This is a genomic window from Anaerosacchariphilus hominis (assembly GCF_014290175.1).
Taxonomy (GTDB): domain Bacteria; phylum Bacillota; class Clostridia; order Lachnospirales; family Lachnospiraceae; genus Laedolimicola; species Laedolimicola hominis.
Genome location: NZ_JACOOR010000004.1, coordinates 56,954 through 287,639, shown reverse-complemented (window position 1 = coordinate 287,639; position 230,686 = coordinate 56,954). Strand labels below are relative to the sequence as shown.

At 51.8% G+C, this 230,686-nt stretch carries 209 protein-coding genes, 1 tRNA gene, 1 other RNA gene, 5 pseudogenes and 2 other annotated features (1 of these 218 only partly in view); of the genes and pseudogenes, 13 read left to right on the top strand and 203 right to left on the bottom strand.

Annotated elements, in window-relative coordinates; translation table 11 throughout:
• Positions 1 to 98, bottom strand: partial view of a cysteine synthase A gene (gene cysK / locus H8S44_RS08470; RefSeq protein ID WP_158365124.1) — the 5' end (the start) only. 835 nt of this gene lie to the left of the window's left edge; the window shows 98 of its 933 coding nt (coding positions 1-98); the start codon lies at positions 96 to 98; its stop codon lies off the left edge, out of view.
• Between the two features lie 175 nt (positions 99 to 273).
• On the opposite strand from cysK, the gene H8S44_RS08465 reads away from it, so the two are divergent.
• Complete coding sequence (locus tag H8S44_RS08465; protein ID WP_186872103.1) at positions 274 to 1,020, top strand: tRNA lysidine(34) synthetase; 747 nt, start codon at positions 274 to 276, stop codon at positions 1,018 to 1,020.
• Positions 1,021 to 1,082: 62 nt separating this feature from the next.
• On the opposite strand, the gene carB (H8S44_RS08460) is transcribed toward H8S44_RS08465, so the two are convergent.
• From carB (H8S44_RS08460) to H8S44_RS08430, 7 genes are all read right to left on the bottom strand, one after another.
• The gene (carB, locus tag H8S44_RS08460) at positions 1,083 to 4,304 is read right to left on the bottom strand and encodes a carbamoyl-phosphate synthase large subunit (RefSeq protein WP_186872102.1); all 3,222 of its coding nucleotides are present in this window, start codon (positions 4,302 to 4,304) and stop codon (positions 1,083 to 1,085) included.
• A 38-nt stretch (positions 4,305 to 4,342) separates the two neighbouring features.
• On the bottom strand, positions 4,343 to 4,780 hold the full coding sequence (dtd, locus tag H8S44_RS08455; RefSeq protein WP_186872101.1) for a D-aminoacyl-tRNA deacylase: 438 nt from the start codon (positions 4,778 to 4,780) through the stop codon (positions 4,343 to 4,345).
• A gap of 17 nt (positions 4,781 to 4,797) precedes the next feature.
• Positions 4,798 to 5,436, bottom strand: coding sequence for a cytidylate kinase-like family protein (locus tag H8S44_RS08450; RefSeq protein ID WP_186872100.1), 639 nt, complete (start codon positions 5,434 to 5,436; stop codon positions 4,798 to 4,800).
• Between the two features lie 72 nt (positions 5,437 to 5,508).
• Complete coding sequence (locus tag H8S44_RS08445) at positions 5,509 to 6,030, bottom strand: nitroreductase (protein ID WP_186872099.1); 522 nt, start codon at positions 6,028 to 6,030, stop codon at positions 5,509 to 5,511.
• A gap of 144 nt (positions 6,031 to 6,174) precedes the next feature.
• Positions 6,175 to 6,636, bottom strand: coding sequence for an Hsp20/alpha crystallin family protein (locus tag H8S44_RS08440; protein ID WP_158365130.1), 462 nt, complete (start codon positions 6,634 to 6,636; stop codon positions 6,175 to 6,177).
• 434 nt (positions 6,637 to 7,070) lie between these two features.
• The gene (locus tag H8S44_RS08435) at positions 7,071 to 7,565 is read right to left on the bottom strand and encodes a hypothetical protein (RefSeq protein WP_243167525.1); all 495 of its coding nucleotides are present in this window, start codon (positions 7,563 to 7,565) and stop codon (positions 7,071 to 7,073) included.
• 529 nt (positions 7,566 to 8,094) lie between these two features.
• The gene (locus tag H8S44_RS08430) at positions 8,095 to 8,721 is read right to left on the bottom strand and encodes a DUF3786 domain-containing protein (protein ID WP_186872098.1); all 627 of its coding nucleotides are present in this window, start codon (positions 8,719 to 8,721) and stop codon (positions 8,095 to 8,097) included.
• Positions 8,722 to 9,170: 449 nt separating this feature from the next.
• Between H8S44_RS08430 and H8S44_RS08425 the strand changes: the two genes are divergently transcribed.
• Entirely contained in the window at positions 9,171 to 9,620 is a 450-nt protein-coding gene (locus tag H8S44_RS08425) for an Rrf2 family transcriptional regulator (RefSeq protein ID WP_186872097.1), read from the top strand.
• A 205-nt stretch (positions 9,621 to 9,825) separates the two neighbouring features.
• On the opposite strand, the pseudogene H8S44_RS08420 reads toward H8S44_RS08425, so the two are convergent.
• The 3 genes and pseudogenes from H8S44_RS08420 to H8S44_RS08410 all read right to left on the bottom strand — a co-directional run.
• Positions 9,826 to 10,107: pseudogene (locus H8S44_RS08420) on the bottom strand (IS66 family transposase); the annotation flags it as partial.
• Positions 10,108 to 10,192: 85 nt separating this feature from the next.
• Positions 10,193 to 10,678, bottom strand: a complete 486-nt coding sequence (locus H8S44_RS08415; RefSeq protein WP_186872096.1) for an HD domain-containing protein — start codon at positions 10,676 to 10,678, stop codon at positions 10,193 to 10,195.
• Between the two features lie 270 nt (positions 10,679 to 10,948).
• The gene (locus H8S44_RS08410) at positions 10,949 to 11,641 is read right to left on the bottom strand and encodes a Crp/Fnr family transcriptional regulator (RefSeq protein ID WP_186872095.1); all 693 of its coding nucleotides are present in this window, start codon (positions 11,639 to 11,641) and stop codon (positions 10,949 to 10,951) included.
• Between the two features lie 98 nt (positions 11,642 to 11,739).
• Here H8S44_RS08410 and H8S44_RS08405 point away from each other — a divergent pair, with 98 nt between their 5' ends.
• Positions 11,740 to 12,378 carry an ATP-binding protein gene (locus H8S44_RS08405; RefSeq protein ID WP_186872094.1) on the top strand — a complete coding sequence of 213 codons (639 nt, stop codon included), beginning with the start codon at positions 11,740 to 11,742 and terminating at the stop codon, positions 12,376 to 12,378.
• A gap of 15 nt (positions 12,379 to 12,393) precedes the next feature.
• The gene (gene hcp / locus H8S44_RS08400; protein WP_186872093.1) at positions 12,394 to 13,998 is read left to right on the top strand and encodes a hydroxylamine reductase; all 1,605 of its coding nucleotides are present in this window, start codon (positions 12,394 to 12,396) and stop codon (positions 13,996 to 13,998) included.
• 314 nt (positions 13,999 to 14,312) lie between these two features.
• Here hcp and H8S44_RS08395 read toward each other — a convergent pair whose 3' ends face one another.
• The 32 genes from H8S44_RS08395 to H8S44_RS08240 form a co-directional block, all read right to left on the bottom strand.
• The gene (locus H8S44_RS08395) at positions 14,313 to 15,701 is read right to left on the bottom strand and encodes an MATE family efflux transporter (protein WP_186872092.1); all 1,389 of its coding nucleotides are present in this window, start codon (positions 15,699 to 15,701) and stop codon (positions 14,313 to 14,315) included.
• Between the two features lie 92 nt (positions 15,702 to 15,793).
• Complete coding sequence (locus H8S44_RS08390; RefSeq protein WP_186872091.1) at positions 15,794 to 17,980, bottom strand: ATP-binding protein; 2,187 nt, start codon at positions 17,978 to 17,980, stop codon at positions 15,794 to 15,796.
• Complete coding sequence (locus H8S44_RS08385) at positions 17,970 to 18,800, bottom strand: substrate-binding periplasmic protein (RefSeq protein WP_186872090.1); 831 nt, start codon at positions 18,798 to 18,800, stop codon at positions 17,970 to 17,972. Before H8S44_RS08385 ends, H8S44_RS08390 begins: the two co-directional genes overlap by 11 nt.
• A gap of 181 nt (positions 18,801 to 18,981) precedes the next feature.
• Positions 18,982 to 19,569 (bottom strand): nitroreductase family protein, encoded by a 588-nt coding sequence (locus tag H8S44_RS08380; protein WP_186872089.1) that lies wholly within the window; start codon positions 19,567 to 19,569, stop codon positions 18,982 to 18,984.
• Positions 19,563 to 20,084, bottom strand: coding sequence for a shikimate kinase (locus H8S44_RS08375; protein WP_186872088.1), 522 nt, complete (start codon positions 20,082 to 20,084; stop codon positions 19,563 to 19,565). Before H8S44_RS08375 ends, H8S44_RS08380 begins: the two co-directional genes overlap by 7 nt.
• Positions 20,085 to 20,252: 168 nt before the next feature.
• Complete coding sequence (locus tag H8S44_RS08370) at positions 20,253 to 21,008, bottom strand: N-acetylmuramoyl-L-alanine amidase (protein WP_186872087.1); 756 nt, start codon at positions 21,006 to 21,008, stop codon at positions 20,253 to 20,255.
• A 14-nt stretch (positions 21,009 to 21,022) separates the two neighbouring features.
• Positions 21,023 to 22,627 (bottom strand): MBL fold metallo-hydrolase RNA specificity domain-containing protein, encoded by a 1,605-nt coding sequence (locus H8S44_RS08365; protein ID WP_186872086.1) that lies wholly within the window; start codon positions 22,625 to 22,627, stop codon positions 21,023 to 21,025.
• Between the two features lie 121 nt (positions 22,628 to 22,748).
• A complete protein-coding gene (locus tag H8S44_RS08360) occupies positions 22,749 to 23,600 on the bottom strand; it encodes a deoxyribonuclease IV (RefSeq protein ID WP_186872085.1) in 852 nt (283 codons plus the stop codon).
• 10 nt (positions 23,601 to 23,610) lie between these two features.
• Positions 23,611 to 24,573 carry a hypothetical protein gene (locus tag H8S44_RS08355; protein ID WP_186872084.1) on the bottom strand — a complete coding sequence of 321 codons (963 nt, stop codon included), beginning with the start codon at positions 24,571 to 24,573 and terminating at the stop codon, positions 23,611 to 23,613.
• A complete protein-coding gene (gene yfbR / locus H8S44_RS08350) occupies positions 24,570 to 25,160 on the bottom strand; it encodes a 5'-deoxynucleotidase (protein WP_186872083.1) in 591 nt (196 codons plus the stop codon). The genes H8S44_RS08355 and yfbR overlap by 4 nt, the downstream gene beginning before the upstream one ends.
• The gene (locus H8S44_RS08345; protein WP_186872082.1) at positions 25,153 to 25,857 is read right to left on the bottom strand and encodes a hypothetical protein; all 705 of its coding nucleotides are present in this window, start codon (positions 25,855 to 25,857) and stop codon (positions 25,153 to 25,155) included. Before H8S44_RS08345 ends, yfbR begins: the two co-directional genes overlap by 8 nt.
• A 25-nt stretch (positions 25,858 to 25,882) precedes the next feature.
• Complete coding sequence (gene miaB / locus H8S44_RS08340; RefSeq protein WP_186872081.1) at positions 25,883 to 27,313, bottom strand: tRNA (N6-isopentenyl adenosine(37)-C2)-methylthiotransferase MiaB; 1,431 nt, start codon at positions 27,311 to 27,313, stop codon at positions 25,883 to 25,885.
• A gap of 92 nt (positions 27,314 to 27,405) precedes the next feature.
• Complete coding sequence (locus H8S44_RS08335; protein ID WP_186872080.1) at positions 27,406 to 28,188, bottom strand: ZIP family metal transporter; 783 nt, start codon at positions 28,186 to 28,188, stop codon at positions 27,406 to 27,408.
• A gap of 164 nt (positions 28,189 to 28,352) precedes the next feature.
• A complete protein-coding gene (locus tag H8S44_RS08330; RefSeq protein WP_186872079.1) occupies positions 28,353 to 28,994 on the bottom strand; it encodes a histidine phosphatase family protein in 642 nt (213 codons plus the stop codon).
• Positions 28,991 to 29,491, bottom strand: a complete 501-nt coding sequence (locus tag H8S44_RS08325) for a restriction endonuclease (RefSeq protein ID WP_186872078.1) — start codon at positions 29,489 to 29,491, stop codon at positions 28,991 to 28,993. The genes H8S44_RS08330 and H8S44_RS08325 overlap by 4 nt, the downstream gene beginning before the upstream one ends.
• Before the next feature lies 1 nt (position 29,492).
• The gene (locus H8S44_RS08320) at positions 29,493 to 30,401 is read right to left on the bottom strand and encodes a bifunctional riboflavin kinase/FAD synthetase (protein ID WP_186872077.1); all 909 of its coding nucleotides are present in this window, start codon (positions 30,399 to 30,401) and stop codon (positions 29,493 to 29,495) included.
• Between the two features lie 13 nt (positions 30,402 to 30,414).
• Positions 30,415 to 31,329, bottom strand: coding sequence for a tRNA pseudouridine(55) synthase TruB (truB, locus tag H8S44_RS08315; RefSeq protein ID WP_186872076.1), 915 nt, complete (start codon positions 31,327 to 31,329; stop codon positions 30,415 to 30,417).
• A gap of 17 nt (positions 31,330 to 31,346) precedes the next feature.
• Positions 31,347 to 32,309, bottom strand: coding sequence for a DHH family phosphoesterase (locus tag H8S44_RS08310; protein WP_186872248.1), 963 nt, complete (start codon positions 32,307 to 32,309; stop codon positions 31,347 to 31,349).
• Positions 32,290 to 32,685 carry a 30S ribosome-binding factor RbfA gene (rbfA, locus tag H8S44_RS08305; protein ID WP_186872075.1) on the bottom strand — a complete coding sequence of 132 codons (396 nt, stop codon included), beginning with the start codon at positions 32,683 to 32,685 and terminating at the stop codon, positions 32,290 to 32,292. Before rbfA ends, H8S44_RS08310 begins: the two co-directional genes overlap by 20 nt.
• A gap of 101 nt (positions 32,686 to 32,786) precedes the next feature.
• Positions 32,787 to 35,540, bottom strand: coding sequence for a translation initiation factor IF-2 (gene infB / locus H8S44_RS08300; RefSeq protein WP_186872074.1), 2,754 nt, complete (start codon positions 35,538 to 35,540; stop codon positions 32,787 to 32,789).
• A 32-nt stretch (positions 35,541 to 35,572) separates the two neighbouring features.
• Positions 35,573 to 35,887, bottom strand: a complete 315-nt coding sequence (locus H8S44_RS08295; protein WP_408609379.1) for a L7Ae/L30e/S12e/Gadd45 family ribosomal protein — start codon at positions 35,885 to 35,887, stop codon at positions 35,573 to 35,575.
• Positions 35,868 to 36,140, bottom strand: a complete 273-nt coding sequence (gene rnpM, locus H8S44_RS08290; protein WP_186872072.1) for an RNase P modulator RnpM — start codon at positions 36,138 to 36,140, stop codon at positions 35,868 to 35,870. The genes H8S44_RS08295 and rnpM overlap by 20 nt, the downstream gene beginning before the upstream one ends.
• Positions 36,133 to 37,305 (bottom strand): transcription termination factor NusA, encoded by a 1,173-nt coding sequence (gene nusA / locus H8S44_RS08285; RefSeq protein ID WP_186872071.1) that lies wholly within the window; start codon positions 37,303 to 37,305, stop codon positions 36,133 to 36,135. The genes rnpM and nusA overlap by 8 nt, the downstream gene beginning before the upstream one ends.
• Before the next feature lie 36 nt (positions 37,306 to 37,341).
• Positions 37,342 to 37,809 carry a ribosome maturation factor RimP gene (gene rimP / locus H8S44_RS08280; RefSeq protein WP_186872070.1) on the bottom strand — a complete coding sequence of 156 codons (468 nt, stop codon included), beginning with the start codon at positions 37,807 to 37,809 and terminating at the stop codon, positions 37,342 to 37,344.
• 143 nt (positions 37,810 to 37,952) lie between these two features.
• A complete protein-coding gene (gene purB / locus H8S44_RS08275) occupies positions 37,953 to 39,386 on the bottom strand; it encodes an adenylosuccinate lyase (protein ID WP_186872069.1) in 1,434 nt (477 codons plus the stop codon).
• Positions 39,387 to 39,518: 132 nt separating this feature from the next.
• A complete protein-coding gene (purF, locus tag H8S44_RS08270; protein WP_186872068.1) occupies positions 39,519 to 40,970 on the bottom strand; it encodes an amidophosphoribosyltransferase in 1,452 nt (483 codons plus the stop codon).
• A 308-nt stretch (positions 40,971 to 41,278) separates the two neighbouring features.
• Positions 41,279 to 42,064 carry an amino acid ABC transporter ATP-binding protein gene (locus H8S44_RS08265; RefSeq protein ID WP_186872067.1) on the bottom strand — a complete coding sequence of 262 codons (786 nt, stop codon included), beginning with the start codon at positions 42,062 to 42,064 and terminating at the stop codon, positions 41,279 to 41,281.
• Positions 42,065 to 42,079: 15 nt separating this feature from the next.
• On the bottom strand, positions 42,080 to 42,766 hold the full coding sequence (locus H8S44_RS08260; protein ID WP_186872066.1) for an amino acid ABC transporter permease: 687 nt from the start codon (positions 42,764 to 42,766) through the stop codon (positions 42,080 to 42,082).
• A 29-nt stretch (positions 42,767 to 42,795) separates the two neighbouring features.
• Entirely contained in the window at positions 42,796 to 43,671 is an 876-nt protein-coding gene (locus H8S44_RS08255; RefSeq protein WP_186872065.1) for a transporter substrate-binding domain-containing protein, read from the bottom strand.
• Positions 43,672 to 43,854: 183 nt separating this feature from the next.
• Positions 43,855 to 44,643 (bottom strand): hypothetical protein, encoded by a 789-nt coding sequence (locus H8S44_RS08250; protein ID WP_186872064.1) that lies wholly within the window; start codon positions 44,641 to 44,643, stop codon positions 43,855 to 43,857.
• 58 nt (positions 44,644 to 44,701) lie between these two features.
• Positions 44,702 to 45,796, bottom strand: a complete 1,095-nt coding sequence (locus H8S44_RS08245; RefSeq protein WP_186872063.1) for a DUF5716 family protein — start codon at positions 45,794 to 45,796, stop codon at positions 44,702 to 44,704.
• A gap of 48 nt (positions 45,797 to 45,844) precedes the next feature.
• Positions 45,845 to 48,409 (bottom strand): DUF5717 family protein, encoded by a 2,565-nt coding sequence (locus tag H8S44_RS08240; RefSeq protein WP_186872062.1) that lies wholly within the window; start codon positions 48,407 to 48,409, stop codon positions 45,845 to 45,847.
• Between the two features lie 107 nt (positions 48,410 to 48,516).
• Here H8S44_RS08240 and H8S44_RS08235 point away from each other — a divergent pair, with 107 nt between their 5' ends.
• Positions 48,517 to 49,611, top strand: a complete 1,095-nt coding sequence (locus H8S44_RS08235) for a pyridoxal phosphate-dependent aminotransferase (RefSeq protein ID WP_186872061.1) — start codon at positions 48,517 to 48,519, stop codon at positions 49,609 to 49,611.
• A 26-nt stretch (positions 49,612 to 49,637) separates the two neighbouring features.
• Here H8S44_RS08235 and H8S44_RS08230 read toward each other — a convergent pair whose 3' ends face one another.
• From H8S44_RS08230 to H8S44_RS16850, 5 genes and pseudogenes are all read right to left on the bottom strand, one after another.
• Positions 49,638 to 50,636, bottom strand: a complete 999-nt coding sequence (locus tag H8S44_RS08230; protein WP_186872060.1) for a peptidylprolyl isomerase — start codon at positions 50,634 to 50,636, stop codon at positions 49,638 to 49,640.
• 30 nt (positions 50,637 to 50,666) lie between these two features.
• Positions 50,667 to 50,930: a glyoxalase gene (locus H8S44_RS08225; RefSeq protein WP_186872059.1), complete on the bottom strand. Its 264-nt coding sequence runs from the start codon at positions 50,928 to 50,930 to the stop codon at positions 50,667 to 50,669.
• Between the two features lie 47 nt (positions 50,931 to 50,977).
• On the bottom strand, positions 50,978 to 51,763 hold the full coding sequence (locus tag H8S44_RS08220; RefSeq protein ID WP_186872058.1) for an HAD family hydrolase: 786 nt from the start codon (positions 51,761 to 51,763) through the stop codon (positions 50,978 to 50,980).
• Positions 51,760 to 52,467 (bottom strand): HAD family hydrolase, encoded by a 708-nt coding sequence (locus H8S44_RS16855; protein ID WP_243167538.1) that lies wholly within the window; start codon positions 52,465 to 52,467, stop codon positions 51,760 to 51,762. Before H8S44_RS16855 ends, H8S44_RS08220 begins: the two co-directional genes overlap by 4 nt.
• Before the next feature lie 9 nt (positions 52,468 to 52,476).
• Positions 52,477 to 53,064: pseudogene (locus H8S44_RS16850) on the bottom strand (Maf family protein); the annotation flags it as partial.
• A gap of 330 nt (positions 53,065 to 53,394) precedes the next feature.
• On the opposite strand from H8S44_RS16850, the gene H8S44_RS08210 reads away from it, so the two are divergent.
• Positions 53,395 to 53,760, top strand: coding sequence for a hypothetical protein (locus tag H8S44_RS08210; RefSeq protein WP_186872057.1), 366 nt, complete (start codon positions 53,395 to 53,397; stop codon positions 53,758 to 53,760).
• Between the two features lie 71 nt (positions 53,761 to 53,831).
• Here the strand turns inward: H8S44_RS08210 and pdxR are convergent, their stop codons facing one another.
• The 53 genes and pseudogenes from pdxR to H8S44_RS07940 form a co-directional block, all read right to left on the bottom strand.
• A complete protein-coding gene (gene pdxR / locus H8S44_RS08205; RefSeq protein WP_186872056.1) occupies positions 53,832 to 55,262 on the bottom strand; it encodes a MocR-like pyridoxine biosynthesis transcription factor PdxR in 1,431 nt (476 codons plus the stop codon).
• Between the two features lie 2 nt (positions 55,263 to 55,264).
• Positions 55,265 to 56,932 carry a glutamine--tRNA ligase/YqeY domain fusion protein gene (locus H8S44_RS08200; RefSeq protein WP_186872055.1) on the bottom strand — a complete coding sequence of 556 codons (1,668 nt, stop codon included), beginning with the start codon at positions 56,930 to 56,932 and terminating at the stop codon, positions 55,265 to 55,267.
• 75 nt (positions 56,933 to 57,007) lie between these two features.
• A complete protein-coding gene (locus tag H8S44_RS08195) occupies positions 57,008 to 57,958 on the bottom strand; it encodes a D-2-hydroxyacid dehydrogenase (RefSeq protein ID WP_186872054.1) in 951 nt (316 codons plus the stop codon).
• A 27-nt stretch (positions 57,959 to 57,985) separates the two neighbouring features.
• Positions 57,986 to 60,223 carry a DNA gyrase/topoisomerase IV subunit A gene (locus H8S44_RS08190; protein ID WP_186872053.1) on the bottom strand — a complete coding sequence of 746 codons (2,238 nt, stop codon included), beginning with the start codon at positions 60,221 to 60,223 and terminating at the stop codon, positions 57,986 to 57,988.
• 44 nt (positions 60,224 to 60,267) lie between these two features.
• The gene (locus H8S44_RS08185; protein ID WP_186872052.1) at positions 60,268 to 62,190 is read right to left on the bottom strand and encodes a DNA gyrase/topoisomerase IV subunit B; all 1,923 of its coding nucleotides are present in this window, start codon (positions 62,188 to 62,190) and stop codon (positions 60,268 to 60,270) included.
• Positions 62,191 to 62,231: 41 nt separating this feature from the next.
• On the bottom strand, positions 62,232 to 62,822 hold the full coding sequence (locus H8S44_RS08180; protein ID WP_186872051.1) for a hypothetical protein: 591 nt from the start codon (positions 62,820 to 62,822) through the stop codon (positions 62,232 to 62,234).
• 134 nt (positions 62,823 to 62,956) lie between these two features.
• Positions 62,957 to 63,028, bottom strand: a tRNA-Glu gene (locus tag H8S44_RS08175).
• 105 nt (positions 63,029 to 63,133) lie between these two features.
• On the bottom strand, positions 63,134 to 63,625 hold the full coding sequence (ybaK, locus tag H8S44_RS08170; protein ID WP_186872050.1) for a Cys-tRNA(Pro) deacylase: 492 nt from the start codon (positions 63,623 to 63,625) through the stop codon (positions 63,134 to 63,136).
• Between the two features lie 53 nt (positions 63,626 to 63,678).
• The gene (locus tag H8S44_RS08165; protein ID WP_243167524.1) at positions 63,679 to 64,371 is read right to left on the bottom strand and encodes a YoaK family protein; all 693 of its coding nucleotides are present in this window, start codon (positions 64,369 to 64,371) and stop codon (positions 63,679 to 63,681) included.
• Positions 64,372 to 64,394: 23 nt separating this feature from the next.
• The gene (locus tag H8S44_RS08160) at positions 64,395 to 64,955 is read right to left on the bottom strand and encodes a Fe-S-containing hydro-lyase (protein ID WP_186872049.1); all 561 of its coding nucleotides are present in this window, start codon (positions 64,953 to 64,955) and stop codon (positions 64,395 to 64,397) included.
• 1 nt (position 64,956) lies between these two features.
• Positions 64,957 to 65,799: a fumarate hydratase gene (locus H8S44_RS08155; protein ID WP_186872048.1), complete on the bottom strand. Its 843-nt coding sequence runs from the start codon at positions 65,797 to 65,799 to the stop codon at positions 64,957 to 64,959.
• Between the two features lie 76 nt (positions 65,800 to 65,875).
• Positions 65,876 to 67,039 carry an aspartate-alanine antiporter-like transporter gene (locus H8S44_RS08150; protein WP_186872047.1) on the bottom strand — a complete coding sequence of 388 codons (1,164 nt, stop codon included), beginning with the start codon at positions 67,037 to 67,039 and terminating at the stop codon, positions 65,876 to 65,878.
• Positions 67,040 to 67,080: 41 nt separating this feature from the next.
• Positions 67,081 to 68,685 (bottom strand): FAD-dependent oxidoreductase, encoded by a 1,605-nt coding sequence (locus H8S44_RS08145; RefSeq protein ID WP_186872046.1) that lies wholly within the window; start codon positions 68,683 to 68,685, stop codon positions 67,081 to 67,083.
• A 14-nt stretch (positions 68,686 to 68,699) separates the two neighbouring features.
• A complete protein-coding gene (locus H8S44_RS08140) occupies positions 68,700 to 69,374 on the bottom strand; it encodes a 4Fe-4S dicluster domain-containing protein (RefSeq protein ID WP_186872045.1) in 675 nt (224 codons plus the stop codon).
• A gap of 237 nt (positions 69,375 to 69,611) precedes the next feature.
• Positions 69,612 to 70,475: an FAD/NAD(P)-binding protein gene (locus H8S44_RS08135; RefSeq protein ID WP_186872044.1), complete on the bottom strand. Its 864-nt coding sequence runs from the start codon at positions 70,473 to 70,475 to the stop codon at positions 69,612 to 69,614.
• Positions 70,468 to 71,520, bottom strand: a complete 1,053-nt coding sequence (locus H8S44_RS08130; RefSeq protein WP_186872043.1) for a 4Fe-4S dicluster domain-containing protein — start codon at positions 71,518 to 71,520, stop codon at positions 70,468 to 70,470. Before H8S44_RS08130 ends, H8S44_RS08135 begins: the two co-directional genes overlap by 8 nt.
• A gap of 2 nt (positions 71,521 to 71,522) precedes the next feature.
• Entirely contained in the window at positions 71,523 to 72,500 is a 978-nt protein-coding gene (locus H8S44_RS08125) for a 4Fe-4S dicluster domain-containing protein (RefSeq protein ID WP_186872042.1), read from the bottom strand.
• Positions 72,488 to 72,928, bottom strand: a complete 441-nt coding sequence (locus H8S44_RS08120) for a hydrogenase iron-sulfur subunit (protein ID WP_186872041.1) — start codon at positions 72,926 to 72,928, stop codon at positions 72,488 to 72,490. Before H8S44_RS08120 ends, H8S44_RS08125 begins: the two co-directional genes overlap by 13 nt.
• Entirely contained in the window at positions 72,919 to 74,904 is a 1,986-nt protein-coding gene (locus tag H8S44_RS08115; protein ID WP_186872040.1) for a 4Fe-4S binding protein, read from the bottom strand. The genes H8S44_RS08120 and H8S44_RS08115 overlap by 10 nt, the downstream gene beginning before the upstream one ends.
• Positions 74,905 to 74,921: 17 nt before the next feature.
• Complete coding sequence (locus H8S44_RS08110) at positions 74,922 to 75,314, bottom strand: 4Fe-4S dicluster domain-containing protein (protein ID WP_186872039.1); 393 nt, start codon at positions 75,312 to 75,314, stop codon at positions 74,922 to 74,924.
• Complete coding sequence (locus H8S44_RS08105; RefSeq protein ID WP_186872038.1) at positions 75,301 to 76,125, bottom strand: CoB--CoM heterodisulfide reductase iron-sulfur subunit B family protein; 825 nt, start codon at positions 76,123 to 76,125, stop codon at positions 75,301 to 75,303. Before H8S44_RS08105 ends, H8S44_RS08110 begins: the two co-directional genes overlap by 14 nt.
• A gap of 330 nt (positions 76,126 to 76,455) precedes the next feature.
• Positions 76,456 to 77,415 (bottom strand): L-lactate dehydrogenase, encoded by a 960-nt coding sequence (locus H8S44_RS08100; RefSeq protein WP_186872037.1) that lies wholly within the window; start codon positions 77,413 to 77,415, stop codon positions 76,456 to 76,458.
• Positions 77,416 to 77,659: 244 nt separating this feature from the next.
• On the bottom strand, positions 77,660 to 78,274 hold the full coding sequence (locus H8S44_RS08095) for a V-type ATP synthase subunit D (RefSeq protein ID WP_186872036.1): 615 nt from the start codon (positions 78,272 to 78,274) through the stop codon (positions 77,660 to 77,662).
• Positions 78,275 to 78,308: 34 nt separating this feature from the next.
• Positions 78,309 to 79,688 carry a V-type ATP synthase subunit B gene (locus H8S44_RS08090; RefSeq protein ID WP_178039856.1) on the bottom strand — a complete coding sequence of 460 codons (1,380 nt, stop codon included), beginning with the start codon at positions 79,686 to 79,688 and terminating at the stop codon, positions 78,309 to 78,311.
• Between the two features lie 15 nt (positions 79,689 to 79,703).
• Positions 79,704 to 81,473, bottom strand: a complete 1,770-nt coding sequence (locus H8S44_RS08085) for a V-type ATP synthase subunit A (RefSeq protein WP_186872035.1) — start codon at positions 81,471 to 81,473, stop codon at positions 79,704 to 79,706.
• A complete protein-coding gene (locus H8S44_RS08080) occupies positions 81,466 to 82,053 on the bottom strand; it encodes a V-type ATP synthase subunit E (RefSeq protein WP_186872034.1) in 588 nt (195 codons plus the stop codon). Before H8S44_RS08080 ends, H8S44_RS08085 begins: the two co-directional genes overlap by 8 nt.
• A 22-nt stretch (positions 82,054 to 82,075) precedes the next feature.
• Positions 82,076 to 82,384 (bottom strand): V-type ATP synthase subunit F, encoded by a 309-nt coding sequence (locus tag H8S44_RS08075; RefSeq protein WP_186872033.1) that lies wholly within the window; start codon positions 82,382 to 82,384, stop codon positions 82,076 to 82,078.
• 27 nt (positions 82,385 to 82,411) lie between these two features.
• On the bottom strand, positions 82,412 to 82,846 hold the full coding sequence (locus H8S44_RS08070; protein WP_186872032.1) for an ATP synthase subunit C: 435 nt from the start codon (positions 82,844 to 82,846) through the stop codon (positions 82,412 to 82,414).
• Positions 82,847 to 82,920: 74 nt separating this feature from the next.
• Positions 82,921 to 84,849, bottom strand: coding sequence for a V-type ATP synthase subunit I (locus H8S44_RS08065; RefSeq protein WP_186872031.1), 1,929 nt, complete (start codon positions 84,847 to 84,849; stop codon positions 82,921 to 82,923).
• 15 nt (positions 84,850 to 84,864) lie between these two features.
• Entirely contained in the window at positions 84,865 to 85,923 is a 1,059-nt protein-coding gene (locus H8S44_RS08060) for a V-type ATPase subunit (RefSeq protein ID WP_186872030.1), read from the bottom strand.
• Between the two features lie 2 nt (positions 85,924 to 85,925).
• Positions 85,926 to 86,246: an ATPase gene (locus H8S44_RS08055; protein WP_186872029.1), complete on the bottom strand. Its 321-nt coding sequence runs from the start codon at positions 86,244 to 86,246 to the stop codon at positions 85,926 to 85,928.
• 211 nt (positions 86,247 to 86,457) lie between these two features.
• Positions 86,458 to 86,634 carry a 30S ribosomal protein S21 gene (rpsU, locus tag H8S44_RS08050; protein WP_004054229.1) on the bottom strand — a complete coding sequence of 59 codons (177 nt, stop codon included), beginning with the start codon at positions 86,632 to 86,634 and terminating at the stop codon, positions 86,458 to 86,460.
• A 138-nt stretch (positions 86,635 to 86,772) separates the two neighbouring features.
• Positions 86,773 to 88,449, bottom strand: coding sequence for an ASKHA domain-containing protein (locus tag H8S44_RS08045; RefSeq protein WP_186872028.1), 1,677 nt, complete (start codon positions 88,447 to 88,449; stop codon positions 86,773 to 86,775).
• Between the two features lie 7 nt (positions 88,450 to 88,456).
• Positions 88,457 to 89,626 (bottom strand): ketol-acid reductoisomerase, encoded by a 1,170-nt coding sequence (gene ilvC, locus H8S44_RS08040; protein ID WP_279288090.1) that lies wholly within the window; start codon positions 89,624 to 89,626, stop codon positions 88,457 to 88,459.
• Positions 89,586 to 90,119 (bottom strand): acetolactate synthase small subunit, encoded by a 534-nt coding sequence (gene ilvN / locus H8S44_RS08035; protein WP_186872027.1) that lies wholly within the window; start codon positions 90,117 to 90,119, stop codon positions 89,586 to 89,588. The genes ilvC and ilvN overlap by 41 nt, the downstream gene beginning before the upstream one ends.
• Before the next feature lie 136 nt (positions 90,120 to 90,255).
• A complete protein-coding gene (locus tag H8S44_RS08030; protein ID WP_186872026.1) occupies positions 90,256 to 91,053 on the bottom strand; it encodes an ABC transporter ATP-binding protein in 798 nt (265 codons plus the stop codon).
• Positions 91,046 to 91,975: an ABC transporter permease gene (locus H8S44_RS08025; RefSeq protein ID WP_186872025.1), complete on the bottom strand. Its 930-nt coding sequence runs from the start codon at positions 91,973 to 91,975 to the stop codon at positions 91,046 to 91,048. Before H8S44_RS08025 ends, H8S44_RS08030 begins: the two co-directional genes overlap by 8 nt.
• 140 nt (positions 91,976 to 92,115) lie before the next feature.
• The gene (locus H8S44_RS08020; RefSeq protein WP_186872024.1) at positions 92,116 to 93,153 is read right to left on the bottom strand and encodes an ABC transporter substrate-binding protein; all 1,038 of its coding nucleotides are present in this window, start codon (positions 93,151 to 93,153) and stop codon (positions 92,116 to 92,118) included.
• A 211-nt stretch (positions 93,154 to 93,364) separates the two neighbouring features.
• Entirely contained in the window at positions 93,365 to 95,785 is a 2,421-nt protein-coding gene (gene pheT, locus H8S44_RS08015; protein ID WP_186872023.1) for a phenylalanine--tRNA ligase subunit beta, read from the bottom strand.
• Between the two features lie 162 nt (positions 95,786 to 95,947).
• A complete protein-coding gene (pheS, locus tag H8S44_RS08010; RefSeq protein WP_186872022.1) occupies positions 95,948 to 96,967 on the bottom strand; it encodes a phenylalanine--tRNA ligase subunit alpha in 1,020 nt (339 codons plus the stop codon).
• 115 nt (positions 96,968 to 97,082) lie between these two features.
• Positions 97,083 to 97,338, bottom strand: a binding site (T-box leader).
• 39 nt (positions 97,339 to 97,377) lie between these two features.
• Positions 97,378 to 98,280, bottom strand: a complete 903-nt coding sequence (locus H8S44_RS08005; RefSeq protein ID WP_186872021.1) for a YihY/virulence factor BrkB family protein — start codon at positions 98,278 to 98,280, stop codon at positions 97,378 to 97,380.
• Between the two features lie 87 nt (positions 98,281 to 98,367).
• A complete protein-coding gene (locus H8S44_RS08000; protein WP_186872020.1) occupies positions 98,368 to 99,876 on the bottom strand; it encodes a SpoIID/LytB domain-containing protein in 1,509 nt (502 codons plus the stop codon).
• A 265-nt stretch (positions 99,877 to 100,141) separates the two neighbouring features.
• Positions 100,142 to 100,918 (bottom strand): annotated as a pseudogene (locus H8S44_RS16385) (SDR family NAD(P)-dependent oxidoreductase).
• Between the two features lie 45 nt (positions 100,919 to 100,963).
• Entirely contained in the window at positions 100,964 to 101,560 is a 597-nt protein-coding gene (locus H8S44_RS07985; RefSeq protein WP_186872017.1) for a hypothetical protein, read from the bottom strand.
• Positions 101,561 to 101,577: 17 nt separating this feature from the next.
• A complete protein-coding gene (locus H8S44_RS07980; RefSeq protein WP_186872016.1) occupies positions 101,578 to 102,135 on the bottom strand; it encodes a phosphoheptose isomerase family protein in 558 nt (185 codons plus the stop codon).
• Complete coding sequence (locus H8S44_RS07975) at positions 102,132 to 103,196, bottom strand: galactitol-1-phosphate 5-dehydrogenase (protein ID WP_243167521.1); 1,065 nt, start codon at positions 103,194 to 103,196, stop codon at positions 102,132 to 102,134. The genes H8S44_RS07980 and H8S44_RS07975 overlap by 4 nt, the downstream gene beginning before the upstream one ends.
• 20 nt (positions 103,197 to 103,216) lie before the next feature.
• Positions 103,217 to 103,696 carry a PTS system mannose/fructose/N-acetylgalactosamine-transporter subunit IIB gene (locus H8S44_RS07970; protein WP_186872015.1) on the bottom strand — a complete coding sequence of 160 codons (480 nt, stop codon included), beginning with the start codon at positions 103,694 to 103,696 and terminating at the stop codon, positions 103,217 to 103,219.
• A 27-nt stretch (positions 103,697 to 103,723) separates the two neighbouring features.
• Entirely contained in the window at positions 103,724 to 104,116 is a 393-nt protein-coding gene (locus H8S44_RS07965) for a PTS sugar transporter subunit IIA (protein WP_186872014.1), read from the bottom strand.
• Between the two features lie 13 nt (positions 104,117 to 104,129).
• A complete protein-coding gene (locus H8S44_RS07960) occupies positions 104,130 to 104,804 on the bottom strand; it encodes a ribulose-phosphate 3-epimerase (protein WP_186872013.1) in 675 nt (224 codons plus the stop codon).
• A 92-nt stretch (positions 104,805 to 104,896) separates the two neighbouring features.
• Positions 104,897 to 105,736, bottom strand: coding sequence for a PTS system mannose/fructose/sorbose family transporter subunit IID (locus H8S44_RS07955; protein ID WP_186872012.1), 840 nt, complete (start codon positions 105,734 to 105,736; stop codon positions 104,897 to 104,899).
• A gap of 2 nt (positions 105,737 to 105,738) precedes the next feature.
• Complete coding sequence (locus H8S44_RS07950; RefSeq protein WP_186872011.1) at positions 105,739 to 106,488, bottom strand: PTS mannose/fructose/sorbose/N-acetylgalactosamine transporter subunit IIC; 750 nt, start codon at positions 106,486 to 106,488, stop codon at positions 105,739 to 105,741.
• 117 nt (positions 106,489 to 106,605) lie between these two features.
• Complete coding sequence (locus H8S44_RS07945; RefSeq protein ID WP_186872010.1) at positions 106,606 to 106,866, bottom strand: HPr family phosphocarrier protein; 261 nt, start codon at positions 106,864 to 106,866, stop codon at positions 106,606 to 106,608.
• Positions 106,867 to 106,904: 38 nt separating this feature from the next.
• Positions 106,905 to 107,381: a PTS system mannose/fructose/N-acetylgalactosamine-transporter subunit IIB gene (locus tag H8S44_RS07940; protein ID WP_186872009.1), complete on the bottom strand. Its 477-nt coding sequence runs from the start codon at positions 107,379 to 107,381 to the stop codon at positions 106,905 to 106,907.
• Positions 107,382 to 107,721: 340 nt separating this feature from the next.
• Here H8S44_RS07940 and H8S44_RS07935 point away from each other — a divergent pair, with 340 nt between their 5' ends.
• Positions 107,722 to 109,827, top strand: a complete 2,106-nt coding sequence (locus H8S44_RS07935) for a sigma 54-interacting transcriptional regulator (protein ID WP_186872008.1) — start codon at positions 107,722 to 107,724, stop codon at positions 109,825 to 109,827.
• 65 nt (positions 109,828 to 109,892) lie between these two features.
• Here the strand turns inward: H8S44_RS07935 and H8S44_RS07930 are convergent, their stop codons facing one another.
• The 4 genes from H8S44_RS07930 to pckA form a co-directional block, all read right to left on the bottom strand.
• Positions 109,893 to 110,666 carry a hypothetical protein gene (locus tag H8S44_RS07930; RefSeq protein WP_186872007.1) on the bottom strand — a complete coding sequence of 258 codons (774 nt, stop codon included), beginning with the start codon at positions 110,664 to 110,666 and terminating at the stop codon, positions 109,893 to 109,895.
• A gap of 202 nt (positions 110,667 to 110,868) precedes the next feature.
• A non-coding RNA gene (gene ssrS / locus H8S44_RS07925) (6S RNA) lies at positions 110,869 to 111,049 on the bottom strand.
• Between the two features lie 37 nt (positions 111,050 to 111,086).
• A complete protein-coding gene (locus H8S44_RS07920) occupies positions 111,087 to 112,433 on the bottom strand; it encodes an MATE family efflux transporter (protein ID WP_186872006.1) in 1,347 nt (448 codons plus the stop codon).
• Positions 112,434 to 112,562: 129 nt separating this feature from the next.
• Positions 112,563 to 114,176, bottom strand: a complete 1,614-nt coding sequence (pckA, locus tag H8S44_RS07915) for a phosphoenolpyruvate carboxykinase (ATP) (RefSeq protein WP_186872005.1) — start codon at positions 114,174 to 114,176, stop codon at positions 112,563 to 112,565.
• A 248-nt stretch (positions 114,177 to 114,424) separates the two neighbouring features.
• On the opposite strand from pckA, the gene H8S44_RS07910 reads away from it, so the two are divergent.
• Positions 114,425 to 115,789: a citrate/2-methylcitrate synthase gene (locus H8S44_RS07910; protein WP_186872004.1), complete on the top strand. Its 1,365-nt coding sequence runs from the start codon at positions 114,425 to 114,427 to the stop codon at positions 115,787 to 115,789.
• 110 nt (positions 115,790 to 115,899) lie between these two features.
• Here the strand turns inward: H8S44_RS07910 and H8S44_RS07905 are convergent, their stop codons facing one another.
• From H8S44_RS07905 to nifJ, 23 genes are all read right to left on the bottom strand, one after another.
• On the bottom strand, positions 115,900 to 116,247 hold the full coding sequence (locus tag H8S44_RS07905) for a hypothetical protein (protein WP_186872003.1): 348 nt from the start codon (positions 116,245 to 116,247) through the stop codon (positions 115,900 to 115,902).
• Between the two features lie 34 nt (positions 116,248 to 116,281).
• Positions 116,282 to 117,769 (bottom strand): threonine synthase, encoded by a 1,488-nt coding sequence (gene thrC, locus H8S44_RS07900; protein ID WP_186872002.1) that lies wholly within the window; start codon positions 117,767 to 117,769, stop codon positions 116,282 to 116,284.
• A gap of 108 nt (positions 117,770 to 117,877) precedes the next feature.
• Entirely contained in the window at positions 117,878 to 118,675 is a 798-nt protein-coding gene (locus tag H8S44_RS07895) for a carbon-nitrogen family hydrolase (protein ID WP_186872001.1), read from the bottom strand.
• A 99-nt stretch (positions 118,676 to 118,774) separates the two neighbouring features.
• Positions 118,775 to 120,433, bottom strand: coding sequence for a 2-isopropylmalate synthase (locus H8S44_RS07890; protein WP_186872000.1), 1,659 nt, complete (start codon positions 120,431 to 120,433; stop codon positions 118,775 to 118,777).
• A gap of 300 nt (positions 120,434 to 120,733) precedes the next feature.
• Positions 120,734 to 121,039, bottom strand: a binding site (T-box leader).
• Between the two features lie 127 nt (positions 121,040 to 121,166).
• Positions 121,167 to 121,457: a hypothetical protein gene (locus H8S44_RS07885; RefSeq protein WP_186871999.1), complete on the bottom strand. Its 291-nt coding sequence runs from the start codon at positions 121,455 to 121,457 to the stop codon at positions 121,167 to 121,169.
• 40 nt (positions 121,458 to 121,497) lie between these two features.
• Complete coding sequence (locus H8S44_RS07880; protein ID WP_186871998.1) at positions 121,498 to 122,085, bottom strand: sugar O-acetyltransferase; 588 nt, start codon at positions 122,083 to 122,085, stop codon at positions 121,498 to 121,500.
• 37 nt (positions 122,086 to 122,122) lie between these two features.
• The gene (gene thiI, locus H8S44_RS07875; RefSeq protein WP_186871997.1) at positions 122,123 to 123,307 is read right to left on the bottom strand and encodes a tRNA uracil 4-sulfurtransferase ThiI; all 1,185 of its coding nucleotides are present in this window, start codon (positions 123,305 to 123,307) and stop codon (positions 122,123 to 122,125) included.
• Positions 123,308 to 123,357: 50 nt separating this feature from the next.
• Complete coding sequence (locus H8S44_RS07870; protein WP_186871996.1) at positions 123,358 to 124,512, bottom strand: cysteine desulfurase family protein; 1,155 nt, start codon at positions 124,510 to 124,512, stop codon at positions 123,358 to 123,360.
• A gap of 3 nt (positions 124,513 to 124,515) precedes the next feature.
• Positions 124,516 to 125,253 (bottom strand): 16S rRNA (uracil(1498)-N(3))-methyltransferase, encoded by a 738-nt coding sequence (locus H8S44_RS07865; protein WP_186871995.1) that lies wholly within the window; start codon positions 125,251 to 125,253, stop codon positions 124,516 to 124,518.
• Between the two features lies 1 nt (position 125,254).
• The gene (prmA, locus tag H8S44_RS07860; protein WP_186871994.1) at positions 125,255 to 126,214 is read right to left on the bottom strand and encodes a 50S ribosomal protein L11 methyltransferase; all 960 of its coding nucleotides are present in this window, start codon (positions 126,212 to 126,214) and stop codon (positions 125,255 to 125,257) included.
• A gap of 165 nt (positions 126,215 to 126,379) precedes the next feature.
• Positions 126,380 to 127,219, bottom strand: a complete 840-nt coding sequence (locus H8S44_RS07855; protein ID WP_186871993.1) for a PRD domain-containing protein — start codon at positions 127,217 to 127,219, stop codon at positions 126,380 to 126,382.
• A 28-nt stretch (positions 127,220 to 127,247) separates the two neighbouring features.
• Positions 127,248 to 128,660, bottom strand: a complete 1,413-nt coding sequence (locus tag H8S44_RS07850) for a glycoside hydrolase family 1 protein (RefSeq protein WP_178038722.1) — start codon at positions 128,658 to 128,660, stop codon at positions 127,248 to 127,250.
• A gap of 15 nt (positions 128,661 to 128,675) precedes the next feature.
• Complete coding sequence (locus tag H8S44_RS07845) at positions 128,676 to 130,532, bottom strand: beta-glucoside-specific PTS transporter subunit IIABC (protein WP_186871992.1); 1,857 nt, start codon at positions 130,530 to 130,532, stop codon at positions 128,676 to 128,678.
• 242 nt (positions 130,533 to 130,774) lie between these two features.
• Positions 130,775 to 131,704 (bottom strand): AEC family transporter, encoded by a 930-nt coding sequence (locus tag H8S44_RS07840; protein WP_186871991.1) that lies wholly within the window; start codon positions 131,702 to 131,704, stop codon positions 130,775 to 130,777.
• 56 nt (positions 131,705 to 131,760) lie between these two features.
• Positions 131,761 to 132,723: an NAD(P)H-hydrate dehydratase gene (locus tag H8S44_RS07835; protein WP_186871990.1), complete on the bottom strand. Its 963-nt coding sequence runs from the start codon at positions 132,721 to 132,723 to the stop codon at positions 131,761 to 131,763.
• 171 nt (positions 132,724 to 132,894) lie between these two features.
• The gene (gene carB, locus H8S44_RS07830) at positions 132,895 to 136,092 is read right to left on the bottom strand and encodes a carbamoyl-phosphate synthase large subunit (protein ID WP_186871989.1); all 3,198 of its coding nucleotides are present in this window, start codon (positions 136,090 to 136,092) and stop codon (positions 132,895 to 132,897) included.
• Positions 136,085 to 137,164 (bottom strand): carbamoyl phosphate synthase small subunit, encoded by a 1,080-nt coding sequence (locus H8S44_RS07825; RefSeq protein WP_186871988.1) that lies wholly within the window; start codon positions 137,162 to 137,164, stop codon positions 136,085 to 136,087. Before H8S44_RS07825 ends, carB (H8S44_RS07830) begins: the two co-directional genes overlap by 8 nt.
• A 244-nt stretch (positions 137,165 to 137,408) precedes the next feature.
• Positions 137,409 to 138,830, bottom strand: coding sequence for a rhamnulokinase (locus H8S44_RS07820; protein WP_186871987.1), 1,422 nt, complete (start codon positions 138,828 to 138,830; stop codon positions 137,409 to 137,411).
• Positions 138,831 to 138,872: 42 nt separating this feature from the next.
• Positions 138,873 to 139,640, bottom strand: a complete 768-nt coding sequence (locus tag H8S44_RS07815) for a DeoR/GlpR family DNA-binding transcription regulator (protein ID WP_186997535.1) — start codon at positions 139,638 to 139,640, stop codon at positions 138,873 to 138,875.
• 188 nt (positions 139,641 to 139,828) lie between these two features.
• The gene (locus H8S44_RS07810; RefSeq protein WP_186871986.1) at positions 139,829 to 140,467 is read right to left on the bottom strand and encodes a phosphoribosyltransferase; all 639 of its coding nucleotides are present in this window, start codon (positions 140,465 to 140,467) and stop codon (positions 139,829 to 139,831) included.
• A 140-nt stretch (positions 140,468 to 140,607) separates the two neighbouring features.
• Positions 140,608 to 141,441, bottom strand: a complete 834-nt coding sequence (locus tag H8S44_RS07805; protein WP_186871985.1) for a nitrilase-related carbon-nitrogen hydrolase — start codon at positions 141,439 to 141,441, stop codon at positions 140,608 to 140,610.
• Positions 141,438 to 142,787, bottom strand: coding sequence for a purine-cytosine permease family protein (locus H8S44_RS07800; protein WP_186871984.1), 1,350 nt, complete (start codon positions 142,785 to 142,787; stop codon positions 141,438 to 141,440). The genes H8S44_RS07805 and H8S44_RS07800 overlap by 4 nt, the downstream gene beginning before the upstream one ends.
• A gap of 271 nt (positions 142,788 to 143,058) precedes the next feature.
• Positions 143,059 to 146,607, bottom strand: a complete 3,549-nt coding sequence (gene nifJ / locus H8S44_RS07795) for a pyruvate:ferredoxin (flavodoxin) oxidoreductase (protein WP_186871983.1) — start codon at positions 146,605 to 146,607, stop codon at positions 143,059 to 143,061.
• A 532-nt stretch (positions 146,608 to 147,139) separates the two neighbouring features.
• Between nifJ and H8S44_RS16595 the strand changes: the two genes are divergently transcribed.
• On the top strand, positions 147,140 to 147,274 hold the full coding sequence (locus tag H8S44_RS16595; protein ID WP_279288089.1) for a hypothetical protein: 135 nt from the start codon (positions 147,140 to 147,142) through the stop codon (positions 147,272 to 147,274).
• Positions 147,275 to 147,446: 172 nt separating this feature from the next.
• Here H8S44_RS16595 and dnaJ read toward each other — a convergent pair whose 3' ends face one another.
• The 4 genes from dnaJ to hrcA form a co-directional block, all read right to left on the bottom strand.
• The gene (dnaJ, locus tag H8S44_RS07790) at positions 147,447 to 148,610 is read right to left on the bottom strand and encodes a molecular chaperone DnaJ (RefSeq protein ID WP_186871982.1); all 1,164 of its coding nucleotides are present in this window, start codon (positions 148,608 to 148,610) and stop codon (positions 147,447 to 147,449) included.
• A gap of 199 nt (positions 148,611 to 148,809) precedes the next feature.
• Positions 148,810 to 150,684, bottom strand: coding sequence for a molecular chaperone DnaK (dnaK, locus tag H8S44_RS07785; protein ID WP_186871981.1), 1,875 nt, complete (start codon positions 150,682 to 150,684; stop codon positions 148,810 to 148,812).
• Between the two features lie 195 nt (positions 150,685 to 150,879).
• Entirely contained in the window at positions 150,880 to 151,551 is a 672-nt protein-coding gene (grpE, locus tag H8S44_RS07780; RefSeq protein WP_186871980.1) for a nucleotide exchange factor GrpE, read from the bottom strand.
• A complete protein-coding gene (gene hrcA, locus H8S44_RS07775; RefSeq protein ID WP_186871979.1) occupies positions 151,523 to 152,557 on the bottom strand; it encodes a heat-inducible transcriptional repressor HrcA in 1,035 nt (344 codons plus the stop codon). The genes grpE and hrcA overlap by 29 nt, the downstream gene beginning before the upstream one ends.
• Before the next feature lie 599 nt (positions 152,558 to 153,156).
• Here hrcA and clpB point away from each other — a divergent pair.
• Positions 153,157 to 155,739: an ATP-dependent chaperone ClpB gene (gene clpB, locus H8S44_RS07770; protein WP_186871978.1), complete on the top strand. Its 2,583-nt coding sequence runs from the start codon at positions 153,157 to 153,159 to the stop codon at positions 155,737 to 155,739.
• 80 nt (positions 155,740 to 155,819) lie between these two features.
• Here clpB and H8S44_RS07765 read toward each other — a convergent pair whose 3' ends face one another.
• From H8S44_RS07765 to gpr, 13 genes are all read right to left on the bottom strand, one after another.
• The gene (locus H8S44_RS07765) at positions 155,820 to 157,160 is read right to left on the bottom strand and encodes an MATE family efflux transporter (protein ID WP_186871977.1); all 1,341 of its coding nucleotides are present in this window, start codon (positions 157,158 to 157,160) and stop codon (positions 155,820 to 155,822) included.
• Between the two features lie 92 nt (positions 157,161 to 157,252).
• On the bottom strand, positions 157,253 to 157,786 hold the full coding sequence (locus H8S44_RS07760) for a phosphatase PAP2 family protein (protein ID WP_186871976.1): 534 nt from the start codon (positions 157,784 to 157,786) through the stop codon (positions 157,253 to 157,255).
• A 16-nt stretch (positions 157,787 to 157,802) separates the two neighbouring features.
• Positions 157,803 to 158,033, bottom strand: coding sequence for a hypothetical protein (locus tag H8S44_RS07755; protein WP_186871975.1), 231 nt, complete (start codon positions 158,031 to 158,033; stop codon positions 157,803 to 157,805).
• Positions 158,034 to 158,074: 41 nt separating this feature from the next.
• Complete coding sequence (locus H8S44_RS07750; RefSeq protein WP_186871974.1) at positions 158,075 to 159,868, bottom strand: cobaltochelatase CobT-related protein; 1,794 nt, start codon at positions 159,866 to 159,868, stop codon at positions 158,075 to 158,077.
• A 9-nt stretch (positions 159,869 to 159,877) separates the two neighbouring features.
• Positions 159,878 to 160,792: an AAA family ATPase gene (locus tag H8S44_RS07745; RefSeq protein ID WP_186871973.1), complete on the bottom strand. Its 915-nt coding sequence runs from the start codon at positions 160,790 to 160,792 to the stop codon at positions 159,878 to 159,880.
• 13 nt (positions 160,793 to 160,805) lie between these two features.
• The gene (locus H8S44_RS07740) at positions 160,806 to 161,531 is read right to left on the bottom strand and encodes an HAD family hydrolase (RefSeq protein ID WP_186871972.1); all 726 of its coding nucleotides are present in this window, start codon (positions 161,529 to 161,531) and stop codon (positions 160,806 to 160,808) included.
• Between the two features lie 51 nt (positions 161,532 to 161,582).
• On the bottom strand, positions 161,583 to 162,701 hold the full coding sequence (hemW, locus tag H8S44_RS07735; RefSeq protein WP_186871971.1) for a radical SAM family heme chaperone HemW: 1,119 nt from the start codon (positions 162,699 to 162,701) through the stop codon (positions 161,583 to 161,585).
• A gap of 16 nt (positions 162,702 to 162,717) precedes the next feature.
• Positions 162,718 to 164,532 carry a translation elongation factor 4 gene (gene lepA / locus H8S44_RS07730; RefSeq protein ID WP_186871970.1) on the bottom strand — a complete coding sequence of 605 codons (1,815 nt, stop codon included), beginning with the start codon at positions 164,530 to 164,532 and terminating at the stop codon, positions 162,718 to 162,720.
• A 103-nt stretch (positions 164,533 to 164,635) separates the two neighbouring features.
• Complete coding sequence (locus H8S44_RS07725) at positions 164,636 to 166,711, bottom strand: heavy metal translocating P-type ATPase (protein ID WP_186871969.1); 2,076 nt, start codon at positions 166,709 to 166,711, stop codon at positions 164,636 to 164,638.
• A gap of 5 nt (positions 166,712 to 166,716) precedes the next feature.
• Entirely contained in the window at positions 166,717 to 167,031 is a 315-nt protein-coding gene (locus H8S44_RS07720; RefSeq protein ID WP_186871968.1) for a DUF6110 family protein, read from the bottom strand.
• A 95-nt stretch (positions 167,032 to 167,126) separates the two neighbouring features.
• Positions 167,127 to 168,482, bottom strand: coding sequence for an MATE family efflux transporter (locus H8S44_RS07715; RefSeq protein ID WP_186871967.1), 1,356 nt, complete (start codon positions 168,480 to 168,482; stop codon positions 167,127 to 167,129).
• Positions 168,483 to 168,561: 79 nt separating this feature from the next.
• On the bottom strand, positions 168,562 to 169,854 hold the full coding sequence (gene spoIIP / locus H8S44_RS07710) for a stage II sporulation protein P (protein ID WP_243167520.1): 1,293 nt from the start codon (positions 169,852 to 169,854) through the stop codon (positions 168,562 to 168,564).
• A gap of 71 nt (positions 169,855 to 169,925) precedes the next feature.
• Positions 169,926 to 170,792: a GPR endopeptidase gene (gene gpr / locus H8S44_RS07705; RefSeq protein WP_186871966.1), complete on the bottom strand. Its 867-nt coding sequence runs from the start codon at positions 170,790 to 170,792 to the stop codon at positions 169,926 to 169,928.
• A gap of 177 nt (positions 170,793 to 170,969) precedes the next feature.
• Here gpr and rpsT point away from each other — a divergent pair, with 177 nt between their 5' ends.
• The gene (gene rpsT / locus H8S44_RS07700; protein ID WP_186871965.1) at positions 170,970 to 171,233 is read left to right on the top strand and encodes a 30S ribosomal protein S20; all 264 of its coding nucleotides are present in this window, start codon (positions 170,970 to 170,972) and stop codon (positions 171,231 to 171,233) included.
• A 226-nt stretch (positions 171,234 to 171,459) separates the two neighbouring features.
• The gene (holA, locus tag H8S44_RS07695) at positions 171,460 to 172,449 is read left to right on the top strand and encodes a DNA polymerase III subunit delta (protein ID WP_186871964.1); all 990 of its coding nucleotides are present in this window, start codon (positions 171,460 to 171,462) and stop codon (positions 172,447 to 172,449) included.
• Here the strand turns inward: holA and H8S44_RS07690 are convergent.
• The 50 genes and pseudogenes from H8S44_RS07690 to H8S44_RS07450 form a co-directional block, all read right to left on the bottom strand.
• A complete protein-coding gene (locus H8S44_RS07690; RefSeq protein ID WP_186871963.1) occupies positions 172,415 to 174,640 on the bottom strand; it encodes a DNA internalization-related competence protein ComEC/Rec2 in 2,226 nt (741 codons plus the stop codon). The two genes, holA and H8S44_RS07690, sit on opposite strands and share 35 nt — an antisense overlap.
• A gap of 8 nt (positions 174,641 to 174,648) precedes the next feature.
• Positions 174,649 to 175,596: a GerMN domain-containing protein gene (locus H8S44_RS07685; RefSeq protein WP_186871962.1), complete on the bottom strand. Its 948-nt coding sequence runs from the start codon at positions 175,594 to 175,596 to the stop codon at positions 174,649 to 174,651.
• Positions 175,597 to 175,606: 10 nt separating this feature from the next.
• Positions 175,607 to 177,004: a sensor histidine kinase gene (locus H8S44_RS07680; protein WP_243167518.1), complete on the bottom strand. Its 1,398-nt coding sequence runs from the start codon at positions 177,002 to 177,004 to the stop codon at positions 175,607 to 175,609.
• 16 nt (positions 177,005 to 177,020) lie between these two features.
• A complete protein-coding gene (locus H8S44_RS07675; RefSeq protein WP_186871960.1) occupies positions 177,021 to 177,707 on the bottom strand; it encodes a response regulator transcription factor in 687 nt (228 codons plus the stop codon).
• Positions 177,708 to 177,719: 12 nt separating this feature from the next.
• Positions 177,720 to 178,421, bottom strand: coding sequence for a helix-hairpin-helix domain-containing protein (locus tag H8S44_RS07670; RefSeq protein WP_186997534.1), 702 nt, complete (start codon positions 178,419 to 178,421; stop codon positions 177,720 to 177,722).
• Positions 178,422 to 178,534: 113 nt separating this feature from the next.
• Positions 178,535 to 180,019 carry a sensor histidine kinase gene (locus H8S44_RS07665; RefSeq protein WP_186871958.1) on the bottom strand — a complete coding sequence of 495 codons (1,485 nt, stop codon included), beginning with the start codon at positions 180,017 to 180,019 and terminating at the stop codon, positions 178,535 to 178,537.
• Between the two features lie 19 nt (positions 180,020 to 180,038).
• Positions 180,039 to 180,719, bottom strand: a complete 681-nt coding sequence (locus H8S44_RS07660; protein ID WP_186871957.1) for a response regulator transcription factor — start codon at positions 180,717 to 180,719, stop codon at positions 180,039 to 180,041.
• Between the two features lie 130 nt (positions 180,720 to 180,849).
• A complete protein-coding gene (gene rpmF, locus H8S44_RS07655) occupies positions 180,850 to 181,029 on the bottom strand; it encodes a 50S ribosomal protein L32 (protein ID WP_158364437.1) in 180 nt (59 codons plus the stop codon).
• An 18-nt stretch (positions 181,030 to 181,047) separates the two neighbouring features.
• The gene (locus H8S44_RS07650; protein ID WP_186871956.1) at positions 181,048 to 181,569 is read right to left on the bottom strand and encodes a YceD family protein; all 522 of its coding nucleotides are present in this window, start codon (positions 181,567 to 181,569) and stop codon (positions 181,048 to 181,050) included.
• A 58-nt stretch (positions 181,570 to 181,627) separates the two neighbouring features.
• Complete coding sequence (locus tag H8S44_RS07645; RefSeq protein WP_186871955.1) at positions 181,628 to 182,821, bottom strand: acetate/propionate family kinase; 1,194 nt, start codon at positions 182,819 to 182,821, stop codon at positions 181,628 to 181,630.
• Positions 182,822 to 182,860: 39 nt separating this feature from the next.
• Positions 182,861 to 183,427: a PduL/EutD family phosphate acyltransferase gene (locus H8S44_RS07640; protein ID WP_186871954.1), complete on the bottom strand. Its 567-nt coding sequence runs from the start codon at positions 183,425 to 183,427 to the stop codon at positions 182,861 to 182,863.
• A 229-nt stretch (positions 183,428 to 183,656) separates the two neighbouring features.
• Positions 183,657 to 184,712, bottom strand: a complete 1,056-nt coding sequence (locus H8S44_RS07635; RefSeq protein ID WP_186871953.1) for a lactonase family protein — start codon at positions 184,710 to 184,712, stop codon at positions 183,657 to 183,659.
• Between the two features lie 18 nt (positions 184,713 to 184,730).
• Positions 184,731 to 186,011, bottom strand: a complete 1,281-nt coding sequence (hemL, locus tag H8S44_RS07630) for a glutamate-1-semialdehyde 2,1-aminomutase (RefSeq protein ID WP_186871952.1) — start codon at positions 186,009 to 186,011, stop codon at positions 184,731 to 184,733.
• Positions 186,011 to 186,994 (bottom strand): porphobilinogen synthase, encoded by a 984-nt coding sequence (hemB, locus tag H8S44_RS07625; protein ID WP_186871951.1) that lies wholly within the window; start codon positions 186,992 to 186,994, stop codon positions 186,011 to 186,013. Before hemB ends, hemL begins: the two co-directional genes overlap by 1 nt.
• A 107-nt stretch (positions 186,995 to 187,101) precedes the next feature.
• Positions 187,102 to 187,566: a precorrin-2 dehydrogenase/sirohydrochlorin ferrochelatase family protein gene (locus tag H8S44_RS07620; RefSeq protein WP_186871950.1), complete on the bottom strand. Its 465-nt coding sequence runs from the start codon at positions 187,564 to 187,566 to the stop codon at positions 187,102 to 187,104.
• A 101-nt stretch (positions 187,567 to 187,667) separates the two neighbouring features.
• Positions 187,668 to 189,095 (bottom strand): spore germination protein, encoded by a 1,428-nt coding sequence (locus tag H8S44_RS07615; RefSeq protein ID WP_186871949.1) that lies wholly within the window; start codon positions 189,093 to 189,095, stop codon positions 187,668 to 187,670.
• Positions 189,096 to 189,414: 319 nt separating this feature from the next.
• The gene (locus H8S44_RS07610) at positions 189,415 to 190,236 is read right to left on the bottom strand and encodes a Cof-type HAD-IIB family hydrolase (RefSeq protein WP_186871948.1); all 822 of its coding nucleotides are present in this window, start codon (positions 190,234 to 190,236) and stop codon (positions 189,415 to 189,417) included.
• Positions 190,237 to 190,256: 20 nt separating this feature from the next.
• The gene (locus tag H8S44_RS07605) at positions 190,257 to 190,715 is read right to left on the bottom strand and encodes a DUF1307 domain-containing protein (protein WP_186871947.1); all 459 of its coding nucleotides are present in this window, start codon (positions 190,713 to 190,715) and stop codon (positions 190,257 to 190,259) included.
• Positions 190,716 to 190,745: 30 nt separating this feature from the next.
• A complete protein-coding gene (locus H8S44_RS07600) occupies positions 190,746 to 192,887 on the bottom strand; it encodes an RNA degradosome polyphosphate kinase (protein ID WP_186871946.1) in 2,142 nt (713 codons plus the stop codon).
• A 3-nt stretch (positions 192,888 to 192,890) separates the two neighbouring features.
• Positions 192,891 to 194,429: a Ppx/GppA phosphatase family protein gene (locus tag H8S44_RS07595; RefSeq protein ID WP_186871945.1), complete on the bottom strand. Its 1,539-nt coding sequence runs from the start codon at positions 194,427 to 194,429 to the stop codon at positions 192,891 to 192,893.
• A gap of 4 nt (positions 194,430 to 194,433) precedes the next feature.
• On the bottom strand, positions 194,434 to 194,871 hold the full coding sequence (locus H8S44_RS07590; RefSeq protein ID WP_186871944.1) for a dUTP diphosphatase: 438 nt from the start codon (positions 194,869 to 194,871) through the stop codon (positions 194,434 to 194,436).
• Positions 194,868 to 195,377: a CinA family protein gene (locus H8S44_RS07585; protein ID WP_186871943.1), complete on the bottom strand. Its 510-nt coding sequence runs from the start codon at positions 195,375 to 195,377 to the stop codon at positions 194,868 to 194,870. The genes H8S44_RS07590 and H8S44_RS07585 overlap by 4 nt, the downstream gene beginning before the upstream one ends.
• A 4-nt stretch (positions 195,378 to 195,381) precedes the next feature.
• Positions 195,382 to 195,924, bottom strand: a complete 543-nt coding sequence (pgsA, locus tag H8S44_RS07580; RefSeq protein ID WP_186871942.1) for a CDP-diacylglycerol--glycerol-3-phosphate 3-phosphatidyltransferase — start codon at positions 195,922 to 195,924, stop codon at positions 195,382 to 195,384.
• The gene (gene rimO, locus H8S44_RS07575; protein WP_186871941.1) at positions 195,921 to 197,249 is read right to left on the bottom strand and encodes a 30S ribosomal protein S12 methylthiotransferase RimO; all 1,329 of its coding nucleotides are present in this window, start codon (positions 197,247 to 197,249) and stop codon (positions 195,921 to 195,923) included. Before rimO ends, pgsA begins: the two co-directional genes overlap by 4 nt.
• A 91-nt stretch (positions 197,250 to 197,340) precedes the next feature.
• A complete protein-coding gene (locus H8S44_RS07570) occupies positions 197,341 to 198,258 on the bottom strand; it encodes a DMT family transporter (protein WP_186871940.1) in 918 nt (305 codons plus the stop codon).
• Positions 198,255 to 198,701, bottom strand: coding sequence for a GatB/YqeY domain-containing protein (locus tag H8S44_RS07565; RefSeq protein ID WP_186871939.1), 447 nt, complete (start codon positions 198,699 to 198,701; stop codon positions 198,255 to 198,257). Before H8S44_RS07565 ends, H8S44_RS07570 begins: the two co-directional genes overlap by 4 nt.
• A 13-nt stretch (positions 198,702 to 198,714) precedes the next feature.
• Positions 198,715 to 199,611, bottom strand: coding sequence for a ComEC/Rec2 family competence protein (locus tag H8S44_RS07560; RefSeq protein WP_186871938.1), 897 nt, complete (start codon positions 199,609 to 199,611; stop codon positions 198,715 to 198,717).
• Positions 199,612 to 199,647: 36 nt separating this feature from the next.
• Complete coding sequence (locus tag H8S44_RS07555) at positions 199,648 to 200,355, bottom strand: methionine ABC transporter permease (protein WP_186871937.1); 708 nt, start codon at positions 200,353 to 200,355, stop codon at positions 199,648 to 199,650.
• The gene (locus tag H8S44_RS07550; RefSeq protein ID WP_186871936.1) at positions 200,345 to 201,358 is read right to left on the bottom strand and encodes a methionine ABC transporter ATP-binding protein; all 1,014 of its coding nucleotides are present in this window, start codon (positions 201,356 to 201,358) and stop codon (positions 200,345 to 200,347) included. Before H8S44_RS07550 ends, H8S44_RS07555 begins: the two co-directional genes overlap by 11 nt.
• Positions 201,359 to 201,519: 161 nt before the next feature.
• A pseudogene (locus H8S44_RS16845) lies at positions 201,520 to 201,801 on the bottom strand (MetQ/NlpA family ABC transporter substrate-binding protein); the annotation flags it as partial.
• 78 nt (positions 201,802 to 201,879) lie between these two features.
• Positions 201,880 to 202,368: pseudogene (locus H8S44_RS16840) on the bottom strand (MetQ/NlpA family ABC transporter substrate-binding protein); the annotation flags it as partial.
• A gap of 147 nt (positions 202,369 to 202,515) precedes the next feature.
• The gene (locus H8S44_RS07540; RefSeq protein WP_186871934.1) at positions 202,516 to 203,256 is read right to left on the bottom strand and encodes a class I SAM-dependent methyltransferase; all 741 of its coding nucleotides are present in this window, start codon (positions 203,254 to 203,256) and stop codon (positions 202,516 to 202,518) included.
• Between the two features lie 20 nt (positions 203,257 to 203,276).
• Entirely contained in the window at positions 203,277 to 204,035 is a 759-nt protein-coding gene (locus H8S44_RS07535) for a class I SAM-dependent methyltransferase (RefSeq protein ID WP_186871933.1), read from the bottom strand.
• Positions 204,036 to 204,198: 163 nt separating this feature from the next.
• Positions 204,199 to 204,963, bottom strand: a complete 765-nt coding sequence (locus H8S44_RS07530) for an ABC transporter ATP-binding protein (RefSeq protein ID WP_186871932.1) — start codon at positions 204,961 to 204,963, stop codon at positions 204,199 to 204,201.
• Positions 204,960 to 205,748: an ABC transporter ATP-binding protein gene (locus H8S44_RS07525; protein ID WP_186871931.1), complete on the bottom strand. Its 789-nt coding sequence runs from the start codon at positions 205,746 to 205,748 to the stop codon at positions 204,960 to 204,962. The genes H8S44_RS07530 and H8S44_RS07525 overlap by 4 nt, the downstream gene beginning before the upstream one ends.
• Complete coding sequence (locus H8S44_RS07520) at positions 205,748 to 207,346, bottom strand: ABC transporter substrate-binding protein (RefSeq protein WP_186871930.1); 1,599 nt, start codon at positions 207,344 to 207,346, stop codon at positions 205,748 to 205,750. Before H8S44_RS07520 ends, H8S44_RS07525 begins: the two co-directional genes overlap by 1 nt.
• Before the next feature lie 41 nt (positions 207,347 to 207,387).
• Positions 207,388 to 208,218 carry an ABC transporter permease gene (locus H8S44_RS07515; RefSeq protein WP_186871929.1) on the bottom strand — a complete coding sequence of 277 codons (831 nt, stop codon included), beginning with the start codon at positions 208,216 to 208,218 and terminating at the stop codon, positions 207,388 to 207,390.
• A complete protein-coding gene (gene nikB / locus H8S44_RS07510) occupies positions 208,215 to 209,159 on the bottom strand; it encodes a nickel ABC transporter permease (protein ID WP_186871928.1) in 945 nt (314 codons plus the stop codon). The genes H8S44_RS07515 and nikB (H8S44_RS07510) overlap by 4 nt, the downstream gene beginning before the upstream one ends.
• Positions 209,160 to 209,308: 149 nt before the next feature.
• Positions 209,309 to 210,208, bottom strand: a complete 900-nt coding sequence (locus H8S44_RS07505; protein WP_186871927.1) for a LysR family transcriptional regulator — start codon at positions 210,206 to 210,208, stop codon at positions 209,309 to 209,311.
• A 356-nt stretch (positions 210,209 to 210,564) separates the two neighbouring features.
• Complete coding sequence (locus H8S44_RS07500; RefSeq protein ID WP_186871926.1) at positions 210,565 to 211,350, bottom strand: ABC transporter ATP-binding protein; 786 nt, start codon at positions 211,348 to 211,350, stop codon at positions 210,565 to 210,567.
• Positions 211,347 to 212,351 carry a FecCD family ABC transporter permease gene (locus H8S44_RS07495; RefSeq protein WP_186871925.1) on the bottom strand — a complete coding sequence of 335 codons (1,005 nt, stop codon included), beginning with the start codon at positions 212,349 to 212,351 and terminating at the stop codon, positions 211,347 to 211,349. The genes H8S44_RS07500 and H8S44_RS07495 overlap by 4 nt, the downstream gene beginning before the upstream one ends.
• The gene (locus H8S44_RS07490) at positions 212,348 to 213,115 is read right to left on the bottom strand and encodes a class I SAM-dependent methyltransferase (RefSeq protein ID WP_186871924.1); all 768 of its coding nucleotides are present in this window, start codon (positions 213,113 to 213,115) and stop codon (positions 212,348 to 212,350) included. Before H8S44_RS07490 ends, H8S44_RS07495 begins: the two co-directional genes overlap by 4 nt.
• Positions 213,116 to 213,121: 6 nt before the next feature.
• Entirely contained in the window at positions 213,122 to 214,297 is a 1,176-nt protein-coding gene (locus H8S44_RS07485; protein ID WP_186871923.1) for an ABC transporter substrate-binding protein, read from the bottom strand.
• 374 nt (positions 214,298 to 214,671) lie between these two features.
• Positions 214,672 to 214,893: a MetQ/NlpA family ABC transporter substrate-binding protein gene (locus H8S44_RS07480; RefSeq protein WP_186872243.1), complete on the bottom strand. Its 222-nt coding sequence runs from the start codon at positions 214,891 to 214,893 to the stop codon at positions 214,672 to 214,674.
• A gap of 239 nt (positions 214,894 to 215,132) precedes the next feature.
• Complete coding sequence (locus H8S44_RS07475; RefSeq protein ID WP_186871922.1) at positions 215,133 to 215,876, bottom strand: ABC transporter ATP-binding protein; 744 nt, start codon at positions 215,874 to 215,876, stop codon at positions 215,133 to 215,135.
• A 3-nt stretch (positions 215,877 to 215,879) separates the two neighbouring features.
• Positions 215,880 to 216,653, bottom strand: coding sequence for an ABC transporter ATP-binding protein (locus tag H8S44_RS07470; RefSeq protein ID WP_186871921.1), 774 nt, complete (start codon positions 216,651 to 216,653; stop codon positions 215,880 to 215,882).
• Positions 216,646 to 217,458, bottom strand: a complete 813-nt coding sequence (gene nikC, locus H8S44_RS07465; protein WP_186871920.1) for a nickel transporter permease — start codon at positions 217,456 to 217,458, stop codon at positions 216,646 to 216,648. The genes H8S44_RS07470 and nikC overlap by 8 nt, the downstream gene beginning before the upstream one ends.
• The gene (gene nikB, locus H8S44_RS07460; RefSeq protein WP_243167515.1) at positions 217,455 to 218,408 is read right to left on the bottom strand and encodes a nickel ABC transporter permease; all 954 of its coding nucleotides are present in this window, start codon (positions 218,406 to 218,408) and stop codon (positions 217,455 to 217,457) included. Before nikB (H8S44_RS07460) ends, nikC begins: the two co-directional genes overlap by 4 nt.
• 62 nt (positions 218,409 to 218,470) lie before the next feature.
• A complete protein-coding gene (locus H8S44_RS07455) occupies positions 218,471 to 220,060 on the bottom strand; it encodes an ABC transporter substrate-binding protein (protein WP_186871919.1) in 1,590 nt (529 codons plus the stop codon).
• A 40-nt stretch (positions 220,061 to 220,100) separates the two neighbouring features.
• Entirely contained in the window at positions 220,101 to 220,685 is a 585-nt protein-coding gene (locus H8S44_RS07450) for a DJ-1/PfpI family protein (protein WP_186871918.1), read from the bottom strand.
• A 293-nt stretch (positions 220,686 to 220,978) separates the two neighbouring features.
• Here H8S44_RS07450 and H8S44_RS07445 point away from each other — a divergent pair, with 293 nt between their 5' ends.
• A complete protein-coding gene (locus H8S44_RS07445) occupies positions 220,979 to 222,148 on the top strand; it encodes a threonine synthase (protein ID WP_186871917.1) in 1,170 nt (389 codons plus the stop codon).
• Here the strand turns inward: H8S44_RS07445 and H8S44_RS07440 are convergent.
• The 8 genes from H8S44_RS07440 to H8S44_RS07405 form a co-directional block, all read right to left on the bottom strand.
• Entirely contained in the window at positions 222,111 to 222,893 is a 783-nt protein-coding gene (locus H8S44_RS07440; RefSeq protein ID WP_186871916.1) for an ABC transporter ATP-binding protein, read from the bottom strand. The genes H8S44_RS07445 and H8S44_RS07440 overlap by 38 nt on opposite strands.
• A complete protein-coding gene (locus H8S44_RS07435; protein ID WP_186871915.1) occupies positions 222,886 to 223,665 on the bottom strand; it encodes an ABC transporter ATP-binding protein in 780 nt (259 codons plus the stop codon). The genes H8S44_RS07440 and H8S44_RS07435 overlap by 8 nt, the downstream gene beginning before the upstream one ends.
• Before the next feature lie 20 nt (positions 223,666 to 223,685).
• Positions 223,686 to 225,269: an ABC transporter substrate-binding protein gene (locus tag H8S44_RS07430; protein ID WP_186871914.1), complete on the bottom strand. Its 1,584-nt coding sequence runs from the start codon at positions 225,267 to 225,269 to the stop codon at positions 223,686 to 223,688.
• Positions 225,270 to 225,324: 55 nt separating this feature from the next.
• Positions 225,325 to 226,149: an ABC transporter permease gene (locus H8S44_RS07425; protein ID WP_186871913.1), complete on the bottom strand. Its 825-nt coding sequence runs from the start codon at positions 226,147 to 226,149 to the stop codon at positions 225,325 to 225,327.
• The gene (locus tag H8S44_RS07420; RefSeq protein WP_330593425.1) at positions 226,142 to 227,101 is read right to left on the bottom strand and encodes an ABC transporter permease; all 960 of its coding nucleotides are present in this window, start codon (positions 227,099 to 227,101) and stop codon (positions 226,142 to 226,144) included. The genes H8S44_RS07425 and H8S44_RS07420 overlap by 8 nt, the downstream gene beginning before the upstream one ends.
• Positions 227,098 to 227,868 carry a class I SAM-dependent methyltransferase gene (locus H8S44_RS07415; RefSeq protein ID WP_186871912.1) on the bottom strand — a complete coding sequence of 257 codons (771 nt, stop codon included), beginning with the start codon at positions 227,866 to 227,868 and terminating at the stop codon, positions 227,098 to 227,100. The genes H8S44_RS07420 and H8S44_RS07415 overlap by 4 nt, the downstream gene beginning before the upstream one ends.
• Before the next feature lie 21 nt (positions 227,869 to 227,889).
• Complete coding sequence (locus H8S44_RS07410) at positions 227,890 to 229,266, bottom strand: MATE family efflux transporter (protein ID WP_186871911.1); 1,377 nt, start codon at positions 229,264 to 229,266, stop codon at positions 227,890 to 227,892.
• 150 nt (positions 229,267 to 229,416) lie between these two features.
• Positions 229,417 to 230,628 carry a D-alanyl-D-alanine carboxypeptidase family protein gene (locus H8S44_RS07405; RefSeq protein WP_186871910.1) on the bottom strand — a complete coding sequence of 404 codons (1,212 nt, stop codon included), beginning with the start codon at positions 230,626 to 230,628 and terminating at the stop codon, positions 229,417 to 229,419.
• Positions 230,629 to 230,686: the final 58 nt, after the last annotated feature.

Genomic DNA, 230,686 nt, shown 5'->3' with positions numbered 1-230,686 from the left:
ACGGTTGCTTCCAGTCCCAGCTCTTTTTCTACATTTGTAACCTCTACCAGAGGTGTGTTGCCGATGAGTCCTAATGTTCCCTTATAAATGTTTGCCATAGTGTTGTTCTCCTTTCAATCTCCTCAAGTTCGGTTTTATTTTCTTATATTTCCTATCTGTTTAGTAGTATATACCCGGTTTTTGAAATTGTCAATAGCTTTTTTTATCTTTTTCTGATAAACTAAGTAGGGAATTATTTTAGAAAATGATTTACATAAGAAAGGACTCTTTAAAATGAAGTTACAGCAGCTTTTAAGCCATGTCCGCAAGGCCGTGGATACCTACCATATGATTGAGGACGGAGATCGCATTGCCATCGGCATCTCCGGCGGAAAGGACAGCCTGACCCTGCTCTATGCATTGCATGGACTTCAGCGCTTTTATCAAAAAAAATTTGAAATTGAGGCAATCACAGTGGATCTGGGGTTCCCGGATTTTGATCTGAGCCCGATCCAGGCGCTCTGTGATGAACTGGGCGTGCGGTATACGATTGTAAAAACCGAGATCTATGACGTGGTGTTCCATGTTCGGAAGGAAAGCAATCCCTGCGCCCTCTGTGCCAAGATGCGCAAAGGAGCCCTCAACGAGGCGGTTAAGGAGCTGGGATGTAATAAAATTGCTTATGCTCATCATAAAGATGATGTGGTGGAAACCATGATGCTCTCTCTTCTATATGAAGGGCGCTTTCATTCTTTTGATCCGGTGACCTACCTGGATCGGATGGATCTGACGGTGATTCGGCCGCTGATGCTGGTGGATGAGGCAGATGTGATTGGATTTAAGAATAAATACAATCTTCCTGTCTGTAAGAGTCCCTGTCCAGCGGATGGATATACCCGCCGAGAATATGCCAAGGAGCTGGTACGGCAAATCTGTCATGAGAATCCGGGAGCCAAGGAACGGATGTTCCGGGCGGTGCTGGATGGACTTTATAAGCCCTTTGAGGATGCAGAGTATGTGCGGAAGCTGAACCGTTCCTGACACCAAAAATCGCCCGGGCCTGTCGGCTCGGGCGATTTTTCTGTTAAAGAATTTATCCTCTTTTACTCAATCTCTGCGTGAAACTCCTGCAGGGACTTCACATCAAGCTTACCACCCTTGGCATTTACCTGACGGATTCCCTCCGCAGTAGCGATGGCTGCCGCCATTGTGGTCATATAGGGGATCTTGCCCTTAATAGCTGCCTTGCGGACATAGCTGTCATCAAAACGGCTCTCGCTTCCGGAGGGCGTATTCACAATCAAATCAATCTTCTTATTGGCAATAGCGTCCAGAATATTCGGACGACCCTCGCTCAGCTTCTTGATTTTCTCAGCCGGAATACCATCTTCTGTAATCATATCGTAGGTTTTTCCGGTTGCCATAATATGGAAACCATCCTGATGGAAGCCTTTTGCTACCTGAAGAAGCTCTTCCTTATCACGGTCACTGACACTGATCAGGACCGTTCCGGACAGGGGCAGCGGCGTCTGTGTCGCTTCCTGCGCCTTGTAGAAGGCTTCTCCGAAGTTGGATGCCAGTCCCAGTACCTCGCCGGTAGAACGCATCTCCGGTCCAAGAATCGGGTCTACCTCTTGGAACATATTGAAGGGGAATACCGCCTCCTTCACGCCATAATGATGGAATTTACTCTCCTTAAGACCGGGTACCGGGGAAGGAATACCGGTCAGCTCCTCTGTAATAACCTGGGTAGCCAGCTGTACCATCTGAATGTTGCAGACCTTGGATACCAGCGGCACCGTTCTGGACGCTCTCGGATTGGCCTCCAGTACAAATACCTTACCGTCCTCGATGGCATACTGCATATTCATCAGACCGCAGACATGCATCTCTTCCGCAATCTTCTTTGTATATTCCTTAATCGTCTTTACATTCTCCTCTGATATATTCAGAGAAGGCAGGATGCAGGCGGAATCTCCGGAATGAACGCCGGCCAGCTCAATATGCTCCATGACAGCCGGTACAAAAGCGTGGGTTCCGTCACAGATGGCATCTGCCTCGCACTCCATTGCGTGATGCAGGAAACGGTCAATCAGAATCGGACGATCCGGCGTCACACCTACTGCTGCACGCATATATTCCTTCAGGCTCTCCGGCTCATGGACAACCTCCATACCGCGGCCGCCCAGTACATAGGAAGGACGCACCATGACCGGATAACCGATGCGCTCGGCAATTTCCAGAGCTTCCTCCACATCAACAGCCATACCTGCCTCCGGCATGGGGATATTCAGCTTCTCCATGATGGAGCGGAACTGATCCCGATCCTCTGCCAGGTCGATGATCTCCGGGCTGGTTCCCAGAATCCGGACGCCATTCTTTTCCAGATCTGCTGCCAGATTCAGCGGCGTCTGTCCGCCAAACTGGGCAATAACGCCCACCGGCTTCTCCTTCTCATGGATACTTAAGACGTCCTCCAGAGTCAGCGGCTCAAAATACAGCTTATCGGAGGTATCGTAATCGGTAGATACGGTTTCCGGATTGCAGTTTACAATGATTGTCTCGAAACCAAGCTTCTTTAAGGCAATTGCCGCGTGTACACAGCAATAGTCAAATTCGATACCCTGACCGATTCGGTTGGGACCTCCGCCCAGAATCATGATTTTCTGCTTATCTGTGCTGACCGGGTTCTTATCCGGCGCATTGTAGGTGGAATAATAGTAAGCGCTGTCCTTGGTTCCGCTTACATGAACACCCTCCCAGCTTTCTGTTACGCCGATGGCTGTTCGCGCGTTGCGGATATCTGCTTCCGGAACCTCCAGAAGCTGGCTTAAATAACGATCTGCGAAGCCGTCCTTTTTAGCCTGTGTCAGGATCTCCGCGGGCGGTACCTGTCCCTTATAAGTTAAGAGCTTCTCTTCCTCCTCAACCAATTCCCGCATCTGATTCAGGAAATAATCTTTGATTTTCGTCAACTCAAAGAGCTCTGCATTGGTTGCGCCCTTCCGGATAGCCTCATACATAATGAACTGGCGTTCGCTGGTAGCAGTATGCAGCATGTGCAGCAGCTCTTCCTTGGATTTTTCATGGAAATCCTTCGCGAATCCAAGACCGTAACGGCCAATCTCCAGACTGCGGATGGCTTTCTGGAAGGCTTCCTTATAATTTTTACCGATACTCATAACCTCGCCAACGGCGCGCATCTGCGTACCCAGCTTATCCTCTACGCCCTTGAACTTTTCAAAAGCCCAGCGTGCGAACTTAATTACGATATAATCTCCGTCCGGAACATAGCGATCCAGTGTGCCGTATTTTCCACAGGGGATCTCGTCCAGTGTCAGGCCGGACGCCAGCATAGCGGAAACCAGCGCAATGGGAAAGCCGGTTGCCTTGGAAGCCAATGCGGAGGAACGGGAAGTACGGGGATTGATCTCGATGACGATATCCCGGTCTGTCTTCGGATCATGGGCCCACTGTACATTAGTGCCTCCGATAACCTGGATGGCCTCTACGATCTTATAGGACTTCTCCTGAAGGCGCTTCTGCACATTTTCGGGAATGGTCAGCATGGGCGCGGAACAGAAGGAATCACCGGTGTGTACGCCCAGCGGGTCGATATTTTCAATAAAGCATACGGTGATGATGTTATTTTTGCTGTCGCGGACTACCTCCAGCTCCAACTCCTCCCAGCCGAGAATGGACTCTTCTACCAGAACCTGTCCCACCAAGCTGGCCTGCAGACCTCTGGCCACGACGGTCTTTAATTCTTCTACATTGTATACAAGACCGCCACCTGCTCCGCCCATGGTGTAAGCCGGACGGAGAACAACCGGGTAGCCAAGCTTATCTGCGATAGCGACTGCCTCGTCTACAGTATAGGCCACTTCGCTGCGTGCCATCTCAATTCCCAGGCTGTCCATGGTGCGCTTGAACTCGATCCGGTCCTCACCACGCTCAATGGCATCCACCTGCACGCCGATAACCTTGACATCGTATTTGTCCAGAACGCCCGCCTTGGCTAATTCAGAGCAAAGATTAAGACCGGACTGTCCACCGAGATTCGGCAATAAGGCATCTGGTCTTTCTTTTTCAATGATCTGAGTCAGCCGCTCCACATTTAACGGCTCAATATACGTTACATCTGCAGTTCCCGGATCGGTCATAATCGTTGCCGGATTGGAATTGACGAGAACAATCTCGTACCCCAGTTTTTTCAGTGCCTTGCAGGCCTGTGTGCCGGAATAATCGAATTCGCAGGCCTGACCGATAATAATCGGACCGGAACCGATAATCATTACTTTGTGGATATCCTGTCTTTTACCCATGTTTTCTCTCCCTGTATTTATATTGTAAATTTTTGTTTCTACGATTCTAATAAAATGGTAAATGGTCCGTCATTCAGAAGCTCTACCTTCATATCTGCGCCGAACTCTCCCCGTTCAACCACAGCCACTTCCTTTTTGCAGCTTTCAATGATGTATTCGTAGAGCTCATTTGCCATATCCGGACCCGCCGCATCCGTAAAGCCCGGCCGGTTGCCATGTCTGCAGTCTGCGTACAGTGTAAACTGGGAAACCAGAAGAAGCTCCCCGTCCACATCCTTTAAGGACTTATTAATCTTCCCATTTTCGTCCGAAAAAATACGCAGGCCAATCATTTTTTTCACCAGACGGTCTGCATCCTCTTTTGTATCTTCTTTTCCCACACCAATCAGAACCAGATACCCCTGATTGATACGGCCAATGGTTTCCTCATGCACCGTTACCGATGCATGGGAAACCCGCTGTATTACAAATTTCATTTAAAATAATACTCCTGTCAGATTCTTTCGTGTTCCTTTTCCTTGTAAGCGACAAACTCACGAATCATATGAATCGTCCCCTCAATCCCCAGCGTCGCTGTGTTCAGAGACAAATCATAACCTGCAGCTTCGCCCCATTTCTTACTGGTGTAATAATTATAGTAGCTTGCTCGGCGCTTATCGGTCTTAATAATCAAGTCCTTAGCTTTGGCGTCCGTCAGATCGTGGCGTCTCGCAATCCGCACAATACGATCCTGGAGATCCGCATGCAGGAATACATTCACCACATTCGGGAACTCTGCCAGCGCATAATCGGCACAGCGTCCTACGATCACGCAGGGGCCTTCCTTGGCAATGTTCTTGATGGCGTCAAACTGTGCCAGAAAAATTTTATGATTCAGAGGCATCTCCGAAAAGGAGGATGTGGTATAGCCCAATGAATAAGTATCCATAACCAGGGAATAAAGAAAGCTGTTGGTCGGCTTTTCGTCATGATTTTCAAAAATCTCCTGGCAGAGGCCGCTGTCCTTGGCTGCTCTCTCCAGTAATGCTTTGTCATAAAAGGGGATATTTAACTCTTCCGCAAGCTGTTTTCCGATATCGTGACCTCCGCTGCCATACTGACGTCCGATGGTGATGATTGTATTATTTGCCATAAAACCAGTCTCCCTTCCAATTGTTCTTAGCTATATTATACAACATTTTGTTGGAAAATGGAACCTGAAAAATTATTCCGCGTAATAGATATAAGACGCTTTCCGTTCTTTTGGCTCTGCCGAAGCCGCAGCCGCATAACCCAGCACACAGTGGCCGATGCCCTCATAATCTCCTTCAATTCCGAGATTTTTCAGGATTTTTTTGCCTTCCTCGCTCTCGAATTCCTCTTTCGCCCGGTGAATCCAGCAGCTTCCAAGTCCCAGATCCGCAGCAGCCAGCATCAGATTGCCCATCACGAGACTGCCGTCGTATACATGCGTCGGCTTGTTCTTGTCCGCCAGCACCACCAGTACCACAGGAGCGCCATAGAACGGATCCGCTTTTGAACCCATAATCTCTGCATTCATCTTTGAAAGCTTATCCCGCAGCTCCTTATTGGTTACGGCTATTATAATCGGTGACTGCATTCCCATTCCGGTGGGCGCCCAGGTGCCGGCCTCCAGTACTTTATCAAGCAGTTCCTTCGGAACCATATCCGGCTTAAAATTCCGGCAGCTTCTTCTTTCTTTGATGGTTTTTAATGTCTCAGCCATGATGTATCACTCCTCTCGTTTTCCCAATTATAGCATGACGGCCTTGCTTTTGCACCCCATTTTCACATGTTTTCACACCCTTTTTAGCGACATCATTCCATAAAAAGGAGCCCCGCCGCTTCCGCGGCGAGGCTCCTCACTCCATTATCCTTCGATGGAGATGTACTTTGACGTTTCAACTTCCGGTTTTTCTTCCTTCTTCGGGATGACCAGCTTCAGGATACCATGCTTAAACTCGCCCTTGATATCCTCCTGCTTTACGCCTTCGCCTACATAGAAGCTTCTCTGGCAGGATCCTGCGTAACGCTCCTTGCGGATGTACTTTGCAGTTTCCTTCTCCTGCTCATCTACGTCCAGGCCTCTTGCTGCGCTGATGGTCAGATAACCATTTTCCAGAGACACCTTGATTTCGTCCTTCTTGAATCCCGGGAGATCCATCTCCAGCTCATATGCTTTATCGGTATCCTTGATATCTGTCTTCATCAGGTTCTTACCTCTGCGGCCATACAGCTTCTTTTCCAGCTTCTGCATGTCTCTGTCATCATAGAACGGAAACTCAAACAAATCATCAAAGAAATCTTTTCCAAATACACTCGGTGTTAACATAGTAAACGCTCCTTTTTTATGTCTCGTACAATAGGTCACTGTCTTGAGGTTCCATTTCCTTTTCCCTCTTGACAACTATGTTATAGTCCTTTTTATTAGCACTGTCAAGGTGTGAGTGCTAATTATTTTGTGAAAATTGTGTGAACGCTACAAGCCATGTAAAATGGTGAAAAAGACGCCCTGCTAGTTTACTTGCAAAGGCGTCTTTTTTTGCTATTTTATAGGGCGACAGCCCTACAGCGAGGGAACTCTTTCCCGAGCTGTGCATGGCGTATATCACAGCTTCACAGGGATTTTTCACTTGCTTTCGCACTCGATTTTCTTGATTTGACCACATTTTTACGACAAATCTTTGGAAAAATATATTCGTCTGATTTTCTTACCACTCCTCATCTCTTTTATTATTAGATTTCAGGCATACTTGCTAATTTCTTCTATTCAGCCTTCCCCTCTGGGAAAATAATTTTAAACACAAAGAAAAAAATCACCATGGAAACTCCACCTGTAATAATTGTCACAAGCATGTTATAGACTACCGGGGCCACATACGCAGATGCAACTGGCATCCACAGATTATTAAATCCATTACAAATCAGTGAAATTACCACCCATGCAACAAAATACCAGATTGCCTGATATACAGGATTTCCATGACTTTTAAAAGTAATATTTCTCTGAAGTGGGAAATTGATACACTGTGCAAGAAATGACCCCAATTCATAACTGATAAAAAAGCCAAGTCCACCACCGATCAGTATATTTCCCGTTGCATCACGCAATACATTATACCCCAGCAAACTCCATGTAAATTTTACTTCAAACAGATTTATGGAAACCTTTGGCCACATAAATTCTGTACCAGCCAGACCAATTCCAAAAATCCCTGGTAAAAATGTAAATACAAGATACTGGAATACTGTCACGCCCATACTGAATATAACAAAATATAATATCTGATAAAGCCATTTTGCAATAGCAGAATGTTTCTCTTCAAAACATTCCTCAAATCTGCAAAAATGCTGAAATCAACCATGGTACTTTTTATCTTCATTACTACGATATCCATGATGTATTATCAGATATTTTTAATGATATAACTCAGGATATGTTAACAACTGTAGATCATTTATTCTGTCTAAATCAGAAAAGCTGTTCCTATCCGTTCTGTCAGAAAATGCAGATGGAATCACAATACAGGGCACCGTTTCTGGATGATGCAATTGCCCCCATTCTTCTGGAAAAATTAGCAGAAAATACAAAAGAAGGCTATGTGACCTGGCTTATGTCACACAGCCTCCTAACCTTTGAACAGGCAGAATCGGTTTTTTATTTTCAAATGAATGGCTGCCTTTCCATCAACAGACTGATGCTCCGCAATTACTGTAATGACTGGAAACAGATTCAGACAACCATTGACAAATTTATCAAAGCCGGACTGGAAAGTTTTCTGATTCATGATCAAAGGGAAGAAAATGCTTCCGATAATTTTTGCAGCAAAATTTCTCCAACTGTTACCGCATCTTCTACACTCAGATAATGATCGGCATGATCCTGAAGAAATATTTTGCCAGATACAGGAAATTCTTCATCTGCAAACCATATCTTTAAGGTTACCGGATATCTTGGCAGAACTGGAAAAACAGCACACAGATCCGCCTTTGTCTCTGTGAATTCTGCACCCAGGTTTTTACATGCTTTCTGAATTTTCTCAGGATCTTTATCCTGCAAAAGCTTTTCCAGTTTCTGCTCTGCAGTCCGGTCAAACTTGGTTCCTCGAATCAATCCATCTTTCAGGTTACCAAAAGTAATGAGCTTCTGTGAACCTTCTGTTCCATCGGCCATATCCAGATAATGCAGCAATGTCAAATAATGCCATTCGTCCATGTTTGAGCTAATACGAAACTCAGGGAGTTGAATTTCAATCGTTTCATAAAAACTCAGTACTTCAAGCACATTTCGGCTGCTATGAAAAACAGCCCCACTTTTTGCAGCAAGATCCTCTCCGGAACGATTTTGCAGCCGTTTTACTGCTGCCTGCAACATTTCCTGAAATGCACGATTTTCCGTTTGATTTTTGTATTCCATAAGCTCTCCTTTGTGAACATTTATAATATCATGTAATAATCAATGTTTATACAAGAATTTTTGTGTTCTCATAAATCTAACTTTGTCCGGATCCTCTTTCATCCATTACCTCAGTCATAGTTTCATAATCTTTTCCCTGTTTTCACGATATTCAAGTCGAACGCAGGTGAAACCTGGTGCGTGATTCTGGTCAGCGAAAGCTGACATATTCTTCTCAGAATCACTGCACATCCTCTGTAAGTTTCATTACTGTGTTGACTTTTCCTTTAATCCCCATTATAGTTGTAATTATATTATTTACAATCATCAAATATTAAAAAATGTACAGTTTATCAACACATTAAAAAGAACTGTTGAGAACTTAAGATATTTTAAACAAACCAGAAATTTTTTCACCCCAAAAACGTGAAAACAAGATTATTATATCATACTACAAGGAGCTTCTTATCATGAAATACTCAACGAAATTAAGTGATACTGTTCATGTGATGGTTCTGATTGCTATCAACCAGGAAAAATCCCTCTCCAGTGCCTCAATTGCAGAAAGTATCCATACAAATCCCGGCTTTGTACGCCAGCTTATGTTAAAACTAAAAAAAGCGGAACTTATGACCAGTGTAGCCGGACATGCCCGTCCTTCTCTTTCAAAACCAGCAGAGCAGATTACATTACTGGATATTTATAAAGCAGTTGAAGGTGATAAACCTTTGCTTCATTTAGATACTCATACCAATCCAGAGTGTGGCGTTGGCATTAACATTCAGTTATCTTTGCAGGGATTTTACAATGAAATTCAAAAGGATGCCGAAGAAAAAATGAATACGATTACTTTACAGGATATCATAGATGCCTACTATCAGCTGACATCTATAGAAAATAACTTACAGAATAATATTTAACAGGAGAACACTTTCATGTACCTTCAGCAAATACGAAATGCCACCATTTTTTATATTATGGTGGAAAAAAATTTCTGGATTTTATCAAATAGAATTACATCCAGATTATCGTAAAGATCCGTATGAACGTAAGCGCAAAATATTGCTGCGTTACTCATGAATTACGCTTGCATCAAATTGTTAGATGCAAGCGTTTTACTCTATTTTAGTTTTGACAGTTCGTTTTCGCAGTCTCGCTCCATGGGGCAAGCTGTTCCAACTGTTCATCTGACATTTTACCGTCTGTCCGCTGTGATAAGAGATATGTCAGATATTCATAGGTATTCAGATCATTCGCTTTTTTCATTTCAACCATTGTATACACAATAGCGCTGGAGGCAGCTCCTTTCGGACTGGCGCTGAACAGTCAGTTCTTCCGGTCAACAGTAAATGACCTGATTGCATTTTTGCTAAGATTGTTGGAAAAGCTGCAATGACCGTCTTCCATCATCAAGAGGTAAGTGCTAATTATTTTGTGAAAAATTTGTGAACACTATAAGCTGTGCATGGCGTATCCTAAAACTATTGTCATGTCAAATATGAAACATCTCCCTGCAAATCATTTTTCCACATGCTGTTTTAAAAATATTATGATAGGCTTTTAAAGCTGCTTCTTTCGATAAGCCATCCTCCATGATGTTTACCAGAAAATCAGCCTCTACCAAGATCTGATAATCCATTTCATCAATATTATTATAGGTATGATGATGTGCAATCAAATACTGAACCCGACCAGATACATCCTGATCAAAGCCTAATTCTCCAAGTAGCTTTTCTGCAATTGCAGGGCCTTCTTTTTCCTGTAATTTTCCATTGCAATTTCCATATTTTTCTTCACAGAAATGAATTCCAATATCGTGTGTCAAAGCTGCCGCTTCAATGATAAACAAACATTTTTTATCCACATTTTCCGTTTCCGCTATTAATTTTGCATAACTATGCACTTTGCAAAAATGTTGAATTCTCTTTGCATCTCCTCGATATAATTCAATCATTGCCAAATGTAATTTATTTATCATTGAAAGCCTCCTCCTTTTTCACATATAACAGCCTTAAAATTAATCCTGTGTTTTCCATGATATGATGTCGGGGTCAAAAGCCCCCGACTTTGATGCCTACGGATTGCTCCGTGCTACGCACTCCCACAATCCTACCCAACATTCGCATATCGTGGGATTATCATCCCACTTTTATGCTCATATCGGGGCGGGTCCTAAGGTCTTTCACCCACCTATGAGCAAGCTCATGTGGGCTTAGACCTTTTGACCCTGGCATCATGATATAAGATATCACATTTTTATTCTTGTATCTACATCACCGGAAACATTCAATTCAAAGTGATTTCGATTTGTTTTTATAAAGCCTTCCTTTTGTAATTTTGATATTTCTGTAGACATTGCCGCCCGATCAATACAAAGATAATCCGCCAACTGCTGCCGGTCAAAAGGAATGTCAAAGGACAACGACGAATGTCTGGTGGATTCTGCTGACAGATAGGACAGTAGTTTATCCCTGGTCGTTCGCTTGCCAACATGCGTGATCTTATCGTTCAGGAGCAGTATCTTATTTGCCAGCACACTGACCAGGTTACGAATCAGCTTCTGATGATGTCCGCATGCAGCCGGGCAGGTAACCAGAAGCCTCTGGACATTTAACAGGATAATCTCACAATCCTCATCTGCTACCACACTGATATTCAGAACAGCACCCGGACTTGCTGCATAGGGCTCCCCAAAGAAATCACCGGCATGACATTTAGACAGAATATTCCGATGTCCCCAAAGGTCTTCCTGTATCACAAGGACACAGCCCGATGCCACAAGTCCCATTACCTCGGTAGAATCCCCTGCTCTGAAAATATAAGAGTCTCGTTCTTTGGAAATGATTGTTGCATTTACACATTGCAGGATAGATAATATCTCGTTATCCGTAAGGCCTTTAAAAAATGGACTGTTTCTTAGAATGGATAAATATTTTTTCAAAATCGCTCCTCCTGTTGGAAATCAAACATACAAGTTGTGTTTATTATACTATGATTCTACCAGAAACAAAAGTTAAATGCTATTGACGGAGGAGAAAAATGATAAGAAAGATTATCCGGATTGATAAAGACAAATGCAACGGCTGCGGTGTCTGTGCAGATGCCTGCCACGAAGGTGCCATTGATATCATTAACGGAAAAGCGGAATTGGTGAGAGAACATTTCTGTGACGGACTGGGTGACTGTCTTCCGGAATGTCCCACAGGTGCCATTTCATTTGAGGAAAGAGAAGCACCCGCATATGATGAAGAAGCCGTGAAAGAAGCACAGAAGAAACTATTTGTCAAAAATCAGGCAATGTCTGCACACTCGGTGCCAAAGCTTCAGAACTGGCCGGTACAGATTAAACTGGCTCCTGTTAATGCACCATATTTTAACGGTGCAAAGCTTTTAATCGCAGCTGATTGTACTGCTTACGCTTATGCCAGCTTTCATCAGGATTTTATTCGAAATAAGGTAACTTTAATTGGTTGTCCAAAATTAGATCAGGTGGATTATAGTGAGAAACTGACCGCGATTATTCAAAATAACAACATTCAAAGTGTGACAATTGTAAGAATGGAAGTTCCATGCTGTGGTGGACTGGAAATGGCAGCAAGAAAAGCCCTTCAAAGCAGTGGAAAATTTATACCATGGCAGGTTGTGACAATAAGTATTGATGGAAAAATATTAGAATAAAAGGAGAATACGAAAATGAATACAAAAATGTTTTGTTATCAGTGTGAACAGACAGTCGGATGTACCGGCTGTACAGGAAATGCCGGTGTCTGTGGGAAAAAAGCAGATACTGCCAGATTACAGGATGAACTGACCGGGGCGTTGATCGGTCTTGCAAGAGCAGTCGATGGCGCAGAAACTATTTCCAAAAGAACTTCACAAGTTATAATGGAAGGGCTGTTTACCACCGTTACGAATGTAAGCTTTGATGATGCAGCAATTGAAACTATGATACAAAAAGTCAGAGCCGAGAAAGAAAGATTGGTTCCTGATTGCAGTAAATGTCAGTCATCATGCGGCAAAACAGACGAATACGATATGCAACAGCTGTGGGATGCCAATGAAGATGTCCGCTCTTTGAAATCTCTTATTCTTTTCGGAATTCGCGGAATGGCAGCCTATGCCTATCATGCAAACGTTCTGAATTATGAAGATGCCGAAGTGAATCGGTTCTTCTGCGAGGCATTATTTAAGATTGGTTACGAAGAAAGTGTGGAGACACTGCTTCCTGTTGTGCTGAAAGTAGGAGAAATCAATCTGAAGTGCATGGCACTCCTTGACAAGGCAAATACAGAAACTTACGGAACACCAGAACCGACTGCAGTTACTCTTACCGTAGAAAAAGGACCCTTTATTGTTGTGACCGGACATGATCTGAAGGATCTGCAGCTTTTACTTGAACAGACAGAGGGAAAAGGAATCAATATCTATACCCACGGTGAAATGCTCCCTGCCCATGCTTATCCATTCTTAAAGAAATTCTCTCACTTAAAAGGGAATTTTGGAACTGCATGGCAGAATCAGCAGAAAGAGTTTGATCATCTTCCAGCTCCGATTCTTTACACCACCAACTGCCTGATGCCGCCCAAAAGCAGTTACGCTGACAGAGTATTTACAACAGAAGTAGTTGCTTTCCCAGGTGCTGTCCATATCGATGAGAAGAAAGATTTCACGCCGGTCATTGAAAAAGCATTGGAACTGGGTGGTTACAAAGAAGATCAGATACTCACAGGCATCAACGGCGGTACAAAAGTGACAACCGGTTTTGGTCATGCAGCCATCCTGTCCCATGCAGGAACTGTAGTTGAGGCAGTAAAAGCAGGTGCAATCCGCCATTTCTTCCTGGTTGCCGGCTGTGATGGAGCTAAACCAGGTCGAAACTATTACACAGAATTCGTGAAACAGACACCTTCTGACAGCATCATCCTCACTCTGGCTTGTGGCAAGTTCCGATTCAATGATCTCGATCTGGGCGAAATCGGCGGGCTGCCGCGACTGATGGATATGGGACAGTGTAATGATGCTTATGGCGCAATCCAGGTTGCCGTGGCACTTGCGGACGCCTTTGGATGTTCCGTAAATGAGCTTCCGCTTTCCTTCGTTCTCTCCTGGTACGAACAGAAGGCCGTCTGCATCCTGTTAACGCTTCTGCACCTGGGTATTAAAAACATCCGCCTTGGTCCTTCTCTTCCGGCGTTTTTGTCTCCCAATATTCTGAATTTTCTGGTGAAAAATTATGGAATTGCACCGATTACTACACCGGAGGAAGACATCAAAACACTGCTGAACCATAACAAATAAAGTTTTAACTGTTCAGTTCCTTCACGGTTACAAAGCTTTCAAATTATCTATAGAATCAATAAAGCCGATGCAGGATTCAACGTTCGCATCGACTTTATTGATTTTAATTATCTTTCACATTTGTAATTATTTCTTTCTTTTCTGCGATTCCAAGGTACGTAATTGCCAATACAAGCTGCTTTGATTCTTTTCATGATAGCTAGCTCTCTTTCATTTTACAGATACATCACACAGAAAAAGGGATCGTTTCATTCAGTAAATTTGAATGAAAGGATCCCTGATTTTCATGTAAATTGTACTTGGTTTTACATTACTTAAGCTTCCGTACCCATTTTCTTCAGCTCCCCAGCCAGGAAAATTCCGGAAATCACAGCAGCCAGGCAGTCTGCAATCGGGCCCGCGTACATGATACCGTCAATCCCCAGGAACAGGGGCAGGATAACCAATAAGGGCAGCAGGAAAATAATTTGCCGGGTCAGAGACAGGAAAGTTCCCTTCTTCGGCTTTCCGATCGAGGAAAAGAAGGTAGAGGACATGGGCTGCAGGTTATTGATAAAGGTAAAGAACAGGTAAACCCGGAAATACCGCTCCGCAAAGGAGAAGTACAGATCTGAGCCATTTCCGAACAGCGCCGTGATCTGTAATGGGAAAATCTGGAACAGGCAGAAGGCGGTAATACAGATGATCTGTCCTGCTGACAGGCTCAGGAAAATAACCTTCTTTACCCGGTCATAATTTCTCGCGCCGTAATTGAAGCTGGCAATGGGCTGCATTCCCTGAGCAATTCCGATACAGAAAGCAAAAAACATAAAGCTAACCTTATTGATAATACCGGAGCAGGCCAGCGGAATTGCCTCTCCGTATACAGACAGGGCGCCGTAATGGCGCAGGGAATTGTTCATAACAATCTGAACCATCATCATAGCCAGCTGGTTAAAGCATTGAGCCATACCCAGCGTCATGGCGTAGCCCAGATAAATCATTCTGGGCCGGAGATGCTCCCTGGTAAAGGGTCCTGCCTTATAATGTCGGAGATAACGGAACACCAGAAAGGCAGAGATTATCTGGCCGGTGATCGTAGCAAGGGCCGCTCCGGTCATTCCCATCTTGAAGCCAAAAATCAGAATCGGATCCAGAATGGTATTGATGAGAGCTCCGGTCAGGTTACAGGCCATGGAATAATTGGGGCTTCCGTCCGCCCGGACCAGGTGGGCTCCGCCGGAGGTCAGAATCAGAAATGGAAATCCAACGGCTACAATACGTACGTATTCCCGGGCCAGTCCCAGAACATTATCCGGCGAACCGAAAAAGATCAGCATGGGATCCAGGAAAAGTTCCGCAATCAGAAACAGTACAATGCCGCTTCCAAACATCATGACCGCCGCGTTTCCAATATAATAAAGGGCCTTATCCTTCTCGCCCCGTCCCATGGACAGGTTAAAAGCGGAGGCCGCTCCGATACCAAACAACAGGGCCAGGGCGGTACAGCTGGTGGTCAGGGGAAAGGCCACATTGGTCGCTGCGTTTCCCAGCTCCCCGATACTGTGGCCGATAAAAATCTGGTCAACCATGTTGTAAAGGGCATTAACCAGCATAGCTACAATGCTGGGAACCGCGAATCTTCGAAGAAGCTGTCCCACCGGTTCTGTGCCCAGAAGATTTGCCTGTATTCTGTTGGTCTGTGTTATCTGTATTTCACTCATCTTCTGTCTTTCCTCTTCTCTAAAAAATCACATACCTAACTATTATAGCGTGCTCCCCGCTTTCTGTAAAGAAAAGAAGTCCGAAAAACAGTTCACTTGCGGCAATGAGCCGCAATGACCGCCGTCACTTTCTCCATCTGCAGAGGCTTGGCCAAATGGTCGTTCATACCTGCGTCCAGACATTTGCGCACATCCTCCCCAAAGGCATTGGCCGTCATGGCGATAATGGGAATCGTACCTGCGTCGGGACGCTCCAGGGCACGAATGGTCTCCGTGGCCGTCAGGCCATCCATCACCGGCATCATTATATCCATCAGAATGCCGTCAAAAGTTCCCTGCGGCCGAGAGGAAAAGATATCCACTGCCTCCTGGCCATCCCGGGCCACGGTAATGGTGACGCCCGCGTCTCCCAGCAACACCTGGGCAATTTCAGCGTTCAGCTCGTTATCCTCCGCCAGAAGAATATGAAGTCCCCGGATATCGGCAGGTTCTTCCACCCCATCTGCGGGTATTTCCGCCTCCCCGGTCTCCGCCGTGATGGAGAAGGGCAGCGTAATGGTAAAGGTGGAGCCCCCTCCTTCCACACTGGTGACTTCTATGGTTCCGCCCATCTGATCAACCAGGCTCTTTACGATGGCCATTCCCAGTCCGGTTCCATGGTATACGCTTCTGGCGTCCGTGTGCTCCTGGGAAAAGGGATCGAAGATATGCTCCAGGAATTCCCGGGTCATACCCACGCCCGTATCGGCAATCACCCACCGGTAGGTTGCGACCTGATTCTTCTCACCCACACATTCACAGCTGGTGGTCACCGAGCCTCCCATCTTATTATATTTGATACAGTTGCCATAGATATTCAGGAAAATCTGACGCACATGCAAAGGACTTCCATATACTTTGGCATGGGCCACCCAGTCGAAGGTCCGGTCATACTCCAGGGTCACGCCCGCCTCCACGGCTCGTTGCTCCACGATGGTCAGCACATCCTGGGACAGCTCCTTCAGGTTCATGACCTCATGAGCCAGCTGTATCTCGCCGCTTTCCAGTTTACTCATCTGGAGAATGTCGTTGAGCAGGGACAGCAAGTGATGGGCCGCCACCACCATTTTCTTCTGGTTGGCGCAGATCAGCTCCCTGTCCTCCGGATGAGCCTCATTGATCTCCAGAAGACCGATGATCCCGTTCAGGGGCGTCCGGATATCATGGCTCATGCGGGCCAGGAAGTTCGTCTTCGCCGCATTGGCCCGATCGGCCTCGCCCACGGCCTCCTGCAGCTTTTCGTTTTTACTTTGTAACTGCTCTGTGTATTCCTGCTGAAGCTGCATCTGTTCCTCCCGGTAGCTCTGGGTGGTCCGCCAGTGCACCGTGTGAATGACGATGAGAATCGCCACATAGATCACCAGGGAAATGATCATGTTCTGAATCGTAGAGCCAAAAACCCGGCTTTCCGTAGTATAGGCATAGATATAGTAGTCCCGTCCGTGATCCATCAAACCGAAGTAGCGGGACAGGGAATCCTCAATCTTCGTATGTACCAGCTTGCCGCTGATTCTCTGCCCTTTGATATAGTTCAGAATCTCTACCTCGTCTGCATTCTTGTCCACAAGGAATGGATCATTGGCGGCCACGATCCGGTTACCGCTGCAGATCACGAAGGTACCGTCATAGTCCATATTGTAGCCGTTCAGGAAGGAATTCAGCGACAGATTAAAGGCTTCCACATACTCCTCCGGTGTGTGATAGTAGGCCACCACGATACCGGTTCCGTCCCGTTTTCCTGCTGCCGCCAAATCCACATAGGAATCATCCGTCTGGGGAATCCGCACTGCGTAGGACTTTTCCCGGCACAGGGCCGTACCAAGCACTGCCGGAGATTGCAGATATTCTTCCATATCAGGCTCTGTTCCCCCGGTATCGTACCGGGCTTCCACCTGTCCCTCCGGATCCAGCAGCAGGATTCCGGTCAGATATCCGTTCTGTACGCACTGCTTCAGAATTTCTTCGTCCTCCGCTCCTGTCCGGAACAAGTTCTCCTCCGTCTGCCTGGCCCCTTCCATGACCCGCATCAGGCTCTTGGTCTCTGAAGCCAGATTCATCCGGTTATAACCGTTACACTGTTCGTTAATATAGCTTACGATTCCCGAAAGCCGCGTCTCCGTGGAACGCATATCCTCATTTGTAGCAATCATGAAGACGCAACCCAGCATCAGAATGCCAAATAGAAGCTCTACGGCCAGCTTGTGGCGGCTTCTGCCCTCCGTCACTTCTTTAATCTTCATTGACATCCACCTCCAGATAGCGCTCCGGATTCTCCAGATACTCTCCCAGAATCCGGGCTGTGGTTCCATCCTTCTCCATCTCCCGGAAGGTTCTGGTCAGTTCTTTCTCAAGCCCTCTTTCGTCCTCTCTGCTGAAAGCCACACCCAGCCCCACTGTCAGAAGGGATTCCTCCAGAATTCGGTACTCCAGCCCATAATCCTTCATATACTGCAAAATAGCGGTCTCATGGGCTGCCACCGCGTCTGCGTAGCCCTTGCTCAAAAAGGCGTAAATCAGTTCCCGGTTCTGAAGGGAAAAGACCTCCCGAAGCTCCGGGATCCGGCTGTCCGTGTGGTTGGTAAAGATTTCCTCCGGCTTGGTGGTGGACTGTACGGCAACGATCTTCCCCTCCAGATCCCCCAGGGTTTCGATATCGCTGTCCCGGTTCACCGCCACCACTTGATAGCTGAGCATATAGGGACCGGCCCAGTTGTATTCCTCCTCCCGGCCGTCCATGGAAAAACTGCCCCAGATACAGTCGATATCTCCGTTTTCCACCAGGTTCTTTTTGTCCTCCCAGTTAATCTGAACAAACTCCGCCTCATAGCCCATACGGGCAAAAGCCTCTTTGGCCAGTTCCACATCGATTCCAGTGGGTTTTCCGTTGGGATCAGCGTAATTAAAGGGCGGATAATCATCGCTTCCCACCACGATTTTCGGCAATGCCTCCTGCTTTGGTACTTCCGTGCTTTCCACTTTTTCACAGCCCCCAAAAGTCAGCGTCAGGCCGCAGCAAGCTGCGAGGACAGCAGCGAATTTCTGATTCCTCTTTCGTTTCATTTTTCGTAGCATTTTTTGCATGGTCTTCACCCTGTTCTGATTTATATTACATTTCCATGTTATTTTATCATTCTACTATACTTTGTAATAAGCTGACAATTGTTTTTTCTGTCTTCTTTTTGACCGGAATCGCCGGGATCGAAAAACCGCCGCCTGTTTCCAGACGACGGTTCTCCGTCTCTTACTGCTTCGCTTCCAGTACCAGATCCTCCAGGCTCCGCTTGGGAACATAATGGGTGTCCTCCGCGTTACGATAGTACCTGGTGCTGCCGTCCTCGCCCACATCGGTCAGGACTATCTTTTCCGCCGGCTTACCCAGGGCTACGATGAGATTCGGCTCCACGCCCTCCGGCAGTTTCAGAAGATCCATAAGCTTTGGTTTATAGAAACTTCCGATCATACAGCCGCCCAGACCCTTTTCCACAGCTCCCAGAAGCATGGTCTGGGCCGCCACGCCGATATCACGCAGAAACTTGGTGCTGTTGGAATTCAGATTCATGTCCTGGCAGATAATGATGAAAGCCGCAGGCTCCTTGCCCGGATGGGGCAGCTTCATTTCCTTCAGAGCTCCGGCCCACATGGTCAGAGCCTGGATCTGCGCCACTTCCTCCTGTTTCCAGGCAATGTAATACTTCAGGGGCTGGACATTCACGCTGGATCCCGTAAACCGGGCCAGTTCCACCAGATCCACCAGATCCTCTCTTGTGAGGCGCACCGAGGGGTCGTATCCGCGATAGCTTCGATTCTTCAAAACCAGATCCTTTAACATGACTGCTTCTCCCATTCTTTTACGCTGTCCTGAATCTCCCTGCAGATCTCCCGGGTGTCCTTGCCGTCTGTGGCGATGGTCACGTCGGCCGCCGCCTCATACTTTTCCCGGCGCTTTTCCAGAAGCTCGGCGATATATTCTGCAGTTTTATTGTGCTCAATCAGAGGCCGGTTATGGCTGTAACGCACCCGCTCAAAGATAGTCTCCGGCCGGGCGGTCAGAAGTACGATGATGCCACTCTTTTTCATCTCGGCCACATTGCACTCCCGCATGGGCGTGCCGCCTCCGCAGGAAACGATGACGCCGTCCCTTTGCTGCAGTTCCACCAGAAGTCCCGTTTCCAGCTCCCGGAAGTATTCCTCGCCCCGGGTCTCAAAGATCTGAGAAATGGGCATCCCCTGGCGCTTTACGATGAGCTCGTCCATTTCTATGACTTCTGTGGAAAGCTCCTTTCCCAGTACAGTGGAAATGGTACTCTTTCCGGTTCCCATAAAGCCTATCAGAAATATATTCATACGGTTACCTCCCTGCAAATCAGTTTTATTTTAGTATATCTTCCGGTCTGCGTCAATTTGAATTTGTAGGGGAGATACGGTGAAAAAGTTAAAGGGGCGTCATCAGACGCCCCTTGTGGAACAATTCAGGCAGTTTATGGTTGAAAGAAAGACACAAACAAATGCCGCTTAACGCTTCAGGCTCAGGATTACGCCTTTGGCGATTCCTTTGGCTACGCTGTTCTGGTAAACGTCTTCGGCCAGGCTGTTGCTTTCTTCTGCGTTGCTGAGATAGCCTACTTCTACCAGGACTGCGGGCATCTCGGTGTCGTCTGTGATGGAATAGCTGCCTGCGGAAATTCCGTTGTCGGTGGCGTTTGTCTCTTTTACCAGTGCGCTGTCTATGTTCTCTGCCAGGGTGCGGCTTTCCTTGTCGCCGTCGGTGTAGTTCACAGTGACGCCGGTCTTGGCACTGTCATCCTCGGCATAGTTGCAGTGGACGCTGACCAGGAGATCCGCTCCGGATGTGTTTGCTGTGGAAACACGGTCCTCCTTGGATACCCGGGTATCGTCCTCTCGGGTCATGACGACCTGATAACCCTGGCTCTCCAGCATGATCTTCAGCTTGGCGCAGATATTCAGATCGACCTCTTTTTCCTCGATAACCTCGTTGCTCATACCAATGTCCTCGCCGCCGTGGCCCGGATCGATGGCTATCACAAAGGTATCGCCCTTGGCCGCTATCTCCGCGCTGCCGCCTGCCGTGAGCTTTCTTACCGCAAATACAATCCCTGCAATCAGGGCTGCAGCCAGAATTACCAGAAGCACAATCACCAGTGCCCGGCGGCGCTTTCTGCGCTTTAACTCCTCCTGGTGCCGTCTGCGGGCCGCCATTTTCCGCTTCCGCTCCGCCGGGCTTAATTCGTGCTTGTCATTTGTGTCCATGTCGTTTACCCCCGTTATTTTTCCCATTTATCGCAAAGAGCCTGAATCTGATCCGCCAGCTTCGCAATATCTTTATTCGTCCAGCCCTTACACTGGTCGATGAGGCGCATGAGCCGCTTTCCGGTCTCCACCAGACGATCATATACGGTCGCCACGGCCTTACCGGTCTTACGCTGCTCCTTTATAATACGCTCCCGATTGCCTTCGGCGATCCGGCTGTTGGTGGCCAAATCCCATATTTCTCCGGTATAGGGAGCAGTGGTCGTATAGCCGTACTGATCCTGCAGACAAGCTGCGAAAGTATCACAGACCTGATCCTCGCCGTGTACCACAAAAACCCTCTGTGGTTTCTTGCGGAAGCCCTCCAGCCAGCCGATCAGCCCTTCTTTATCTGCATGGCCGCTGATGCCTCCCAGCACTTCGATATGTGCCCTTACTTCCACCGGTTCTCCAAAGAGCTTCACCTCGGAAGCTCCCTCCACCAGGGTACGTCCCAGGGTACCGACGGCCTGATAGCCCACAAAGAGAATCGTACTTTCCGGCCGCCACAGGTTATGCTTCAGATGATGCCGGATCCGGCCCGCCTCACACATGCCGGAAGCTGACAGGATGACCTTGGGCTCCTCCACAAAGTTGATCAGCTTGGATTCGTCGCTGGTGATGGACAGATTCAGTCCCGGAAAGCTGATGGGATTGATGCCCTTTTGTACCAGTGCCATGGTCTCCTCGTCGAAGCAGTCATACATGTTTTTATTGAAAATGGTGGTCGCCTGAACCGCCAGAGGACTGTCCACGTAAACCTTGAAACCATCATGGCCGTGAATCAGTTTCTTCGCCTTGATCTCCCGCAGGAAATACAGCATTTCCTGGGTGCGCCCCACTGCAAAGGAAGGGATGACTACATTGCCGCCCCGGTCAAAGGTTTCCTGCAGAATCCGAGTCAGCTCCTTCACATAGTCCGGCTTCGGGCCGTGACTCCGGTCACCGTAGGTGGATTCGATGAGCACATAGTCCGCCGTGTCCACATGGGCCGGATCCTTTAGAATCGGCTGGTGCAGATTTCCGATGTCGCCGGAGAATACAAGCTTTTTCTCCGTATCCCCTTCCTTCAGCCATACCTCGATGCAGGCAGAGCCCAAGAGATGTCCCACATCCGTAAACCGAATGTCGATACCGTCCGCAAGGTGGATCCGTTCTCCGTAGGGACAGCCGCAGAACAGCTTCGACGCCCCGTCCGCGTCCGCTATGGTATACAACGGCACATACTCTGGCTTTCCGGCTCTTTTAGCCTTTCGATTCCGCCATTCCGCCTCGAACTCCTGAATATGGGCGCTGTCACGGAGCATAACCTCACAGAGATCTGCCGTGGCATAGGTGGAAAAAATAGTTCCCTTAAATCCTCTCTTATAGAGCAGGGGAAGTAGTCCCGAATGATCGATATGCGCATGGGTCAGAAGCACATAATCGATATCAGCCGGATTCACGGGAATCTCCTGATTCTCGTAAATATCCGGCCCCTGTTCCATACCACAGTCTACAAGTATCACCTTTTTGCAGGCTTCCAACATGTGACAGCTGCCTGTCACCTCATGGTCTGCGCCGAGAAACGTCAATCTCATAGTCTCATCCCCCTTGGAATCAGAATCAGATACCTTATGTCAAGTTTATTATACCGTTTGGTACATAAAATTACAATGCCATTCCCGAATTTTCAAAATTCTTAAACTTTCTTCTTAAACTTCAGGCTTCCTGTGCTTCTTTCCGGGCAGCCCGGAGCTTCCGGATCTCCTCCGTCCATCCTGCGTCATCGTTTGGAGTCTCCAGAATAAAGGGCAGTTCCCGCAAAGCCGGATGGTTGATGATCCGCACAAAGGCCTCCCATCCGATCTGTCCCTCGCCGATACGGGCATGGCGATCCTTGTGACTGCCAAGGGAATTCAGGCTGTCGTTGATATGGATGGCTTTCAGCCGCTCCAGGCCGATGACCCGGTCGAACTCCTCCAGGACCCCGTCCAGCTCCGTCGCGATATCATAACCCGCGTCCCATACATGGCAGGTATCCAGGCAGACGCCCAGCTTTTCCGGGAGGACTGTACCCTCCAGAATCTCCCGCAGCTCCTCAAAGCGGCCTCCCACCTCGCTGCCCTTTCCGGCCATGGTCTCCAGAAGCACCGTGGTGGTCATCTCCGGAAACAGGGAGTCATTCAGCATTCCTGTAATAAACCGGATGCCTTCTTCCATACCCTGGCCCACATGGCTTCCCGGATGGAAATTGTAATAATTTCCCGGGGTATATTCCATCCGCCGTAAGTCCTCCCGGAAGGTTTCTCCCGCAAAACGGCGGATATCCGCCTTGTCAGAGCAGGCATTCAACGTATAGGGCGCATGGGCCACGATCCTTCCCTTTTCATATCCAAGCTCCGTCCACGAGGCCCGGAACCGCTCCACGTCCGCCGGAACGATGGTCTTTGCATTACCACCCCGGGGATTCCGAGTAAAAAAGGCAAAAGTGCTGGCTCCAAGCTTCACCGCCTGCTTTCCCATGGCTTCATAGCCTTTGGCAGAAGAAATATGACTTCCTATCCAAAACATACGCTTCCTCCTACAGGGCCTGTTCCTTTAAAGTCACGCTGACCCAGCCGCTTCCATACTCTTCACTGGTATAGTTAAAACCCACTTCCAGGCCCACCGGGGAATAGAAGTATACGGCCTCCTCCGGATCCTGTAAGATAGTAAGAAGTTTCTCATCGGAAGCATCCTGTACAAAGTCCACGCCATCGTTCTGGGTCTTATCCTGGGCCCGGAACCGCATCACCAGCTCCTCATTGATATCCGTCATCTCCTGCGGCGCAAGCTGCTCTCCCGTTTCCAGGTTAAAGTTCAGAGCAGACAGTCTGGGAAGCGTACCGTCCTCCCCGGCCAGCCGGTGCTGGAATACCACGCTGATTTCTGTCTCATTCATGAAGGTCACATAGCCTGTGGTGGTAATACCGTCAGAATAGCCTGTGTAGGAATCCTGATACTGCTCGGATGCCCGCTTAATGGCCGCATTGATCGCGGAATAATCCTTTCCTCCCTCTTCCTTGGCCCGGAGCTCCGGATATGTCACATAGTAGCCTGTATTGTCGTCGGATGCCGACGCGAACCGGGACTCAGTCAGCCAGTCGATGGTATAGGAGGCGTCCTCATCCAGAGTATCCACAATCTCCTCATAATAGGAGTCGTCTGCAGAGGGCGTATAATCATCCGAATCCTCATCATAATAATCATAGTAATCGTCGTAGCCGTCGGAACCGGAACCTATATTGGAGGCTGTACGGAACACCAGACGGTTCACATTGATCAGGACAGCGATCAACGCGCCGACGAGCAGTACGGCTCCGGCAATACTGAGACCAATGATCCAGCCCTTTGTCTTCTTTTTATTTTGGGGCACGGTTCCCATGCCGTTCGGCTGATTGGGCGCTGCCGAAGGCCGGCTGGTATATCCGCAGCTGCGGCAGACGCCGTCCTGCATCAATGCGCCGCAGCGCGGGCAAAAGCCCAGATCTCTGTTCTCGTTCATGATTCTCCTCCTGTCAGTTCATCCAAATTTTTCCCATAGGAATCTATAAAATACTCCAGAAACAGCTCTGCTTCCCGGATCTGCAGTCCGTGGATTTGCTGCAAGGTTGTGACCTTCGCCCCCGCGAATTCCCGGTTGCCTGCCTGTTCCTCTTCGATACATTTGATGTAAGCTGAAAGCTTGTCCGCCGCCTTCACAAGTTTCCAGAGATAGGCGTCTTTCTGCCGGGGTTCAAAGATCTCCCGGTAGCTGCGCTGCATTCCTTCCGGCAGCATGGCCAGAAGACGCTGCCCGGCCCGCTCTTCGATCTCCCGGTAGCTATGTCGTATTTCTGAATTATAGTACTTGACGGGCGTAGGCATATCCCCGGTGATGATCTCCGTGGCGTCGTGGTACATGCCCAGCACCGCCGCCTTTTCCGCATCCAGCTCTTTTCCCAGATAGGTATTTCCGATGACTGCCAGGGCATGGGCTATCATGGAGACCTCCAGACTGTGCTCGCTTAAGTTTTCCTGCCTGGCGTTCCGCATCAGAGCCCAGCGGTCGATATATTTCATCCGGGACATCATGGCAAAATAGCTATTCATGTAACTTCCTCTTTTTCTCCTGAATCAGGCAGATATTGCTCACCAGGAAGCTGCTGTACTTCCTGGCATACTCCAGATACTCCTCCCAGGAAATAAAGTACTCCTTGCCCCAGGATGCGATCTGCAGATACCCGTTCTCCATACCGGTCACCGTCACATAATGGGCCTTCGTCTCCGTGGCCGGAAAATAATTGCCGTTCTCCTGTCGGTACAGGGTCAGCTTTTTTCTGCGCCAGAAGGGAATATTCTGGCCTATGGCCAGGATCACCGGATAGTCCCGGGAAAGGCTGTTCTGAATGCGCCCCAGCATTTTCCGGGAACTCAGGCACCATCTGGCCCGCAGCTCGATACGGTAATGGCGGAAATACTTATTCAGCGCCCTGCAAAGCCCGAAATTCAGCACGCCCAATCCCGGAATGATTCCCAGATACCGATGGCGGATCTTCCGAAGATACCGCTCATAGCGTGGATAGGATAAAAGCCCGTCCTCCCGCACGATTCCATATAACAGATCTGTATTACAGGAAATCTGATGGATTCCCAGATAAACCAGCACGTCTCCCATGGCCGCCACACCGCAGCCGTACTTCCGCATGAGGCGGCTTTCCGACCAGGTCTGGCTTCCCCCGTAAGATCTCCCCTCCTGGGTCTTCACAGACAGGTAAGTATGCCGCAGACAGCAGCGTCTGTTTTCCATAAGCCTTCTCCTTTAAGTCCCCTTGTTAAACTACAGTACCCATGTAGTAAAAGCCCTTGCATTCCTCCAGCCGCACGTTCCGGTACTGACCGATGAGGGAAGCGTCTCCCGGGAAATGCACCAGCAGGTTATTGCTCATGCGTCCGGTCACATAGCCCTCCTTGTGATCGTTCACTTCCTCCACCAGTACCTCCTGAACCGTTCCGGCAAAACGGGCTGTCTGCTCCTTGGCCAGGCTCTGCACCAGGGCCAGGAGCTGGTCGAAGCGGCGCTTGTTGTCCTCTGGCGCCACCTGATTCTCCATGGCCGCCGCAGGCGTGCCGGTACGTTTGGAATAAATAAAAGTGTAGGCATTATCATAGCGCACCTTTCGTACCACATCCAGGGTCTCCGCAAAATCCTCGTCTGTTTCCCCCGGAAATCCCACGATAATGTCCGTGGTCAGGGAAATATCCGGGATCTCCCGGCGGATTTTCTCCGCCAGGGCCAGATACTGCTCCTTTGTGTACTTCCGGTTCATGGCCTTCAGGATCCGGCTGCTTCCGGACTGTACCGGCAGGTGCAGATGACGGCAGATCTTTTTAGACTCCTTCATGACCTGGATGAGCTCGTCCGACAGATCCTTGGGATGGGAGGTCATAAACCGGATTCGGCGGATGCCTTCGATCTGCTCCACTCTCCGCAGAAGCTCCGCGAAGGTGATGGGATCATCCAGATTCTTTCCGTAGGAGTTCACATTCTGGCCCAGCAGCATGATCTCCGATACGCCGTCCGCCGCCAGCTTCTCGATCTCCCTGATAATATCCTCCGGCTTCCGGCTCCGCTCCCGGCCGCGCACATAAGGTACGATACAATAGCTGCAGAAGTTATTGCAGCCGAACATGATGTTCACACCGGACTTGAACGCATACTTCCGTTCAATGGGAAGCTCCTCCACGATCTCCTGGGTGTCCTTCCAGATATCCACGATCATGCCGCCGCTCTCCATGCTTTCGGCCAGAAGCTCCGCAAACTTGAAAATATTATGAGTGCCGAATACCAGATCCACGAACCGGTAGCTTTCCTTCAGCTTCTTTACCACCTCAGGCTCCTGCATCATGCAGCCGCAGAGGGCGATCTTCATATGGGGATTTTCCTTTTTCCGATGTTTTAAGAGGCCCAGATGACCGTAGACCTTCAGATTCGCGTTCTCCCGGACGGTACAGGTGTTATAGATGACGAAGTCCGCGTTTTCCTCCTCCGTGGGCTGATAGCCGATCTGCTCCAGGATACCGGTGAGCTTCTCGGAATCCCGGGCATTCATCTGACACCCGAAGGTGGTGACACAAAAAGTAAGCGGTCGTCCCAGCCGCTTACTTTCCTCTTCCACCTGTTTTTTACATACTTCTATAAAATAATACTGACGCTCCGGCTCCTCCGTGGGAGCGGGACCGTAGAGATTGAGCTCTTTCTCCATAACTTCTTTCCTTTCGCATAATATGACAAAATTACTATACCACAGGAAAGGAGAAAAAGCAATTTGCATTATCCGGCAGTCCTTATCTCAGTTTATCCCAGAGCCACGTCCAGGGCCATCATCAGGGTAAAACCCACCGCAAAAAAGACAGTTCCGATATCAGAGTGCTTTCCCACGGACATTTCGGGAATCAGCTCTTCGATGACCACATACATCATGGCCCCTGCCGCGAAGCTTAAGAGATAAGGCAGGGCCGGGAGAATCAGAGTGGCGGCCAGTATCGTCAGAAAGGCTCCGATGGGCTCCACGATACCTGACAAGACGCCGTACAGAAAAGCTTTCCCTTTGCCCGCGCCCTCGGACCGCAGGGGCAGAGAGATAATGGCCCCCTCCGGAAAGTTCTGGATAGCGATACCGATGGACAGGGCCAAAGCTCCCGTCACCGTGATATAGGTATTCCCGGAGATCCAGCCTGCATAGACCACGCCCACCGCCATACCCTCGGGAATATTATGGAGGGTCACTGCCAGAACCAGCATGGTGGTGCGCTTCAGGCGGCTTCTGGGTCCCTCCGCCTCCTCGCTGTTTCGATGCAGGTGGGGAATGATGTGATCCAAAAGCAGCAGGAACAGGATCCCCACCCAGAATCCCGCCACCGCCGGCACAAAGGCCCAGACGCCAAGCCCCGCCGACTGCTCCATGGCGGGAATCAGAAGGCTCCAGATGGAGGCAGCCACCATAACGCCCGCCGCAAAACCGGTTAATGCCCGGCTGACCTGTTCATGTAAAGATGTTTTCATAAAAAAGACCATGGCCGCTCCCAGAGAGGTGCCCACAAACGGAATGAAAATTCCACGTATTACTTCTGTTGTCATAAAAAGATCTCCTTTCCCGGATTAGCCTGCATGAACTGCTTTCTTGTTATTATATGCGGAAAACAGCGGCGTTGTCTATCCCATCCGCCTTTGTTGAGAATAAATGAAGGACAAGCCGCTCTTTTGTCGGGCAGCCTGTCCTTTTTTTCATTCCGGATATTCTCTTATTCCAGGTAATTGGTGCTTCTTGCTTTGTCGTAATAAATCACATTTTCCTGCGTGACGCGGGCTTTTCCCTTCTCCACATCAATGATGGATACCGCGCAGTTCTTGTGAACGCCTCCCCTCCAGAAATCCGCCTGGTCGGTGATTAGAAGACTGGATAACAGTCCCTTCACCAGCGCGCCGTGACCGGATACCAGTACCGTCTTATCCCGATACTCCGGATCGTCAATAAGCTCCGTCAGAAAGTCCGTGGCCCGGACGCAAAGCTCCGCGATGGTCTCGCCGCCCTCCGGGGGCATGTAATGAGCCGGATCAGTAAAAAAGTTCTGAAAAGCCGGATCCGGAATATTCCAGCCGTCCTTTCCGCAGCAAAGCCCCTCATAGACCCCAAAGCAGATCTCCTTCAGCCGCTCGTCTGGAATCAATGGAATATCCCGATCCCGCCGCATGATCTCCGCCGTCTCATAGGCCCTCTTTAAGGGGCTGGTAAAAACCACGTCAAAGGGTACATCTTTCAAGGCTTCCGCTGTAATCCTGGCCACCTCGACGCCGTTCTGATTCAGGGGAATGTCCGTGGCTCCCTGAAGGAGATGTCTGGTGTTCCACTCGGTCTCTCCGTGCCGGATCAAATAAATTCTCATGCTGTTCTGCCTCCTGCTCTTCGCACCATCTGCTGCAGCTCGTCCCGATCCCACAGCTCCACGCCGATCTCCTCGCTGAGTTCCCGGGCCGACGCGGTAAAATAGCTGTTGGTCAGCACCACCGGAACATCGCAGCCGTAAAACTCCGCTCCCGCGTAGGCCTCCTGCACAGCCTTATTGGTCACCCGGGCCTCGTAGTGCTTGCACTGGATGGCGTAGGAGACCCCGTCCCGTTCCGCCAGCACATCCACACCCTGGTCGCCGCTGCCCCGGGTCACCTCCACATGCCGGTAACCGCTGCGGCTCAAAAGCTCACCCACATACTCCTCAAACTCCCAGCCGTCCATGTGGTCATATTCCGCCCGGCGGAATCTCCGCCGTTCTTTCCGGAACCGGTGAAGCCAGAGAAAAAAGCGGCCTGTCATTTTAAAGGGCCACAGAATCACCCGCAAGGCTAACAGAACCGGAGCTGCTATCGTATAATAAAATAACCGCATACTATCCTTCCATCCCATCCCCGAAGTAGGTTCTTCCCCAGAGGACGTCCTGCTCGATCCGGGCCTTCAGCGCCTCCAGGGATGCAAACTTACTTTCCGGCCGCTCAAAACCATAGAAAGAAACTGTAACCTGTTCCCCATAGAGATTCCGATCCAGATCAAAGAGATAGGTCTCCACCCCTTTCCGGGTCTCGCCGCCCACGGTAGGCTTATAGCCGATATTGGTGATTCCCTCAAAGGTCTCTCCGGCGATCCGGGTCCGGGTGGCATAGACGCCGTTGGGCGGCAGAAGCTTTCTTGCCTCCGGCTGCAGATTGATGGTAGGAAGGCCCAGGGTCCGGCCGATCTGCCTGCCGTGCAGCACCTCTCCGCTCACCCCGTAGCTGTATCCCAGAAGCTGATTCACCAGTTCCATGTGGCCCTGTTCCAGTTCCCGGCGGATCCGGCTGCTGCTGATCTCTTCGCCCTGATAGCAGGCCTTTTCCACCACTTCCACCTGAAAACCGCACTCCCCGCTCATCTCCTCCAGAAGCCGGTAGCTGCCTTTCCGGTTATGGCCGAAATGGAAATCCGTGCCCACGGCCAGATACTTCACATGCAGTCGCTTCACCAGAATCTCCCGCACAAAATTCTCCGCCTCCATATGGGATACCGCATCCACAAAGGGACACTCCACCAGGTAGTCCACGCCCTGCCGACTAAGCAGCTCCCGCCGTTCCTCCGGCAGCAGCAACGTGGGCCGCTCTCCGAAATCAAAGGTGAAAATCAGAGACTTTAACCCTTCCTCTTTTTTTTTCAGAATCCGATCTACCAGAAGCTGATGGCCCTGGTGAATCCCGTCAAACTTTCCCAGAGAAATCGCCGTGGCTTCCTCTGTTTGAAATTCTGTCGTTCCCGTTATCAGTATCATAAGTAAATCCTTTTTATAAAAACATTTTTTCCGGCTTATAACGCCTGCCGTTCCTTTCCCGACGGTAAAGCCCCAGGAACACGCCGTCGGACCCGTAGACCCGCACGCAGCTTCGCTCCAGCTCCGTTCCCTCCATGGGGTTCTCTCCGGTAAGCTCCGCCATATCCTTTTTCTCAAAAGGATTGCCGTTTCGGATCAGACGATCGCTCTCCGGCCGGATCCGCACGGCGGGACACCGGGCAAAGACATCATCCACCGGAAGCAGAGCTTCTTCAATCCGGCCTGCCTTCATAAGCTCCTCCAACTCTGAAAGCTTATAAGCGTCCTTCAGTTCAAACCGATCCACCTTAGTCCGCAGCAGACTCTTCATACAGCCGCCGCAGCCAAGCTTTTCTCCGATATCCTGGCACAGGGTCCGGATATAGGTGCCGCTGGAGCAGGTAACGCTGAAAGTCACCTCCGGAAGCCGGATCTCATGAATCTCTATCTCCAGAATCCGCACTCTCCGGGCCTGGCGCTCGATCTCCTTTCCCTCCCGGGCCAGCTCGTAAAGCTTCTTCCCGTTCACCTTCAGGGCAGAATACATGGGAGGAATCTGAGCATAGTCTCCCAAAAAGCTCAAAACGGCCTGTCGTACCGTTTCCTCGTCCACAGTCACAGGTGCCTCCGTCAGCACCTGTCCGGTGGTGTCCTGGGTATCGGTGGTCTCTCCCAGCAGCAGCACCGCCCGGTAGGTCTTTTCCTTTTCCGTCAGCAGGCCACAGAGCTTGGTGGCATTTCCCAGACATACAGGAAGAACTCCCTCCGCTTGCGGGTCGAGAGTTCCAGTATGGCCGATCTTTTTCTGTTTTACGATTCCGCGGAGCTTCGCTACCACATCATGGGAGGTAAAGCCCGCTTCTTTATAGACATTGATTACACCATTCATTCTTTATTCCTGTCTCTTTACTGCTCCGCTTCCTTAAGCTGCTGCTCGATATGCAAAGTCAGATTGTTGATCACGTCGTAGATGGTCCCGTGCATGGTGCAGCCTGCGGCCTTCACATGGCCGCCGCCTCCGAAATAAGCGCATACGGCGCTCACATCCACCGGTCCGTTGGAACGAAGGCTGACCTTGTACTCGTGGTTGCCCGTCTCATAGAGGAAAATGGCTACCTCTACTCCTTCGGTCACCCGAAGCTGACTGACAATACCATCCAGATCTGCATAGGTGGCTCCATAGAAATCCAGATCCCGCTCCCGGATCCGGCCTACAATGACCCGGCCGTCTAAGAGAAGAATGCTCTCCACCAGCGCCCGGCCCAGAATCTGATTCTGCACATAGGTCTTTTTATAAAAAGTATCGTCCACGATCCGGCTGAAATCGATGCCCTTGGCAATCAGGCTTCCGGCGATCTGCATGGTCTTCGGAGAGGTATTGGAGTACTGGAAGACTCCGGTGTCATGGGCGATCCCCATATAGAGAGCTTCCGCCGTATACCAGGAGATCTTATTCTCCTCCATGGTCTCCCAGGCCAGCTCCGACGCGGAACTGGCTTCGGCCACGATCCAGTTTTTCTCGGCAAAACCGGGATTGGTGATATGATGATCGATGCAGACGGTATGGACTGCGCTGTCAAAGTAAACTGCCGCGCTTCCCAGACGCTCCTTGTCGCTGGCGTCCAGGGACAGGAAGAGATCGTAGGTCTTCGCCTCTCCCACTTCGGTCTTTACCCGATCCGCGCCCCGCAGGAACCGGAACTTGGGCACGATTTGTTCCAGATACACGTCCGCCTCAATATCCGGGTAATTATCCTGAATATAATTCCAGACTGCCAGACAGGAACCCACACAGTCCCCGTCAGGCCGGATATGTCCGGAAATCGCAACCGTCTTCACATTCTGCAGCTCATTCGCCAGCTTGATCATCCTTATCATCCTCTTCCCTTCTGCTGTTCCGGTTCACATCGTCGATCATTTTCGACATATTGACACCGTACTCTATCGACTGATCCATCACAAAACGAATCTCCGGAGTGTTGCGAAGGTTGATAGATTTGGCCAGGGCGCGGCGGATATAACCCTCCGCGCTCTTAAGACCCGCCAGGGTATCCTTCTGTTCCTGCTCGTCGCCCAGCACGCTGATATATGCCTTTGCGGTCTTCAGATCCGGCGCCACCTCCACCTCCACCACGGAAGTCATGGGGCAGATACGCGGGTCCTTGATCTCATTCAGAATGAGATTGCTCAGCTCCCGGCGCACCTCGCCGTTGATTCTTGTATTTTTAATACTGTTTTTTCTCATATTATTTTACCTCGGGATAGAATCCTGCTTTTCAGGATTCTCCGCCTGCGGCGAGTCGCTTTAGCGACATACTACCTCTTCGCCGCAGTGCGATACTAAGCCTATCTCGGCACCTCTACCATGGTGTAAGCCTCTACGATATCCAGCTCCTTGATGTCGTTGAACTTCTCGAAGACCAGACCGCATTCGTAGCCTGCCTTGACCTCCTTCACGTCGTCCTTGAAACGCTTCAGGGAAGCCAGCGGGCCATCGAAGATCTGCTCGCCCTCCCGGGTGATACGGCACTTGCAGCCTCTCTGGAATACACCGTCCAGCACATAGGATCCGGCAATATTGCCCACACCGGATGCCTTGAAGATCTGACGTACCTCTGCGTGGCCCAGAACCTTCTCCTCGAAGATGGGATCCAGCATACCCTTCATGGCCGCCTCCACGTCGTTGATAGCGTCGTAGATGACACGGTACAGACGCAGATCTACCTTCTCGCGCTCCGCAGTCTCCTTGGCTGTGGCGTCAGGACGCACATTGAAGCCGATGATGATAGCATTGGACGCTGCTGCCAGGCTCACGTCGGACTCGTTGATAGCTCCTACGCCGCCATGGATGATCTTGACTACTACTTCCTCGTTGGAAAGCTTCAGGAGACTCTGCTTTACGGCCTCCACAGAACCCTGTACGTCGGCCTTCACAATGATGTTCAGCTCTTTCAGGTTTCCGGACTGGATCTGGGAATACAGATCGTCCAGGGACATCTTCAGCTTGGTATCCTCAATAAGCTTCTCTCTGCTCTCTTTTACATAGGTCTCCGCAAAGGCTCTCGCCTCCTTGTCGGTCTCCGGGGATACGAAGATCTCTCCGGCGTTCGGCACGTCGTTCAGACCCAGGATCTCCACCGGCTTGGACGGACCCGCCTCTTTCACACGGCGGCCATTATCATCCATCATAGCGCGGACTTTACCGTGACAGGAGCCTACGGCAATGGGGTCGCCCACATGCAGGGTACCCTTCTGTACCAGTACGGTCGCAACCGGACCCTTGCCCTTGTCAAGCTCTGCCTCGATGACCAGACCTCTCGCACGGCGGTTCGGATTTGCCTTCAGTTCCAGAACCTCGGATGTCAGCAGAATCATTTCCAGCAGGTTATCAATACCCTCATGGGTATGCGCGGATACCGGGCAGAAGATGGTGCTACCGCCCCAGTCCTCGGGGATCAGCTCGTACTCAGTCAGCTCCTGCTTTACGCGCTCAATGTTTGCGCTGGGCTTATCAATCTTATTGATGGCCACGATGATCTCGATGCCTGCGGCCTTGGCATGGTTAATCGCCTCTACAGTCTGGGGCATCACACCGTCGTCTGCAGCTACCACCAGAATCGCGATATCGGTGGAATTCGCTCCACGCATACGCATAGCGGTAAATGCCTCATGTCCCGGTGTATCCAGGAAGGTGATTTTCTGGCCGTTGATCGTAACCACGTAAGCACCGATGTGCTGGGTGATACCGCCTGCCTCGCGATCGATCACATGGGTGTCACGGATGGCGTCCAGAAGGGAAGTCTTACCATGATCTACATGACCCATGACGCAGACTACCGGCGGACGGGGAACCAGAGTCTCCGCTCCATCCTCGCTATCCTCCAGCATTTTCGCGATCACATCTTCCTTCTCCTCGGGAACCGGATCGAAATTCATCTCCATGGCCAGCTCGCCGGCTGCCTCGAAGTCCAGCTCGGAGTTTACGGTCACCATCTTACCTGCCAGGAACAGCTTCTTAATGATTACAGAAGGCTGAATCTTCATCTTCTCTGCCAGATCATGGATGCTGATCATCTCCGGGATCTCGATCACCTTGGGTGTATTGTCTTCTTTCTTGGGTGCCGGAGCCGGCTGACGTGTCTGAACAGCGCCCTTAACTCCCTTGCCGCCCTTCTGATTCGGACGATTGCCTCCCTGGTTCGGACGACGTCCGCCCTGAGACGGCTTGCCGTTCCAGTTGTCATTGAACTTTGTGTTCTTATCCTTCTTGGTATCATCATTGCGATTCTTGTTCTCCGCTCTGCGGTTCTCGGTCTTGCGAAGCTCTACCGGTGCTGCGGGGATATCCATGGAAGAACGACGGTTGTCTCTTCCCTGGCCTCCTCTGTTCTGGCCGTCGCGGTTCTGATAGCCGCCTCCCTGGCCGTCTCTTCTCTGACCATCACGGTTCTGGTATCCGCCTCTCTGGCCGTCGCGATTCTGATAGCCGCCTCCCTGACCGTCTCTTCTCTGACCATCACGGTTCTGGTATCCGCCTCTTTGGCCGTCACGGTTCTGATAGCCGCCTCCCTGGCCGTCTCTTCTCTGACCATCGCGGTTCTGGTATCCGCTTCTCTGGCCGTCGCGGTTCTGATAGCCGCCTCCCTGGCCGTCTCTTCTCTGACCATCACGGTTCTGGTACCCGCCTCTCTGGCCGTCACGGTTCTGTGCCGGGCGTCCCTGACCGCCTCTTCCGCTTTCCGTGGAAGCCGGACGGGTCTGGGGTGCTGCCGCCGGTCTGGCTGCTGTGTTCTCTGTGGCAGGCTTTGCTGCCGGTGCCTCCGCAGGCTTCGGTGCCGGTGCCGCAGGCTTCGCGGGCGCTGCCGCGGACTTCGCTGCAGGACGTGCCGCTGTGGTTCCCGCCGGGCGGGACGGGGCGCTGCGCTTCTTCTCGGTTCTGGGATCCTTGATACCGGTCTTGCTGTTATGGGTATTATATACCGCGATAATCTTTTTCTTCTTAGGCGGAGCCGCAGGTGCTCCCTCCTGTGCTGCCGCTCCCTCTGTCTTGGGCGATTCAGCCTTCTTTACTGCTTCCTGCTCATCTGTATGTGTACTCATATGGCTTTTCCCCTCCAAACTAACTACCTCCGTTATTCTATATTCAGGTTTTTCTCAATACTCTTTGCAAGTCCGCTGTCCAGTACGGCCAGAGATGCCCGGAATTCCTTTCCCATGGCGTGCCCAAGCTCTTCCTTTCCACCGTAGAAGTACACCGGTACTTCGTAAAACTCACACATATTGCGAAACTTTTTCTTCGTGTTTTCCGACGCTGCGTCTGATACGATCACCAGCGCCGCTCTGCCGGACTTCACCGCATGCTCTGTGGCGAACTCGCCGCTGGCAAGCTTTCCGGCCTTCTGCGCGATTCCAATCATGGAATATACTCTATTCTGTGCCAAGTTCATCCAGCTCCTTTTCCAGACTGTCATATACCTCAGACGGGATGCTCATCTTCAGGGAACGCTCCAGTCCCTTGTTTTTCCGGGCCTTTGCCAGACATTCCCTGGAAAAACACAGGTACGCGCCCCGGCCGTTCTTCCGGCCTGTGGCATCCAGCACGATCTCGTCCTCCGCCGTCTTCAGAACCCGGAGCATTTCCTTTTTGCTCTTCATCTCCTGGCAGCCGACGCACTGGCGCATGGGTATCTTTTTATTCATCCTGACTCTCTTCCTCTGCCTGCTCAGCCTCTTCCGCTTCCTGGCGCTGTGCCTCCTCGTAAGCCTGGGACTCCTTATACTCCTCGAAATCCTCGTACTCATCCTCGTCTACATCCAGCCAGCCTTCGATCTCACGGGCCTGGGTCTCGCTCTTGATATCGATCTTGAAACCGGTAAGACGGGCTGCCAGTCTGGCGTTCTGTCCTTCCTTACCGATGGCCAGGGACAGCTGATAATCGGGAACTACCACCTTCGCGGTCTTCTCATCCGGATCTGCCAGTACGGCAATGACCTTGGCCGGACTTAAAGCGTTCTCGATAAGCAGGGCCGGATTCTCGTTCCAGTTGATAATATCAATCTTCTCACCGCGCAGTTCGTTTACGATGGCATTGACACGGGCGCCGTTCATACCTACGCAGGCGCCTACCGCATCCACGTCCGGATCGTTGGACCAGACTGCGATCTTGGTTCTGGAGCCTGCCTCGCGGGCGATGCTCTTAATCTCCACGGTGCCATCCCGCACCTCGGTCACCTCGGACTCAAACAGACGCTTTACCAGCTCCGGATGGGTTCTGGACACCAGGATACGCGGTCCCTTGGTGGTATCCTTTACCTCCAGGATATAGACCTTGATACGCTCGGTGGGCTTGAATACTTCGCCCTTTACCATCTCATTCTCATTCAGGATAGCGTCCACCTTACCCAGGTTCACGCTCACATTACGGCCCAGATATCTCTGTACCACTCCTGTAACCACGTCTTTCTCCATACCGTAATACTGGTTAAACAGTACTTTTCTCTCTTCCTCGCGGATCTTCTGGAGAATCACGTTCTTGGCATTCTGAGTGGCGATACGTCCGAACTCTTTGGACTTGATCTCCACATTTACGATATCGCCCAGCTCATACTTGGGGTCGATCATCTTGGCATTTGCCAGGCTGATCTCCATCACATCGTCTTCTACCTTTTCCACTACAGTCTTTTCTGCGTATACGGAAAACTGGCAGGTCACCGGATCGATATTTACCTTCACATTATCGGCCTTGCCAAAATGATTCTTGCAGGCTGTCAGCAGAGAATTCTCAATGGCTTCCAGCAGAGTCTCTTTGCTGATGTCCTTTTCTTTCTCCAGCACTTCCAGTGCATCCAGCAGTTCTGTGTTCATTCTAATTCTTCCTCCTCGTTTTTTATCCAAAATATATTAAAAATCGAATGCCAGCCGGATCAGGGCGATATTGTCTCTGTCGAATACCTGTTCCTGTCCTTCCTCTGTCTCAATAGTTACCGTTTCCTTATCCCAGGTTTTTAATACACCCCGGAACTCCTTCTGTCTCTCTACCATACGGTAGGTTCGGATCTCCACCTCTTCTCCCTGGCTCCGGACAAAATCCCGTTCCTTTTTCAGCGGCCGTCCAAGTCCCGGAGAGCTGACTTCCAGTATATAAGACTCTTCAATGAAATCATCCCGGTCCAGCAGAGCTCCCAGCGCCCGGTTCACGATCTCACAATCGTCCACAGTGATTCCGCCCGGCTTGTCAATATAAGCCCGCAGATACCAGGTCCCGGCTTCCTTCACGTACTCCACGTCCACCATCTCAAATCCGTTGGCTTCCATGATCGGCGCAAGAAGCTGTTCCGTCTTCTGTTCATACTCTTCTCTTTTTGTCATAGTCTTCCTTTCACCTCGGGGCGGCATCCCTGCTTTTCGAAACTATTTTTCAAAAACAAAGAGTGAACTTTCGTTCACTCTTTTCGGCCGCGCTATTAATCTATTACAATGTAACACACTTTTCCCCTAAATGCAAGGGTAAATTATACGTTAATTTCCGCTTTTTCACCCAGCATATCCTGATATTTGTCCAGAATCGGGTTCACCACCCGGCTCAGGAACATATCCACCTGCTCGGGCGCCCGTCCCACATAGCGGGAAGGATCCATTGTCTTCTGCAGATCTTCCAGAGAAAGCCCAAATGCCGGATCCTCCGCGATAAGCTCCAGAAGATTATTCTCCTTGCCGTTTACCTTCACGTTCCGTCCCGCTTCCATAGAAAGCTCACGGATACGTTCATGAAGCTCCTGACGGTCACCGCCTGCTTTAACTGCGTCCATCATGATATTCTCGGTGGCCATGAAAGGCAGCTCTGCCATCAGATGCTTGTGGATAACCTTCGGATATACCACCAGGCCGTCCACCACGTTCAGGCACAGATCCAGAATACCGTCGATAGCCAAAAAGCCCTCAGGAACGGACAGACGCTTATTTGCGGAATCATCCAGAGTCCGCTCAAACCACTGAGTAGCGCTGGTAATGGCCGGATTCAGGGCATCCACGATGACGTAACGGGACAGGGACGCAATCCGCTCGCTACGCATGGGGTTCCGCTTGTATGCCATGGCAGAGGAACCGATCTGTGACTTTTCAAAGGGTTCTTCTACTTCCTTCAGATGCTGCAGAAGGCGAATGTCATTGGACATTTTATGGGCGCTGGCCGCGATGCCTGCCAGCACATTCAGAACCCTGGTATCCACCTTCCGGGAATAGGTCTGTCCGGATACCGGATAGCACTCTTTAAAGCCCATCTTCTCCGCAATCATGGGATCGATCTGATTGATTTTATCCTCATCACCCTCAAAGAGCTCCTTGAAGCTGGCCTGGGTGCCGGTGGTTCCCTTAGATCCCAAAAGCTTCATGGTGGAAATCACATGCTCCAGATCCTCCAGATCCAGACAAAACTCCTGCATCCACAGGGTGGCCCGCTTTCCCACAGTGGTGGGCTGCGCCGGCTGGAAATGGGTGAAAGCCAGGGTCGGCAGATCCTTATACTTATCCGCAAAGGCTGCCAGCTCATTTAACACATTGACCAGCTTTCTTCTGACCAGTTTCAGAGCTTCGGTCATAATGATCACATCGGTATTGTCCCCCACATAGCAGGAAGTGGCACCCAGATGGATGATTCCCTTTGCCTTGGGGCACTGGCATCCGTAGGCATATACATGGGACATAACATCATGACGCACTTCCTTTTCCCGCGCTTTTGCCACGTCATAGTTGATATCGTCCTGATGAGCCTTTAACTCATCGATCTGCTCCTGGGTAATGGGCAGTCCCAGCTCCTTCTCCGTCTCCGCCAGGGCGATCCACAGTTTTCTCCAGGTACGGAACTTCTTGTCCGGAGAAAAGATATACTGCATCTCTTTGCTGGCATATCGCTCGGATAAGGGACTTACATATCTGTCTGTACTCATTGCTTTCTCTCCTCTTTATAGGCTTCATTACAGCCTTACTTCTATAATAAATGCCGCCGTAATACTTACTGCTTCTTCTATCTTACTATATTCGCCGGAATATCTCAATCCCATTTTATCCGGATCTTCCCGCTACTTTTCAAAGCTGCCGCGGATATCCTCGGTGGGCGGCGCGATGGGATAATCGCCGGTAAAACAGGCGGTGCAATGTCCCATGCCTCCGATCATCTCGCCCAGACGCTCGGTCCGAAGATAAGCCAAGGAATCGGCTCCGATAACCTGACGGATCTCCTCGATGGTACGGTTATGGGCGATAAGCTGATCCTCCGCCGGCACATCCGTTCCGAAGTAGCAGGGATGCAGGAAGGGCGGCGAGCTGACCCGCATATGTACCTCTTTGGCCCCGGCCTCCCGAAGCATCCTCACAATGCGGTCGCTGGTGGTTCCGCGTACGATGGAGTCGTCAATCATGATAACCCGCTTTCCGTTCACTGCTTCCTTTAACACGTTCAGTTTTACCCGGACGCTGGACTCCCGGTTGCTCTGCTTGGGTTTGATGAAGGTACGGCCCACATAGCCGTTCTTCACAAAGGCAGTGCCATAGGGAATTCCGGACTGCAGGGAATAGCCCAGGGCCGCCGCATTACCCGATTCCGGTACACCCACTACCAAGTCTGCCTCCACCGGACTGTCTATGGCCAGAAACTTTCCTGACAAAATCCGGGACTGGTAGACGCTGACCCCGTCGATATGGGTATCCGGGCGTGCGAAATAAATATATTCAAAGATACACCTTGCCTCCTGTCCTTTCGGCAGGCAGTGGCTCTTATCGGACTCGATACCCTTCTGGGGCGTAATGGTCACGATCTCGCCGGGCTCCACATCCCGCACGAAGCTGGCCCCGATGGTATCCAGGGCGCAGGTCTCGCTGGCCAGGATGTAGGCATTATCGCGCTTTCCAATACACAATGGGCGGAAACCGTAGGGGTCTCTGGCCCCGATAAGCTTTCTGGGAGACATGACAATCAGGGAATAGGCTCCCTTGATTTTATTCATGGCACGGGATACAGCCTCCTCTACGCTGGCGGTATGGATCCGCTCTCTGGCGATGTGGTAAGCAATGACCTCGGAATCGATGGTGGTCTGAAAGATAGCTCCTGTATACTCCAGCTCCCGACGAAGCTCCGGGGCGTTCACCAGATTGCCGTTGTGAGCCAGGCCCAGCGTACCCTTCACATAATTCAAAACCAGAGGCTGGGCATTCTCCCGGGTACTGCTTCCCGCCGTGGAATACCGGGTATGACCCACGCCGATATCACCCTTTAAGCCCTCCAGTAACTCCGGGGTAAAGACCTCATTGACCAGGCCCATTCCCTTGTGACTTTTCACACTGCCCTTGGGGCCGTTGGTGTCGCTGACCGCGATACCGCAGCTCTCCTGTCCTCTGTGCTGCAGAGCAAACAGACCGTAATAAATAGTGGAAGCCACGTCGCCGCCGTCGAAATCATAGATTCCAAAGACGCCGCATTCTTCTTTCAGCTTCTCGTCCTCTTCGTATTGTTCATGGATATATTTGTTGTTCATGGGATACCTCCGTCCTGTGCCTTATTTATAAATGTCCTTATAAAGATGCGTTTCTGTACGGATGACGGCAGATGAGCCGTCCGGAACTTTGGATCTTCGAATCTTCTTTAGTACTTAAAGAAGTATAAACCAAGGTTTTTTGAAATGCAAGAGCGGATCCGGCTCCGATTATTACTTATTCTAATTGATAATTCGACCGTTTTCTTATAAGGATAAAAGAGAAACAAAGAATAAGAGCCGACATTTTTCCTCCTTCGGAAACAGCTGTCGGCTCTTTGTATTTACCTTTTCTTTCTTTTCCGGCAATCCTATCCCTGGGTAAACCGGGACAAGAACTGCCTGGTCCGTTCCTCTTTTGTGTGCTCGAAGACTTCTGCCGGTGTTCCCTTTTCCAAGATCCGGCCGTCGTCCATGAAAATCACCTGGCTGGCCACATCACGGGCAAATGCCATCTCATGGGTCACGATAATCATGGTAGTCTTCTGATCCGCCAGCTCCTTGATAACCTTCAGCACCTCTCCGGTCAGTTCCGGATCCAGGGCCGAGGTGGGCTCGTCAAAACAGAGGATATCAGGCTTCAAAGCCAGGGCCCGGGCAATAGCCACACGCTGGCACTGTCCGCCGGATAGCTGGTGCGGATAGTTGTTCATCCGATCCGCCAACCCCATCTGGGTCAGCAGGCCTTTGGCCTCCTCCTCGATCTCTGCGTGGATCTCTTTCTTTCTCGCTTTATAATCCGGCTGTTCCTTGGCCAGCAGTTCCTTGGCCAGCATCACATTGCCCAGGGCTGTGTACTGAGGAAAAAGGTTAAAGGACTGAAAGACCAGTCCAAAGTGCAGCCGTTTTTTCCGAATCTCCGACTCCTGCCGGGTCTGGGGGTCCGCCGCGTCAAACAGAGTCTCTCCATTGACCCGGATCACACCCGTATCCGGATGCTCCAGAAAATTCAGGCACCGCAGGAAAGTGGTTTTTCCGCTTCCCGAGGAGCCGATGATGGATACCACGTCCCCCTTCTCCAGGGAGAAGCTGATATCCTTTAATACCTCCGTCTTATCGAAGGTCTTACTTACATGCTCTACTTCCAGAATCGCCATTCTATTCCGCCCTCCTTACCTGAAATAATCCAGCTTCCGCTCCAGACGCTCCAGAAGGACCGTCAGAACACCGTTGAAAATCAGATAGTAAACAGCTGTAAAGAACAGCGGCCAGATCTCTCCCGCGATTCCCTGGGAGCCCTTCATGAAGGCCTGTCCGGCCCAGATGATCTCCTGCAGGGCGATGATACGCGCCAAGGAGGTATCCTTCACCAGGGTAATGATCTCGTTGGACATGGGCGGTACGATCCGCTTAATCATCTGCATGAGCTTGACTTTAAAAAAGATCTGGGTCTTGGTCATGCCCAACACCAGACCTGCTTCCTCCTGACCCACGGGTACACTCTGAATGCCGCCCCGGTAGATCTCAGAAAAATAACAGGCGTAATTGATGATAAAGGAAATGGAAGCCGCCAGAAAACGGCCTGTCTCTCCGCCGCCCCAAATCTGCTTATGCAGAACCAGACCCGGAAAATAAAAAATAATCAAGAGCTGGATCATAAGCGGCGTACCGCGTATGATCCAGACGATAAACTTAGATAACATGCTCAAGGGGCGGAACTTGGACATGGAGCCGAAGGCTATCAGAAGTCCCAGCGGCACCGCTCCTATCAATGTGATAAAAAACAATCTCAGTGTCTGCAGAAAACCGCTGTTCAGTGCTCCGATTACAATCGGCATCTGCGCCATAATTCGTTCCATACTACTTCTCTTTTGCTTTCGCTTTTATTTTACTCCTGTACCAGAGCTGCCTGTACGCCGTACTGCTCCGCGCATGCCTGCATGCTGCCGTCAGCCATGGCGTTTACGAAGAACTCATCCAGAACTGCTGCCAGATCAGAACCCTTACGGAAGCCTACGCCGTACTTCTCGCTGTTCAGGGCTACGGTATAAGTCAGATCCGCGTAGCTGGTTCCCTCACCGATCATGGCTGCTGCCATCAGGGAGTCGATGACTGCCGCGTCGGAGGTTCCGCTTGCCACCTCAAGCAGGGCGTCGGACTGTGCCTTTACCGGTGTATAGTTCAAGCCCAGGGCGCTGACCTCTGCCTCTCCGGCACTGCCTGCCTCTACGGCGAAGCTTAAGTCTGCCAGGCTGTCTGTATCCTGATATTTATCTGCCACATTCTTCGGTACTACAACTACCTGCGCGTTGTTCAGGTAAGCGCCGGTACACTCCATGGAGCTTGTAACCTCATCGGTCAGGGTCATGCCATTCCATACACAGTCGATGCTCTTGCCGTCCAGCTCCAGGACCTTATTATCCCAGTCAATCTCCACGAACTCCACATCGACACCCAGGCTCTCAGCGAAGGCCTTTGCCATATCTGCGTCAAAGCCGACCCAGTCGCCGTTCTCATCCTTATAATCCATGGGTTCGAAGTCTGTGATACCTACCACCAGGGTTCCCTTGTCTACCACGTAAGCCATATCGCTGTCTGCGGCAGTCTCGGTATCTGTGGCAGAAGAGCCATCCTCTGCCGCGTTCTCCGCAGCGTCCTCGGTATCTGTATTAGTCACCACATCACCGGATTTGGAACCGCAGCCTGCCAGCATGGACACCGCCAGTACTCCGCAAAGTAATACGCTTAAAACTTTTCTCTTCATAATATCCTCCTGCTGCCGCACACGTCGCGACTTTTATTTACGCTTCTGATTTGTACCTCTGCGCCGCACCTTTGATTTTCTTGCCTCATTACCGCTTTTATTCTCTGCTAATTGGCCACTGTACAACAATAAAGCGTTTGCTTGTTGTATCTTACCATAGAGAGAAAAGGTCTGTCAACTGTTTTATGCGTATCTGGTATTTTTTTCATATTCCCGTTGCAGCTCATAAAGCCGCTCCTCCGGATTTCTCGGCCGTTCCAGATGGTTCCCGGCCTCTTTTTCCAGCTTCTCATACTCCTCGGTGATCTCCGCCAGCTGTTCTCCGCGGATGTTCTGGAGATCCATGGCCTCCTCAAAGTCCCGGTCGGACAGGCCCATCCGCATGGCGCAGACATACTCCTTCAGCACCCCCGGATCCCGCTCATACTGCCAGGAGGTCCGGAATGCCTGGGCGGCCCTTCCGAACTGGAAGAGACGGCAGTAGCAGACCCCCAGGTTGTTCCACACATGGGCGTAGAACTCCACGCCCAGCCGCTCGCTCTGGCGGATGTCCAGAATCTTTTCATATTCATAGATGGCCGCCTGGTAGTTACCGTTGATAAAATACTCATCCGCCCGCAGCTTCAGCCGTTCCTGCTCCTGGTAGGTATTCAGCACCTTCATTTTGGAGGACAGCTGCATCAGTTCCTCCTGGCTGTAATAGTCCACGCTCCGGAGAATCGTCAGAACCATGTTCTGGATACTGCTGCCGGCCTCCGCCCCCTTTTGCAGCCGATCCGCCAGCTCCGGATTGTGGATCTCACTGCGGATCCACTCCCAGAGACGGGGACCCAGCATCTGCCGGTCCGCCAGATAAACATTTTCATACAGGAAATACGCCAGCTCCTCCATGGAATACAGGCGGATTCCCATGCTTTCTATGTAATAGGGTGTCTTTGCCGGTTCCTGCCGGCAGATGATCACTGCTCCCATTTTTCCCGCTCCGTTTCTAACGTGATAATTTTCTCTCTTTTCCGCTTCCGGCCCGCTCTCAGGAAAGCTGCACTTCCTCTGACCAGCTCAAATCTGAAGAGGGGAACAGCTCCCCGAAGCCCAGATCCGTCACCGTCACCTGCAGCCGGTCCACGCTCTTAAACTCCGCCCGGATCCGGAGTCTGCTGGTCCGGGACGGGCGATCCGGCAGTCCCTCCAACAAAAGGCTTTCCTTCAGGATCTCCTTTCCCTGCAGGGGCTTCAGCAGGAACTCCACCACCGGCTCCGTACACAGAAGGGCCGTGCACTCGGCCTTGGCCTCATACCAGCTGGTTCCTGCGTTCAGCAGGGTAAAGACGCTGTTCTTTCCCGCTCCCGGCGTCAGCAGACCCACATTGTAGGAAATCTTATCCTTTCCCAGGAAAATATACCCCCGCTCTTCCACCGGCTTCGTCTCCTGCATGGCGCTGTAGCAGGCTCCCTTGGCAAAGAGATTATTGCCTGCAAAGACTCGTCTTCCGGCTCCGCAAAGCATCTTCAGGGATTCCTCGTACCAGTCCCCCTCGAAGCCCCCGCCCACCAGATACACAGAGGAAACCGGCCGTTCGGAAAAGAGTTCCCGGGCCAGGCGCTGCAAAAGTTCGTCCTTTTCTTCCTTTTGAAGTCCCGATACGGAAACGCACCAGCTCTCCTCCTGCTCCACCCGGGCGATGGCCGGGATGGTCCGGCTGTTCACAGTCAGTACCGACGCCTGCAGAAGCTCCCCTTCACAGTCAAAGAGTACCGCCTGGTGCCGCCAGAACTCCCTGGCCTGATTCACCACGTAGGCGCAGAAACTCTCCTGTCGGGACTGGACGAAGATCCGGCTCTCCGGAATCCCCAGAAACTGCATGGCCATCCGCCGGATCTCCCCGGTCTGCTTCTCCTCCACCTCATCCACCGAGAATACCACTGCAGAAGCCTCATGCATCTTTCCATAAGGTTTCAAAAGCCGCATGGACTTCTTCATAAACTGTTCCAGATTCTCCGTGGGAATCCGGAACTTTTCCTCTCCGGGAACGATCGAAACGGAGACCGGCTCTCTGCTCTTTTCATTCCAGCAGCTGATCTGCGACACATCCTTTCCCAGATCAAATCCGACCACAAATTCCATCCGTTTACTCCTCCTGTCTCTTCCGTCTTTTTCCATATCAGCTTCCTGTTATTTTAAGGAAAACAGGGTCTCCACCAGGAACTTTTTCTCTCCATAATCTTCCAGCTGTTTCTCCAACTTCTCTTGATCCCGCTCTGCCACAGCCCGGGACATTTCATAAATATCCGCGTACTTGGTTCCTGTGCACATAGGCTCTTCCTGTTTCTCCACGAAGCTCCGATCCGGAGTGGCCTGCTCCGTTCCGTCCTCCATCTGTTCGGTCACAAACCAGGTCAGCCTCTCCCCATAAAACAGGGTAAACTCCTTCACAAAAACTCCAGGCTCCACCGGATACATCCGTTCTGCCATATAGCTGCAGTTCTTCTCCCGGGGCGTCTCAATCACATAATGAATGAATACCCGGTGACTGGGATCTGCCCGATACTCCACAAAGGTCTTGTCCTCCAGAAGTTCCGAACGGCCAAGTCCCGCCAGCAGAGCCTTCATAAAGCCAAAGCGCAGCCGCTTCTGGATATATTCCTTCAACATCCGCTCTGCCTGCACCTTCTGGTGCTCGCTTAACTCCGGCCGCCCTGCCAGTTCTTTCAGATAAGCCAGGCCGCAGACCTCCGGCAGATTTTCTTCCCAGGCAATGGCCTGTTCCAGGTAGGTGAAAGTCTCCTCCGGCGCTGGATTGTCCCGCACAAAGTCGTCCCAGGCCAGCCAGGTTAAGTAGGCCCTTGTCACGATACCTTCTCCGCCCAGGCTCCGGTAATCCCGGAAGATCGCGGAAGCGCTTTCCCTCAGCTGTCCCGTAAAGAGCATCTGTCCCAGCATCCGTTCCTCCAGATCAAATACATTCAGTTCAAAGGCTCTAGCTTCCTTCCAGATAGCTTCCATGGTCTCCGAAGAACCATAATAATAACCCGCCAGATACTCCAGGATCCCTTCATTGTACTTATGATTCCGGAACATAAAAAGACAGAGCTTCAGCAGAAACTCATTCTCGCCATACTCAATTTCCCGGATCCGCCAGGCAGTCAGACGCACCAGCAGGGTGGTTCGCACCATGGAATATCCGTGGCGGACAATCATATCCCAGGCTTCCTCACAGAGTCCCCGGAGAATCAGGATCTCCGTATAGCGGGCCCTGTCCTTCGGTGTCATATAGTTGGTCTCCGTTACAAAAAATTCCCGATCCAGCTCGTCCAGATCGTGATTTGCATAATAAAACTGCAGAATCTCCTGCCGTACATTTTCTTTATAATGGGCCGTAAAGCCCTCGATCTTCAGAACCCGCTTATAATTCTCCACATTCTCGGCGGTCAGCACATGGCTCCGGGAAGTACCGTCGCAGAGATAGAGATACAGCCCCTGATGATACCGGAGAAGCTCCCGGCACTTTTCCACATAGCGCCTCTCATTCATGAGCCGGGTCAGAGTATAGGGCACGCTGGAGGAATAGCAGCTTCCCTGCTCGTCCACCAAAAGGATCATGGCTCCCGGTGTGTAAACAGGAATCAGCGCCTGTCCCCGAACCAGAGGAATCGTAAAACTCTTCTGGAGCTGTTCGTAGACCACCTGTACCTGACGGATCCGCCGGTCCCTGCAGGTGAGCCGCCGCAGAAACATAATATCCGCCAGAGCCTCTGCAAAGTCGATGGTCAGAAGCTGTTCCACCAGAAACCGCTCGTAAATCACAGCCATGTCTTCACTCTGGCGCCGCTCCAGAAGCTGATCCAGCATAAAGGCCTCGATCTGCTCCCGGTAAAGCTGATAGACATCGGAATGTTCATCCTGATAGCGGATAATATTGGCGTACAACATGGCCTTCTGAGCCTGATTCAGGGTATTCTCCATACGGAAATACAACAGCAGGTTCTTCGGGAAGGGTTCCTCATACTGCTCCGGAACCGACATCATGAAATACTCAAAAAGATTTGTGATCTTCAGTTCCATCCGGACGCCTCTCCGATACCAGTTGAAACTCTCCGCGTCTGTTCTCCCGTTCTTGATCAGAATCGAACAGATTCCGCTCAGCATCTCCTGACCGCCATAGGTATGATAGGCCTTTTCCAGTTTTTCAAATCCGGCCTCTGCCGGATAGCGCCCCCTTAAAATCTGTCCGATGAGCTTTTCAGCCTCCGCCGGAGTCAGATCCGCCGTTTCTTTTCCCTTTGGATCCTCAATGATCTCCAGCACCTGCGCTTCCGGCTCCTTCGCCTTTTCCTCCGGCAGGGGCGCTATGGGATCCGCAGAGATAAAATAGGCATAGCTGTCATCTTCATTCTTCGAATGCTCCTCGATCCGCACCCGGTAGGGCAGCAGATATTCCCCTGCCTCGGATACGATACAGAACTCGCCCTCGATCTCCTCGCCGCCCCAGAATCCGTCTGCGTCAAAGACATATGAGATCCGCGCGCTCCGGCTGTGAAAGCTGGGATGCTCCACTTTCATTCGGAAAGACGAGGCATAGACCACACCCTTGACCGTCTCATCCGCGGAAAGGGTAAAGCTGCCCTCCGCCTTTTCTCCCGGTCTGCAGTTCAGCACAATCAGGGATTCCGACAGAGAAAGTGACGGCCTCCTGTATTCGATTTTCCCCGCCGCAATCTGCTCCAGCTTTGCACGCATACGCTTTGTTCTCCTTCTGTTTCCACTTTTTCGTTGCTTTTTTCTGATATCCAGTTATAATTAGTATAGCATTATTTACACTAAAGTACAAGAAAAGAGGAATTTCCATGATAAAGCATAAAGACCATTTCCACGGAAGTGACCTGGAAAAAATCGAGGAGATCTACGGCATTCCCAAAGAGCAGATCACCAGCTTCAGCGCTAACGTAAATCCCCTTGGCATCTCTCCCAAGCTTCGTTCCTCCCTGATCGACCATATTGACGCCATTACCTCTTACCCGGATCGGGAGTACGCTTCCCTTCGCGCTCAGATCGGCGCTTATGTCCATGCACCGGCCCAGAGCATCCTGGTGGGAAATGGCTCCACAGAGCTTATTTCTCTGTTTATCCAGATGGAACATCCGAAAAAAGCCCTGATTCTGGGCCCCACCTACTCCGAGTATGAACGGGAGATCTCCCTGGGCGGCGGTACTTCCCTGTACTATCCTCTGCGGGAAGAGGACGGCTTTATGCTGAATGTGGAGGAGTTCAAAAAGAGCCTGAACGAGAGTATCGACCTGCTGGTCATCTGTAATCCCAACAACCCCACCTCCACTGCGATTTCCCAGGACACCATGCGGAAAATTCTGGACGAGTGCAAGCGGTATGACATTTTTGTAATGGTAGATGAAACCTATGTGGAATTTGCGCCGGATGCAGCTGAGGTAGATTCGATTCCCCTGACACGTTTTTACAATAATCTGGTGGTTCTGCGCGGTGTTTCAAAATTCTTCGCTTCACCGGGACTGCGTCTTGGCTATGCGGTAACCGGCAACGCCGATCTGCTGAAATATATTAACACCCACAAGAATCCCTGGACTATCAACAGCCTGGCCGCCATTGCGGGAGAGCTGATGTTTTCGGATACGGACTATATCAAAAAGACCCGTTCCCTCATCGACACAGAACGTACCCGGATTTATAAAGAGCTCCAGTCCTGGGACGGTGTAAAGGTCTACGAGCCTGCGGCCAATTTTATTCTGGCCCGGATCTTAAAGCCCGGTGTCACCGCGGACGATCTGTTTGAACACGCCATCAAAAAAGGACTCATGATCCGAAACTGTTCCACGTTTCCATTTCTGGATAACACGTACTTCCGTTTCTGCTTCATGAGTCCTGAGAAGAATACCGAGCTTCTGGCCTGCCTGAAAGAGCTTTTGTGAAAAAGAATGTGCCAGATCCGGCTTCGTCAGTTCCCGAAATATTCTTCGTAAATATTCATAAAATTCGCCGGCATCTCTCCTGTCCAGTCGGAAAAATGAACCTTCTTCCAGAGATGGCTGTTGAACTCCGACGGGGTATCCGCCAGAAGCTTTTCATAAGCCTGGGTGAATACCTCGTCCCGGCGCTTCTCTACCATGGTGACCTTATTGGCCTCCGTGGCATCCCGATCAAAGTTATTCGCACATTTTAAAATATAATATCCGTCTTCTGTCTCAATGATATCACTGACCTGGTCATTTTCCAGGGAAAAGGCTGCTTCCTCGTAGGCGCTGTCCTTCTCCCCTCTGCCCAGGGTAATGGTAGTCTGGCTGTCCTTACTGTAGGCTGACGCCGCCGCGCCGAAATCCCGACCCTCCTCCAGACGCTTCATCACATCCTCGGCCTCCTGCAGGGTATCCACATGAATCTGCTGCAGGGTCATAATCCGGGCCTCGTCATCGCTGACCTCTGTATTGACTCCCTTGGTAATCTCCGCATACACTTTCTTGGAAAGCAGATGATCGCTGTACAGGCTCTCCACATCGGACTGTTTCAGATTCATATAGTCGATTTGTTCCTGGGAAAGGGCATCGTAATACTTTCCGGCCGCTTCCGTCACCCGGGCCTTCTCGCTGCTGTCCAGAGATACATCATACTCCTTTGCCAGCAGGGTCACGGCTTTTACGGAAGCCAGTTGGGACACGATGGTATCCTTTACATATTCTTCCAGTGTCACGCCACCGAAATCATGCTCCCACATTTCCACGCCGTAGGCGTTCTCGTACTGCTGTTTATAATCCATCACATAAATCATGGCTTCCGGCAGGGTACAGACACTTTTTCCGATTTTAAAAAGCTGATTGCCGGACAGCCCTGTCGTCAGAACCACCCTTGTATTTCCCAGTCCACTGCAGCCGCTCAGTCCGCCTGCCAGCACTATCCCCATAAGAACCCCGGCCAATACACGTCTGATGGTTTTCTTCATTTCATTCCTCCGCTTCTTTTCCGGCCCCTCTTATTCCTCTACGATAAGATAGCTACCGTCCTCCAGCGCGAACACTTCTGCCGCGTCCTCGATCTCCTCATCCGACATGCCGCTCACATCCATGCCACTCTCCTCCAGATAGTCCTTCACTTCCTCCAGAGTATCCACGACCACCGCCATGCAGTCCTCCAGAAAGCTCTCAGCCTCCTCCAGGTTCTCTGCCACGGACTCATCAAAGAGCTGGTCCTGTTTTTTCAGAAAGGTTTTTAAGCACTCCTCAGAATATTCGTACATTCTAATATTTCCTCCTTCGTAAAAATCACCGTTTTCCGCTTTTTAACTTAAAGCAAGGTCTTCATGACCTTCAGTACTCCGTCATTCACATTGGTGTCCGCGATATGATTGGCTGCCTGCTTGACTGCATCTACCGCATTGCCCACTGCATAGCTCTCCACCGCGCTCTGAATCATCTCCAGATCATTGTGATTGTCGCCGAAGACCATGGTCTCCTCCGGGGTAATCTTCAGGGTCTCCTGGATGCTTTTGATGGCCTTTCCCTTATTCACGCCCTTATTCATAAAGTCCACCCAGATGTCGCCCGCCACCGCGCAGTGGAGCCGATCCTTCCAACGGGGAATCATCAGATCCGCCACCTCTTTGATATTTTCTTTCCGGTAAATAGCCATTTTATTCACCCGTCGCTCCACAGTCAGAGCGTCCTCCACCTGGACGATTTCGCTGCGGTAGCCCTCCCGCACCAGACGAAAGAACTCCGGATCCTGGCTCTCCGTATAGAAACACTCCTTGGTATCCAGGGTAAAGCTGGCCCCCGGAATCTTACGCACCTCTTTAACCCAGGCGCAGACGGTCTCCCAATCTATAAGCTGCTCCAGCATATCGTAGCCCCTGCAACACACATAGGCACCGTTTTCCGTGATAAAGATAATATCGTTCTTCACCGGCTCGAAGAGCTTCGACATACTGGTATAATGACGTCCACTGGCCGCCGCGAACAGAATATCTTTCTCCTTCAGCTTTCGGATTACCTCAAAAATCTCCGGATTGATCTGTGTGGTTCCCTCCGGAAGCAAAGTTCCGTCGATATCACTGGCTATCAGTTTGATCATACCTTTTTTCTCCCTTTCTCGTAAATCTCCGGAAGCTCTTCCCCACGACTGACGATGGCGTCCGCGCCGTTTGCCCGAAGCTCCTTTTCCTCCCGGAAGCCCCAGAGGACTCCCGTGGTATACATTCCCGCAGCCTTTCCCGTCTGCATATCAGTTCCCGTGTCTCCCATATACATACAATCCTCCGGCTTTACGCCCAGCTGCTCCGCGATATACAGGGCTCCCGCCGGGTCCGGCTTTCTGGGGAACCGTCCCGACTGACCCTGTACCCAGTCAAAGACACCCGGGCCAAAGACGGACTCCACCACATTTTTCGTATTTTCATGGGGCTTATTGGACAGCACCGCCAGTTTAGCGCCCTGCTCCTTCAGCCGGCTCAATGCCTTCTTAATGCCCGGATAGGCAGTCACATGATACAGGCAGCCGGTCTCAAAGTACTCCAGATATCGCTCCCGCACCTCTTCAAAATGGGTTCCCTCCGGATCGCCCGCATAGGTCAGGAGCCGTCGGATCAGCATATCCACGCCGTCTCCCACAAAGATCTTATAATCTGCCACCGAAGCCTCCCGGAGACCAAAGTCCCGCATGGCCTGATTTGCGCTGGTGGCAATGGACTCCACACTGTCGCAGAGTGTGCCATCCAGATCGAAAATGCAGGCCCGGAACGGAAGTTCTTCTGCCTGATCCGTTCCTGTCCTTTTCAACTCCAAGGGATCGATGCCCTGCTTTAAAAGTTCCTGCCAGAACCGGGCTGCCGGAAAGCCCACCACTGTGGTGTATTCTCCCTGAATCTCCCGGATATAGGGCATGCAGCCACCCTGAATCGCGTAGGCTCCCGCCTTGTCCATGGGCTCTCCTGTGGCAATATAGCCGCGAATCCATTCATCGGTCATAGGATACAGGGACACACGGGTTCCTTCGGCAAAGTTTAAAATCACTTCTCCTGTCTGCGCGTCCACCACGGCAGCTCCTGTATAGACCATATGCTCCGCGCCCTGAAGCTCTTTCAGCATCTGAAAGGCCTCTTCTTCACTATGAGGCTTTCCCAGGATCTTTCCACGGCTGGCCACCACCGTGTCCGAGCCGATCACCAGCGCCGGACGCTCTGTGCCCTCCGCCACTTCTCTGGCCTTCTGCAGGGCTAAGGCTGCCACGGTCTTTTCCGGATCCGTAGTATCGATCTTTTCTTCTCCCTGGGCCGGACACACGGTAAACTGAAGTCCCAGCTCCTCCAGAATTTCTTTTCTTCTTGGGGAAGCGGAGGCCAGGATCCATTCCTTTTCTATTTCCTTATGCTTCATCGGTTCTCACTCCGTATTTTTCTTTTTTCCGGACACAGTCCGGATTTCTTTTGTACTCTGTTTATGCATGGGCTGTTCCCCACGCACCTATAAGATTAATATATATTTTTCCGGTTGACAAGCTTGCCAACCAAATTTTTATATTTTTTTCACTTTTCTTTTTCGCCAATTCGTATTACAATAACAAAAAAGAATCCTGTGAACCAGGATTCTCCGCCTGCGACGAGTCGCCTTAGCGACATAATCACTCTGCCGCAGTGCGATAAAAATCAGCAGCCCACCGGATGCTGAGCGACATTATACAGATTCCGAAAAGGAGGACTTCATATCATGAAAAAAGCATTGAAATTTGTCGGAGCTCTGGCAACCCTCAGCGCAGCCGTGGCAGGCGGTATCGCGCTTTACAAAAAATTCTTCGCACCGGAAGATGATTTCAGTGATCTGGACGGAGATCTGGAGGACGAATTCGAAGAGGAAGACCTGGATGCCGGCGAGACTCCCGCTGAGAGAGGCTATGTATCCCTGAACCACTTAAACGATGCTCCCGAAGCAGAAGAAACTGCTGAGCCGGAAGATGAGAAAGCGGAAGCTGCTACAGAGACGCAGGCCGAGACAGCCCCGGAAGAGGATCCTGCTGAAACGGAAGCTGAATCCGAAGCAGAAAAAACAGAAGAAACAGAACAGACCGCTGAGTGAGCAGGAAAGGCCCCGGATTCCTTTGTTGGAAATCCGGGGCTTTTCCTATCTGTATCTTTTCTTGTATTTTCTTATCTTCTTCCCGGCTGCGCCCCGCTGTCCGTTTCCCAGACCCTAAGAAGCTCACCGGCCGCTTTTTCCAGTTCTTGCTCCGTCAGGGTAGCGTAGCCCAGAAGCACCGTGGGCTTCCCCGGTTTCTCCTCCGCTTCCCCGGCCCGGTATTCGGAAAGAGGATAGATCCGGATCCGCAGTTCTTCCGCCCGCCGGATGGCCTCCTCCTCCGTCATTCCATTTTCAAATTCCACCAGCAGATGGACTCCCGCATCCTCTCCCCGGACGGTGCAGATCTCCGGCCGTTTCTTCAGCTCACCCACCAGGATCTCCTGTTTGTGCCCGTAGAGGGCCCGCATCCGGTTCAAATGACGCTCATAATGCCCCTCTTTGATAAAACTGTTCAGAATCATCTGATCGATCCTGGATACCGTGGAGGAGAACCGATCCGTCACGTCCCCCAGACGCTGCAGCAGCCGTTCCGGCAGCACCAGATAGCTGATCCGGATGGCCGGGGCAATGGACTTGGAGAATGTTCCGATATAGATCACTGTGTCGTTCTGATCCGCTCCCTGAAGGGCCGGAATGGGCTTTCCACGGTAACGGAACTCGCTGTCGTAATCGTCCTCAATCAGATAGCGTTCTTCCCCTTCCGCCGCCCATTTTAAAAGCTCCAGTCTCCGTTTGATGGGCATGACGATCCCCAGAGGATACTGATGGGAGGGCATCACGTAGGCCACATCCGCCCCGGACTGTCTCAGGGACTCCACCTGCATGCCGGAGGCGTCCACCGGAACGGTACGCAGCTCCTGTCCCAGCTGTTCAAAGAGCCGGTAGGCATGACGGTAAGTGGGACTCTCCATGGCAATCCGCCTCTTTCCCAGCACTGCCGACAGCAGCATCATCAAATAGTCATTCCCGGCTCCCAAAATCACCTGTTCCGGGCTGCAGTTGACGCCCCGGGCCTGGTGAAGATAGGTACAGATGGTCTCCCGAAGTTCCCACTCGCCTTTGGGATCGCCCAGCTGGAACAATTCTTTCCTGTCGTCCAGCAGTACATTCCGGGTGACCTTTCGCCAGACGCTGTAGGGAAAACTGTCCAGATCAATGCCGTTTGGCGTAAAATCATAGCGCCAGACCCTCTCCGGCTGTTTTTCTTCCCTTCGGAGGACAGCAGGTTCCGCATGAAGCCTGTACAGACCCTCCACCTGGCAGGCAAAGTATCCTTTACAGGGAATGGCCTCGATATAGCCCTCCGACACCAGCTGCCCGTAGGCCAGATCTACTGTGCTTCTGCTTACTTCCAGATACGCAGAAAGAACCCGGCTGGAGGGAAGCTTCTCTCCTGCCAGGATCTTTCCATTCTGAATCTCCTGTTTGATATAATCATAAATCTGCTCATACAGAGGCGTCTCCGCCTCTGTATGCAGCTCCATGGTCAATTCACGCATATTTATGCCTTCGGAAGCTTAAAGGAGCTCTTCAGGGACACGATCCGGTTGAATACCAGCTTCTCCGGTGTGGAATCCTTTGCATCCACGCAGAAGAATCCGTTTCTCACAAACTGGAAACTGTCATAGGCCTTGGAGCCCTCAAAGGCCGGTTCCAGATAAGCATGGTCTACCACTGTCAGGGAGTTCGGATTCAGATTCAGACTGCCGTCCTCATTGTATACCCCCTTCTCCTCATCAATGATATTCTCATACAGGCGAACCTGGGCCTCGATGGCATAGGATGCCGGTACCCAGTGGATGGTACCCTTTACCTTACGGCCTGTAAAGCCGCTGCCTGCCTTGGTTTCCGGATCGTAGGTGCAGTGCACCTCAATGACCTTTCCGTTCTCGTCCTTCACGAAGCTCTCGCATTTTACAAAGTACGCATGCATCAGACGCACCTCGTTGCCCGGGAACAGACGGAAGTACTTCTTGGGCGGCTCCTCCATGAAGTCATCCCGCTCAATGTAAAGCTCGCGGCAGAATGGAATCTTACGGCTGCCCAGTTCCTCGTTCTCCAGGTTATTGGCTGCGTCCAGATACTCCACCTGTCCTTCCGGATAATTGTCGATGACCAGCTTAATGGGATCTAATACTGCCATGAGACGGGGCTTCTTCAGCTTCAGATCTTCACGGATACAGTATTCCAGCATAGCGTAGTCCACAGAAGACTGGCTCTTGGAGATACCGCACAGGTCTACGAACATCTTGATAGACTCCGGTGTGAAGCCACGACGGCGCAGAGCTGCGATGGATACCAGCCGGGGATCGTCCCAGCCGTCTACGATGCCTTCCTCTACCAGCTTCTTGATGTAACGCTTACCAGTGACCACATTGGTCAGATACAGCTTAGCAAACTCGATCTGCCGGGGCGGATGAGGATACTCCAGCTCTCTTACCACCCAGTCGTACAGAGGTCTGTGATCCTCAAACTCCAGGGTACAAATGGAATGAGTGATACCCTCGATGGCGTCCTCGATGGGATGGGCGAAATCGTACATGGGGTAAATGCACCACTTGTCGCCGGTATTGTGATGGGTAATATGGGCCACACGGTAGATGATCGGGTCACGCATATTGATATTCGGGGAAGCCATATCAATCTTCGCCCGCAGCACCTTCTCTCCGTCCGCGTACTTTCCGTCCCGCATCTCTTCAAAAAGCTGCAGATTCTCCTCCACGCTCCGGTTCCGATAGGGACTTTCCTTACCCGGCTCAGTCAGGGTACCGCGATACTCCCGGATCTGCTCCGCGTTCAGATCGCAGACATAGGCCTTACCCTTTTTAATCAGCTTCACAGCTGCCTCATACATCTGGTCAAAATAGTCGGATGCGAAGAACAGTCTGTCCTCCCAGTCCGCGCCCAGCCACTGGATATCCGCCTTAATAGATTCCACGAACTCGATCTTCTCCTTGGTGGGGTTCGTATCGTCAAAACGCATATTAAACTTTCCGTGGTACTTCTGGGCCAGTCCGTAGTTCAGAAGAATGGACTTGGCATGTCCGATATGAAGATATCCGTTGGGCTCCGGCGGAAACCGGGTGTGTACAGTGTCGTAGACGCCCTCTGCCAGATCCTTCTCTATGGCCTGCTCAATAAAATTTTTGCTTGTCGCTTCGTTCTCCATAAGGTTCCCTCGTTTCTATTAGTATAAGATCCATTTTGTAGAAAATGATACCATAGTTCTTCGGATAATTCAAGCCTACTCACAGTAGCCGGTCCGAAAATCAATAAGATTCCGCAGGGGCCGCTTCACCACGTAGCACTCCAGATTCTCGATGCAGATGGTGAGAATTCTCTCCAGAGTCTCCGGCAGAGAATAGCCGCCGGACACATGGGGCGTCAGAATCACATTTTCCATCTCCCACAGGGGATGTTCCGGCGGAAGGGGCTCCGGATCCGTCACATCCAGACAGGCTCCCGCAATTCGTCCCTCCTGAAGGGCTCTCGTCAAGGCTTCCGTATCCACGGTGATGCCACGGCCCACATTGATGACCACGGCGTTTTTCTTCAGAAGGGCAATCCGCTCTTCATTCAGGATATGCCGGGTATCCTCATTGCCCGGCAGGCTTAAGGCCACAATATCGGCTTTGGGAAGCTCCAGGTCCAAACGCTCCAGGGTGTAGAGATCGTCCACGCCCTCGGGCTTTCTTCCTTCCCGTCTTTTGATACCGGTGGTCCGGCAGCCCAGAGCTTTCATCTTCCGGGCAAAGGCTGTGCCGATATCACCCAGGCCGATCACCAGCACACGGCTTCCCTCAATGACCTGCACATGGCCTTCTTTTTTCCAGAGATGTTCTCTCTGGTTTTTCTCGTAGAGATTCAGCTTTTTCTGAAGTTCGAACAGGACTCCGATCATATGCTCGGAAATGGCCAGACCGTAGGCACCGGTGGCATTGGTCAGCATGACGCCCTTGGGCAGCGCTCCATCGCAGAAGCCTTCCGTACCCGCATTATTCAGCTGCAGCCACTTTAACTCCTCCGCGTACTGTAAAAACGCCGGATCGAGATTTCCAAGAATCACCTCCGCGTCCCGGATCACCTCTTTTGTCACATCCTCTGCCAGGCAGTAGACAAACTCCTGATGCTTGAAATTCATCTCCAGCCTGTTTTTCTGTCTCTCATCCAGAGACAGCGTCACCAGAATCTTCATAACCTTCTGTTCCTCCTCGTCTTCCTTTTAGCCCCGCACCCGGACGCCTCTAGTATCCCGGCTTCCGGCCTTCAGCTTATTCAAAATCAGCTGCTTTTCCTTATACTCCACAGCCGTCTCCTGTCCCGGATGATACAGGTACATGGCTTCCAGCTGATCCTTTTCTCCCAGCCGCATACCCCGGACGCCTGCCGCACCCTTTTTCTTCTCCGGTATCTCTTCCACGCCAAAGCGCAGGAAATATCCCTCTTTACTCTGCAGCACCAGCTGCTCGCTGCCGTCCACTGGCGACACAAAAATCAGCTCGTCACCCTCGTTCAGCTTCGTGGCAGCCATGGTCCGCATTTTCGTCTCGAACTCGCTGCCGTCCACAACCTTCAGCATTCCGGAACGGGTGCCGAATAACAGCTTCTGATGCCGGATTTCTTCCATGCTGCCGATACCCACCAGCTGCTCCTCGGCGCTGCTGAAGTTGCCGAAGTTGTCGATGGGAACGCCCTTGTCCCTGAATTTTCCATAGGGCAGATCCTGTACTTTCACCGTATGCTGCTTTCCGGTGTCCGTGAAGATACAGATCCTTCCTGTATTCATACAGGAGAAAATATGGCGGTTCTCACTGTCCGCCGCCTCCTTATTCCGGTCGTAGACGCTCATATCCACGGTCTTGGCGTAGCCGAACCGATCCATCAGAAACATAACCGGCATCTCTTCGATCTTCTTCTCCTCATAGACCGCTGCCTCTGCATTCTCCACGGCAGTTCTCCGAGGCCGGCTGTAGGTTTTCTTAATGGCCTCCATATCTTTCAGGATCACCCTTGTCATGCTGGCATGATTCTCCAGGATATCCTCATACTCGGCGATGTTCTTCAGAGTCTTCCGGTTCTCCTCCATCAGTGCCTCGATCTCCAGACCGATGAGACGATAGAGACGCATCTCCAGAATGGCCTGGGCCTGACGCTCCGTAAAGCGAAGCTTCGCGGCCCGCTTCTTAGAAGCCTCTGACTTAAAACGAATCCCGTCGGTGCTTCCTTCTGTCAGGCAGGCCTTGGCCTCTTTGATGCTTCGGCTGCCCCGCAGGATCTCAATAATCAAATCAATCACATCGCAGGCCTTGATGAGTCCTTCCTGGATCTCACGCTTCTCCTGTTCCTTGGAAAGAAGGGTCCGGTACTTTCGGGTGGTCAACTCATACTGGAAGTCGATATAATATTCCAGGATCTGCTTCAGGCTCAACGTCTCGGGCCGTCCGTCCGCCACCGCCAACATGTTGACACCGAAGGTATCCTCCAGACGGGTCTTCTTATAGAGCATATTCTTCAGATTCTCGGTGTCCGCGCCTTTTTTCAGCTCCAGCACGATACGGATGCCCTCCTTGGAGGACTGGTTGGAGATATCGGTAATCTCCGGCGCTTTCTTTGCCTCCACCAGAGCTGCGATATCGTTCAGGAACTTGGCGATATTGGCTCCGATCATAGGATAGGGGATCTCGGTAATTACCAGCTGCTCCTTACCGCCCTTCAGCTTCTCCACCTGCACCCGGCCCCGGATCTTGATCTTGCCCGTGCCGGTCTCATAGATGGCCGGAAGCTCATCCTTATTGACGATAATGCCGCCTGTGGGGAAGTCCGGTCCCGGCATCAGCTCCAGGAGCTTCTCCGTGGTGATATCCGGATTCTTCAGATAGGCTTTTGCCGCGTCGATGACCTCGCCCAGATTATGGGGCGGGATGCTGGTGGCCATACCCACGGCAATACCATCGGAGCCGTTCACCAGCAGATTCGGAATCCGGGCCGGAAGCACGGATGGCTCCTTTTCATTCTCATCAAAGTTCGGTACGAAGTCCACCACGTCCTTGTCCAGGTCCGCCAGGAAGGCCTCCTGGGTCACCTTCTGAAGCCGTGCCTCCGTGTATCGCATGGCTGCGGCCCCGTCTCCCTCGATGGAACCGAAGTTTCCGTGTCCGTCCACCAGAGGCATACCCTTTTTGAACTCCTGGGACATGACCACCAGCGCCTCATAGATGGAGCTGTCCCCGTGTGGATGGTACTTACCCATGGTATCTCCTACGATACGGGCACACTTCCGGTAGGGGCGATCATATCGAATCCCCAGTTCGTACATATCGTACAGTGTCCGGCGCTGTACCGGCTTCAGGCCGTCCCGTACATCCGGCAGCGCACGGGAAATGATCACACTCATGGCGTAATCGATATATGATTTCTGCATCACATCGGAATATTCCGTGCGAATAATCTGTTCTTCCATAAATCCTCCCTGACTGTCTCAGTCTCTCTTTCTGAATCTGTCCCTTATACATCCAGCTCCGCGTCCTGGGCGTGCTCATAGATAAAGGCCCGTCGGGGCGGTACTTCCGTTCCCATCAGCATTCCGGTTACACTGGAAGCCATGCGGGCGTCCTCGATCTCCACCCGCTTCAGAATCCGGGTCTCGGGATTCAGTGTGGTCTCCCACAGCTGCTCCGCGTCCATCTCGCCAAGGCCCTTATAACGCTGCAGGGTAAAGCTGCCCTTATGGGTCTTCCGGTAGCGCTCCAGCGCCTTGTCGTCATAAAGGTACTCCTCCTGTCCCCGGGCCGGCATGGCCTTGTACAGGGGCGGCATGGCAATATACACATGTCCCTCGTAGATGAGCTCCGGCATAAACCGGTAAAACAGGGTCAAAAGCAGGGTGGAAATATGGGCTCCATCCACGTCCGCATCGGCCATGATAATGATCTTGTCATAGCGGAGCTTACTGATATCAAAGTCATTGCCGTAGCCCTCGGAAAAACCACAGCCAAAGGCGTTAATCATGGTCTTGATCTCCGCATTGGCCAGGACCTTATCGATGCTGGCCTTCTCCACGTTCAGGATCTTACCCCGGATGGGCAGGATGGCCTGGAAGTTCCGGTTCCGGGCCGTCTTGGCGGAGCCGCCTGCGGAATCTCCCTCTACGATAAAAATCTCGCATTTGGAAGCGTCCCGACTCTCGCAATTGGCCAGCTTTCCGTTGGAATCAAAGGAATACTTCTGTTTGGTCAGAAGGTTCGTCTTGGCCCGCTCCTCGGTTTTCCGGATCTTCGCTGCTTTCTCCGCACAGCCGATGACGCTTTTCAGAATCTCCAGATTCCGGTCAAAATACCGGACGATCTCGTCTCCCGTCACTTTGGCCGTGGCCTTGGAGGCATCCTGGTTGTCCAGCTTGGTCTTGGTCTGGCCTTCGAAACGGGGTGCGGGGTGCTTGATGGAGATCACGGCGGTCATGCCGTTCCGCACATCCGCTCCGGTGAAGTTCGCGTCCTTTTCCTTCAGGATACCCAACTCCCGGGCATAATTATTGATGACTGTGGTAAAGACGGTCTTAAAGCCGGTCAGATGGGTGCCGCCCTCGGCGTTGTAGATATTATTGCAGAAGCCCAGCACATTCTCGTGGAACTCGTTCACATACTGGAAGGCTCCCTCCACCAGGATGCCCTCGGACTCGCCCTTGAAGTAAACGACCTCATGGACCGTTTCTTTATTCTTATTCAGATCCTCCACAAAGCCGATGATACCATTTTCCTCATGGTACTCCACACGCTCCACTTCGGCTCCTCTCCGATCCTCAAAGAGAATGGTAAGCTCCGGATTCAGATAGGCGGTCTCATGAAGACGGCTTTTGACTTCCTCCGCCTGAAACCGGGTCTTCTCAAAGATCTCCGGATCCGGCAGGAAATTAATCTTCGTACCGGTCTGGCGGGTCCTGCGAAGCTTCGGCAGCAGCCCCTCCTCCAGTTCAATGGTGGGAATACCCCGCTCATAGTGATCATGATGCACATAGCCATCCCGGCTGATCTCAATATCCAGATATGTAGACAGGGCGTTCACCACAGAGGAACCCACGCCGTGGAGACCGCCGCTGGTCTTGTAGACGGAATCGTCGAACTTACCGCCCGCATGCAGGGTGGTGAAAACCAGACGCTCCGCAGAGACGCCCTTGGCATGCATATCCACCGGGATACCCCGGCCATTGTCCGTCACGGTACAGGATCCGTCCTTCTCCAGGAACACCTCGATCCGGGAACAGAAGCCTGCCAGATGCTCGTCCACGGAATTATCCACAATCTCATAGATCAGATGATTCAGACCCTTTCTGGATACGCTTCCTATATACATACCGGGCCGCTTCCGTACTGCTTCCAATCCCTCCAGTACCGAAATACTGCCCGCGTCATACGTCGTTTTATTTGCCATACTTTCTCCTCACTCCCAAACATATCAAACAAATGTTCTCTTTATTTCAACCTGTTCAGTATAACACACTCTCCGCCCTTTGCCAAACTTATTTTTACAAGTTTTTTCTCCATTCTTTTCAGATACCACACAAACGCCAGGGTTACAAAGAGCTCCAGCAGGCCGGAAATGATGCCCACCGCCCGGTACAGTGCCGCTGAAATCAGCAGCACCGACCAGAGTAACGCCTTTTCCAAGCCAAACTGCCTTCCGAACCTCCGTTCCAGCTGATGCAGAAACCGGATGATACAGAATAAAAAAAACAAACAGCCCGTCAGGGACAGCCCCACATGCAGTCCCGCCATTCCCGGAACCAGCCTGGGCCGATAGGGCAGCCCCAGGCCCCACAGAAAGCACAGCTCTGCCAGCAGGAGAAACCCTTCCGTCCATCCGTCCCGGATCTGTCCCTGCTCCATCAGATCTTCCATGGAGATATAGCCCCAGACGGCTACCAGGGCGCCCCAGGCCAGAAACAGGAGCCGCCCCCTGCCCCGGTTCCCGATGACTGAAAAATTCGTGTCTGTCAGGCTCCCTCCCGCTGCCAGAGCCGCCGTCAGAGCCAGAATCAGAACCGCTGCCGCTTTCTTTTTCATGCAAGATACGCCCTCTTTCCCATTTCTGTTCCCAGTATCCCTGATTTTCCGTTTTTTATTCCCGGATCCTGATCCAAAAGAGCCGGAAAAGGGCGCAAAAAAACCTCTGAACGAACTATTCAGAGGTTTTCCAGCAGTCGATAGGGGAATCGAACCCCTGTTTTCGCCGTGAGAGGGCGACGTCTTAACCGCTTGACCAATCGACCATTTTGTCTGCCGCGCTTGCGACTTGATTAGTATATAATACTATCCGACAAAATGCAAGTACTTTTTTCATCATTTTTTGTACTTTTAGGCGTACAATTTTATCTTTACATGATGACATCCGCAAATGTACCGTTGGCCGCCCGCATGAGATCCTCCGGAGAAACCTCCATCTGGGATCCTCTGCGGCCGCCGCTAACCATGATCTTCGGGAACTGCTTCGCGCTCTCGTCCAGAACCGCCGGGAACTGCTTCTTCATGCCGATGCAGGTGCAGCCGCCCCGCACATAACCGGTGAGCTCAGTCAGATCCTTTAAGGGAAGCATCTCAATAGACTTCTCATGGACGGCCTTTGCTGCCTTTTTCAGATCCAGTTCCGACTCGATAGGGATCACAAAAACATAGTGCTCCTTGCTTTTCGCCACCGTCACCAGAGTCTTGTATACGATCTCATGGGGCTGTCCCAGCATATCCGCCACGCTGACGCCATCGTGGAACTCCTCTCCATCGTAGGTATGTACCGTGTAGGGAATCTTCTTCTGCTCCAGAAGACGCATGGCATTGGTTTTTATCTCTTTTTCCTTGCTGTGCTTTGCCATATTCCATCACTCCTTCTTTCGATTCTTTCTATTATAAAACTTTGAAAATAAGGTTATGAAGTCTTCGGCTTTTCGATAAACATCAGGCAGAAGCTGATGAGCAGCAGCACGCAGGACACCCAGATAGCCCGGATACTGATGCCGGAATTCATGGACATAACGCCTCCGATGCCTGCTCCCAGGGCAAACAGAAAGATGATACCGAAGTAATAAAGCATCTGTTCCGCCTGCTGGGACTTATGCTCCCGCACATAACCGGACAGGGCCGCGATACCGCTTCTTAAGTTTCCGATGCACATGGTGCTGGCATAGGAGTAGCCGTTGACCTTCCGGAAGGACTGTACCTGCATGGCGCAGGAGAAAGATACCAGCGCAGTCGCCGCCATGTCGAACCGGGTGGGAATGAAGCCCACGATAAATAAAATTACGATCTCCATCAGAAGAATACTCTGCCTCCAGTGGAGCTTCCTGGCATACCGATACCGTCCCTGGATCTGCTCGGCCACCCAGACGCCCACCGCAAAGGCCAGGATCGGGAAAAGATATCGCAGTCCCGCCATCCATTCCCCGCACATGAAATGCTGGCTCATCAGTACCACGTTACCGGTCTGGGCATTGGAAAATACCTCTTCTCTGGTAAAATAGGTATAAGCATCCTGAAAGCCTCCGGACAGCGCCAGAAAGGCGCTGTTCACGAAGGCTTCGGACATTTGTTTCTCTTGTTCTGTTTCATGAATCAAAGACATGGGAAAAAACTTCCTTTCGTAATCTAGTTCTTTTTGCTTGCCAGATAAGCAGCTTTTCCCTCATCATACAGATTATTTCCCTCGCTGTCAATAATAACTACGAGAGGCATATCCTCCACATAGAGCTTCCGAAGCGCTTCCGCGCCCAGATCCTCATATGCGATCAGCTCACATTTTTTAATACATTTCGCCAGAAGAGCCCCTGCTCCTCCGATGGCACCAAAGTAAACACCGTGATACTTCTTCATGGCTTCCACCACTTCCGGTAATCTCGCGCCTTTGCCGATCATGCCTCTGGCGCCCACGCTCATCATGGTAGGTGCGTAAGCGTCCATACGTCCGCTGGTAGTCGGTCCGGCGCTTCCGATGACCTGACCCGGCTTGGCCGGCGTGGGACCCACATAGTAAATGGTGGCGTCCGTGGGATCAAAGGGAAGCTGTTCGCCTCTCGCCAGAGCCTCACACATGCGCTTGTGTCCCGCGTCTCTGGATGTATAGATGGTTCCGGTCAGATACACGCTGTCGCCTGCGTGCAGGGTCTTGGCAAGCTCCTCGGTCAGAGGCAGCTGAATATGTCTTTCCATCCTAGATCACCTCCGTCTTATGGCGTGTCACATGACAGTTGATATTTACCGCGCAGGGCATACCTGCGATATGGGTGGGCATGGTTTCGATATTCAGAGCCAGTGCGGTGGTTTTGCCGCCGAAGCCCTGGGGTCCGATACCCAGCCCGTTGATTTTCTCCAGCATTTCTTTTTCCAGATCTGCGTAATAGGGATCCGGATTAGGCTCCTCGGTGTTCCGCATGAGGGCCTTCTTTGCCAACAGGGCACACTTGTCAAAGGTTCCTCCGATACCTACGCCTACTACCATGGGCGGACAGGGGTTCGGGCCTGCTGCCTCCACAGTTTCCAGAATAAAGCTCTTGATTCCCTCGATGCCTGCAGAAGGCTTGAACATCCGGATAGCGCTCATGTTTTCACTTCCGAAGCCCTTGGGTCCTACTGTTACCTTGATCTGCTCGCCCGGAACGATCTCTGTATAGAGCATGGCCGGTGTATTGTCCCCGGTATTGCCCCGGCGCACCGGATCCTTCACTACAGACTTCCGGAGATATCCCTTGCCGTAACCTCGGCGTACGCCTTCGTCCACAGCCTCTCTCAGATCGCCGTCCGTGATATGTACGTCCTGACCAATCTCCAGGAACACGCATGCCATACCTGTGTCCTGACAGATGGGTACATGCTCCTCCCCCGCGATCTCAAAATTCTCAATAATCTTGTCCAGAACTCCCTGGGCTGTCTCCCAGTCTTCACACGCTCTGCAGCGGCGGATGGCACCTTTGATGTCCTCCGGAAGCTGCTCATTGGCCTCGATACACAGACGTTCTACCACATCTGTGATCTCGGAAGCTTTAATTTCACGCATAGTCTGTCACCTCCAACATTGTCTTCACGTATGTACGTGACCTTATTGTATCACAAATCATAACACAAATACATTTTTATAGGAAGATACTGATAAACTGGCTGGCCAGTACGATGGCCACCAGCGCGATGGGATAGGTGGCTGCATAGGCGCTGGCCACATCGTCCGTCTCCGTCACTCGAATCAGAGTTCCCAGAGCCGGGGTACTGGTCATACCGCCGCAGATGGAACCCAGAGTGTTGAAGAGGGAAAGATGTAATACCTTCACCGCGAATATATAGCCCAGCAGCATTGGCACCAGCGTCATCAGCGCTCCATACAGGAACAGAAGCGCTCCATGCTCTTTCAGGATCTCCACAAAGCCGGCCCCCGCCTGGGAACCCGCTCCCAGAAGAAACAGTGCCAGGCCAAACTCCCTGAGGCATTCCAGTACGTGCTTCTCCACCTGCACACTGAGCTTTCCAAAATGGCCGAAATGGCCCAGAAGCAGACCTGCGATCAGCGGTCCACCGGAAGTGCCCAGCGAGAACACTGCTCCGCCCGGAAGGGGAATCTCTATCTTCGCCAGAATAATTCCGATGGCAATGGCCAGCGAAAAGGGGAAAAATCCCATACTGTCCGCATAAAATAACTCTTCTTTCTTCGTTTTGTGGAACTCTGCCACATCCACGCCTGCCGCCGCCTCAAACTGAGCCCGCTCCGCAGCCATATCTGTCTTCAGAATTTTCGGAATCAGCTGCACGAAAAGTACCACGCCCACCACACCAAAGGGATAAGCGATTCCGTAGCCCACCGAAGCCGCGTCTGAGCCGGTGGCCTCCAGGGCCGCTGCCAATCCCGGTGTACTGGTCAGGGCTCCGGTCATCATCCCCACCGAGATGTCTGTGGGGATTCCGAAGATTTTAATAATCGCCACACAGGTCAGCGCTCCCGCGCCGATCACAATTAATCCCAGCAAAATATAGGACGTGGCGTTATTTTTAAAATTCCGGAAAAACTTCGGCCCCGCAATAAATCCCACAGAAGTTACAAAGCAGATAAGTCCCAGTTCCCTGACCAGGGAGGGAATCTCTACTCCAAAATGGCCGAATACCAGGGCTACCAGCAAAATGCCGGCAGTCCCCAGTTCCAGACCACAAATCTTAATACTACCTACCAGATACCCGATGACGGCGATCAAAAATACCATCATCAGCGTATTGGATAATACCATCTCCTGAAACCATGTAATAATCCCCATAACGTATGTCCCCCGTTACTATCTGTCGCTTCCCGGTGTCTTTATTTCGGCATACCGAAGGTGTAATTCGGCAGCAGCATCGGAGAAACCTGTCCCGTATGCAAATCTGCCTTTTCAAGCTCTTTTGCATACTCCTGAAGGTGATTCAGGTTCATGGTGCCAAGCTCTACTTCCTTGCACTTTCTCGCTGCAGCCTTACCTGCGTTGCGGCCAAATACAATGATATCCAGAAGGGAATTGCCCATCAGACGGTTTCTTCCGTGGATACCGCCCACAGCCTCTCCTGCTACCAGCAGGTTCGGAATGGTCTTGGTAAAGCCTTCTCCGCCGATCTCCAGACCGCCGTTCTGGTAATGGAGAGTTGGGTAAATCAGAATCGGCTGCTTTCTCATATCGATACCATAATTCAAGAACATACGCAGCATAGCCGGAATTCTCTTTTCGATGGTTCCCTCGCCGTGAATCATCTCGATCATCGGGGTATCCAGCCAGATACCGTAGCCGGTGGGTGTGGGAACGCCCTTTCCTCTGGCGGTACATTCACGGATGATGGACGCCGCGGATACATCTCTGGTCTCCAGGGGGTGCATAAAGGCCTCACCGTCCACGTTGATCAGCATAGCTCCTACGGAACGCACCTTCTCCGTTACCAGGGCTCCGAAAATCTGCGCCGGATAAGCAGCTCCGGTGGGGTGGTACTGGATGGTATCCTGATACAGAAGCGGTGCTCCTGCGCGATAGCCCATGACCAGTCCGTCTGCGGTAGCTCCATAATGATTGGATGTGGGGAAGTGCTGGTAATGCAGTCTTCCCGCTCCGCCGGTGGCGATAATAACAGTCTTTGCTCTGGCCACCTTATACTCGCCGGTCTCCATGTTCTGAAGAACAGCGCCTGCTGCCTGTCCCTTGTCATCCTTAATCAGCTCTACCGCCGCAGTAAAATCTACCACAGGAATCTGGCGGTTCCATACCTCGTCTCGGAGAACTCTCATAATCTCCGCTCCGGAGTAGTCCTTGCAGGCATGCATTCTCTTTCTGGATGTTCCGCCGCCGTGGGTGGTAATCATCCGTCCGTCCTTGTCCTTATCGAACATAACGCCCAGGTCGTTGAGCCACTGGATGGCGTCCGGCGCCTCCATAACAAGACGGCGCAGAAGCTCCGGTCTGGCTGCAAAATGTCCGCCGCCGAAAGCGTCCAGATAATGCTGCTGGGGAGAGTCGTTCTCCTTGTCCGCTGCCTGGATTCCGCCCTCTGCCATCATGGTGTTGGCATCGCCGATACGAAGCTTGGTCACCATCATCACATTGGCGCCTGCCTCATGTGCCTCGATAGCTGCGGAAGATCCTGCTCCGCCGCCGCCGATGATCAGCACGTCCACGTCATAATCTACCTTATTTAAGTCAATGGGTACATTTAAAATCCGGCTGTTGGAATGCAGCAGGGTGCCAAGCTCGTAGGGAGCCTTCTGTCCCTTGTTGGGTCCCACCTTGATCTCCTGGAAACCGTCTTCACGGTAGTCCGGATGGAACTCCTTCAGGAGCGCGTCCTTTTCCTCTGCCGTCATTCTTCTGGGCTCTACGCCGATACGCTGTGCTCTTGTGGCCTCTACTTTTTTAATAGATTCCAGCATTTCCGCTGTATACATAGTCCGCTCCCCTCCTATTTCTCAATCTCTCGGTTATTGTACAGTTCCTTCATTTCCTCGATGGGCTTTTCCATGATCTGCTCGATCAGATCATCGAAAGCTCCGTGGTGAATGTCTTCTACTCTCTTCTCCAGATGCTCTGCCTTGGGAGCGATGTACTTTCCGGTCAGTCTTCTGGCCAGCACGCCTACCATGGGATGGGAGATACCTGCCGGGCAGCGTGAGGTACAGATACCGCAACCGATGCAGTCGAAGGACTCCTCTGCGCACTTTTCAAAGTCGCCTCTCTGTGCGTATGCAATGTACTGCATCACGTTCAGGGACTGGGGACAGCCCTTGGTACAGGCATTACAGCCGATGCAGCTGTAGATCTCCGGATAGAGATCCATCATCACACGCTGCTTTACGCTGATTTTGTCCATATCGTAGTTCCGCTTATCTGCCGGGAAGAAGGGCAGGGTCGCGATGTACATGCCATCCTGTACCTGTGTCTGACAGGCCAGGCAGGTCTTCAGCTCGTTATTGCCTTTGATTCTGTAAATGGTTGCGCAGGCACCACAGAAGCCGTGGCGGCAGCCGCAGCCGCGCACCAGCTTATAGCCTGCGTATTCCATAGCCGTCATGATGGTAAGCTCAGCGGGTACGGAATACTTTTTTCCATAGAAATATACGTTTACCATTTCCTGCATGTTCTTTATCCTTTCTCTATTCAGTCTTCGCCTTTTCCCCGCAGTGCCAAGTTCGATTCCGCTTCGCTTCATCTACGCGCACTGCATGAGTGTTGCTCCGCAGTGCTCAGGCTCGAAAAAGCTTCGCTTTTCCTCGCTTGAGGGCTTCGCCCTATGCAGACAGGAACCCTCCGTCTGTCTTACGTGCAAGCACGACGCCAGCCGGATGCTTCCTGTCTGCGCACTGCTCATTGTCTATCAATATTCCGGGGGTAACTCATCGATCTCGTCGCAGCGGAATACCGGTCCGTCCTTGCATACATACTTAGATCCGATGTTGCAGCGGCCGCATTTGCCGATACCGCATTTCATACGAAGCTCCAGGGTCGTGTACACCTGTGTCTTATTGAAGCCCAGCTCCATCAGGCCCGCCAGTACGAACTTGATCATGATGGGCGGTCCGCAGACCAGTACTGTCTTGTTGGTGTCAAAGCCGATCTCTTTCAGATAGGAAGGAACGAAGCCCACATGGCCGTCCCAGCCCTCCTGCTCCCGGTCGATGGTCAGATATACATTGACGCCCGGAGTCTTCATCCAGACCTCCTGAATCTCTTTCAGCTGCACCAGATCGTCCGCGGAACGGGAACCATAGAGGATGTCTACCGTACCGTAATTGTCCCGGTTATCCAGTACATAATTGATGACGGAACGAAGGGGCGCAAGGCCGATTCCTCCGGCGATAAACAGAAGGTTCTGTTTCTTGAGCGCTGTCTCCACCGGAAAGGCGTTTCCGTAGGGTCCGCGCACGGTGATTTCATCTCCCACATTCATGCCATGCAGATAATCAGTCAGGGTTCCGCAGCGCTTGATGCTGAACTCCTGATATTCTTTATTGGTGGGGGAAGATGTAATAGAGAACATAGCCTCGCCCACACCGAGAACGGATACCATGGCGCACTGGCCCGGCATATGCTCAAAGAGCTTCTTGCCGTCTCTTCCCACTACCCGGAAGGTTTTAACGTCCGGAGTTTCCGTGCGGATATCCGTTACCACGCCAATCATAGGAATCAGCGCGTCTACTCTGATATCATTTGCATGTCCGCCGCAGGTACATTCACTCATTTCCCTCACCTCCCAGTTTCTTGATAACTTTTACAATATTTAAGGATGACGGGCACTTGCTGACGCAGCGGCCACAGCCTACGCAGGAATACATGCCGTCATTGTTGGCCGGATAGTATACCAGCTTATGCATGAATCTCTGGCGGAACCGCTGCAGCTGGCTGGTACGCATGTTGCCGTGGGCCATCATGGTGAAATCAGAATACATGCAGGAGTCCCAGCAGCGGTAGTGCCGGATTCCGGCTTTGCCTCCGTCAAAATCACGGATGTCGTAACACTGGCAGGTGGGACACACAAAGGTGCAGGTTCCGCAGGCCAGACAGGGCTTATACATATCCTCCCAGGCAGGAGAATCAAAAAGCTCCATGGTGTTCTCCGGCTTAAAACGGGAAAGATCAAGATGAGAAAGGGGAAGCTTCTCGATGATACCGCGCACTGCAGCCTGCTCCTTTTCTACCTTTTTCTCGCCCTCTGCTCCCGCTTCTGCAAAGGAGTCTGCCAGGGCTTCTTTCACAAGGGCTGTGAGGCTCTCTCCCTTTTCTGTGAGAGCCTTCCAGTAAAGGCTTTCTCCCACCATCCAGGTCTCCACGTCTGCTCCCGGCTCCGCTGCGTCCACGTCGAAGTTCTTACAGAAGCAGGTCTCCTCCGGCTCGTGACAGGCCAGGGATACGATGGTTCCATGCTCTCTTCTTGCCGCGTAATAGCTGTCCACCGGATCTGTTAAAAACACATTGTCCAGGACCTTTACCGCCCGCACGTCGCAGGCGCGCATGCCGAATACTACGAAGGGCTTGTTCTGAAGCTCTGTGGGGTCGATGCTGATTTTTCCGTTCTCGTGTCTGCTTTTGTACAGCACCTCGCTCTGAGGAAAGAAGCAGTCCTTACCGGATTTTACAGTCTTCAGTGTATCGATGTCTGCCACCGCCTCATTGGTCCACAGACCGTAATTGGTCTGGCCGCCCTTGCTTACCGGGAGAAATAAGTCTTCTTTTTCACTGATGGCCTGATACAGGTCGTTCAGCTTATTCTTAGCGATCTGATACATACTTAATGTCCCCCTCCTCTCGTCTGTACAATGCTGGGCTCCACATCCTCGAAGGTGAAGTTGGTCAGCGGGCCTCGGGAATCCGTATCGGCTCCCGCCTGATATTCTCCGTAGAAGCTATCAATGTCCTTGATGAACTTCCGGTTCAGCAGGTGAAGCGGAATGCCCTGGGGACAGACTCTGCTGCACTCACCGCAGTCAGTACAGCGTCCTGCCACATGGAAAGCACGGATGATGTGGAACATCTGCTCCTCAAAGGTGGCCGCGTTGGCCTTCTGGCTGGTATCGTACTGATTACTGTCGAATACACATTTGCGGCAGCTGCAGGCCGGACATACGTTACGGCAGGCGTTGCAGCGGATACACTTGGAAAGCTGCTCCTGCCAGAAGGCGAAACGCTCCTCGGGGCTCATGGCCTCCAGCTTCTCGACCTCCTCAAAACGGTTACCCACCGGGCCTGCTTCCTCGTCCTCGGCTGCGCCGATGAGCTCGTCGTATACCATGTGCTTCTTTCCCTTACAGACCTTACACCGCTCCAGCAGCGCGTCCGCGAAGGGCATCTCTTTTGCTCCGTAAATGGTGTCGAACTTCAGGGTATCGCCATCGATGGTGACGGTCTCAATTCCCTTGATGCCTGCTTCCCGGATCTTCTCCGGCTTCAGCGTGCCCTGACAGCCCACGCCGATGATATAGGTCTTGTCCCGATCCACTCTGTGCTCCTTGATCAGCTGGTTAAAGCTGTAGGTATCACAGGGCTTTAAAAATACGAGGGTCTTTCCCTCCAGCTTTGCGGCCTCAATCATGTATTTACTCAGGTTCGCGCCGCAGAAAGCGTCATATACAAAATCTTTTAATTCTTCTTCTGATTTGAAATAAGCCGGCTCCGGGTCATAGCCCATATCGCCTTTTCTCCAGCCGAGAACCTGCGCTACGGTTCCGTCTGCCAGAAGCTCTTTTGCTCTCTCGATTAACCCTTGCATCGCAGATCCTCCAGTCTCACATTTTCGCCCAGCTCGTGAATCTTCGCTACGAACTCATTCATGGTGGTTGAGAACTTTACGCCCTCAGCCGCGGATACCCATTCCACTCTGGTACGTCCGTTTTCCACGCCCAGATAATCCAGCATGGAGAAGAGCAGGGTCATACGTCTTCTTGCGTAATAGTTACCGGTTGTATAATGGCAGTCTCCCGGGTGGCAGCCGCAGAGGATAACTCCGTCCGCGCCTCTCTGGAAAGCTCTTAAAATAAACATCGGATTCACACGGCAGGAACAGGGTACGCGGATAATCTTTACATCCGCCGGGTAAGCAAGTCGGCTGCTTCCCGCCAGGTCTGCGCCTGCATAGGAACACCAGTTGCAGCAGAACGCTACGATTTTGGGCCTGAATTCTGTATTTTCTACCTGCATATTGCATCCACCTCCGCAAGAATTTGTCTGTTTGAGAAGCCCTGCAGGTCCATAGCGCCTGACGGGCAGGCCACTGTGCAGGCTCCGCAGCCCTGACAAAGGGCGCTGTTGACTACTGCAACACGTCTTGTCTCACGGATACCGTGATCATTCACCAGCTGGTCCTCATAGGAAATCGCTCCGTAGGGGCAGACCTTCTCACAGGTAGAGCAGCCGTTACAGAAGATGGGGTCAGCCTTTGCCGTACAGGGGTTCGTTACCAGATGATCCTTGGCCAGGAGTCCAACGACCTTCACAGCGGCAGCTCCCGCCTGTGCTACGGTCTCCGGAATATCCTTCGGTCCCTGGCAGACACCGGATAAGAAGATTCCCGCTGTGGGAGACTCTACCGGACGCAGCTTCGCGTGGGACTCGGTCAGGAAGTTGTTGGTATCGATGCTGGCTGTCAGCATGGTGGCAATCTTTCTTACGTCGGGGTTCGGCTCAATGGCGGTCGCCAGGACTACCATGTCGGTTTCCATCCGGATCTGCTTATTATCCAGAAGATCCGCAGCCTGTACCAGAAGCTTATCGCCCTGGGGCGCTACCTTGCCCACCTGGCCTTTGATGTAATGCACGCCGTACTCCTCTACCGCGCGGCGGTAGAACTCGTCGAAGTTCTTGCCCGGGGTACGCACATCGATGTAGAAAACGGTCACGTCCACATCGGGATATTTATCGCGAATCAGCATGGCGTGTTTTGCGGTGTACATACAGCAGATCTTGGAGCAGTAGCTCTTGCCGCGCTTGTCCGCGCATCTGGAGCCCACGCACTGGATGAATACCATGGACTTGGGAGGCTTGTGATCGGACATACGCTCCAGATGACCTTTGGTGGGTCCTGCCGCGTTCATGATACGCTCAAGCTCCAGGGATGTGATGACATCCGGGCTCTGGTTGTACGCGTACTCATCATATTTATCCAGCTTGATGGTGTCAAAACCGGTAGCTACGACGATAGCGCCGTAATCTACGGTAATGATTTCATCCTGCTGATCGTAATCAATGGCGCCTGCCTGGCAGACCTTGGCGCAGACACCGCACTTGCCGGTCTTGAACTTGGTGCAGTGCTCCCGGTCGATGACAGGAACGTTGGGAATCGCCTGTGCAAAGGGTGTGTAGATGGCACTCCGGGTATTCAGTCCGCGGTTGAACTCGTTGGGTGTCTTTCTGGACGGACATTTCTCCTGGCAGACGCCGCAGCCGGTACACTTGCTCATATCTACGCTTCTTGCCTTTTTGCGGATATCTACATGGAAATCTCCCACAAAGCCGCTTACCTTCTCTACCTCGCTGTAGGTATAGATGGTGATTTTTTCATGGGCCGCAGCCTCCACCATCTTCGGGGTCAGGATGCAGGCGGAGCAGTCCAGGGTCGGGAAGGTCTTGTCAAGCTGTGACATACGTCCTCCGATACTGGGGGTCTTCTCCACGATGTCTACCTCGTAGCCTGCGTCCGCGATATCCAGAGCAGTCTGGATACCTGCAATACCGCCGCCAATGACCAGGGCGCGCTTTACCACCTGGCTGGTACCCGGGGTAAGGGGCGCATTCAGCATCACCTTCGCGATGGCTGCTCTTGCCAGAATTACGGCCTTTTCGGTAGCTTCTTCTATATCCTTATGAATCCAGGAGCAATGCTCGCGGATGTTGGCAATCTCCACCATATAGGGGTTGATGCCGGCCCGCTTTGCCGCCTGGCGAAATGTATTCTCGTGCATTCTGGGGGAACAGGAACAGACAACAATACCAGTCAGATGCTTCTGCTCAATGGCCTCCCGGATTTTCAGCTGTCCTGCCTCGGAACACATATACTGGTAGTCTTCCGCATGAACAACGCCCGGCTCCTTCGCCGCCGCTTCCACCACGCGCTTGACATCTACCGTCGCTGCAATGTTCGTACCGCAATGACAGACAAATACTCCTATTCTCTGCACTTTTCTTCACCTCCTGATTATTTGCTGTATTTGCGGAACGCACTGGCTAAAAGCTGCTGGGGCAGTTCCTCGTTCAGTAACTCCGGCACTTCGTTGGGACTTAAGTAATTGCCTCCCCGCTGACGTACTACCATCTGCCGTACCGCCTCGATGAGCTTCGCAGGCTTTACGTCTCTCGGGCAGCGCTCCACACAGGCGAAGCAGGAAAGACATTTCCAGATACTCTTGGACTCCAGAAGAGGCTCAATATCGCCGCTTTCCACATAAGAAACGAACTGATGGGGACGGATATCCATCTCCTCATAGGCGGGACAGGAGGCGGAACATTTTCCGCATTTCATACATTTCCGGGTATTGACGCCGCTCATCTCACGAAGTCTGTCGGCCTTTGCCATATCAACCTTCTGCATGCTCTGCTCCTCCTTCCGCTTCTTTTTCTGGAAGTAATCCCAGTGCCTCCGCCAGAATCTCTGTCAGATAAGTGACCGGAACCTTCTTTGCGCTTCCGCTGTTTCTCAGGTTATAGAGACACAGAGGACAGGCAGTAATCAACTCTTCCGCGCCATGACAGACAGCAGATTCCATGACACGGTCTACCATGGTGCCGGCCAGGGGCTTGTCCTTTAAGGATACATAGCCGCCGCAGCACTCGTTCCGGTAAGGATATACCACCGGCTCCGCGCCCAGGGCACGGATAAAATCCTCCATAATAGTAGGATTCTCCGGCTCGTCAAAGGCCATGATGGAGCTGGGCCGAAGGAGCATACAGCCATAGTACGCGCCGATCTTCCGTCCGGTCAGGGGATGGGTTACTTTTTCTTTGATGGTGTCAAATCCTACGCGATCGCGAAGAACTTCCAGATAATGAAGAACCTTAGTCTCTCCCTCGTAGGGTTCCTCAAGCTTCAGATAATTGTTGGCTCTGGTGCGGATATCCTCCACATTCTGCATGTCGTCGTTTACACGCTTGATGACGTGATGACAGGCGGAGCAGAGGGTCACCAGATCCTGTCCCTTTTCTTTCGCGTCGTTCAGGGCGCGGACTGCGGACAGCTTTGTGGCGATCTCATCGGATGCCAGCGGATAGACGGCTCCGCAGCACTGCCACTCTTCGATTTCCTGAAGGGTGAAGCCGAGAGCTTCCGCGGACATTCTGGCGTATCGATCCAGGTCCTGGGCTTTGTTCTTTAACGTGCAGCCCGGATAATAGCTGTACACCATTTGACTACCTCCTTTTGTTCTTTTTTGTGGTTGCAGGTTTTGTTGTCTTTTTTTGACATTTTTCTATCAATCTTTAACATTGTACCATATCGTTAAAGCATTAACAACCCCTAAATGATAATATTTTGTTACTATTTGCGATTTTTTCAGGGATTATATTTTCCTTTTTATTGATCGTTTTTTTGTTAATTCCGACTGTTTTAATGGGATTTTTTTATTTCCAGATGTTAGGTGTTAAGAATTTAACATTTAGAGTGAAATGGGGATAAAACAAACGCCGGGGAGCGCCTTCCTTTCCGCGCTCCCCGGCTGGTTATTGCTGCAATTTTCTTAGTCTTCCTTCATAACATCGCCGATGAAAGCTTTCAGGACTTCCGCAGAATGCTCTACCTGCTGTCTCTCTTCGTCGGTCATGGTGATCTTGATGGTCTTCGCGATACCCTCTTCGTTGACTACGCAGGGGATACTGATGCAGGAGCCTTCCAGGCTCTCGCCATATTCCTGACCCAGAACGTGCGCCACCGGAAGTACAGTATTCTGGTTCTTCAGAATAGACTCTACGATGCGGAAGGTGGACATGGCGATACCGTCGAAGGTAGCTCCCTTCAGGGAGATAACGTCTGCGCCGCCGGTCTTTGCCTTCATGGCGATCTGCTCCTTCACTTGCTCTTTTTCCTTCTCATCAGCGGGCAGGAAGTGGTCGATGGTCTCACCTGCCACATTGACGCTGCTCCAGATGGGTACCTGGGTGTCCCCGTGCTCGCCCAGGATGTAACCCTGGATGTCGCGGATATCTACCTTTACGCGCTCGCCCAGCAGATAACGGAAACGGGCGGTATCAAGGGATGTACCGGTTCCGATGACTCTTTCCTTGGGAAGACCTGTCTCTTTCTGGATCAGATAGGTATTCACATCTACCGGATTGGATACTACGATAATCAGCGGATTCTTTGCGTATTTCATGATATTTTTCGCAATGCTTCTCGCCACACCGGTATTTACCTTTGCAAGCTCCAGACGGGTCTGGCCGGGCTTTCTCGGAACGCCTGCGGTCACGATAATGATTTTTGCGTCCGCACACTCTTCATAACCACCCTGGCGCACACGCACCTGGCTGTAATATGCGGTTCCGTGTGAGATATCCAGAGCGGCTCCCTTCGCACGATCCTCGTTTAAGTCTACCAGAACAATCTCTCCTACCTGTGCCCGCAGCATCAGGGTATAGCAGATTGTCTCTCCTACATTTCCAGCTCCAATTACTACGATCTTGTTTGATGTTTCGTTCGCCATACTGCTACCTCACTCTTTCTCGTCTCATCCCAACGTGATATTTTTCACAATATTGATATTTTTTTATCAACTTATTGCATTATAACACGTACAATCGGTGCTGGCAATAGGAAAATGTAATTTTTGTACCCCTTTTTATACAATTTTTATCGAGGTTAAACAAATTCTTAACAACTAATGGGATAAAAAGACCGGCACAGCCGCATGTTCTGCGGCCTGCCGGTCTTTTCTTATCCATAATATCTTATGAATGCATCCTCTTAATAACCTTCAGTCTCGTGAACTCCTCACGTTCCTTCTCCTCCAGGGCGTTGGAAATGTCCTTGGTCAGCGCCTCGTAGCGGGGGATCGTGATGTTCTTCAGTGCATTGGCGCGTTTCTGGGCCTTTTTGATATTGGCCGCCAGCTGGTAAGCGGAGTTCTCCACTGCGGACAGCTTGATGGTCAGATCCTTTACCCTCTCGAAGGAAACCCGGGCGATATCCAGAGACTCCTTGGTACTGTAAAAGGCGTAGGCCGGAGCGCGGGTGGCCGCGTCATAGCGGACCAGAGGAATCTCCGTGCCCATGATGCTTCGGGTCTTCACTTCCACACTGTCCTCGATGGGCACATTCCGGGCCACGTCGGCCACGGCATTGATGCCCAGCTCCATGTTGGCCTTCTGAAGGGCCGCATAGGCGGTGGTGAAAGTGGTGCGGATCTCGGCCTGGATATCCTTGGCCTGATCCACCAGACCCATCAGTTCCCGGATCAGAATATTCCGCTTCTTGTCCATCAGCTCATAGCCCTGCTTTGCCAGCTTCAGGGAGTTCTTCGCGCGTATGAGGTTGCCTTTTGTAGGAACTGCATTGTTATCCATACAGCTTCCTCCTTCTTAAAAAACTCGGTTTACATTATTCTGCCGGCTTATAATATTTATCAAGAATCTTGGTATCCACACGGTCCAGTTCCTCTCTCGGCAGCATGCCGAGAAGCTCCCAGCCGATATTCAGGGTCTCCTCGATGGTACGGTTCTCCTCCGGACCCTGGCCTACAAAACGGGCCTCGAAAGCCTTACCAAACTGCAGATACTTCTTATCGATGGGTGACAGCTCATCCTCACCGATAACGGATGCCAGGGCTCTCGCGTCTCCCACCTTCGCATAGGAGGAGAACAGCTGGTTCGCCAGATCCTGATGATCCTCACGGGTATAACCGGCACCGATACCATCCTTCATCAGTCGGGACAGGGACGGCAGCACGCTGATGGGCGGATAAACCGCCTGACCGTGAAGCTCACGATCCAGTACGATCTGACCCTCGGTGATGTAACCGGTCAAATCCGGAATCGGATGGGTAATATCATCGTTGGGCATGGTCAGAATCGGAATCTGTGTCACAGAACCATTGACGCCTTCTACGATGCCGGCCCGTTCATAGATGGTAGCCAGCTCACTGTATAAGTAGCCCGGGTAACCCTTTCTGGAAGGAATCTCTCCCTTGGAGGAAGATACCTCACGCATGGCCTCCGCAAAGGAAGTCATATCCGTCAGGATGACCAGGATATGCATGTTGCACTCAAAGGCCAGGTACTCAGCAGCGGTCAGAGCCACACGGGGTGTGATCAGACGCTCTACCACCGGGTCATTTGCCAGGTTCATAAACATAGTAACGTGTTCGGAAGCTCCGCTTTCATCGAAGGCCCGTCGGAAGAAATCCGCCACATCATGCTTCACGCCCATGGCTGCGAATACGATACCGAACTGTTCATCGGAATCATCGCCCAGGGAAGCCTGCTTTACCAGCTGTGCTGCCAGCTGATCATGGGGCAGACCGTTTCCGGAGAAAATCGGCAGCTTCTGTCCACGAATCAGAGTGGTCAGGCCATCAATGGCGGAGAATCCGGTACGGATGTAGTTACGCGGATACTCACGGGTTACCGGATTCAGCGGCTGTCCGTTGACGTTCCGGTGAATATCGGAGACAATCTCTCCCAGACCATCAATGGGCTGTCCGATACCGTTAAAGGTACGGCCCAGAATCTCCGGGGAAAGGGCAATCTCCATGGGATGGCCTGTCAGCTTGGTGTGAGTATTGCGAAGGGACATATTGTCGGTTCCGCCGAATACCTGGATAACCGCCTTATCCTTATAGCACTCGATGATACGGCCCAGCTCTTTTTTATTGCCGTCCACCGTAATCTCTACGATCTCCTCGTAGGACGCGTTCTGTACGCCTTCCAGGGCAATCAGAGGGCCGTTGATTTCACTTAAGCCTAAATATTCAATTGACATTTTCTCTTCCTCCCCTTACGCGTTCTTTTCCAGTACACGATCGTAGAACTCATCGATCGCTTTCTTATAATCATCAAACATCTCCAGGTGGTCGTTGGGCACATCATACTTGATAGCGATAACCTTCTCGAAGATATTCTCACGCTTCAACACGGACATGGGCATGCCCTGTGTGATCAGCGCCTTGGATTTGTCATACAGATAGAGAATCGTCTCCATCATCTTCATCTGCTTTTCCATGGGTACGCAAGTGTCGTCCGGATGGAAGGCGTTCTGCTGCAGGAAGCCCAGACGAACCACTCGGGAAATCTCCAGAACCAGCTTCTGGTCGTCCGGAAGCACGTCGCTACCGATCAGCTTTACGATCTCCATCAGGCTGCTCTCCTGGTTCAGGATGACCATCAGACGGTTTCTGCAGTCCATGAAGTCCTTTGCCACATGATCCTTGTACCAGGGTGCCAGATCGGACACATACTCACTGTAGCTGCTAAGCCAGTGAATAGCCGGGAAATGGCGGGCGTAAGCCAGGGACTTATCCAGTCCCCAGAAGCAGCGGACGAAACGCTTGGTATTCTGGGTAACCGGCTCGGAGAAGTCGCCTCCCTGGGGAGATACGGCTCCGATGATGGATACGCTTCCTTCTGTTCCGTTTAAGTTCTGCATCATGCCGGCACGCTCATAGAACGCGGACAGACGGGACGCCAGATATGCCGGGAATCCTTCCTCGGCGGGCATCTCCTCCAGACGTCCGGACAGCTCACGGAGCGCCTCGGCCCAACGGGAGGTGGAGTCTGCCATGATGGCTACGTCATAGCCCATATCTCTATAGTACTCTGCCAGAGTAACACCTGTGTAAATACTTGCCTCACGGGCTGCCACAGGCATGTTTGAGGTATTTGCAATCAGGGTGGTACGCTCCATCAGGGGATTGCCTGTCTTCGGGTCAACCAGCTTACTGAAATCCTCCAGTACCTGAGTCATCTCATTTCCGCGCTCGCCGCAGCCGATGTAAATGATGATATCCGCGTCGGACCATTTCGCGATCTGATGCTGGGTCATAGTCTTACCGGTTCCGAATCCGCCCGGGATAGCTGCGGTACCGCCCTTAGCGATGGGGAACAATGTATCCAGAATACGCTGTCCGGTAATCAGCGGCTTGGATGCCGGATAACGCTTGGTGGTCGGTCTCGGCACACGGATGGGCCATTTCTGCATCATAGTCAGTTCTTTTTCGGTACCGTCATCCAGTTGCAGGACCGCAATGGTATCGCAGATGGTGTACTGGCCGTCCGGCATAACCTTGGTCAGTACGCCGGACAGATTCGGCGGAACCATAACCTTATGGGTGATAGCCTTTGTCTCCGGTACTTCACAGATGATGGAGCCTCCGCTGACACGGTCGCCCTCCTTTACAATCATATGTGCGTCCCAGAGCTTCTCTTTGTTCAGGGAATCTACAACAGTACCACGGCTGATATATGCGCCGCCGATCTTCGCAATCTCGCTTAAGGGACGCTCGATACCGTCGAAAATATTGTGCAGGATTCCGGGAGCCAGATATACGGAAATCGCGTCGCCGGTAGCTTCTACGATCTCGCCCGGCTTGATTCCGGTGGTCTCCTCGAATACCTGAATGGTAGTTCTGTCTTTATCCAGACCGATGACCTCTCCTACCAGCTTTTCCTTGCCCACATAGACCATCTCGGCCATCTTAAAGCCTGTGTTACCTTTGATGTATACGACAGGTCCGTTGATTCCATAAATCACACCTGTTCTATTACTCATGGTTTGCTCCTCCTTTTAACTGGAAGCTCTCCTTTGCCTCTGCCAGCTTACTCTCAAAGGAATTGTCGATGAGAATATTTCTGCCCGGCAATACGGCGCGTGTTCCGCCCAGGAAGGAGTATTCGCTGACCGTCACCGGTGCTCCTACTTCTGTCTCAATGCTGAACTTCTTCTGGGCGTCAGATGGGTCAATGTACAGGATGACCTCATCTCCACCCGCAAATTCTCTGGCCTCACGGAGCTGGTTCACCAGCATCTGATGATACTCCCTGGTCTCCGCAAAACGGGCCAGCAGATCCTTTACTTCCACAAAAAGCTTTTCTTTCAGTTCATCCTGCTTTTTGCTTAAGGTTCTCTTAATCTCTATCTGTTCTTCGGAGAACTGCTTGTTATTCTCGCGGATCAGACGATCCGTTTCTGTCTTGATCTCAAGCTCCTCCTGACGACGCTTTTTCTCCTGATGCTCCTCAAAAATCTTCTGCATCGCATCGGTATATTCGCGGATCATGACGTCGCTTTTATGTCTCGCCTCTTCCATGGCGTAAGTCGTAAAATGCTGCAGTTTTTCTTCTGTCGTCATTGCGCTCACCTTCCTTTTCACTCTAAAGCTTGACTCCGATGGCTTCGTTCACATAGGAGGTAATGAAGTTCTCTCCTCTTGTAGTGCCATGGCGGTCCGGAATTTCAATGAGAAGCGGCAGACTGCGGCCCAGGCGCACCTCGTTAATGACATCCGGGAATTCGCGGCCAAACTTCTCTGTGAGAATGATGACAGCGACTTCCTTGTCTGCCAGTACGCGATTCAGTTCCGCCTTCAGCTCCTCTTTTTCATGAACGACGGCGCCTTCGATACCCGCCAGGCGCATGCCTGTACAGGTATCGATATTGTCGCTTATCAAATACATCTTCATATCGATTCCGCCTTTCGGGTCAGAGATTTACAGCTTACCAAGAATCATGAAGGAGATGATCAGACCGTACAGAGCGATACCTTCGGCCATAGCTACGAAAATCATGGACTTACCAAAGATACTCTGATCCTCGCTGATAGCGCCCAGTGCCGCGCTTGCGGAAGATGCTACTGCAATACCGGAACCGATACCGGAAAGGCTGGTAGCCAGTGCTGCTGCGATATATCCGAGACCTGTGGACATGCCTGCTGCAGTCTCTGCCGTGGTCTCTGCCGCCTGTACGTCTCCGCTGTAAGCCAGAACAGCTGCCAGAGCCAGTGTACCAAAGAAGAAGAAGCAGTTGCATCCAAGGCTTCTCTTATAACGACTGCGGGAAGGCTGTCCCAGGAAATATGCTCCGAACGGAACCATAATGCTTAATACAAGAGCTGCAACCAGTAATACTTTCACTAACATAGACATTTGAATTTCCTCCTTTAAATACCTTTTGTAATAATTATATAAATAAATTAAATTATTGCTTTTGTATCTTTATTTTATTTTTCCTTCATCTTATAAGGTTTGAACGCATGTCCCGTTCCTTTGTAGAAACGGCTGAACAGCTCGTAGTACTCCAGACGAAGTACCTGAATACCTACAATCAGACCCTCCATCGCACAGACGAAAGCATTGCCCAGTACGATGACCAGCCAGTTTCCGGTGGCGCCGTTCTCAAAGCCTGCCAGCATCAGCACGACCTCCATCATGGCCGCATGGCTGACTGCGAAAGCTCCGATACGGACAAAGGACAGTGTGTTTGAGAAGAAGCTTAAGAGCACCTCAAACATCTCGAAGAAGGTCTGCACCAGGTACATCCCCACGCCGCCGTCCAGGTCGGCTTTTTTCTTCTCCATCCAGGCACTTAAGGGCTCCTTGAAGGCCATAGCCAGTAAAGGCAGTCCAAGCACCAGCACCATAATAATCGTAGCCGGAAGAGCATGTCCGCTCATGAAGAGAATCAGGCTCGCTACAATGAAGCCGTAGAAAATGAAGCCTGCCACACCGTTGGTATCAAACCAGGCCCCCTCGACATCGTGGTTCCGGACTGCCACGATAATATGAAGAATCATCGCGGTCAGAATCAGGAACATACCGAATACGATGGCTACCACGAATACGGTGTTCATCTGTCCTACCACCGGAAGGGTCATCATGGCCTCCTTGGGCTTCAGCCATCTGGCCTTCAGCACATCCTCGAAACCGAAGAAGCTGCCGTACATGAAGCCGAAGAACGTGGAGAAGATACCGGCGCTGCCTATGATGGCCGCCAGATCCATGCCCTTCTTCTTATACAGGAAGAGGCCGCCCAGCAACAGTACCAGGCCCTGTCCCACATCACCGAACATGGCGCCGAAGATAAAGGCGTAGGTGATGGCCACGAACATGGTGGGATCCATTTCATTATAGGCCGGAAGTCCGTACATCTTTACATACATCTCAAAGGGACGGAACAGCTTGAAGTTATGCAGCTTTGTAGGCGGCGTACTGAAGATATTGTCATGGTCATCTTCCACCACCACGAAGGTCTGCTCGTCATTCTCGATCTCTTTCTGAAAGGCATTCGCCTGGTCTTCCGGCATCCAGCCACAGAGAATGTAGAATACGTTGTCCTTTTCCCGGGTCAGCGCCGCGTACTTCCGGATATCGAAGCTGGCAGAACGCTTTTTCAGATAAGCGGCTGCCGCAGCCAGCTCGTCCAGGCGATCTGCTACCACAGCGGAAATCTTCTTATCCAGCTCTACCATCGCCTCATCCAGGGCTGCCAGCTGCTTTTTCAGTTCTCCGTAGGCCTGGGTGGCGGTTCCTTCATACTCATCGGGAATGAAGATATGTTCAAAGTGCATGGAGGCGTATACCGCATCCACCTTGTCAGCCAGGGAAGCCGGAACAAAATAAACTCCGTATACATACTCCTCGTCGCTGCGGCACTTATAGAAAATCGTGTCCAGCGTATCGTACACATAACGGTCGAACTTGTCAAAGTATTCTTTGGAAACCCGTCCGAAACGGTACTTCTCATAATGAAAATTCAGCAGGCTGTGGACATCAAACTCCAGACCCTGGAAGGGCTCGATGCTGTCCATGGAAGCCTTACATTTTTCGCGTTTTGCGGCAAGCTCCGCCTTCTGATCCTTCAGATCTGTCAGGTTCTTTTCCGCCTCCCTTAAAATCTGCTCCGCTTTTTCTACTGTCATGTCGGGAAATTCTCGATCTGTATGCAGATCAGCGGGGAGATACTCTGATGCCTGACGGAGAATCTCTTCATAAGGATTCTTATCCGTGTAGGCCCTCAGATTCTGTACGGTCTTAAGCTCTGTCAGGGCGTGTTCCAACTGAATCTCATACTTGGAAAGATACTGACCGGCCATGCGCTCAATATCGTTCTTCGGCCCAGTGATGCTTAAGAACTTCATCTTTACAATCACTTGCTACTACCTCCTCTACTGGTTGCTTCCGTCTTTCGACCGCTCCACATATTTCAGCGTCTCACTGGCCGGCAGTCCATAACGGACGCCCTCCAGAACCGTGGTCAATTTATCCAGCTCCTGTTCCTTTTCATACAGGTAACCGGTAATCACCGCCAGAGAATACGGGTTCTGCCGTTTCTCCTCGGTGTAAATCTTACGCAGAAATCTGTCGTACACCGTCTCCAGCTCCTGGCTGTCCAGCTTTAGAAACCTTCTGCCGTAATACGTCTTCTGGATGGCTTCCTCCAGAGCTCTCTCGTCTGCCGCTGCTACCATGGCACGGATATCGTCGTCATGAAGCTTATATGTCACCGGAATCAGCAGGGCGTAAGTAGATGCCTCCGGCATCTCATAGTACTTCTTCGCCCGGTAGATCCACATCATGTTCAGCAGATCAATCTGGCTTCCCAGGCTTCTGGTCAGAAGATTTCTGGCCGTGCCCTTGGTCAGCTTGCTGTTCTGCTTCCATATCATGGAGAAATAAAACAGATCCAGTGTCATTTCATAATCAAAGAGACTTGCGCTCTCCGCATGATCCAGCTTCTGCAGCACCTTATAATACTGGGTATCCTTCAGCGCCTCCAGGATCTCCGCCACAGTTCCGGCCTCGGCCAGCCGCTCCAGGGGCACATCCGTATAACGCTGTACCATGCTCCGCAGTTCCTTCTCTTCCGCGGTACGGTCACCGTGGTTAAAAACTCTTCGGAAGGCACGCTTGATAATCGCGATATCAAACTTGCTGAAGTACAACTTCAGGACCTTCTTCTGGTCCTTGTCACAGAAGCGGTAGATCTTGGAGAAATCATAATACAGCGTACCCACCAGCAGCTTTTCAATCTGCCCCCGGTGAAGCTCCATCTCATCGTATCCCCGAAACAGGGCTCCATAGGCCGGAATCTTTTTCAAATAGGCCACCGCCTGCGGAATATTCTCCATGGCAGCCAGCTTCGCGAAATCTTCATCGTCCAGAAGCCGACTCTCCATGGCCCGTATCTTTGTGGCAACGGCACTGTATTTCATCAGTTCGCCCATGCCTATTCTCCTATCATCTTATTAAAAATCGCAGCTGCCAGCTTCTCATGGTTCTGGCTGTACTCCGCATCCATAGCTGCCAGCTCCCGCTCTGTGTCCTGCTTCATTTTCAAAAGCTCGTTTTCCGCGGAAAGTCTGAGCTTCTCGTTCAGAGCTTTCAGCTTCTCTGCTGTCTGCGCGTCAATCTCCTTATCAAAGGCCTGTGTCTTTGCCTCGTATTCAGCCGCGATCTGCTTCTTCTGCTCCGCCGCCTTCTCTTCCAGGGCCACTGCCGCGCCCTCGATCTCAGAAAGCCTGCTTAGCACAGTTTCCATCTGCTCCATGCAAATCCCTCCTGTCTGGTCATAGTCTTTGAATCGAAACTATACTATACTCTTTTTCGCAAAAAATCCATAGTAATTTTGACCAAAATGTATATTTTCCTGTGATTTTTTTCTACAAATGTGTAGTAATTTTACAATTCCTGCACTTTTGTGTAATTTCCCTCATTAGAGAAAAAATTCCCCGACAAACGTCGAGGAATTTTATGCACAATTAATTGTATTTACGCTTTCTAGCTGCTTCAGATTTCTTCTTGCGTCTTACGCTGGGCTTCTCGTAATGCTCTCTCTTACGAATCTCCTGCTGAATGCCTGCCTTAGCACAGTTTCTCTTAAAACGACGCAGAGCGCTATCTAAAGTCTCGTTCTCTTTTACGATTACATTCGACATAGTATCACACCTAACCTCCCTCCAGTTGCGTATTGTGCATTAGACAACTGTCTGGGTATTTTACCTTTCCTTACAGCAAAGGTATCCTTGCACACATAAGATTATAGTGGTTTGAACCATTCCTGTCAACACTTTTTTTCATGTTTTCGGATCTGTTTTCGGATCTGTTTTCGGATCGCTTTTTCGTCTCTGCTCCAGACGGGCCGAAACGGATGGGAACCGTTGCAGATCCGTGTGGGGAATGGCCTGGGCCGCCCGCATGAGCTCAATAAATTCCTCCACTGCGCCGAACTGGACATACTGCATACGCTCGATGATCGTCTCTGCTTTCTCCTTCAGGCTTCGATCCAGCAGCAGCTTTTTTGCTCCCTTAAGGGATGTATTTCCCGGGGAAATGATTTTGTCCCGGTCCATATCCGGGTACATGCCGATGGTAACCGCAGACTCCTTGTCGATGTGGGTGCCGAAAGCCCCGGCCACGTAGAAGCAGCCCACATCCTCCATAGTGAGACCGATGAGATTCATCATATATTCCACCATAGTCATGGCAGCGGCCTTGGTACGGATAAATTCGTCGATATCGCTCTGATAAAAATAAAGCCCCGGCGCGTATTCGATGGCGTACTCGGTGTCTTTCTCAGAAGCCGCGTCCCGTAGAAGCTGCTTTGTCAGCCCCGGAATCCGGGACTGTCCTTTTTCCCCGCCGCCTGCGCTCTCTTCTATCTCTGTTTCCGTCACCTGAAATCTGCCCCGCAGGTCGATCCAGCCGTTCAGATAAAGCTCCGCCAGCAGATCCACGATACCGGATCCACAGATACCCTTCGCCTCCGTCCCGCCAATCACATGTGCCTTCAGCTGTCCATGTTCTGTGGTTACGCGGTCCACCGCACCGTTCTCTGCCCGCATGCCGGTGCGGACTGAGCCGCCCTCCAGGGCCGGGCCTGCCGCCCCTGCGCCTGCCAGTAGGAATTCCCGGTTGCCCACCACCAGCTCGCCGTTGGTTCCCACGTCCAGAAAGACGCTGATCTCCTCCCGGTCGGGAAGCCCGGTGGCCAGCATGCCACTGATGATATCGCCTCCCAGATAATTTTCCATGGCCGGGCAGATATATACAAAGCCCTGTATCGGGATTCCAAGCTCCGCGCCCCGGCACACCTCCGGCTCCAGGGTCTGCACTGCGTAGGGCGACTGAAAGACTCCAAAGGCGTCCAGACCCAGCAGGAAATGTATCATAGTCGTATTGCCCGCCACGGTCAGGATATTGCACTTCCCGGTATCCACGCCCGTTTTCTCCGAAAGCCGCTCCATAAGCTTTCGGAAGCCCTTCGCCGTGGCCTCCTGAAGCTCCCGCCGCCGCTCCGGGTGATCCTTGGTATAAAAGATCCGGGTCAGGATATCGTCCCCGTAGGCGATCTGCGGATTGAATACGCTCTCCGATGCCAGCGTCTCTCCCGTGTTCAGGTTAATTAACTCCATTACAATCGTTGTGCTGCCCAGATCCGCGCAGAGGCCATAATGCTGTGCTGTGGTGTCGCCCGGCTCCAAATCCAGCATTTCCCAGATGCGTCCGTCGAAGCCAAGAGAAGCCGTTACCTGCCAATCTGCCTGCTCGCAGACCTCCAGACAGCTATTCAATACCTCCGGGCGAATCCGGATATCTGTCTCATCCCGAACAAGTTCGGACTTTGGCTCATTGCCCGCGCAAAAAGAACCACAGTCCCGCAGAGCAGCCAAAAGCCTCTTCTGCATGGATCTGTGGTCCTCCTCACAGGGACGGGGCAACTCTAAATATACTTTTCTGCTCCATTCCTTCATATTCTAATTAGTTATCCAGCAGCTTGTCCTGGCCATTCCAGCTGTACAGCTTACGGATTTCCTTTCCAATCTTCTCTGACGGATGCTCAGCAGCCAGCTTTCTCATAGCCTTGAAGTGAGCCTGTCCGCCTGCCGGAGACATGTCAAGCAGGAAGTCCTTTGCGAAGGTACCGTCCTGGATATCCTTCAGGATCTTCTTCATGGTCTTCTTAGTCTCCTCTGTGATAAGCTTCGGTCCGGTAATGTAATCACCATACTCTGCAGTATTGGAGATGGAATAACGCATTCCCTCGAAGCCGGACTGGTAGATCAGGTCTACAATCAGCTTCATCTCATGGATACACTCGAAATAAGCGTTTCTCGGGTCGTAACCAGCCTCTACCAGAGTTTCGAAACCAGCCTGCATCAGGGCGCAAACGCCGCCGCACAGAACTGCCTGCTCACCAAACAGGTCTGTCTCTGTCTCGGTTCTGAATGTGGTCTCCAGGATACCGGCTCTTGCTCCGCCGATAGCCAGGCCGTATGCCAGTGCATACTCCAGAGCCTTGCCTGTGGCATCCTGCTCTACCGCTACCAGGCAGGGAGTTCCCTTGCCGGCCTGATACTCACTTCTTACGGTGTGGCCCGGCGCCTTCGGAGCGATCATGGTAACGTCTACGTTCTTCGGCGGTACGATCTGATTAAAGTGGATGTTAAAGCCGTGGGAGAACATCAGCATGTTGCCCTCTTCCAGGTTCGGCTCGATATCCTTCTTATACATAGCTGCCTGCAGCTCATCGTTGATCAGGATCATGATAATGTCTGCGCGCTTTGCAGCCTCTGCTGCTGTATAAACCTCAAATCCCTGCTCCTCAGCTCGCTTCCAGGATTTGCTTCCCTCATAAAGGCCGATAATGACATGGCATCCGGACTCCTTTGCGTTCAGTGCCTGTGCATGTCCCTGGCTGCCGTATCCGATTACTGCGATGGTCTTTCCATCCAGCAGAGACAGATTGCAGTCTTCCTGATAATAGATCTTTGCCATTTTTTCATTCCTCCATTTTACTTTATGTAAATAATTTATGCTTGAGGCGGCAGCATCCGGCCCGCAGCCGGTAATGTAGTCACCTGAAGTATCGTAAATAAGTCCTTTCGGATTAGCTGAAATCGTAATCCATAAGCTGACCGTCCTCGTCATACATCTTCACATCGAAGGTACCTCTGGACAGACCGGTAATGCCGGTTCTCGCCAGCTCCAGAATCTCATATCCGCTTAACAGGTCGATAAAGGCGTCCACCTTGGACTGGTTGCCGGTCAGCTCGATGACCAGGGATTCCTTGGCCACGTCCACGATCTTCGCACGGAAAATATTGGCTACTGCGATGAGGGACTGGCGGTTCTCCTCACTGACCTTCAGCTTAATCATAATCAGCTCGCGGCAGATAGAAGTTTCGGGCTCCAGGCGCTTGATATCAATCACGTCTACCAGCTTATTCAACTGGTTCTCAATCTGCTGCATAATAATCTCGTCGCCCTTGGCTACTACGGTAGCACGGGAATAACGGGGATCGGCGGTTACGCCAACCGTCAGGCTGTCGATATTGTAACCACGGCGGCTGAACAGGCCTGCGATACGGCTTAACACACCTGAGGTATTATCGACCAGAATAGAAAATACAACTCGTTTCATAGCTTTCCCTTCCCTTTTAAGTGTTCGCTGCGCGGACAGTTGTGCTGTCCGCGCAGTCAAATCTTTCTCTTGATTCTACCAAGTTCGACACCCGTTGTCAACCACTTCAACAGGGAATCTTCGTTTTCTGCTTTGCCTAGTTGGTCAGCATCATCCGGTCGTTGGCGAACTCGCCGCCGCTGACCTCCTCGAATTTGGCCAGCAGGTCGGATACCTTCAGGTTTTTCTTCTCCTCGCCCGCCACATCGTAGATCACATGGCCTTCATACATCATAATCAGACGGTTGCCATGGGCGATAGCGTCCTTCATATTGTGAGTGATCATCAAAGTGGTCAGGTTATCCTCTCCGACAATGCGGTCTGTGGCGTCCAGAACCTTGGCTGCAGTCTTCGGATCCAGGGCTGCTGTATGCTCATCCAGAAGCAGCAGACGCGGTTTTTTTAACGTAGCCATCAAAAGGGTTAAAGCCTGTCTCTGTCCACCGGACAGAAGGCCAACCTTGCTGGTCAGACGATCTTCGAGACCCAGGCCCAGACTTGCCAGGCGCTCTTTATAATACTCCCGCTCCTTCTGGGTGATACCGGGCTTTAAGAAACGCTTGGCCCCTCTTCTGGCTGCCAGGGCCAGATTTTCCTCGATCTGCATGCCTGCCGCGGTACCGGTCATGGGATCCTGGAATACACGTCCCAGATAAGCAGCGCGTTTGTGCTCCGGCAGCTTTGTCACATCTACACTGTCAATGGAGATTTTTCCCTTGTCCACGGGCCATACGCCTGCCACTGCGTTCAGCATGGTGGACTTTCCTGCTCCGTTGCCGCCGATGACGGTGACGAAGTCGCCCTCGTTCAGATGCAGGTTCAGGCCTGCCAGAGCGGTCTTCTCATTGACGGTGCCTGCGTTAAAGGTCTTCCATACATTTTCTACTCTAAGCATTTGCCGCACCTCCCTTTTTTACCGGTTTTGCAAAATATTTGCCCTTCAGGTACGGGATAGCCAGGAATACGGCCACTACCAGAGCGGAGATCAGCTTCATGTCGTTGGCGTTCAGACCTGCCATGATAACCAGCTGATATACAATCCAGTAAATGATAGCGCCAAGCACTACTGTAAAGAGTTTAAAGCCGAAGTTCCGGCTGATTTTTCCAAAGATAACGTTTCCGATGATAACGGCTGCCAGTCCGATAACGATGGCGCCGCGGCCTGCGTTGACATCCGCAAACCCATTATACTGGGCATACAGTCCACTGGACAGTGCCACAATACCATTGGAAATCATCAGGCCGATGATTTTGCTGGTGTTGGTATTGATGCCCTGGGCTCTGGACATGTTCTCGTTGTTACCGGTGGCACGAATGGAACAGCCAAGCTCGGTGCCGAAGAACCAGTACAGAACGGCGATGATCACCAATACAAACAAACCTGCCACGAAGTTCGTATTCTGATAGAAGGGAACCCCCTTTACCCAGCGAAGGGATACGATCTGGTCGTATTTACCGAAGGCCAGTGCCTGGTTCGCTTTCTCACCCATGATACGAAGGTTCACGGAGTAGAGGCCAAGCTGGGTCAGGATACCTGCCAGAATCGCCGGGATCCCCATGGCTGTATGAAACAGTCCGGTTACCAGTCCAGCTGCCATACCTGCCAGGAATGCTACAAACAGAGAAACCCATACCGAATGGCCGCTCTGCATCATCATAATGCAGACCGCGCCGCCGGTGGCCATGGTTCCGTCCACGGTCAGGTCTGCCAGATCCAGTACCTTATAGGTGATGTACACACCGATTGCCATAATGCCCCAGATCAGTCCCTGGGCACAGGGGCCCGGCAGGGCATTGAAAAACTTTAAAACATCCACTTTTACTTCCTCCTGCTTTGTACTTGCACAAAATTACGCAAAATTGCGTAAAGCTTTCAATATTATAGCAAAAAGCGGATAAAAAGGGAAGTCCTTTTTATCCGCTTTCTTAAATTCGTTGGTTTATTTATCAGAAGCGCTTACTCTGCTGCTTCGATTGCCACATAATCATCCGGAATGGTTACGCCCATGGCCTCTGCCAGCTCAGGATTGTATTTCTTTGTGAACTCCGGTGCGTACTCGATGGGCATCTCGGATACGTTTGCTTCGCCGGTCAGAATCTTCACTGCCATCTTACCGGTAGCTACACCCAGGTCATAGTAGCTGATAGAAAGAGTCGCTACGCCGCAGCCTGCGCAGATGCCTTCCTCGCCTGCGATTACCGGAACCTTCTCCGGCTCACAGATGTTGCGGACGATCTCGGTATTGGATGCCACTGCGTTGTCAGTGGGTACATAGATGACATCGCTCTCGCTTGCCGCTGTGGTTGCCACAGAAGAAAGGTCGTTGGAATCAGAGAAAGAGTACTGCTTGCAGGTGTAGCCCAGCTCCTCCAGAGCTGCCTGTACAGTGTCTACCTGATACTGAGAGTTCGCCTCAGCGGAGCAGTACAGAAGTCCCACGTTCTTTGCCTCCGGGAACAGCTCATTCAGCATGGCTGCCTGCTGGTCAAGCGGAGCCAGGTCGGAGGTACCGGATACGTTGGTTCCTACCAGACCGTCAAAGTTATCAATGTCAAGGGCTACGCCGTACTCAGTTACCGCAGTTCCCAGTACCGGAATAGTATCGGTTCCCTGTGCTGCTGCCTGCAGAGCCGGTGTGGCATTTGCAAGAATCAGGTCTACATTGTCAGATACAAGCTGGTTGATGATGGTAGCGCAGGTAGCGGAATCTCCAGAAGCGTTCTGCTCCTCGAAGGTGACGTTCTCTTCACCAAGCGCTTCTACGATGGCGTCCTTGAAGCCCTGTGTGGCTGCGTCCAGCGCGTCGTGCTGTACCAGCTGGCAGATACCTACGGTGTAGGTCTCTCCGTCTGCGGAAGCCGCGTCTGCTGTATCGGTGGTTTCTGTGGTCTCAGCCGCGGTATCTGCTGCTGTTGTAGTATCAGCTTTTCCTCCGCATGCTGCCAGGGACAGGGTCATAGCTCCTGTCAGTGCTAATGCAAGTAACTTTTTCATAGTAAATCCTCCTGTATATCCTCCATTTTGCAACACTGACGCTTCGACGCCACAGCGCTTTGGCGTATTAAAGTGCCGCATCACTTGTTTTATTGTATACCCGAGGATACAATTTGTCAATCGCTTTTTTATTTTTCCTTGATGTCAAAACAGACCGCCTTCTGCCCGAAAGCATGGCGGTCTGTCTGTCCGTTAGGGAACGTGATTTCATTTACTGGCGAAGCTCCGCCTTCAGGCCCTCCAGCCCCTTCAGAATCCGCTTCATAGCCGCGGAAATGTCGCCTTCCTCAAGGGTCTTGTCCTTGCCGCGGAATACGATAGAGTAAGCCACAGACTTGTAGCCTTCCTTAATCTGGCTTCCCTCGTAGATATCGAACAGCTTGAAGCTCTCCAGATGACTTCCGCCCTTCTGCTCGATGACTTCCTCGATCTGGCCTGCCAGCACATCCTTCGGGATCACCATGGAAATATCACGTGTGACAGCCGGGAATTTGGCTATACCTTCGTACTTGCGATCGAAAGTCGCCACCTCGGTCACTGCCGGCATATCCAGGACAGCCACATAAGCGCGCTCGCCGATGCCGTAATTGTCGGCAACCACCGGATGAACCTCACCCAGATATCCCATCAGCCTGCCATCGTAATAGATATTTGCCTGACGGCCCGGATGCAGATAGTTTTTACCGGCCTTCGGATCATAGTGTACGCGGTCGCGCATGCCCAGTTTTTCAAAGAACTCCTCGACCACGCCCTTCATGTTATAGAAATCGCCGTCGCCATACATACCCAATGTAAACTGCATGCGCTCATCCGGAAGTTCGTTAAGCGGCAGTTCTTTTGCGATATAAATATTGCCCAGCTCATAGAGACGTACATTTTTATTTCTGCGGTTGTAGTTGGTAGCCAGTGAGGTCAGCATGCCGTTCATGGATGTGGTACGCATGATGCTGAAGTCCTCGCCCAGCGGGTTGGAGATCTTAATGGCCTGGCGCATGGGATCATCGACACTCAGAAGCAGCTTGTCAAATACCTTCGGGCTCTCGAAGGAATAGGTCATGCCCTGAGAGAATCCGCAGAACTCCGCGATATCTCTTGCCACAGCCTCCACACGAAGCTTGAACGGAAGCTTGCCGGTGGTCGCCTCTCCTCTCGGAAGAGTGGTCGGAATATTATCATATCCAAAGAAACGCGCTACCTCTTCAGCCACATCTGCCAGGCGGTGAATATCCTGACGGAAGGTGGGCGCTACGATCTCGTTTGTCTTCTCATCGTAATCCAGTTCTACCAGCTTCAGGTAATCCAGCATCTGTTTCCTGGTCAGATCTGTTCCCAGCAGGGCGTTGATCCTGTCTGCGTCAAACGTCACTCTGGAGGGCTCACTCTTGCCGTTGTATACATCTACCATGCCGTCTACTACTTCACCAGCGCCCAGCTCCTCGATGAGCTGGCAGGCACGATCGATAGCCGCCTGCGCGTTATTCGGATCCAGACCCTTCTCGAACTTACCGGAAGCGTCCGTACGAAGGCCGATACGCTTTGCGGAAAGACGGATGTTCACGCCATCGAAGCAGGCAGCCTCAAAGAGCATAGTCTTTACATTATCGGTGATCATGGAGTTCTCTCCGCCCATGATACCCGCGATGCCCACAGCCTTCTCGCCGTCGCAGATCATCAGCACATTTTCATCCATGGTCCGCTCCTGACCGTCCAGGGTAACGAACTTCTCGTCTTCCTCGGCCCGGCGCACCAGAATCTGATGACCGGCGATAGTATCCAGGTCGTAAGCGTGCATGGGCTGGCCATACTCTTCCATGACATAGTTGGTGATATCAACAATATTATTAATGGGACGGATACCGTTGACAGCCAGTCTGCGCTGCATCCACTTGGGTGATGGAGCCAGCTTGATGTTCTTTACGACTCTTGCGCAATAACGGGGGCAGAGATCTGCATCCTTTACATCTACTTTAATATAATCATTCACGTCTCCGCCGGATCCCTTTACGGTCACAACAGGAGGTACGAACTTCTTACGGAAGGTAGCTGCCGCCTCGCGGGCGATACCGATGACGCTGTAGCAGTCCACACGGTTGGAGGTAATCTCGTACTCAAATACCACATCGTCCAGTCCCAGTGCATGGATGGCGCTCTCGCCTACCACTGCGTCGTCCGGGAAGATGTAGATGCCGTACTCCGGAGCCTCCGGGTACATTTCACGGGTCTGACCCAGCTCCTCGATGGAGCACATCATGCCGTTGGACTCTACGCCGCGAAGCTTACCTTTCTTAATCTTAATTCCGCCCGGGGTCATCTTACCGTCGTGTCCGCCAGCCACACGGCCGCCGTCCAGGACCACCGGAACCTTCTGTCCTTCCTTTACATTGGGTGCACCGGTCACGATCTGAATCGGCTCCGCCTCTCCGATATTGACCTGGCAAATCACCAGCTTGTCCGCATCCGGGTGCTGCTCAATCTTCACAATCTGTCCGATGATGATATTCTCCAGATCTGCATCCAGCCTGGTAAAACCCTCTACCTTCGTTCCGGAAAGCGTCATCGCATCGGTATATTCCTGGGCCGTCACATCCAGATCGGGCACATAAGCTTTAATCCATGATAAAGATGTATCCATTTTTATTCTCCTCTCTATTCCAAACGTTCCCCGTGCTACGCTCGAGAAAACTTCGTTTTCCCTCGCTTGGGGCTATCGCCCCATACAGCAAGTCCCATGCATCCGCAGTCAGATACATCTGTCTGCAAATGCCTGTGCCTTCCTGTGCACGGCTCACTGCTATCAAAACTGTTTCAGGAACCGAATATCGTTCTCATACAACAGACGCATATCATCAATCTCGTATTTCAAGAGCGCAATTCTCTCCAGACCTACACCAAAGGCAAAGCCGGTGTACTCGTTGGGATCGATGCCGCACATCTCCAGTACGTGGGGATGTACCATACCGCAGCCCAGGATCTCGATCCAGCCGCTGCCCTTGCAGAAACGGCAGCCCTTTCCGCCGCACTTGAAGCAGCTCACGTCCACCTCGGCACTGGGCTCTGTAAACGGAAAATGATGAGGACGGAACTTTGTCTTTGTCTCTGCTCCGAACAGTTCCTTCGCGAACTCTTCCAGAGTACCCTTCAGATCCGCAAAGGTAATATTCTTATCTACAACCAGACCCTCGATCTGATGGAAGGACGGAGAATGGGTCGCATCCACCTCATCGGAACGGAATACACGTCCCGGCGCAATCATACGGATGGGCAGCTTGCCCTGTTCCATGACACGGGCCTGACACGGAGAAGTCTGGGTACGCAGTACGATGTTCTTATTAATATAGAAGGTATCCTGCTCATCCTTGGCCGGATGTCCCTCGGGGATGTTCAGCTTTTCAAAATTATAAAGATCATACTCGATCTCCGGGCCTTCTACTACCTCATAGCCCATACCGATGAAGATACGCTCCACCTCTTCCAGAGCGATGGTGTTCGGATGACGATGGCCTACGTTGTTCTTCTTGGCCGGAAGGGTTACATCGATAACCTCCGCTTTCAGCTTCTCCTCACGAACCATAGCCTCCATCTTTGCCTTGGCCTCTTCCAGGACCTTTTCAATCTCCTCTCGGGTCTCATTCACCAGCTGGCCCACCTTCGGTCTGTCCTCGGGAGCCACATCCTTCATGCTCTTCAGTACGCTGGTCAGTTCACCTTTTTTACCGAGAATCGCCACGCGGGCGTCATTCAGTGTGTTCAGATTCTTTGCTTCCCGAATCTGGGCAATGGCATTTTCCCGGATTTTCTGCAGTTTTTCCTTCATTCTTCTCACCTTTCCTGAATTATTGGTTTTTTAGGGACGTGTACTCCAGGGCAGTCTCGGAAAGCCGCCTGCCCTTCTCAATGCAAACGCGCAAAAAAATCCGTCCCTACTAAAATGTAGGGACGGACAATATATTCCGCGGTACCACCCTGATTCCTGTCACTCTGTTTTCTATATTTATCAGAATTTATCAGACAGGCTCTCATCTTCTGCGTAACGTGCAGGCTACGTCACTGCCTACCAAAGCTCTTCAGCAATGCTGCTCCGGTGTGAATTTCAGGCGCTTTTCTGAACTTAAAACCGCTTACAGCCGCTGACGGTCTCTCTCTGAAAGAAGAAAAGGCTTTACTGTGCACCTTCATCGCATTTGTTATATCGAGATTTATTCTATACCTGCCCAGCGGCGGTTGTCAAGTATTTTCTGTTTTATTCTGCTGTTCCCGCTGCTGTTCCCGCTTCTGTTCCTTCAACATCCGTCTGTAATAAGACACCCGGCGGAACTGATCCTCGAAGTAGGAATTGATCTCGGCGCCAATGAGAATAATGTACATACAGAAGTACAGCCACAGCATCACCAGCACAATCGTGGTCAGACTGCCGTACATATTGATCAGGCCCGGTGAATACTCCACATACAGGGAGAACACGATGGAAAATACATACCAGCACACAGCGGAAAACAGGGCTCCCGGCGCCTGCCGGAACAGACGTACCTTCCGGTTCGGCACAAACCGGTACAGAACCATAAAAAGCACCGCCAGAATTCCGATGGCCACTATGCCTTTGAGACGCAGGATGATCTCCGTCACATAGGTGAGAATGGGCGCGTATTCCACCGCCACCTTGTGCAGGGAATTACCGAAGACCAGCACCACCAGGGACAGGATAATGGCCACCACAAACACCACCGTATAAAGAGCGGACTGGAGACGCAGGATGATGTAGTTTCTGCGCTCCTCCACATTGTAGATCATATTCATGCCCTGAATCAGCCCCATGAAGCCCTTGCCTGCGGACCAGGCGGTCATGATCGCGGACAGGGAAATGGTCACCGCCGTCCGGCTGTAGACTTCATCAATGAGCCCCTGAATAAAGGTATCCATGCTGGGCGGAAAAAGCACCTGGGCCACCCGGTAGATATTCTCGGGAGTCAGGGAGGTATACTGGATCAGGGTCACCAGCAAAATGATAAAAGGGAAAAAGGACAGCATAATAAAGTACGCGGTCTGTGCCGCATACGCCGCCACGCAGTCCTCCTGCATGGCGTTCAGAAAGCCCATGATTAATTTCACGCATTTTTTCAGAAGCTTCATCGTACCCCCGTCATCCTTTATCCTTTATCCTTTATCCCGCGCAGTCTCTGTCTCAGACGTTCCCCGTCTTATCTCATACAGATTATCTTACCATATTCCACCGATTCCCGTCAATTCTGCACCCGCATAAAAGAACTCCAGAATTTCTTCAAAGGATTTTCCCTGCTTTCCCATGGCGTTGGCCGCGTTCTGGCTCATACCCACGCCGTGGCCATAGCCGCCGCCCTGCAGCTTCCAGCCGGACAGCTCTCCTTTTTTATCAAACAGCGGCGTGATCTGAAAGCAGGCGCTGGGAAGAAGACTCCCGCAGCGGGATACCGTTCCGTCCTGCTTCCGGATCTCTGCACCCGGCAGGCCAAGGAGCTCCCGGATCTCATACTCTCCTGCAATCTCCAGGTTTTGTTTTTTTCCACGAATCCGAAGCCGTACTGCCGCGCCGCCCGGATTTCGCTCCAGCACGTCGATACCCTGTATCGTTCCGATGGCTTCCGCCTGATTCACATGAACGGACAGATTTTCATTATCCTCCTCCAGTTCCCAGCGATACCACCCCAGTTCTGCTTCCCAGGTATCCTCCCGGTTTTTCAGAAACTTCCGAAAGGCCTTTTCCGTGCTCAAATCCACGGTCTCCCCGCCCTCCTTTACCTGATGAACTGTCAGATAGGGCGTCATCTCCCTGTCTCCATCCTTCCAGACCTCCTGGTTTCCCACAGCTCCCCAGGAGGTGGAAAAGTAATAAGCCGTAATCAGCTCTCCCTGCCAGACCAGTACCTGTCCCTCTGTCTCCTCCACGGCCCGGTCTGTGGCCTCTGTCCGTTCCACATTTCCATAGACCTGATAATGGACGCTGTCGTCCACATGAGCCTCGCAGAAAGGATAGCCGTATGCGCTCTGCTCCTTATAAGCATAGGTACGGGCGCAGACTGCCTGGGCCTTCAGAGCTTCGCTGTGATAGCCCGAGGGCATTTCGCTGGGGACCACCCCCTTCAGATAGGTCTCCACCGGCAGCTCGTTGATCAGATAAAATCCCTTCTCCGAAGGCCGGATTTCCAGAAGCCCCGGATACACCGGATGGCCGCAGTTCCGGTTCAGGGAAACTGCCTGGATTCCCTGTTCTCCGGCCTGCACCGTCATCACCTCCGGCCAGTCTGCCAGGGGTTCCCCGTTCAAGTATAACACACCGTCCTCCCAGCTGAACAAAAAGATGGTTCCTGTCTCCAGAACCTTTCCTTCTTCGCCGCCCAGAAGTGACAGTTCTTCTCCGTCTGCCGCTTCCAACTCCACATTCTCATGCAGGATATCCCGGAATTCATCCGTTTTCAAAAGAACCCGGATCGGTTCTTCTTTCAAAACTGCATTTTCTGCCTCCATATCTTCCTCCTCCAAGGAATCTTCTCTCTTGTTTATCTTCTCTGTCTCATCTGTCTCTTTCGTTATTTCCTCTTGATATACCGGAAGTTCCTCTTCTTTTCCTCTCCCTCTTCCATGTACCTGTATACAGAGAATTACGCAGCCCAGAAGCAGAAGCGCTGTCTTCTCCAGAACCTGACTCCGTTTTTCTCTCCGGACCCTGTCCCATTTCAAGTCCCATCTCAATCCTGTCCCTCCCCGGCCTTTTCTATCAGTTTATTCCAACGGAGGATATTCTATGCCCTTCCGGTTCCGTCGCGCCGAGGCGCGGTTGCCTTGGCAACTATCTACCACTGCGCCGAGTGCGCATCTTTGCAAGCTCTGCTTGCTTTTATGGAATAGGGAATTCTATCGGAATTTCCTATTCCATAAAGAAGACGGGAGATACTTTCCTGCTTCCCTGGAAAGTATCTCCCGTCTTTTTGGAGAGTCAGATTATATAGTACAGGTTTCAATGCATCTCCCGGCCACCGCTCACATTAAACGCCTGGCCGGTACAATAGTCACCGGAAACCGTCAAAAACTCAACAAAGTCTACCACATCTTCGATGGAGGTCAGCCGGCCCAGCGGCACCTTGGCGGTGAACTTGTCTACGACTTTATCCCGCTCCATATGAAGATTCTTGATATAGCCTGCGCTTACCGCGCTCCATACGCCCGTGTGATCGGTGATACCCGGGCAGATACAGTTTACATTGATATTGAAAGGAGCCACCTCATAGGCGATGGCCTGGGTCATGGCAATGATCGCGCCCTTGGCTGAAGAGTAAGGAACCATCAGCGCCGAACCGGTCTTTCCGCTCTTGGATGAGAAGTTAATGATCTTACCCTCTTTAGCTTCTTTCATGTCCCCGATGACTTCCTGAATACAGTAGAAAGCACCGTAAACATTGACCTTCATGATCTTATCCCACTCTTCCGGAGTCACATCCTCGATGGGATTCTAGCTGGACAGACCGGCCACATTCACCAGACTGTAGACCGTGGGGTGTTCTGCGTGAATCTTTCGGAAAGTCTCCTTCACCGCATTTCGGTCTGTAATGTCCACCACGTATCCCTTGGCGTCATAGCCCTGCTCCCAGAGCGTGGCCGCGCTCTTCTCCACTTCCGGATTCACATCCAGAAGAATGACTGTGGCTCCATCCTTACAGTACCGCTCCGCCACTGCGAAGCCGATACTCTTGGCCGCTCCCGTTACCACACATACTCTCTCTTTTATTGTATGCATTCTCGTCCGCTCCTATTCCTGTGGAATCGCTTTCGCGATTTGATTCTATTTCTGTACGATATAGCTTGGTTTCCGGTTAAAAAGATAGCTGTCCTGCACCGTATTGGTGATCAGGGCGTAGAAGCTGTCCGTAGCGGAGCTAAGCTGGATCCCCAGATACTTCAGGGCCTGGATGCCTTCCTTTTCACTGCGTTCCGACACCTGGGACAGCAGATACCGGGCAAAGCCCACGATATCCTTCTGCCGCACCTCCGGATCGGACTGCCAGATCTGCTTACAGATCTGACCAAACATACCCAGACGGGCCTGATAGAACTTCATGCACTCCTCCACGGAGGTGCCGTCTGCCGTTCCCACCAGCTTTCCGTACACATCCCGGGCTACCGCCTCCTGAATCTGGGTCCGGTATTTCTCCGAGGTCAGCTTCGGCTTTGCATTCCAGGACAGCGCCTCGATGACCAGCAATACAGTCAGGTACTCTACGGTAAACCGGCTCTGCTCCTCCTGGGACATGTGCAGCTCCTGCATCAGCTTTTTATCCTCTGCTGCTCTCCCGTAATATTCTACTACCAGTCCGCTGATCGTATCGATATATTCCTCCATCGACAGCTGAAGCGTCGTATGCAATGCCATCTTTTTCATAGGATCCCGTTCCTTTGCTATTCCAGATTTGCGTGATGATTTTTTACTGTTTCCTCGGTCCAACCGTTGCGTTTCATAATCTCCAGGGCGATCACATCGCACAGCAGATACAGCTGCTGTTCCACCAGAGTGGACATGGGCTGAATGGAAATCACTTCATCGTCTCCCGAGAACTTGGTGCGGCCCTTCAGATACAATCTCTGATCCGCGATCTGATCCACGGAGCTGTCCGGCGTACATCCGATATAGAATACGCTGGCTCCCACGCTGTCGGCCTTCTTCGCGATCTGCACCGGTACAATGCTCTCTCCTGAGGAAGAAGCTACCAGCACCAGATCGCCCGGCCCCACCGGGCCTTCCGTCTCAGCGCCCACATAATTGATGTCCACACCCAGGTGAAGCAGACGCTTCACCCAGGCCTTCATGGAAATCAGAACACGTCCCACGCCTACGCAGAGCACTCTCCGGTTCGGGGTCATCAGTGCGTCCACCAGCGCATCCAGCTGTTCCTCATCAATGGCGCTCATGGCTGTTTCCAGCTCTTTTACGATAATGCTCTGCCATTTTTCCGTCATTTCGCATTCCTCGAATACATGGCCTTACAGATGGATACCTTTCTGGTAAAGATATCAGAGCAAAGCTGCGGCAGATCGTCCAGATTGCTGCGGTGGGTAATCAGATCCTCCACCGGCATCCGGCCCTCGTCCATCATCTTTACGGTGTAATGCCACTCGTTGATGGGGCTCTGCGCGTAATGGGAATTCCAGATACCCTGAATCTTCAGCTCTTTGCGGAGAATCAGGCTGTGCTGATGCAGCTTGATGGTGGTATCTCTGTGGGGATTACCCATCATTACGATGGTTCCGAAGGTCTTTACGCACTCAATGGCGTTACCCAGAGCCGCGCCGGTTCCGGTTCCCTCGATGACCACATCCGCCGGTCTGCCGTTGTTGAGCTTGCGAAACTCCTCGTCCACATTGACCTTCAGGCAGTTTACGGTCTTCACGCCGCGTTCCTCCGCGAAGGCTACTTTATCGTCTGCCACGTCTACCAGCATAATCGGATCCGCTCCGAAGATCTTACCCCAGCGGGCCATCATCTGTCCAATAGGGCCTGCTCCGAAGATCAGGAGGGACTGTCCTGCGGAAATACCGCTCAGGCGCACTGCATGCTGTGCTACGGTACAGGGCTCTACCATACCGAGGGCGTCACCGGAAAGATCCGGATTTCTGGATTCTACAAAATGCCATGCGCTGGGTACCAGGCAGTACTCCGCGAAACCGCCGTCGCTTCTGGATCCCAGATAGTCGTAATCCAGACACATTGCGTAGTTTCCTGTCTCGCAGGATTCACATTTCCGGCAGGGAATGCAGGGGAAGATAGCTCCGCGCTTTCCAACCAGATTCGGATCCGCGTCCTCACCTACCGCTACGATCTCGCCGCCAAACTCATGTCCGATGGTCAGCGGATATTTCTGCTTGCTGGTTCCCAGCTCGAAGATACGGGGAATATCAGATCCGCAGATACCGCAGGCATCCACGCGAACCAGAAGCTGCTCTCCGTGAGGTTCGGGTACATCCACCTCCACCGTACGGAAATCACCGATTTTAAATAACTGCGACGCTTTCATTTTCATTTTTTACTCCTCCTATGTTCCTACAGCAGCTTGGCGATATCGTACTGTCTTGCCGAAGGAATAATCTGCACCTCTACCTTTACACCTTTGGCGATGAGTTCCTTAAAGATCTCTCTCTCCTCGGGAGATGCGGAAATATTCTGGAACAGCTTGGTTCTGCCATTGGACATTCCCATACCGCCGATGTTTACAAAATCAATGTCGATGCCATTGTCGATGAGCTGTTTGATGGTTCCCGGAACCTTTACAATGATCATGGTGGGCTTCTTCAGACCCTCTTTCAGTAGCTTGGTTGCCTCCTCGACGGAGCGAATCTCGATGGAAATGTGATTCGGAACCAGCAGGGAAAACATCTCGCCCATGAACGGGTCCTGGCATACCTTATCATCAATGACCAGAATGTGCTGGATAGCCGGAATGCTCTTCAGCCATGCCGCGCATACCTGTCCGTGAATTAATCTGTCGTCGATTCGTGTAAAAAGAAGATTCTCCATACTCATATTGTCTACACCCTTTCTTTTTCGGTTTTACCGCTTTCCAAACTCCGAAATCTCGTTTCGGCCGTTTTCCAGAAGAGCCTCTATCAGCTCTTCCATCGTCATCTCGTCGCTGCGCTCCATCACACAGTACATGACCATGGGAAGATTTACGCCTGTGAGAATCCGTATCTTGTGTGTCATGGACAGACGGAACATGGTATTATTCGGCGTGCCGCCGGCGATATCCACCAGGGCCAGAACGCCATCCCCCGTATCCAGTTCCTCCACCTTTTTCTCCGCCAGCTCCAGAAATTCTTCCGGGGACTGTCCGGGCAGTACACAGACGCTGCTCATCTGCTCTTTTTCACCAACCAGCATTGCCGCGCTGTTCAGGAATTCTTCCGCAAGACGACCATGGGTCGCCACAAGAACACCAACCATTCCTTTTCTCCTTTCACGCGTCCAGCGCTTTCCGATATGCCTCGCAGTTCTTTACGAAACCTGCGGGACCGTCCTTCATGGTGGAAGAGGTTCCCACCACCAGACCGTTGGCTCCTGCCGCCAGCATCCGGGGCGCGTTTTCTGTTGTCGTATTTCCGTCCACGATTAAATCAATATTCTTACCGGAGCGATCGATGATTTCCCGGATACGTTTCAGTTTCTCCAGATGATCCGGCACCATCTTCTGTCCCGCGAAGCCCGGATTCACTGCCATAACCAGTACGAAATCCAGAACTCCGGCCATCTCCTCCACCCAGGATACGGGCTCGCCGGGGCTTAAAACAATACCTGCCCGGCATCCGCGCTCACGGATACTCATGAGGAAACGATAGGGATTGCGGGCCACTTCCGGATGGAAGCTTACCCAGTCCTTCGGCTGCGGTTTTAAATATTCCAAAAACATCTCCGGCTCGGTACACATCAGATGGATATCCACCGGCATATCCGTAATGCTCTTCAGGAACTGATAGTCCCGGACGCCCATCATGATATTCGGTACATAATGCCCGTCCATCACGTCAAAATGAATGGCGTCCACTCCGCCCTGCTCAAAGCCTCTTACATAGGGCTCCATCTCCGCCGGAGTGCAGCACATCACAGATGGTAAGATGATAACTTTCTGATTCATAAATAATTCCTCTTTTACTTTTCGGTTCTTTCTGGTAAATATGGCAGCCGAAACACTTCCGCTCCTGACTGCCATATCCCACTTACTCTAATTTAACGATATGCTCCGCACAGTGCGCCAAGGCCAACTGTAACAAATGCAAGTACGAACATGATAAGGATGATCGTGTTCGGTTTTACTCTCTTCTTCAGGAGGGCACGTACGCCAAGTACCAGGCCCAGCGGAAGGATACCCGGAAGCAGCGCGTCCAGCACGGTGGTCTGCAGGTTGAAGGATACGGAACCGATCTCGTTCTGTACTTCCCATCCAATCAGAGACAGATTGTAGCTGATGTTGTTGACTGCCATACTTCCGACTACCATCAGACCTACGATGCTGACCAGATCCAGAATTTGATTCAGAACACCGGTCTTCAGGAAACTGATGATTGCGCTCTTACCCTGTTTGTAACCCAACATGTACATGTTGTAGCCCAGGGTCAGCATGATTGCCTTGTAAATAATCTCGAATAAAATCGGGCCTGCGTAGTTGCCTGCCAGTGCCAACTGGATGCAGACACCTGCCAGAATCGGGTATACGATAGACTGTGAAACTACGTCACCGATACCAGCCAGAGGTCCCATCAGAGCGGAACGAACGGATACGATCTCATCTGCCGTAATGTCGCCGTCCAGCGCTCTCTTCTCCTCCATTGCCGCTGTGATACCATGGATAACAGTACCCATATAAGACGGCTCTGTATTAAAGAAGTTAAAGTACTTGGAAATTTCTTCTGCGTACTGCTCCGGCTCATATAACCGGCGGATAATCGGAATAAACGCATTGGCGTTACCAAGAGCCTGCAGACGTTCATAGTTATAACAGGTCTCACTGGAGTATCCCAGCATCCAGTTTTTTACCAGATCGGATTTTCTTAATGCTCTGTCACCCATAACTATGCCACCTCCTTGTCTTCTTTGTCCTTACCAAAGTAGTAAAGGACGAACGCGATGATTGCGCCGAATACGGTAATTGCCATGGTGCTCAGTCCCAGGAACTGTGCCAGGAAGAAGCCCAGGAAGAAGAACGGAAGAAGTTTCTTCGTCTGTCCCAGGTAATTCAGCAGCATGCCGATACCAAGTGCAGGGAGGATACCTCCAACCATTGCGAATGCGTCGATGATCCACTGGGGCATTGCAGAGAGCCAGTCACCTACTACGGAACCCTTCATAACGATCAGGAACGCCGGAAGGCCGTTCAGAATCAGGGATACGAAGAAGGACGGTACATAGTTGAAGAAACGAACCATCTTCAGGTCTCCTCTTGCAGCTGCCTTTTCTGCCATATGTACCCACATGGAGTTGATGGACATATAAGCATTCCAGATCATAACTGCTACGGAACCGAGGATAACGCCGATGGTAGTTGCTGTGGTCATATCCAGACCGGATACCAGACCCAGAGCGGTTCCTACGGAACCAGCGAACATTGCGTTACCGGGCATGGAGCCTCCGGCTGTAATGAATCCTACATAAGGCAGGTTGATGGCTGCCGCCAGCATCATACCTTCCATGGGGCGTCCCATAACGATACCTACCAGGAATCCGGACCAGATAGGATACAGCCATGTTCTTGTGATGATATGGCTAAACCACCAGGTACTGCAGGTAGCGATCAGAGCTACCAAAATCGCACGAACTATCATACTTTTTCTCTCCTTATATTGTTATTTTTGTTACCGTTGGCTTTTACTGCGGACCCGGATAACACTCACCTCCCCCTTCTCCTTTTGGCTGCAATAAAAACCCCCATTTCCTGAATTTTATTCATCCAGGTCATTAATATATGCTATCACCTTTTCCAAGGCTTGAGCTTCATCGGAACCGTCTGCGGTGACGCAGACGTTTGTGCCTTCTGTAAAGCACCCCTTCAGTACGGAAAACATGCTCTTTCCGTTGCAGGAGATATCTCCGTTTTTCAAAATAATGTCACTTTCAAAGGTCTTGCACAGCTTTACCAGCTGGGATGCGGGTCTGGCATGCAGACCTGTTTTATTCTTTACTACTGTAGAACTCTCTACCATTTTTATCCTCCACTACTTTTTTCACTGTTTTTCTTTTTTCAAAATAATTCCCCGAAATCCTTTTTACTGTCTCCGAATACAATCTGGGCGTACACCGGAATCCCTTCCTCCTGAAAGCTCTTCAGCATCTCGATCTCTTTTTCCGATGCGTACAGGTTACGGCTCAGATACTTTCTGGAGGGGCCTGCAGCCATGCCTCCGATGTTTATCTGTCCGGGATGGTAACCCAGCTCTCTGAGCTTCCATAAGGTCTCCGGCCGCTTCACCAAAAGAATGGTGTTCGGCGGTGTTCCATCCGCGTGTTCCCTGAGATACTCACTGGCCTGTACGGTGTCCAGAATCTTCATTCCCATTCCTTCGGGAATCGCCATAGTCAGCACCGTCTCCGCGAACTGGTCGTCTACCAGCTGTTCGTCCACCACAAGAATCTGCTGGGCCTTCAGCTTCTTGGCCCAGGAGGCCAGCACCTGTCCATGTATCAGCCATTCATCTATCCGATTAAGCACTATGTTCATCTGTCTGCCTCTTTCTTCTTTCTCGTTCCCTTGAACATGACACGATTTTACCCCCCCAACACACTTTGTCAAATTTTCGCCGAAAATCACCACTTTATCATGTGTGTCTTGTGGTAATTTTGTATAGTTATAGCTCTATAAGCCATATTTTTTTATCTATTTTATGTATAGATTGTTTTGTGTATTCATCGTATGATATATAGTGTCAATAATTTATTCTTATTTTTACACACATTTCATTCAGATTTTTTACCGTGTCTGTTTTTGGATATGTTTTGACAGTCATTCGTGAAAAAAATATAAAATTTTTCTGAATTTTTTCGTAACAGGAGATAAAAACATGGAACAAACAGCAAAATCAAGCCGTAAGACGAAGGTTCTGACCCTGGTGCAGGAAGCCACACAGGAACTTCTGGATTCGGACAGCGACCGGGTAAGCGGTATCCACGCCGGTCTCATTGCCGAAAAACTGCAGATGGACCGGGCCAATGTGGCCCGGGAGCTGAACAGCCTGTACCGTAACGGTCAGCTCATCAAGATCCAGGGAAAACCCACCCTGTATCTGTGTCGTTCCGTTCTGGCCCGCAAATACCCAAATGTGTTCTTTCCTTCCACACTGGCCAAGGACGGACATCTGAAGGACTATATAGCCGCCGCGCCGCCTGTGGAGGCTCCGACAGCTCCTGTCCGCACTCCTCTTCCGGAAGAAAGCCTGGAGACAGCCGTGGGAGCCACTCACACCCTGAAGACCGCTATCCAGCACGCCAAGGCCGCGGCCCTCTACCCCACCCATAATCTGCATATCCTCATTACCGGGAACCTGGGCGTGGGCAAGGGTCATCTAGTCCAGAAGATCTACACCTACGCCGTCTCTCAGGGCAATCTTGGCGAAAACGCTCCCCTCATCACCGTAAACTGCAAAGAGCACAGCGCCAATTCCCAGCTGATGCTGAACCAGCTCTTCGGCCACACCCGGGACGCGGCCCTGAAGTCTGAGAAGGCACAGAGGGGCCTCATTGAGCGCGCCTCCGGAGGCATCCTCTATCTGAGCGAGGTAGATAAACTGCCCTCCGCTGCCCAGGATATGTTGATTACCCTGCTGGAGAAGAATACCTACACCCGCATTGGCGAGGCCTCCGTCACCCGTTACGCCAATACCTTCATCATCGCCACCTCCACAGAATCTCCGGATTCTCCGGGACTGGCGCCCTTACGTCAGCGGTTTCCCGTCCGGATTCATGTGCCGGATCTGCGGTCCTGGACGCCCCGGGAGCTGACGGAGCTGCTGATTCAGGCCTTCCGGAAGGAGGCCTCCTCCACAGGCTTAAGCTTCCGGATTTCCCGGGATGTGTTTTCGGTCTTTTTAAAGGCTCCCTATCCCGGAAACCTGGGCGACTTAAGCAGCGTAGTCCGCACCACCTGCGCCCTGGCCTTCCAGGATATGGCCACTCTGCCCCATGTGAAAACCATGGAGATCCATCTGCGGCATCTCCCCTTTGACTTTCTGGGCAGTATCCAGGAAGAACCAAAACAGGATGCCCGGATCCGGGCCCTGTTCCAGGATCTGGATCTGGAGTACTTTATCTTCACTCCCACCTCTTTCTCCTCCAACCGCTATATCGCCGCCCAGCTGCTGGCCCTGCTCCATCAGGAAAATGAGCCTGTCCGCCATCCGGAGGCATCCGGTTCAGAGGAAAGCTCCTGCGTGCCGCTTCTGATCATCTGCCACGGGAACGGCATCGCGGAGGCTGCCGCCGCCTACATCAATGATTCTCTGGGGCAGCAGATAGCCACGGGTTTAAGCTATCCTTCCTCCGTCCCCTTCCGGGAGCTGCAGGGAAAGCTGCTGGACACGGTACGGGCCATCGCCGCTCCCACCGGCGTGCTTCTGGCTGCCGATATGGAGCCCCTGACCACTCTCCACGAGTATGTTATGCAGGAGACCGATATCCCGGCAGACACTGTCACCGGCTTCACCCTTTCCTCCCTGCTGACCATCGCCCAGCTGACCTGTCAGGAACGGATGACCCTGCAGCAGCTCACCCGTGAAGCCCTGCTTCTTATGAACTCCACAGCTGCCAGCCCGGACGCCACCTTCTTAAATCGGACTGCAAGAGAACTTCTGGAGCCCTCCATGACCTTCTTAAATCCCTACAAGGCCATGGATGTCTTAAGCTCCACCCTGAACGGCATCCTGGACGAGCTGGATATCATTCCTTCCAACGAAGTGACCATCAAGTTCATTTTCCATGGCTCGCACATGCTGGAGCGGCTCATCAGCGGAGATTCTTTGAAGTATGATGGCCTGAAGACCTTTGTAAACCAGCACAGTCACCTCATCGCCCTCCTGGAACAACATATGTCCTATGTGGGCGAAATATTCGGCGTGTCCATCCCCATCAATGAGCTGGCTTATCTGGCAGAAATCATTCTGCCCTACCTGTAAACCGATCAAAAAAGACCGCTGCGGCTATTTTTATACCGCAACGGTCTTTTTGTTCTTCCTGAATTCTATTTTTTCTTCCAGAACTGAATTTTCTCTCTTCGCCGGCGCTTCGTCCTTCTCTTTTCCAGTTCTTTCTTTTTCTCCGGATCCGTGTAGGCCTCGTAACTGGTCCAGTCGTCCAGGGCCTCCTCCTGCAGAGTCAGATTCAGCACCTCCCGGCGAAGCTTCCAGAGCTCTTCCTTTTCCTCCGGCAGTTCCAGAGCGCAGGCTGCCCGGGCCAGATTCATCAACGGATATTCCTTCTCCAGTCCAATCTCTGCCTGAAGCTCAGCGCAGTTCTTCATGGACTTCAGCGCCCCTTCCAGATAAGCCTCGCCGGCTTCCCCTTTCTGTCCGGCTGCGTAACCGGCCCAGTCGTGAAGCACCGTGAGTACCGCCCGGTACTCCTCGTCCGCCTCCAGTAAAATCTTCTGAAACTCTTTTAACAGCGCTTCCTTGGTCTCCAGGCTCACTTCCCCGTTCATACGGGTATATTCCAACTGCTGGCGGGTATTACAGGCCCGGTAGACCGCGTTGGCATAGACGGACATAACTCTTCTCGCCTCGTCAAGCAGGGCCCAGTCTCCCTGCTCCAGAAGAGGCTTTAAAGCCTCCCAGTCCCGGCGAAGCCCTTCGCCCTGTACCGGCCCTCCGGCCAATGCGCTGCCAGCTCTCCGGTACAGCTCCGCGCGGCCGTCCGTCTTTTCTTCCGCCTTCTCCGTCATAAGTGCCACTGTTCCTTCATAATCCCCATCCCAAAATTTTTTCGCTGCCTCTTCCAGCTGTCGTTCCTTCTCCATGCTTTCCCCTTTACCTGTTTTGTATAAAAGAATGTGCCATTGGCACATTCTCGCGCCGAGGCGCGGTTTCCTTGGCAACCATCTATACCGCGCCGAGTGCGCATCCTTGCAAGCTCTGCTTGCTTTTACGGAATAGGGAATTCTATCGGAATTTCCTATTCCATAAAAAAAGCAACCGCTGTGCGGCTGCCTTTTTTATCTTTAGGAACCCAAAGTGCCGTTTCCGCGATTTTGACGCCTAGCTAATGCTAGGTGGGTAACCTCAACTGCCCTTCTGCCTTCCACTGCAAAATCGGAGGCCTGACATCCAGACAGAAATATTGGAATCCCATGAACGTAAATGTAGGTTCAAAATAGCGGGTTCACGCACACCCCAGGAAACTTCCTTTTCTTCATGACGTTATTATACTGCATCTGACTCTATTTGGCAACAGAAAATATTTTCCGCTCCTCTCTTTTGTATATCAAAACCGCTGACAGTCCGGTCAGCCACTCGGTCAGCCAGAAACCGTGCCATACGCCCGCGGCTCCCAGGAAGCGGCTTAGCACAAATCCCGCCGGAACCAGCAGAATCAGATACCGCAGCAGTGAAATCACCAGGGAGGGGACGCCACTTCCCAGTCCCTCCAGCACGCCGCTGGAAATAATGGATATCGAGGATACCAGAAAACCTGCGGAAATGATCCGAAGAGCCTCCGCTCCCATCTGCACCGTGGCTGCATTTTCGGTAAAAAGACCGAAGATGCGACCGGGAACCAGCAGGCAGATCACGGTTCCTAAGGCCATGATCACGGCAGCCATGGAAAGGGCCGTCCGGTAGATCCCATGCACCCGTTCTTCCTCGCCGGCGCCATAGTTGTAGCCCACCAGGGGACGGATGCCCTGGACGATGCCGTTAGCCGTCAGATACAGGAAGGTCTGTAGTTTATAATATACGCCGAGTACCAGCACGTAGACCTCCGAAAATCCGGCAAGAATCGCATTCAGGGCGGATATTGTCAGGGAGGGAACCGCCAGGTTCAGGGTGGCCGGAATCCCCACACCGTAGAGGCGGCCCAGTACTTCCTTCTCAAAGCACAGATTTTTTCTGCTGATCTTCACCGGAATGGGCCGTGCCACATAGATCACCAGATAGACCGCCACACTCACGGTCTGTCCGATTCCGGTGGCCAGGGCCGCGCCCTCGATGCCCATGGCCGGGAAAGGGCCCACGCCGAAGATCAGCAGGGGATCCAGAATAATATTCGCGATACAGCCCGCCATGAGGCTTACCATGGACACCTTCATCCGTCCCACAGCCTGGAAGATCTTCTCAAAGCTCAGGCTGAAGGATATCATAATCGCAAAGGCAAATACGATATGGGAATAGCGCAGGGCATAGTCGATGACCACCGGATCCTTCGAGTAAAGTCCAAGAAAGGATGGCATTACCAGCATACACCCTATCATCAGCACCAGGCTCTGCACTGCGTTCAGAAAAAACCCTGTGGCGGCCGCCCGGTCTGCCTGTTCCTTCTTCTGTGCTCCCAGATAAAAGGCAATGGCCGCATTGATGCCGATACCGAAACCGATGGTAATGGCATTAATCAGGTTCTGGATAGGATAGACCAGAGACAGGGCCGTCATGGCTTCCTCACAGATCCTGGCCACAAAGTAGCTGTCCACGATATTATACAGAGAATTCACCAGCATGGACAGGACCATGGGCAGGGACATGGTCAGCACCAGGCTGAAAATCGGTTTTTCTTTCATAAAGGTATCGTTCATCGTCTAGCTCCTCATTACTTATTTTACCGCATAAAAATACCACACAGACACGATCTCTCATATCTGTGTGGCGAAAAGCAGAATTACTCCGGAAAAATCCACTCCCTTACGGGTTTTAATAATTGTGAATTACAGCTGCGGACCTGCTGCTACCAGTGCCTTACCGTCTGCGTTGCTCTCATACTTCGCAAAGTTCTTGATAAAGCGCTGTGCCAGATCCTTCGCCTTTGCATCCCACTCTGCAGCGTCTGCGTAGGTGTCGCGCGGGTCAAGAATGCCTGCATCCACTCCCGGAAGAGCTGTCGGTACCTCGAAGTTGAAGTACGGAATGGTCTTTGTCGGTGCAGTCTTGATATCGCCGTTCAGGATCGCGTCGATGATTCCACGGGTATCCTTGATGGAAATACGCTTGCCTGTGCCATTCCATCCTGTATTTACCAGGTATGCCTTAGCTCCGCTCTTCTTCATCTTCTTAACCAGCTCATGCGCGTACTTGGTCGGATGCAGCTCCAGGAATGCCTGGCCGAAGCATGCGGAGAAGGTCGGTGTCGGCTCTGTGATTCCACGCTCGGTTCCTGCAAGCTTTGCAGTGAATCCGGACAGGAAGTAGTACTCGGTCTGCTCCGGTGTCAGAACGGATACCGGCGGAAGTACGCCGAATGCGTCTGCGGACAGGAAGATTACATTCTTAGCGTCCGGACCGGAAGAAATTACATTTACATTCTGCGCGATCTTCTCGATGTGGTTGATCGGATAAGATACACGGGTATTCTCTGTAACGCTCTTGTCAGCGAAATCAATCTTGCCTTCTGCATCCAGAGTTACGTTCTCCAGCAGAGCGTTTCTCTTGATTGCATTGTAGATATCCGGCTCAGACTCCTTGTCCAGGTTGATAACCTTTGCGTAGCAGCCGCCCTCAAAGTTGAATACACCGTTGTCGTCCCAGCCGTGCTCGTCATCGCCGATGAGCAGACGCTTCGGGTCTGTGGAAAGTGTGGTCTTACCTGTTCCGGAAAGTCCGAAGAAGATAGCGGTGTTCTTTCCATCCATATCTGTGTTTGCGGAGCAGTGCATGGAAGCGATGCCCTTCAGCGGCAGATAGTAGTTCATCATGGAGAACATACCCTTCTTCATCTCTCCGCCGTACCAGGTATTTACGATAACCTGCTCACGGCTGGTGATATTGAACATAACTGCGGTCTCAGAATTCAGACCCAGTTCCTTGTAATTCTCTACCTTAGCCTTGGATGCGTTGTATACAACGAAATCCGGCTCAAAGTTCTCCAGCTCCTCAGCGGTCGGCTTGATAAACATATTGGTTACAAAATGTGCTTGCCAAGCTACCTCTACAATGAAACGGATAGCCATACGGGTGTCCTTATTTGCGCCGCAGAATGCGTCTACTACAAACAGTTTCTTATTGGACAGCTCTTTCTTTGCAATGTCCTTTACAGCGGTCCATGCTTCCTGAGTCGCCGGATGGTTGTCGTTCGGATACTCCTCAGATGTCCACCATACGGTGTCCTTGGAATTCTCATCCATTACAATAAACTTGTCTTTGGGGGAACGTCCGGTATAGATACCTGTCATAACGTTCACTGCGCCAAGCTCGCTCTCCTGGCCTACTTCAAAACCTTCCAGACCTGCCTTTGTCTCTTCTTCAAAAAGCATCTCGTAAGAAGGATTGTGTACGATTTCTGTAGTTCCGGTAATGCCGTACTGAGTTAAATCAATCTTTGCCATCTTTCACTCGACCTCTTTCTTTTCTAATGTATGTGTCTTACCCACGTTTCCTATTATCACACCTTGTGAAAAAAAAGTCAAGAATAAAGTACTTAAAAAAATACAATTCAGGAATCCCTGGCTGTACGTCCATTTGTCCGATATATTACCAGTTTCTTAAATATCTGTAAACTTTCTGTTTTCAACATGCTTTTTCTACTATTTTATGATATGATAATTTTAATACGCTCAGAAAGGAGTATTTGTCTATGAAGCTTAACTCATATTCCGAAATCACCCCTGAAATTTTGGATCTTTCCCGCTTAAGCGAGGAAACCAGTCAGATCAACGCGGAACTTTATAAAAAATACGACGTAAAACGGGGCCTGCGCGATATCAGCGGCCAGGGCGTTCTGGCCGGTCTCACGGAGATCGGTGAAATCTACGCCTACGATATGATGGACGACAAGCTGATTCCCTGTGACGGAAAGCTGTTCTACCGGGGAATGGATATAGAAGATCTGGTAAAGGGCTTTGTATCGGAAGGCCGTTTCGGATTTGAAGAAATCACCTATCTTCTGCTTTTCGGAGAGCTGCCAGACAGGAAGGAACTGGAAATGTTCCGGGATCTTCTGGGCTCCTACCGCTCTCTTCCCACCCATTTTGTCCGGGATATTATCATGAAGGCTCCCAGCAAGGATATGATGAACACACTGGCCCGGAGCGTCCTGACCCTGTATTCCTATGACGACCGGGGCGACGATATCTCCATCCCCAATGTGCTGCGCCAGTCCCTGCAGCTCATTGCCCTGTTTCCCATGCTTTCGGTCTACGGTTATCAGGCTTACTCCCATTACCACGATGGGAAGAGTCTTTATATCCATCCGCCAAAGCCCGAGCTGTCTACTGCGGAAAATATTCTCTATACGCTGCGGCCGGACAGCAAGTACACGGACTTTGAGGCGAAGATTCTCGATATCGCCCTGGTACTTCATATGGAGCATGGCGGCGGTAATAACTCCTCCTTTACCACCCATGTGGTCTCCTCCTCCGGTACGGACACCTACTCTTCCGTGGCTGCTTCCCTGGGTTCCTTAAAGGGTCCCCGTCACGGCGGCGCCAACATCAAAGTAGTACGGATGTTTGAGGATATGAAACAGCAGGTAAAGGACTGGAATAACGAGGAAGAAGTAGGCGCGTACCTCCGTGCTCTGCTACACAAAGAAGCCTTCGATCACGCAGGCCTCATCTATGGAATGGGACATGCGGTCTACTCTCTGTCCGACCCTCGTGCGAATATTTTCAAGTCCTTCGTCAAGCGTCTTTCTGTGGAAAAGGGGCGGGAAGAGGAATTCGCCCTTTACTCCATGGTGGAGCGCCTGGCTCCTCAAATCATTGGAGAAGAACGGCAGATCTATAAGGGCGTCAGCGCCAACGTGGACTTCTACAGCGGTTTTGTATACAGTATGCTGGACCTGCCGCTGGAGCTTTACACCCCTATTTTCGCCATGGCCCGTATCGTAGGCTGGAGCGCCCACCGCATCGAGGAGCTGGCCAACAACGGCAAGATCATCCGTCCGGCGTATAAGAGCGTGGCGGAGCGGCAGGAATATGTGAAGCTTGGCGAGCGATAAAGATTCCCGGATACTTTTCTACCCTATAACACAAAGATATCCCTGGCTGTTCAGCAAATGCCGGATCAGCCAGGGATATTTTTTTGCTGTTCTGTCTTTTATACAAAGTCCTACCAAAACTTCTGGATGCCGTTCCGCGTACCCACTGCAAACCAGCAGAGGATCGCCAGAAAGACCGCCATAATGATGCCGTAAATCAGGCTCGGAATGGGGGTCACATAGGTATTCACCAGGCCGGAGGCACCGTACAGAATGGCCGCGATACCAAACACCAGCATCCGGGGACCAATGTACTTCTTATAGCCCTCCAGATCCTTGCATTTTTTCAGGTTCACGTCCTCGTTCATGAGGATGGATTTCTTAATCTCTCCTCTGGTCTTCATCATAATCCAGGCATACAGTGTATACAGGCCCGCGCCCACAAACACCACATCCAGGACACTCCAGATACTGTCCATCGTTTTTCTCTCCCTTTTCTATTCTCGTTTGGCTTTACATGCCAAGGAACGTCTTGACTGCCGCCTTCATATCCGGCACTTCTACCACGGTATCATGGAGAACCGGAGCGGTACGGATCTCTTCTACTGCCTTCGGAACCTCCACGCCGGAAAGTCCGGACAGCTCATCCGCCAGAGCAAAGTCATCCTTGCCCGCGCAGTCCACGCCCATGGCCTCCAGGACGCTTCTGGTGAACTTGAAGGGACTTGCGGTGGACGCGATGACAGACTTGGTCCGGTCGCCGGTCTCCACCTGATATTTCTTATATACACAGTCCGCTACGGCTGTATGGGTATCGATGACATAGCCATTCTCGTCGTACAGATCATGAATGGTCTTCGCAGTCTCTTCCTCAGTGGCGTAATTGCCGTAGAAATCTCCCAGCTTTTCCCGCATGGACGGAGTAATCTCGTACTTTCCGTTCTCGCTTAAGGACTTCATGAACGCCGCGTCCGCCTTGTCATCATGATCGGCGATACGGTAAATCAGACGCTCCAGATTACTGGAAATCAGGATATCCATGGACGGAGAACTGGTCAGCACGAACTCCCGGTTCCGGTCGTAGCTTCCGGTCTGGAAAAAGTCGTAAAGAACCTTATTGTCATTGGAGGCGCAGATCAGCTTCCCGATGGGCATTCCCATCTGCTTTGCGTAGTAAGCCGCCAGAATATTTCCAAAGTTACCGGTGGGAACCACCACGTTGATCTTCTCGTCCTTCTCGATTTCTCCATTTGCGTATAATTTTGCGTAAGCATATACATAATATACAATCTGGGGAACCAGACGGCCGATGTTGATGGAGTTCGCAGAAGAGAACTGGAAGCCTGCGGCGTCCATCTCTTTTTCCAGATCCTTATCCCCGAAAATAGCCTTCACACCGCTCTGGGCGTCGTCAAAGTTTCCGTGGATGCCGATGACCTTCACGTTTTTACCCTTCTGGGTCACCATCTGCTTCTCCTGCACGGGACTTACGCCGTTCTTCGGGTAGAATACCACGATCCGGGTACCCGGCACATCCGCGAAGCCTGCCAGGGCTGCCTTTCCGGTATCGCCGGAGGTGGCAGTCAGAATGACGATCTCATTTTTCACCTGATTCTTCTTTGCGGAAACAGTCATCAGATGAGGCAGAATGGAGAGGGCCATATCCTTGAAGGCGATGGTGGAACCGTGGAACAGCTCCAGGAAATACGCGCCGTCCGCCTTTACCAGCGGTGCGATCTCCGGCGTATCAAACTTCTCGTCGTAAGCGCTGTCGATACAGTGCTTCAGTTCTTCCTCTGTAAAGTCCGTCAGGAACTTGCTCATAACTGCGTAAGCAGTCTCCTGATAGTTCATCTTTGCCAGTTCGTCCATACTCACATCCAGCGCCGGAATCTCCGTCGGCACAAACAGGCCGCCGTCTGCGGAAAGGCCCTTTAAGATCGCCTGGGAGGCTGTCACCTGCACGCCGGAATCTCTGGTACTTCTGTATAACAAATCCATAGTAGTCGTCCCCTTTTTATATGTAAGATTTCTGTTCACAAAATTCCCAATTATTATAACAGAACAAAAGAGCCGCGTCAATGCGCAACTCTTTATTACGTTAAAATATTAAATTTGCATCCCGTCCGCCAGTTTCCGGTACAGCTCCGGCTTCCGGTCAATCTTCGCCGGGAACGCTGCCCGGTATTTCCACACCATTTCCAGATCCAGGTCAGCCACCAGCAATTCTTCCTCTCTTCCGCCATGGGCCAATTCCCGCCCCAACGGATCGACAATCATGGAATCCCCGCTGTACACCGAGGTTCTGGCATGTCCCACCCGGTTGATTCCGGCGATGTAGCACTGATTTTCGATGGCCCGGGCCTTTAACAGAGTCTTAAAATGCTCCACCCGATCCTCCGGCCAGTTGGCAGGCACCACGATAAGCTCCACCTGTGGGGAGGCCAGCTGAAAGATCTCCGGGAAACGCAGATCGTAGCAGATAAAGGGCGATACCGTCCAGTCGCCTATCTTGCAGAAGCCTAACGCATCCCCGCCTGTGTAATGCACTGACTCGGTTCCAAAGGTAAACGGATGAATCTTCCGGTAATCCGTCAGAACCCCGCCCTTGGGACTGATGATCGCATAGCGGTTATAGGACTTGGGCTCCCGGTATTCCACATAACCCATGCCGATATAGAGGCCGTATTCCACCGCCTTTTTCGCAAAATAGTTCAGCGTCTCCGGCTCCTCCTCCGTTTCCCCGATTTTCTCCGGATGCATGGAGAAGCCGGTCATGCTCATCTCCGGAAATAAAATCAATTCCGCCTGCTGCTCTTTTGCTTCTTTTAAAAAGCGCTCCGCCCGCCTGAAGTTTTCCTGTTTTGCCTCCCAGAGGGGTTCCGTCTGTGCCAGTGCTATCCGCATACCTGTCTCTTTCCTTTCTGTTTTTAAACGAGACCTCTCCACTTCGGAAAGGTCTCGTTTTTTTTTGCTCTGTAGGGAATACCGTGTTACGTTAAAGCTTTATGCCACAGAATTGTTGATAGCTGTCAGAAGTGCGTCGATGGAAGCGCGGATGATATCCGGGTCCACGCCTGCGCCCCAGGCCAGAGTGCCGTCCGGCTTCTGGAGACCCACATAGGCGATAGCGCGGGAGCTGGAGCTCTGCTCCAGAGCGTGCTCCTGATAAGTAACCAGGCTGTACTCCAGGCCGTATCCCTTCTTAAGCGCATTGCTGACTGCATTCAGACGACCGTTTCCGGTAGCGTAGAGAACCTGCTTTTCTCCCTGGTACTCGGTATGTACCTCTGCAGTGATACCGTCCACCTGCTTGAAATGTACTTCTGTGATATTGTAGGGAGCCGTAATTCCCTCGAACTCCTTCTTGAAAATCTCGAAGATTTCCTCCGGCATCAGCTCCTTGTTCTGGTGATCGGACGCGTCCTTGGCTGCATAACCCATAGCCTCGCGCATCTTCGGCGGCAGATTGAGTCCGAAGTTGTGCTCCAGAATGTAACCCACGCCGCCCTTGCCGGACTGGCTGTTGATACGGATAACGTCTGCGTCGTAGTTGCGGCTCACATCGGTGGGATCGATGGGCAGGTACGGTACGGTCCAGTGCTCCGGATCGTTCTCCACACGGTAGTTCATGCCCTTGGCGATGGCATCCTGATGGGAACCGGAGAAGGCCGCGAATACCAGCGCTCCTGCGTAGGGGCTTCTCTCATTGACCTTCATGCCAGTGAACTTCTCGTAAGCCTCGCAGATCTCCGGCATGTTGCTGAAGTCCATCTTCGGATCCACACCCTGGGAATACATGTTCATGGCCAGTGTTACCACATCCACATTACCGGTACGCTCGCCGTTGCCGAACAGGGTTCCCTCCACACGATCAGCGCCTGCCAGCAGGCCCATCTCGGTGTCCGCCACGCCGCAGCCACGGTCATTGTGGGGATGCAGGGAAACGATGACATTCTCGCGGTATTTCAGGTTCTCGCACATATACTCGATCTGGCTTGCGTATACATGGGGCATGGAATGCTGTACGGTAACCGGAAGGTTAATGATGGCTTTTTTCTCCGCAGTGGGCTGCCATACATCCAGAACTGCGTTACATACTTCCAACGCGTACTCCGGCTCGGTTCCGGTGAAGCTCTCCGGGCTGTACTCGAATCGGAAGTTGCCCTCGGTCTCGTCCGCCAGTTTCTTCAGAAGCTCCGCGCCGTCCACAGCGATCTTCAGGATCTCTTCTTTGGATTTATGGAATACCTGCTCCCGCTGTGACACGGAAGTGGAATTGTATACATGCACGATGGCCTGCTTCGCGCCCTCCAGCGCCGCAAAGGTCTTACGGATGATATGCTCTCTGGCCTGGGTCAGTACCTGGATGGTCACGTCGTCGGGAATCAGGTCCTGCTCAATCAGAGTGCGGAGGAACTCATACTCCGTCTCGGACGCCGCCGGGAAACCCACCTCGATCTCCTTGAAGCCTACTTTACAGAGAAGCTTGAAGAAGCCTATCTTCTGTTCCAGAGTCATGGGAACTACCAGAGCCTGATTGCCGTCACGCAGGTCTACGCTGCACCATACGGGAGCCTTGTCTACATAATCCTTCTCGGCCCACTTCATGCAGGGGTACGGCGGTAAAAAATACTGTCTCTGGTATTTCTTGTAATTCATCATGATTTTTTCTCTCCTTTTGTTCTGTGTGCTGTGCTTTTCTGCATCTCTTCGCAACGGCCCTTTCGCCGGAGCTGCTGCTTTTCGATAGTAGATATGCGGTATGGCATCATACAGGATTGTGGATTTTCGCTCTTTTCGCAAACAAGATAGAATCCTGCTTCGCAGGATTCTCCGCCTGCGGCGGGTCGCTTTAGCGACATACTCCCTCTCCGCCGCAGTGCGATCTTATTTTTTGTATCATAGGAAATTCTGGTAGAATTTCCTATGATACAAAAAATCCGCCTCCGTCAGCCTGCTGCCAACGGAGACGGAAGACTTATTCGCCTTACGCGGTACCACTCCATTTTTGTGAATCTCATTCACACTCTCATCGGATACGGATTCTTCCTGATAACAGTTCTCGAACCTTATATCCTCCCCGCTGTAACGGTCGGGCTCCGTCTGTGTCTACTTTCCGGTTTCTGTTCACTGTGCCCCAGTGTCACATCCCCGGATTTCGGACAGCCGCTCTGAGGTCAGTTCCCATTCTCTCTTCCGCTGCTTCACACCAGCCAGCAGCTCTCTGAACTCCAAGGGAATCGTACTACTCCTCGTCCTCGCATTTATCTAATATCTGTAGTTTAGGATAACAAAAGTCGGTGGGATTGTCAACCCCTGTTTGTCATCCGCCCGCTCCTTTGACCTCTCGCGGGATCTCTCCACCTCAGACAGGCCCTCTCTTCCCTGTTCTTTTTTAGCCGTGCAGGCCGTTGGTCTGGCGGATCATATCCTCCACCACAATGTCAAAGATTTCTCCGACGGAATTACAATATTCCAGGATTTTCCATGGTTCATTGGTATGAAAATGAATCTTCACCAGATCCTCATCTCCCGCAGCAATCAGACTGTTGCCCTCAAAGTGCTCAGTGATGTACTCGGAAATCTCATCTTCATCCAGGTCTTTGTCCCGACGGTCAATCAGAAGCTGGGTATCATAGCGATACGCAAACTGATCGTCCTCGGCATCGATTGAATTTACTCCCATGTGGTTAATCTCCTTTGTTTTCTCATTTAATTCTATATCATTATCTATCCCAGCAGGTCTTTTTGTCTTCCTCCGTAATCGAACGAATCACTTTACAGGGATTGCCCACTGCTACGGAATTGTCCGGGATATCCCTGACTACCACGCTGCCCCCGCCGATGACCACATTGCTGCCGATGGTGACGCCGGGCATCACCTGCACGCCCGCTCCGATCCACACATTGTCGCCCACGGTGATGGGGTACGCATACTCCAGTCCCTGATTCCGGCGCTCGAAATCAATGGGATGACCGGAGGTATGGAAGCCGCAGTTCGGGGCTATGAACACATTGTCGCCGAAGGTCACCTTTCCGGCGTCCAGGATCACCAGATTATGATTGCTGTAGAAGTTCTCGCCGATCTCGATATTGTAGCCGTAATCGCACCAGAAGGGTGGTTCGATCAGGAAGTTTTTCCCTGTCTTTCCTAAAATCTTTTTCAAAAGCGCCTGCCGGCCGAATTCGTCGGACGGGCGAAGCTGGTTATAGTCATAGCACAGCTCTTTGATTTTCCTTCTGTCTTCCAGCAGTTCTTTATCGTAATTGGCGTCATACATCTTGTGAGCCAGCATTTTTTCTTTTTCGGTCATCGTTTCTTCCTCTTGCAAAATGCTTTCTTCATAACTTTTACCCTACCACAATCAGTTCTGCCGTCTCAATGGCCTTATCCACCATCTCGTCGATCTGCTCCATCAGCTTCTGCTCGGAGCGCTTGATCACATTGATATTCGGCTTGGTTACCGGGTGCTTTGCCACGAAGATGGTGCAGCAGTCCTCAAAGGGCTGAATCGATGTCTCATAGGTATCGATCTGCTTGGAAATCGTTACGATATCTTCCTTATCGTACGCAATCAGCGGACGGAATACCGGCATGGTGCAGACCTCATTGGTGGCTGCCAGGCTCTGTACAGTCTGGCTGGCTACCTGGCCGATACTCTCGCCGGTAATCAGGCCGAGAGACCCTGTCTTCTCCGCAATCCGCTCTGCAATCCGCATCATATAACGGCGCATGATTATCGTCAGCTCGTCATGGGGACATTTCTCATAGATATATAACTGAATCTCCGTAAAGTTTACCACATACAGGTAAATGGGGCCGGTATAGCGGGCCACCTTCGTCGCCAGATCTACCACCTTCTGCTTCGCGCGCTCGCTGGTGTAGGGCGGCGCATGGAAGTATACCGCGTCAATCTTGACGCCGCGCTTGGCTACCATGTAGCCTGCCACCGGGCTGTCAATACCGCCGGATAAAAGCAGCATGGATTTTCCGTTGGTGCCGATGGGCATACCGCCCGGACCCGGGATAATGTCAGAGTACAGATAAATGTGCTCCCGCACTTCCACATGAATCATCAGCTCCGGCTCATGCACATCTACGCGCATACCCGGAAACGCGTCCAGAATCCGTCCGCCCAACTCCGCGTTCATTTCCATGGAAGCCTTCGGATAGGTCTTGCGGGCACGGCGGGCCTGCACCTTAAAGCTCTTATCACAATCCTCGCCATAACGGGCCTTTAAGTAAGCCACCACATCATCGCCCAGCTTCTCAAAGCCTTCATCTTCCAGAATCACCACCGGGCAGATACCCACGATACCGAATACCCGGCGCATGGCTGCCACCGCGTCATCGTAATCGTACTCGCCCTCAGTGTGGACATAGATACGACCCTGATCCTTGGTCACCTTAAAGGTGCCCTCCACATGCTTCAGGGCATGGCGGATCTGCGCCACCAGCGCGTCCTCAAAGAGATACCGGTTCTTTCCCTTGATACCGATTTCTCCGTATTTAATCAAAAATGCATGAAAAAACATGTTGTTCCCCTTTCTATGTTCAAGCAGGCAGACCTCCGTCTCCCGCCATGTTACCGTCTGGTAAAACGGCGCAGCATCGGCAGTAAGGTCCGAAGCGCCTCCAGTGTGTAATCCAGCTCCTCTTTCGTCGTAAATTCACTGAAGCTGAAACGAATGGTGGAGTCCAGAAGCTCCTTCTTTACGTGAATGGCCTTCAGCGTCTCGCTGACTGCCGGATGGTTGGATGCACAGGCGGAGCCGGAGGACACGTAAATACCCTTATCCTCCAGAGAATGGAGCAGCACTTCGCTTCGCACTCCCGCAAAGCTGACGCTGACGATATGGGGCGCGCCTTTTCTGCCCCGGGGACCGTTCACAGAGGTTCCCTCTATCCTGCCAATCTCTTCGATGAAGTATTCCCGAAGCCCGTACAGACGGTCAATCTTCTCATTGAAATCCGTATAAATCTCCTTCACGGCCTCACCCAGTCCAGCGATGCCCGGTACATTTTCCGTGCCGGAACGCAGGTCCCGCTGCTGTCCGCCGCCGAAGAGAATCGGATGAATTTTCACATGCTCGTCCACGTACAGGATGCCCATGCCCTTTGGGCCGTGAATCTTGTGGCCGCTGACGCTCAGCATGTCGATACCCATTTTTTTCGGCAGAATCCGGAACTTTCCGTAGCCCTGTACAGCATCCACATGGAACAGAATGGGCTTCTCCCTGTTTTTCAGAAGCTTTCCAATCTCCTCGATGGGCTGTACCGCGCCAATCTCATTATTTACATACATAACAGACACCAGAATGGTTTCATCGGTCAGGGCCGCTTCCAGATCTGCGATCCGCACCACGCCCTGATCATCCACCGGCAGATACGTCACCTGAAAGCCCTGCTTTTCCAGCTCCTTCATGGTGTTCAAAATTGCCGGGTGCTCAATCCGGGTGGTAATCAGGTGCTTTCCTGCCCGCTGATTGGCATGGGCAGCGCCCATCAGCGCCAGGTTATCACTCTCTGTCCCTCCGGAGGTAAAATAGATCTCCTTGGGCTCCACCTTCAGATTTTTCGCAATGATTTCTTTCGCCTCGCGGACGTATTTCTCCGCGTCCACACCCTTCTGATGTAAGGAGGACGGGTTGCCGTAGTCCTCGGTCATAACCTGATACATCAGCCTGGCTGCTTCCGGGAAGCAGCGGGTAGTGGCTGAATTATCTAAATAAACTTCCATTTTTTACTCCTCCAGCAGATATCCCAGCATAGCCATCACCGCCAGCCCTGCCGTCTCAGTCCGCAGAATCCTCTTTCCCAGCGTAATGGCCTGTGCCCCTGCTGCCACAGCTTCCTCCACTTCGCTCTCCTCAAAGCCTCCCTCGGGCCCGATAAAGATACCCACAGACTGTCCGGGCTGAATGCTTCCCATGACCCGCCTGGTTTCGGCCATATTTTCGGCCCGCTCGTAGGGAATCAGAAGCACGTCCAGCTTTTTCGCCTCTTCCAGAGCTTTCCCAAAGGTCATCACTCCGCTCACCTCCGGAATCACGCCACGGCCTGACTGCTTGGCCGCGCTCTCTGAGATGGTATTCCAGCGCTTCAGCCGTGTCTGCTCCTTTTTCGCGTCCAGCTTCACCACAGCACGCTTCGTGGATACCGGAACAATCCGAGCCACTCCCAGCTCCACGCATTTCTGGACGATGAAATCCATCTTATCGCTTTTCGGAAGCCCCTGAAACAGGGTAACGGCTGAGGTAAGCTCCGCATTGCCGTCAAGCTTCCAGAGAATCTGGACCCGAACCTCATTTTCACCAATGTCGGTGAGTTTGCAGCGATATTCCGCGCCCCGGCCGTCGGCGATCAGCACTTCCTCGTCTGCCCGCATACGGAGAACATTCCGGATGTGATTCACATCCGCGCCGGTGATTATGATTTCCTTTTCCCCGATATTACCGGGTTCCGCAAAAAAACGATGCATCCTACTGCTCCTTACGGGCCGTTACGCTGACCCACTCGCCCTGATGGGTAACCTCCAATACGGTCAGACCGCATTTCTTCACAGTCTCCACCACCAGATCTTCCTTGTCGTCTATAATACCGGAGGTAATGTAGACGCCGCCCGGCTTTAACTGGGACAGAATCACCGGTGTCAGCGGCACCAGTACCTCTGCCAGAATGTTCGCCACTACGATATCATAGCATTCATAGCCAACCCGATCCTGAATTTCTTTTTCTGTGATGATATTGCCAATCATCATTTCAAAGGAAGTCGGATCGATTCCGTTGACTTCCATATTTTCCCTTACAGCCTCTACCGCGCAGGGATCCAGATCGGTTCCTACCGCGTGCTTCGCTCCCAGCTTCAGACTGATGATGGACAGGATACCACTGCCGGTTCCCACGTCCAGAAGCTCCGTCTCCGGCGTCAGAAACTTGCGAAGCTGGCGGATACACAGCTGTGTCGTCTCATGCATACCGGTTCCGAAAGCGGTTCCCGGATCAATCTGAATCAGAAGCTTCTCCCGATCCTCTGGCTTCACCTCTTCCCAGGAGGGCTTGATCAGGATATCGTCCACGTAAAACTGATGGAAGAACTCCTTCCAGTTGTTGATCCAGTCCTTATCCTCGGTTTTAGAGGCCTGAATCGTAGCTTCTCCGATCTCCACGCCCCAGCCCGCGATTTCCTTTAAGCCCTCGCGCACCCGCTCCAGCATTTCCTCCTGATCCGCATCCGGCTCCAGATAAAAGCTGATATAGGCCACGCCGTCGTCCGCCGGTCCCTCCGGCAGAATATCCACAAACATCTGCTCCTTTTCTCTCTGGGACAGGGGAACCTTGTCCTCAATCTCGATGCCCTCGATGCCCGCGTCCTGCATCATGCTGCTGATGAGATCCTCGGCCTCAGTCCGGGTCTTCAATGTGTATTTATTCCATTTCATAAAATGCACCTCTCATATCTTTTACGTCACAACAAAACAGGCACTCTTCCGACAAGTGCCCACACTCTGTATTAGGATAGCATAAAAAAAGCGCTCCGACAAGTACTGTCGAAGCGTTTCTTTTGATTTACTTATGCTTTCAATTTTAATTTTCCATGGATTTCTTTATGGATTTATCCGTGCCAGATGTACAATCAGATAGGTCTGCTCTTCCCGGGTGATTTCTTTTTTTAACAGATTGAAGATATATTTCTGAATCTGCGCCACACAGCCCACAGCCTGCTTCTGCTCCCGGGCAACAGAATCATAGAGGGACAGGGTTCCATCCTCCAGCATGTGATCCTCCAATACGCGTTGTAAAAAGAACTGCATGTGTACCACAAACCGAGAATAATTGATACTGCTTTCATCTAACTGCTTTCTGTAATACAGCTGCACAATCTGAAAGATATCCTTCAGCATTTTAACCATCAGCATACCATTTTCCGCGCCTGCATCCTTATCGCTCTGTTCCATCTGCGCATTCACCAGATGAAACGCTATATTGCCCGCTTCCTCTTCCGGCAGTTCCTTCTTCAACCGTTTGTTCAGGAAATCCAGCACCTGGCTTCCCACCTGATACTCCTTCGGATAAAATTTTCGAATCTCCCACAGCATACGGTTCTGAAGCACGATCCCCTTTTCCTGCCGCTCCAGCGCATAGATCAGATGGTCGAACAGTGTCACAAAGATCTGCTCATTCAGTTTTCCTTCCATCCTTTCCTGTGCCAGTCCGATGGCATCCTGAACAGCCTCTGCATATTCAGTCGGCGCATCCTCCACCAGGCGGATATAATCCCTGCTGTTTTTTTCCTCTTTGAGCATGTAGACTTTTTCCACATCCTCTTTTCTTACCTGGTCCCCCACTTTATAGGAAAATCGAAGTCCCCGCCCCATGGCAATCTGCTCCTGGCCCTTTTCCTCCACCAGAAGCAGGTTGTTATTGAGAACTTTTTTGATTACCATCTCCCATTTCCTCCCCCTCTTCGGATTATCAGAGACTTTTCCCATTCTCCCGAATGACATTCTGATACCAGTAGAAGCTGTCCTTCCGATATCTCTTCAACTCTTTCAGCTCAAACTCATCCCGGTCCACATAGATAAAACCGTAGCGTTTCCGATAACCCTGGTGGGTACTGACCACGTCAATGGCTGCCCAGGGACAATACCCCAGCATATCCACACCGTCTGTAATGGCCAGCTTCATCTGATGCAGATGCTCCCGGATAAAATCAATCCGATATGCGTCATGGACGCTTCCGTCTTCTTCCAGAGTATCCGGTGCGCCGATTCCATTTTCCGTAATCAGGATCGGAAGCCGGTACCGCTCGTAGGTCTTTCTTAGAGTATAACGGAATCCCACCGGATCCACAACCCATCCATACTGGGTTTTTCCCACATATTCATTTTCCGCCGGTCGGTATACCCCCTGTTCTCCCAGCATAATCTGCTGATCACCGGCCCGGGCCGCCACATCGGAGGCATCTCCTCTGCTGGCTGCAATGGTTGCGGTGGAGTAATAATTCATGGCAATAAAATCCGGCTTCGCATTTTCCAGGATTTCCCTATCCCCATCTGCCACATCCGGCGTCAGATCCCGATCCTTCATATATTCCCATGCCAGCGGGTGATACCAGCCGTACACCGGAACATCGGCAAAATTCCAACAGCGCAGAACTTCCCAGTTATGGGCGGCGATGGCATCCTCCGGTCTGCAGGTGGCCGGATACATGGCTGTCAGATTCAGCGCCGGCCCAATCATACCTTCCGGCACCATCTGATGAAACAACTTCATTACCTTCGCCTGAGCCAGCATCATATGATGATTCTGCTGATACATCACTTTCTTTGAAGGAAGTTCTCCGCTCTTTGGCAAACCAATGGCACCCGGATGGAGAATCATGGTATTCTGCTCATTGATGGTCAGCCAGTATTTTACCTCTCTACCAAAATGTTCAAACAAAACCTTCGCGTAATTTACAAATGCATCGATGGTATCGCGATTCAGCCAGCCGCCTTTTTCTTCCAGGCAATAGGGCAAATCAAAATGATACATGGTCACGATCGGCTCAATTCCGTACTTTCTGCACTCTCCGATAAGGTTTCCATAAAACTCCAGTCCCTTCGCATTCACATCCCCGGTTCCTCCCGGAAGAATCCGGGTCCAGGCGATAGAGAATCGATATGCTTTCAATCCCATCTCCGCGAACATTGCGATATCTTCCCGGTATCTGTGATAATGGTCGCTGGCCACAGAAAAATCTGCCACATCCTCCGGATGTTCATACATGTCGATGATGGACGGACTTTTTCCATCCTCCGCCACTGCGCCCTCCACCTGATAGGCGGAAGTGGACGCGCCCCAGAGAAACTTCTCCGGAAACTGCTTTAATTCTTTATACTGCATATTCACTTATTCCTTTTACGCTAACTGCAAAAATGTGTCCCCTACTTTTCCGGTTCCTGATTTTGCAAGTTCAATTTTCTCAAATCCATCCGTATTTGTGACAATCACCGGAATCACCGTGTCGTAGCCTGCAGCCTTTACTGCATCCAGATCGAAGGTCAGCAATAAATCTCCCTTTTTCACCTTATCTCCTGCCTTTACCTCGGGAGTAAAATATTTTCCCTGGAGATTGACGGTATCGATCCCTACATGAATCAGAAGCTCCGCACCCTCTGCCGTCTGCATACCAATAGCATGACCGGTCTCAAAAAACAGAGTAACTTCTCCGTCTGCCGGCGCGTATACCTTACCGTCTGTCGGCATTACCGCAGCGCCCTTGCCGAGTACGCCTTTGGAAAATACATCGTCATTCACTTCAGAAAGCGCAACTGCTTTACCGTCCACCGGCAGTACAATTTCTGCATTCTTTTTTTCCGCTGCAACTTCTGATTCTTTTTTGCCTGTTGCAGTCATATTATCCTCTTCATCCTTAAAGCCCAGAATCCAGGACGCCACGAAACCTGCAACAAAGGAAATGATAATCGTAATAATCGCATGCACCACATTCATGGGGTTTTCACCGATAAATGCAGGAATCGCCGTCAGTCCCGGAGATACAAACGCATAACGGACCAGCCCCACCACGCCTGCATAAATGCCTCCAATTGCGCCGCCAATCATGGATGCCACAAAGGGGCGCTTCAATTTCAGTAAGACTCCATAGAGACAGGGCTCTGTAATACCCATCACTGCCGTAAATCCGGAAGAAGATGCCAGCTGTTTTAATTCTTTATTTTTTGTTTTCATGGCTACCGCAAGGGTCGCTCCACCCTGCGCGATATTGGATGCCAGCATACCCGGCCCATTTACGACCTCGTAGCCCAACGTGGAAATCTGACTGGTAGCAATCGGAGTCATGGCCCACGCAGTACCGGTCAGTGTCAGGAACGGCTGGAACGCACCCATCAGCATGGGAATCAGCCAGCTGACACGGGCGTTCAGGAAGTTCGCGCCGCTCTGGACGATATCATTCAACAGGTTACCCAGCGGGCCAACTGCCAGAAGCGCAATCGGAATCGCTACAAACATCACAATCATCGGCTTCAGGAAGAATTTGATGACAGACGGGGAATACTTCTCCGCAAATTGCTCCACATAGGACATAATCCATACACTCAGGATAATCGGCACTACAGAGTAGGAATAATCTACAAGCACGGCCGGGATTCCGAAAAATGTAATAGCCTCGCCTGCGCCTACCATACCGCTCCAGGTGGGATGCAGGAGCGCGCATGCCATAGTCATTGCCATAATCGGGCTGCACTTAAACTTCTGAGCCGCGCCATATGCCAGCAGCACCGGCATAAAATAGAAAGGAGCGTCTGAAATAAAGCTCAGCACTTCATACGTTGTATCTGCCTCGCCAACCAGACCAATCAGTACCAGAATCGACAGTACAGCTTTGATCATACCGCCACCGATCAGGGCCGGAATCACCGGAGTAAAGGTAGTGGAAATGACACTGATAATACGATTTACAATACTGATTTTTTCCTGAGGTACCTGAGCATCTCCAGTTTTTTCATTTTCTCCCAGTTCCTCCTTCATGGCACGAAATGCGGTCTGCACTTCATTTCCGATAATAATCTGGAACTGTCCGCCTTTTTCTACCACACCGATGACACCGGGCTGATGTTCAATCTCTTCTTTTTCTACCTTACTCATATCGTAAAATTCCATCCGCAGACGCGTAGCGCAATGTGTCAGCTGACGAATATTTTCACTTCCGCCAACCAGCTTCAGCAGAGTTTTTCCCAATCCTCTATAATCCATATTTTTCTCCTCTTCCGGCCATCCTGTTTCTATTCCGCCCGATCGGTTTGCGGAATTTTTTCGCCGCAGTGCGATAAAAAAAGACCAAGATAAAAAATATACTGCATGTATATCTTTTACACTTGGTCTTGCCTGCATTACCAGTAACAGCCACTCGCTATTTACTTTACATGTGGGATGATAACACACTTTATTGGCAAATGCAAGTATTTTTTCGTTTTCATTCATTATTTTCTTCGTTTTTACGCAAACACGACACCCACCAGCATCCCATAAACAGGAATCGTCACCATGGACACCAGCGTGGTGAACACCACCAGGCCGCTGGCGAAGCCGTAATCGCAGTCGTGCTGGGAGGCCAGCAGGGCTGTGGTATTAGCCACCGGCATGGAGACCAGAACTGTGATGACCTCCGCCACCAGAGGCTCCAGATGGAGCAGATAGCAGACGCCCAGCACGATAAGGGGCTGGATACCCAGACGGAGCACGGTGATCACGCCCAGATCCCTGCAGAAGATCCGGCGCATGTCGGTCTCGCCCATGATAAATCCGATGGTCAGCATGGTCAATGGCGTCAGGCACTGGTTAAAGCCGTAAATGGTATTGTACAGGAAATCCGGCAGCTTCACCTGGGGGAAAAACATCCAGGCTACGCCAATCAAAGTCGCCAGCACGCAGGGATGCGTAATCGTTCTCTTCAAGGTTTTTGAAAAACTGCCCGCACCCTCCTGAAAGCAGTCTAACCCTACGCTCCACATGAATATCCGCACCGGAAGCAGGAACACGGAAGCGTATACCAGTCCCGGCGCGCCGTACAGGCCCTCGATGACCGGATTGCCCAGATAGCCGCAGTTGGCAAACTGGAAGGCGTAGCGCATAATACCGCGGCGGCTGTCGTCCATGTTTTTCCATAAAAATTTACTTAAGATATACCAGGTCAGCTGAATCAGGGCTGACATGATAATGACTACGATCATAGAGCGAAAAGCCGAAGTGTCCGACTTGGAAAAGGCGTAGAGAATATTGCAGGGGAGAATCAGGTTGACCAATAGATTAGTCAGGCTCTTGCGTCCCTCCGATGTGACGATTCCCTTTCTTCTGATAAAGACGCCCACCAGGAGCATCGTAAACATCATGCCCTGCATGGTCAGCAGGCTTTTCATATCTACCATTGTGTTTTCCTCTTTTGCTGTCTGATTTTTGTGTATATAACTTTCTTTTTTTCGCTTTAAAAATGCTGAGATTGATTCTTTTGAACCTCCAGAATCGCCGCCGGAATCCGCGCGGCCAGATCTGAGGGCAGCATACCGTATTCTCCTAATTCCTTGCATGCAATATCCCCGGCCAGGCCGTGAAGATAGACGGCCAGAGCGGTGATCCCTCCCGCTTCTGATATTCCTGCTTTGGAAAATTGCGCTTTATCCGTATCTGCTTCAGCACTCCGCTTAGACGCCACAAGCTGTCCCAGCAGCCCCAGAATCATGCCGCCCAGCACGTCCCCGCTTCCGCCCTTGGCCATGCCATTATTCCCGGTGGTATTCACATAGCAGCTTCCATCCGGCAATGCGGTCACGGTTTCCGGCCCCTTCAGCACCAGAATACAGCCGTATTCCTTTGCAAAATCCAGCGCCGCCGCTTCCCGTCCGGGCGCCAAATCGCCGCTCAGGTAACGGAATTCTCCTTCATGGGGCGTCAGAATCGTAAGCAGTCCCCTCTCCGCACGCTTTTGCAGGAGCTCCCTTCGGTCTTTAATGGCGTACAGCCCGTCCGCGTCTATAACCAGCGGCGTCTCCGTTTCTTCCAGAATTTTGCTCATCAATTTGGACAGATCCTGAGAGCGCCCCAGGCCCGGCCCCAGAAGCCCGGCGTCGCAGCCGTTCAGCCGCTCCAGAATCGGGAAAAAGGCGTCCTTGGAAATCTTTCCGCGGGCCGCAGGCAGCGGCGATGGCATCACTTCCAGACAATGCCCCGCCACGATAGGGTATATCGGCTCCGGCACCCCCAGGAACACCAGCCCGCTGCCACTCCGGGCCGCGCCATAAGCCGCAAGCACCGGGGCTCCCGTAAAGCCCACGCTTCCGCCCGTAATACTGACCCGTCCAAAATCACCCTTATGACCGTCCGGATCCCGTGCCGGAAGAAGCTTTGCCGCCAGTTTCTTTGTAAAATTCCGGAAAATCTGCTTTTCCATACGCCCACCGCCTTTTTCCTGAAAACTGTATCTATTGTAGCACAAAAAAGCCAGGCTGTGAACGCTTCTTCCCGACCGACTTTGTATGAAATCCAAAACACAGGAAACTTTAAGCAAAAAGGACTCCCCTTCCGGAAAGCCCTTTCTACTATCTTATCACTCTATTTTCACTTAAATCGTCGCAATATCAATCAGACTCAGCGTCTTTACATCCGTATTTTCCAAACTGGTCACCAGCGCTTTTGCAGTGTCGATCGCTGTCAGCACATTAACGCCGGTCTCAATGGCATTTCTACGGATAACAAAGCCGTCACGGCTGTGCTCCACGCCCTGGGACGGAGTGTCGATGACCAGGTCCATCTTGTGGCCCAGAATCAGGTCCAGGATGTTTGGGGACTCCTGCTCCAGCTTACGAGTCAGGCGGACGGAGACATCAGCCTCCATCAGGGCTCTTGCGGTGCCCTTGGTGGCGTAGATACAGTAGCCCAGCGCCTCAAAACGCTTCGCAATCTCCACCGCCTCTTCCTTATCCTCGTCCCGGACAGTCATAATCATATTCTTATGCTTGGGCAGACGGATGCCTGCGCCCAGGAAGGCCTTGTAAAGGGCCTCGTTGAAGGTTTTGGCAATACCCAGACACTCACCGGTGGATTTCATCTCCGGTCCCAGGCTGATGTCCGCGCCGCGGATCTTCTCAAAGGAGAATACCGGCATCTTCACCGCGTAATAATCTGCCTCCGGCTGAAGGCCCGGCTGATAGCCCAGATCCTTAATCTTATAACCCAGAATCACCTTGGTAGCCAGCGGCACAATCGGAATACCGGTTACCTTGCTGATATAGGGAACCGTACGGCTGGAACGGGGATTTACCTCGATCACGTACACCTCGTCGCCTACCGCGATAAACTGAATGTTGATCAGGCCGATGACATGTAAGGAACGGGCCAGACGCTTCGTGTATTCCTCGATAGTGGCCTTCACCTTATCGCTGATACTCTTGGCCGGATAGACCGAGATACTGTCTCCGGAATGGATACCCGCGCGCTCAATATGCTCCATGATACCCGGAATCAGGATATCCTCGCCGTCGCAGACTGCGTCCACCTCGATCTCCTTGCCCTGCAGGTACTTATCTACCAGAATCGGATGCTCCTGGGCGATCCGGTTGATGATACCGATAAATTCCTCCACATCCTTATCGTTGATGGCAATCTGCATGCCCTGGCCGCCCAGCACGTAGGACGGACGTACCAACACCGGATACCCCAGCTCATTGGCTGCTTTCTTGGCTTCCTCAGCGGTAAATACGGTGTGTCCCTTGGGTCTCGGAATCTGACACTGCTCCAGGATCTCGTCAAAAAGCTCTCTGTCCTCAGCCGCGTCCACGTTCTCCGCAGAGGTTCCCAGGATGGGCACGCCCATCTTCATCAGGGCCTCGGTCAGCTTAATGGCAGTCTGTCCGCCGAACTGCACCACAGCTCCATCCGGCTTCTCCAGGCGCACGATGCTCTCTACATCCTCCGGGGTCAGCGGCTCGAAATACAGCTTGTCCGCAATATCGAAGTCCGTACTTACGGTCTCCGGGTTGTTGTTGATGATAATGGTCTCATAGCCCTCTTTCGCAAAGGCCCAGGTACAGTGTACCGAACAGAAGTCGAACTCGATACCCTGTCCAATCCGGATGGGGCCGCTTCCCAGAACCAGCACCTTTTTCCGATCCCTGGTCTCCACCACCTCATTTTCGCTTCCAAATACAGAGTAGTAGTAAGGAGTGCTTGCCTCGAACTCAGCCGCGCAGGTATCTACCATCTTGTACGCAGCGGTAATGCCGTTGGCGTAACGAAGTTCCTTAATCTCCTCCTCGGTCTTACCGGTCAGGCGGGCAATAACATTATCCGGGAACTCTATGCGCTTTGCTTCTTTTAAAAGCTCCGGTGTCAACGGCTCGCTCTTCAGGGACTGCTCCATTTCCACCAGAATCGCAATCTTATCGATAAACCAGAGATCAATCTTGGTAATGGCATGAATCTCCTCATAGGAAATGCCCTTGCGGATGGCTTCCGCAATCAGCCAGATACGACGGTCGTCCACCACATGCAGCTGCTCCAGAATCTCTTCTCTGGAAAGGGCTGTGAAGTCATAAGACATGAGACTGTCCACATGCTGCTCCAGAGAACGGATGGCCTTCATCAGAGCGCCCTCGAAGTTATTGCAGATGGCCATAACCTCACCGGTGGCCTTCATCTGGGTGGTCAGAGTACGCTTTGCGCTGATGAATTTATCGAAGGGCAGACGGGGCATCTTGACTACGCAGTAGTCCAGCATGGGCTCGAAGCTGGCCTTGGTCTGTCCGGTAATGGCGTTGGGAATCTCATCCAGGGTGTAACCCAGGGCGATCTTCGCTGCCACCTTGGCAATGGGGTAGCCCGTAGCCTTGGAAGCCAGCGCGGAAGAACGGCTGACACGGGGATTTACCTCGATGACGCAGTATTCGAAGCTCTCCGGATGCAGGGCGTACTGAACGTTACAGCCGCCGGTGATATTCAGCTCGCTGATGATATTCAGGGCAGAGGTACGCAGCATCTGGTACTCCTTATCGCCCAGGGTCTGGGAAGGAGCCACGACAATACTGTCTCCGGTGTGTACGCCTACCGGGTCAATATTTTCCATATTACATACGGTAATGCAGTTGCCGGCGCCGTCCCGCATGACCTCATACTCAATCTCTTTCCAGCCTGCAATGCACCGCTCCACCAGAACCTCTCCCACACGGGAGAGTCTGAGACCGTTGGCCAGAATTTCCTCCAGCTCCACCTGATTGTGGGCGATTCCGCCGCCGCTTCCGCCCAGGGTGTAAGCCGGGCGGAGAACCACCGGGTAACCAATCTTATTTGCAAAAACAATACCTGCTTCTACGTCCTTTACCACCTCGGAGGCCGCTACCGGCTCGCCGATTTTCTCCATGGTGCTCTTGAACTCCAGACGATCCTCGGCCTTTTTGATGGTCTCGGAAGTCGTTCCGATGAGACGTACATTGTGTTCCTTTAAGAAGCCCCGCTCCTCCAGCTCCATGGCAAGGTTCAATCCTGCCTGGCCGCCCAAAGTCGGCAGGACGCTGTCGGGCTGCTCCTTCAGAATCAGCTGCTCTACCACCTCTACGGTCAGGGGCTCGATGTATACACGATCCGCGATATCCTTATCGGTCATGATGGTAGCCGGATTGGAGTTTAAGAGGACGACCTCGATGCCCTCCTCCTTCAGGGAACGGCAGGCCTGAGTGCCCGCATAGTCGAACTCGGCTGCCTGGCCGATGATGATCGGGCCGGAACCGATGACAAGTACTTTTTTGATAGACGGATTCTTAGGCATTTTTCTTCACCTCCATCATGCGAATAAACCGGTCAAACAGGTAGCCGGAATCCTGGGGACCCGGGCATGCTTCCGGATGGAACTGTACGGTAAAAATATTTTTACCGGTGTATTTCAGACCCTCGTTGGTCTTGTCGTTGACATTTTCAAAGGCAGCGGTAGCAACAGCCGGGTTCAGGCTGTTTGTATCTACGGCGTAGCCGTGATTCTGGGAGGAAATATACACTCTTCCGGTCTCCAGATCCTTCACCGGGTGATTGCCGCCTCTGTGGCCGTATTTCAGCTTATAGGTGTCCGCGCCGGTGGCCAGGGCCATCAGCTGATGACCGAGACAGATGGCGAAAATCGGGATATCACTCTCGTAAAGCTTCCGTACCTCGTCGATAATGGGGCCGCAGTCCTTGGGGTCTCCGGGGCCGTTGGAGAGCATGATGCCGTCCGGATTGGAGGCGATGATTTCCTCGGCCTTGGTGCCTGCCGGGTAAATGGTGACCTCACAGCCTCTCTCATGGAGGGAACGGGCGATATTACGCTTTGCGCCCAGATCAAGAAGCGCTACCCTGTAGCCGTTATTTTTCATCACAGACTTTTCACTGCAGGTAACTTTTTCTACGACCTTACCGGTACGATATGCTTTTAAACGGGGCATGACCTCGTCCAGATTTTCATATTCTTTTGTGGTAATCATACCGTTCATGGTGCCGCTCTCACGTAAGATCTTGGTCAGGGCACGGGTATCAATACCTGCGATTCCGGGGATATCATATTTTTTCAGGAAATTCTGAATCGTATCTGTACTTCTGAAATTGCTGGGAACACGAGAAAGCTCCCGAACAATATATCCATCCGGCCAGGGACGTCCGGACTCCATATCTTCATAACATATTCCATAATTACCAATCAGCGGATAAGTCATCACCACTGCCTGTCCCGCATAGGACGGGTCCGTCAGCACTTCCAGATAACCGGTCATTGATGTATTGAACACGATCTCACTTACGACCTCGCGCTCTGAACCGATGCTGGTGCCTGTAAACACATGTCCGTCTTCCAATATCAGAAAAGCTTTCATTCGTCCACCTGTTCCTTTCAAACTATTGTTTCTATTGTATATACTTTCTCAAAAAAAAAAGACATACCATGCCCTATCGCACTTCCAGTCTTTTTCCCTCAAATTGAAGTTATTATACTATAACTTTTTTCCTACTTCAAGAACTTTTTCAAATTTTTTCGGTATCTTTTTTATCCAGGATAACTTCTTCCCGAACCATGTACCGGGCAAAAGAGGAGCGCCGCATGCGCGGCGCCCCATTTTCTTATGGCTCATATATTTTTACATCGAAGGAATTCCGGATAATCTCCCTTCCTGCCTGTACGCTCTCCACAGCGCCCATAGCCACCATCTGCACAATGCTGTTTCCCAAAACGGAACCCTCCACCGGGCCTGCCATGACACGTTTTCCGGTGCGCTTGGCTGTCAGCTCGCAAAGCAGCTGGTCCTGGATGCCGCCGCCTACCATATTGATGCAGGTGACGGTCTTTCCGGTGATCTCCTCCATATACTTCACAGACTTCCGATACTCCTCGGTCAGGCCGTTGTAGATAGCCATGGCCATCTCCCCGAGACCCTCCGGCGTACCCTGTCCCTTTTCCTCACAGTAAGCCACGATCTCCTTCATCATGTTCAGCGGAGCGGTGAATCTGGGATCCTTCGGGTCAATGATAAAATCCTGACGCTTGGCTGCCCTGGCCTCGCAGATAATATCCGGGAAGGATACCTCGCTCTCAAACTCGCACCAGTTCCGACGCAGGTTCTGCATGATCCAGAGACCGTTGATATTCTTCAGAAACTGAATCTTGCCGTCGATGCTTCCCTCGTTGGTGTAATTATATTTATAGGAAGCTTCGTTGAGAATGGGCTCATCCAGTACCATACCTAGCAGGGACCAGGTTCCGCAGCTTAAGAAGGCTGCATCGTCCGACTCCAGTGGTGCGCCTGCCACAGCAGAGGCTGTGTCGTGGCTGCCTACCGCGATGACCTTTACACCTTTCAGTCCGGTCTCTTCTTCTACCTCAGGGAGCAGATCGCCAATGATGGTACCCGGCATAACGATATCGCCGAACATTTCGCGATTCAGACCCAGCTTTTCGATGAGATCATAGTCCCACTCCCGCTTTCTGGCGTCCAGAAGCTGGGAGGTGCTGGCAAAGGTATACTCGGAATACATGATCCCCGTCAGGAAATAGCCAAACAGCTCCGGCATAAACAGAATCCTCTTTGCGTTATCCAGAATCACCGGACGCATCTTCTTCTCCGCATAGAGCTGGAAGATGGAGTTAAAATACATAAACTCGATACCGGTACGGTTATAGAGTTCCTCCAGAGGGATGATTTTTCCGATCTCCTCCAACATTCCATCGGTACGGGAATCCCGATAGTTCACCGGATTGCCGATGAGATTGCCGTCCTTGTCAATGAGGCCGTAGTCCACGCCCCAGGTGTCGATAGCCAGCGACTGGATAGGCACTTTTTTCGCCGCCGCCTTTTTCAGACCCTGCTTTAACTCATGATAAAGTCCGAACAAATCCCAGTAAATGTGTCCCCCCACGCGGACCTCATGGTTCGGAAACCGGTGAAGCTCCTCCAGTTCCAGTTTGCCGTCTTCCAGTTTGCACAGAACCATCCGTCCGCTGGATGCTCCGAAGTCAAACGCAAGGTTGTAGATTTTTTCTCCCATACCCAATACCTTCCCTTTCTTATATACCCATTTTGTATTTCCTTATTCTGCCGGTGTCACCAGCCGGATTCCTTTTTCCTCCAGATAGGTCTTCCAGTCTCTGGACGGTGCCCGGTCAGTCACCAGAATATCGCCGCTTTTCAGCTGCATGGTTTTCACAAAGGAAACCTTGTCAAACTTGCTGCTGTCCACCGCCAGAATGGCCGTGTCCGCGCAGGCGCTCATGGCGTTCTTAATATCGCTGTCCAGCTCGTTGGAATCGGTCATTCCCGCCTCCATATCCAGCCCCTTACAGGAAAATACCGCCTTATCCACATGATAACCGTTCAGTACCTTCTGTGCTGCGTTTCCCACCAGAGACAGGGACGTCTCATTCAGATTCCCTCCCGTGGAAATCACCTGAATTCCATCGTGCCCGGCCAGCTCGATGAGTACCTCCACGGAATTTGTGATCACGATGAGTTTTTTCATTTCCTTCAGCTCTTTGGCGATCATCAACGAAGTGGAGGAAGCGTCCAGCATAATCCGGTCTCCCTCTTCCACCAGGCTTCTCACCAGTCCCGCAATAATCTGTTTTTCATCACGGTTCGTCTTCTCCCGTATCCGAAGCGGCATATCCACATCGTGGTTTTTATTCAGCACCGCGCCACCGTAGGTACGCTTCACGAAGCCCTCCTGCTCCAGCTTCTCCAGATCCCGACGGATGGTCTCATCCGTCACATCATACCGTTTGCTCAGCTCCGATACCAGTACTCTCTGCTCTTTCTGTAAAATCGACAGAATCTCATTTTTTCGCTCGATTGCAAGCATAATCTCTCCTCCTGCATGTCTCCTGAATCTTTTTTATTATAACACAATTTTTTTGTTTTTGTAGTCGTTTTTCTTGGCTTTTAGTTGAAAATATTACAAAATCAACATTCCCCATGATTTCAGAGACAGAAAAAAAGCCGGACAGTCCGCTTTTTTCGACTGTAACCGGCTTTTTGTTTTATTTGGTTTTAGAGCTTGCTGTAACCGAAGGTATTGACAATGGCGTCTACCTTCTCCTGCTTCTGGCACAGGGGGCAGTCACGGAAGCTGTAGGTCTGATAATCCGGCATATCCTTCCGGGTGAAAATGGCGTTGACCGGAATGGAATGTGCCTTATCTACCGCACTGAAAATCGCGTTGATGGCGCTGATTTTGCCGCCGTAATACTCGATACACTCAATACTCTGATTCAGGGTTTTTCCGGTGGTGGCTGTAGCCAGCAGCAACAGGATATTCTTGTCCCGGACCATCATCTGCATATTATCTCGGAAAATCAGCTGGCCTCCCGTATGGTACTCCGGAGTCGCGATATAGATAGTCTTGTGCTCGTTAATGGAACGGACTCCGGCTTTGGTCAGTTCCTCCGCCAGATATGCTCCGATCACCTCACATCCATCCAGGCATACGATGGTGTCCACAATACTGTAGTTGGAGTAATAGGCCAGCAGCTTCGCTGCCGCCTGGGCTTCGTTCTGGCGCGCCTTCAGTGTGGTCAGGTCAATGTAATAATTGATGTGGGAATGGTTTGTAGCGAAATGACCCCGAATCACCTTCAGCGCTACGGCCGGATCTGCCTTTGCATACACCTTAAACATCCTTGTTTCCATAAAATGCCCCCTTTTATGTTTGGTTTATGTTGTTATTGTATCACATTTCCCTTGATTTTCATAATATTTTTTCACTATTTCCTGTTACGCAAAATGCGACCGGGCTTTTGACGACCCGATCGCATTATTACTTTTTCTTCTTAATACAATTTTGACAGGAGCTCATAGGTTTCCGGACGACGATCCCGTAAATACACTACTTCATTTTCACGATATCTCGCCACATCCTCCAAATCAAAGGTAGCTACCAGCAATGCCTCTTCATTTACCGGAGCCTCTGCCACAAGCTTTCCTCTCGGATTATAAATTTTGTTGTTTCCAAACATTTCTCCGGTCTTATCCTCGCCTTCCAGTCCAACACGGTTAAGTCCGCCTACAAAGCAGCCATTTTCCAGGGATCTGGTAGCAAAATAGATATCCCACATATCCTTATCCCGGATGGGGAAAGCGCTGGGGCAGAGAATCAGTTCTGCGCCCTTTAATGTAAGGATTCTGGAAACCTCCGGGAATCCTCCGTCGTAGCAAATCATAAATCCGACTTTTCCAAAGTCCATGTCGAACACCGGATACTCGCTTCCCGCACGGAACCAGAAGCGCTCTCCCGCCCAGAGATGTGTTTTATTGTAGGTTCCCATCAGGGAGCCGTCTTTGCTGATTACAATCATTCCATTGTACAGAACTCCCGGCATCTCACTTTTCAACACAATAGGAGCTGCAATATACATTCCATATTCTTTTGCCTTGGCACTCAGAAGCTGGAAGGTTTCTCCTTCCGGTTCTTCAGCCATATCCAGATACTTTTCTCCTATCAGCTCCGGGCTATAGCCTGTGGAACAAAGCTCCGGGAAACAGAGCAAATCTACTTTTTTCTCCGCTGCCTCTTTCACATAGTTCAGCATCTTCTCCAGATTTGCCTTTTTATTCATCAGCTCACAGTCCATCTGGACAAGTCCCACTGTTACATTTCTACTCATGCTTTTCCCTTTCCGATCTTGCCGATCAATACCACTACCACTACAGAAACAAACATTGCCACAAGCGCCGTCGGAACCACATTGGACAGCTTCACCATAAAGGGTACGCCAAAGCCAACCGGAGCTTCATTCATACAGAGACCGACCAGGCAGCCGGCAATTGCGCCAATTCCTGTATCAACCTTGAAATCCGGAATCTCGTTCATCTTCTCATAACTATACTTATCCGCATTCTTCAGGATATAAAAATCAGCCAGCATAGCGCCCGAAATCGGCGGAATCAATACGCAGAGCAGGCTCAGGAAGGGAACCAGCCAGTCAATCATTCCCAGAGCTCCCAGAATGGTCGCGAAGATACCGCAGAGAGCTGTAACAATCCAACGGGGCAGCTTCAAAAGACCATGAAAGGTATTGGTCAGGCCAAGGGTTGACTGGTACAGGTTATTATCATTGGTTGTCCATGTAGCAATGATAATGATAAGTGCCGCAATATAACCAAAGCCAAGGATGTTAATCATAATATCTGTAATATCATTGGTCTGGAACGCACAGGCAAAGATTGCGCCACAGATAACAACAACCGGATATCCCAACGTAAATCCCAGTGTCACGCCAATGGTTGAATCCTTCACTGTTTTGGAATATCTGGTAAAGTCCTGTACAATCGATACGCCTACGATGAAGCTGCCAACCATCAGGGAAACAGCCGTAGCGAAGGACATCTTAGTTGCCGGAACAGCACCCATGATCTCTCCTGCCGGAACCATTACAAAGGTCTTGACCACACCGAACAGAATCAGCGCGAACAGAAGAGGCACGCCTATCTGGGAAAGCATTTTAATTCCTTTGTATCCGACAATTGCGGTAATCATCATCAGAAGTCCGCCTATGATAATACAGAGCCTGGTATTTACCTCCACTCCTGCCGCCAATCTGAATACGTTGGAAATGCTGCTTCCGAAAAAGGTACACTGATAACCAAACCATCCCATATTACACAGTGCAACAATAATTCCGAATACCATTGCGCCATATTTTCCAAAGGTGAAACGGGAAGAAACCGTGGAAGAAAGACCGCTCTTTATTCCGATAGCTCCGCAAAGCGCTCCAATAATAGTCAGAATCACGCCGCCAATTAATACAGCTGCTACCGTAGGCCAGAAGCCCAGACCCAGAGCAATCTGTCCGCCCAGTGTAAACGCCGTCAGGCAGAAACCAACGCCCAGCCACACAAACACCTGTGATTTCCACGTATTTTTCTTGTCATCGGGAACCGGACTAAATTCATAGTCGTTGAAAACTTCCGTGGATTCTGCTGTACCTAATACATTTTTGTCATTTGCCATTGCAGTACCTCCTATTATGCCTCATTTATTTTGAAATTAAAGCCATGACCAGTATAACACCGCCCTCCTTTTCCGTCAATCTCATTTTCCTCCTATCATCTTTCTATATTTTATGTGTATTGAATCATTTCTTCACGAAAAAAGAATACTATTTTTCAATTTTAACGAAATTTCCTGTAAATCAAAAAAAATCCGGCAGAAACACGATTTCCCGTATTTCTGCCGGATTCTTATTTATCTCGTTATGCTTTTTGGCATGCCGACGAAAGGATTACTCCTCTGTCTTTTTCGGAGCGTACAGATCGCCCAGGCTCTTCAGATACTCGTATCTTGCCTTCGCGTTCTCCTCAGCCTCTGCGAACAGCTTCTCAGCTCTTTCCGGATTAGCACGTACCAGAGAGTTGTAACGAACCTCTCCGTTCAAGAACTCCTTGTAGTCGCCTGTCGGCTCCTTGCTATCCAGAGTGAACGCGCTCTTGCCCTCAGCCGGAGCTGCCGGGTTGAAGCGGAAGCAATGCCAGTAACCAGCCTTAACAGCCAGCTCTTCCTCTGTCTGAGCCTTGCTCATGCCCTTCTTGATACCATGGTTGATACACGGAGCGTAAGCGATGATCAGGGACGGTCCCGGATATGCCTCTGCCTCTGCGATTGCCTTTACACACTGGTTGTAATCAGCACCCATAGCGATGGAAGCAACATATACATAACCGTAGCTCATAGCGATGGAAGCCATATCTTTCTTCTTAACGTCCTTACCGCCTGCTGCGAACTGTGCGATAGCACCGGTCTGGGTAGACTTGGATGCCTGTCCGCCTGTATTGGAGTAAACCTCGGTATCGAATACCATGATGTTGATATCCTTGCCGCTTGCAAGTACATGGTCAACACCGCCGAAGCCGATATCGTATGCCCAGCCGTCACCACCGAAGATCCACTGAGACTTCTTAGCCAGGAAGTCCTTATCCTTCAGGATCTCCTGAGCTGCGTCACATCCGCATGCCTCCAGAGCAGCTACCAGCTTGTCTGTAGCAGTTCCGTTGGTTGCGCCTACGCCGTAGGTATCCAGCCACTCCTGAGCAGCAGCCTTCACGTCATCGTTCGCTGTCTCCATAAGAGCCTCAACCTTAGCCTTCAGTCCGCCTCTGACAGCGTTCTGAGCCAGGCTCATACCATAACCGAACTCAGCCGCATCCTCGAACAGGGAGTTGGACCATGCAGGACCCTGACCCTTCTGATTTACGGTGTACGGTGTGGACGGTGAGGAGTTACCCCAGATAGAGGAGCATCCTGTTGCGTTTGCAATGTACATTCTGTCGCCGAACAGCTGTGTGATCAGCTTTGCGTACGGAGTCTCACCACAGCCTGCGCATGCGCCTGAGAACTCGAGCAGCGGAGTCTTGAACTGGCTTCCCTTTACAGTAGCCTCTTTAAACTTCGCGATAACGTCTGTCTTCTCCGGCAGAGTAACTGCGTAATCAAAGTTCTTCTGCTCTGCAACATTTGCTTCCATGTTCTCCATTGCAAGTGCCTTAGCGCCTTTCTTGCCCGGGCAGACATTTACACAGGAACCGCAGCCTGTACAGTCAAGTGCGGATACTACCATAGAGAACTTGTAATCTGCCATACCGGTCATCGGAACCATCTTCATTCCTTCCGGAGCAGCTGCTGCCTCAGCCTCTGTCAGGGCTACCGGACGGATAACTGCATGCGGGCAGACATAGGAACAACGGTTACACTGGATACAGTTCTCCGCATTCCATACCGGGATATCTACGGCGATACCACGCTTCTCGTAAGCAGAGGAACCGCTGGGGGTTGTACCGTCTACGTAATCCTTGAATGCGGATACCGGAAGAGAGTTACCCTCCTGTGCGTTCACCTTTGCCTGAATATCATTTACAAAGTTTACAACGTCGCCACGGCCGTTCTCTGCATGTGTGAAGTCCAGTCCCTCGTCAGCTGCGTTCTTCCAGCTCTCCGGAACGGTAATCTCAACAACCTGCTTAGCGCCTGCGTCGATAGCGTCGTAGTTCATCTGAACGATGGCGTCACCCTTTCTGCCATAGGTAGCCTTTGCAGCAGCCTTCATCAGCTCGATAGCCTGCTCCTCCGGAATGATGTTCGCCAGCTTGAAGAATGCAGACTGCAGAACGGTGTTGATACGTCCGCCCAGTCCGATCTCCTTACCAATCTTGATACCGTCAATCACATAGAACTTGATGTTGTGGTTCGCGATGAAGCTCTTAACCTGTCCCGGCAGATGCTTCTCGATGCCTTCCATATCCCACGGGCAGTTCAGCAGGAAGGTACCGCCGTCTACCAGCTCCTGTACCATGTTGTACTTACGTACATAGGACGGGTTATGGCATGCTACGAAGTTTGCCTTGTGAATCAGGTATGTAGACTTAATCGGGCTCTTACCGAAACGGAGGTGGGACATGGTCACACCGCCGGACTTCTTGGAGTCATAATCGAAGTAAGCCTGTGCGTACATATCTGTATTGTCACCGATGATCTTGATGGAGTTCTTATTTGCACCTACGGTACCGTCTGCGCCCAGTCCCCAGAACTTGCAGTTGATAGTTCCTGCCGGAGTCGTTACCAGCGGAGCGCCTGTCTCAAGAGAAAGTCCGGTAACATCATCGACAATACCGATGGTGAACTTCTGCTTGCTATCATTCTTGTATACAGCAACGATCTGTGCCGGTGTGGTATCCTTGGATCCCAGTCCGTAACGGCCTGTGAATACCGGTGTATCGTTGAACTTGGTTCCCTTCAGGGCTGCTACTACATCCAGGTACAGCGGCTCGCCAAGAGCTCCCGGCTCCTTGGTTCTGTCAAGAACAGTAATCTTCTTTACGCTCTCCGGAATAGCTGCTGCCAGTGCCTCTGCGCTGAACGGACGGTACAGACGTACCTTTACAACGCCGACCTTCTCGCCTGCTGCTACCAGATAGTCAATGGTCTCTTCGATGGTATCGCATACAGAACCCATAGCTACGATAACGTGCTCTGCGTCTGCTGCTCCGTAGTAGTTGAACAGCTTGTAGTCTGTTCCAATCTTCTCATTTACTTTATCCATGTACTCCTGTACGATAGCCGGCATAGCATCGTAGTAGGGGTTACATGCCTCTCTTGCCTGGAAGAAGATATCCGGGTTCTGTGCAGAACCTCTCTGGCAGGGATGGTTCGGGTTCAGGGCATTCTTTCTGAACGCGTCGATGGCATCCATGTCAACCATATCCTTCAGATCCTCGTAATCCCATGTCTCGATCTTCTGGATCTCGTGAGATGTACGGAAACCGTCGAAGAAGTTGATGAACGGAATCTTACCCTTGATAGCTGCGCAGTGTGCAACCGGAGTCAGATCCATAACTTCCTGTACGCTGGACTCGCAAAGCATTGCAACACCGGTCTGACGACAGGCATATACGTCGGAATGATCTCCGAAGATAGACAGTGCGTGGCTTGCAAGCGCACGAGCGGATACGTTGAATACGCCCGGAAGCTGCTCGCCTGCTACTTTATAAAGGTTCGGGATCATCAGAAGAAGTCCCTGGGATGCTGTGAAGGTAGTGGTCAGAGCACCTGCTGCCAGAGATCCGTGAACAGCGCCTGCTGCTCCAGCCTCAGACTGCATCTCGGTAACCTGTACGGTCTGTCCGAAGATGTTGGTTCTTCCCTGTGTAGCCCACTCGTCAGTAGCTTCTGCCATAACAGATGACGGTGTAATCGGATAGATAGCTGCAACATCAGAATACGCATAAGATACATGCGCTGCTGCATGGTTTCCATCCATGGTCTTCATTTTTCTAGCCATTGATATTTCCTCCTTATTTTTTCAGCCCTGGCAAGGCATTTTTGATATCTTCATACATAGTTGATTGTAACATAACAATGTCGGCTTGTCCATTTCAAACTTGTATTTTTTGCCGTACATTTCCCGGTTTCCTTGTTTTTTTCTTTGTACAAAATCACGAATTGGATTTTCCATATTTTTACTTGATTTTACAATTTATATGTGCTATAATTCTCTCATAAGCAATTCTGATTTCCGGCAGTTCGCCACGAATCCCTTTTTCATCCGGAGATTTCCGTGTAAGGAACATCCTTATAATCAGCCGCTTATGATACGTCTGTTTCACAACTGGCTTCCAGGCAGGGAAAGGTGGCTGTTCATGCAAAAGGGATCTGAAAACGTTCCTTCTGAAAATGTTCTTTCTGAAAATCTTTTTTCTAAAAATATTCTTCCTGAAAATTCTCTTTCTGCCCTTTCCCTCCATCTGCAGATACGGGACCGAGCACTGGCTTTAGGCCGTGCCAGAGGACGGGCGGAATGTATTCTGGAAGTTTTGTCAGATTACGGACCGGTTCCCCTGGGTCTGCAGGAAAAGATCCTGACCCAGAAAGACCGCCGTTTGCTGGACCGCTGGTTTCTTCTGGCCCGCCAGGTTCCCTCTGTAGATGCCTTTATGAACAGAATGTAGGGCTTCTGCCCGCTTTCTCATAACGAAGGATACCCCTGCCCTGCAGGATTTGACATTCCGGCTGTTTCGAATATTTCCGATTTTCTTTCGGCTTCGCAGTCCAGAACCGAGAACATAAAAATCCCCTTCGCAGCGGTCTCTGACTGCCCGGAGGGGATTTTTTTACGCTGTTTTACTCATCCAGCGCTTCTTTCATTTTATCGAAAAAGCCTTTTTTGCCCTTGCCCGGCTTCTCCGGATTCTTACCGTTCACAATATCATCGTAAGCGCGCAGGGCTTCTTTCGCATCCTTACTTAAATCTGTCGGCACCTGTACCACCAGAGTCACATAGTGATCACCGCGGGTGTTCTTATTACGCAGGGACGGTACACCCTTGCCCTTCAGGCGCACACGGGTGTCGGTCTGGGTTCCGGCTTTCACGTCGTACTCCACCTCACCGTCCACGGTCTTGATGCGGACAGCCCCACCCAGCGCCGCTGTAGCAAAGCTGATAGGTGCTGTGGAATAGATATTCATATCCTGTCTCTGGAAAATCGGGTGCCGGGCCACGATCACCTCGACCAGCAGATCGCCTCTGGGACCGCCATTGACACCCGGCTCTCCCTTGCCGCGGATACGGATGCTCTGACCGTTGTCGATACCGGCCGGTACCGTAACGGAAATTTTTTTCTTATTGGCAATGTAACCGGTGCCATAGCAGTCCGGACACTTTTCCTTAATAATCTTACCGGTACCGTTACAGTCCGGACAGGGACGTACATTCTGCACCATACCAAACATGGACTGCTGGGTATATACCACCTGTCCCTTGCCGCCGCATTTCGGGCAGGTCACCGGAGAGGTGCCCGGCTTTGCGCCGGTACCATGGCAACTGCTGCACTCATCCTTCAGGGTCAGCTCAATCTCCTTGTCACAGCCGAAGACTGCTTCCTCGAAGGTCACGCGTACCTGGGTACGGAGGTTCGCGCCCTGCATGGGGCCGTTGTTGGCACGTCTGCTGCGGCCGCCTCCGAAGAGATCACCAAAGATATCGCCGAAGATATCGCCCATATCTGCGCCGTTGAAATCAAAGCCGCCGTAACCGCCTGCTCCGCCTGCGCCTCCGTCAAAGGCCGCATGACCAAACTGGTCGTACTGGCGTCTCTTGTCCGGATCGCTTAAGACTGCGTAAGCCTCAGAAGCCTCTTTGAATTTCACTTCCGCTTCTTTGTCGCCGGGGTTCATATCCGGGTGGTACTTCTTTGCCAGCTGACGGTACGCCTTCTTGATGGTGGCGTCGTCCGCATTCTTATCTACGCCCAGAACCTCGTAGTAATCTCTCTTCTGCTCTGCCATTTTTTCTATCTTCCTTTATACCTTTTCTCGATTGCTTTGCGGCAAAACCTCTAAAAAAATCCCGCCTGGAAGGCTTCTTGCATATCGGATTTCTGATATGCAAGAAAGGCTCCTTCGAGCCTTTCTTGGATTCTTTTCTTTCAAGCCTGCCTTCCAATATAGCGCAATGCCTATTTTCTTTCAAGCCTGATTTTTTTCATTAAACCTCTCTGTAGTCGCCGTCTACCACGTCGTCAGAAGCGCCTGCGCCTGTTCCGGCGCCTGCTCCCATATCCGGTCCTGCCTGGCCGGCTGCGCCCTGCGCTGCCTGAGCCTGCTCATATACCTTTGCAAATACCTTCTGAGCCGCGTTCATCAGCTTCTCTTTGCCGTTCTTCAGTTCATCAAGGTCTGCGTCAGAGATATCTGCCTGATCCTTGGTTCTCTCCAGAACTGCCTTCAGGGAAGTAAGCTCTGCCTCTACCGCGGACTTGTCAGCCGGGTCAACCTGAGCGCCGACCTCTTCCAGTGCCTTCTCGGTCTGGAATACCATGGAGTCTGCATCGTTTCTCGCGTCGATGGCTTCCTTACGCTTCTTATCCTGAGCCTCGAACTCAGCAGCTTCCTTCACTGCCTTGTCGATGTCGCTGTCAGACATATTGGAGCCTGCGGTAATGGTGATGTGCTGTTCCTTGCCGGTACCCAGATCCTTTGCGGATACATTTACGATACCGTTTGCGTCAATATCGAAGGTAACCTCAATCTGCGGAACGCCACGTCTTGCGGGCGGAATTCCATCCAGACGGAACTGGCCGAGAGACTTGTTATCTTTGGCGAACTGACGCTCACCCTGTACCACGTTGATATCTACTGCGGTCTGGTTATCAGCTGCAGTAGAGAAGATCTGGCTCTTCTTGGTCGGGATGGTTGTATTACGCTCAATCAGACGGGTTGCGATACCGCCCATGGTCTCGATAGACAGAGACAGCGGAGTAACATCCAGAAGAAGGATATCGCCTGCGCCTGCGTCGCCAGCCAGCTTACCACCCTGAATGGAAGCACCGATAGCTACGCACTCATCCGGGTTCAGAGTCTTGCTGGGCTCATGGCCGGTCAGCTGTTTTACCTTGTCCTGTACAGCCGGAATACGTGTGGAACCGCCTACCAGCAGCACCTTGCCAAGCTCGGAAGCTGTGATGCCCGCATCCTTCAGCGCTGCCTGAACCGGTCCTGCAGTACGCTCAACCAGGTCATGGGTCAGCTCGTCGAATTTTGCTCTGGTCAGGTTCATATCGAAATGCTTCGGTCCCTCAGCGGTTGCTGTGATGAACGGAAGGTTGATGTTGGTTGTGGTTGCGCTGGAAAGCTCTTTCTTCGCCTTCTCAGCTGCTTCTTTCAGTCTCTGCATAGCCATCTTGTCACCTGACAGGTCTACACCCTCGGTGCGCTTGAACTCTGCAAGCATGTAATCTACAACCTTCTTATCAAAGTCATCGCCGCCCAGACGGTTGTCGCCTGCGGTAGCCAGAACCTCGATAACGCCGTCGCCGATCTCGATGATAGATACATCGAAGGTACCGCCGCCCAGATCGTATACCATGATCTTCTGCTCTTTCTCATTGTCCAGGCCGTATGCCAGCGCTGCTGCAGTCGGCTCATTGATGATACGCTTTACATCCAGGCCTGCGATCTTACCTGCATCCTTGGTTGCCTGTCTCTGTGCGTCGTTGAAGTACGCCGGTACAGTGATAACTGCCTCGGTAACCTTCTCGCCCAGATAGTTCTCTGCATCTGCTTTCAGCTTCTGCAGAATCATAGCAGAAATCTCCTGCGGAGTGTACTGCTTTCCGTCGATATTTACTTTGTGGTCGGTACCCATCTCTCTCTTAATGGAAGAGATGGTCTTCTCGGAGTTGGTAACTGCCTGACGCTTTGCCGGCTCGCCTACCAGTCTCTCACCAGTCTTTGTGAATGCCACGATAGACGGTGTGGTTCTCGCTCCTTCTGTATTTGCGATAACTACGGGCTTACCACCCTCCATCACTGCTACGCAGCTGTTTGTTGTTCCTAAGTCGATACCAATAATCTTGCTCATAATAGAGACCTCCTCATTTATTCTGATTGTAAAAAGTTAATTTTTTATTTATAGAAATTCGCAGTGTCACTCGATTCCGCTCCGCTTCATCTCGTGCACGGGCTTCGCCCTATGTCATCTGCCGTAAAAGTGCCTGCTCATGCAAGCATGGCATTCACTTTTACGGCATCTGACGCACTGCTCATTGCCTACGTGTCAGTTTGCGACTTTTACCATGCTGTGACGAATGACTGTATCTTTGTACATATAACCCTTCTGGAATTCCTCGGCTACTACATTTTCACCCAGCTCCTCATCCTCCACATGCATCACTGCGTTGTGGTAATTCGGGTCGAATTCCTCGCCCACTGCCGCAATGGGTTCTACGCCCAGGTCGGTCAGTGTGGTCATCAACTGGCTATATATCTTATCCATACCTACGATGACCGGATTTTCTTTCTGATCCTCGGGTACGGATGCAAGACCGCGTTCAAAATTGTCTACCACCGGAAGGATTTTCTCGATGACATCCCGGGCTCCCACCTCATACATATGGGATTTTTCCTTCTCGGTTCTCTTTCGGAAGTTATCGAATTCTGCCATCTGACGCTTTACGCGATCCTCCAGCTCTTCGATTTTTTCTTCCATCTTGTCTTTTTTCTTTTTTTTCTTCAGCATCTCGGGCTCCTCCCCGGCTTCTGTTTCCTCCGGTTTTTCGCCGCCGGTGCTTTCTTTTTCTTCGGAAGCTTCCGCTGCTGTGGCAGTTTCCTCTTCCTTTACTTCTTCAGTTACTTCCTTCGCTGCTTCATTTTGAAACTCTTCGTTTTTGATTTCCTGTTCCACGGGTTTTTGCCCCTTTCTATTTCTTATTTCTATTGTAAATCTCATCCAGCTGTTCGGTCAGGGTCTTCAGCGTCTTCAGTACGTTTTCGTAATCCATTCGCTTGGGACCGATGATTCCGATGGTTCCCTGCAGGCCTTCACCCAATTCGTAAGTAGCAGTGACTACGCTGCAGTCTTTCATGGACTGTATGGGTGTCTCCTGGCCGATGTAAACCTGGATGCCTTTGTTATCACTGTTCTCCAGTGTCTGATTTACCAGATCGGACAGCTGCTGCTTCTCTTCGAAGGTGCTGATCAGTTCGCTTGCTTTGCCGTTATCGGAAAGCTCCGGATAGCGGAAAATGTTGGTCGCTCCTGAGGTATATATCTCTACCTCGTCCTCGGAGTGAATGACTTCTGCTACCGCGTCAATGACGCTGCCCACCAGCTCGCTGTGGATACCTGCCTGCTCTTTCAGGTTCTGAATCATTGCCAGATTGATTTCCTCAATGGACAGGCCGTTCAGGACACTGTTCAACAGGATATTCAGCTTCAGGACTGTCTCCTGTTCCAACTCCTCGGTCACATCGATAACTTTGTTGCGGACGATGTTTCCTTCTATCATAATCACCGCAAGAATCTGCGTCGCGTTGACTTTGGAGAGCTGAATAAACTTCAGCTTGTTCCTGTGATAGGTGGGGGCAGATACCATGGTAGCGTAGTTGGTATTAGCTGCCAGAACTTTTACCACCTGCTTCAATACCTGCTCCATCTTATCGGTTCGCTCAATCATCAGGTCTTTCAGTTCCTGTACCTCATGATTCTTCTCTTCCAGAATATGATCCACGTATAAGCGGTATCCTTTATCGGAAGGAATTCGTCCGGCCGAGGTATGGGGCTGCACGATGTAGCCCATCTCTTCCAGGTCTGACATTTCATTTCGAATCGTCGCAGAGCTTAGATTCAAATCTGAGTATTTGGAAATGGTTCTGGAACCTACCGGCTCGCCCGTCTCCATATAATTACGGATGATCGCCTGAAGGATTTTCTGTTTTCTCTCGTCCAGTTCCATTTCGCTCACCTCTTCTTTACTGGTTTCTTTTTTATTTCTTTGTTGCTTTTTGTCTATTAGCACTCGGCCCTCTTGAGTGCTAACATTAAGATAGCACTATGGTTTGGGTTTGTCAAGCGGGTTTATCGTTTTTTTAGATTTATTTTCTGATTATAACGGACAGGGGATATGCGGAAGGACTATACTCCAGAATACGCAGCTTTCCCTGCTCCTCGCAGGCGGCTTATGCGCGCCCGATGGAGCCACTGTCTGAGGCCCTTTAAGGGCCGAGTTTGGCGATCGGGCGCGCATAAGCCGCCTGCGAGGAGTAGGAAAATCAGTTTTGTTCCCATTGCCATACACAAAGCAGTCCTCCGTACTTTTTAGTCTTCCTATAATAAGTATAAGTAGTCTGACACTTTATGCTTTTTTTATGAATTATTTTTCAAAAACCTCTTGATTTTTCATTTTCAAAGTGGTATACATATATGCAGAAAAAGAAAAAGGCCCTGTATCAGATATGGAAATGTATTTGATGCCGGGACTTTCTTTTTTGTATTTAAAAACTTTTGGAAACAATACTTTTACCTATTAGAATAGAGAAAGGGGAGTCAGATTTTATGAACATCAGCAAATTTACACAAAAATCCATTCAAGCTGTAAACGACCTGGAAAAGCTGGCTTATGAATATGGCAATCAGGAGATTGAACAGGAACATCTTCTGATGAGTCTGCTCCGGCAGGAGGACAGTCTGATTCTGAAGCTTGTCGCTAAGATGGGCATTGACCAGAATCTGTTTCTGAATGGTGTGGAACAGGCCTTAAATAAGAGAGTCAAGGTCTCCGGCGGACAGCCCTACGTGGGACAGTATTTGAATAAGGTACTGATCAGCGCCGAGGATGTGGCAAAGCAGATGGGCGACGAGTATGTCTCCGTAGAGCACCTGTTTCTGGCCATGTTAAATGATCCCAGCCCTTCCATGAAGGAGCTGTTCCGGGAGTACGGCATTACCAAGGATCGTTTCCTGCAGGCGCTGTCCTCCGTGCGGGGTAACCAGCGGGTGACCAGTGATAATCCGGAAGCTACCTATGACACCTTAAGCAAATATGGTTCTGACCTGGTGGAAAAAGCCCGGGATCAGAAGCTGGATCCGGTCATCGGACGTGACGCGGAGATCCGGAATGTGATCCGTATCCTGTCCCGTAAGACCAAGAATAACCCGGTGCTCATCGGTGAACCCGGTGTCGGCAAGACCGCCGTTGTGGAAGGCCTGGCACAGCGTATCGTGCGGGGCGATGTACCGGAGGGTCTGAAAGACAAGAAGGTATTTTCCCTGGATATGGGCGCACTGGTGGCCGGCGCCAAGTACCGCGGCGAGTTTGAGGAACGTCTGAAAGCCGTTCTGGAGGAAGTCAGAAAAAGCGAAGGCAAGATCATCCTCTTTATCGATGAGCTGCACCTGATTGTGGGCGCAGGCAAGACAGATGGAGCCATGGACGCCGGCAATATGCTCAAACCCATGCTGGCCAGAGGCGAGCTCCACTGTATCGGCGCTACCACCCTAGATGAATACCGTCAGTACATTGAAAAGGATCCGGCTCTGGAGCGTCGTTTCCAGCCGGTTATGGTAGATGAGCCCACCGTAGAGGATACCATTTCCATTCTGCGTGGCTTAAAGGAGCGCTACGAGGTATTCCATGGTGTGAAGATTACCGACGCCGCTCTGGTGGCAGCCGCTACCCTCTCCAACCGTTATATCTCCGACCGTTTCCTGCCGGATAAGGCCATCGACCTGGTGGACGAAGCCTGCGCTCTGATTAAGACGGAGCTTGATTCTATGCCGACCGAGCTTGACGAGCTGCGGCGTAAGATTATGCAGCTGGAGATCGAGGAGGCAGCCCTGAAAAAGGAGACCGACCACTTAAGCCAGGAGCGCCTGGAGCACTTACAGAAGGAGCTTGCGGAGCTGCGTGATCAGTTCAACAGCCAGAAGGCCCAGTGGGACAATGAGAAAAATTCCGTAGAGCGTCTGCAGAAGCTCCGTGAGGAAATCGAGGATATCAATAAGCAGATTCAGACAGCGCAGCAGAATTATGACCTGAATAAGGCCGCCGAATTACAGTACGGCAAGCTGCCTGCCCTGCAAAAGGAGCTTTCCGAGGAAGAAGAAAAGATCAGCAAAAAGGATCTGTCACTGGTTCACGAATCCGTAACGGAGGACGAAATCTCCCGTATCGTTTCCCGCTGGACCGGTATTCCGGTAGCCAAGCTGACCGAGAGCGAGAGGAATAAGACCCTGCATCTGGACGACGAGCTGCACAAGCGTGTCATCGGCCAGGACGAGGCGGTCACACTGGTATCCGAAGCGATTATCCGTTCTAAGGCCGGTATCAAGGATCCGACGAAGCCCATTGGTTCGTTCCTGTTCCTGGGACCCACCGGTGTAGGTAAGACGGAGCTTGCCAAGGCGCTGGCTGCCAGCCTCTTTGATGATGAATCCAATATGGTGCGTATCGATATGAGTGAGTACATGGAGAAGTATTCTGTGTCCCGTCTCATCGGAGCTCCTCCCGGATATGTAGGCTACGAGGAAGGCGGTCAGCTGACGGAGGCCGTGCGAAGAAAACCCTACTCCGTTGTCCTGTTTGATGAGATTGAAAAGGCCCATCCGGACGTATTCAATGTGCTCTTACAGGTGTTGGATGACGGACGTATCACCGATTCCCAGGGACGGACCGTGGACTTTAAGAACACGATTCTGATTATGACCTCGAATATCGGTTCCTCCTATCTGCTGGACGGCATCGACGAAAACGGCAACATCAAGCCGGAAGCTCAGACTCTGGTTATGAACGACCTGCGTGCTCATTTCCGTCCGGAGTTCCTGAACCGACTGGATGAGACCATTCTCTTCAAACCGCTGACCAAGAGCAACATCACGCGGATCATCGACCTGCTGCTGAAGGAACTGAATGAGCGTCTGGCTGACCGGGAGCTTTCCCTGGAGCTGACTGATGCTGCCAAGGCCTTCATCGCAGACCACGGCTTCGATCCGGTTTATGGCGCCCGTCCGCTGAAGCGTTACATGCAGAAGCACGTGGAAACCCTGGCCGCGAAGCTGATCTTAGGTGGCGAGATCTCCACCGGAGCGACCATTGTGATGGATGTGGAGGGCGACGGCCTGACTGCAAGAGTAAAATAAATTTGGAATAAAAAAAAACTCGCGGATGACCTTTTTGGTCACTGCGAGTTTTTTCTTGTTACCAATATCTGTATCCATCTTTACGACCGCTGTCTTCTCAGCCAGCCATAGGCCAGCACACAGATGATCACGGACAGCAGCGAGCCTGCCGCCGTGGCCAGTCCCATGGGAAGGAGGCTCGTGGGGAACAGCTTCGACATAAAGTAAGCCCCCGGAATCCGCACCAGTATGATGGACACAATATTATGTAAAAAGGACAACTCTGATCTGCCGCAGGCGCAGAAATAACCGCTGAAGCTGAAGTGAATTCCCGCAAACATACAGTCAAAGATATAGCCCCGGAAATACCAGCCTCCCTGAATCATCACGGCAATGTCTTTCGAGAACAGACCCACCACCGGATTCGCGATAAACTGCACCAGTACCGCCATAAAAAGGCCGAAGCCCGTAGCCATACAGATGGCGTAACGCAGGGTTTTTCGGGCCCGCTCCTCCTGTCCCGCGCCGATGTTCTGGGCGCAGAGGGCTGATACGGTGGAGAGCATGGATGAGGGAACCAGGAACACGAAGCTGATGATCTTTTCCACGATGCCGACAGCCGCCGCGTCGGTCAGCCCCCGGCGGTTTGCGATAATCGTAATCAGGATAAAGGACACCTGAATCAGACCGTCCTGCAGAGCCACCGGAAGTCCGATACGGAGGAGCTGCTCCATGGTTCCTTTCTCAGGCCGAAGGTCAGCCTTTCCAAGGGAAAGCCCCGTATCCCGCCTGCAGATGGCCACCAGGGCGATCACCACGCTGACTGTCTGGGACAGGGTAGTTCCCAGGGCCGCACCGGCCGGTCCCAGGTGAAAGGCTCCCATAAAAAGATAGTCCAGAGCGATATTCACGCTACAGGCCACTGCGATAAAGTACATGGGACTTTTAGAATCCCCCAATCCACGAAAAATAGAACTGATCACATTATAGGCAGTGATGAAGGGGATCCCCAGAAAGCAGATGGTCAGATACCGGATGGTTCCCTCCACTGCCTCTTCCGGCGTGGAAATCAGACTTACAATGGGCCGCACAAGTGCCGTCAGAAGTATCGTCAGGGACAGGGAGATTCCCAGGAAGAGAACCACTGTATTCCCGATGGACTCGGAGGCCCGTTTCTGATCCCGGGCTCCCACCGCCTGGCCGATGCTGACCGTGGTTCCCATGGCCAGTCCCACCAGAATCACCGTCAGCATGTGCATAACCTGGCTTCCCAGGGATACCGCTGTGGTGGCCTCCGTACCGTCAAACTGGCCGATGATAAAAAGATCCGCCATGCCATATAGGGTCTGCAGAAAATAGGACAGCAGGTAGGGCAGGGAAAAATATAAAATATTGCTCATCACGCCGCCTGAATTAAAGTCTCTTGCTTTTACCCTTTCCATCTTACACCTCTCACACATACCAAGTTCCGGGCAGGAGCTTTTCGCCCCTGCCCGGAATCCGTTTCTTTTTCCCTATTATAAACTCTACCGTATCATCGAAACCACTGCCGTCCGGTAAGCTTCCAGGCCACAAAACCGGTGAGACATCCCACCACCAGGCCACCCAGCACATCCGTTGGAAAGTGTACCCCCAGATAGATCCGGGAAAAACCGATAAGGGATGCCACCAGAAGGGCCAGAATCCCGATGCTGTGGGGCATACCCAGGAACATAACTGAAGCCACCGCAAAGGCCGCGCCCGTGTGTCCTGAAGGAAAGGAGTAATCCATGGGCTCCTTGGCCAGCAGGATCAGATCCTCCAGAAGATGGTAGGGCCGCACCCGGGCGATCCAGTTTTTCAGCACCAGATTCACCACCAGGAACTCCAGAATCATGGACAGCGTGGCCGCCTGGCCTACCCGCCGCCATCTGGGCTGAAAAAGCAGGGCCAGACAGGCCGCGATGGACAGAAACCCCGCGTTTTCCAGGGAGGTCACGAACCACATGATCTTATTCTGGAGCGGTCCCCGGATACTGTTCTGCAAAAACATCATAAATCGGTATTCCCATTCAAAAAACCATTCCATTTCTTTTCTCCGCCCTTCAGATCTCCGTAAAGGTGTATCGCTGTAAAAGCCCTGAGGTATTCACATGATAAATGACAGTTCCGTCCGCCAGGTCTTCCCGTTCAAAGGTAAAGTCCCGATCCTTCCCGTGGCGCTTCCGCACATAGCTCTCCAGATCCGGGATGGGAACCTCCTCGATAAACACATCCCGCATCTGATTGTTGGCGCACTCGTTAAAAATCTCATGTACTACCTCATATTCCTTCATGGCAAAATCTCTCCTTCTCTGACTCTATTTCTTCTTTCTCCCTACTCTGCTGTGTCATCCAGCTGGCGCTTCAGGTATCGTCCCACCACGCCGGAAAAATTCATAATATTCCGGATATAGGCAAAATCCCGGCCGAAGATCCGTCGCTCTGCCTGCAGATCCTCTTCCTCCCCGGCAAATACACCCAGCACCGAGATGCCCTCCGCCCGGACCTTCCGCACCTCCGAAGCCGTATCCCGCACCGCGTAATCCCCCGCGTAAGGCATGGGATTTTTGCTGTTTGGCCGATTCACAATGATATCGTTGGGACGGCCGTCGCTCAGGACGATAAGAACCTTATTTTCCTCGGGCCGCTCCCGAAGGCTGGCTGCCGCCGCCCGGATGGCCAGTCCGTCCCGGTTATTGGAGGAGGCGTGAAACTCAAAAATCCGCTTATTGGCCTCCTTCGGGTCGTCGTAATCCCGGTAGCGCTGCATGACTGTATAATCCCAGAAGGTACAAAAGCCCATGACCCGATGGGGAATCTGCACATTACTCAGGGCCTCGCTGATGATATAGCCCTGGAGGGCCACCAGACTCTGTCGGCTCCGTTGGGATCCGCTGGCGTCGATGAGCACATGCACCACGAACTCGGAGCTGTCCTTTTTCAGCGTCCGCTCGAAGAGCTTCTTATCCCGGGTCCGGCCCAGCTTCCAAAGACGGAAGGGCACGATGATTCCGTATTCCGAGCGCACCGTCTCCCGCTCGCTCCGGGCCACCAGGGCCCTTCGCAGAGTATCCGACAGCTGATCGATATTCCGTCTGGCCACCCGGGTATAATGGCCGTAGACCCGCAGATTCTCGCTTTTAGATCTTCTGGCGTACTCGGACTGATAGTTTCTCCGTACCATATTGGAAAGGATGCCGTCAGTAAAATAGAGGCTGCAGTCCGCATGGGCGCCCCGGCAAAGGCTCCGGTTCAACCGGGCCTGCTCTCCCGGGTTCAGATAGGAGCGGCCATAATTCAGCTCGATATAGGAATACATCTTTGCGGCCGCTTCCTCATCCACCAGCACCCGCTTCATCCGGGATTCCCGCTTTTCTTCCTTCTCATCGGGCACTTCCCCGGTCTGGGTCACCGCCTGGTTCACCTGATTCAGCACCTGGGTCAGCTCCTCCTGCCCGGCCTCTTCCTCCAGATAATCCTTCCAGCTGAACTCCTTTAATTCCTCCATGGTCACCGCAAGAACCTTTTCCAGGCTCCCGTGATTTTTTTCAAAATAAGGATCCACGATCCAGTTATACAGTTCGTCAGTCGCCCGGATGATCTCTCCTGTATCGTAAGTCTCCTCCAGACCTGCCAGGGTATCCAGGGCCTTCTGCATCCTGGCCTGCTCCACGCCTGCCTTCCCCTGAACCGCCTGCTGCATCATGCAGATCTTGATCTGTCCCAGATAGTAAGACGCCAGTCTGGTGAAGTCATAATCCAGCAGATCGGAAAAGGCTTTTTTCCGGATCTCCAGAACACCTTTGCGCTCCCGGCTCACCTTCCGGTAAACCGCGCTGTCCACCGCCAGCTGGGCCACATTGGTCAGGGCCTGCTCGTCTGCCCCATAATAAAGCTTCTTCACCAGATAGAGGCCGAAGGTGTTCCGGTCAAAGTACCGGGAAAAGGCTCCCTGTTTCACTGCGTCGTAGAGGGATACCCAGGGAGATCTGGCAAAGGATACCGTATCCAGTTTGATGTTATCGCCGTAATTTCCGCTGACTGTCCAGTACAGGTTCCGAATGCGGTTCTCGATCTCATACTGATTTTCGTCAAAATAATCCTGTTCCTGTTTCTCCTGCTCTTTCATGCCGCCTCACTAAAACACTTCACTGCCGGTCCATTCCTCCGGAATCCGGGTCATGACGATGTCGCTGATAATCTCCTTCTCGAAAATATCAAAGCTTTTATTGGTGATTCCCATGGTAATAGCGCTCCGGGGCGTCAGACCGGAGCGGATGGTCTTAATGGCTCCGATCATACCGCGCAGATCCATGGGCTTCGTAGAAATCTCGCTGTTTTGGGCCTTGGTCTGCAGATCGAGAAACAGTCCCGCAAAGGCCTGGAGGCCTGTCTCCTTTGCCTCCGGGAAGTTGGCCCGGAGAATCTGCATCAGAGTCTCCTCTGTCAGCGCCGGCATGTCGATGACCAGGAAACGGGACACCAGCGCCTCGTTCAGCTCCCGGGTGCCCGCATAGCCGTAGTTCATGGTTCCGATAAAGCGTGTGGCCGGATGCAGCTCAATCTTATCGTAGCCGGGTACATCGATGAGACGTCGATAGTCCAGGGTAGCATGAAGCACCGATACCGCGTCATTTTTCGCCATATTGATCTCATCGAAAATACCAAAACCGCCCTGTTCCGCGCACTGGTATACAGGTCCCTTCCGAAGCCGTACCTCATTGTCCGCAAAGGTGTCCGTTCCGATGAGGGAACTGCTGTCCGTATTCACATTAAAGGAAATATTGTAGGAAGGACGCCCGAAGATCCAGGCCAGATTCTCCGCCAGAATATTCTTTCCCGTGGCCTTTGATCCGGAAAGAAGGACATTCTCCCCCTGAAGCAGGGCCGCAATGGCCATCTCCAGAATCTCTTTTCCGTAAAAGGGCACCGGAGGCTCCGCCACCCGGTTTTTCACCACTTCCTGCACGGGATACTGCTCCCGGAACTTCTCCACCTCACGGATCAAAAGGGGATTCACCTGCTGATCCTCCAGAATTCTCAACTCGTTCATCATAGCTCCTCTGTTACTCCTCTCCGCCCGCCAGGCCGTCCATCCAGGGCAGGAACTCCTGATAGCTGCGGATCTCATGATACTGCTCCGGCTTCAGGTCCACGTCCGCCGGACGCTCTTTACATTTTGCGTTATACCAGACCGCATACATGCCCGCATTGGCCGCACCCAGCACATCCTTCCGGATATTATCTCCCACGAAGATACATTCCTCCGGTCTGCACCCTGCTTTCTGGATGCAGCGCTCCATGAACAGGCGATGGGGCTTCTCGTAGCCCGCCTCCTGGCTGGTCACCATGTGGTTGATATAGGGCGCGTATCCCAGCTTTTCCAGCTTCTCATACTGCATCCGGGCCGTCATATCCGTGCCGATGCCGATGGTGATGCCCCTCTTTTTCAGTTTCTCCATCAGCTCCATACAGCCCGGCTCCGGCTTACAGACCTCAAAAAATGCCTGCCAATACAAATCGTACATCTTCCGAAGATGAGGAAAAATGGGCTTTTCCATGAGCTCCAGCATGTTCTGAAGACGGATACTCCGGCTGTGGATGACCGCGTTGTCCATACCAAGCCGCTTATTTGTCTCCAGACGGAGCTTCTCATGAAGGGCCAGGAATTCCTCCCGGGACATCTGAAGCTCTGCCTCCGCATAAACCGCGGTACGTTCCATTCCTGCCTCGTCTCCCACCTCATAATCGTATAAGGTATCGTCAATATCAAAGATTACTTCTTTTATCATCTGCTTCCCTTTTCCTCACAATCTTTTATTTCTTCTGTTCTGCCTTGGCGTTCAATCCAGCAGGAACTTCGCCAGCGCGTAATTACTCACATCAATGCCCCGATCGGTCAGGCAGATTCGCTCTCCCCTTTGCTCCAGCAGTCTTTCCTCCGTAAGTTCCCGGATGACATCTCCGTAGTTGCTTCGGATCCTGTCCGTAAGCCGGACACCTTCCATCTTCCGCAGACCCAGAAACATGGTCTCCTCCAGAATCTCCTGCTCATTTAATGGCTCCACACTCTCATACCGGAAAGTTCCCTTCAGATAGGACTCCAGAACCGTAGCATTCTGATAGCGCACTCCGTCCACCAGGGATGCTGCGCCGATGCCGAAGCCTTTATAATCCGTCCGCTCCCAGTAGGACAGATTGTGGCGGCATTCGTAACCTGCCTTTGCGTAATTGGAGATCTCGTAGCGCTCGTAACCCTTTTTATGCAAATAGGCTTTCGTGTCCTCGTACATGATCCGGTCCAGCTCCTCTCCCGGAAGCTCCTTCTCACAGGGACCGTCCACCCGGTATTTTTCATAAAAGGGCGTACCCTCCTCGATGATCAGACTGTAGGCAGAAATATGCTCCGGCTCCAGCGCTGTCACCTTCTTCAGGGTGGATAGCCAGCCCTCCCGGGTCTGCCCGGGCAGAGCGGACATAAGATCGATGTTCACATTGGAAAATCCTGTCTTTCGCACCAGTTCATAATTCTCCTGGAACTGCTCCCAGGTATGAATCCGTCCCAGTGCCTGAAGCTCCCGGTTATCCGCAGACTGAAGCCCCATACTCAGCCGGTTGATCCCGGCCTGCCTGTAAGCCCGGAGCTTTTCTTCCGTCAGGGTTCCCGGATTCGATTCCGCGGTTACTTCCGCCTCTGCCGGGATTCCGAATACCTGATCCACAGTCTCCAGTATGGAGTCCATCTGGGCTCCGGTCAGCAGAGAGGGCGTTCCGCCTCCCAGAAAGACTGTGGCTGTCCGGTGGGTGCTGGAAAGGTTCCCGGCTCCGCGGATCTCCTCCAGCAGCCGCTCCACGTAACGCTGCCTGGTCTCTTCCCCCGCCGGAGCGGAAAGGAAATCACAGTAAGCGCATTTTCGCACACAGAAAGGAATGTGTATATAGATACCAAGCTTTTTCTTCATGCCAAGTCTTCCCGTTTTATTTGTCATCCAGCTTCAGCACGCTCATGAAAGCCTTCTGGGGGATCTCCACGTTGCCCACCTGGCGCATCCGCTTCTTTCCTTCCTTCTGCTTCTCCAGAAGCTTCTTTTTTCGGCTGATATCGCCGCCGTAGCACTTGGCCAGTACGTCTTTTCGCATGGCCCGGACAGTCTCACGGGCGATGACCTTGCCGCCTACGGCCGCCTGAATAGGGATCTCAAAGAGGTGCCGCGGAATCTCGTCCTTGAGCTTCTCACACATCTTCCGGCCCCGCTCGTAGGCAGTGCTGCTGTGGACGATAAATGAAAGAGCGTCCACCTCTTCCTTATTGATCAGGATATCCAGCTTCACCAGATCGGCCTGTACATAGCCCTTCATCTCATAGTCGAAGGATGCGTAGCCTCTGGAGCGGGATTTCAGGGCGTCGAAGAAGTCGTAAATGATCTCGTTCAGCGGAAGCTCATACTTCAGAAGGGCACGGGTCTCCTCCATATATTCCATGCCAAGGTAGATACCGCGGCGCTCCTGGCAGAGCTCCATGATGGAGCCAATAAATTCTGTGGTCACCATGATCTCAGCGCTGACGAAGGGCTCCTCCATATGTTCGATCTCCGACGGATCCGGCAGGTTGGACGGATTCGTCAGATCGATGACCTCGCCGTTGGTCTTATAGACCTTATAGATAACGCCCGGAGCCGTAGTCACCAGATCGAGATTGTATTCCCGCTCCAGCCGCTCCTGGATGATTTCCAGATGTAAAAGACCTAAAAAGCCACAGCGGAAACCAAAGCCCAGCGCGATGGAGGTCTCAGGCTCGAACTGAAGGGAAGCATCATTCAGCTGCAGCTTCTCCAGGGCATCCCGGAGATCCGGATACTTGGCTCCGTCCGCCGGATAAAGACCGCAGTATACCATAGGCAGAACCTTCTTATATCCCGGCAGCGGCGCGTCACAGGGATTGTCACGATCGGTAATCGTGTCGCCCACCCGGGTATCCCGCACATTTTTAATGCTGGCGGTGATATAGCCTACCATGCCCGCGGAAAGCTCGTCGCAGGGAATAAACTGGCCTGCGCCAAAGTAGCCGACCTCCACGACCTCTTCTTCGGCTCCGGTGGCCATCATCCGGATCGTGGTTCCCTTCTTTACCGTACCTTCTTTGACACGGCAGAAAATGATAACGCCTTTATAGGAATCATATACCGAATCGAAAATCAGAGCCTTTAAGGGTGCGTTCGGATCGCCGGTGGGAGCCGGAATCTTATGGACAATGGCTTCCAGCACCTGTTCCACATTGAGTCCTGTCTTAGCGGATATCTGGGGCGCGTCCTGGGCCTCCAGACCGATGACATCCTCGATCTCATCGATGACACGCTGGGGCTCGGCGCTGGGCAGATCGATCTTATTGATGACCGGAATTACGTCCAGGTCATGATCAAGCGCCAGATATACATTTGCCAGAGTCTGAGCCTCGATGCCCTGGGCCGCGTCCACCACCAGGATAGCGCCGTCACAGGCCGCCAGGCTTCGGGATACCTCGTAGTTGAAGTCCACATGACCCGGGGTGTCAATCAGGTTGAAAATGTATTCTTCACCGTTCTCAGCCTTGTATACGGTCCGGACGGTCTGGGCTTTGATGGTGATGCCTCGCTCCCGCTCCAGATCCATATTGTCCAGCACCTGAGCCTGCATCTCCCGGCTGGTCAGAAGACCGGTCATCTCGATGATGCGGTCCGCCAGGGTGGATTTGCCGTGGTCAATATGAGCAATGATACAGAAGTTGCGGATTTTGCTCTGGTCAAATGTTGTCATTCAAAAATTCCTCCGTTTGCTTTGGTTAGTTTTCTCTAATTCACAAAACGCCAAAAAGCGGGTGCGTAAAAACGCCCGCTTTTCGGTCTATTATCAGCATACCCTATTTGCATAAGGGCTTCATGCTGTTTAAGCTTATCACAAGTGTGGATGTATTGTGAAGCAGTGCGGAGGTGGTAGGCTGCAGGATGCCGGCTACGCCCAGGGCGATGAGGCCGGTGTTAAAACCTACGATGCTGCAGTAATTCTTATGAATCCGTTTCATCAGGCCGTTGCCGATGTGCTTTAAGGCTACCAGCTGCCACAGATCCTCGGCGCCCACGGTCACGTCCGCGATTTCCCGGGCGATCTCCGCGCCGTCGCTGATGGCGATACCTACGTCTGCCGCAGACAGTGCCGGGGAATCATTGATGCCATCGCCGATCATCATGACCTTGCGTCCCTTTGCCTTCTCTTCCTCTACAAATCGCGCCTTGTCCTCAGGCAGAACCTCTGCGAAGAACGCGTCCACGCCCACCTTAGCCGCTACGGCTCCGGCGGTCCGCCCGCTGTCTCCGGTCATCATGACCACCTTGGAGATACCTGCGTCCTTCAGAGCCCGGATAACTGCCGGTGCCTCGGGACGAATGGGATCCTCGATGCAGATAACGGCTGCCAGAACGCCTTCTACCGCAAGATAAAGGTGGGAATACTCCGCCGGAAGCGCTTCAAACTTCGCCTCAGTTCCGGCCGGAAGAACACATTTCTCATCGTCAAATACGAAATGATAGCTTCCGATGATCGCCTTCCTGCCCTCTACGGTGGTAGAAATGCCGTGCGCCACAATATACTCTACTTTGGAATGCTTTTCCTCATGGTTCAGGTTGCGCGCCTTGGCGGCGTCCACAACTGCTTTTGCCATAGAGTGGGGGAAGTGCTCCTCCAGACAGGCTGCCAGACGAAGAAGCTCATCTGGGCTCTCTCCGTTAAAGGGAACCACCTCTGCCACGGTCGGGCAGGCCTTGGTCAATGTACCCGTCTTATCAAAGACGATGGTATCCGCCTCAGCCACAGCCTCCAGATACTTGCCGCCCTTTACCGTCACATGCTCTGCTCCCGCCTCACGGATGGCCGACAGCACGGAAATAGGGATCGCAAGCTTCAGGGCACAGGAGAAATCTACCATCAGCACAGCCAGGGTCTTGGTCACATTTCTTGTGAAGAACCAGGTGGCCGCTGCCCCCGCCAGGGTGTAAGGAACCAGCTTATCAGCCAGATGCTCTGCCTTACCCTCCACGGATGACTTCAGCTTCTCGGACTCCTCGATCATGGCCGCAATGCGGTCATACTTGCTTGCGCCATTGCCCACCTTCACGCGAATGGTCAGCTCGCCTTCCTCCAGAACGGTTCCGGCGTAGACCGACGCTCCCGGTGCCTTGGCCACAGGAACAGATTCACCGGTCAGGGAGGACTGATTTACCATACCCTCACCTGCTTCCACCGTTCCATCAAATGGTACCACATTTCCCATGTGGATGACAACCAGATCTTTTTCCTGAATGGAAGCAGAATCCACCAGAACCTCCTGGCCATCACTTAAAAGCCATACCTTTTCGATATTCAGGGACATGCTGCGGGCCAGATCGCCCACAGACTTCTTATGGGTCCACTCCTCCAGGATCTCGCCGATGCCAAGCAGGAACATGACAGAACCTGCGGTATCGAAGTCTCCACGGAATACGGACACGCCGATGGCAGTGGCATCCAATACCGGAACTTCCACCCTGCCATGGGCCAGGGCCTTCACGCCCTTCCAGATATATTTCCAGGACTTGGCGAAGGCGATACCGGCACGGATGGGGTAGGGCAGGAACATTTTACTTCCCGCTCTTAATATGACCTTATTGACCAGCTTCTCCCAGTACTCCTCGTTCAGGGCTCTGCCAGAGCTCTGGAACACAGCCTGGGGAACGTTCACATCTTCATAATGAAAGTTCTGAAGAAGCGAGATCACCTGCTCCCGCTTTCCCGTATAGCACACCACGATACTCTGTGTCTTTCTCTGTACCTTTGCGGCGGTCACACAGTCTCTCGTATCCAGATAATACTGAAGGGTGTCTGCCTGCTCGATACTCATGCGGCCGTTCAGGGCCTGTACACGGATTCTGCCCCGGATATCGTGCTTAATTACAAACTTCATGCTGCTTACGCCTCGGTTTCCTCTGCGGTCTCTGCAGCTACCTCTGCTGCTTCTGCATCTGCTACCATAGCAGCCTCTGCTGCAGCCTCACGCTCCTCATTGATCTGCTGAGCCTCTGCGTAGATATCTTCTGCATTCTCCTGGATGGTAGCTGCTGTCTTCATCACGCAGGTCTTTGCGCGAAGTACGGCTGCGGTGCAGTTTGTGTACAATTTCTTTGCGTCATCACTGGACAGCGCTTTGATACCTGCGGTGCCAAAAAGTACTCCTGCTGCAAAAATTCCACCTTTTTTCCAATCTACATTCTTCAGTTTTAACATGATTATTTCCTCCTATGTTTTCTTTTTCTTGTGATTATATACACCGCTTTTTTCAAAGGCAAGACTAACCGTTCTTATTGATAATTTTTATCAGATCAACCTCTTGCACGGTAGAGAAATGGTTCATGATAATAATGGTTCAGCACGTAATAATACATGACGATCAGCAGGCCTCCGGCCAGTACCCAGGCCGCCGGGCTGGCCATGCAGACTCCGAAATAGCTGTGGAAATGAGCGGCTGCCACAGCCACCACGCCTCTCCCCACCAGCTCTGCCACGCCGGCCATCATGGGCAGCAGACCGAAGCCCATGCCCTGCATGCCGTTCCGGTACACATTGACCAGGGTCAGCGGAATGAAGAAGGCTGAGACGCATTTCAGATAGAGATCCACCGCGTCCAGAAGGGAGGCCGCGTCTTCCGACACAAAGAGATAAGTCATATATTTTCCCACAGTCATCAGAAGGGCCGCGGAGGCGATGGCATAAAGAAAGCCCATGATCGTGGCCGCCCCGAAGCCCTTCCGCACCCGTCCGATCTCTCCGGCTCCCACATTCTGGGCGCAGTAAGTGGACATGGTGGTTCCAAGGGCCACGTAGGCCTGACTGATGACCTGCTCGATCTTGCTGGCCGCTGTAAAGGCCGCCACCATGGTGGAACCCAGCAGATTCAAAGAGGTCTGCATCATCATGGAACCGATGGCCGTAATGGAGTACTGTAAGGCCATGGGCAGACCGATGCTGATCTGGATCCGGGCCAGGTGTCCGTCCGGCTGGAAATCATACCGATTGAGATGCAGGGCCGGCACACAGCGGATGATATAGATCAGGCACAAAAGTCCCGAAATCCCCTGGGAAATGACAGTGGCCCAGGCCGCTCCGGCTACTCCCATACGGAGGCATACGATAAAGACCAGATCCAGCACAATATTCAGCACCGCCGCCAGAATCAGAAAATACAGAGGCGTCCGGCTGTTCCCCAGGGCCCGCAGGATGCAGGATAAGAGGTTATAAAGCATCTGGGCCAGGATTCCCCCGCAAAAAATCATAATATAGGTATAAGCTCCGTCAAAAATATCCTCCGGCGTATTCATAAAGAGCAGAAGCCTGTGCATTCCCAGCATACTGACCACCGTGATGGCCGCGCCGAAAACCAGAGCCAGCACCGCCGCGCTGCCCACGCTCTTTCGCATGCCGTCCATATCTCCGGCTCCAAACCGCTGGGAGGTGATCACCGTAAAGCCTGCGGCCGCTCCCATGATAAGCCCCCACAGCAGGAAGGTGATGGTCCCTGTGGAGCCCACTGCAGCCAGGGCCCCCGTTCCCACAAACTTTCCCACAATAATCGTATCTGCCATATTATAAAACTGCTGAAACACATTGCCGATAAAGATCGGAACAGTAAAATTCACAATCACCTTTGCCGGGCTTCCCACGGCCAGATTTTTCTCCATAGTTTCGTCCTTCCCTGTCTGTATCTGAATTTTCTGCCGCTTATTATAATCAAAGTCATTTTCAAATTCAAGTACTTTTTCAGGGACTTTCCGGATTCTTCAGCACCCGGTTCAGCACATCCGCCAGAGGCTCCATGGCGTTTCGCATTTCTTCCAGTGTATTTGTCTGGGCTCCCGCCTCCACCAGAAGAGATTTGGGCCGAAGATGCAGGTTATAGCGCAGGCCCTTCAGATAAATTTTTCTGCTGAGCCCCGGATAATAAGTCTCACAGGCCAGTTTCAGCTGCAGGGAAAGGGCCAGGTTCTCCTGGATGTAAGGATTCTCCAGATAGGAAATGGGGCCGTTTCTCTTACTGTAGCTGAGGCCATTGAAAAACATGAACTGGGCCGTGGGCTTTCCGTTCACCTCCGTCACCAGACGGGTTCCTTCATTGACGCCGTCCCGGTGCAGATCCAGAAGCACCTCAATGGAGGGATGCTCCGTCAGAATCTGCTTCACATCCTCCGCCGCCAGGCTGTAGGCCCGGTTCCTGTCCAGCTCCCCATCCCGTAAGTCATACACGTTCGTATTATGTAGTACCTGATAGCCATACCGATCCCGGAGGAGCTCCGTCAGATACTCGCCCACCCCCACGATGGTGGTACTGTTATCCCCGGGCACCGAGTCCACAAACCCCTCCTGGGAATGGGTATGGTAAATAAGAATCTGAGGCTCGGAAGCATCCTGTTGAAGTTCCATATCCATGCCAAGCAGGTTCCGGGCATCCAGTACATCGGCGCTCACATCCGTGGTAGATTCTACCACATAGAAATGCTCCTTTAAAAAAGTGAAATCCGACAGTTCCTCCATGGTGTAGGCGTAAGCCCCCTCTCCGCCGTTTTCATCCGTCTCGTCATTTTCCGCCGGTTCTTCTGCTGTCTCTCCGTTGGTTTCCGCCGCATCCTTCCCGGCAGCTGCCCGGTTCTCCTCCTCCATCCGTTCGGCCAGATCAAAAGCCTCCCCCGTCTGGGCATCGATCTCATTTTCGTCGTGGATGCCGCCCCGGGTCAGGATCTCATAGGCGGCCGAGCTCTCCGTCTCCGTCTCATAGAGCTGGCGTTCCTCCAGAAAGAGGTAGACTGGGAAGATTCCCATGGCTTTCCGGATCAGAAGCTCCCCGGCTCCGCCCTGCTCTTCCTGCCCTGCCGCATAAGTCAGTCCCGGGTACAGGAGTCCGGCCGCTGCCTTCTCCAGTTCTACTCTTCTACTCACAAATAGCTTTTTTACCGACTGGCCCCTGGCTCCATAGACCAGTATCTGGAACCCCAGAAGTCCCATGAGAAGCCATACCGCCACAGTTCCGGCCTTTTTTATCCTTCCGATACGATTCATATGCATCACCCCATATCGGAATCAGTATATTCAGCCCCTTCCTTTTCTATGTGTCCAGGCAGCCCTGTCCATTATGTCCTTCCTTCCATGGCCAGATTCAGCGCCTCGGAAATGGTAAAGCTTAAACTTTTGACAGTCTCATCTATATCCTTGGGCGTCACGAACATTCCGTGAAGGTTCGGTGCTATCTTTTCCCGATCCCCGGTGGCATCGTAGACAATGGTGGCCGCGTCTACCACTGTAGGCACGCCGATGGCCACTACCGGAACTCCCAGGGTCTCCCGGGAGAGGCTGTTTCGGTGGTTTCCCACGCCTGAACCCGGCTGAATCCCCGCATCAGACAACTGAATGGTCCGGTTCAGCCGCCGGGTACTCCTGGCCGCCAGAGCGTCGATGACCACGATCACATCTGGTTTTGTCTCCTGTGCCACACCCCGGACGATCTCCAGGGTCTCCATACCGGTCTGGGCCATGACTCCCGGAACCAGGCCGCTGACCCGGTGAACCTGCTCTGCCTTAAAGGCCGCCCGTCCATACTCACGGATCACATGCCGGGTGATCAGAAGATTTCCCACTGCCTCAGGTCCCAGGGCGTCCGGCGTCACTTCCCGGTTTCCAAGCCCCACCACCAGAATCGATCGCTCCTCTTCCGTATGCAGAAGCTTTCTCAGATACTCCGCCAGCTTCACTGACACCTCCCGGTGATAATCCTCGTCCGGCTCAGAAAGCCTTGGGGCCTCCAGGGTCAGGTAGGTTCCCATGGGCTTCCCCATGGCCTTTGCCCCGTTTTCTGTGGTAATACGCACCCTGGTAACCCGGATATCCCGTTCTTCATCATAAGACTCCTCGATCTCCACACCGCGAAGCTCTGTATCTTCCTCAAAACACTCTCTGGCCTCCAGCGCCAGATCCGTCCGAACCCGAAACTGTCCTTCCATTTTTCTGTTCCTTTCTGTTTTCTTATAGTTTTTCTCTTTTTTTGAGAATTATGTATTGACAGAAACGTGTTCCTATCATAAAATATATGAGTATGTTTTGTAAAGACGACCGTGTCCGGCTTTTACGGAACATGTAAAAAATAAGCTTATTTTAAACATGGTTTGGAGGTGTACGGATTGGCTAACATTAAATCTGCAAAGAAGAGAATTCAGGTTGCTGAAACCAGAACAGCCAGAAATAAGGCTATCAAGTCTGAGGTTAAGACTGCAATCAAGAAAGTAGATGCTGCAGTTGCTGCAAAGGATGTTGAGACTGCAAAGGCTTGCTTAAAGGCTGCTATCTCTACAATGAGCAAGGCGACTTCTAAGGGAGTTTATCATAAGAACACAACTTCCCGTAAGATTTCCCGTCTGACCAAGGCTGTTAACAGCATCGCTTAATTTCGATAGACATGAAATCAAAAGACACCCATTCCGTCATTTGGGTGTCTTTTTTATGGAATAGGGAATTCCGATAGAATTCCCTATTCCATAAAAGCAAGCAGAGCTTGCAAAGATGCGCACTCGGCGCAGTGGTAGATGGTTGCCAAAGCAACCACGCCTCGGCGCAAGAATGTGCCTATGGCACATTCTTTTTTATACCATAATCCCATGGAGGTGCCCTCTTATGAAAATGCTTGCGGAGGATATCCGGAATGGCAGCTTCAAAACTTCCTACCTGCTCTTCGGGGAAGAGGCCTATTTGCGGAACCAGTATAAAAACCGGCTGAAAAATGCCCTGTCTGATCCCTCGGACACCATGAATTTCTCCCGGTTCGAGGGGAAAGGGATTCTGCCCGCCGAAATCATCAGCCTGGCAGACACCCTGCCCTTTTTCGCAGAACGCCGCCTGATTCTCATCGAAGACAGCGGTTTTTTCAAAAATAAATGCGACGAGCTGGCGGACTATCTGCCCACCATGCCTGATACCACCTGTCTCCTTTTCGTGGAAACGGAAGTGGACAAGCGGAACCGGCTCTACAAGGCAGTCCAGAAGTATGGCCGGGTCACCGAGTTTCAGGTCCAGGACGAGCGCACTCTGATGAAGTGGATTCTGAGCACCCTGAAAAAGGAAAACCGTCAGATCACCGAGACCACCCTGCGTACCTTTCTGGAACATACGGGCACCGACATGGAAAATATCTCCATGGAACTGGATAAGCTCTTAAGCTACACTCTGGGGCGGGACGTGATTACCTCGGAGGATGTGAATGCCATCTGTACCATGCAGACCACCGGACAGATCTTTGAAATGATCCGTGCCATCGCTGAGAAGAATCAGAAAAAAGCCCTGGAGCTCTACTACGACCTGCTGGCCCTAAAGGAGCCGCCCATGCGGATCCTCTTTCTTATCGCCCGACAGTTCAATCAACTACTTCTGGTCAAAAGCCTGGCTGCCAAAGGACTGGACAAGAACGCAATCGCTTCCCGGGCTCAGATCGCTCCCTTTGTGGCAGGCCGCTGTATGGCCCAGGCCCGCAGCTTCACCCTGACTCAGCTGGAAGCAGCGGTCCGGGACTGTGTGGAGTCCGAGGAAGCCGTAAAAACAGGAGCCGTCAGCGATATCTTAAGCGTGGAGCTTCTCATCGTGAAATACAGCCAAAAGCTTCCGCAGTAAAGCGGCGTCCGTCACTTCGTATGGTGACGGCGCCGTTTTTTGCTGTCACCAGAATCTCGCTGCCCACAGCCGCCAGCCTCTCCAGAGTCTCCCCATGGGGATGGCCGTAGTGATTGTCCGCCCCGCAGGAAATCAGTGTCAATTCCGGCTTCACCTGCTGAAGCCACTCTTCAGAGGAGGAATACCGGGAGCCGTGATGGCCCGCCTTCAGTACCTGACAGGACAGACTTTCTCCCCTCTTCTTTTCCCGTTCCCGTATCTCCTGCTCCTGCTGCTCTCCCAAATCTCCGGTGAGAAGCAGCCGGAATTCCTTATATTCCACCAGCCACACCTCCGATTCCCCGTTCACATCCTCATATTCCCCCTTCTTTTCCGGGTGGAGACAGGAAAGGAGCGTATCCCGCTCCCGGATCAGGCTTCCCTCCTGTACCTCCCGTACCGCCGTACCGGCTTTTTCTGCCAGTTCTTCCAGCTTCCGTCCCTGCTCCCGCTTTCTGGCCTGACCGGTCAGAAGCAGTTGCCGGACCCGGACACCGCCCGGCTTCCCGGCCTCCTCCAGAATTTCCCGCAGTCCTGAAATATGATCCTCATCCGTATGCGTCACCAGCATGTAATCCAACGTTCCTACCCCCTTCGCCTTTAAGAAAGGCAGAATTCGATAGGTTCCCACCTGTTTCACATCTGTACTGCCACCATCTATGAGCAGAGTCGTTCCCTGACCGGTCCGCAGAAACAGCCCGTCTCCCTGTCCCACATCCAGCATGGTAAAGGAAAAGCCCCGGTCTGTCCGCCAGAAAAGCAATAGCATCAGCATCAGGATGGGCAGCAGTTTCCGACACTGTCTCAGTTTTGAACCTTTCTTCTGCGTCCGCTCCTTCTCCTGTGCCCTTTCTTTCTCTTTTTCCGGGTTCTGATAGTGTTTCCACAGCCACAGCACAAGCCCGCCATAATACAGAGCCATCTGCCATTTCTTCGGTTTCCCGCAAACCCACACCGCGCCCGGAAGCTTCAGGGACAAGCTTCCCAGAAGGGAAAAACTTCGAAGCAGCAAAGAACAGAGCCACGCCGGGATTCCGGCCAGCTTCACCGAAAGAAATGTAAGGCCCAGAGCGGAAAGCCCTGACACCATCACCAGGCTCATAAGGGGAACCACCAGAAGATTCAGGAACATCCCGTACACCGGAACCTCATAATAGAAGTAAGCCACCAGCGGCAGGGTCACAAGCTGGATGGCCACCCCCGCCCCCAAAGCCTGCAGGCGCTTCCCAGCAGGCGGAAAATAGTCCCGCAGAACCGGAAACACCAGACCGATTCCCAGCACTGCCCCGAAGGACAGCAAAAAAGAGGGAGCCCGCACCAGAAGCGGCTGATCCGCCAGCAAAAGCAGCGCTCCCATGGCCAGGGCCGTCAGAAGATCATAGCTTCTTCCCAGGATATCCGCCCCAAGAGCCACCAAAAGCATGATCACAGCCCGGGCCGTGGACGTACTCATGCCGGTGAGCAGCCCATAGAAGAGAATAGCCGCTCCCGCAGGAAAACCGGCGCTAACCCAGGAGCCACCCAGTCTCCGGAGCAGCCGATAAAGGCCCATCCCCAGGAATGATACGTGAAGACCCGATATGGCCAGCAGATGGGACATGCCGCTCCTCTGGTAGACGCTTTTTACCTCTGCTGAAAGGCCGGAGCGTTCCCCCAGAAGCATGGCCTTCAGGACTTCCGCGTCCTGCTCCGGGAACACCTGCTCCAGGCGTCTCTGAAGCTTCTGCCCTGCCAGATACAGCCACTGGGCCGGATACCGTTCTTTCGCATCCGTCACCACTGCCCGGTCTGCGTAGCAGATCAGTACGATATCCTGGGTCTGGTTATAAGCTCTCCCGTCAAACTGTCCCGGATTGGTGGGAGCTTCCGGCTCCTTTAATGTGAAATTTTCTTCGATTCTGAGAAGATTGCCGATGGAAATCTCTTGTTCGGCTTTGAAATACACCAGAAGAATTCCGGTATCAGATACATTCGTATGTTCCAGTCGGACGGTTCTTCCGTCCGGGTCCAGCCCGCAGACCTCTCCGCTGATAAAGTCCGGCGCTCCCCTGCCCTCACTCAGGCAGGAGCTCTTCCAGAAGAGCTCCGCCGGAAGACACAGGAGCAGGAACGCCGTAAGAAGTGCCGCCAGGCACAAGGGTCGTTTTTTCATTTTGATTTTTATTTCTGGCCGTCTTTTTCCACCAGATCCAGATTGCGCTCAAAGGCGGTGTCAAAACGGATGCTTTCCCGATAGACCCGGTTGGTCTCCCCGTTCACCAGAATCTGCACCTTGCTGATGCCCGGAATCTCGGTCAGAGAGTTCACGATGGAATAGATGGGAACCGCCTCCGTCAAATCATATCCCTGCTCCAGGAATCCGTCGTTCAGATTCACATAGCAGATTCCATCCTTCACAGAAACACTGAGCACTTTCGTCTCCGGAGGAATGGTCGGATAGACATCTTTGGTAATCGGACCCCGGATCAGCTGCTCTACCACCAGCTTCTCCACGGACATATTGCTGCTGTAGCGCACGTCCACCTGCTCCTCCACCAGCTTGTCACCGGCCTTGTTGGCAAAATACAGCTTCAGGGTAGTATCGGTATAGGTATTGATCTCGTCGCCTGTATTTTCTACGAAGCTGTCTGCAGTCATCTGCCCCACCGGTGTCTCGTCCAGGTTCATCAATGGATTATCCCCGATGAAAAAGGTGACGCTTTCCACTTCCGGAATCTGGCACAGGGTCCGCACCACGGCAGAACGACACAAAATCTCGTAAAGCCGGTTCATTTCCTGATACCCGCTGCCAAAATGCAGGGACAGCTGACCGTTCTCTATCTCCCAGGAGCTCACGCTCACGTTCTTCGGAATGGCAGACTTTTCCTCCGTATCTGTCGGATTCGTCTTCAGCTGCTGTAATAATTCATCGATCAGGTCCGCTGTGGTCTGCGCCTCCGGCTCATAGCTTTCGGTCACTACGGCAGTCTCTTCTTTATTGATATAATAAATCTGGTAGCCGGTATCCTCTTCCTGCTGCTGTTCCTTTTTCCGGCATCCGGCCATCAAAAGCAGGATACCTGTCAGCAGCATAAGAACCAGCGCCCGTGTTTTCTTTTTCTGGTTCACAGAACCCCTCCTACGCAATATATGTCAGCGGAATCCGCACGGAAAATGTGGTGCCCTCGCCCAACTTGCTGGACACCTTGATGGCACCCTTGTGTACCAGCACAGCGCTTTTCGCGATGGCCAGGCCCAGGCCGGTCCCGTCGATCTCACTGGAATGGGACTTGTCCACCCGGTAAAACCGCTCGAAGATATAGTCCAGGGACTCCTCCGGGATTCCCATACCCGAATCCATAACCTTCACATAAAAGAACTTGTGGTCCGCGTCCAGGGACACATGTACCCAGCCGTTTTCTTTATTGTATTTGATGGCGTTCTCCACCAGGTTTGTGAAGGCCAGGGTCAGTCTGCCCTCGTCCACCTCCGCCGTCACCGGACGGAAGCTTTCCAGCACCATCTCGATATTCTTCTTTGCGGCGATGGGGCGCAGCCGCTTCAGAATCAGTTCCAGCAGATCGTTCATATCTACCGGTTCAATATTCAGGGTCGCAGCCTTCTTATCCATCTTTACCAGGGACAGCAGATCGGTAATAATCTTATTCTCCCGCTCGATCTCTTCGGCGATATCGCCCATGAACTCCCGATAAAGCTCATTTGGTACCTCTTCCTGGGTCAGCAGGGAATCCGCCAGTACCTTCATAGAGGTAATGGGCGTCTTCAGTTCATGGGACACGTTGGATACAAACTCCTGACGGGACTCGTCCAGCACCCGCATCTGCATACTGATCTTATTGAATTCCTCAGAGATCCGGCGGGTCTCCGTGTAGGTCCGCACCTCCAGATCCTCGCTGGAATGGCCGCTGGCGATCTCCTGCAGCCCCCGGATGATCCGCTCCACCGGACGCACCAGCAGATAGGACAGGAACATGGCCGCCACAGTCATCAGCACACCATAGACCATCAGAAAGGTCCAGGCATTCCTGGTGAGCACCTCCAGATTATCCCTGATTCCGTCGATGGAAATACTCACCAGCAGTACACCCACGATCTTCGCTGAGTCTGTTTCCTGGATGGGCACAGTCATCTCGATAAACCGGCTGCCGGAGACCTGATTGGTGGTATCTCCCTTAAAGCAGCTGATGACTTCCTCTGATACCATATATTTGCTCTCCACCAGGCCATAAGTATCCTTGACCACGCGGAAATCCTGATTGATAATGATGATCCGACCGTCATAGACGCCGGAAAGCTGTGTGAGTTCTCCGTCCACCAGATCGGAAGACGGGTTCTCCAGATAGTGAGACCCGACCAGCTGATTAGACAGAATCCTGCACTGGTTCTGCACCTCCGTGCTCCGGGCCGCGATAGACCGCTCCTCACAGCTTCTGAGAATGCTGAAGGCTACCAGCAGCATAGGCAGCCACACGGCCACCAGCAACACCAGCAGAATTCTGAATTTTAAACTTTTCAAATAGGAAAATATGATTCTATGCCTGGAAATAATAGCCCACTCCCCACTTCGTATGAACGTATTTCGGCTCGCTGGGATTCGTCTCGATCTTTTCCCGCAGTCTTCGGATATGAACATCCACGGTACGCACATCGCCCGGGTACTCGTAGCCCCAGACCGTATTCAGCAGATTCTCCCGGCTGTATACCTTGCCCGGGTTCACTGCCATCAGCTCCAGCAGATCGAACTCCTTGGCCGTCAGATTGATCTCACGGCCCTCGATAAAGAGACGGCGGCTGTCCAGATCCATCTTCAGATCCGCGGCTTCCACAGTCTTTCCCTTTTTCTCCTTTTCTGTTCCGCCGGTCCGGCGCATGATGGCTTTCATGCGGGCCTTGATCTCCAGAATATTGAAGGGCTTCGTAATATAATCGTCTGCACCGTATTCCAGACCCAGAATCTTATCCATGTCGTCGCCCTTTGCCGTCAGCATAATGATGGGCATATTGGAAAATTCCCGTATCTGCTGGCAGACCTGAAAACCATCCAGCTTGGGAAGCATCACATCCAAAAGCACGATATCGTATTCCTTCGCTCTGGCGTACTCCAGGGCCTCTTCTCCGTCGTAGGCACAGTCCACTTCCATGTCGTCCTGTTCCAGACTGAAACGCAGTCCTTTCACTATCAGCTTTTCATCGTCTACTACCAATACTTTCTTTCCCATGTTCCCGCCTCGTCATACTGTTATTTGATCTTGAATTTTATGAAAAACCCCTTCTTTGATGCCCGGAATCTTCATCAGATCTTCCGGTTTGGAAAACGCGCCGTGGGCCTCCCGGTACCGGATGATCTCTCCGGCCTTGGACTCTCCGATCCCCGGAAGGGTCATGAGCTCCTGGGCTGTGGCCCGGTTCAGGTTCACCTTTTCTGACGACTGGATCCCGGAGGTCCCGTCACTCCCCATATCCGTCCCGGTCCCGAGTCTGGCTTCTTCCCACTTCTGTGCTTTTTCCTCAGAAGGTACTTCTATCTTCTGGCCGTCTGTGATGGGCTCAGCCAGATTCAGCCAGGTAGGGGCTGCCGTTTCCGTCATACCTCCCGCCGCCTGCACCGCATCCTCAATCCGGCTTCCCGCCGGAAGTCCGTAAACTCCGGGGGATGTCACTTCGCCGCAGATATAGATCCGGATCATTTCTGTCTGCCCGGTGTCCGGCTGCTGTACTTCATCGCCCTCTGCAGAGTTCTCCTTCGTACGGTCTGTCAGCTCCTCTGCTGTTTCCTCGGACTCTGTCTCCTCATTCTCTGCTGCCGTTTTCGTCTCCCGGGCGCTGTCATACAGCACCGCCCGGCCCTTACAGCCGGTCAGGCCGGAAACCATGCAGAAACTCAGAAAAAGAACCATCATCCCTACTCTGTTTTTTATCTGTTTTACTCGCATTTCTCATCCTTTCCGCGGATGAGACCCCTCCGATACAGACTATTTCATTTTAGCGAAGTTTTGGGAAGATTACAAGCATTTTTCAAAAACAGTTTCTTAATTTTCCATTGATTTTAATTTGCGTTCTCCATGGCTCTGGCATCCAGCTCAAACCAGAACTCCACCCCATTCTCGTAGTTTCTGACGCCGCATTCCCGGTGCAGGGAATCCATAATGGCCTTTACAATGGACAAACCGATCCCGCTGCCCCCATACTCCCGGGTGCGGGCCTTGTCCACCTTGTAAAACTTAATCCAGACCTTATCCAGATCCGCTTCCGGAATGGGCTGCCCCGTATTGAATACAGAGACCCGTACCAGCTCCTCTTCCTGCTGAAGCTTCACCTCAATGACCTTATCAAACTCACAGTGGTTGATGGCATTGCTGATATAATTAGTCACCACTTCTTCGATCTTGAACTCGTCAGCCCACACGTAGACCGGTTCCGTCTCCTTGAAAATCAAGTGGATGCCCTTCTGCTCCATGAGAATCCGGGAAGAATTCAGCACGTTTCGGATCAGTGCCGCGATATCAAAGCGCTCCATGGTCACCACATCGTTTCCGAATTCCAGCTGATTTAAGGACAACAGATTCTTCACCATGGTATTCATCTTGCCTGCCTCGTCCATGATGACCTCGCAGTAAAAGTCCCGGCTCTCCGGATCGTCGTTAATACACTCCTTCAGTCCCTCCGCATAGCCCTGGATCAGGGCTATGGGTGTCTTCAGCTCATGGGACACATTGGACAGGAATTCCTTTCGCATCTCATCGATCTGGGTCTTCTGCTCAATGTCTTTCTGAAGCTCATTATTAGCCGTCTTCAGCTCCGAAATGGTCCGTTCCAGATTCTCAGATAACTGGTTGATATGCTCTCCCAGTACACCGATCTCATTATCTGACTTAGAAGTAAACTTGGCATTAAAATCCAGCTCTGTCATACGTCTGGAGATATCCGTAAGCTCCAGGATGGGCTCGGAGATCCGTCTGGAAAGCCACCAGATAAGAAGAGAACTGACACCGATGGCCGCCGCCGCGATATAGAGAAAAAACCGGTTGGAGATAGCCGCGCTGTCCCGGATACTCTCGATGGCCGTCTGCATGATAAAAGGCTCCCCGGAATCCAGGGTTCCTACGATCTCCAGATAATCTGCCTGGAGCATCCGATCCTGGGACTCCCGGATCACATACTTGTCCGTGGTATCCAGCACCACCGTGTCCCTGGCGTCTGTCTCAAAAATATAGCTGTACAGCTTTTTCTGCAGCATCTGATAATCCCGGTTCGTGGCCAGCTTGGGCTCGCCGCTGTTATCCATGACAAAGATGGAGATGTTATCCGTATTGCAGATGCCCTCCAGTCTGGTTTTGAAGGTATTATCCTCGTACTTGCCGCTGCTGACTCCGGAATTCAGCACCTCATAGGCGCTGACGATGGCCTTCTTCTTGTCCGCCATATAATAATCCTTCAGGAAAAAGGCATTGATGAGGGCGCAGCACAAAAAGGTGCCCGCTATCACACCGATAAAAATGGCCGCCATCTGGCGCTTGATTGAATGCTTCATTTCTTATCCCCTCAGTTCCTTACTCGGCTGCCTCAAACTTATAACCCATACCCCAGATGGTCTTGATGAGTTCTCCCTTGTCTCCCAGCTTGCTCCGCAGCTTTTTCACATGGGTATCAATGGTTCTGGCATCTCCGAAATAATCATAATTCCACACATTATTCAGGATCTTTTCCCTGGACAGGGCGATGCCCTGATTCTCCATAAAGTAAGTCAGAAGCTCAAATTCCTTGAAGCTCAGATCCAGCTGTTTTCCGTCCACCTTTACAATATGAGCCGCCTTATTCAGCTCAATGCCGCTGACGCTCAGCACATCCTCCGCCCCGCGGGTACTGGTCCGGCGCAGGATCGCCTCCACCCGGGCCACCAGGATCTTCGGACTGAAGGGCTTGGAAATATACTCGTCCACACCCAGTTCAAAGCCCTGCAGCTCATCCCGCTCGTCGCTTTTGGCTGTCAGCATGATGATGGGAACCTTGGAATAGGAGCGGATCTCCCGGCAGACCTGCCAGCCATCCATCTTTGGCATCATAACATCCAGAATCACCAGGGCGATGCCCTCTGTGCCGAAAAACACATCCAGGGCCTCGACTCCGTCTCCGGCCTCCAGCACTTCAAAATTCTGCTTTACCAGGAAATCCCGCACCAGCTTCCGCATTCTGCTTTCGTCATCTACCACAAGAATTTTTAACTTCTCCATGTTCCATCCTCCTCACAGGGCATTTTAATAGAATTATACCAGATAATTATGATCCTTTTGTGAAAATTCGGCATAAAAAAACGGAATAGTAAAATCTTTTGATTCTACTACTCCGTCTTTTTCGTCAAAATTAATCCTGAGCGATGATCTCTTTCTTGTTGTAGCTTCCGCAGGACTTGCAAACTCTATGAGGCATCATCAGGGCGCCGCACTTGCTGCACTTTACAAGATTCATAGCACTCATCTTCCAGTTTGCTCTTCTCTTATCTCTTCTTCCCTTGGAAGATTTATTCTTAGGACAAATAGACACAGGTTACACCTCCTCTAATCACTTACTGTTTTTAAATATGTCGGCTATAACCGCCATTCTCGGATCCAACTCCACCGTATCACAGCCGCAGTCGCCCTCATTCAGATTCTTACCGCATTTCTTACAGATGCCTTTACAGTCATCCCTGCACAGCGTCTTCATGGGCCAGTTCAGCAGAAGCTCGCCGTACACCAGCTTTTCTGTGTCCAGGTTGTATCCATCGATAAAATCGGTTTCGTCCAGATCGTCGATTCTTCCTTCCGCAGACTGCTTCATGTCGATCTCCTTGGAAAAGAAAATCTCAATGGGCACCTCTGTTTCGGTCAGACAGCGGTCACAGGGAATCTTCGCCACGAACTTCTGCTCACCCTCTACCAGCAGCTTATCGCCGCCCAGATTCGTAAGCGTCAGATTCAGCGGTTCTTCCTCCGTCAGGGGAAAGCTTCCCAGGCTTGAGTCAAAAGACTGAAACTCCGTCTCCACTGTCCTCTTAACCACTTTTTCTTCACAGGACAAAACATCTGTCAAATTGATCAGCATAGTTCTCTCCTAATGCACACTAGGCTATTATAACCACCCAGCAGTGGTTTGTCAAGCATTATTTTACCAGACGCTCGGTCTCACGCGCAATAGCCAGCTCCTCGTTGGTCGGGTAAACCATTACCTTAACCTTAGAATTCGGAGTAGAAATCATCTGTACCTTGCCACGGCAGTTATTTGCCTCGTCGTCGATCTCTACGCCCAGGTATCCCAGGTACTCACAGATCTTCTTACGGCTCTCGATATCGTTCTCGCCTACGCCTGCTGTAAAGGCGATAGCGTCTACACCATTCATGGCTGCTGTGTACGCGCCGATGTATTTTGCTACGCGGTAGATGAATGCATCCAGAGCTACCTGTGCATGATGGTTGCCTTCCTCTGCTGCCTTTCCGACATCGCGGAAGTCGCTGGAGATACCATCACTCATGCCCAGGATACCGGACTTCTTGTTCAGGATGTTCAGAACCTCATTGACGTCCTTGCCCTCTTTGTTGCAGATAAACTGTACAACAGCCGGATCAACGTCACCACTTCTGGTACCCATGATCAGACCCTCAAGAGGTGTCAGACCCATGGAGGTGTCTACGCACTTGCCGCCGATGGACGCGGAGATACTTGCTCCGTTGCCCAGGTGGCAAACGATAACCTTGCCCTTCTCCGGGTCAAGCTCAGCGAACTTCAGAACCTCGCCGGATACGAACAGGTGGCTGGTGCCGTGGAAGCCGTAACGACGGATGCTGTATTTATCATAGTACTCATAGGGGATTGCATAGAGGTATGCCTTCTCCGGCATCTTCATACCGAATCCGGTATCCCATACTGCCACGTTCGGAGTTCCGGGCATAGCTGCCTCGCAGGCCTCGATACCCATCAGGTTCGCCGGGTTATGCAGCGGTCCCAGGTCGAAGCACTCGCGGATTACGCGCTTTACATCCTCGTCTACTACGATAGAATCGCTGTAAACCTTTCCGCCATGCAGAACGCGGTGTCCGACTGCGGAGATCTCCTTGGTATCCTTGATTACGCCGTACTCCGGATCTACCAGAGCCTGCATAACCAGCTTGATTGCCTCGGTATGTGCCGGCATAGCCTGCTCTACTACCATCTCTTTGCCGTTTGCCTTGTGTGTCAGCTTGGAACCTTCGATTCCGATTCTCTCACAGAGACCTTTTGCCATTACAGACTCATTCTCCATATCAATCAGCTGATATTTCAGAGAGGAGCTTCCGCAGTTGATTACTAAAATTTTCATAGCTATGTATTCTCCCTTGTTTATTCTTTCACTTGTTAACTAACGAACAATTTCGCCATAAACCTCGCGGCCGCAGCCTGCTGCGTTGGACTCGTCGGTATCGATATGCATAGCCAGAGCGTACTTCGGGCTTACACGAACGACTACATCGCCGAATACCAGGCTTCTGCCCTCAGTGTCAACCTTAACGGATACAACGTCCTTGTCCTTTACGCCGAGCTTCTCAGCGTCTTCCGGAGTAGCGTGGATATGACGCTTTGCTGCGATTACGCCTTCCTTCAGCTCTACCTCGCCAGCCGGTCCCACCAGCTTACATGCGCCGCTGCCTGCGATGTCACCGGACTCACGAACCGGAGCTACCACACCGATGGAACGGGCATCTGTCAGAGAAAGCTCTACCTGAGTCTCCGGACGAACCGGTCCAAGAATAGATGCTGTCATCTCTTTCTTGGTTCCTACGATGGTTACCTTCTCATTACAGGCAAACTGACCAGGCTGAGACAGGTCTTTCTTCTTGGTCAGCTCATAACCCTTACCGAACAGAGTCTCCAGATCCTCCTGTGTTACATGTACGTGACGTGCTGAGGTTTCAACGATGAATTTCATGATACATTCTCCTTTTCTTTTATGTGATTTATTACAGTTCTATAAGCCGACAGAATCTCTCTGATTCCGCCAGCTCATAGTACATTTCACAATGTACACCATAATTCTATTCTTTATTTTAGGTGTTTCCGCCGTATTTTTCAAGCCCTGACTGGAAAAAGTTTGTACTTTTGCGGGTACAAGGCTCCGCATACGCGTGGGGCTGCAGAGCGCAGCCTGTCCGTTCCCTCTACCCTTTGATTTCCGCCACCAGAACGCAGTTGGGCGTCTCGATGGAAATGGGCTTTCCCTTGGCTGCAAAATACTTTTTGTCGTAGTGTACCTCAAAGGTGGTGATGGTATTGCTCTCATGGTTCAGGGACATGATATGCTGATTGTCCGGGAAGAAGTCGATGGCCTTCGGATAATCGCCGCTGATCGGCAGGATACAGATCTTCTCCAGCAGTCCTGTCTCTGTATCCACATGGAAAAGTCCCGCTGTATTATCTCCCGCGTTGGTGCAGAGCAGCTTGGTATCGTCCCTGGAGAAACGCAGGGCGCAGGCCGCGCTGGTGGCGGAATGATAATCATTCAGGGTGGGCATGGTCTGAATCAGCTCAAATTTGGGATTTTTACCGCTTCCATCGTACTTATATACAGTAATGTAATTCTTCAGTTCACTGATCACATAAGCAAACTTTCCGCTCCGGCTGAACTTGATAATTCGGGGCGCGGACTCCAGCTCGCAGAACAGCAGATCAAAGAGCTCCAGTTTTCCGGTTCTGTGGTTGAACTTATAGATCTTGATCTGATCAGTGCCCAGATCCACCGCGCAGAGATACTTTCCGTCCGGAGTCAGGTTCACGCAGTTCACATGGGGCCGGAAGTTCCGCTCCGCCACGCTGCCCAGGCCCTTGTGAAAGACCTCATCGGTCATCTCACCCACAGTGCCGTCCTCATTGAGGCGCATCACAGTCACTTTTCCGTCGTGCCAGCCTGCCACAAACAGATACTTGTCATCCTTATCCGTGGACAGATAGCAGCCCCGCATGCCCTCGATGCTGGCGCAGTTTAAAGGCACCAGATCGCCGTCGGGCTGCACTGTAAAGGAACGTACCCCCTCGTCTGCGATGGAATAAAGGAACTTTCCGTTGTGGGACATCTTGATATAGGATGGATTGTTGATGGGTATCACCTTTCGCTCCTTCATGGTTCCGTTTTCCACATCCAGGTCAAAAATATGGATACCTACGCTGTTGCCATGGGTATAGGTTCCCACATACGCTACATACTTTTTCTTATCCATGGTATCTCCTCCTTCGTACTAGCACTGCTTCAGATATGCCTTAAAAATATCCAGCGTTTTCACAAGCTCCTCCTCTGTCATGGCTCCCGACAGGAACATGGCTTCAAACTGAGAGGGTGCCAGATAAATACTGTTCTGCATCATATAAGAGAAATATTCGCCGAACTTCTTCGTATCCGAGGTCTTCGCCTCCGCGTAATTGGTCACCGGCCCCTCGGCAAAAAAGATGCTTCCCAGGGAACCGATATGGTTCACGGTCCAGGGTTTGCCCGCAGCTTTCACTGCCTCCTGCATGCCTTCAAAGAACGCATCCGCCTTATGGTTCAGCTTCTCATAGAAATCCGGCGTCTCCTTAAGAAGCTTCAACTGGGCCAGCCCAGCCGCCATGGCCACCGGATTGCCGCTTAAGGTACCTGCCTGGTAAACCGGACCGCTGGGAGCGATGAGCTTCATCACGTCTTTTCTTCCGCCGTAAGCGCCCACCGGCATACCGCCGCCGATGATTTTACCGAAGGTAGTCAGATCCGGCTCGATGCCAAAATATCCCTGGGCGCCGGACAGGCTCAGACGAAAGCCCGTGATCACCTCGTCGAAAATCAGCAGGCTGCCGTTGTCGGTACAAAGCTTACGAAGGCCCTCCAGGAAGCCTTTCTTCGGAAGTACCACGCCCATATTGGCCGCTACCGGCTCCACGATCACTGCCGCGATCTCGCCCTGAAATTCATCAAAAATGGCCTGTACGCTGTCCAGATCATTGTATACAGCAGTCAGGGTATCCTGGGTGCAGCCCGCCGGAACGCCCGCGCTGTCGGGAATGCCCGCGGTCATGACGCCGGATCCTGCCTTAACCAACATAGCGTCGCTGTGGCCGTGGTAGCAGCCCGCGAACTTGATGATCTTATTCCGTCCGGTGAAGCCTCTGGCCGCCCGGACGGCGCTCATGACCGCCTCGGTACCGGAATTCACCATTCTCACCATCTCGATGGAGGGCACGATGCTGCAGATGAGCTCTGCCATCTCCACCTCCCGCTCGGTGGCCGCGCCAAAGCTTAAGCCCTCCTGACAGGCTTCCAGTACGTCCGCCAGCACCTTCGGATGATTGTGGCCCAGAATCATGGGCCCCCAGGATCCCACGAAATCCAGATAGGTCTGTCCGTCCGCATCCGTCATATACGCGCCCTTTGCCGACGCGATAAACCGGGGCGTCTCACCCACGGAGCCGAAGGCCCGCACCGGGGAGTTGACGCCGCCCGGAATCCGTTCTACTGCTTCTGTAAAAAGCGTCTCTGATCTGCTCATTAACCGATTCTCCCTTCATCCATAAAGCCTGCGATCTCCTTCGCGAAATAGGTCAGATACAGGTCCACGCCTGCCCGGTACGCGCTGGCCGCTGTCTCGCAGATAATGGAGGCTTCGTCGATATAGCCCAGGGACGCACCCGCCTTGATCATGGCGTACTCGCCGCTGACGCTGTAAGCCGCCACCGGAAGGACGATATTCTCCTTGACCTCGGCAATCACATCCAGATAGCTCATGGCCGGTTTCACCATGATGATGTCCGCGCCTTCTTCCACGTCAAGCAGGGCCTCCTTTACACCTTCCCGGCGGTTATGATAGTCCATCTGATAGGACTTCCGATCACCGAAAGCCGGAGCGCTGCCTGCCGCGTCGCGGAAGGGGCCGTAGAATGCGGAGGCGTATTTCACCGCGTAGGACATGATCGGGATCTCCACATAGCCGTTGCTGTCCAGAATAGAACGAATGGCCGCCACACGGCCGTCCATCATGTCGGAGGGTGCCACCATGTCCGCGCCTGCCTGTACCTGGGACAGGGCGATCTTCGCCAGATAGTCCAGGGTCTTGTCATTGTCCACATATTCTCCGTGAAGGATGCCGCAATGGCCGTGAGAAGTATACTCGCACATGCACACGTCACCGATGCAGTAGAGATCCGGAAACTGCTTCTTTGCCTCCCGGAAGGCCTTCTGCACGATACCATTCTCATCATAAGCGCCGCTTCCGCACTCGTCCTTGTGATCGGGAATGCCGAAGAACATAACGCTGCCTACACCCGCTTTTACCAGCTCCTCCAGCGCATAGGGCAGCTGGTCGATGCTGTAGCGGTACTGGCCCGGCATGGTGGGAATCTCTTCTTTGATTCCGGTTCCTTCTTTTACAAACATGGGGTAGATCAGGGAACTTTTGTCCATTCTGGTCTCCCTCACCATTTTTCGCAGACTGGCGCCATTACGCAGGCGTCTTGGCCTGATGTTCATATCCATAATCGTTTCTCCTCTTGTATGATAGCCTGATGGCTTTCTGCCGTTCCTGATTCGCGGCATTTTCTCTTAGCAGTATAACACATCTCATGGGAAATGGAGTGCTTTTTTCATATTTCCGCCAGCCATTTTTTCAGCTTCTCTGTCACTTCCCGGGCGAGCCGGTGATTCTTCCCTCCGGCTGTGACTCCCACGGTCACACCGCCGCCCTCGGCCACCCCCGGAAAATAAAAATCGCACCGGGAACGGTCGTCAGCCCGGTTCACGGGAATTCCCCGAGCCTTACAGGCTCTCCAGACTGCCCCGTTCACCGCGGGATCGTCCACCGCTGTCAGCACGAAAACACTGCCCGGAAGCAGTTCTTCCGCAGCTCCGCTCCAGGCCTCCCGCCGCCAGACAAGCTCTTTTTCCGCAGCCAGAGTCTGGATCTGATCCACCGCTTCCGGGGCAATGACGGTAATCCTGGCTCCGAAGCCCAGCAGGGTTCGGATCCGTCTTTCGGCAATGGTTCCTGCTCCCACCACCACTACTTTTTTCCCTTCCAGATCCACAAACAGCGGAAAATAACGGCCCATGCACTTTTCTCCCTTCTGTCCTCTGCTCATATAGAATTAAGTATAGCATAAAGGGGTTCCGTTGTGAATGGGCCGTTCTTCGGTTTTTCATCCCAATGCTTTTATTTCTGATTCTGCTCCGTCTCTTCCTTCAGCCGCAGCCGAAGGAACCGCTTTTTCAGCTGCTGGAGATTCAGGGGAAACAGCGGATAGATATAGCTCTTCCCGGCCACGGTCTTATTGCCCGCGATGGCGTACAGGGTCAGGGCGATGCCCGCCAGGAAACCCCAGAGATCGAAGGCCGCCGTCAGAACCAGCAAGATCAGTCGCATGAACTTCAGGGCGTAGCCCAGCTCATAGCTGGACTGGGTGTAGTTGGCGATGGCCACAAAAGCCATATACATCATGATCTCCGCGTTGAACCAGCCCGAATCCACGGTGAACTGGCCCAACACAATACCTGCTACCACACTCAAAGGGGTACTGAGCATGCTGGGGGTATTGATGGCGGCCAGCCGCAGGCCGTCGATGGCCAGCTCCAGCATCAGGAACTGCCAGACCACCGGCACATGGACCGTGTCTTTGATCACAATGAATTCCAGCCACCGGGGGATCCACTCCGGGTTCTGGTACAGCAGTAAAAAGGTAGGCGTCAGAAGCAGGGTGATGATGGCAATCAGAAACCTGGACAGCCGCAAGTAGGATCCGGTCACCGGGGGAAAGTAGTAGTCGTCCGCCTCCTCTACAATGTCGAAGATGGAGGTAGGTACGATCATGGCCTGGGGCGAGTTATCCACCAGAATCACGATATTGCCCTCCAGGATGGCCGCCGAAGCGGTGTCGGGGCGCTCGGTGAACTTGAACTTTGGAAAAGGATTATACCATTTCTGCTCATAGATACATTCCGCCAGACTCTCCTGGTTCATGGTCAGGGAGTCCACGGAAATGGCGTGGATCCGGCCCTGAAGCTCCCGCAGGAGACGCCGGTCCACCCGGTCGTCCATGTAGCAGAGGACGATATCCGTCCGGGAGATTTTTCCGGCAGTCAGCATCTCCATGGACAGCTTCGAGCTTCGGATTCTTCTGCGGATCAGAGCTGTATTGAAGACCAGAGTCTCCACGAAACCATCCTTGGATCCCCTGAGGGCCTTGTCCTTAGAGGGCTCGTCCACGCTCCGCATGGGATAGGAGCGGCAGTCCAGGCCGATGCAGGCGTCATAGCCGTCGATAAGCAGGCAGGTGACGCCGGAGAGCAGGTTTTTCAGAAGTTCTTCCCGTTCCGGCATCACGGAAACTTCCACATAGGGGATCACCTGTTCCGCCATCTGGCTGGCCGACAGGGGAACTTCCTCCGGCTTCAGCTTATAGAAGAATTCCAGCAGCTTTTCCATAATAGACTCCTCCAGAAAGCCATCCACAAAGTAGATACAGGCGTCCCGGCCTCCTGTGACGATGCCCTTCCGGATAATATCAAAATTTTTATCGGTCTGCAGGATCTCATCCAGGATTTCCGTGTTCTCCTTCAGCCGCAGGGACAGTTTTTCTCCCATGTGTACACCTCCATTGTTCTTCCTTTTCTTCCCGGTAGTTTGTGGAGGCAGATGGAATTTTATACACTTTGATAAAACGGACACTTCGGGAGACTGCCCCAAAAAAAGAATGTGCCGTTGGCACATTCTCGCGCCGAGGCGCGGTTGCCTTGGCAACCATCTACCACTGCGCCGAGTGCGCATCTTTGCAAGCTCTGCTTGCTTTTCTGGAATAGGGAATTCTATCGGAATTTCCTATTCCAGATAAAAAAAACCGATCCGGGCTGACAGCAGCCTGAATCAGTTTTTCTTTCACGGGCGTGAGCCCTCAAAAATCATGTTACGCCAGCATGAATTTCTCGATGATCTCCGCGATCCCCGAATGATTATTGTCATGCTCCGTAATATAGGTGCCGTAAGCATACATCTCCGGCCGGGCGTTCTTCATGACGCAGGGGTGTTTCACCGCCTGCAGCATGGTAATGTCGTTCTCCGCATCCCCCGCCGCATAGGTGTGATCCAGGGGCACATTCAGATAATTGCAGAGCCAGCGGATACCGCTGCCCTTGTTGATACCCTCGGGCAGAAACTCCAGATACTCGTCGCAGGAGAAAAACATGTCAATATGGTGGGCTTCGCTCCAGGGCTCCATATGCTGCCGGAACCGCTCCAGCTTCTGCCGGTCATTCAGACTGACAAACAGAATCTTGATGGGATCAAAGTCCAGCTCCTTTGCCACATCCTCCACTACCCGGTAAGTGATCACATTGGACTTGGCGTAATACTGCACCTCGGGGCAGTCCTTCTCACAGAGCACTCCCGTATCAGAATAGGTCTGGGGATGAATCCCTGCCTTGAATGCCTCGTCAAAGGCCTCCCGCAGGCAGTCGCGGGACACACCTGTCTGAAACAGTACCTTTTTCTCACCGGAATCATAAATCATGGCTCCGTTTGAGGTAATGGCATAGCAGCCCGGGCTCGTAAGCCCCAGTTTTCCAAGCAGACGCTCGGTGCTGTACAGGGGCCGTCCTGTGGTGACTACCACCGCATGTCCCTGCTCCGTGGCCTTCCGGATGGCTGCCAGGTTCTCCTGTGTGATCTCCTTGGAATCGGTCAACAGGGTACCGTCCAGATCCACAAATAAAATTTTTCTATCCTTCATCTTATCCTCGCTCCTGTTCCCTATTCTGCTTTGGTGTAACCATTGGCTGTCAGAGATTCCCCTGTCTTCTCCAAAGAGATGCCATTGGTGTCGCCGTCCACCTTAAGGAGACCCTGATCCGCCAGCTCCGATACCGCGTCACCGGTGGTATCAATGGTGATCTGAATGGTGTAGACGCTGTCCGCTACCGTTCCGGTACACTCCACGCCCTCCACCGCCTGATAGGACTCCACCAGAGCGTCATAGGACTTGGTCATCAGGGTCTGGGTATCCTCGTCAAAAGCAGCCATATCCAGGGTAATGGTCTCATCCATCTGCTGAACCAAGTCTCCCTTGGCATCCAGCTTCATGGTATCGGTCATTTTCAGTCCCTGGTTTTCCTGCTCCATGGTATAGGTGACGCTTCTGGACTTTCCGCCGCAGGCTGCCAGCGACAGGGCCAACGATAGCGTCAACAGCAATGCTGTCAGTTTCTTCATAAACCTTTTCTCTCCCTTTTATAACATTCTTTATTCGACAGGCTCCTCTGGGATAAATACCCGCCGGTTCACTGCCGTCTCATCGGATTTGGCCATTTCCTTCGCTTCCTCCACAAAATACATCTGGGAGTTCAGTGCTGCCTTTCCTCTTCGATCCACCTTTTCATAGGTGTCGTCCGGCTGCAGCACATGGGCCTTCCGGTTATCCTGAAGTTCGATATTCAGAATGTGAATCACTTCTTCTTTCAGTTTCTCACTCTCCACCGGGAACATGATTTCCACCCGCTTTTCCAGATTTCGCGGCATCCAGTCGGCGCTGGCGCAGAATACCTCCTCCTGACCGTTGTTGTAGAAATAAAAGATCCGGCTGTGTTCCAGGAAATCGCCCACGATGGAGCGCACATGGATATGCTCGCTGACGCCCGGAATCCCCACCTTCAGACAGCAGATACCACGGACGATCAGATCGATCTCTACGCCTGCGGCCGAAGCCTCGTAAAGAGCCGTGATCACATCCCGGTCGCAGAGGGAATTCATCTTGGCAATGATCCGTCCCTCGCCGCCGTTTCTGGCATGCTCTGTCTCCCTTCCGATGAGCAGCAGGAACCGCTCCTTCAGCCACAGAGGAGCCAGGGACAGCTTATTCCAGCTCTCCGGCTCCGAATAGCCCGACAGCATATTGAAAACTGCCGTGGCATCCTCGCCGATGGATGCGGAACAGGTCAGAAGCCCGATATCCGTGTACAGCTTTGCGGTGGAATCGTTATAGTTTCCGGTTCCCAGGTGGACATACCGGCGGATACCATCCTCCTCCCGACGTACCACCAGGGTAATCTTGCTGTGGGTCTTTAAGCCCACCAAACCGTAGATGACATGGGCTCCTGCCTTTTCCAGCTTCTTTGCCCAGATAATATTATTCTCTTCGTCAAAGCGGGCCTTCAGCTCCACCAGTACAGAGACCTGTTTGCCATTCTCCGCTGCCTGAGCCAGGGCCGCGATAATGGGAGAATTGCCGCTGACCCGGTACAGGGTCTGCTTAATGGCCAGCACCTGGGGATCGCTGGCCGCGTCCCGCACAAACTTCACCACCGGATCAAAGGTCTGGTAGGGGTGATGAAGTAAAATGTCGCCCTTTCGGATCTGGGCAAAGATGTCACCGTCTGCCGGAATCTCCTTCACCGGCGCCGGAATGTGCTTCGGAGCCTTCAGGCCGTCAAAACCCTCCAGGCCATACATTTTCATCAAAAAGGTCAGATCCAGAGGACCGTTGATGGGATACAGGGCTTCCTCCTTGATATCCAGCTCTCTGCTCAGGATCTTCAGCAGCCGCTTGTCGATCTTCTCTTCCACCTCCAGGCGGATGGCCTCGCCCCACTGGCGCTTTTTCAACTGTTTCTGGATCTCCTTTAACAGATCCGCCGCCTCGTCCTCATCGATGGTCAAATCTGCGTTTCGCATGACCCGATAAGGGGAAGCGCTGATAATATCATATTTCAGGAAGAGCTGCTGCATGTTCCTCTCAATGATCTCTTCCAGCAGAATCACATTCTTCGTGCCGTCCTCACTATCCGGCAGACGGACGATCCGGGGCAGCACCGAGGGCACCTGTACCGTGGCGAACTCCAGTTCCCCGTTCTTCTCTCCCTTTTTCGCCAGAAGCGCGCCGATATTCAGGGTCTTATTCCGAATCAGCGGGAAGGGACGGGAGGAATCCACCGCCATGGGTGTCAGCACCGGATAGACATTGTCCCGGAAATAGCGATCCACATAGGCTTTCTGCTCTTTGGTCAGATTCTCATGCTCCTGAATCACATTCAGGCCGTTCTGGCGCAGGGACGGAAGCAGGGACCGGGAATAGGTGGAGTACTGCAGTCCCACCAGATTCCGCACCACCTCCGTGATAGCATGAATCTGCTCCTGGGCTGTCATTCCCGCGATATCCTTTTTCGTATAGCCCGCATGGACCATGTCGATGAGGGAGGCCACCCGGATCATGAAAAACTCATCCAGGTTCGACGCGGTGATACTTAAAAACTTCAGGCGCTCAAAGAGCGGAATCTGCTTATCCCTTGCCTCGCTGAGCACCCGCTCATTGAAAGCCAGCCAGGACAGTTCCCGATTTCTATAATACTCATGTCTAGTAAACGCTTTCCGTTCTTCTTTCCTATCCATGCTCTATACCTGCCTTTTCTGCCGAATCACTGGCTTGATACTGAAAATGCTTTCAAAGAAATCTGCCTTATGGGAGAAGAGTCCCTGCTCCAGGGTGATATCCTCTACGGTATCCACCACCACCAGAAGCTCCCTCTCCTTCAGCGTAACCTTTACATTTTTAAACTTCTGCTTGTGGCTGCGGTCCATGGAATTGGCCACCCGCAGAATGGCGCTGATTTTGGCAATCAGCAGGTAATCGTCCCGATCCAGGCTGCTTCCCATGGAAAACTCCTCAAAGGAAATCAGTTCTTCCGTGTCAAAACGAATGGCATTGGCAATAATCTCCCGTTCCCGATGGGACAGACCGATGATTTCTGTGGACATGACAATCTCATAGGAGCAGGCCGCCGTCCGATTCATGCTGATATACTTGCCGCAGTCGTGAAGCCAGACCGCGATCTGCAACAGCAGACGCTCCCTCTTTCCCATGCCATGGATCCGCTTCATTTTGTCAAAAATGGTCAGGGCCAGGTACTCTGCGCCTAAAAGATGGGTCTTGTTGCTTTCATAACGCTTGGCGATATTCTTGGCAGCCTCGATGATATCATTTTCAAAATTATGGCTGGGCTGCAGGATCTTCTTCTGCTCCGCGTAATCGTAGGCCAGACCATCGCTTAAGCTTAAACCCGGCACCCAGATGGTCTCTGCCCCGGTCTCCTCTATGAGCTTCCGGTAGATAATCAGAGCCGGCATCACCAGGGATGGATTATCGGAAATGCCGCCCAGACGCTCCACCATTTCCTGATGGGAACCGGACAGTATCTCCTTATAGAGTTTCATGTACTCCTCACGGGTAAAGGAGGTGCTCTTTGCTTTTCCCCGCCGGGCTGTGAGGTGATTCAGATAGTCGCCCACCAGGATCATATTCTTAATCTCCCGATCTTTCAGATACAGGCGTTTATAGCTTTTCAGTTCATTGTTGATCATTTCCTCGATGATCTCATCGTAATGAGTCGTCTGACGTTCCACTTCCGCCAGCCGTTCCCGGATACGCATGGTACCCAGGCGCAGATTCTGAGTAGACACAAGGGCGTCCTTATCAAACAGAGAGATCTGGATGCTTCCGCCTCCCACATCCACGATGGCCGTACCCTTCTGGATGATCTTCTGGAAGGATTCCTCATTGGAAGCAATGGACTTATACCCCAAAAAACGCTGCTCGGAATTACTGAGGACTTCTACCTCCAGACCTGTGCGGACCCGGATCTTGTCCAGGATCAGCAGGCAGTTCCGGGTCTCCCGGATGGCGCTGGTGGCGCAGACCCGGTAATCATCCACCTGGTACTCTTTCATAATGCGCGTAAAATCCTCCAGGACCTCGCACAGCTCCTCCAGCATCTCGTTTCCGATCTCTTTCTGATTATAAGCATCCTTTCCCAGCTCCAGGCCGTGGCGGATATAGTCGATCTCCCGCATCCCGTACTTCCGGGACAGCTCCAGAATCTTCATACCCACCTCGTAGGATCCGATCTCAATGGACGCAAATGTGACTATCTGCATGTTTTCACGCCTTTCCTGTGCTTCCGTGTCCGCCCCGGTCCGCATTGCCAAGTTCCCCGGTCTCTTCAAAAACCAGAGCCGGCTGATGCTCCATGATCCGGAACTGGCAGATCCGGTCGTTCACATGAATCTCTGTGTCCCGCAGGGCGTAGGCCGCCATGAACCACTGGTCATTGTCCCCGCAGTAGGTTTCGTCAATGATTCCCATATGATTGGTCTGAATAATACCGTAATTCTTGTAGGTACTGCTTCGGGGCACCACATGGGCCTCGTATCCCTTTGGCAGCTCCATGGCTACTCCCAGGGGGATCAGCTTAAATTCCCCTGCCTTCATCTGAATCTCTTCCGCACAGCGCAGATCGATCCAGTCGGACTTTCCTCCGATATAGGCAAGCTTTTCTATCTTGTCGGTAAAATATTTGATCTTAATGGTCTCTGTCATTCTTCTCCGGTCTCCTCCAGTCCTTTTTTCAGAAGGGCCAGAGCCGCCTCCACGGTACTCTCCCGGACCGCTGCCCGATCGCCCTCAAAATGATGTTCCTCCACATACATCTGTCCCCGGACAGACACGGCGATATACACCAGGCCCACGGGCTTCTCCTCAGTTCCGCCGTCGGGGCCGGCAATGCCTGTGGTGGCGATGGCCGCGTCCGCTCCGCTGGCCAGGATCGCTCCCTTGGCCATCTCCTTGGCGGTCTTTTCACTGACTGCGCCCAGAGTCTTCAGAGTCTCTTTCTTCACGTTCAGGATCTTCCGTTTCGCTTTGTTGGAATAGGTAATGAACCCCTGCTTGAATACCTCGGATACGCCGGGCACATCCACCAGACGGGCAGCCACCAGGCCGCCGGTGCAGGACTCTGCCGTGGTAACCGTCAGTTCATCCTCCGCAAGAAGCTTCACAACGCTCTCTGCCAGTGTCATTGTCTTTGTTTCCTGAACTTCTCCCATAATCTCAGATATCTCCTTCCAGAAGTATGCCTTTATTTTTCATCAGGTAATCTATCAGTGAAACCACGGTCAGGATCAGGGCGATCCAGGTAACCACAGTCTCAATCATGGTGAATACGCCTCCCAGATTCAGAATCAGAAGAATGATCATCAGCATCTGGAAGGTGGTCTTGAACTTGCCCCAGTAGCTGGCCGCGATGACCACGCCGTTATCGGAGGCAATAAGCCGGAAACCGCTGATGATAAACTCTCTGGAAATAATCACAATAACCATCCAGGCTGCCAGCCGGTTCATCTCCACCAGGCAGATCATGGCAGAGCAGACTAAAAGCTTGTCAGCCAGAGGATCCATGAACTTTCCGAAATTCGTCACCAGATTATACTTCCGGGCGATCTTGCCGTCCAGAAGGTCCGTCAGGCTGGCCACGATAAAAATGGCCACGGAAATGTATTTTGCGTAAGCTCCGCCCAGGTCTGTCAGCATAAATACCACAAAAAACGGAATCATCAGTACACGGGCTACGGTTAATTTATTTGGTAAATTCATTCTGTCAACTCTCCTATCAAATCGTATTCTGCGGCTCCGGTCACGCGGACCTTCGCGAAATCGCCGCTCATCATGGTTTCCTCCGTATTCAGGAACAGGTATCCGTCCACGCCGGGGGCATCCTTGTAGGTGCGGGCCACATAGGCATTCTCATCGGCCACCTTTCCCTCCACCATGACCTCCAGCTCCCGGCCGGTCATGGCCTCGGCCTTGTCGAAGGCAATGTCCTGCTGCAGCTCCATCAGCTCCGCCCTCCGATCTTCCTTCACTTCCTCCGGAATCTGATCGGGCATACCCGCTGCGGGAGTATCCTCCTCCGGGGAATAGGTAAAGACACCCAGACGATCGAACTCACAGTCATCCACAAAGCGCATCAGCTCCTCATGATCCTCCTGGGTCTCTCCCGGGAAGCCTGTAATCAGAGTGGTTCTCAGGCAGATATCCGGGATCTCCTCCCGGAGATGGCCGATGATCCGGCGCAGATCCTCCTGGGTGGTCCGGCGTCCCATGCGCTTCAGGATCCGGTCAGAGGCATGCTGGATGGGAAGATCCAGGTAATGGCAGATCTTCGGTTCCTCCTTGATGGTCTGAATCAGCTCTTCGGTAATCTCCTCCGGATAGCAGTACAGCACCCGGATCCAGCGGATGCCGGAGATCTGCGCCAGCTTCTTCAAAAGCTCCGGAAGCTTCTTTTCCCCATACAGGTCTTTGCCGTAAACGGTGGTCTCCTGGGCCACCAGGATCAGTTCTTTGACGCCCTTCTCCGCCAGGTCCTCCGCTTCCTTCAGGAGCTGTTCCATGGGAACGCTCCGGTAATTGCCCCGGACCTTGGGAATGATGCAGTAGGTACAGTGCTTGTCACATCCCTCCGCGATCTTCAGGTAGGCGTAATGGCCGCCTGTAGTCAGGCTCCGCCCCGTGGTCTGCTCCGGCACCAGCCGGTCCACATCCTCAAAATGCAGCTCCTTCTGACCCTCCAGCACCTTCTCCACCGTCTCCACGATGGCGTCGTAGGTGGTGGTTCCCAGCACCGCGTCCACCTCGGGAATCTCGTCCACAATCTCCTTCTGGTAACGCTGAGCCAGGCAGCCTGTGACTACCAGAGCCTTGCAGCCGCCGCTTTTGCGGTACTCTGCCATTTCCAGAATCGTGTTGACGCTTTCTTCCTTGGCGTCGTTGATAAAACAGCAGGTATTGATTACGATTACATCCGCCTCGGTCTCGTCGTCCGTGAACTGGAAGCCCTTCTTTTCCAGCAGGCCCAGCATCACTTCCGAATCCACCAGATTCTTATCACAGCCAAGTGATACAAACAAAATCTTCATATATTTTTCTCTTTCTTTTTATTATAAACTACTTTATTTTTCTCCGCAATCAGGCTATCAAAATTTTACAGTTCCTTTACATTGACAAAACTTATGCTTCTGCCTTTGCCTGTTTCCGGGGCAGCTGGGCCAGCACGATGGCTGCGAACATCAAAACGCACCCTAAGGTCTCCCGGCCGCTTAAGCTCTGGCGAAGCAGAATCAGGCCCGCCAGCACGGAAATCACGGACTCCAGGCTCATGATCAGAGATGCCACCGTGGGGTTCAGCCCCTTCTGGCCCACGATCTGCAGGGTATACCCCACGCCGCTGGACAGGATGCCCGCATAGAGAATGGGCTGCCATGCAGCCAGGATATCGACGACGGCCGGCTGCTCCCAGATGAACATGCCCACACCGGACAGGATGCCGCACACAAAGAACTGGATACAGGCCATCTTAACGCAGTCCACCTTCGGCGCGAAATGATCCACCAGCATGATCTGTACTGAAAAGAAAATAGCACAGATAAATACCAGCACATCTCCCTGTTTCAGATAGAGGGTCTCTGTAATACAGAGGAAATACAGTCCCGCCACCGCCAGGGCCACGCCCAGCCACACATTCAGGCCGCAGCGTCGGCCGAAAAGCAGGCCCGCCACCGGCACAATGATGATATAAAAGGCAGTAATAAAGCCGGCCTTTCCCACGGTAGTGTACAGGATCCCGAACTGTTGGAAGAGGCTGGCCACACACAGGGCTGTTCCGCAAAGACAGCCGCCCAGAATCAGGGTTTTCTTCTCCTTCTTTTCTTCCTCCTCCGTCCGGTTCCGGGTCATTTTTGCCTGATCTGCCCGCTGGGTCAGCAGGATATAGGGAATCAGCACCAGGCCTCCGATGACGGAACGCACACAAAGAAAGGTAAAGGGGCCCACATAGTCCATTCCCACGCTCTGGGCCACAAAGGCCACGCCCCAGATAGTCGCTGTCAAAAGCAGAAGCAGGGAATTTCTTATCTGATATTTATTCATGCCAGCATTTCTCCTACCAGCTTATTTACCAGACCGCCGTCCGCCTTACCCTTTACCCTGGGCATCAGTTCCTTCATGATCTTGCCTTTATCCTTTCCGGTGGGGTTCTCGAGCCCCAGACCTGTGATCACTTCCTGAATTACTGCTTTGATGGCGTCCTCGTTCATCTCCTCCGGCGCGAACTCAGAGAGCACTGCCAGACGGGCCTTACACTGTTCGATGATATCAGTACGGTCCGCGGGAGCCAGATCCATGGTCTCCTTAGTCTGCTTGATCTCCTTCTTTACCACCTCAAACTCCTCCTCGGGAGTCAGATCAGCCCGCTTGTCGATGGCCTTATTCTTCAGGGCTGCCAGAAGCATGGACAGGGTCTCTTTCCGTTCCTTGTCCTTATTCTTCATGGCGGTTACCATTTCTGCGCGGATTTCATCGATTTTACTCATGTTCTTTTCCTCCTTATTCTGCTTCCTGGCTGCACAGGATATTCCTGCCGTCTGTGATACAGGTGACAGTTCCCTCTGAGGTAAGATAAGTCTCTGTCCTCAGCTTTTGCAGCATTTTTATTACTTTATCCGAGGGTGGTTCCTCTTCCGAACAGGTAATCACCGCAATCTCCGGCGATACCGCTTCGAGAAACTCCCGGGAATTTTTCTCTTTTCGCCCGTGATGGGGCACTTTCAATACCTGGGCCGCAAGCTCCGCCTCCGGATCCTCCAGAAGCTCTGTCAGACGCTCCTCCTCGCAGTCTCCCGCAAAAAGAAAGGCCGTGTCCCCGCAGATGACCCGCAGTACCAGGGAAAAGTCGTTATCCGGCTCCTTGTAGCTTTCCTGCTCGGGCGGCCAGATCTCACACCGGCTTTCTCCAAAGGAAAACTCCTGCTTTTCCCGGATCCGATCCGGCGTCATACCCTGCTGCTCCAGGGCCTGTCGATATTCCTCCGACTGGCGGCTCCCGGAATCATAATCGGGCTGTAACACCCGCTCCACCTGCACCGCATCCAGGATTTTATCAGCTCCGCCCACATGATCCTTATCAAAATGAGTGATGACCAGTGCGTCCAGCCTCTGAATCTGCTGTTTTTCCAGATAATCCAGAATCACCCGGCAGCTGTCATCATAGCCGGTGTCAATAAGCATGGCCTGACCCGCGGATTCCAGCAACATGGCGTCTCCCTTTCCCACATCAAAGAAGGTCACCTTCAACTTCTGTTCCGCATTGTCCCAGTCCTGATTCCCGGTTCCGGAAGAACCTCCGGGCATGCAGCCCGACAGGGCCATGCTCAGGAATATAATCAGCAGATTCCGGCTCAGGATCCGCCGAAGTCCCCCTCCTGCTGTCGCGTGTTTTCTCATCCTGTTATCCTACTTGTTCTGCTTATTCTGCTTATCCTACTTTCCCTTCAGCCGCTTATCGGACTTCACGGAAAGCCGGGTTCCCACGCTCTGGAAGATCTGCACCAGCACGATGAGCAGCACCACCGCAATGAGCATCACCAGATATTTATACCGGTAATAGCCGTAATTGATGGCGATCTTACCCAGGCCTCCTCCTCCGATGATACCGCTCATGGCGGAATATCCCAGAATGGTGGTAATGGCGATGGTGAAGTTTGAAATCAGGGATGGTACGCTCTCTGGAATCAGCACCTTCATGATAATCTGGAAGGGTGACGCACCCATACTTTGGGCCATCTCGATGATATTCGGATTTACCTCCCGGAGGCTTCCCTCCACCAGACGGGCCACGAATGGGAAAGCCGCGATAACCAGAGGCACGATGGATGCCACCGTACCTACCGCAGTTCCCACAATAAGTCTGGTCAGCGGAAATACCATGATCATCAGAATCAGGAAGGGAACGGAACGAAGCAGGTTGATAATCACATTCAGCACATGCATGACGCCCTTGGGCAGAGGCCGCACGCCATCCTTCTCGCCTACCACCAGCAGGACGCCAAGGGGCAGACCAATGATGACCGCAAAGGCCGTGGCCAGAATGGTCACATAGACGGTCTCCCAGCAGGCCAGCGGGATCTCCGTCTGCAGGATCCGCAGGGTCTCTTCTATGGTTTCCGGGGAAAATAATTTATCGAACATCGCCTGTTACCTCCTCTACCAGTACATCCGGAATGCTGCTTAAGTACTGAATGGCCCGTTTTACCACGCCGTCGTCATCGGGCAGTCCCAACAGCATATTGCCGTAAGCCTTATCCCCGATACTCTTGGTGGACGCGCCCAGGATGCTGGCCGTAATCTGCTCTTCCATGGCCATCTTCGCAATCAGCGGTTCTCTGGAAGCCACTGCGCCGCTGAATACCACGCGGATCCGACGCTCCCCGGGAACCTCCTCCAGGATCTCATCGGCACCGTCCGGGAATACCAGACGCTTGGCCGCCCCAGACTTGGGGCTGGAGAACACTTCGCTCACGACGCCCTCTTCCACCACAGAGCCGGAATCCAGAATGGCCACCCGGCTGCAGATCTCCTCCACCACGCTCATCTGATGGGTGATGATGATGACCGTGATACCGAGACGCCGGTTAATATCCCGGATCAGCTCCAGGATCGCATGGGTGGTCTTCGGATCCAGCGCGCTGGTGGCCTCGTCGCAAAGCAATACTTTGGGATCCGTGGCCAGGGCTCTCGCAATGGCGATTCGCTGCTGCTGTCCGCCGGAGAGCTGGGCCGGATAGGCATTGGCCTTATCGGGAAGTCCTACCACGTCCAGAAGCTCCAGTGCCCGCTTTTTTGCCTTTTCCTTCTCCATTCCTGCCAATTCCAGCGGAAAGCAGATATTTTTCAGGCAGGTCCGCTGCATCAGCAGATTGAAGCCCTGGAAAATCATGGTCACGTCCCGGCGCACCGCCCGAAGCTCCTTATCCGTCAGCTTCGCGATGTCCTGGCCGTCAATGAATACCTGCCCCCTGGTGGGCCGTTCCAGCATATTGATGCAACGTACCAGTGTACTTTTTCCCGCGCCGCTCATACCGATGATACCGTAGATATCGCCGTCCTGAATGTTCAGATTCACATCCCGGAGCGCTTCCACGGTTCCGTCTGCGGTCTGGAATTCTTTGGTCAAATTCTTAATTTCAATCATAAAACCCTCCGTCCGGAATCTCCGTGTAAAATTCAAGTAAGCTTCAAATAAGGTTCAAATCTCAAGTTTCAAATAAGATCCGAAAGGCCGACAGTCTGCTTGTCACAGGCTGTCGGCTATTCCTTTTATCAAAATTACTCTATATTATAGCACTATTTTGTAATCGCGTCCAGACTTGTCTGCTTGCCGCCGTACAGTCCCATGGGCTCCACGTGGATAGCTGCCACGGATACGATGTGGGTACCGTTCTGCTCGTTGAAATCATCCAGGTAGGGCTTGTGCTGGAAGTAATTGGCGTCTACCTCTCCGCTGTCTACCACGTTGTTCGGCTGTACATAGTCGGTGAACTCCATGATGTCCAGGGTGATGTCCTTCTCAGCCAGAATATCCTTTGCCACTTTCAGGATGTCTGCATGGGGCGCCGGAGATGCTGCTACTGTGATGGTGGTTCCTGCCAGTGTATCGTAATCTACACTTGCGTCAAAGCCGTCTGTGGGGTTGTCCACGGTGCTGACTACGGCTCCGTCATACTCTTCGGTAATGTAGTCTGCTACAGCCTGGCTCTCCAGGGCTGCCTTCAGGGCTTTGATCTTGTCTGTGTCCTCATTGCCTTCCTTTACAGCCAGGATGTTACTGTAGGCGGAAGAGGATCCTTCCATGGTCAGCGCGTCTGCTGTGGGGTTCAGGCCTGCGTCGATGGCGTAGTTGGAATTGATAATGGCGTAGTCCACATCCTTCAGTACGTTCGGTACCTGAGCTGCCTCCACCTCTTTGAAGGTGATGTCGTAGGGATTCTCAGAGATATCCGCTACGGTGGCGGTGATGCCTGCGCCGTCCTTCAGCTTAATGTAACCGTTTTCTTCCAGAAGAAGAAGGGCTCTCGCCTCGTTGGTGGTATCGTTCGGTACGGCGATGGTGATACCCTTGCTGCTTCCGCCGCAAGCGGTCAGGGACGCTACGGTTACCACGCCAAGTGCCAGTGCCGCAAGTTTCTTTGTCAGCTTTCTCATAATAAACTCCTCCTTAATTTTCACGTTACCTGTATTTCCTATTGGTTAAGTAGGATTATAGAGGTTCCGTTTTTATTTGTCAAGCGGTTTTCGCTTATTTTTTCTATCATAACGGACTTTTTCCGTATTTGCAAGAAATATATACTGTTATCTTTCTCCTGCCTTCCGTGCCTGCAGCCGGAAAATCGGGGTTGGATTGTAAAAGGGACTGTCTTCGCTTGCGTATATGCGGCGGTAAACTTCACTGTCCACGTTCATGTCCACACAACCCAGGTTCTTCAACACTTCCACGTCCCAGGCCGGCCGACGCATGGCGCTGATGGAAAGCTGATCTTTAATTTTATCACATTCCTCAAGCTGACCACAGCTCAACCGACGGTGGGCATGATCCGCAGACAAGCTTTCCATTTCCTCGGTGAATTCCTCTTTGCCATAGTCGCCGTCGAAGTTCAGCAGGACGCCGCCGGGCTTCAATACCCGCAGCCACTCCCCGTAAGCCTCCGCCGGGTGGGGCAGAGTCCAGGTCAGGTTCCGGGATACGATTACGTCGAAGGTGCCCTCCGGAAAATCCGGATGCTCCGCGTCCATCACTTCAAAGTCTGCCTCCACACCGCGCTCCCTGGCGATCTGTTTCGCTTTTTCAATCATGGCCGGAGTCAGGTCGATACCGGTCACCTGATGACCCAGCTTTGCCAGCAGCACGGAGAAGAAGCCACAGCCGGTTCCCACATCCAGGATCCGTAAGCCTTCTCCCTCCGGCAGTCCTTTCTCCAGCTCCTTAAGCCAGAGCCCGGCCATTTCACTGTTTAACTCTTCCTCACGAAGACGGGCGAAGTCTTCACTTCGCCCGGTCCAGTAGGAAGAAATCTCTTTCTTTATCTCTTCCATCGTTATATTACCGCCTTACTTTATTTTACTGCCTTAATCATAAACATCGGTGTGGATGCGTAATTTACTTTCTCTGTATCGCTCCAGACTCTCTGCCATACCTTTTCATCGGAACAGACGCTCTGGAAGCCCAGGCCCTTTAAGACCTGCATGTCCCAGGCCGGACGAACCACCGGACTTAAGGGAACCTTCCTGGCAATGGCCTCCATCTCATCAATATCCGTACCGATATAATGATCCTCCATGGCCTGCTCTTCCACGTGTTTCCGGTCTTCCTCGTACTCCCGACGCTTCTCTGCGTCAAAGAGATGGCCGTACCAGTTGGCGTCGAAATTCAGGAGCTGTCCGCCGGGTTTCAGCACCCGTTTCCACTCCTTGTAGGCCTCGTCCGGGTTCTCCAGATTCCAGGTCAGGTTCCGGGATACGGCCACATCGAACTGGTTGTCCGGAAGCTCCAGCTTCTGGGCGTCCATGCGCATCCAGCGGATCTTATCCGCGTAGCGTCCCGCGTTTTCCTTCGCCTTGCAGAGCATCTCCTCTGTGTAATCCACGGCTGTCACCTGATAGCCTGCCTTCGCCAGAATAATGGCGAAGAAGCCCGGGCCGGTTCCGATGTCCAACACCTGAATGTTCTTCGGATCCCGATGAGGAAATTCCGCTTCCAGCGCTTTCAGCCACCGGTTCTTCTGATCGGTCGCCAGCTCCTCCTGATTTACCTGTGAATACCCTTCCGCTCTGTTTGTCCAGTACTCTTCAATTCGTTCCAGCATCTGTCCCATGTTGTCTCTCTCCCGTACCCCGCGCAGCCTTGTTTTCCCGTTTTAGCCGCGCTTTCTTATCGATAAAAAGTATAGCATAACCCCCGGAAGAGCCACAAGCCTCCCCGGGGGATAGAGTTTCACGCTTTTTACTCAAACGTTTTCCTGTTATTTTCTTTCCTTTTTATCCGAGAACGGAATCCACCAGCATCTGCGTATAGGCTTCCTTCGGGCAGAAAATCACTTCATCCGGCGTGCCTTCCTCGATGATTTTTCCCTGATACATGACCAGAAGCCTGTCACAGAAATCCTGCACCAGAGCCAGATTATGACAGATAAAGATGCAGGAAATGCCTGTATCCACGCGAAGCCTTCCAAGCAGCTCCATGATTTTTTTCTGCACCGTCACATCCAGGGCAGAAGTGGACTCATCACAGATCAGAACCTCCGGTTCCACCGCCAGGGCTCTGGCGATAGCCGCCCGCTGACACTGGCCTCCGCTGACCTCATGGGGGTAGCGGCCCGCGAACTCTCCCGGAAGCCCGCACTGTTTCAGCAGTTCCCGTACCCGCAGTTCTGCTTCTCTCCGGCTTTTTCCCGTATTCCGAAGGCTTTCTCCGATCCCGTCCCCCAGGGTCTTCCGCGGGTCAAAGGAGCTGACCGGATCCTGAAATACCATCTGGATATGACGGTACGCAGAACAAAGCTCCGCTCCCCGCGCCTTTGTAATATCCTGTCCGCACAGCTCCACCGTTCCTTCCGTCGGCTCCTGCAGGCGGCAGAGAAGCTTTGCCAGGGTGCTTTTCCCGCAGCCGGATTCTCCGATGATTCCCAGGGTCTCACCTTTTTTCAATTGAAAACTCACATGATCCACGGCGGCGAACGCTTTCTTTCCCCGTACCATAAAAATCTTTGTCAGGTTTTCTGTTTTCAAAACCGTCTCGCTCATCCGGGATTCCTCCGAAGTCTCGGAACTGCCGCCAGCAGTTCCTTTGTATAGGATGCTTCCGGCTCGGTCAGTACCTTCTCTGCCGCACCGTATTCCACGACTCTGCCTTCCTTTAAAACCAGTATCCGGTCCGCCATGGCCCGCACCACGCCGATATCATGGGTCACCAGAATCTCTGCTGTTCCGAACTCCTCCCGCAGCCGTTTCATTTCCTGCACCACCTGCTTCTGAACTGCCACATCCAGGGCGCTGGTGGGCTCGTCTGCCAGTAAAAGGGGTGGCTCCATCAGCATGGCAAGTACGATGCCCACCCGCTGGTTCATACCGCCGGACAGCTCGAAGGGATAGCTGTTCCAGACCCGCTCCCCATTCTGAAAATGTAGCTTTTCGAAAAGCCCCATAGCCTTTTGAAACGCCTCCTGTCTGGAAATCTTCTGATGTGCCGACATACTTTCGTGAATCTGTTCTCCGATGGTACGAATGGGGCTTAAGGAAGCGCCTGCATCCTGAAAAATCATACTAATCCCGGCACCCCGGATGGTCCTAAGCTCCTTTTCTTTCATTTCACAGAGATTTCTGCCCTGAAAGAGAATCTGTCCCTCCGTCACCCTTCCACCATTTTCCAGAATCCCCATGGCCGCCTTCAGAATCGTGCTTTTTCCGCTTCCGGACTCTCCCACGATGCCCAGGCTCTCCCCGGGCTTCAGGGAAAAGTTCACCTGATGGACCACTGTATTTTTATGGAAAGCAACGCTTACATTCTGAAAGGTTAATAATTCACACATCACTCATTTACCGGAGCCAGATCCACCGTAATTTCATAGAAATCGCAGGGATGGGCCACAAGTCCTGTCACGCCTGCCTTGGAAATCATGCTCATTTTCAGATGAGAGCAGAAAACAAAAGCATTATCATCCAGAATGGTCTGCTGCATCTCCACCGCCAGTTCGCTACGGCGCTCGGTGTCAAAGGTTCCGGCCATCTCTGCCTCCAGAGCCTCCAGCTTGTCAGAATGATAGTGGCCGTTGTTGACTGCAGAGCTGTCCAGGCAATGGGTCGTAAAGAAGTATTCCGGATCTCCGGTGGGCGCTGTGACCATGGCGCTGGCATAGACGTCCCAGGCAGAGGAATCCTTGCGGATGCTGTTGTGATCGGCTGTGCTGTTGATGGATACGTCGATTCCGATGTCCTTCAGGGTCGCCTGTACGGACTCAGCCAGAAGGGGCAGCTCCTGACGGCTGGGATAGGTGAGCCAGCGGATGGCCAGCTTTGTACCGTCTTTCTCCCGAATGCCGTCTCCGTCCGTATCTGTCCAGCCTGCGTCCTCCAGTACCTGCTTTGCTCCCTCCGGATCATAATTTTCCGTATGAACCGCGTCGCCGCCGAAGCTGAAGTTATCCGGATACACGCCGATAGCCGCATAGCCGTTGCCATCCAGCAGGGTATTCACAAAGCTTTCCTTATCGATACCCATGGCAATGGCTTTCCGTACTGCTGCGTCCTGGATAATCGGGCTTTCAAAATTCATATGCGCAAAGAACGCACGGGAAGTGGCGCAGCTGGAGAAGGTATAATTGTCATTCTGGAACAGGGGATAGCTGGCATAGGGCATGCCGTAAGCCGCATCGATCTCACCGGACTGCAATGCCATGGTCAGGGTATCTCCGTCGGAAATGGTGCGGACGGTAATGGTATCAAAACCCGGGGTGCCGTTCCAGTAGGTATCATTTTTCTCCAGCTCCAGGCGCTCGCCGGAAACCAGTGAAACCACCTTATAGGGGCCGGTGCCGGATACGACGCCATCGTCTGTGATGCCTGCTTCCATATCGATGATACAACCGTAAGGGTCAGACAGATAATTCAGCAGCGTCGGCCTTGGCTCTGTGGTTTTGATAGTCAGAGTCTGACCGTCTGCTGTAATGGAATCGATCAGCAGATCGCCTTTGGCCCGCTCATGTACCGCCACCAGATGCTCCAGACACTCTTTCACCGCCTCTGCGTCCAGTTTGCGTCCACTGGAAAAGGTGACGTCATCCCGAAGCTGAATCACCCAGGTCAGCTCGTCCGGATTCTCGTAGCTTTCCGCCAGCCAGGGCTCGATTTCCATGGAATCGGAGTAATGGAACAGGGTCTCTCCGATGCCGTAACGGATACAGGCCCAGCCTGCGTAGGTATTGTGGGGATTCACATCGGCTTCCTCGTTTTCCGGATTGAAGGTGGTATCGCCGAAGACGAAGGAGGTCTTGCCTGCGGTATCCTCTGTACTGTTTTTATCGGTATTGCTGCTGTTTTCTTTTGCCTTGTTCCCGCCGCAGCCTGTCAGGCTTCCTGCTGCCATCATCAGTGCCAGTACAATCGCCGCGCTCTTTTTCCATGTCTTCATCTTATTCTGTTCCTTTCTGAATTATATTTTTTATCTATCTATTATCTTTTTCCACTGTGCGGATCGAGATAATCCCGTACCGCGTCTCCCAGCAGATTAAAAACCACAACCGTAATAAAAATCGCGACACCGGGGCCAAGTACCACCCAGGGGTAAGTCTGCAGCATACTCCGGCCGCCGCTCATCATGTTACCCAGCTCTGCCGTGGGCGGCTGCGCGCCCAGGCCTAAGAAGGACAGTCCGGCCAGTTCCATCAGCATGGTTCCGATATCCAGCATGGAGGTCACCAGCACCGGTCCCAGAATATTCGGTAAAATATGCTTTCCGATCATTTTCACCGGCCCCGAACCGGAAAGCCGCACTGCCGCAATATAGTTACTGCTCTTCACCGTCAGCGTCTGGCTCCGGGCAATCCGGGCATATTTGGGCCAACTGATCAGCGCCAGGGCCAACACCGCATTGCCGATGCCGCCATTTAAAAGAGCCGCTATGGCCATGGCAAACACCAGTCCCGGAAAAGCCAGACAGACGTCGGAAATCCGCATCAGTACTGCGTCCGGCGCGCCGCCCAGGTAACCAGCCAACACGCCTGCCACGGTTCCTGCCACGGTAATCACCGCCACCAGGGTCAGCGTCGCCAGCAGACTGGTCCGGAGTCCCACCAGAATTCTGGAAAACATATCCCTGCCGAACCGATCGGTTCCCGCCAGATGAACGCCGCCCGGCGCCTGGAGAGACGCACTCATATCCTGGGCGTTGGGATCAAAGGGGGTAAGCCTGTCCGCAAACACCGCCGCCAGCAGAAGTCCCAACGCCAGCAGGGAAAAGAAAATCAGTCTGCCGCGGATCCGCTTTTTTTCCGGCGTACTCATACTTCCATCCCTCCCAGTCGGATTCTCGGATCCAAAAGTCGGTAGGAAAGATCCGTAATCAGATTAATACCCACATAAATGATCGCCATCCACATGACATAGGCCTGTATCATGGGATAATCCCGCATGCTGATGGCGTCTACCGCCAGTTTTCCGACGCCGTCCCAGAGGAAGATGGATTCTACAATGGCTGTGCCGCCCAGCAGGCTTCCTATGGAGAGTGTCAGCAGTGTGATAATCGTAACCAGCGAAGCTTTCAATACACTTCTTACTAATGTTACAGAAAACCGCACGCCTCTGGCCCTGGCTCCTGTCACATAGCTCTTTCCCAGTTCATCCAGCACCGTAGCCCGTACCTGCCGGAGATACTTGGCCGACATGGCAATCGCCAGAGTAAGGGCCGGAAGGGCCACACTCTTCGCGCCGACGCCGTCTGAAATCACCGGGAACCAACCAAGCCGTATGGAGAAAAAGAACATCAGCAGCAGCGCCACAAAGAAATTCGGCATGCTGTTGCCGATAAAACTGCAAAAGCGGATCAGGTAATCGGTAAAGCGGTTCTGCTTCACTGCCGCCAGCACGCCCAACGGAATCGATATCACAATGGTCAGTCCGATGGATACTGCTGTCAGAAGCAGGGTGGCCGGAAGCTTCGACAGGAAGGTGGGAAATACCTCTTTCCCGGAAATATAGCTGGTCCCCATATCGCCGTGAAGCAGATTTTTCAACCACACAAAATACTGGGTCAGAAAGGGCTTATCCAGTCCCAGCTCCGCCCTGGCCTTGTCGATGACCTCCTGGGACACCACCATGCCGGTATTCTCCATCTTCTGCAGGACGGCGTCGCTGCCCGCCAGCCGCATCATGCCAAAGGACAAAAACGTGATAACCAGCAAAATGGGGATTAGCTGCAAAAGTCTTTTTAAGACATAGTTTCTCATGTATTACAATCCTTTCCACAACAAAAATGCCCGAAAATCTAAACATCGGATTTCGGACATTTTTATTCTCTGATAAAATTGTAAGGCAGGAGTGGTTTTTTCACAAGCCCCCGGCGGGGTTGTTCTGTATTCCTGTTTTTCCTGTATTTTCATTCCTTTTTGGAATTTTCCAGTTTTTTCTTTACATATGCGATAAATTCTTTCTCCAGTTCGCCCAGCTGTTCCTCGTTTCTACTGACACAGCCGAACAGTACCTCATTTTCTTTTCCCTCCAGCAGGATTCCCTCTGTACCGCTGTAGGTTCCATCCAGGCTTTCACTGCTCAGATTCCAGAGATCAGAATGCTCCAGCAGATGGCGGAGCAGCGATCCGCTGTTCGTGGTCACAGACGTCTGCGGCGATTCCAGGGAAATACCCTCTATGGCTCCCAGACGCAGCACATCCTCCGGACGCACCTCTGTCTGGCTTCCCTGAACCAGGCGGAGTTCTCCGTCCGCCGGCGGAAATTGCCCTACCTTATTTCCTCCGTAAAGCATCAACTGAATCCGTTTCAGGGGCTCAAACTGCAGCTGGTACTTCCGCATCAGGAACCGGGCAGAGGCGCTCTGTTCCTTCAACAGATAAATGAAGCCCAGATCGTCCTGTCCTTTCTGTACCCGCTCGATGACGTCCCGGACATTTCCCTCGAAGTATTCATAATAATCGTCTTTCTGAAAAGCACGCTCATAAAACTCCGTAAATGCCGCTTCCATCCAGGAGGACGGATTCACCGATACCTTCAGACTGCGCACCGGACTTTTTCCGGCCAGCTGCTCGATCTGTTCCATGGTATCCAGCACGTTGACCGCATAGTTATAAAGCTCCTGTCCCCGGGCTGTCAACCGGATTCCCCTTCCTGTCCGTTCAAAAAGTTCTGTCTGAAGCTCATGCTCCATGGCGTGAATGGTCTTGCTGACCGAGGACTGGGTGGTGTATAAAAGTTCTGCCGCTGCTGTAAAGGAGCCTGCCTCCACGCAGGTTACGAAGCAGCGGAGCTGTCGGATTTCCATGGTTTGATTTCCTTTCCTGTTCTATCTGATCTGTCCCCTATCAGTTCAGTAAAATAGAATCCTGCTCTGCAGGATTCTCCGCCTGCGGCGGGTCGCTTTAGCGACATCATTCCATTCCGCCGCAGTGCGATCCCCCGGAGGGGCTTTTTGCTCTATAGGAATCATACCTTTCACGCTTTAACGTAACACGGTGTTTCCTATAGAGCCAAAAAGAACCGTGCTTTCCGAACACGATTCTCTTTGTGTTTTTTTGAATAGAATGTTTATAATCGGGATGATTCAAGCTTAACAAATCTTCCGGCTTCCTGCAAGCCCCGGCGGGGGTTCTTTCCGCCCTTTCAGCTATCTCCTTTTTTCTATGCACACGCATTCCTTTTGGGAATAATCACATCATTCTGCAGCTGACAGATCTGTCCGTACAGACTTTCCAGACAATGCTGGGTCAGCGTATCGCTCACTGCTCCCCGGGCCATGACTTCTCCCTCCTTCAGGATCAGTACCTGATCGCAGAACCATTTCACATGATTGGGATCGTGGGTACAGGCCAGAATCAGCTTTCCCTTTGCTGCCAATGTCCGCAGAATCTCAAAGACCTTCATCTGATTTTTGAAATCCAGGGCCGAGGTGGGCTCGTCCAGAATCAGCACCGGCGTATCCTGGGCCAGGGCCCGGGCCATCAGAACCAGCTGCCTCTGCCCTCCGGACAACTGGGTATAAGGTCTGTCAGACAGCTCGGTGATCCCGATTTCTTCCATGGCTCTCCAGGCCATTTCCCGGTCTTCCCCTTTCGGCCCCCGGATTCCACCCAGATAAGGTGTCCGCCCCATCAGAACCACTTCCTCCACCGTAAACGGAAAAGACAGTCTGTGTTCCTGGGGAACGCAGGCGAGCAGACGGCTTCGTTCCTGACAGCTCATTCTGTTCACCGCCCGGTTCTGTACCAGGATGCTGCCCCTTTCCGGTTTCAGAATACCGGAACAGCACTTTAACAGCGTGCTCTTTCCGGAACCGTTTGGCCCGAAGATTCCGTAGACTCCGGCTCCCCGGAAGTCCGCCCGGATCCCCTTCAATATTTTCTTTTTCTCATAGGAAAATTCCACATCCTGTATGCAGAATTCCACTTTTCTATCTTCTGCTTTCATTCAAAATATACCTTCCTGTTCTGCCTGAGCAGATAAATCAGATAGGGCGCTCCCAGAATAGAGGTCACAATACTCACCGGAAGCTCCCCCATCATCAGAGTGCGGGCCAGCGTATCGCAGAGTACCAGAAAGGTTCCTCCCAGCAAAGCGGAAAAAGGAATCATATACCGGTGATCCGGTCCAATCAGCATCCGGGCTCCATGGGGAATCATCAGGCCCACCCAGGAAATAATTCCGGCTTCTGCCACACAGGACGCCGTCAGAAACGTGGCGGAAGCAATCAGAAGCAGTTTCAGCCTCCCCGCATGAATTCCCAGAGTCCGGCACTCCTGTTCCCCCATGGCCAGCACATTCAGCTTCCAGCCATAGCCGCACGTAAGGATCAGGCCCAGAACCGCGATCACGGTCAAGCGCAGGGCTCCCTTCCACTCTGAGGTATAAAAACCGCCCATGGTCCAGAAGGTAATCTCCCGCAGTTTGCTGTCAGAAGCCGCCACCTTCAGAAAGTTCAGAAGCGCCGTAAACACGGAGGATATAATCATGCCGGACAGAATCAGCCGTACTACCGGTATCTCCTCTTTTTCAAATGCAAAGCCATAGGCCAGTGCCATGGCCAGCATGGCAAACAGGAAAGCCGCCGCCCCTTTGGAAATAAAGGTCCAGGAAAATACGATGCAGGCCGCGGCACCAAAGGCAGCCCCGGAGGATACGCCCAGCACATAGGGTTCCACCAGAGGATTGCGGAAGATTCCCTGAAACACGGCTCCCGACACACTGAGCAGAACCCCCGTCATCGCTGCCGTCAGTACTCTGGGAAGCCGGATCTTCCAGACAATGGTATCCACATTGGAATCCGGATAAACCATTCCCCTCAGATGCGCCCCTATTACCTGTCCTATCTCCTGTACCCGGACCGGATAGTTTCCGAAGTGAACCGACAGAATCATCATGAGTAAAAACACCATCATGCCGGCCAGTAGACAGATCCTTTTTCGTCTCATGCTTCTTCCTCCCGTTCCGGGACATTCCAGGACAGCTTCGCGTAATGGGTTAAATCCCGGTAATACCAGAGATTGCCCTGTTTCTTCAGGCGGCTTTCCAGATACCGTTCCAGTACGGGAAGTTCTGCGTCTGTTATCTTATACCTCTTCTGCATATCTTCCACTGCCGCCCGGAAAGAATCATATTCCCTGTCAAAGGACGTATCCGTAAGCATCGTGATATCCGCATAAATCCCCATATCGTACAGGATCTGATAAAGGGTATCTATCTTTCTTCCCACTTTTTCCCCGCTGTCTTTTCCAGGCTCACAGAACAGCAGCCTCCGATCCCGTTCCCAGGAGGTCTCTCCCGCGAACCAGTACAGTTCTACCTTTCCTTTGGAATGCCGGTTCATTTTCCGGACTGCCGCCCCGAAATCTTCCATATACAAAGAATAAGACGCCACGATTCTGTCATAATCCTCCAGCTCCTCTTCCGGAACCTCCTCCCAGGTATAAGGCAGAATCTTAACATCCTGCAGGTTTTCCTCCTCCAGATGCTGCCGGAGCAGCCTGCGCATTTCTCCGGAAGGTTCCACTGCCGTCACCCGACACCCAAGCCGGGCCAGAGGGAGCGCAAGCACTCCCGGGCCGCTTCCGATATCCAGTACCTTCGTCCCGGGAGCAAGGCTCATGGACTCTGCACGGGCTATCCCGTCCTTTCGGATTTTTTCTGACCGGTCATAAGCCTCTGACGCTTCCCGGCTGTCATATTGATTTCCCATGTTCCTTTAAAAGCCCCGACTGTCCATCCAGTCCAGCTGCTGGATCTCTTTGAGCCGCTGCGCTTCTTCCTCCGTCACCTGATACAGTTCTCTGTGATACTCATTCAGCCATTTTCCTACTTCTATATCCTGGAATTGTTCCGGATAAGCTGACTTGGCCGCTATCAGAAGAATCGTAGGGAACTCCAGGCGGAAGTCTCCCCACCAGGTCAGGAGGCCGATGGAAGTCACACGCCCGTTTTTCACAGCACTGACGCCCCGCAGATTCTCATAGGCCGGATCTGTATTCAGGATGTCGGGATTGGGACGCACGGAATTGGTACACAGAATCATTACCTCCGGATCCAGGGTCAGGATCTGTTCTGCGGACATGGTAGACCGGGACGGTTCCTCATAGACATTTCGGATATTCGCGTACTCGCCGGCAAACTTGGCATCTCCGAAATTATCTCCCCAGACCACGCCCACACCATCGTCATTCCGCAGTCCGATGTACATGACGGAAGGCCTGTCCTCTTCCGGAATCTCTGCGGTCCGTTCCTGCACCATCGCCACCTGCTCCTGCATATAAGCCGTGATCTCCTGAGCCCGCTCCTCTTTTCCAAATACCTGTCCAAGCACCCTGATTCCCTCATATTGCTGTTCCAGGGAAGGCTCCTCATAGCAACCCGGGCCGTTGATAACCACCAGCGGCAACCCCAGATCCTCTTCGATCTTAGAAATAGCGTCAGCTGTGATCTCGCTGTCCTTGATATACTCGCTGTTACGCAAAATCACCAGATCCGGATTGGCTCCCGCCAGGGTCTCAAAATCCACAGCATCCGTGGGATATCCGATGATAGGCAGTTCCATAATCTCCGGGAACAGATAGAGGCTGTCCCGTTCCTCCGGATCGCCTGCTTCGGTGATCAGGCCTCCGGTGGCGCAGATTCTGTCTGTAACGCCCAAAGCTCTCATGGTCTGCACAAGGAAGCCCTTATCCAGAATCGCTACCCGTTCCGGATCCTGTGGAATCTCTACTTCCTTTCCTCTCATATCGGTGATGGTTTTCGTATCCCCGCTCTCCACGGTCTCTTCGACCACTTCCGTGACTGTCTCCGGTGTTTCCTGTTTCTGTGCTCCGCAGCCTGCTATAGCGGAAATAAATACGCACAGGCTCAGGAACAATGCTGTTTTTCTCATGGTGTTCCTCCCTCTCTTTTTCAATAACTCCATTATATAAGACAGACCTTTCCACACCAAGCCCCGGAGGGGGTTCTTAGTCATCCCTCTTCTTCCTGTGATTCCATTCCTTTCCGGAATCTGTTCTCTGTGCTACCCGTTTTTGTAAATCGCCTTACTGATAAACAGCCTCATCCTCCGGATCCCACCGATACCCCAGACGCTTTGCGGTCTGCAGGGCATTCTTTGAAGTATGATCTGAACGATGCCCTTTCACGTCTGGTCTACACACGGCTCCTTTTTCCTGTATCCAAAAAGAGCAGCTCTGCCCTGGCCGAACGACGGACTGGCGTGATCTATTATATGACTGTACCTTGCCCACTTTATTACCTGCTTTATAGCTTTGATTGTTTACCGTTACCTTGAGCAGAAACCACGGATACCTCGTGGGTTCCGTTCTGCTCGATGAAATCGTCCAGATAAGGCTGGTGCTGGAAGTAGTTGACGTCTACCTCTCCGCTCTTCTCAACCACGTTGTTCGGCTGTACATAATCTGTGAACTCCTTGATATCCAGTGTCACATTCTTCTCTGCCAAGGCGTCCTCGGTAGGCTTCAGGCCACGCCGTCCTTCAGCTTCCTCCGCAGGCGGTCAGGGACGCAACCGTTACAATGCCAAGTTCAGTGCCGCCAGCTTCTTTGTCAGCTTTCTCATAATGTACTCCTCCTTGTTTTGATTACCCGTATTTCCTATTGGTCAAGTAAGACTACAGAGACTCTATACCCTTTGTCTAGTAACTTGTTTTATTTTACTGGACTTTTTCGGCATTGCAAGTAACTGTTTCTGTAATACAGGCTTTAAAAGGTTAAAACCGCTTGTAGAAGCTGCTTCGTATATTCCTGCTGCGGATGCTCCAGCACCTGTCCGGTTGCCCCTTCCTCCACAATTCTTCCCCTGTACATGACTGCTACCCGGTCGCAGAAATGACTGACCAATGCGATATCATGGGAGATAAACAGATAGGAAAGTCCCATCTGCCGCTTCAGTTCACTCAATAGTTCCATAATCTGGGCCTGTACGGAAACGTCCAGCGCGCTGGTAACCTCATCACAGATCAGCAGCTCCGGTTTAATCAGAATCGCCCGGGCAATGGTGGCTCTCTGACATTCCCCTCCGGACAGCTCTCTTCCCTTTCTCCCTGCGTAGCTGCGATCCAGATGAACCAGATCCATGGCTTCCAGCGCAAGCTTCCGGATTTCAGCCATCGATTTCCCGTTTTTCCGGTAAATCAGGCCCTCGCAGATATTGTCCACCACCGTTCTGTGTGGATTCAGGGATTTTATCGGATCCTGGAATACCATCTGCATATAATTCCCGTAAAAATGTATTGTTCCCTCGGTCGGCTTGAGAAGCCCCGCCGTCATATAGGCCACCGTACTTTTACCGCTTCCGCTCTCGCCTATCAGCCCCAGGCTTTCTCCCTTTCGCAGGCAGAAGCTCACATCCTCCACCGCGCAGATGTCTTTTCCCTTTTTTCCATACTTTTCACGGCCTCGGAAAACCTTTTTCAAATGCTCTGCTGTCAGAATATATTCCGGCATACGCTACCTCCTGCCCATTCTGGGAATTGCCTTGATTAGCTTCTGTGTATAAAGGTGCTCCGGATGATAGAGAACCTGTTCCCGGCTTCCCCATTCCACCAGTTCTCCCTTTTTCATAACCCCGACCTTATCCGCCATCGCTGCAATGACTCCCATATTATGGGATACAATTACAATCGCTGTTCCAAACTGCTTCCGAAGATCCAGCATCGTATCTATCACCTGCTTCTGCACCGTTACGTCCAGCGCGCTGGTAGGTTCATCTGCCAGCAGGAGCCTGGGCCGATTCGCAATGGCGATGGCCAACGCTACTCTCTGACACATTCCGCCTGACAATTCGAATGGATAGGAATTCAGAATCCGTTCCGGATTTTCCAGACGAAGCAATCTCATGATTTCCACGGCTTCCCTCTCCGCCTGCCCCTTTGTGATCTTTCTGTGCGCCCGCACAGTCTCATAATAGGTTTTCCCCGTCTTCCAGAGCGGATCCAGGGACAGCTCCGGATGTTGAGACAGCATCGCGAGCTCATTTCCGCAAAGCTGGCGCAGCCTGTTCCGGGGAAGGCCAAGAAGATCCGTTCCCTCATATCTTATCTGTCCGCCGGTCACCTGTCCCGGATTATCCAGAATGCCCAGAATTCCCTTCAGCATGGTGCTCTTCCCGCTTCCGCTTTCTCCCACAATCCCGATGATTTCTCCCGGCTTCACACCAAAGCTCACTCGGTGCACTACTTCCGTTTTTCCGTATGTGATCTGAAGTCCGTCTACCTCAAACATCCGTTTCCCCCCTCTCGTTCAGCGCGTCCCGGAGACTGTCACCGGTTACGTTAAACAGTATCACCGTCAGGAACAACGCCAGACTTGGAAACAGAATCAGCCAGGGAGCCGTCTGCAAAAACGCCTTTCCGTTGCTAATCATAAGTCCCCATTCTGCCATGGGAGCCTGAACTCCCAGACCCAGAAAGGACAGCCCCGCCATACTTAAAATCACATTGCTGATATCCAGAACCGCCGTCAGCAGCATGGGAGAGAGAATACCCGGCAAAATATGGCGAAACAAGATCTGCCGCTTTTTGGCCCCGCATATCCTCGCCGCCTGAATATAGGTTTCATTTTTCAGCTGAAGCACAAGGCTTCTTGCTAGTCTTGCGTAAGTGGTCCAATACATAACCACAAGGGAAAGCATCGCGTTTTTCAATCCCGGTCCCAACATTCCCGCAATCGCCACCGCCAGGATAAAGCTGGGGAAAGCCTGAAATACCACCGTGATCTTCATCAGAAGCTGATCGAGCCAGCCTCCTCCATAGCCCGCCACAATTCCGATCAGCGTACCCACTGAAAATACCACGGCCACTACGCCGAGAGCCGAATATACCGATACTGTGGCGCCCTCCAGAATACGTGAAAGCACGCAGCGTCCCAGATTGTCTGTTCCGAGTGGATATTCTGCGCATGGCGCCCGGTTTGCATCCATCAGGCTCGACTGATAGGGATCATGGGGCGCAAACCTTCTCCCGACCACTGTTAAAATCAAAAATATAAAAAGAATGCTCAACATTATGAGCGCTTTTTTCTTCTTCATGCTTCCCTCTCCTGTCCGGCCCGGACTCTCGGATCAATCCATCCATAAGACAAATCTATCAGGAAATTGATCGCCAGAAAAATCAGCGCAAGCCATACCACATACGCCTGAATGACCGGATAGTCTCTCGCCGAAATCGCATCCATGGCCATCTTTCCCAGTCCCTGCAGGGAAAAAATATTTTCTACAATGGTGGTACCTCCCAGCATTCCCGCAAAAGAAATTCCCAGCAGCGTCAAAAGCGGCAGCATACAGTTTTTCAGCACATGCCGGAACAAAATCTGCCATTCCGGCACTCCTCTGGATCTTTCTCCTGCCACATACCCTTTTGCCAGCTCGTCCAGCACGACGACTCTCACCTGCCGGATATACCAGGAGCTTAATGACAACGCCAGAACCAGTACCGGCATAATATAGCCCTTCGACCCGTTTTTTGAGGCAATCACCGGGAACCACCGAAGCTTTACACTGAAAAGATAGAGAAACAAAAGCGCAAGAAAGAAAGAAGGCAGGGAAGCCAGGAGATACGTTATAAACCGTACCGTCCTGTCCAGAAAGCTGTCCTGAAATCTGGCGCATACGATTCCCAGCGGAACGGATAAAACCGTAACCACAAGCATGGAAAAAAAAGTCAGGATCAGCGTTACGGGAAGGGCCTTCCGAAGCTCGTCCAGAACGGGTTTTCCGTTACGCAGCGATGTTCCCATATCTCCGCTGAGAATTCCCTTCAGCCAGTCTGCGTATTGTACCGGAAACGGTCTGTTCAATCCCATTTCCTCCCTGGTCTTTTCCAAAAGCTCCTCCGTGGGCGCCACGCCCGTTTTATTCAGCTGGATTTCAGCCGGATCGCTGGGTGCCAGATAAGTCAGGCAAAAGGAAAGAAAGGTAATGCCGAGGAATATCAGAATCAGCTGTCCTGTTTTATTTATACTGTATTTTATCAGACGCATGAAAACCTCCACGCCAGAAGCGGTGCAGATTTTCTGCACCGCCCCCTCTTCTTATTCTCGTTTTATCGCACCAGATCTGTATTTACATCCAGCAGATAATACTCTGACGGATGGGTATGATAGTTTACCACATTCTTAGAGTAGATATTAATCATCTTCTGATGGTTAAATACGGTCATCGCATGGTCGTCCAAAGTCATCTGTACCATCTGGCGTACCAGCTCTGTTCTCTTATCGGTATCTACCGTCTTCTCAAGCTCTGCGGCCAGAGTATCCAGTTCCGGATTGGAATAATGGGAAGAATTGGAGCTGCCTCCTGTTACGAGCATAAGGTTGATAAAGTACTGCGCATTTCCGGTAGGAGCCTGCACGCCCGTCTCGCAATCCAAATCATAATCTCCTGCGGCTACTACGTCATTCGTACTCTCCAGGACTTCCACATTCAGTTTCACACCGATAGCCGCAAGCTCAGACTGAAGAAGCTCCAGAACCTGCCCCAGCTCTTTTCGGGAAGCAAAGGTAATGCCCTTCAGCTCCAGCGCCTTTCCATCTTTATCCAGGATTCCGTCCCCATCGCTGTCCTTCCAGCCGTCGGCTGCCAGCAGGGCCGCCGCACCTTCCGGATCATACTTGTCTACGCTTAAGGTCAGTCCCTCTGTTCCTCCATAGGGAAGCATATCCGGATAAATCGCCCAGCAGGGCGTAGCCATATTGTTATAAATACCTGCAGCGATACCATCTCTATCCAGACACATTTCAATGGCCTGACGGATAACCGGGTCTGACATCAGCTCCCGATCCATGTTGTAATATAACCGGTTCGCTCTTGTGGTGGTCACAGCGTCTACTACAAAGTTCTCGTCATTTTCAAATACCGGCACGGTAGAGGTTGCCATAGCCACTCCCATATCAATCTCTCCATTCTGAAGAGCCATGGTTATGGCTTCTGTATCGCTGATGGTGATCAGATGAACCTCGTCCAGCTTCGGTTCTCCTCCCCAGTAGCCCTCATATTTTTCTACAACAGTCTCTACATAGGGCTCAAATTCCCGGATTATATAGGGTCCGGTACAGTAAAGCGTGTCCGTGTAATTGCTGTTTTCTGAATCGTATACACTCCAGAGCGGATCGCAGAGATCATTTAACAGATTTACGCTCTCATGCTGCAGATGGAAAATCAGCTTCTGACCATCTGCCTCCAGTGTGTCAATAGCGATCTGCCCCTTTGCGCGGTCATTTACTTCATAGGTCCGCTCAAAGCATTTTTTTACTGCCTCCGCAGTCATCTTCTCTCCATTCTGGAAGGTTACATCGTCCCGGAGCGTTACCGTCCAGTTGATATAATCGTCACTCTCACAGGATACTGCCAGATTCTCCGTGGGCGTAATATTTTCATCCAGCTTAAACAGGGTCTCCGTGGTTCCGTCATACATCATATACCAGGCGTCCCAGCCATTGGCCGGATCCATGGTCTCCGCCGCAAAATAGCCCATAGAGCCGATATTCATTACTTTCTTTCCGTCTTCTGCCGCTTCTGTCTGCGCAGCTGTCGTATCTTCCGCTGCTTTTTCCCCGCCGCAGGCTGTCATGCCAAGTACCATACCAGCTGCGAGTCCCAGCGCCAACAGTTTCTTCACATTCTTTTTCAACATCGCTGTCCCTCTCTTTTCTCCATTGTTTTTTGTCCCATTTCTACTGATAAACAGCCTCATCCTCCGGATCCCACCGATACCCCAGACGCTTTGCGGTCTGCAGCGCCACGTCCAGATCAATCTGATCCGCCAGCATGGCCAATGCCATGGACAAGCCGTCCGCTGTGGTTCCTGCGGAATAATATTTGCCATCTGCCACCCAGCTGGCGTCCGGAACCTCATAAACTCCTGCCAGAAACATTCGTTTCCAGTTTTCTCCGGCTTTACAGGCTGCGATTTTTCTACGGAAAAGAAGACCGGTCTGCGCCACCAGGTACGCTCCTTCCGCAATCATCAGACAAAATTCCGAGCGCTCCGCCGCAATCTTAAGCTTCTTCTGGAGTTCCGTATCCTGCTGCAGAACTCTCCTTGCGCCACGTCCTCCCGGCACAATCAGAATTCCCTTCAGCTGCTCCGGATCAAGCGGCTCTGTCCAGACCTTCACGCCCTGCATGCTGTTCACCATATTGCCCGTCAGTGAAAGATAATTGACATGAAGTCCCTCTTTTTCACAGGACAAAATATCCGCAGGTCCAAAAGCGTCCATGGTTTCGAAATCATCAAATAATAATACATTTACTTCCATTTTTCTTTCCTTTCCCGCGCTACAGATTTTAACCCAAAAGAATCGTGTTTGACCGGACACGATTCTTTTGGGGTTGTTTGAAATTATCTGATAGAATGATTTATAATTGGGATGGTTAGAGTGTAGCAGTTTTTTTTATCCTCCACAAGCCTCCCTGGGGGTTGTTTTTCTATTCCCATTTTGCTTCTATATATATTCTTTTTTTGAATCCTGCTTATCCCCCCTGGTAGCTTGTACCCAATGCTATTATCCTGCTATACTGAATAAATTCTTTATAGAAAGGACGCCGCTTTATGTCAAGAACTTTACATCAACTGAACTCCCGCATTACCGGCATGATCTGTCCGCGCTGTCAGAAACGCTATCCGGTTGGGGACTACTTTTTTGGCTGTCCCGCCTGTCTGGAACGGGGCGCCAGTTCTAATCTTACCCTGGTCTACGAAGGAAAGGCACAGATTCAAAAGGATGCCACTGGCTGGCATCGTTATCGGGATTTTCTTCCCTATGACGACACGGTTTCTCTGGGCGAAGGCTTTACACCCATGCGAACCTTTCCCCGGCTGGCGAAAGAACTGGGCTTCCGAAAGCTCTATACCAAGCATGAATTTCAAAATCCCACCGGTTCCCATAAGGACCGCATGAATCCTTTCATCACTGCCCGGGCCAGGGAAGCCGGTTATTCCACCGTCACCTGTGCTTCCAGCGGAAACGAGGCCGCATCTCTGGCTGCCTATGCTGCAGCGGATGGGCTGAACTGTGTCAACGTATCTACCCGTTCCATTCCTTCTCTCTGGAAAAATGCTTCAGACGCCACCGGAGCGAAACTGGTACTTACCGATACGCCTGCTGCGCGCCTTTTCTATCAGAAGGAACAGCTTGCCCAGGGAAAAGACTGGTATCCTGCAACCAATCTTCTGGATCTTCCATCCGGCAGTTCACCCTACGGCATTGAGGGTTATAAAACCCTGTCCTTTGAGCTGTATGAACAGCTGGAAGGGCAGCTTCCGGACAATCTTCTGATTCCCACCTGCCGCGGGGATCTGTTATACGGCATCTATCTTGGTTTCCGGGATCTGCTGGAAACCGGTTATATCAAGACTCTGCCCCGTCTGGTTGCCTGCGAACCGATTCCCCGTCTGGAACTGATCCTTTCCGGTCAGAAAAGGGTGGAAGACAAATTTGAAGGCGATACCTCTTCCATGTCCTCCATCGGAGGCAATACCGCTACCTGGCAATCCGTTACGGCGCTTCGGGAAAGCGGCGGTTTTGCCCTCAGCGCGTCGGATACGGACATCCGAGACGCGGTGCGTGCTATGGCTTCCCATGGTCTCTACCTGGAAACCTCCTCTGCCGTGGTTTATCCCTGTGCAAAAAAAGCACAGAAACAGGGACTGATTTCCTCCCATGCCTCTGTACTTTTTGTACTCACTTCGAATGGTTATAAAAATACGGATCCGGCATAAATGCAGCTCCACTGGCCAGAAGAAGTTTTGTATAAGGGTGTTCCGGATTCCGGAGCACCTTTTTTACATCCCCTTCTTCCACAATTTTCCCCTGATACATCACCAGAACCCGGCTGCACAAATGAGACACCAGCGCCAGATCATGAGAAATAACCAGATAGGTAAGCTGACGCTCCTTCTGTATTCTCTGCAGAAGCTCCAGAATCTGTTTCTGAATTGATACATCCAACGCGCTGGTCGCCTCATCGCAAATCAGAAGCTCCGGCTCCGTCAGAAGCGCCCTTGCAATGGCTATCCTCTGACATTCTCCACCACTGAGCTGCACGATTCTTCTGTCCGCATATTCTATCGGAAGTTCCACCTGGGTCAAAAGCTCTTCAATCACCGGCCTGGCCCGTCTTCTGTCTGTCCGCCTTGTATGACTCAGAGCTTCATAAAGGCTGGAAAATACTGTCATATGACTGTCAAAGGAATCCCGCGGATCCTGAAATATCATATTCACATAACATTTTTTATAACGGCCGTTTTTCAAACGGCGAGGTTCGCCCTGCAAAAGGACCCTTCCGCCTGTGGGCTTCTCCAGTCCCGCAATCAGACGCGCTGTGGTACTTTTCCCGCAGCCGCTTTCTCCTACGATTCCAACGGATTCTCCTTTTTCCACAAAAAAACTGATTCCATTTACCGCTCTGATTTCTCCATAGAATTTTTCCAGTTGTTCTACCTGTAAAAACGGCTGTTTATTCATCTTCCGTCTCCATTCTGAGCACACAGGACATCAGCATCTTCGTATAGTCATGAACCGGGTGCGAAAGGATCTCTTCTGCTGTTCCCCATTCTATCAGTTTTCCACTCTTCATAACTCCCACCTTATCTGCCATCTGTGCCACAACGCCCATATTGTGCGTAACCATCAAAATAGCCGCATTGGTGGCCTTTTTCATATTCTGCATAGCCTTCACCACCTCCGCCTGGACTGTTACATCCAGGGCAGAGGTAGGTTCATCTGCCAGAATCAAATCCGGCTCCATTACCATAGCAAGAGCAAGGGCAACTCTCTGATTCGTTCCTCCACTCAGCATCGAAGGATAGGAACGCAGAATTCTTTCCGGTTCCTTCAAGAGAAGCTGCTTCATACATTCTGTTGCCTTCCTGTCTGATTCCCGGCGGCCGATTTTCCCCTTCAGACTCAGTTCCTCCTGAAATTGTCTTCCGATCCGCATAACCGGATCCATGGATTCTCCCGCATGCTGGTAAACCATGGCGATCCGGCTGCCGCGCAGGCTTCTGTATTCTTTCGGATCTGACTGTGCAAGATTCCTGCCGTCAAATTCTATTCTGCCTCCGGTTATATGTCCTTCTTGTCCCAACAGTCCGGTTATCGCCTTCAGCAATGTGCTTTTTCCGCTTCCGCTTTCTCCTACGATACATACCGTTTCCCCGGACTGTACAGAAAAATCCACATTATGAACAATTTCCCTGTTACCGTAGGAAACCGATAAGTCCTTTATCTCAAGCATGCCCTTCTCCTGTTTTTCTTTTACTCAGCCGCGATATCTGTATCCTTCGTCAGAATATAAGCCTCGGTTGCCTGTGTGGAATAACCGGAAACCTTATTATTTGCGGCAATCTGGTACTTCAGATGACCAAGGGTAAAGAAGCCGCAATCCTCCACCTCTACAGCCTGGATTTCCTTCGCAAGCTCTTCTCTCTTTACAGCATCAAATTCCTTATCCAGCTGCGCAATCAGCTCATCTACTTTTTCATCTGAATACTTTCCATAATTATAGTCCGCTCCGGTTCTCAACATAATATCGCAGAAATACTGCGGATCGGCTACCGGCGCCATAATATAGCTGTTCAGTGCCAGATCGAAGCCTCCGGCCTTCAGTATATTGGTATGTGCGTCATAATCATTGGTCTCAATATTGATGGCAATTCCAATCTCCTTTAAGGACGCCTGAATTGCTTCTGCAAAAGTCGCAAGCAAAGTTCCGTGCTCTCCATAGGTATACAGATTAAAACTCAACGCCTTACCATTTTTATCCAGAACACCATCTCCATCGTTGTCTTTGTAGCCTGCATCAGCCAGCAGCTTTTTCGCATGCTCTACATCATAGGACACGCCCGGTACTTTTCCGTAGGAAAAGCTGACCGGGAAAATAGCGGTAGCTGCTTCAGAATTTCCCTTATTGATAACATTCGCAAAGGCTTCCCGATCAATCGCAGAGGAAATTGCCTCTCTTACGCTGTGGTCCGCCAGAAACTCGTTGGTATAATCGAAATACAGAATCTGGGATCTGGAGCCTGTATTGCTGGTTACCGTAATCTTATCACTGTCCATAAACTGGATAATATTCTCGGTAGGCAGCTGGAATGCCAGATCTATCTCCCCGTTATCCAAAGCCATAGCCTGTGCGTTACCATCCAGGATATACTTGATGGTGACAGAATCCAGCTTCGGAACACCGTCCCAGTAATCCTTGTTTGCCACAAGCTCCATCTTGCCCTCTTCCATAGAGGCAATCACAAAGGGGCCTGTTCCCACCGGAATTGCGTTTTCTCCCTCCAACGTATCCACATCCAGAATCGTACCTACCAGATCCGCCAGATTATTAAGAAGCGCCGCGTTTACATCGTTGGTGGTGATGGTAAGCGTCTGTCCCTCTGCTTCAATAGAGGCGATATTCAGCATGGTGACCGCTCTCTGATTTTTCTCACAGGTCCGATCCAGGCAGGCCTTGGCAGCCTCTCCAGTCAGTTCCTTCCCATTGCTGAATTTGATTCCGTCCTTCAGAGTGATTTTCCAGGTCAGATCATCTACCTGCTCGTAGCTGTCTGCCAGCCAGGGCTCAAGCTGCAGATCGTCATTGATACGGAACAGATTCTCACCTACCCCGATACGCTTGGTTTCCCAGCTGCTCGCGGCCGGATCCAGATTTTTTATCTCAGAATGATAAGCCATATTCAGATGCTTTTCTCCTGCATCTGCCTGTGTACTTTCCGACGTCTCCTCCGTACCCTTCTCCGTGTTTGCCGCAGATTCTTTGAAACCACCGCAGCCTGCAAGCAGGGATGCGCTCAGTACACTGGCCAGCAGCATGGTTAAAATCCTTTTCTTCATTGGTCTCCTCCTTAATTAAAATCATTTATTTGAACATGTTACCTGTTCTCAGTACTCATATACTACCTGTACGGTATTCCAGATATTCCTGTACGGAATCACCCAGACGGTTTAAAATGATAACGGATATCAAAATTGCTCCGCCCGGTATCAATGTCTGCCAGGGCGCCGTCATCAGCACCTTTCTTCCTTCGTTCATCATATAACCCCATTCCGGCGTCGGCAGCTTCGCGGAGAGTCCTAGGAAGGAAAGGCTGGAAATCTCCATCATGGTACCGGGAAGCGCCAGCATGGCTGTCACAAAAAGTACGCTGCCGATATTGGGAATCACATGACGCAGAATGATATAACCGGAATTACAGCCGCACAGACGTGCCGCTTTTATATAATTGCTTTCTTTGATCTTCAACACCATACTGCGGGACATTCTCGCATAAGGAATCCAGCCAATGCTGACAAGTGCAATTGCCGCATTTTTCACCCCGGCTCCCAGCACGCCCGCCACCGCGATAGCCATCACCTGTCCCGGAAAGGATTGTATGATCAACAAAAGCTTCTGTATCAGCCTATCCACCGGGCCTCCATAATACCCTGCTATTACTCCGGCTGCTGTTCCCAGCACAGCCGTCACCAGCACCACTGCAAACGTAGCGCTTAAGGAGCTTCTGGCTCCCGTCAGGATTCTGGAAAAAAGACATCTTCCCAGCTGATCGGTACCAAACCAGTATTCAGCTCCGGGTGGCTGATCGATTTTCAACAGATTGTTTTCATAGGGATCATGTGGGGAAAGCTGTTCTCCAAACAGCATGATAATAAGCAATCCTGCCGTCAGCAGCAGATACCATGCCAGTCTGATCCGAAGTTTCTTTTTCCTATCCATTCCGGCTGCTCTCTTTCTGCTTTTTTACCCGCGGATCAAACAAACTATAGGACAGCTCTGTCAATCCGTATATCACAAAGAAAATCAGGGCAATCACAACGACAAATCCCTGGATAATCGTATAATCGTGTTCTTCAATGGCCGTCATAACCAGCCTGCCGATTCCCGGCCAGGAAAATATGATTTCCGTGATGGCTGTACCTCCCAACAATTCACCAAAGGACAGGGCAATCATGGTAATAATTGGAAGCATGGCATTTCTCAGAATATGTACAAACAAAATCTGTGTTTCCCGGATTCCTCTGGAACGCAGTCCATCCACATAGGGATGCTTTATTTCCTCATAAATCAGAGTCCGGATCTGTCGAATCATCCGTGCGCAGATTCCGGTAGCCAGAGTTGCCGCAGGCAGGATCAGAGCAGACGCTCCACCACTTCCGGATATAGAAATCAGTTTCAGACGATAGGCGAACAGATACAGAAATCCGATTCCCACCAGGAAGGAGGGCATACACAGCCTGATAAATACAAAAAAGCAGGTAATCCGGTCAAACATTTTCTCTTTTCTTGCCGCTGACATTACCCCCAGAGGGAGTGCGGCTGCTACTCCGGCAGCCAGGCTCGTCACAGCCAGTACCGCGCTTTTTCCAAGCGCTTTTGTCACCTCATCTGACACATTCCTGCCGTCAATCATGGACACTCCCAGATCTCCATGGACAAAACTCCACAGCCAGCTTCCGTATTGTTCCAGGAATGGACGATCCAGTCCCATTTCCTTCCGTTTTTCCTGCACTGCTTCTTCCGACGGCATGGTTCCTCCAGCCTGCAGAATGGTTCTGGCCGGATCCCCCGGCGCGATATACATCAGGGAAAAGGACAGTAAGGTCACTCCCAGAAGTACAATCAGGATCCCCGCAAGCTGTGCCACCAGTTTTTGCATTTTTCTTTTCACGCCTGCATCCTTTCTGCCGGTTTATCCGCACAAACCAGAAACATAGGAATAGAACGGTACAAAAGCTGTTTCTTTTCGCTGTATACCTGTTCATTGACTCTTGGAACAATCTCCATATTTTCATAACCCAGAGTCGGCAGGTGTATTTCGTCCCAGTTTGGCCTCAAAATCTCATTAAAATACAGAACCTTCTGAAATTCCTGATCGGTATTTTCATCTCCGGTGTATGTATTTTCCGGATCGCCATAAAGCTTTCTGTATTCTTCTTCATCCCGTTTGATATCCTCCCTGTATTCTGCATTGCCGGTCATATGCCAGTTTGCGTCAAAATATAGAATCCTTCCGCCCGGCTTCAGCACCCGTTTCCATTCCGCAAAGGCTTTTTCCGGATCATAAAGAATCCAGGTCACATTCCGACAGATGATATAATCAAAAGTATCCTCCGGGAAGTCCAGCTGGTGGTTGTCCATCTGATAAAATTCCGCATGGACTCCCGCTTTTCCCGCATTTCGAGCTGCTGTCTCAACCATTTTTTCAGAACAGTCAATTCCTGTCACCTGCCATCCCATACGTCCCATCAAAACTGCAAAAAATCCCGGACCGGTTCCGATATCCAGTACCTTTCCTTTTTCGCAGGGCGCATGATTTTTCAGAATTTCACTCCATTTTTCTGCCAGTTCTTCTGCAAATTCATTCTGCACAATAGCGTCATAGCCATCCGCGCAATAATCCCAGCGTTTTCCGATTGTTTCCGCCTGTCTTTGCATCTTTTTCCTCCATTTCTTCATCTATTCTATAAAAGTTTCTGTTTCTTTTAAACCAAACCGTACCGATCGTTCTGCATTTCTGTGATATATCACATAATACCCCATCATACAGACTGCCGTCAGTGCCCAGGTAATCGGATAAGTCACGGTCACTCCCTGCAGGCTGCCCGTGCAGGGCACCAACACCCATAAAAGCAGGGTCCGGATAATACAGATATTCAGCATAACAATGAGCATGGGCTGCTTCACCTTTCCGCAGCCTCGCAGGCTGTCTCCCACCACCTGCAGGATGCAGTAGATAGGATAAAAGGGGAAGGATACCCGGATAATGCTTAAACCTGCCTCAATGACTGCTGCTTCCTTATTGAAAATCCGAAACAGAACCGCTCCGCCCCGCAGGGCTACCGCACTGGTAAGCCCAGCCACAAGCATACTGAGCGCCAGACAAATCTCTGTTCCCTTCCGAATCCGGCTGTAATCCTCCGCTCCCTTACATTGTCCGGAAAATGCCATAATCGACTGTCCAAAGGCTACGATTGGCAGATAGATAATCAATTCCACCTTAAAATACGCAGTAAATGCTGCAATGGAATCTTCTCCAAAAGAATTAATAAAATACTGGGCAATCACGTTGGACAGGGTAATCACCAGAGACTGGAACCCTGCGGGGACACCGATACAAATTACTTCTCTCAAAATGGTAGTCTCAAAGCGAATCTGCCTTCCACGCAACCGATAGGCTTCCGGAAGCCGGTTTAAATTATAAAGGGTGATGGCTGCCGCCACGCTCTGGGATATCAATGTCGCCCAGGCCACGCCGCTGATGCCATCTGCAAACACCCGGATAAAAAGATAATCCGCTCCCACATTCACAAAGCCGCCCACACACTGGGCTGCCAGCGGAGAGCGGGAATCTCCCATGGCGCGCAATACACCGGAACCAATATTGTATACAAAAAGTGCCGGAAAAGACAGCATATAGATTCGAAGATAGAGCACCGCGCTTGCCTGCAGTTTCACCGGCGTGTGGACCAGTCGGAGATATACCGGAGCAAAACCCATTCCCAGCAGCATAAACAGCAGTCCGCCTGCCAGACAGAGAGCTACCGCATTATGCACGGCTTTTTTCAGCTTTTCCTGCTCTCCTGCTCCATAAATCTGGGATACCACTACGCCGGAACCCACAGACATGCCACCAAAAAAGCCCACCAGACAGGTAATCAGAAGACTGCTGGCTCCAATGGATGCGGATGCGGATTTTCCCAGAAAGTTACCGGCATAAATTAAATCCACTGTATTATAAAGCTGCTGTACCAGGCTGCTTAAAAGTATGGGAATTGCAAACAGAATCAATTTTTTCCCGATATTTCCTTTTGTCAAATCACGAACTTTTGCCATTTTTCACCTCATCCTGTAAAACAAAACAGAGGCTGTGAAACGGCCTACGCCATATCACAGCCTCTGTTTATTATAATCATCCGTGTTCTTTTCCTACAAGCCCGGTAGGGGGTTCTGTGCAATGCTTCTTTTTCATGCTTACGGATTCCATTACAGAATATATTTTCGCCACAGTTTCTCCAGGCACCAGCCAAGGGTCACCGCCTCCACGTCTTCCGCAGCCTCCACCGTATAGACCTTCACCACCTGGCCGTCCAGCAGATAGCGGACACTGCCCAGAAGCGTCCCCGGCTCCACCGGAGCGGTTACCTCCTGGGAAATATGGGTTTCCACCTGCACCTGCTCGTCTTCCGATAGCAGAAACTTCAGATCAGGTTCCTCCGACGAAAGACGAAGCCTGATCCGGACCTCTTCCTCCAGGTTTCCACTGTCCGGAATCCCGTTTTTCACCGGAAGCTCCGGAAGCTTCGGCTCCTGCCACACATTCCGGTAGGTAAAGTGCTCCAGCCCGTAGTTCATGAGCTTCCGGGTATCGCTCCATTTGTAGCTGCGGTTGTTGGGCCAGCCGCAGGCCAGAAGCGCCACGATTAAGGTCCGTTCCTCCTGCCGCAGAGCCCCCACATAGCAGTACCCCGCATTTCCCGTAAAGCCGGTCTTGCCGGACAGGGCTCCCTCCATCATATGCAGAAACGCATTTTTATTGCCCACCGTAAAGCTTCGGAGCCCTTCTGTATCCCCGAAGCTGTAGCTGTCGGTGCGGGTGATTTTTAAGAATTCCTCCCGCCTGGGGGACAGCGTGATGCAGTAGCGCATGACCCGGGCCAGATCCGCCGCGGTGGTGGAGTGGACGCCATTTCCGTCCTCGGCGTCCAGACCGTTCGGCGTGACGTAATGAGTGGAATAGCAACCGATATCCCGGGCCTTGGCGTTCATGAGGGCCGCGAAGCCCGGCACGGTTCCGCCCACATGCTCGGCGATAGCCACCGCCGCATCGTTGTGGGATTCCAGCATCATGGAATAAAGCAGGTCACCCAGGCGGTACTTCTCCCCGGCCCGGATATGAAGCTGAACATCCGGCATGGAAGCCGCGTAGGCCGATACTGTCACCAGATCGTCGGGATTCCCGTTTTCCAGGGCCAGAATTAATGTCATAATCTTGGTGGTGCTGGCCATGGGGCGTACTTCCCCGGCGTTTTTAGCGTACAGGATGCGGCCGGTGTCACCATCCATGAGGACTGCGGACTGGGCGTGGAGGGTAAGAACCTCGTCGGCGGGAGCCGCCAGAACCTCTGTGGGCGACACGGTAAGGAAGAGCTGGAGAAATAGGAAAATCGCAAGGGAAAATGCCAGAAGCTTTTTCATAATCAGGGGACATCCCGGAGTATGTTTTCATCTTATATTTATTCTCGGAGAGGGTGTT

What these genes read in the sequence shown, in the direction of transcription:
- H8S44_RS08225 (WP_186872059.1), bottom strand. Translation starts at nt 50,930, where the DNA reads ATGTACGAATATTCTGAGGAGTGCTTAAAAACCTTTCTGAAAAAACAG.
- H8S44_RS07715 (WP_186871967.1), bottom strand. Translation starts at nt 168,482, where the DNA reads ATGGAGAAAAATCTGGCCGTGGGAAGCCCGGCAAAGGTGATTGTGAAT.
- H8S44_RS08375 (WP_186872088.1), bottom strand. Translation starts at nt 20,084, where the DNA reads ATGAATATATTTCTGATAGGCTTTATGGGAACCGGAAAGAGTACCATT.
- H8S44_RS07965 (WP_186872014.1), bottom strand. Translation starts at nt 104,116, where the DNA reads ATGGTTGGTGTTCTTGTGGCGACCCATGGTCGTCTTGCGGAAGAATTC.
- hcp (WP_186872093.1), top strand. Translation starts at nt 12,394, where the DNA reads ATGAATACAAAAATGTTTTGTTATCAGTGTGAACAGACAGTCGGATGT.
- H8S44_RS07610 (WP_186871948.1), bottom strand. Translation starts at nt 190,236, where the DNA reads ATGAAGGATAGAAAAATTTTATTTGTGGATCTGGACGGTACCCTGTTG.
- H8S44_RS07890 (WP_186872000.1), bottom strand. Translation starts at nt 120,433, where the DNA reads ATGATGAATTACAAGAAATACCAGAGACAGTATTTTTTACCGCCGTAC.
- H8S44_RS07805 (WP_186871985.1), bottom strand. Translation starts at nt 141,441, where the DNA reads ATGAGTAGAAATGTAACAGTGGGACTTGTCCAGATGGACTGTGAGCTG.
- nikB (WP_186871928.1), bottom strand. Translation starts at nt 209,159, where the DNA reads ATGAGAAACTATGTCTTAAAAAGACTTTTGCAGCTAATCCCCATTTTG.
- H8S44_RS08155 (WP_186872048.1), bottom strand. Translation starts at nt 65,799, where the DNA reads ATGCGTGAAATTAAAGCTTCCGAGATCACAGATGTGGTAGAACGTCTG.
- H8S44_RS07430 (WP_186871914.1), bottom strand. Translation starts at nt 225,269, where the DNA reads ATGAAGAAAAGGATTTTAACCATGCTGCTGGCCAGTGTACTGAGCGCA.
- clpB (WP_186871978.1), top strand. Translation starts at nt 153,157, where the DNA reads ATGAACATCAGCAAATTTACACAAAAATCCATTCAAGCTGTAAACGAC.
- H8S44_RS07980 (WP_186872016.1), bottom strand. Translation starts at nt 102,135, where the DNA reads ATGACGGAAAAATGGCAGAGCATTATCGTAAAAGAGCTGGAAACAGCC.
- H8S44_RS07850 (WP_178038722.1), bottom strand. Translation starts at nt 128,660, where the DNA reads ATGCAGTATAAAGAATTAAAGCAGTTTCCGGAGAAGTTTCTCTGGGGC.
- H8S44_RS07845 (WP_186871992.1), bottom strand. Translation starts at nt 130,532, where the DNA reads ATGGATTATAGAGGATTGGGAAAAACTCTGCTGAAGCTGGTTGGCGGA.
- gpr (WP_186871966.1), bottom strand. Translation starts at nt 170,792, where the DNA reads ATGGAAGGACAGTTTCGGGTTCGGACGGATCTGGCGCTGGAGGCCAGA.
- H8S44_RS08240 (WP_186872062.1), bottom strand. Translation starts at nt 48,409, where the DNA reads ATGCGTGCAAAGCTGGAGCAGATTGCGGCGGGGAAAATCGAATACAGG.
- H8S44_RS08195 (WP_186872054.1), bottom strand. Translation starts at nt 57,958, where the DNA reads ATGAAGATTCTGGTGACGCTGTCTCTGGATGAGAGACAGAAAAACAGG.
- H8S44_RS07885 (WP_186871999.1), bottom strand. Translation starts at nt 121,457, where the DNA reads ATGGGAGTAAATTCAATCGATGCCGAGGACGATCAGTTTGCGTATCGC.
- H8S44_RS08020 (WP_186872024.1), bottom strand. Translation starts at nt 93,153, where the DNA reads ATGAAAAAGTTACTTGCATTAGCACTGACAGGAGCTATGACCCTGTCC.
- H8S44_RS07560 (WP_186871938.1), bottom strand. Translation starts at nt 199,611, where the DNA reads ATGAGAAAACACGCGACAGCAGGAGGGGGACTTCGGCGGATCCTGAGC.
- H8S44_RS07455 (WP_186871919.1), bottom strand. Translation starts at nt 220,060, where the DNA reads ATGTTGAAAAAGAATGTGAAGAAACTGTTGGCGCTGGGACTCGCAGCT.
- H8S44_RS07940 (WP_186872009.1), bottom strand. Translation starts at nt 107,381, where the DNA reads ATGAACATAGTGCTTAATCGGATAGATGAATGGCTGATACATGGACAG.
- H8S44_RS07540 (WP_186871934.1), bottom strand. Translation starts at nt 203,256, where the DNA reads ATGGAAGAGATAAAGAAAGAGATTTCTTCCTACTGGACCGGGCGAAGT.
- nikB (WP_243167515.1), bottom strand. Translation starts at nt 218,408, where the DNA reads ATGCGTCTGATAAAATACAGTATAAATAAAACAGGACAGCTGATTCTG.
- H8S44_RS07555 (WP_186871937.1), bottom strand. Translation starts at nt 200,355, where the DNA reads ATGTTCGATAAATTATTTTCCCCGGAAACCATAGAAGAGACCCTGCGG.
- H8S44_RS07520 (WP_186871930.1), bottom strand. Translation starts at nt 207,346, where the DNA reads ATGAAGACATGGAAAAAGAGCGCGGCGATTGTACTGGCACTGATGATG.
- H8S44_RS07500 (WP_186871926.1), bottom strand. Translation starts at nt 211,350, where the DNA reads ATGAAAGCAGAAGATAGAAAAGTGGAATTCTGCATACAGGATGTGGAA.
- H8S44_RS07975 (WP_243167521.1), bottom strand. Translation starts at nt 103,196, where the DNA reads ATGAAAATGAAAGCGTCGCAGTTATTTAAAATCGGTGATTTCCGTACG.
- H8S44_RS07620 (WP_186871950.1), bottom strand. Translation starts at nt 187,566, where the DNA reads ATGGGCCGTTATTTTCCGCTGTTTGTGGATCTGGAAGGGAAAAAAGTA.
- H8S44_RS08160 (WP_186872049.1), bottom strand. Translation starts at nt 64,955, where the DNA reads ATGGAAAGACATATTCAGCTGCCTCTGACCGAGGAGCTTGCCAAGACC.
- H8S44_RS07910 (WP_186872004.1), top strand. Translation starts at nt 114,425, where the DNA reads ATGAAGCTTAACTCATATTCCGAAATCACCCCTGAAATTTTGGATCTT.
- H8S44_RS08415 (WP_186872096.1), bottom strand. Translation starts at nt 10,678, where the DNA reads ATGATAAATAAATTACATTTGGCAATGATTGAATTATATCGAGGAGAT.
- H8S44_RS08230 (WP_186872060.1), bottom strand. Translation starts at nt 50,636, where the DNA reads ATGAAGAAAACCATCAGACGTGTATTGGCCGGGGTTCTTATGGGGATA.
- H8S44_RS08045 (WP_186872028.1), bottom strand. Translation starts at nt 88,449, where the DNA reads ATGAAGGAATGGAGCAGAAAAGTATATTTAGAGTTGCCCCGTCCCTGT.
- carB (WP_186872102.1), bottom strand. Translation starts at nt 4,304, where the DNA reads ATGGGTAAAAGACAGGATATCCACAAAGTAATGATTATCGGTTCCGGT.
- H8S44_RS07820 (WP_186871987.1), bottom strand. Translation starts at nt 138,830, where the DNA reads ATGGGAGAAAAAATCTACAACCTTGCGTTTGACTTCGGAGCATCCAGC.
- H8S44_RS08380 (WP_186872089.1), bottom strand. Translation starts at nt 19,569, where the DNA reads ATGTTAAAGGATCTGGTTTTGAAGAATCGAAGCTATCGCGGATACGAC.
- H8S44_RS07415 (WP_186871912.1), bottom strand. Translation starts at nt 227,868, where the DNA reads ATGCAAAGACAGGCGGAAACAATCGGAAAACGCTGGGATTATTGCGCG.
- H8S44_RS08355 (WP_186872084.1), bottom strand. Translation starts at nt 24,573, where the DNA reads ATGAACGAGAACAGAGATCTGGGCTTTTGCCCGCGCTGCGGCGCATTG.
- pheT (WP_186872023.1), bottom strand. Translation starts at nt 95,785, where the DNA reads ATGGATACATCTTTATCATGGATTAAAGCTTATGTGCCCGATCTGGAT.
- H8S44_RS07855 (WP_186871993.1), bottom strand. Translation starts at nt 127,219, where the DNA reads ATGGTAATCAAAAAAGTTCTCAATAACAACCTGCTTCTGGTGGAGGAA.
- H8S44_RS08145 (WP_186872046.1), bottom strand. Translation starts at nt 68,685, where the DNA reads ATGTATACAGCGGAAATGCTGGAATCTATTAAAAAAGTAGAGGCCACA.
- H8S44_RS08110 (WP_186872039.1), bottom strand. Translation starts at nt 75,314, where the DNA reads ATGCAGAAGGTTGATATGGCAAAGGCCGACAGACTTCGTGAGATGAGC.
- H8S44_RS07585 (WP_186871943.1), bottom strand. Translation starts at nt 195,377, where the DNA reads ATGGGAGAAGTTCAGGAAACAAAGACAATGACACTGGCAGAGAGCGTT.
- holA (WP_186871964.1), top strand. Translation starts at nt 171,460, where the DNA reads ATGAAAATGCTTGCGGAGGATATCCGGAATGGCAGCTTCAAAACTTCC.
- H8S44_RS07440 (WP_186871916.1), bottom strand. Translation starts at nt 222,893, where the DNA reads ATGAATAAACAGCCGTTTTTACAGGTAGAACAACTGGAAAAATTCTAT.
- H8S44_RS08210 (WP_186872057.1), top strand. Translation starts at nt 53,395, where the DNA reads ATGAAAAAAGCATTGAAATTTGTCGGAGCTCTGGCAACCCTCAGCGCA.
- H8S44_RS08250 (WP_186872064.1), bottom strand. Translation starts at nt 44,643, where the DNA reads ATGGGAGCAGTGATCATCTGCCGGCAGGAACCGGCAAAGACACCCTAT.
- thrC (WP_186872002.1), bottom strand. Translation starts at nt 117,769, where the DNA reads ATGGATTTGTTATACAGAAGTACCAGAGATTCCGGCGTGCAGGTGACA.
- H8S44_RS08260 (WP_186872066.1), bottom strand. Translation starts at nt 42,766, where the DNA reads ATGGAACGAATTATGGCGCAGATGCCGATTGTAATCGGAGCACTGAAC.
- pckA (WP_186872005.1), bottom strand. Translation starts at nt 114,176, where the DNA reads ATGGCAAAGATTGATTTAACTCAGTACGGCATTACCGGAACTACAGAA.
- H8S44_RS08320 (WP_186872077.1), bottom strand. Translation starts at nt 30,401, where the DNA reads ATGATACTGATAACGGGAACGACAGAATTTCAAACAGAGGAAGCCACG.
- H8S44_RS08445 (WP_186872099.1), bottom strand. Translation starts at nt 6,030, where the DNA reads ATGGCTGAGACATTAAAAACCATCAAAGAAAGAAGAAGCTGCCGGAAT.
- H8S44_RS08360 (WP_186872085.1), bottom strand. Translation starts at nt 23,600, where the DNA reads ATGTTTTGGATAGGAAGTCATATTTCTTCTGCCAAAGGCTATGAAGCC.
- H8S44_RS07470 (WP_186871921.1), bottom strand. Translation starts at nt 216,653, where the DNA reads ATGTTTGAGGTAGACGGACTTCAGATCACATACGGAAAAACGGAAGTA.
- dnaK (WP_186871981.1), bottom strand. Translation starts at nt 150,684, where the DNA reads ATGAGCAAGATTATTGGTATCGACTTAGGAACAACAAACAGCTGCGTA.
- H8S44_RS08140 (WP_186872045.1), bottom strand. Translation starts at nt 69,374, where the DNA reads ATGCAGGAAATGGTAAACGTATATTTCTATGGAAAAAAGTATTCCGTA.
- H8S44_RS07435 (WP_186871915.1), bottom strand. Translation starts at nt 223,665, where the DNA reads ATGCTTGAGATAAAGGACTTATCGGTTTCCTACGGTAACAGGGAAATT.
- rnpM (WP_186872072.1), bottom strand. Translation starts at nt 36,140, where the DNA reads ATGAATAAAAAGATACCCATGCGCCAGTGCGTCGGCTGCCAGGAGATG.
- H8S44_RS07905 (WP_186872003.1), bottom strand. Translation starts at nt 116,247, where the DNA reads ATGGACAGTATCTGGAGTGTCCTGGATGTGGTGTTTGTGGGCGCGGGC.
- pdxR (WP_186872056.1), bottom strand. Translation starts at nt 55,262, where the DNA reads ATGCGTGAATTGACCATGGAGCTGCATACAGAGGCGGAGACGCCTCTG.
- H8S44_RS07810 (WP_186871986.1), bottom strand. Translation starts at nt 140,467, where the DNA reads ATGGAAACAAGGATGTTTAAGGTGTATGCAAAGGCAGATCCGGCCGTA.
- H8S44_RS07835 (WP_186871990.1), bottom strand. Translation starts at nt 132,723, where the DNA reads ATGGAAAAGCAGATTTTCCGGAATTTTACAAAGAAACTGGCGGCAAAG.
- H8S44_RS08005 (WP_186872021.1), bottom strand. Translation starts at nt 98,280, where the DNA reads ATGAAGCTTCTGAAAAAATGCGTGAAATTAATCATGGGCTTTCTGAAC.
- H8S44_RS07450 (WP_186871918.1), bottom strand. Translation starts at nt 220,685, where the DNA reads ATGGAAGTAAATGTATTATTATTTGATGATTTCGAAACCATGGACGCT.
- H8S44_RS07955 (WP_186872012.1), bottom strand. Translation starts at nt 105,736, where the DNA reads ATGGGTGACAGAGCATTAAGAAAATCCGATCTGGTAAAAAACTGGATG.
- H8S44_RS08220 (WP_186872058.1), bottom strand. Translation starts at nt 51,763, where the DNA reads ATGATCAAACTGATAGCCAGTGATATCGACGGAACTTTGCTTCCGGAG.
- H8S44_RS08465 (WP_186872103.1), top strand. Translation starts at nt 274, where the DNA reads ATGAAGTTACAGCAGCTTTTAAGCCATGTCCGCAAGGCCGTGGATACC.
- H8S44_RS07895 (WP_186872001.1), bottom strand. Translation starts at nt 118,675, where the DNA reads ATGCGGATAGCACTGGCACAGACGGAACCCCTCTGGGAGGCAAAACAG.
- pheS (WP_186872022.1), bottom strand. Translation starts at nt 96,967, where the DNA reads ATGAAGGAAAAACTGCAGAAAATCCGGGAAAATGCCATTGCCCAGATT.
- H8S44_RS08310 (WP_186872248.1), bottom strand. Translation starts at nt 32,309, where the DNA reads ATGATCAAGCTGGCGAATGAGCTGCAGAATGTGAAGACGGTTGCGATT.
- H8S44_RS07425 (WP_186871913.1), bottom strand. Translation starts at nt 226,149, where the DNA reads ATGGATAGGAAAAAGAAACTTCGGATCAGACTGGCATGGTATCTGCTG.
- H8S44_RS07960 (WP_186872013.1), bottom strand. Translation starts at nt 104,804, where the DNA reads ATGAATCAGAAAGTTATCATCTTACCATCTGTGATGTGCTGCACTCCG.
- H8S44_RS07725 (WP_186871969.1), bottom strand. Translation starts at nt 166,711, where the DNA reads ATGAAGTTTGTAATTAAGCACGATATCCGGGGCAGAATCCGTGTACAG.
- hemL (WP_186871952.1), bottom strand. Translation starts at nt 186,011, where the DNA reads ATGAGCAGATCAGAGACGCTTTTTACAGAAGCAGTAGAACGGATTCCG.
- H8S44_RS07660 (WP_186871957.1), bottom strand. Translation starts at nt 180,719, where the DNA reads ATGGAGAAGTTAAAAATTCTTGTGGTAGATGACGAAAGCAGAATGCGG.
- infB (WP_186872074.1), bottom strand. Translation starts at nt 35,540, where the DNA reads ATGAGTACACATACAGATGAGCAGGAAGCAGTAAAGAAGGCTGAATCG.
- H8S44_RS07840 (WP_186871991.1), bottom strand. Translation starts at nt 131,704, where the DNA reads ATGGTAGATATGAAAAGCCTGCTGACCATGCAGGGCATGATGTTTACG.
- H8S44_RS08125 (WP_186872042.1), bottom strand. Translation starts at nt 72,500, where the DNA reads ATGCAAGGGTTAATCGAGAGAGCAAAAGAGCTTCTGGCAGACGGAACC.
- H8S44_RS07495 (WP_186871925.1), bottom strand. Translation starts at nt 212,351, where the DNA reads ATGAGACGAAAAAGGATCTGTCTACTGGCCGGCATGATGGTGTTTTTA.
- H8S44_RS08395 (WP_186872092.1), bottom strand. Translation starts at nt 15,701, where the DNA reads ATGAGTGAAATACAGATAACACAGACCAACAGAATACAGGCAAATCTT.
- H8S44_RS08055 (WP_186872029.1), bottom strand. Translation starts at nt 86,246, where the DNA reads ATGGAGCAGATGGAAACTGTGCTAAGCAGGCTTTCTGAGATCGAGGGC.
- rpsU (WP_004054229.1), bottom strand. Translation starts at nt 86,634, where the DNA reads ATGTCGAATGTAATCGTAAAAGAGAACGAGACTTTAGATAGCGCTCTG.
- H8S44_RS07745 (WP_186871973.1), bottom strand. Translation starts at nt 160,792, where the DNA reads ATGAACGAGTTGAGAATTCTGGAGGATCAGCAGGTGAATCCCCTTTTG.
- H8S44_RS08100 (WP_186872037.1), bottom strand. Translation starts at nt 77,415, where the DNA reads ATGGCGAACGAAACATCAAACAAGATCGTAGTAATTGGAGCTGGAAAT.
- lepA (WP_186871970.1), bottom strand. Translation starts at nt 164,532, where the DNA reads ATGACAACATTTGACCAGAGCAAAATCCGCAACTTCTGTATCATTGCT.
- H8S44_RS07935 (WP_186872008.1), top strand. Translation starts at nt 107,722, where the DNA reads ATGGAACAAACAGCAAAATCAAGCCGTAAGACGAAGGTTCTGACCCTG.
- spoIIP (WP_243167520.1), bottom strand. Translation starts at nt 169,854, where the DNA reads ATGAATCGTATCGGAAGGATAAAAAAGGCCGGAACTGTGGCGGTATGG.
- H8S44_RS07650 (WP_186871956.1), bottom strand. Translation starts at nt 181,569, where the DNA reads ATGCTGATCAATTTGACAGATGTTTTGTCCTGTGAAGAAAAAGTGGTT.
- pgsA (WP_186871942.1), bottom strand. Translation starts at nt 195,924, where the DNA reads ATGAATTTACCAAATAAATTAACCGTAGCCCGTGTACTGATGATTCCG.
- H8S44_RS07530 (WP_186871932.1), bottom strand. Translation starts at nt 204,963, where the DNA reads ATGAGCGAGACGGTTTTGAAAACAGAAAACCTGACAAAGATTTTTATG.
- H8S44_RS08440 (WP_158365130.1), bottom strand. Translation starts at nt 6,636, where the DNA reads ATGTTAACACCGAGTGTATTTGGAAAAGATTTCTTTGATGATTTGTTT.
- H8S44_RS07755 (WP_186871975.1), bottom strand. Translation starts at nt 158,033, where the DNA reads ATGAAGGAATATGAGGTAGTACATGAGATTTTTAACGAGTGCGCCAAC.
- H8S44_RS08255 (WP_186872065.1), bottom strand. Translation starts at nt 43,671, where the DNA reads ATGAAGAGAAAAGTTTTAAGCGTATTACTTTGCGGAGTACTGGCGGTG.
- H8S44_RS07505 (WP_186871927.1), bottom strand. Translation starts at nt 210,208, where the DNA reads ATGGAAATCCGACAGCTCCGCTGCTTCGTAACCTGCGTGGAGGCAGGC.
- rbfA (WP_186872075.1), bottom strand. Translation starts at nt 32,685, where the DNA reads ATGAGAAAAAACAGTATTAAAAATACAAGAATCAACGGCGAGGTGCGC.
- H8S44_RS08030 (WP_186872026.1), bottom strand. Translation starts at nt 91,053, where the DNA reads ATGCTTAGAGTAGAAAATGTATGGAAGACCTTTAACGCAGGCACCGTC.
- H8S44_RS07800 (WP_186871984.1), bottom strand. Translation starts at nt 142,787, where the DNA reads ATGGCAAATGACAAAAATGTATTAGGTACAGCAGAATCCACGGAAGTT.
- grpE (WP_186871980.1), bottom strand. Translation starts at nt 151,551, where the DNA reads ATGAGATTTACAATAGAAATAAGAAATAGAAAGGGGCAAAAACCCGTG.
- H8S44_RS08450 (WP_186872100.1), bottom strand. Translation starts at nt 5,436, where the DNA reads ATGGCAAATAATACAATCATCACCATCGGACGTCAGTATGGCAGCGGA.
- prmA (WP_186871994.1), bottom strand. Translation starts at nt 126,214, where the DNA reads ATGAAATGGAATAAATACACATTGAAGACCCGGACTGAGGCCGAGGAT.
- H8S44_RS07535 (WP_186871933.1), bottom strand. Translation starts at nt 204,035, where the DNA reads ATGGGACAGATGCTGGAACGAATTGAAGAGTACTGGACAAACAGAGCG.
- H8S44_RS07930 (WP_186872007.1), bottom strand. Translation starts at nt 110,666, where the DNA reads ATGGAGAAGGAACGACAGCTGGAAGAGGCAGCGAAAAAATTTTGGGAT.
- H8S44_RS08245 (WP_186872063.1), bottom strand. Translation starts at nt 45,796, where the DNA reads ATGGAATTTGTGGTCGGATTTGATCTGGGAAAGGATGTGTCGCAGATC.
- H8S44_RS07595 (WP_186871945.1), bottom strand. Translation starts at nt 194,429, where the DNA reads ATGCAGATAGTCACATTTGCGTCCATTGAGATCGGATCCTACGAGGTG.
- thiI (WP_186871997.1), bottom strand. Translation starts at nt 123,307, where the DNA reads ATGTTTTTTCATGCATTTTTGATTAAATACGGAGAAATCGGTATCAAG.
- H8S44_RS08425 (WP_186872097.1), top strand. Translation starts at nt 9,171, where the DNA reads ATGAAATACTCAACGAAATTAAGTGATACTGTTCATGTGATGGTTCTG.
- H8S44_RS08190 (WP_186872053.1), bottom strand. Translation starts at nt 60,223, where the DNA reads ATGGAAGAACAGATTATTCGCACGGAATATTCCGATGTGATGCAGAAA.
- H8S44_RS07565 (WP_186871939.1), bottom strand. Translation starts at nt 198,701, where the DNA reads ATGAGTAAAATCGATGAAATCCGCGCAGAAATGGTAACCGCCATGAAG.
- H8S44_RS07550 (WP_186871936.1), bottom strand. Translation starts at nt 201,358, where the DNA reads ATGATTGAAATTAAGAATTTGACCAAAGAATTCCAGACCGCAGACGGA.
- H8S44_RS07920 (WP_186872006.1), bottom strand. Translation starts at nt 112,433, where the DNA reads ATGAACGATACCTTTATGAAAGAAAAACCGATTTTCAGCCTGGTGCTG.
- H8S44_RS07670 (WP_186997534.1), bottom strand. Translation starts at nt 178,421, where the DNA reads ATGCGAGTAAAACAGATAAAAAACAGAGTAGGGATGATGGTTCTTTTT.
- hrcA (WP_186871979.1), bottom strand. Translation starts at nt 152,557, where the DNA reads ATGGAACTGGACGAGAGAAAACAGAAAATCCTTCAGGCGATCATCCGT.
- carB (WP_186871989.1), bottom strand. Translation starts at nt 136,092, where the DNA reads ATGCCTAAGAATCCGTCTATCAAAAAAGTACTTGTCATCGGTTCCGGC.
- H8S44_RS08080 (WP_186872034.1), bottom strand. Translation starts at nt 82,053, where the DNA reads ATGACGACAGAAGAAAAACTGCAGCATTTTACGACTTACGCCATGGAA.
- H8S44_RS08200 (WP_186872055.1), bottom strand. Translation starts at nt 56,932, where the DNA reads ATGGAGAACGAAGCGACAAGCAAAAATTTTATTGAGCAGGCCATAGAG.
- H8S44_RS07590 (WP_186871944.1), bottom strand. Translation starts at nt 194,871, where the DNA reads ATGACAGAGACCATTAAGATCAAATATTTTACCGACAAGATAGAAAAG.
- H8S44_RS07515 (WP_186871929.1), bottom strand. Translation starts at nt 208,218, where the DNA reads ATGAGTACGCCGGAAAAAAAGCGGATCCGCGGCAGACTGATTTTCTTT.
- purF (WP_186872068.1), bottom strand. Translation starts at nt 40,970, where the DNA reads ATGAACAACAAATATATCCATGAACAATACGAAGAGGACGAGAAGCTG.
- H8S44_RS08365 (WP_186872086.1), bottom strand. Translation starts at nt 22,627, where the DNA reads ATGAGATTGACGTTTCTCGGCGCAGACCATGAGGTGACAGGCAGCTGT.
- H8S44_RS07760 (WP_186871976.1), bottom strand. Translation starts at nt 157,786, where the DNA reads ATGGAATGGTTTTTTGAATGGGAATACCGATTTATGATGTTTTTGCAG.
- H8S44_RS08330 (WP_186872079.1), bottom strand. Translation starts at nt 28,994, where the DNA reads ATGAGAATTTATTTGATCCGGCACGGAGAGACCGAGTGGAACACCAGA.
- H8S44_RS08390 (WP_186872091.1), bottom strand. Translation starts at nt 17,980, where the DNA reads ATGAAGATTAAAGAAGTGACGGAGGGCAGAAGCCGCCACAAGCTGGCC.
- H8S44_RS07490 (WP_186871924.1), bottom strand. Translation starts at nt 213,115, where the DNA reads ATGGGAAATCAATATGACAGCCGGGAAGCGTCAGAGGCTTATGACCGG.
- H8S44_RS08180 (WP_186872051.1), bottom strand. Translation starts at nt 62,822, where the DNA reads ATGAAAAAGAAAGCGGCAGCGGTTCTGATTCTGGCTCTGACGGCGGCT.
- purB (WP_186872069.1), bottom strand. Translation starts at nt 39,386, where the DNA reads ATGAGTACAGACAGATATGTAAGTCCCTTATCCGAGCGATATGCCAGC.
- H8S44_RS07405 (WP_186871910.1), bottom strand. Translation starts at nt 230,628, where the DNA reads ATGAAAAAGCTTCTGGCATTTTCCCTTGCGATTTTCCTATTTCTCCAG.
- H8S44_RS07635 (WP_186871953.1), bottom strand. Translation starts at nt 184,712, where the DNA reads ATGGATAAGAAAAAGTATGTAGCGTATGTGGGAACCTATACCCATGGC.
- dnaJ (WP_186871982.1), bottom strand. Translation starts at nt 148,610, where the DNA reads ATGGCAGAGCAGAAGAGAGATTACTACGAGGTTCTGGGCGTAGATAAG.
- yfbR (WP_186872083.1), bottom strand. Translation starts at nt 25,160, where the DNA reads ATGAATAGCTATTTTGCCATGATGTCCCGGATGAAATATATCGACCGC.
- H8S44_RS08085 (WP_186872035.1), bottom strand. Translation starts at nt 81,473, where the DNA reads ATGAGTAATAGAACAGGTGTGATTTATGGAATCAACGGACCTGTCGTA.
- ybaK (WP_186872050.1), bottom strand. Translation starts at nt 63,625, where the DNA reads ATGGCAAAGCACAGCAAGGAAAAAGAGATAAAAACCAATGCCATGCGT.
- H8S44_RS07570 (WP_186871940.1), bottom strand. Translation starts at nt 198,258, where the DNA reads ATGAATAAATATCAGATAAGAAATTCCCTGCTTCTGCTTTTGACAGCG.
- H8S44_RS07525 (WP_186871931.1), bottom strand. Translation starts at nt 205,748, where the DNA reads ATGTGTGAATTATTAACCTTTCAGAATGTAAGCGTTGCTTTCCATAAA.
- H8S44_RS08295 (WP_408609379.1), bottom strand. Translation starts at nt 35,887, where the DNA reads ATGAACTTGGCACAGAATAGAGTATATTCCATGATTGGAATCGCGCAG.
- H8S44_RS08345 (WP_186872082.1), bottom strand. Translation starts at nt 25,857, where the DNA reads ATGGAAAACAGACGCTGCTGTCTGCGGCATACTTACCTGTCTGTGAAG.
- H8S44_RS08130 (WP_186872043.1), bottom strand. Translation starts at nt 71,520, where the DNA reads ATGTATCAGATCGCTAAGAATAAGCTGAACGACCTGTATCAGGCCATC.
- H8S44_RS08325 (WP_186872078.1), bottom strand. Translation starts at nt 29,491, where the DNA reads ATGCGGTTATTTTATTATACGATAGCAGCTCCGGTTCTGTTAGCCTTG.
- H8S44_RS07675 (WP_186871960.1), bottom strand. Translation starts at nt 177,707, where the DNA reads ATGGGAAAGAAAGTATTGGTAGTAGACGATGAAAAGCTGATAGTGAAA.
- H8S44_RS08185 (WP_186872052.1), bottom strand. Translation starts at nt 62,190, where the DNA reads ATGGCAAATAAAACGACGTATGACGCGGGCAGTATTTCGGTACTGGAG.
- H8S44_RS07750 (WP_186871974.1), bottom strand. Translation starts at nt 159,868, where the DNA reads ATGAAAGAGCAGGAGAAACAGGAACAGGATTATTTTGACGAAAATCAG.
- truB (WP_186872076.1), bottom strand. Translation starts at nt 31,329, where the DNA reads ATGAATGGTGTAATCAATGTCTATAAAGAAGCGGGCTTTACCTCCCAT.
- H8S44_RS08165 (WP_243167524.1), bottom strand. Translation starts at nt 64,371, where the DNA reads ATGTCTTTGATTCATGAAACAGAACAAGAGAAACAAATGTCCGAAGCC.
- rimO (WP_186871941.1), bottom strand. Translation starts at nt 197,249, where the DNA reads ATGAAGATTTTGTTTGTATCACTTGGCTGTGATAAGAATCTGGTGGAT.
- H8S44_RS07865 (WP_186871995.1), bottom strand. Translation starts at nt 125,253, where the DNA reads ATGCATCGTTTTTTTGCGGAACCCGGTAATATCGGGGAAAAGGAAATC.
- H8S44_RS07600 (WP_186871946.1), bottom strand. Translation starts at nt 192,887, where the DNA reads ATGGATAGGAAAGAAGAACGGAAAGCGTTTACTAGACATGAGTATTAT.
- H8S44_RS07645 (WP_186871955.1), bottom strand. Translation starts at nt 182,821, where the DNA reads ATGAAAATTTTAGTAATCAACTGCGGAAGCTCCTCTCTGAAATATCAG.
- H8S44_RS07825 (WP_186871988.1), bottom strand. Translation starts at nt 137,164, where the DNA reads ATGAAAGCTTTTCTGATATTGGAAGACGGACATGTGTTTACAGGCACC.
- ilvN (WP_186872027.1), bottom strand. Translation starts at nt 90,119, where the DNA reads ATGAAACGAGTTGTATTTTCTATTCTGGTCGATAATACCTCAGGTGTG.
- H8S44_RS08060 (WP_186872030.1), bottom strand. Translation starts at nt 85,923, where the DNA reads ATGGGCGAACTGATGAAATACAGTGCCGTTGCCACAAAGATACGGGCC.
- nikC (WP_186871920.1), bottom strand. Translation starts at nt 217,458, where the DNA reads ATGAAGAAGAAAAAAGCGCTCATAATGTTGAGCATTCTTTTTATATTT.
- H8S44_RS07690 (WP_186871963.1), bottom strand. Translation starts at nt 174,640, where the DNA reads ATGAAAAAACGACCCTTGTGCCTGGCGGCACTTCTTACGGCGTTCCTG.
- H8S44_RS08105 (WP_186872038.1), bottom strand. Translation starts at nt 76,125, where the DNA reads ATGGTGTACAGCTATTATCCGGGCTGCACGTTAAAGAACAAAGCCCAG.
- H8S44_RS08095 (WP_186872036.1), bottom strand. Translation starts at nt 78,274, where the DNA reads ATGGATAACAATGCAGTTCCTACAAAAGGCAACCTCATACGCGCGAAG.
- miaB (WP_186872081.1), bottom strand. Translation starts at nt 27,313, where the DNA reads ATGGAGAAAGAGCTCAATCTCTACGGTCCCGCTCCCACGGAGGAGCCG.
- H8S44_RS08235 (WP_186872061.1), top strand. Translation starts at nt 48,517, where the DNA reads ATGATAAAGCATAAAGACCATTTCCACGGAAGTGACCTGGAAAAAATC.
- H8S44_RS07970 (WP_186872015.1), bottom strand. Translation starts at nt 103,696, where the DNA reads ATGAGTATGGAGAATCTTCTTTTTACACGAATCGACGACAGATTAATT.
- H8S44_RS07665 (WP_186871958.1), bottom strand. Translation starts at nt 180,019, where the DNA reads ATGAAGCATTCAATCAAGCGCCAGATGGCGGCCATTTTTATCGGTGTG.
- H8S44_RS08075 (WP_186872033.1), bottom strand. Translation starts at nt 82,384, where the DNA reads ATGAAGATGTATTTGATAAGCGACAATATCGATACCTGTACAGGCATG.
- nusA (WP_186872071.1), bottom strand. Translation starts at nt 37,305, where the DNA reads ATGAACACAGAACTGCTGGATGCACTGGAAGTGCTGGAGAAAGAAAAG.
- rimP (WP_186872070.1), bottom strand. Translation starts at nt 37,809, where the DNA reads ATGACAAAAAGAGAAGAGTATGAACAGAAGACGGAACAGCTTCTTGCG.
- H8S44_RS07605 (WP_186871947.1), bottom strand. Translation starts at nt 190,715, where the DNA reads ATGAAGAAACTGACAGCATTGCTGTTGACGCTATCGTTGGCCCTGTCG.
- H8S44_RS08370 (WP_186872087.1), bottom strand. Translation starts at nt 21,008, where the DNA reads ATGGACACAAATGACAAGCACGAATTAAGCCCGGCGGAGCGGAAGCGG.
- H8S44_RS07410 (WP_186871911.1), bottom strand. Translation starts at nt 229,266, where the DNA reads ATGGCAAAAGTTCGTGATTTGACAAAAGGAAATATCGGGAAAAAATTG.
- H8S44_RS07485 (WP_186871923.1), bottom strand. Translation starts at nt 214,297, where the DNA reads ATGAGAAAAACAGCATTGTTCCTGAGCCTGTGCGTATTTATTTCCGCT.
- H8S44_RS07720 (WP_186871968.1), bottom strand. Translation starts at nt 167,031, where the DNA reads ATGTTAAAACTGAAGAATGTAGATTGGAAAAAAGGTGGAATTTTTGCA.
- H8S44_RS07945 (WP_186872010.1), bottom strand. Translation starts at nt 106,866, where the DNA reads ATGGTAGAGAGTTCTACAGTAGTAAAGAATAAAACAGGTCTGCATGCC.
- H8S44_RS08135 (WP_186872044.1), bottom strand. Translation starts at nt 70,475, where the DNA reads ATGAGTGAATGTACCTGCGGCGGACATGCAAATGATATCAGAGTAGAC.
- H8S44_RS08090 (WP_178039856.1), bottom strand. Translation starts at nt 79,688, where the DNA reads ATGTCAATTGAATATTTAGGCTTAAGTGAAATCAACGGCCCTCTGATT.
- H8S44_RS07880 (WP_186871998.1), bottom strand. Translation starts at nt 122,085, where the DNA reads ATGACCGAAAAAGAAAAAATGCTGGCTCACAAGATGTATGACGCCAAT.
- H8S44_RS07740 (WP_186871972.1), bottom strand. Translation starts at nt 161,531, where the DNA reads ATGATAAAAGAAGTAATCTTTGATATTGACGATACCTTATACGATTAT.
- H8S44_RS07950 (WP_186872011.1), bottom strand. Translation starts at nt 106,488, where the DNA reads ATGATAGTTCGTGCGATTTTGGTAGCTCTGATCGCTACCTGCAGTACC.
- hemW (WP_186871971.1), bottom strand. Translation starts at nt 162,701, where the DNA reads ATGAAGAAAAAGCTTGGTATCTATATACACATTCCTTTCTGTGTGCGA.
- H8S44_RS07815 (WP_186997535.1), bottom strand. Translation starts at nt 139,640, where the DNA reads ATGCTTGCAATCGAGCGAAAAAATGAGATTCTGTCGATTTTACAGAAA.
- hemB (WP_186871951.1), bottom strand. Translation starts at nt 186,994, where the DNA reads ATGGATATGAACATCAGGCCAAGACGCCTGCGTAATGGCGCCAGTCTG.
- H8S44_RS07615 (WP_186871949.1), bottom strand. Translation starts at nt 189,095, where the DNA reads ATGGGAGAAAAACTGTCCCTGCGGCTGAAGGAGAACACGGAAATCCTG.
- dtd (WP_186872101.1), bottom strand. Translation starts at nt 4,780, where the DNA reads ATGAAATTTGTAATACAGCGGGTTTCCCATGCATCGGTAACGGTGCAT.
- H8S44_RS07640 (WP_186871954.1), bottom strand. Translation starts at nt 183,427, where the DNA reads ATGAAATTCATCGTTGAAACCTCAGCACGTCACGTACATGTAACACAG.
- H8S44_RS07445 (WP_186871917.1), top strand. Translation starts at nt 220,979, where the DNA reads ATGTCAAGAACTTTACATCAACTGAACTCCCGCATTACCGGCATGATC.
- H8S44_RS08405 (WP_186872094.1), top strand. Translation starts at nt 11,740, where the DNA reads ATGATAAGAAAGATTATCCGGATTGATAAAGACAAATGCAACGGCTGC.
- H8S44_RS08435 (WP_243167525.1), bottom strand. Translation starts at nt 7,565, where the DNA reads ATGGGCGTGACAGTATTCCAGTATCTTGTATTTACATTTTTACCAGGG.
- H8S44_RS08335 (WP_186872080.1), bottom strand. Translation starts at nt 28,188, where the DNA reads ATGACAACAGAAGTAATACGTGGAATTTTCATTCCGTTTGTGGGCACC.
- nifJ (WP_186871983.1), bottom strand. Translation starts at nt 146,607, where the DNA reads ATGGCTAGAAAAATGAAGACCATGGATGGAAACCATGCAGCAGCGCAT.
- H8S44_RS07765 (WP_186871977.1), bottom strand. Translation starts at nt 157,160, where the DNA reads ATGGAAAGGGTAAAAGCAAGAGACTTTAATTCAGGCGGCGTGATGAGC.
- H8S44_RS07985 (WP_186872017.1), bottom strand. Translation starts at nt 101,560, where the DNA reads ATGAAAAAGATGGCATTGCATACGACGCTTCAGCTGTCGATGGAGGAA.
- H8S44_RS07870 (WP_186871996.1), bottom strand. Translation starts at nt 124,512, where the DNA reads ATGGAAGTTTATTTAGATAATTCAGCCACTACCCGCTGCTTCCCGGAA.
- H8S44_RS08430 (WP_186872098.1), bottom strand. Translation starts at nt 8,721, where the DNA reads ATGGAATACAAAAATCAAACGGAAAATCGTGCATTTCAGGAAATGTTG.
- H8S44_RS08385 (WP_186872090.1), bottom strand. Translation starts at nt 18,800, where the DNA reads ATGAAACGAAAGAGGAATCAGAAATTCGCTGCTGTCCTCGCAGCTTGC.
- ilvC (WP_279288090.1), bottom strand. Translation starts at nt 89,626, where the DNA reads ATGACGAGGACGGTCAGCTTATGGATTACGATTTCAGCTAATCCGAAA.
- H8S44_RS08120 (WP_186872041.1), bottom strand. Translation starts at nt 72,928, where the DNA reads ATGCAGGTAGAAAATACAGAATTCAGGCCCAAAATCGTAGCGTTCTGC.
- H8S44_RS08070 (WP_186872032.1), bottom strand. Translation starts at nt 82,846, where the DNA reads ATGTCTATGTTAGTGAAAGTATTACTGGTTGCAGCTCTTGTATTAAGC.
- H8S44_RS08150 (WP_186872047.1), bottom strand. Translation starts at nt 67,039, where the DNA reads ATGGGGATTATTACATGGTTTCAGGAGATGGTATTATCCAATACGCTG.
- H8S44_RS08265 (WP_186872067.1), bottom strand. Translation starts at nt 42,064, where the DNA reads ATGGCGATTCTGGAAGTAGAGCATGTAAGTAAGACCTTCGATAAGACG.
- H8S44_RS07475 (WP_186871922.1), bottom strand. Translation starts at nt 215,876, where the DNA reads ATGCCGGAATATATTCTGACAGCAGAGCATTTGAAAAAGGTTTTCCGA.